173 protein-coding genes and 4 pseudogenes (1 of these 177 running past the window's edge) are annotated in these 197,725 nt (G+C 64.6%); 89 read left to right on the top strand and 88 right to left on the bottom strand.

The features are described 5' to 3' along the window. From VIM12_RS15280 to VIM12_RS15240, 9 genes and pseudogenes are all read left to right on the top strand, one after another. Window positions 1–535: pseudogene (locus VIM12_RS15280) on the top strand (branched-chain amino acid ABC transporter permease); the annotation flags it as partial. Then, a complete protein-coding gene (locus tag VIM12_RS15275) occupies window positions 532–1,296 on the top strand; it encodes an ABC transporter ATP-binding protein (protein ID WP_331942511.1) in 765 nt (254 codons plus the stop codon). The pseudogene VIM12_RS15280 and the gene VIM12_RS15275, both read left to right, overlap by 4 nt. Before the next feature lies 1 nt (window position 1,297). Next, window positions 1,298–1,999 (top strand): ABC transporter ATP-binding protein, encoded by a 702-nt coding sequence (locus VIM12_RS15270; RefSeq protein ID WP_331942510.1) that lies wholly within the window; start codon window positions 1,298–1,300, stop codon window positions 1,997–1,999. A gap of 79 nt (window positions 2,000–2,078) precedes the next feature. After that, window positions 2,079–3,268: pseudogene (locus VIM12_RS15265) on the top strand (acetyl-CoA C-acyltransferase family protein). Between the two features lie 194 nt (window positions 3,269–3,462). Further along, window positions 3,463–3,885, top strand: coding sequence for a VOC family protein (locus VIM12_RS15260; protein ID WP_331942509.1), 423 nt, complete (start codon window positions 3,463–3,465; stop codon window positions 3,883–3,885). 320 nt (window positions 3,886–4,205) lie between these two features. Further along, the gene (locus VIM12_RS15255) at window positions 4,206–6,371 is read left to right on the top strand and encodes a TonB-dependent siderophore receptor (protein WP_331942508.1); all 2,166 of its coding nucleotides are present in this window, start codon (window positions 4,206–4,208) and stop codon (window positions 6,369–6,371) included. A 22-nt stretch (window positions 6,372–6,393) separates the two neighbouring features. Then, on the top strand, window positions 6,394–7,131 hold the full coding sequence (locus VIM12_RS15250; protein WP_331942507.1) for an ABC transporter ATP-binding protein: 738 nt from the start codon (window positions 6,394–6,396) through the stop codon (window positions 7,129–7,131). Beyond that, a complete protein-coding gene (locus tag VIM12_RS15245; RefSeq protein WP_331942506.1) occupies window positions 7,128–8,564 on the top strand; it encodes an ABC transporter permease in 1,437 nt (478 codons plus the stop codon). The genes VIM12_RS15250 and VIM12_RS15245 overlap by 4 nt, the downstream gene beginning before the upstream one ends. Further along, window positions 8,561–10,006 (top strand): ABC transporter permease, encoded by a 1,446-nt coding sequence (locus VIM12_RS15240; protein ID WP_331942505.1) that lies wholly within the window; start codon window positions 8,561–8,563, stop codon window positions 10,004–10,006. The genes VIM12_RS15245 and VIM12_RS15240 overlap by 4 nt, the downstream gene beginning before the upstream one ends. Here the strand turns inward: VIM12_RS15240 and VIM12_RS15235 are convergent. Both VIM12_RS15235 and VIM12_RS15230 read right to left on the bottom strand, forming a co-directional pair. Then, window positions 9,969–10,442, bottom strand: a complete 474-nt coding sequence (locus VIM12_RS15235; RefSeq protein ID WP_331942504.1) for a DUF2214 domain-containing protein — start codon at window positions 10,440–10,442, stop codon at window positions 9,969–9,971. The genes VIM12_RS15240 and VIM12_RS15235 overlap by 38 nt on opposite strands. A gap of 10 nt (window positions 10,443–10,452) precedes the next feature. Beyond that, complete coding sequence (locus VIM12_RS15230; protein ID WP_331942503.1) at window positions 10,453–10,890, bottom strand: DUF6152 family protein; 438 nt, start codon at window positions 10,888–10,890, stop codon at window positions 10,453–10,455. Window positions 10,891–11,369: 479 nt separating this feature from the next. On the opposite strand from VIM12_RS15230, the gene sigJ reads away from it, so the two are divergent. From sigJ to VIM12_RS15215, 3 genes are all read left to right on the top strand, one after another. Then, entirely contained in the window at window positions 11,370–12,263 is an 894-nt protein-coding gene (sigJ, locus tag VIM12_RS15225; protein ID WP_331942532.1) for an RNA polymerase sigma factor SigJ, read from the top strand. Window positions 12,264–12,474: 211 nt separating this feature from the next. After that, window positions 12,475–12,924: a carboxymuconolactone decarboxylase family protein gene (locus tag VIM12_RS15220; protein WP_331942502.1), complete on the top strand. Its 450-nt coding sequence runs from the start codon at window positions 12,475–12,477 to the stop codon at window positions 12,922–12,924. 625 nt (window positions 12,925–13,549) lie between these two features. Next, window positions 13,550–16,033 carry a hybrid sensor histidine kinase/response regulator gene (locus tag VIM12_RS15215; RefSeq protein ID WP_331942501.1) on the top strand — a complete coding sequence of 828 codons (2,484 nt, stop codon included), beginning with the start codon at window positions 13,550–13,552 and terminating at the stop codon, window positions 16,031–16,033. Window positions 16,034–16,120: 87 nt separating this feature from the next. Here the strand turns inward: VIM12_RS15215 and VIM12_RS15210 are convergent, their stop codons facing one another. Together VIM12_RS15210 and VIM12_RS15205 are read right to left on the bottom strand one after the other, a co-directional pair. Next, on the bottom strand, window positions 16,121–16,336 hold the full coding sequence (locus VIM12_RS15210) for a DUF4287 domain-containing protein (protein ID WP_331942500.1): 216 nt from the start codon (window positions 16,334–16,336) through the stop codon (window positions 16,121–16,123). Between the two features lie 131 nt (window positions 16,337–16,467). Beyond that, complete coding sequence (locus tag VIM12_RS15205; protein WP_331942499.1) at window positions 16,468–17,217, bottom strand: AraC family transcriptional regulator; 750 nt, start codon at window positions 17,215–17,217, stop codon at window positions 16,468–16,470. Window positions 17,218–17,407: 190 nt separating this feature from the next. On the opposite strand from VIM12_RS15205, the gene VIM12_RS15200 reads away from it, so the two are divergent. Next, window positions 17,408–18,202, top strand: a complete 795-nt coding sequence (locus tag VIM12_RS15200; protein ID WP_331942498.1) for an alpha/beta fold hydrolase — start codon at window positions 17,408–17,410, stop codon at window positions 18,200–18,202. 124 nt (window positions 18,203–18,326) lie between these two features. Here the strand turns inward: VIM12_RS15200 and VIM12_RS15195 are convergent, their stop codons facing one another. From VIM12_RS15195 to VIM12_RS15180, 4 genes are all read right to left on the bottom strand, one after another. Continuing rightward, entirely contained in the window at window positions 18,327–19,631 is a 1,305-nt protein-coding gene (locus VIM12_RS15195; RefSeq protein ID WP_331942497.1) for a hypothetical protein, read from the bottom strand. A 391-nt stretch (window positions 19,632–20,022) separates the two neighbouring features. Beyond that, window positions 20,023–20,409, bottom strand: coding sequence for a hypothetical protein (locus VIM12_RS15190; protein WP_331942496.1), 387 nt, complete (start codon window positions 20,407–20,409; stop codon window positions 20,023–20,025). 219 nt (window positions 20,410–20,628) lie between these two features. Then, a complete protein-coding gene (locus VIM12_RS15185) occupies window positions 20,629–21,813 on the bottom strand; it encodes a hypothetical protein (RefSeq protein WP_331942495.1) in 1,185 nt (394 codons plus the stop codon). A gap of 126 nt (window positions 21,814–21,939) precedes the next feature. Continuing rightward, a complete protein-coding gene (locus VIM12_RS15180; RefSeq protein ID WP_331942494.1) occupies window positions 21,940–23,295 on the bottom strand; it encodes an alpha/beta hydrolase family protein in 1,356 nt (451 codons plus the stop codon). Between the two features lie 1,152 nt (window positions 23,296–24,447). Here VIM12_RS15180 and VIM12_RS15175 point away from each other — a divergent pair. Beyond that, window positions 24,448–24,993, top strand: coding sequence for a DUF4256 domain-containing protein (locus VIM12_RS15175; protein WP_331942493.1), 546 nt, complete (start codon window positions 24,448–24,450; stop codon window positions 24,991–24,993). A 108-nt stretch (window positions 24,994–25,101) separates the two neighbouring features. On the opposite strand, the gene VIM12_RS15170 is transcribed toward VIM12_RS15175, so the two are convergent. The 4 genes from VIM12_RS15170 to VIM12_RS15155 all read right to left on the bottom strand — a co-directional run bounded on the left by VIM12_RS15170 (window position 25,102) and on the right by VIM12_RS15155 (window position 27,295). Continuing rightward, window positions 25,102–25,470, bottom strand: coding sequence for a DUF4148 domain-containing protein (locus VIM12_RS15170; RefSeq protein ID WP_331942492.1), 369 nt, complete (start codon window positions 25,468–25,470; stop codon window positions 25,102–25,104). Between the two features lie 275 nt (window positions 25,471–25,745). Further along, window positions 25,746–26,264 (bottom strand): GNAT family N-acetyltransferase, encoded by a 519-nt coding sequence (locus VIM12_RS15165; protein WP_331942491.1) that lies wholly within the window; start codon window positions 26,262–26,264, stop codon window positions 25,746–25,748. A gap of 53 nt (window positions 26,265–26,317) precedes the next feature. Further along, on the bottom strand, window positions 26,318–26,650 hold the full coding sequence (locus tag VIM12_RS15160) for a hypothetical protein (protein ID WP_331942490.1): 333 nt from the start codon (window positions 26,648–26,650) through the stop codon (window positions 26,318–26,320). A 207-nt stretch (window positions 26,651–26,857) separates the two neighbouring features. Beyond that, window positions 26,858–27,295: an AAA family ATPase gene (locus VIM12_RS15155; RefSeq protein ID WP_331942531.1), complete on the bottom strand. Its 438-nt coding sequence runs from the start codon at window positions 27,293–27,295 to the stop codon at window positions 26,858–26,860. A gap of 191 nt (window positions 27,296–27,486) precedes the next feature. Here VIM12_RS15155 and VIM12_RS15150 point away from each other — a divergent pair, with 191 nt between their 5' ends. The 4 genes from VIM12_RS15150 to VIM12_RS15135 all read left to right on the top strand — a co-directional run bounded on the left by VIM12_RS15150 (window position 27,487) and on the right by VIM12_RS15135 (window position 33,738). Then, window positions 27,487–28,299 (top strand): alpha/beta hydrolase, encoded by an 813-nt coding sequence (locus VIM12_RS15150; protein ID WP_331942489.1) that lies wholly within the window; start codon window positions 27,487–27,489, stop codon window positions 28,297–28,299. An 8-nt stretch (window positions 28,300–28,307) separates the two neighbouring features. Continuing rightward, entirely contained in the window at window positions 28,308–30,740 is a 2,433-nt protein-coding gene (locus VIM12_RS15145; RefSeq protein WP_331942488.1) for a response regulator, read from the top strand. A gap of 76 nt (window positions 30,741–30,816) precedes the next feature. Continuing rightward, window positions 30,817–33,186, top strand: coding sequence for a DNA polymerase II (locus tag VIM12_RS15140; protein ID WP_331942487.1), 2,370 nt, complete (start codon window positions 30,817–30,819; stop codon window positions 33,184–33,186). A gap of 45 nt (window positions 33,187–33,231) precedes the next feature. After that, window positions 33,232–33,738 (top strand): N-acetyltransferase, encoded by a 507-nt coding sequence (locus VIM12_RS15135; protein WP_331942486.1) that lies wholly within the window; start codon window positions 33,232–33,234, stop codon window positions 33,736–33,738. A gap of 9 nt (window positions 33,739–33,747) precedes the next feature. Here VIM12_RS15135 and VIM12_RS15130 read toward each other — a convergent pair whose 3' ends face one another. Continuing rightward, complete coding sequence (locus VIM12_RS15130; protein WP_331942485.1) at window positions 33,748–34,365, bottom strand: NAD(P)H-dependent oxidoreductase; 618 nt, start codon at window positions 34,363–34,365, stop codon at window positions 33,748–33,750. 147 nt (window positions 34,366–34,512) lie between these two features. Between VIM12_RS15130 and VIM12_RS15125 the strand changes: the two genes are divergently transcribed. Continuing rightward, window positions 34,513–35,187 carry a helix-turn-helix domain-containing protein gene (locus VIM12_RS15125; protein ID WP_331942484.1) on the top strand — a complete coding sequence of 225 codons (675 nt, stop codon included), beginning with the start codon at window positions 34,513–34,515 and terminating at the stop codon, window positions 35,185–35,187. A gap of 12 nt (window positions 35,188–35,199) precedes the next feature. Here VIM12_RS15125 and VIM12_RS15120 read toward each other — a convergent pair whose 3' ends face one another. Beyond that, window positions 35,200–36,117, bottom strand: coding sequence for a LysR substrate-binding domain-containing protein (locus VIM12_RS15120; protein ID WP_331942483.1), 918 nt, complete (start codon window positions 36,115–36,117; stop codon window positions 35,200–35,202). Window positions 36,118–36,235: 118 nt separating this feature from the next. Between VIM12_RS15120 and VIM12_RS15115 the strand changes: the two genes are divergently transcribed. The 5 genes from VIM12_RS15115 (at window position 36,236) to VIM12_RS15095 (ending at window position 40,120) form a co-directional block, all read left to right on the top strand. After that, on the top strand, window positions 36,236–36,391 hold the full coding sequence (locus VIM12_RS15115; RefSeq protein WP_331942482.1) for a hypothetical protein: 156 nt from the start codon (window positions 36,236–36,238) through the stop codon (window positions 36,389–36,391). A 45-nt stretch (window positions 36,392–36,436) separates the two neighbouring features. Next, entirely contained in the window at window positions 36,437–36,814 is a 378-nt protein-coding gene (locus VIM12_RS15110) for a tautomerase family protein (RefSeq protein ID WP_331942481.1), read from the top strand. 95 nt (window positions 36,815–36,909) lie between these two features. Beyond that, window positions 36,910–37,614 (top strand): glutathione S-transferase N-terminal domain-containing protein, encoded by a 705-nt coding sequence (locus tag VIM12_RS15105; protein WP_331942530.1) that lies wholly within the window; start codon window positions 36,910–36,912, stop codon window positions 37,612–37,614. Between the two features lie 130 nt (window positions 37,615–37,744). Further along, window positions 37,745–39,283 carry a class I adenylate-forming enzyme family protein gene (locus tag VIM12_RS15100; protein WP_331942529.1) on the top strand — a complete coding sequence of 513 codons (1,539 nt, stop codon included), beginning with the start codon at window positions 37,745–37,747 and terminating at the stop codon, window positions 39,281–39,283. Between the two features lie 240 nt (window positions 39,284–39,523). Further along, window positions 39,524–40,120 carry a hypothetical protein gene (locus VIM12_RS15095; RefSeq protein WP_331942480.1) on the top strand — a complete coding sequence of 199 codons (597 nt, stop codon included), beginning with the start codon at window positions 39,524–39,526 and terminating at the stop codon, window positions 40,118–40,120. 588 nt (window positions 40,121–40,708) lie between these two features. On the opposite strand, the gene VIM12_RS15090 is transcribed toward VIM12_RS15095, so the two are convergent. The 9 genes from VIM12_RS15090 to VIM12_RS15050 all read right to left on the bottom strand — a co-directional run bounded on the left by VIM12_RS15090 (window position 40,709) and on the right by VIM12_RS15050 (window position 53,775). Beyond that, the gene (locus VIM12_RS15090) at window positions 40,709–41,788 is read right to left on the bottom strand and encodes a DUF1513 domain-containing protein (RefSeq protein ID WP_331942479.1); all 1,080 of its coding nucleotides are present in this window, start codon (window positions 41,786–41,788) and stop codon (window positions 40,709–40,711) included. Next, window positions 41,781–42,857 carry an imelysin family protein gene (locus tag VIM12_RS15085; RefSeq protein ID WP_331942478.1) on the bottom strand — a complete coding sequence of 359 codons (1,077 nt, stop codon included), beginning with the start codon at window positions 42,855–42,857 and terminating at the stop codon, window positions 41,781–41,783. The genes VIM12_RS15090 and VIM12_RS15085 overlap by 8 nt, the downstream gene beginning before the upstream one ends. Next, window positions 42,854–44,293, bottom strand: coding sequence for a di-heme oxidoredictase family protein (locus tag VIM12_RS15080; RefSeq protein ID WP_414691795.1), 1,440 nt, complete (start codon window positions 44,291–44,293; stop codon window positions 42,854–42,856). Before VIM12_RS15080 ends, VIM12_RS15085 begins: the two co-directional genes overlap by 4 nt. Further along, entirely contained in the window at window positions 44,290–45,453 is a 1,164-nt protein-coding gene (locus tag VIM12_RS15075) for an imelysin family protein (protein ID WP_414691794.1), read from the bottom strand. Before VIM12_RS15075 ends, VIM12_RS15080 begins: the two co-directional genes overlap by 4 nt. A gap of 245 nt (window positions 45,454–45,698) precedes the next feature. After that, window positions 45,699–46,016: a DUF2149 domain-containing protein gene (locus VIM12_RS15070; protein WP_331942526.1), complete on the bottom strand. Its 318-nt coding sequence runs from the start codon at window positions 46,014–46,016 to the stop codon at window positions 45,699–45,701. Between the two features lie 2 nt (window positions 46,017–46,018). After that, window positions 46,019–46,513 (bottom strand): MotA/TolQ/ExbB proton channel family protein, encoded by a 495-nt coding sequence (locus VIM12_RS15065; RefSeq protein WP_331942477.1) that lies wholly within the window; start codon window positions 46,511–46,513, stop codon window positions 46,019–46,021. After that, window positions 46,510–47,415, bottom strand: coding sequence for a ChaN family lipoprotein (locus tag VIM12_RS15060; RefSeq protein WP_331942476.1), 906 nt, complete (start codon window positions 47,413–47,415; stop codon window positions 46,510–46,512). Before VIM12_RS15060 ends, VIM12_RS15065 begins: the two co-directional genes overlap by 4 nt. Then, window positions 47,412–51,488, bottom strand: a complete 4,077-nt coding sequence (gene cobN / locus VIM12_RS15055) for a cobaltochelatase subunit CobN (protein ID WP_331942475.1) — start codon at window positions 51,486–51,488, stop codon at window positions 47,412–47,414. The genes VIM12_RS15060 and cobN overlap by 4 nt, the downstream gene beginning before the upstream one ends. Before the next feature lie 31 nt (window positions 51,489–51,519). Continuing rightward, on the bottom strand, window positions 51,520–53,775 hold the full coding sequence (locus VIM12_RS15050) for a TonB-dependent hemoglobin/transferrin/lactoferrin family receptor (RefSeq protein WP_331942474.1): 2,256 nt from the start codon (window positions 53,773–53,775) through the stop codon (window positions 51,520–51,522). Between the two features lie 422 nt (window positions 53,776–54,197). Here VIM12_RS15050 and VIM12_RS15045 point away from each other — a divergent pair, with 422 nt between their 5' ends. From VIM12_RS15045 to VIM12_RS15035, 3 genes are all read left to right on the top strand, one after another. Beyond that, window positions 54,198–54,656 carry a carboxymuconolactone decarboxylase family protein gene (locus VIM12_RS15045; protein WP_331942473.1) on the top strand — a complete coding sequence of 153 codons (459 nt, stop codon included), beginning with the start codon at window positions 54,198–54,200 and terminating at the stop codon, window positions 54,654–54,656. A gap of 60 nt (window positions 54,657–54,716) precedes the next feature. Beyond that, entirely contained in the window at window positions 54,717–55,598 is an 882-nt protein-coding gene (locus VIM12_RS15040) for an RNA polymerase sigma-70 factor (RefSeq protein ID WP_331942472.1), read from the top strand. 98 nt (window positions 55,599–55,696) lie between these two features. Next, window positions 55,697–55,903 (top strand): hypothetical protein, encoded by a 207-nt coding sequence (locus VIM12_RS15035; protein WP_331942471.1) that lies wholly within the window; start codon window positions 55,697–55,699, stop codon window positions 55,901–55,903. A gap of 98 nt (window positions 55,904–56,001) precedes the next feature. On the opposite strand, the gene VIM12_RS15030 is transcribed toward VIM12_RS15035, so the two are convergent. Beyond that, window positions 56,002–56,925: a LysR family transcriptional regulator gene (locus VIM12_RS15030; protein WP_331942470.1), complete on the bottom strand. Its 924-nt coding sequence runs from the start codon at window positions 56,923–56,925 to the stop codon at window positions 56,002–56,004. Between the two features lie 131 nt (window positions 56,926–57,056). On the opposite strand from VIM12_RS15030, the gene VIM12_RS15025 reads away from it, so the two are divergent. Continuing rightward, window positions 57,057–58,241 (top strand): acyl-CoA dehydrogenase, encoded by a 1,185-nt coding sequence (locus VIM12_RS15025; RefSeq protein WP_331942469.1) that lies wholly within the window; start codon window positions 57,057–57,059, stop codon window positions 58,239–58,241. A gap of 45 nt (window positions 58,242–58,286) precedes the next feature. Here the strand turns inward: VIM12_RS15025 and VIM12_RS15020 are convergent, their stop codons facing one another. The 4 genes from VIM12_RS15020 to fdxA are packed head-to-tail and all read right to left on the bottom strand — an operon-like array spanning window position 58,287 to window position 61,339. Then, window positions 58,287–59,480, bottom strand: coding sequence for an amidohydrolase family protein (locus VIM12_RS15020; RefSeq protein WP_331942468.1), 1,194 nt, complete (start codon window positions 59,478–59,480; stop codon window positions 58,287–58,289). A gap of 17 nt (window positions 59,481–59,497) precedes the next feature. Beyond that, entirely contained in the window at window positions 59,498–60,172 is a 675-nt protein-coding gene (locus tag VIM12_RS15015; RefSeq protein ID WP_331942467.1) for a TetR/AcrR family transcriptional regulator, read from the bottom strand. Between the two features lie 31 nt (window positions 60,173–60,203). Beyond that, entirely contained in the window at window positions 60,204–60,977 is a 774-nt protein-coding gene (locus tag VIM12_RS15010; RefSeq protein ID WP_331942466.1) for a ferredoxin--NADP reductase, read from the bottom strand. 38 nt (window positions 60,978–61,015) lie between these two features. Continuing rightward, a complete protein-coding gene (fdxA, locus tag VIM12_RS15005) occupies window positions 61,016–61,339 on the bottom strand; it encodes a ferredoxin FdxA (RefSeq protein ID WP_331942525.1) in 324 nt (107 codons plus the stop codon). Window positions 61,340–61,476: 137 nt separating this feature from the next. On the opposite strand from fdxA, the gene VIM12_RS15000 reads away from it, so the two are divergent. The 11 genes from VIM12_RS15000 (at window position 61,477) to VIM12_RS14950 (ending at window position 74,948) form a co-directional block, all read left to right on the top strand. Beyond that, window positions 61,477–63,072, top strand: coding sequence for a 6-hydroxynicotinate reductase (locus tag VIM12_RS15000; protein WP_331942465.1), 1,596 nt, complete (start codon window positions 61,477–61,479; stop codon window positions 63,070–63,072). A 10-nt stretch (window positions 63,073–63,082) separates the two neighbouring features. Continuing rightward, window positions 63,083–63,997: a UPF0280 family protein gene (locus VIM12_RS14995; RefSeq protein WP_331942464.1), complete on the top strand. Its 915-nt coding sequence runs from the start codon at window positions 63,083–63,085 to the stop codon at window positions 63,995–63,997. Window positions 63,998–64,057: 60 nt separating this feature from the next. Beyond that, complete coding sequence (locus VIM12_RS14990; protein ID WP_331942463.1) at window positions 64,058–64,669, top strand: amino acid synthesis family protein; 612 nt, start codon at window positions 64,058–64,060, stop codon at window positions 64,667–64,669. Between the two features lie 29 nt (window positions 64,670–64,698). Next, the gene (locus VIM12_RS14985) at window positions 64,699–65,283 is read left to right on the top strand and encodes an amino acid synthesis family protein (protein ID WP_331942524.1); all 585 of its coding nucleotides are present in this window, start codon (window positions 64,699–64,701) and stop codon (window positions 65,281–65,283) included. 53 nt (window positions 65,284–65,336) lie between these two features. Beyond that, a complete protein-coding gene (locus tag VIM12_RS14980; RefSeq protein WP_331942462.1) occupies window positions 65,337–66,536 on the top strand; it encodes an ABC transporter substrate-binding protein in 1,200 nt (399 codons plus the stop codon). Window positions 66,537–66,597: 61 nt separating this feature from the next. Next, on the top strand, window positions 66,598–68,496 hold the full coding sequence (locus VIM12_RS14975; protein ID WP_331942461.1) for an ABC transporter permease: 1,899 nt from the start codon (window positions 66,598–66,600) through the stop codon (window positions 68,494–68,496). Next, the gene (locus VIM12_RS14970) at window positions 68,493–69,272 is read left to right on the top strand and encodes an ABC transporter ATP-binding protein (RefSeq protein WP_331942460.1); all 780 of its coding nucleotides are present in this window, start codon (window positions 68,493–68,495) and stop codon (window positions 69,270–69,272) included. The genes VIM12_RS14975 and VIM12_RS14970 overlap by 4 nt, the downstream gene beginning before the upstream one ends. After that, window positions 69,272–70,054: an ABC transporter ATP-binding protein gene (locus VIM12_RS14965; protein ID WP_331942523.1), complete on the top strand. Its 783-nt coding sequence runs from the start codon at window positions 69,272–69,274 to the stop codon at window positions 70,052–70,054. Before VIM12_RS14970 ends, VIM12_RS14965 begins: the two co-directional genes overlap by 1 nt. Before the next feature lie 2 nt (window positions 70,055–70,056). Further along, window positions 70,057–70,563, top strand: a complete 507-nt coding sequence (locus VIM12_RS14960; protein WP_331942459.1) for a (2Fe-2S)-binding protein — start codon at window positions 70,057–70,059, stop codon at window positions 70,561–70,563. Further along, entirely contained in the window at window positions 70,547–74,131 is a 3,585-nt protein-coding gene (locus tag VIM12_RS14955) for a molybdopterin cofactor-binding domain-containing protein (protein WP_331942458.1), read from the top strand. The genes VIM12_RS14960 and VIM12_RS14955 overlap by 17 nt, the downstream gene beginning before the upstream one ends. Before the next feature lie 184 nt (window positions 74,132–74,315). After that, window positions 74,316–74,948, top strand: a complete 633-nt coding sequence (locus VIM12_RS14950; RefSeq protein WP_331942457.1) for a DUF2062 domain-containing protein — start codon at window positions 74,316–74,318, stop codon at window positions 74,946–74,948. Between the two features lie 84 nt (window positions 74,949–75,032). On the opposite strand, the gene VIM12_RS14945 is transcribed toward VIM12_RS14950, so the two are convergent. The 4 genes from VIM12_RS14945 to VIM12_RS14930 form a co-directional block, all read right to left on the bottom strand. Next, the gene (locus VIM12_RS14945) at window positions 75,033–75,455 is read right to left on the bottom strand and encodes a universal stress protein (protein ID WP_331942456.1); all 423 of its coding nucleotides are present in this window, start codon (window positions 75,453–75,455) and stop codon (window positions 75,033–75,035) included. Between the two features lie 37 nt (window positions 75,456–75,492). Next, a complete protein-coding gene (gene nhaA / locus VIM12_RS14940) occupies window positions 75,493–76,743 on the bottom strand; it encodes a Na+/H+ antiporter NhaA (protein WP_331942455.1) in 1,251 nt (416 codons plus the stop codon). A gap of 417 nt (window positions 76,744–77,160) precedes the next feature. Then, window positions 77,161–80,706, bottom strand: a complete 3,546-nt coding sequence (locus tag VIM12_RS14935) for a hypothetical protein (protein WP_331942454.1) — start codon at window positions 80,704–80,706, stop codon at window positions 77,161–77,163. A 162-nt stretch (window positions 80,707–80,868) separates the two neighbouring features. After that, complete coding sequence (locus tag VIM12_RS14930) at window positions 80,869–81,600, bottom strand: IclR family transcriptional regulator (RefSeq protein WP_331942453.1); 732 nt, start codon at window positions 81,598–81,600, stop codon at window positions 80,869–80,871. 173 nt (window positions 81,601–81,773) lie between these two features. On the opposite strand from VIM12_RS14930, the gene VIM12_RS14925 reads away from it, so the two are divergent. Further along, window positions 81,774–82,718 carry a hydroxymethylglutaryl-CoA lyase gene (locus VIM12_RS14925; RefSeq protein ID WP_331942452.1) on the top strand — a complete coding sequence of 315 codons (945 nt, stop codon included), beginning with the start codon at window positions 81,774–81,776 and terminating at the stop codon, window positions 82,716–82,718. After that, window positions 82,711–83,898, top strand: a complete 1,188-nt coding sequence (locus tag VIM12_RS14920; protein ID WP_331942451.1) for a CaiB/BaiF CoA-transferase family protein — start codon at window positions 82,711–82,713, stop codon at window positions 83,896–83,898. The genes VIM12_RS14925 and VIM12_RS14920 overlap by 8 nt, the downstream gene beginning before the upstream one ends. A gap of 27 nt (window positions 83,899–83,925) precedes the next feature. On the opposite strand, the gene VIM12_RS14915 is transcribed toward VIM12_RS14920, so the two are convergent. After that, a complete protein-coding gene (locus VIM12_RS14915) occupies window positions 83,926–84,831 on the bottom strand; it encodes an IclR family transcriptional regulator (RefSeq protein ID WP_331942450.1) in 906 nt (301 codons plus the stop codon). Between the two features lie 141 nt (window positions 84,832–84,972). Here VIM12_RS14915 and VIM12_RS14910 point away from each other — a divergent pair, with 141 nt between their 5' ends. The 4 genes from VIM12_RS14910 to VIM12_RS14895 are packed head-to-tail and all read left to right on the top strand — an operon-like array spanning window position 84,973 to window position 89,470. Continuing rightward, the gene (locus VIM12_RS14910; RefSeq protein ID WP_331942449.1) at window positions 84,973–85,944 is read left to right on the top strand and encodes a tripartite tricarboxylate transporter substrate binding protein; all 972 of its coding nucleotides are present in this window, start codon (window positions 84,973–84,975) and stop codon (window positions 85,942–85,944) included. 49 nt (window positions 85,945–85,993) lie between these two features. Further along, the gene (locus VIM12_RS14905; RefSeq protein ID WP_331942448.1) at window positions 85,994–87,637 is read left to right on the top strand and encodes an FAD-dependent oxidoreductase; all 1,644 of its coding nucleotides are present in this window, start codon (window positions 85,994–85,996) and stop codon (window positions 87,635–87,637) included. Next, window positions 87,637–88,473, top strand: a complete 837-nt coding sequence (locus VIM12_RS14900) for a fumarylacetoacetate hydrolase family protein (protein WP_331942447.1) — start codon at window positions 87,637–87,639, stop codon at window positions 88,471–88,473. Before VIM12_RS14905 ends, VIM12_RS14900 begins: the two co-directional genes overlap by 1 nt. Window positions 88,474–88,486: 13 nt before the next feature. Next, window positions 88,487–89,470 carry a cupin domain-containing protein gene (locus VIM12_RS14895; RefSeq protein WP_331942446.1) on the top strand — a complete coding sequence of 328 codons (984 nt, stop codon included), beginning with the start codon at window positions 88,487–88,489 and terminating at the stop codon, window positions 89,468–89,470. Window positions 89,471–89,504: 34 nt separating this feature from the next. Here the strand turns inward: VIM12_RS14895 and VIM12_RS14890 are convergent, their stop codons facing one another. Next, complete coding sequence (locus VIM12_RS14890; protein WP_331942445.1) at window positions 89,505–90,416, bottom strand: LysR substrate-binding domain-containing protein; 912 nt, start codon at window positions 90,414–90,416, stop codon at window positions 89,505–89,507. A gap of 96 nt (window positions 90,417–90,512) precedes the next feature. Between VIM12_RS14890 and VIM12_RS14885 the strand changes: the two genes are divergently transcribed. Together VIM12_RS14885 and VIM12_RS14880 are read left to right on the top strand one after the other, a co-directional pair. Beyond that, window positions 90,513–91,634, top strand: a complete 1,122-nt coding sequence (locus VIM12_RS14885) for a tartrate dehydrogenase (RefSeq protein ID WP_331942444.1) — start codon at window positions 90,513–90,515, stop codon at window positions 91,632–91,634. Window positions 91,635–91,675: 41 nt separating this feature from the next. Continuing rightward, entirely contained in the window at window positions 91,676–92,473 is a 798-nt protein-coding gene (locus VIM12_RS14880; protein ID WP_331942443.1) for an SDR family oxidoreductase, read from the top strand. Here VIM12_RS14880 and VIM12_RS14875 read toward each other — a convergent pair. Beyond that, on the bottom strand, window positions 92,470–93,393 hold the full coding sequence (locus tag VIM12_RS14875) for a LysR family transcriptional regulator (RefSeq protein WP_331942442.1): 924 nt from the start codon (window positions 93,391–93,393) through the stop codon (window positions 92,470–92,472). The two genes, VIM12_RS14880 and VIM12_RS14875, sit on opposite strands and share 4 nt — an antisense overlap. A gap of 143 nt (window positions 93,394–93,536) precedes the next feature. Here VIM12_RS14875 and VIM12_RS14870 point away from each other — a divergent pair, with 143 nt between their 5' ends. The 6 genes from VIM12_RS14870 (at window position 93,537) to VIM12_RS14845 (ending at window position 99,072) form a co-directional block, all read left to right on the top strand. Beyond that, window positions 93,537–94,325: a hydroxypyruvate isomerase family protein gene (locus tag VIM12_RS14870; RefSeq protein WP_331942441.1), complete on the top strand. Its 789-nt coding sequence runs from the start codon at window positions 93,537–93,539 to the stop codon at window positions 94,323–94,325. Between the two features lie 35 nt (window positions 94,326–94,360). Beyond that, entirely contained in the window at window positions 94,361–95,686 is a 1,326-nt protein-coding gene (locus VIM12_RS14865) for a Rieske 2Fe-2S domain-containing protein (protein ID WP_331942440.1), read from the top strand. 48 nt (window positions 95,687–95,734) lie between these two features. Continuing rightward, window positions 95,735–96,703 (top strand): tripartite tricarboxylate transporter substrate binding protein, encoded by a 969-nt coding sequence (locus tag VIM12_RS14860; RefSeq protein ID WP_331942439.1) that lies wholly within the window; start codon window positions 95,735–95,737, stop codon window positions 96,701–96,703. A 112-nt stretch (window positions 96,704–96,815) separates the two neighbouring features. Beyond that, complete coding sequence (locus VIM12_RS14855; protein ID WP_331942438.1) at window positions 96,816–97,670, top strand: fumarylacetoacetate hydrolase family protein; 855 nt, start codon at window positions 96,816–96,818, stop codon at window positions 97,668–97,670. Between the two features lie 22 nt (window positions 97,671–97,692). After that, a complete protein-coding gene (locus VIM12_RS14850; protein ID WP_349257576.1) occupies window positions 97,693–97,872 on the top strand; it encodes a rubredoxin in 180 nt (59 codons plus the stop codon). Next, window positions 97,873–99,072: an NAD(P)/FAD-dependent oxidoreductase gene (locus tag VIM12_RS14845; RefSeq protein WP_331942436.1), complete on the top strand. Its 1,200-nt coding sequence runs from the start codon at window positions 97,873–97,875 to the stop codon at window positions 99,070–99,072. It begins immediately after the preceding gene. 111 nt (window positions 99,073–99,183) lie between these two features. Here VIM12_RS14845 and VIM12_RS14840 read toward each other — a convergent pair whose 3' ends face one another. From VIM12_RS14840 to VIM12_RS14830, 3 genes are read right to left on the bottom strand one after another with little or no spacing between them, the layout of a single operon-like run. Further along, window positions 99,184–100,173, bottom strand: coding sequence for a GNAT family N-acetyltransferase (locus VIM12_RS14840; RefSeq protein ID WP_331942435.1), 990 nt, complete (start codon window positions 100,171–100,173; stop codon window positions 99,184–99,186). Continuing rightward, the gene (locus VIM12_RS14835; protein WP_331942434.1) at window positions 100,166–101,257 is read right to left on the bottom strand and encodes a zinc-binding alcohol dehydrogenase family protein; all 1,092 of its coding nucleotides are present in this window, start codon (window positions 101,255–101,257) and stop codon (window positions 100,166–100,168) included. Before VIM12_RS14835 ends, VIM12_RS14840 begins: the two co-directional genes overlap by 8 nt. Continuing rightward, complete coding sequence (locus VIM12_RS14830; protein WP_331942433.1) at window positions 101,254–102,315, bottom strand: zinc-dependent alcohol dehydrogenase; 1,062 nt, start codon at window positions 102,313–102,315, stop codon at window positions 101,254–101,256. Before VIM12_RS14830 ends, VIM12_RS14835 begins: the two co-directional genes overlap by 4 nt. A gap of 173 nt (window positions 102,316–102,488) precedes the next feature. On the opposite strand from VIM12_RS14830, the gene VIM12_RS14825 reads away from it, so the two are divergent. Beyond that, window positions 102,489–103,409 carry a LysR family transcriptional regulator gene (locus VIM12_RS14825; RefSeq protein WP_331942432.1) on the top strand — a complete coding sequence of 307 codons (921 nt, stop codon included), beginning with the start codon at window positions 102,489–102,491 and terminating at the stop codon, window positions 103,407–103,409. Window positions 103,410–103,646: 237 nt separating this feature from the next. Further along, window positions 103,647–104,021, top strand: coding sequence for a hypothetical protein (locus VIM12_RS14820; RefSeq protein WP_331942431.1), 375 nt, complete (start codon window positions 103,647–103,649; stop codon window positions 104,019–104,021). A gap of 105 nt (window positions 104,022–104,126) precedes the next feature. Here VIM12_RS14820 and VIM12_RS14815 read toward each other — a convergent pair whose 3' ends face one another. Continuing rightward, entirely contained in the window at window positions 104,127–105,272 is a 1,146-nt protein-coding gene (locus VIM12_RS14815) for an FAD-dependent oxidoreductase (RefSeq protein WP_331942430.1), read from the bottom strand. Window positions 105,273–105,356: 84 nt separating this feature from the next. Here VIM12_RS14815 and VIM12_RS14810 point away from each other — a divergent pair, with 84 nt between their 5' ends. Both VIM12_RS14810 and VIM12_RS14805 read left to right on the top strand, forming a co-directional pair. Continuing rightward, window positions 105,357–105,941 (top strand): TetR family transcriptional regulator, encoded by a 585-nt coding sequence (locus VIM12_RS14810; protein WP_331942429.1) that lies wholly within the window; start codon window positions 105,357–105,359, stop codon window positions 105,939–105,941. Between the two features lie 243 nt (window positions 105,942–106,184). After that, on the top strand, window positions 106,185–106,985 hold the full coding sequence (locus VIM12_RS14805) for an IclR family transcriptional regulator (protein ID WP_331942428.1): 801 nt from the start codon (window positions 106,185–106,187) through the stop codon (window positions 106,983–106,985). 63 nt (window positions 106,986–107,048) lie between these two features. Here the strand turns inward: VIM12_RS14805 and VIM12_RS14800 are convergent, their stop codons facing one another. The 5 genes from VIM12_RS14800 to VIM12_RS14780 form a co-directional block, all read right to left on the bottom strand. Then, the gene (locus tag VIM12_RS14800) at window positions 107,049–108,041 is read right to left on the bottom strand and encodes a nitronate monooxygenase family protein (protein WP_331942427.1); all 993 of its coding nucleotides are present in this window, start codon (window positions 108,039–108,041) and stop codon (window positions 107,049–107,051) included. Window positions 108,042–108,123: 82 nt separating this feature from the next. Next, on the bottom strand, window positions 108,124–109,332 hold the full coding sequence (locus tag VIM12_RS14795) for a CoA transferase (RefSeq protein ID WP_331942426.1): 1,209 nt from the start codon (window positions 109,330–109,332) through the stop codon (window positions 108,124–108,126). After that, window positions 109,329–110,159: a hypothetical protein gene (locus tag VIM12_RS14790; RefSeq protein WP_331942425.1), complete on the bottom strand. Its 831-nt coding sequence runs from the start codon at window positions 110,157–110,159 to the stop codon at window positions 109,329–109,331. The genes VIM12_RS14795 and VIM12_RS14790 overlap by 4 nt, the downstream gene beginning before the upstream one ends. Before the next feature lie 177 nt (window positions 110,160–110,336). Continuing rightward, window positions 110,337–111,308 (bottom strand): tripartite tricarboxylate transporter substrate binding protein, encoded by a 972-nt coding sequence (locus tag VIM12_RS14785; protein ID WP_331942424.1) that lies wholly within the window; start codon window positions 111,306–111,308, stop codon window positions 110,337–110,339. A gap of 579 nt (window positions 111,309–111,887) precedes the next feature. Beyond that, window positions 111,888–112,943 carry a GlxA family transcriptional regulator gene (locus tag VIM12_RS14780; RefSeq protein WP_331942423.1) on the bottom strand — a complete coding sequence of 352 codons (1,056 nt, stop codon included), beginning with the start codon at window positions 112,941–112,943 and terminating at the stop codon, window positions 111,888–111,890. A gap of 232 nt (window positions 112,944–113,175) precedes the next feature. Between VIM12_RS14780 and VIM12_RS14775 the strand changes: the two genes are divergently transcribed. The 5 genes and pseudogenes from VIM12_RS14775 to VIM12_RS14750 all read left to right on the top strand — a co-directional run bounded on the left by VIM12_RS14775 (window position 113,176) and on the right by VIM12_RS14750 (window position 118,293). Next, entirely contained in the window at window positions 113,176–114,132 is a 957-nt protein-coding gene (locus VIM12_RS14775) for a homocysteine S-methyltransferase family protein (RefSeq protein ID WP_331942422.1), read from the top strand. A 254-nt stretch (window positions 114,133–114,386) separates the two neighbouring features. Beyond that, window positions 114,387–114,599 carry a DUF2945 domain-containing protein gene (locus VIM12_RS14770; protein WP_331942421.1) on the top strand — a complete coding sequence of 71 codons (213 nt, stop codon included), beginning with the start codon at window positions 114,387–114,389 and terminating at the stop codon, window positions 114,597–114,599. Between the two features lie 267 nt (window positions 114,600–114,866). Further along, entirely contained in the window at window positions 114,867–115,235 is a 369-nt protein-coding gene (locus tag VIM12_RS14765) for a hypothetical protein (protein WP_331942420.1), read from the top strand. Window positions 115,236–115,501: 266 nt separating this feature from the next. Then, window positions 115,502–116,040, top strand: a pseudogene (locus VIM12_RS21305) (aminoglycoside adenylyltransferase domain-containing protein). Between the two features lie 144 nt (window positions 116,041–116,184). Next, window positions 116,185–118,293, top strand: a complete 2,109-nt coding sequence (locus VIM12_RS14750) for a hybrid sensor histidine kinase/response regulator (RefSeq protein WP_331942417.1) — start codon at window positions 116,185–116,187, stop codon at window positions 118,291–118,293. Between the two features lie 886 nt (window positions 118,294–119,179). Here the strand turns inward: VIM12_RS14750 and VIM12_RS14745 are convergent. The 4 genes from VIM12_RS14745 to VIM12_RS14730 all read right to left on the bottom strand — a co-directional run bounded on the left by VIM12_RS14745 (window position 119,180) and on the right by VIM12_RS14730 (window position 124,161). Then, on the bottom strand, window positions 119,180–119,767 hold the full coding sequence (locus VIM12_RS14745; RefSeq protein ID WP_414691793.1) for an MlaA family lipoprotein: 588 nt from the start codon (window positions 119,765–119,767) through the stop codon (window positions 119,180–119,182). Between the two features lie 184 nt (window positions 119,768–119,951). Next, on the bottom strand, window positions 119,952–121,493 hold the full coding sequence (locus VIM12_RS14740; RefSeq protein WP_331942415.1) for a DHA2 family efflux MFS transporter permease subunit: 1,542 nt from the start codon (window positions 121,491–121,493) through the stop codon (window positions 119,952–119,954). Between the two features lie 14 nt (window positions 121,494–121,507). Then, window positions 121,508–122,716, bottom strand: coding sequence for an HlyD family secretion protein (locus VIM12_RS14735; protein ID WP_331942414.1), 1,209 nt, complete (start codon window positions 122,714–122,716; stop codon window positions 121,508–121,510). 17 nt (window positions 122,717–122,733) lie between these two features. Further along, window positions 122,734–124,161, bottom strand: a complete 1,428-nt coding sequence (locus tag VIM12_RS14730) for an efflux transporter outer membrane subunit (protein ID WP_331942522.1) — start codon at window positions 124,159–124,161, stop codon at window positions 122,734–122,736. 133 nt (window positions 124,162–124,294) lie between these two features. On the opposite strand from VIM12_RS14730, the gene VIM12_RS14725 reads away from it, so the two are divergent. Next, window positions 124,295–124,936, top strand: a complete 642-nt coding sequence (locus VIM12_RS14725) for a TetR/AcrR family transcriptional regulator (RefSeq protein ID WP_331942413.1) — start codon at window positions 124,295–124,297, stop codon at window positions 124,934–124,936. A gap of 43 nt (window positions 124,937–124,979) precedes the next feature. On the opposite strand, the gene VIM12_RS14720 is transcribed toward VIM12_RS14725, so the two are convergent. The 4 genes from VIM12_RS14720 to VIM12_RS14705 form a co-directional block, all read right to left on the bottom strand. Continuing rightward, window positions 124,980–126,842, bottom strand: coding sequence for an esterase/lipase family protein (locus VIM12_RS14720; RefSeq protein WP_331942521.1), 1,863 nt, complete (start codon window positions 126,840–126,842; stop codon window positions 124,980–124,982). Window positions 126,843–126,915: 73 nt separating this feature from the next. Beyond that, complete coding sequence (locus tag VIM12_RS14715) at window positions 126,916–127,473, bottom strand: NAD(P)H-dependent oxidoreductase (RefSeq protein ID WP_331942412.1); 558 nt, start codon at window positions 127,471–127,473, stop codon at window positions 126,916–126,918. 64 nt (window positions 127,474–127,537) lie between these two features. Beyond that, a complete protein-coding gene (locus tag VIM12_RS14710) occupies window positions 127,538–128,353 on the bottom strand; it encodes a class III extradiol ring-cleavage dioxygenase (RefSeq protein ID WP_331942411.1) in 816 nt (271 codons plus the stop codon). Between the two features lie 25 nt (window positions 128,354–128,378). Continuing rightward, window positions 128,379–128,801 (bottom strand): DoxX family protein, encoded by a 423-nt coding sequence (locus VIM12_RS14705; protein ID WP_331942410.1) that lies wholly within the window; start codon window positions 128,799–128,801, stop codon window positions 128,379–128,381. A 112-nt stretch (window positions 128,802–128,913) separates the two neighbouring features. Between VIM12_RS14705 and VIM12_RS14700 the strand changes: the two genes are divergently transcribed. Then, entirely contained in the window at window positions 128,914–129,801 is an 888-nt protein-coding gene (locus VIM12_RS14700) for a LysR family transcriptional regulator (protein WP_331942409.1), read from the top strand. A gap of 257 nt (window positions 129,802–130,058) precedes the next feature. Here VIM12_RS14700 and gstA read toward each other — a convergent pair whose 3' ends face one another. Both gstA and VIM12_RS14690 read right to left on the bottom strand, forming a co-directional pair. Beyond that, window positions 130,059–130,667 carry a glutathione transferase GstA gene (gstA, locus tag VIM12_RS14695; protein WP_331942408.1) on the bottom strand — a complete coding sequence of 203 codons (609 nt, stop codon included), beginning with the start codon at window positions 130,665–130,667 and terminating at the stop codon, window positions 130,059–130,061. 117 nt (window positions 130,668–130,784) lie between these two features. Beyond that, window positions 130,785–131,252 (bottom strand): MarR family transcriptional regulator, encoded by a 468-nt coding sequence (locus VIM12_RS14690; protein WP_331942407.1) that lies wholly within the window; start codon window positions 131,250–131,252, stop codon window positions 130,785–130,787. Window positions 131,253–131,338: 86 nt separating this feature from the next. On the opposite strand from VIM12_RS14690, the gene VIM12_RS14685 reads away from it, so the two are divergent. From VIM12_RS14685 to VIM12_RS14670, 4 genes are all read left to right on the top strand, one after another. Beyond that, complete coding sequence (locus tag VIM12_RS14685) at window positions 131,339–133,237, top strand: feruloyl-CoA synthase (protein WP_331942406.1); 1,899 nt, start codon at window positions 131,339–131,341, stop codon at window positions 133,235–133,237. Window positions 133,238–133,555: 318 nt separating this feature from the next. After that, window positions 133,556–133,978 (top strand): hotdog fold thioesterase, encoded by a 423-nt coding sequence (locus tag VIM12_RS14680; protein ID WP_331942405.1) that lies wholly within the window; start codon window positions 133,556–133,558, stop codon window positions 133,976–133,978. Between the two features lie 549 nt (window positions 133,979–134,527). Then, entirely contained in the window at window positions 134,528–134,956 is a 429-nt protein-coding gene (locus tag VIM12_RS14675) for a helix-turn-helix domain-containing protein (RefSeq protein ID WP_331942404.1), read from the top strand. Beyond that, on the top strand, window positions 134,911–135,270 hold the full coding sequence (locus tag VIM12_RS14670) for a hypothetical protein (RefSeq protein WP_331942403.1): 360 nt from the start codon (window positions 134,911–134,913) through the stop codon (window positions 135,268–135,270). Before VIM12_RS14675 ends, VIM12_RS14670 begins: the two co-directional genes overlap by 46 nt. 116 nt (window positions 135,271–135,386) lie before the next feature. On the opposite strand, the gene VIM12_RS14665 is transcribed toward VIM12_RS14670, so the two are convergent. Further along, window positions 135,387–136,019 carry a YkgJ family cysteine cluster protein gene (locus tag VIM12_RS14665; protein WP_331942402.1) on the bottom strand — a complete coding sequence of 211 codons (633 nt, stop codon included), beginning with the start codon at window positions 136,017–136,019 and terminating at the stop codon, window positions 135,387–135,389. Here VIM12_RS14665 and VIM12_RS14660 point away from each other — a divergent pair. Then, window positions 136,018–136,932 carry a class I SAM-dependent methyltransferase gene (locus VIM12_RS14660; protein ID WP_331942401.1) on the top strand — a complete coding sequence of 305 codons (915 nt, stop codon included), beginning with the start codon at window positions 136,018–136,020 and terminating at the stop codon, window positions 136,930–136,932. The two genes, VIM12_RS14665 and VIM12_RS14660, sit on opposite strands and share 2 nt — an antisense overlap. A gap of 101 nt (window positions 136,933–137,033) precedes the next feature. On the opposite strand, the gene VIM12_RS14655 is transcribed toward VIM12_RS14660, so the two are convergent. The 4 genes from VIM12_RS14655 to VIM12_RS14640 all read right to left on the bottom strand — a co-directional run bounded on the left by VIM12_RS14655 (window position 137,034) and on the right by VIM12_RS14640 (window position 139,635). Continuing rightward, window positions 137,034–137,666 carry a dienelactone hydrolase family protein gene (locus VIM12_RS14655; protein WP_331942400.1) on the bottom strand — a complete coding sequence of 211 codons (633 nt, stop codon included), beginning with the start codon at window positions 137,664–137,666 and terminating at the stop codon, window positions 137,034–137,036. Window positions 137,667–137,700: 34 nt separating this feature from the next. Continuing rightward, a complete protein-coding gene (locus VIM12_RS14650; RefSeq protein ID WP_331942399.1) occupies window positions 137,701–138,159 on the bottom strand; it encodes an acetyltransferase in 459 nt (152 codons plus the stop codon). A gap of 343 nt (window positions 138,160–138,502) precedes the next feature. Further along, window positions 138,503–138,991, bottom strand: coding sequence for a copper chaperone PCu(A)C (locus VIM12_RS14645; RefSeq protein ID WP_331942398.1), 489 nt, complete (start codon window positions 138,989–138,991; stop codon window positions 138,503–138,505). 143 nt (window positions 138,992–139,134) lie between these two features. Beyond that, a complete protein-coding gene (locus VIM12_RS14640; RefSeq protein ID WP_331942520.1) occupies window positions 139,135–139,635 on the bottom strand; it encodes a response regulator transcription factor in 501 nt (166 codons plus the stop codon). Between the two features lie 158 nt (window positions 139,636–139,793). Here VIM12_RS14640 and VIM12_RS14635 point away from each other — a divergent pair, with 158 nt between their 5' ends. From VIM12_RS14635 to VIM12_RS14615, 5 genes are all read left to right on the top strand, one after another. After that, on the top strand, window positions 139,794–140,219 hold the full coding sequence (locus tag VIM12_RS14635) for a CopG family transcriptional regulator (protein ID WP_331942397.1): 426 nt from the start codon (window positions 139,794–139,796) through the stop codon (window positions 140,217–140,219). Between the two features lie 18 nt (window positions 140,220–140,237). Next, on the top strand, window positions 140,238–141,482 hold the full coding sequence (locus VIM12_RS14630) for a PHB depolymerase family esterase (protein ID WP_331942396.1): 1,245 nt from the start codon (window positions 140,238–140,240) through the stop codon (window positions 141,480–141,482). A 627-nt stretch (window positions 141,483–142,109) separates the two neighbouring features. Further along, window positions 142,110–143,093 carry a hypothetical protein gene (locus VIM12_RS14625; protein ID WP_331942395.1) on the top strand — a complete coding sequence of 328 codons (984 nt, stop codon included), beginning with the start codon at window positions 142,110–142,112 and terminating at the stop codon, window positions 143,091–143,093. Window positions 143,094–143,163: 70 nt separating this feature from the next. Next, on the top strand, window positions 143,164–143,637 hold the full coding sequence (locus VIM12_RS14620) for a hypothetical protein (RefSeq protein ID WP_331942394.1): 474 nt from the start codon (window positions 143,164–143,166) through the stop codon (window positions 143,635–143,637). A gap of 37 nt (window positions 143,638–143,674) precedes the next feature. Next, the gene (locus tag VIM12_RS14615; protein ID WP_331942393.1) at window positions 143,675–144,910 is read left to right on the top strand and encodes a hypothetical protein; all 1,236 of its coding nucleotides are present in this window, start codon (window positions 143,675–143,677) and stop codon (window positions 144,908–144,910) included. 246 nt (window positions 144,911–145,156) lie between these two features. On the opposite strand, the gene VIM12_RS14610 is transcribed toward VIM12_RS14615, so the two are convergent. Further along, complete coding sequence (locus tag VIM12_RS14610) at window positions 145,157–145,705, bottom strand: hypothetical protein (RefSeq protein ID WP_331942392.1); 549 nt, start codon at window positions 145,703–145,705, stop codon at window positions 145,157–145,159. 99 nt (window positions 145,706–145,804) lie between these two features. Here VIM12_RS14610 and VIM12_RS14605 point away from each other — a divergent pair, with 99 nt between their 5' ends. Beyond that, the gene (locus VIM12_RS14605) at window positions 145,805–146,155 is read left to right on the top strand and encodes a winged helix-turn-helix domain-containing protein (RefSeq protein ID WP_331942391.1); all 351 of its coding nucleotides are present in this window, start codon (window positions 145,805–145,807) and stop codon (window positions 146,153–146,155) included. A gap of 73 nt (window positions 146,156–146,228) precedes the next feature. Here the strand turns inward: VIM12_RS14605 and VIM12_RS14600 are convergent, their stop codons facing one another. Both VIM12_RS14600 and VIM12_RS14595 read right to left on the bottom strand, forming a co-directional pair. Next, a complete protein-coding gene (locus VIM12_RS14600; RefSeq protein WP_331942390.1) occupies window positions 146,229–147,119 on the bottom strand; it encodes a serine hydrolase domain-containing protein in 891 nt (296 codons plus the stop codon). Between the two features lie 215 nt (window positions 147,120–147,334). Then, a complete protein-coding gene (locus VIM12_RS14595; RefSeq protein WP_331942389.1) occupies window positions 147,335–147,946 on the bottom strand; it encodes a LysE family translocator in 612 nt (203 codons plus the stop codon). Window positions 147,947–148,348: 402 nt separating this feature from the next. On the opposite strand from VIM12_RS14595, the gene VIM12_RS14590 reads away from it, so the two are divergent. Then, a complete protein-coding gene (locus VIM12_RS14590) occupies window positions 148,349–148,885 on the top strand; it encodes an RBBP9/YdeN family alpha/beta hydrolase (RefSeq protein WP_331942388.1) in 537 nt (178 codons plus the stop codon). Between the two features lie 115 nt (window positions 148,886–149,000). Beyond that, window positions 149,001–149,519, top strand: a complete 519-nt coding sequence (locus VIM12_RS14585) for a cupin domain-containing protein (RefSeq protein WP_331942387.1) — start codon at window positions 149,001–149,003, stop codon at window positions 149,517–149,519. Here VIM12_RS14585 and VIM12_RS14580 read toward each other — a convergent pair. The 5 genes from VIM12_RS14580 to VIM12_RS14560 form a co-directional block, all read right to left on the bottom strand. Continuing rightward, window positions 149,516–150,541, bottom strand: coding sequence for an alpha/beta hydrolase family protein (locus VIM12_RS14580; RefSeq protein ID WP_331942386.1), 1,026 nt, complete (start codon window positions 150,539–150,541; stop codon window positions 149,516–149,518). The two genes, VIM12_RS14585 and VIM12_RS14580, sit on opposite strands and share 4 nt — an antisense overlap. Further along, entirely contained in the window at window positions 150,541–151,749 is a 1,209-nt protein-coding gene (locus VIM12_RS14575; protein WP_331942385.1) for an MFS transporter, read from the bottom strand. Before VIM12_RS14575 ends, VIM12_RS14580 begins: the two co-directional genes overlap by 1 nt. A gap of 177 nt (window positions 151,750–151,926) precedes the next feature. Beyond that, the gene (locus VIM12_RS14570) at window positions 151,927–152,703 is read right to left on the bottom strand and encodes an enoyl-CoA hydratase-related protein (protein WP_331942384.1); all 777 of its coding nucleotides are present in this window, start codon (window positions 152,701–152,703) and stop codon (window positions 151,927–151,929) included. Next, on the bottom strand, window positions 152,696–153,370 hold the full coding sequence (locus VIM12_RS14565) for a 2-hydroxychromene-2-carboxylate isomerase (RefSeq protein ID WP_331942383.1): 675 nt from the start codon (window positions 153,368–153,370) through the stop codon (window positions 152,696–152,698). Before VIM12_RS14565 ends, VIM12_RS14570 begins: the two co-directional genes overlap by 8 nt. Before the next feature lie 45 nt (window positions 153,371–153,415). Further along, window positions 153,416–154,252, bottom strand: coding sequence for a CmcJ/NvfI family oxidoreductase (locus VIM12_RS14560; RefSeq protein WP_331942382.1), 837 nt, complete (start codon window positions 154,250–154,252; stop codon window positions 153,416–153,418). A gap of 212 nt (window positions 154,253–154,464) precedes the next feature. On the opposite strand from VIM12_RS14560, the gene VIM12_RS14555 reads away from it, so the two are divergent. The 5 genes from VIM12_RS14555 (at window position 154,465) to VIM12_RS14535 (ending at window position 158,752) form a co-directional block, all read left to right on the top strand. Next, window positions 154,465–154,977: an Lrp/AsnC family transcriptional regulator gene (locus tag VIM12_RS14555; protein ID WP_331942381.1), complete on the top strand. Its 513-nt coding sequence runs from the start codon at window positions 154,465–154,467 to the stop codon at window positions 154,975–154,977. Window positions 154,978–155,422: 445 nt separating this feature from the next. Beyond that, a complete protein-coding gene (locus VIM12_RS14550) occupies window positions 155,423–156,391 on the top strand; it encodes a LysR substrate-binding domain-containing protein (RefSeq protein ID WP_331942380.1) in 969 nt (322 codons plus the stop codon). Further along, window positions 156,388–157,128, top strand: coding sequence for an SDR family oxidoreductase (locus VIM12_RS14545; protein WP_331942379.1), 741 nt, complete (start codon window positions 156,388–156,390; stop codon window positions 157,126–157,128). Before VIM12_RS14550 ends, VIM12_RS14545 begins: the two co-directional genes overlap by 4 nt. A 16-nt stretch (window positions 157,129–157,144) precedes the next feature. Next, window positions 157,145–157,702, top strand: coding sequence for an N-acetyltransferase family protein (locus tag VIM12_RS14540; protein ID WP_331942378.1), 558 nt, complete (start codon window positions 157,145–157,147; stop codon window positions 157,700–157,702). Between the two features lie 141 nt (window positions 157,703–157,843). Continuing rightward, complete coding sequence (locus VIM12_RS14535; RefSeq protein ID WP_331942377.1) at window positions 157,844–158,752, top strand: NAD(P)-dependent oxidoreductase; 909 nt, start codon at window positions 157,844–157,846, stop codon at window positions 158,750–158,752. A 297-nt stretch (window positions 158,753–159,049) separates the two neighbouring features. Here VIM12_RS14535 and VIM12_RS14530 read toward each other — a convergent pair whose 3' ends face one another. Both VIM12_RS14530 and VIM12_RS14525 read right to left on the bottom strand, forming a co-directional pair. Beyond that, window positions 159,050–160,264 (bottom strand): MFS transporter, encoded by a 1,215-nt coding sequence (locus VIM12_RS14530; protein WP_331942376.1) that lies wholly within the window; start codon window positions 160,262–160,264, stop codon window positions 159,050–159,052. An 84-nt stretch (window positions 160,265–160,348) separates the two neighbouring features. Then, entirely contained in the window at window positions 160,349–161,287 is a 939-nt protein-coding gene (locus tag VIM12_RS14525) for a LysR substrate-binding domain-containing protein (RefSeq protein ID WP_331942375.1), read from the bottom strand. A gap of 280 nt (window positions 161,288–161,567) precedes the next feature. Between VIM12_RS14525 and VIM12_RS14520 the strand changes: the two genes are divergently transcribed. Further along, window positions 161,568–162,431: an isocitrate lyase/phosphoenolpyruvate mutase family protein gene (locus tag VIM12_RS14520; RefSeq protein ID WP_331942373.1), complete on the top strand. Its 864-nt coding sequence runs from the start codon at window positions 161,568–161,570 to the stop codon at window positions 162,429–162,431. Window positions 162,432–162,662: 231 nt separating this feature from the next. Here the strand turns inward: VIM12_RS14520 and VIM12_RS14515 are convergent, their stop codons facing one another. From VIM12_RS14515 to VIM12_RS14505, 3 genes are all read right to left on the bottom strand, one after another. Then, window positions 162,663–163,628: a tripartite tricarboxylate transporter substrate binding protein gene (locus VIM12_RS14515; RefSeq protein WP_331942372.1), complete on the bottom strand. Its 966-nt coding sequence runs from the start codon at window positions 163,626–163,628 to the stop codon at window positions 162,663–162,665. A 63-nt stretch (window positions 163,629–163,691) separates the two neighbouring features. Next, window positions 163,692–164,348, bottom strand: coding sequence for an aspartate/glutamate racemase family protein (locus VIM12_RS14510; protein WP_331942371.1), 657 nt, complete (start codon window positions 164,346–164,348; stop codon window positions 163,692–163,694). A gap of 21 nt (window positions 164,349–164,369) precedes the next feature. After that, the gene (locus VIM12_RS14505) at window positions 164,370–165,359 is read right to left on the bottom strand and encodes a 3-hydroxyacyl-CoA dehydrogenase family protein (RefSeq protein WP_331942370.1); all 990 of its coding nucleotides are present in this window, start codon (window positions 165,357–165,359) and stop codon (window positions 164,370–164,372) included. A gap of 115 nt (window positions 165,360–165,474) precedes the next feature. Here VIM12_RS14505 and VIM12_RS14500 point away from each other — a divergent pair, with 115 nt between their 5' ends. Continuing rightward, entirely contained in the window at window positions 165,475–166,383 is a 909-nt protein-coding gene (locus tag VIM12_RS14500) for a LysR family transcriptional regulator (protein ID WP_331942369.1), read from the top strand. Window positions 166,384–167,136: 753 nt separating this feature from the next. Here VIM12_RS14500 and VIM12_RS14495 read toward each other — a convergent pair. Beyond that, complete coding sequence (locus tag VIM12_RS14495) at window positions 167,137–168,546, bottom strand: sodium:alanine symporter family protein (protein ID WP_331942368.1); 1,410 nt, start codon at window positions 168,544–168,546, stop codon at window positions 167,137–167,139. Window positions 168,547–168,851: 305 nt separating this feature from the next. Between VIM12_RS14495 and pbpG the strand changes: the two are divergent. After that, window positions 168,852–169,976: pseudogene (gene pbpG / locus VIM12_RS14490) on the top strand (D-alanyl-D-alanine endopeptidase). A gap of 459 nt (window positions 169,977–170,435) precedes the next feature. Here pbpG and VIM12_RS14485 read toward each other — a convergent pair. Further along, on the bottom strand, window positions 170,436–172,163 hold the full coding sequence (locus VIM12_RS14485) for a methyl-accepting chemotaxis protein (protein ID WP_331942367.1): 1,728 nt from the start codon (window positions 172,161–172,163) through the stop codon (window positions 170,436–170,438). Between VIM12_RS14485 and VIM12_RS14480 the strand changes: the two genes are divergently transcribed. Beyond that, window positions 172,164–173,099 (top strand): MerR family transcriptional regulator, encoded by a 936-nt coding sequence (locus VIM12_RS14480; RefSeq protein WP_331942366.1) that lies wholly within the window; start codon window positions 172,164–172,166, stop codon window positions 173,097–173,099. A gap of 163 nt (window positions 173,100–173,262) precedes the next feature. Here VIM12_RS14480 and VIM12_RS14475 read toward each other — a convergent pair whose 3' ends face one another. Beyond that, entirely contained in the window at window positions 173,263–174,207 is a 945-nt protein-coding gene (locus VIM12_RS14475) for a LysR family transcriptional regulator (protein ID WP_331942365.1), read from the bottom strand. A 128-nt stretch (window positions 174,208–174,335) separates the two neighbouring features. On the opposite strand from VIM12_RS14475, the gene VIM12_RS14470 reads away from it, so the two are divergent. The 3 genes from VIM12_RS14470 to VIM12_RS14460 are packed head-to-tail and all read left to right on the top strand — an operon-like array spanning window position 174,336 to window position 176,119. Next, window positions 174,336–174,917, top strand: a complete 582-nt coding sequence (locus VIM12_RS14470) for a cytochrome b (RefSeq protein ID WP_331942364.1) — start codon at window positions 174,336–174,338, stop codon at window positions 174,915–174,917. 28 nt (window positions 174,918–174,945) lie between these two features. Beyond that, window positions 174,946–175,506, top strand: coding sequence for a YceI family protein (locus VIM12_RS14465; protein ID WP_331942363.1), 561 nt, complete (start codon window positions 174,946–174,948; stop codon window positions 175,504–175,506). 43 nt (window positions 175,507–175,549) lie between these two features. Then, a complete protein-coding gene (locus VIM12_RS14460) occupies window positions 175,550–176,119 on the top strand; it encodes a YceI family protein (protein WP_331942519.1) in 570 nt (189 codons plus the stop codon). Between the two features lie 196 nt (window positions 176,120–176,315). Here the strand turns inward: VIM12_RS14460 and VIM12_RS14455 are convergent, their stop codons facing one another. The 13 genes from VIM12_RS14455 to VIM12_RS14395 form a co-directional block, all read right to left on the bottom strand. Continuing rightward, entirely contained in the window at window positions 176,316–176,687 is a 372-nt protein-coding gene (locus VIM12_RS14455) for a hypothetical protein (RefSeq protein WP_331942362.1), read from the bottom strand. A 17-nt stretch (window positions 176,688–176,704) separates the two neighbouring features. Further along, the gene (locus VIM12_RS14450) at window positions 176,705–177,280 is read right to left on the bottom strand and encodes a hypothetical protein (protein ID WP_331942361.1); all 576 of its coding nucleotides are present in this window, start codon (window positions 177,278–177,280) and stop codon (window positions 176,705–176,707) included. Then, window positions 177,277–178,929, bottom strand: coding sequence for a hypothetical protein (locus VIM12_RS14445; RefSeq protein ID WP_331942360.1), 1,653 nt, complete (start codon window positions 178,927–178,929; stop codon window positions 177,277–177,279). Before VIM12_RS14445 ends, VIM12_RS14450 begins: the two co-directional genes overlap by 4 nt. Window positions 178,930–179,632: 703 nt before the next feature. Next, window positions 179,633–180,097 carry a carboxymuconolactone decarboxylase family protein gene (locus VIM12_RS14440; RefSeq protein ID WP_331942518.1) on the bottom strand — a complete coding sequence of 155 codons (465 nt, stop codon included), beginning with the start codon at window positions 180,095–180,097 and terminating at the stop codon, window positions 179,633–179,635. Window positions 180,098–180,192: 95 nt separating this feature from the next. Further along, window positions 180,193–180,630: a hypothetical protein gene (locus VIM12_RS14435; RefSeq protein WP_331942359.1), complete on the bottom strand. Its 438-nt coding sequence runs from the start codon at window positions 180,628–180,630 to the stop codon at window positions 180,193–180,195. Window positions 180,631–180,865: 235 nt separating this feature from the next. Further along, the gene (locus VIM12_RS14430) at window positions 180,866–181,777 is read right to left on the bottom strand and encodes a LysR substrate-binding domain-containing protein (RefSeq protein WP_331942358.1); all 912 of its coding nucleotides are present in this window, start codon (window positions 181,775–181,777) and stop codon (window positions 180,866–180,868) included. A gap of 430 nt (window positions 181,778–182,207) precedes the next feature. After that, window positions 182,208–182,912, bottom strand: a complete 705-nt coding sequence (locus VIM12_RS14425) for an FMN-dependent NADH-azoreductase (protein WP_331942357.1) — start codon at window positions 182,910–182,912, stop codon at window positions 182,208–182,210. Between the two features lie 395 nt (window positions 182,913–183,307). Next, on the bottom strand, window positions 183,308–186,001 hold the full coding sequence (locus VIM12_RS14420; protein ID WP_331942356.1) for a bifunctional diguanylate cyclase/phosphodiesterase: 2,694 nt from the start codon (window positions 185,999–186,001) through the stop codon (window positions 183,308–183,310). A gap of 271 nt (window positions 186,002–186,272) precedes the next feature. Continuing rightward, window positions 186,273–188,288, bottom strand: coding sequence for a hybrid sensor histidine kinase/response regulator (locus tag VIM12_RS14415; protein WP_331942355.1), 2,016 nt, complete (start codon window positions 188,286–188,288; stop codon window positions 186,273–186,275). A gap of 462 nt (window positions 188,289–188,750) precedes the next feature. Then, window positions 188,751–189,035, bottom strand: coding sequence for a hypothetical protein (locus tag VIM12_RS14410; protein WP_331942354.1), 285 nt, complete (start codon window positions 189,033–189,035; stop codon window positions 188,751–188,753). A 199-nt stretch (window positions 189,036–189,234) separates the two neighbouring features. Next, on the bottom strand, window positions 189,235–190,395 hold the full coding sequence (locus VIM12_RS14405; protein ID WP_331942353.1) for an acyl-CoA dehydrogenase family protein: 1,161 nt from the start codon (window positions 190,393–190,395) through the stop codon (window positions 189,235–189,237). 139 nt (window positions 190,396–190,534) lie between these two features. Continuing rightward, a complete protein-coding gene (locus VIM12_RS14400) occupies window positions 190,535–191,179 on the bottom strand; it encodes a DUF4230 domain-containing protein (RefSeq protein WP_331942352.1) in 645 nt (214 codons plus the stop codon). A gap of 218 nt (window positions 191,180–191,397) precedes the next feature. Continuing rightward, on the bottom strand, window positions 191,398–197,725 hold the 3' portion of the coding sequence (locus VIM12_RS14395) for a hemagglutinin repeat-containing protein (protein ID WP_331942351.1). 3,113 nt of this gene lie beyond the right edge of the window; the window shows 6,328 of its 9,441 coding nt (coding positions 3,114–9,441); its start codon lies off the right edge, out of view; its stop codon occupies window positions 191,398–191,400.

Below are 197,725 nucleotides of genomic sequence, written 5' to 3'. Positions count from 1 at the left end.
CGTCTCGGCGATCCGCTCGGGCGCGGTGCTGCTGTTCACCTTCATCGGCGGCGTCGGCTTCTTCTTCGGGCCGATGATCGGCTCCATCATCGGCGTGTTCCTGACGGTGATGCTGTCGGATTTCACCAAGGCCTGGCAGCTTTACCTGGGCATCTTCTTCATCATCATCGTGATGTATGCGCCCGGCGGCATTGCGAGCATCATCATGATGAACGCACGCGTTGCACAATTCGGAAAGTTCCGCCGGCTGCTGCCGCACCTGGCCGGCGTGTCCGCCGCCGCGCTCGCCGGCTTTGCCGGGGCGGTCATGGCCATCGAGATGCTCTACCACCTGACGCTGGAATCGGCCAACGGCACCGTCATGCGGCTGTTCGGCGTCACGGTCGATACGGTTGCTGCAACCCCGTGGACAGTGGCGCTGGTCATGCTGACCGTGGCGGGAATCGTGTTTAGCAGGACGCGGCACGGGTTTGCGCAGGTGTGGGGCGAAGTGAATGCAGAGATTGAAGAGCAGATTCGAAAGGGGGCGGCATGAACGCGTTTGCACTCGAACTCCGGGATGTACGCAAGAACTTCGGCAAGTCCGAGATCATCCGCGGGGCGAATCTCGCGGTGTCGCGCGGCGAGCGGCTGGCGATCATTGGCCCGAACGGCGCCGGCAAGTCGACGATGTTCAACCTGATCTCGGGCCGCTTTCCGTTCAGTTCCGGGGACATCCTGCTGAACGGAAGAAGCATCACCGGGCTGCGACCCTTCGAGATCAACCGGAGCGGCCTCTCGCGCAGCTTCCAGATCACCAACATCTTCCACAGGCTGTCGGTGTACGAGAACCTGCGTTGCGCGGTGCTCTGGTCGCTCGGCTACAAGTACTCGTTCTGGCACCGGCTCAATGGATTGAAGGACGCGCACGAGCAGGCTGAATTGGTGCTGGAACTGATCGGGCTGCAACGGCGCCGCGACACCCAGGCCAGCCTGCTGACGTACGCCGAGCAGCGCGCCCTGGAAATCGGCATCACCATCGCCGGCGGCTGCGACGTGATCCTGCTGGACGAGCCCACCGCCGGCATGAGCCGCTCCGAGTCGGATGCGGCGGTGGAGCTGATCCGCAAGGTCACGGTGGGCAAGACCCTGCTGATGGTCGAACACGACATGAGCGTGGTGTTCGGCCTTGCGGACAGGATTGCCGTCGTGGTCTACGGCGAGGTGATCGCCTGCGACACCCCGACTAACATTCGCAGCAACAAGAAGGTGCAGGACGCCTACCTCGGCGGACACGCACCGGTGGAGGCGGCCTAGCATGACACCCATACTCGAGATCAAGGGCCTGAACGCGTTCTACGGCAAGAGCCACGTGCTGCACGGCGTGGACATGTACGTGGGCGAGGGGGAGATCGTCAGCCTGCTGGGGCGCAACGGCGTCGGCCGCTCCACCACGGTCAAGGCCACCATGGGCCAGGTCGACGTGCAGGGGTCGATCCGCTTCAAGGGGCAGGAGATCACGGGCCTGAAGGCCTTCGAGATCGCGCACCGCGGCCTCGGCTACGTGCCGGAGAACCGCGACGTGTTCCCGACCCTCACCGTCGAGCAGAACCTCGTGCTGGGCGAGAAAAAGGGCAAGAAGTCACGCTGGCGCATCGATGACATGTACCGGATGTTTCCGCGCCTGAAGGAACGCCAGCATACGGCGGCCGGCGTGCTGTCCGGCGGCGAGCAGCAGATGCTGACCTTGTGCCGTACCCTGATGGGCGACCCCGACCTGGTCATGATCGACGAGCCGACCGAAGGCTTGGCGCCGAAGATCGTGGAACTGGTCGGTGAATACCTGTTGGAACTGAAGAACCGCGGCATCTCGGTGTTGCTGGTCGAGCAGAAACTCGCGATCGCCATGGAAATTTCGCAGCGCGTGTACGTGATGGGGCACGGCGCGGTGGTATTTGAAGGCACGCCCGACGATTTGCGGAATAATGCTGCTGTGCGCAAGGAGTGGTTGGAAGTGTAGGACCGCATCCCGGCAAGCACCCGGTCCGCCGGACCGGGAGAACGCAGGTTTTTCGTGATACGGAACAAGGAATTGTGGAATGGACAACAAGAGGGAAGTGATGGTCGTCGGCGCAGCGCGCACGGCGATCGGTACGTTTGGCGGCACGCTCAAGGATTTGCCGGCCTCTGAGCTGGCGACGCTCGCCGTCAGGGAGGCGTTCCGCCGTGCGAACGTCGATCCGGCAGCCGCGCAGCAGATCGTCCTGGGCAACGTGATCCAGTGCGAGCCGCGCGACATGTACGTGTCGCGGGTTGCCGGGATCAACGCGGGCATGCCGAAGGAATCGGCGGCGCTGACGCTCAACCGGCTGTGCGGCTCCGGCCTGCAGGCGATCGTGTCGGCGGCGAACGCCATCCAGCTGGGAGACGGCGAGATCGCGGTCGGCGGCGGGGTGGAAACGATGAGCCGCGCGCCTTACGTGATGCAGAGCGCGCGCTGGGGCACGCGCATGGGCGACGCCAGCATGCTCGACATGCTGCTGGGCGCGCTGCAGGACCCGTTCGGCGCCGGCCACATGGGGATCACCGCGGAGAATGTCGCCGCGCTGTACAAGATCTCGCGCGAAGAACAGGATGCCTTTGCCGCGGAAAGCCAGCGCAAGGCCCTGGCGGCGATCGAGGCCGGCTATTTCAAGGAGCAGATCGTTCCGGTGGAGATCAAGGGACGCAAGGGCACGACCCTGTTCGACACGGATGAGCACCCGAAGGCCGGCACCACCGCCGAAGCGCTGGCGAAGCTGAAACCCGCCTTCCGGAAGGAAGACGGCACGGTCACCGCAGGCAATGCCTCCGGCCTGAACGATGGCGCCGCTGCCGTGGTCCTGATGGAAGCGGGCGCCGCCTCGCGCGCCGGTCTTGCGCCGCTCGCACGGCTGGTGTCGTATGCGGTGGCAGGCGTCGATCCCTCGCTGATGGGCACGGGTCCGATCCCCGCCGTGAAGCTGGCGCTGCAGCGTGCCGGGCTGCGCCTCGCGGACATGGACGTGATCGAATCCAACGAGGCCTTCGCCGCCCAGTCGCTGGGCGTCTGCCGCGGGCTGGACCTGGACCCGCCAGGACCAATCCCAACGGCGGCGCGATCGCGCTCGGCCATCCACTCGGCGCCAGCGGCGCCATCATCACGGTGAAATGCCTGTATGAGCTGCAGCGTACGCAGAAGCGATTCGGACTCGTGACGATGTGTATCGGCGGCGGGCAGGGCATCGCCGCCGTCTTCGAGCGCGTGTAGCCGGCAGGGACCGTCCGCCGGCCGGCTTGCTTGCAGCGTGCAGGCAGCCGGCTGGCCACCCCGGTACGGTTCCGCATCGGTGTCGGATCGCGCTGGCGGTGTCATCCGGCGCAAGGTCTCGAGGGGTGACTTGACGCAGCCTCTTCGCCGATGCGAACCGGGCAGCGTCATCAGGCTATACAGCGGAGAACGTCATGCAGCCCAGAATTTCGGTCCTTACCCTTGGCGTGGACAATCTTGACCGCGCGGTGGCGTTTTACCGCGATGGCCTTGGTCTGGCGACAGCGGGCATCGTCGGCGCCGAATACGAGAATGGCGCTGTCGCCTTTTTCGATCTTCATGGCGGCATCAAGCTCGCCTTGTGGCCCCGGAAGAGCATGGCCGCGGACACAGGACTTCCTCTGCAGGACGGCTGCCGATCCGGCCTGACCATTGGTCATAACGTGCGGTCCAGGGATGAGGTCCGCGCCGTCATGGAACAGGCGAGAAAGGCAGGCGCGCATATCGTCAAGCCTGCGGCGGATACCTTCTATGGCGGCTACGCCGGGTATTTCATGGACCCCGATGGACATCTCTGGGAGGTGGTGTTCAATCCGGAGATGCTTCCCGCCGAGTAGCGTAAGGGGCTGTTTCGGTGAGGGCAGCCCAGCTTCTGCCGTGCGCCTCCTGGCCTTCCGTTCGGCAGCGGTCGGCTGGAAGCCGACGCAGCCGTGCCGGCAGGGCTACGCACAATCTTCTCCTCCAGTCACCTGATCCCCGCTGCCGCGTTGTTGCAGAAGACGCGGTACGCTCCCGCCACCCTGAATCCACGCCCTAAGATTGCAACTATGTTGCAAATATTCCGAACTTGCATTAGCATAAATATGCAACTTAGTTGCAGATAGCGCCCTCGCCGCCGCCATGGGCTTGCCACGTCTACCCACTTCGCCCTGAAGCCATGCAAATACAAGAAAAATGGCGTGCGCTGCACGTCCTCGCGGCCCTCCTTGCGTCCTCAAGTCCTTTGGCTCACGCCCAGTCGCAGGGAGGCCCGTCGTCGCGGCACGCCGAACAGGAAACGGTCCTGCCCACCGTCGAGGTTGTCGGCGCAGGCGCCGGAAGCAGCTACTATCGCAACGAAGCGTCCGGCGCCAAGTCCGAGCTGCCGCTGCGCGAACTGCCGCAATCGGTACGGATCCTTGGCCAGCAGAGCATGCAGGATCTCGGCGCGTCCCGCCTTGATGAAACCTTCGCCTATGTCGGCGGGATCTCCGCGCAAAACAATTTTGGCGGCCTGTGGGACAACGTCGCCATCCGTGGCTTGAGCGGCGACCCCAACTTCGGCATGCCGATGCTGCTCAACGGCTTCACTGCCAACCGCGGCTACAACGCCCCGCGGGACACCGCGAACGTGGAACGCATTGAATTCCTGAAGGGGCCGTCCGCGGCCCTCTATGGCGCGAGCGAGCCCGGCGGCACAGTCAACATCGTCACCAAGAAGCCCCTTTGGAAAGCGGCGCACTCGGTCGAGGCCCATGCCGGCAGCCACGACTTCTATCGCACCGCGCTGGATAGCGGCGGACCGCTTGGTGAAAGCGTCGCCTATCGCCTCAACCTGGCCGTGGAAGATCGTGGCAGCTTCCGCGATCACATCGATGCGCGGCGTACCGTTTTCGCGCCGGCGCTCACCTGGAAACTGGCGCCGGCCACCAGGCTCGACTACACCGCCGAACTGCTAAGGCACCGCACGCCGCTGGATCGCGGTGTCGCCGCGGTCGGGGGTCGCCTCGGCGCCGTGCCGCGCGTGCGCTTTCTCGGGGAACCGGCCGACGGCGATGTGCGCGTCGAGAACCAGACGCATCAGTTGGTTCTCGAGCATGCGTTGTCCGCTGCCTGGCTGGGACGCGTCGGCATCTCATACAAGCGCGGAACCTTCGCCGGTTTTTCGACCGAGCCGCAGCCCGCCCTGCAACCGGACCAGAGGACATTGCGGCGTCAGCGGCGCTACCGTGACTACGCATCGGATGACGTCAGCCTGCAGGCGGAACTGATGGGCCGCGTCAACGCGGCCGGGCTCGACCACGAACTGCTCGCGGGGCTTGAAACCTGGCGTCTCGATCTCAGGCAAAGGATGTTGCGGGCAAGTCCGACGGCCGCCGCGCCCTACGCGATCGACATCTTCAATCCGGTCTACGGGCAGGCACAGCCGGCGCTGCTTCCCAATACGCACACCGCCGAGGACCAGGACAACCTCGCGTTCTACCTGCAGGACACCGTTCATCTCGGCGAGAAATGGCGCCTGCTTGGCGGACTTCGTCTTGACCGGAACACGCAGTCCGTACACAACCTGAGGACGGGCGCGCGCACCCGCCAAAGCCCGAACGCCGCGTCGCCGCGGATCGGCGTCAGCTACCTCGCCGATGCGCACTGGACCCTATTTGCGAATGCCGGCAGATCCTTCCGCCCCAACAGCGGGACCGGGGTGGCCGGCGCCGCGTTCGACCCCGAGTCGGGTACCGCCCTGGAGGTGGGTGCAAAGTGGGAGAACGCGGCACGCGATCTTGGCGCCACCCTGGCGGTGTTCAGCATCGCCAAGCGCAACGTGCTCACGTCCGACCCCTTGAATGCCGGCTTCTCCATTGCGACGGGCGAAGTCCGCAGCCGGGGACTCGACCTCGACCTGTCCGGGCAACTCTCGTCGCACTGGCGTATCAATGCCAGCCTGGCCTATATCGATGCCGAAGTGCGACGCGACAATCTGCTTGAGGTCGGCGGCCGCCTGCTCAATGTGCCCAGGCTGAGCGGCAGCCTGCTGCTGATGTACGAGGACGCCCTGATGAACGGTATGCGTTACGGCCTCGGCGGCGGCCTCGCATACAGCGGGCGCCGTCTTGGCGAGGCGCGTACCCAGGCTCAAGCCGACGGCGGCGAGGCAGCATTTGCACTGCCGTCATACACCACCGTCCGGGCCAGCGCCTATTGGCGTATCAGCCCGGCGCTGCGCCTTTCCCTCGATATCGACAATCTGTTCGACAAGACATGGTATGCCAGCTCCTACCAGCGCACCTGGGTCACGCCGGGCGCGCCGCGCACCGTCGTGCTTGGCGTGCAAGCGAAGTTCTAATCGGCCACGAGGGGAGAGAAATATGATCAAGCATGATGGCGCGGCCCTGGAAGCCCGCGATCTTCGCGCCGGGTACGGCGAGCGCCCCGTGTTGCGCGACCTGCACTTGCGGGTGCAAGCAGGCGAGATTTATGCGCTCCTCGGCGGCAACGGCGCCGGGAAGTCGACGACGATGAATGCCTTCCTCGGCATGCTGCCGCCCCGCTCGGGAAGCGTCCGGGTATGCGGTATCGACGTTGCCGCCGATCCGCGTGCTGCGCGGTTGAAGCTGGCCTATGTGCCGGAAAACGTCGTGCTCTACGAGCACCTGAGCGCACAGGAGAATCTGCGTTACTTCCTTGGGCTCATCGATCCTCGGAGCGCCGACCGGGCAACTATCGAACGGGCCTTGACAGCAGCGGGCCTGGATCCCGCCTCCTGGGGCAGGCGTCTGGCCGGATATTCGAAAGGCATGCGCCAGAAGGTCGCGATCGCCCTGGCGCTGGCGCGCTCGGTTCCGGTGCTGTTGCTCGACGAGCCGAACACCGGACTCGATCCGCGCGCCACCGGTGACCTGAACCGCCTGCTGCTCAACCTGAGAGGCGAGGGCAAGGCGGTCTTCATGGTGACGCACGATCTCTTGAGCGCCGCGCAGGTCGCCGACCGCATCGGCTTTCTGTCCGAAGGCAGGATCGTGGAAGAACTGGCCGCAGCCGGACCCGGCAGGTTCGACATCGACGGCCTCTACCGCCGGTATGCGGGATGGAGCACACAGCAATGAACGTTTCCTTCCTGTCCAGCGTGGCACGCATTGCCGGCGAAGAGCTTCGCGCCATGTGGCGCAACCGGGTCACGCTGGTTGCACTCATGCTGGGACTGCTGCTGGCCCTGACGGCATCCGTGGTCGGCTACGAGCACCGCCGCACCGTGGAAGCCGACCGGGAACGCTACCAGGCGGCGGCCGACCAGCAATGGCAGGCGCAGCCTGACCGGCATCCGCACCGGGTCGTTCACTACGGGCATTATGTATTCCGGCCGCTGACGCCGCTCGCATTCTTCGACACGGGTGTCGACGCCTACACCGGGCACATGCTCTATCTGGAAGGACACCGGCAGAATACGGCGAACTTCAGTGACGCCCGTCAGTCGTCGGTACTACTCAGGCTCGGCCTTCCGACGCCCGCATTCGTGCTACAGACCTTGCTGCCGCTGTTGATCGCCTTCCTCGCATTCGGCTGCATCACCCGCGAACGCGAGCGGGGCAGCTTGCGCCTGCTGCTTGTCCAGGGCGTTTCTCCTGCGCGCATCCTTTGCGGCAAACTTGCCGGACACGGGGCGCTCGCCATTATTCTTGCATCGCCGGCGCTGCTGGCACTGGCCGCCATAGCCGTGCTCGATCCCGCAAGCCGCATCGAGGCGCTCCTGATGATCGTCGGCTACGCCCTCTACCTGTTGCTGTGGGCGGCGCTGGCAGTAGGTGTCTCGGGCGTGGTGCCCAGGGCGAGAGATGCGCTGCTGGCGCTGCTCGGTCTCTGGGCAGCGCTCGTCATCGTGCTGCCGCGCATATTGCCCGACTTCGCCGCGGCCCGCATCGAACTGCCCACCCGCATTGAAACCGATGTCGCCGTCCACAAGGCGCTCGCGCAGATCGGCGACAGCCACAATCCCGACGATCCCTACTTCCGGGAGTTCCGCCAGAAGGTACTGGCGCAGTACGGCGTGCAGGCGGTGGAGGATCTGCCGGTGAACTATGGTGGCCTGCTGCTCAAGGAGGGGGAGCGGCTGACGAGCGAACTGTTTGACCAGCACATGCAGGACATTTTCCGGCGGCAGCAAGCGCAAAGCGGTTTTGTCGATGCCTTCGGCCTCGTCAGCCCGGTGATTGCGCTGCGTCGCCTGTCGATGTCCCTTGCCGGGACGGACCGGCAGACACACGAGCGGTTTCTCGGCGATGCCGAGAAGTACCGGTACAACCTGATCCAGGCGCTGAACGACCTCCATGCCCGCCATGTACGGCTCCACAACGACCGCGACCAGCGCATCAGCCACACGTACTGGCAATCGCTGCCCCGGTTTTCCTTCACTCCGCCGGACCGGGACGAGGTGATGCGCCGCCATGCCCTGCCGGCGTTGTCGGCGATCCTGCTGTGGCTGATCCTGCTGGTGCCGGTTCTGCCCATCGTCGCCTGGCGGCTGGGGAGACTGCACAAATGAGAAGACTGATGCTTGAGTGGCGCCTGGTCGCGCACTCCCGGCTTACGACACTCGCGATCGTGGCGCTGTTCGTCCTGTCGACCCTGTCGGTCTGGAGCGGCATGCGGGCGATGGAAGCGCAGCATGCAGCCCTCGCCCGGGTCATGGCTGTCCACCAGGAGGACCTGGGAGCAGTCAAGGCACGCTATGCAAATGACGGCGACGCCGGATACTTCGCGTACTATGCCTTCCACCTCACCTCGGATCCCCCCCCTCCGCTGTCCTTCCTGGCCTGGGGCCAGCGTGACCTGCTGCCGGCGGCTGTCCGCGTGCGGCTGCTTGGCCTGCATTCCCAGCTCTACGAGTCCGAAACCGTGAACCCGGAACTTGCCCTTCCGGGGAAGTTCGACTTCGCCTTTGTTCTGGTGTACCTGGCGCCACTGTTCATCATCGTCCTCATGCATGACTGGGTCACCGCAGAAAGGGAGAGCGGGCGCCTGCGTCTCATGACGTCGCTGCCCGTGCAGCCCGGCCGCCCATGGATAATGCGGGCGTGGCTGCGATACTGCCTGGTGCTGATCCCGCTGATGTTGCCGCCGCTGGTCGGCATCGCGCTGGCGAGGAGCGGCTGGCAGGCGGCTGGCGGAGTGGTTCTGATCGCTGCGCTGTATGTCGGTTTCTGGGCGGCCTTGTCGATGCTGATCGGTGCCCGCGCCAGGTCCTCGGTGGCCTCCGCCACGACAGCACTGGCGTGTTTCGTGTGTCTCACGCTCCTGCTGCCTGCGCTGGCCAATGCTGCCATCACCCGGCTCGTCCCAGCGGGCAAGGGGGTGGAACTTGCAATGGCGCAACGGCAGGAAGTACATCAGGGCTGGGATGCGCCGAAGGCGGCGACATTTGCGAAGTTCTTCCGCTCGCATCCGGAATGGCGCGATACGACACCCGTGACCGGCCGCTTCCATTGGAAGTGGTACTACGCGATGCACCAGGCTGGTGACGAGGCGGTTGAACCGCTCGTGCATGCGTATGCGGAGAGTCTGCGCATGCGCGAGCGGTGGACGGGCCTGGCAGGATGGCTGCTTCCCGCCGCGGCCGCGCAGGTGGGATTGCACCGCATGGCGGACACGGACCTGCATGCGCAGCTTGCGTACCAGGAGAGTATCCGTCAATTTCACGGCCGCCTCCGCCACTACTTCTATCCCTACTTCTTCAATGAACGACGGTTCGGGGAGGCGGACTTCAGGCAACTGCCCGCTTACGAACGTCGTCCGTCCGGCGGCACGCCGCATGCGCAGGCATTGTTTGCCTTGGCGCTGGCGCTTGTGCTTTCCCTGGCGGCGGCGGCCGGGGCAATACGTGCACTGGGTGGAAACCCGGAGCGGCCGGCTGGCCGAGGATGCAAGCGCAGCGCCCGGTCACCTCGTTTCAGACAAAACCTATCCAGCGGCCGGCGAAGAGGATAGAGAGCCAAAGGACGGCGGATGCGGCGACCAGGATACGCACTCGCGCCGATGGCCGGCCGCTGCGCAGGGCGGCGTCGAAGCCCTCGCCGCGATGCTGGAGTGCGATGTTGCAGGCTGCCAGCAGAAGCAGCGCGGCCTTGAAGAGGAAAGCCCGGTTCCCTGCGTACTCCATCGGCTTTACCGAAAACAGCCAAAGCCCTGTCGTCACCGCGAGCGCGGCGCCCGTTGCCGCAGCACGTACAAGAAAGGGTCCAAGGACCGGCAGATCCCGTGCGTGCCTTGCACGCAATAGAAGCAAATCGAGCGGCAGGATCGCGCCAAGGAGTAGCCCGATGCCAAGGATGTGGGCTGCATTGACAACGAGATAGGCAATCCAGTATTCCTGCAAGAAGACCGCGCCGGACCAGCCGGCAATTGCTTGCAAAAATCCTGTCATCAGCGCGCCGTCATTCCTTGATCCGCTCCGGATACATGTCGTACTGCTTGCCGCCGACCGTGATGCGCACGGCTTTGATATGCGCCTTGTTCGGCTCCTTGGTGCGGTTGCCCAGTACCGTAATGTCATCGCCCGCTTTGGCAGTGTCGCCAGTGAAGCCGGAACGCTGCGTCTGGTTCGGATTTCCCAGATCGACTTGCCACAAACGACCATCCTGCGCCTTCACGCGCAGTACCGGATGCGGCGGCGCCATCGAAATCTCGGTGATGGTGCCCTTCAACTCGGACTGCTCTTCTTCCGCCCATGCCCACCCATGATGCGCGGCGGCCTGCACGGAAAATAGCGCCAAAGCCGCGGCAAAAAGCATGAAGGCCATGCGATGCACGACATTGCGGGTTGTGGAGGAGACTGCCCGGGTGACGACGCGACTTTCGCTTGGTACCGACATGATAGTGCTCCTTTGAGAGAGTAAAAAAGCATGGACGTCCGCCGCATTGGACCGGGTTCCATATTGCAACAGTACAAGAACCGCCAGTGCTTACGGTCGCAAAACCGCAGTGTAGCAGCCTTCTCCGAACGTCCGGTTCGGGGTGTCCCTCTGCGCCTGGTATGACATGCGTATCCCGGCTATCACTTTACGGCCCGGCGCGAGAATTGCAGGAACCAGTTGCACGAAATGCGGCTCACGGTCGTCGTTTTGCTCGCTGCCTGTGATCTTTCTTTATCTGCGTGTCACAAAACTACGCGGCCAAACGTCTATTGATCGCGGACGGCGCATTGCGCGCCAAAGTACATTACTGGAAGGTCTTCATGGCACGTGCTGCTAGCATTTCTCTTGCCAAGCAGGTGCGTCGATTTGCACTGGCGCGACCCGATCCGCCAGGTTTTAAAGAGCTGATTGAGACAAGCACCACAAGGCAAATCAAGATGAAAGCACAAAGCAGCACCAGCCCCGATCGCGTGTTTTCCGAACTGCGCAAGCGCTTGTTCACAACGGCCTACGCGATGCTTGGATCGCGCGCCGATGCCGAGGACGTTGTGCAGGACGCGTGGCTGCGCTGGCAAGTCGCCGATCATGCGAATCTGCGGTCGGCAGAAGCATGGCTGGTCACCGTCACCACCCGGCTGGCGCTTGACCGGCTGCGCGAACGCAAGGCAGAAAGGGAAAGTTATCCAGGATGGTGGCTGCCGGAACCGTTGGTGGAAGTGGACGAGAATACGCCCGAGACGGCAGCGGAGCTGGCCAGCGACGTATCACTTGCCCTGCTGTGGATGCTCGAGCGGCTGAGCGGTGAAGAACGCGCCGCCTTCCTTCTGCGGCAGGCCTTCGACCAGGATTATGCTGACATCGCCGTATTGCTGAGCAAGAGCGAAGCGAATTGCCGACAGCTTGTACATCGCGCAAAGGAAAAGATGCGTGATGACCGGCCGCGTTTCCAGCCGACGCCTGAAGCACACCGGAAGCTACTCGGCGCCTTCATGCAGGCCGCAGGCCGCGGTGACCGGCAGGCAATGAAAGCGCTGCTTTCGCCGGATGTTGCTTTCATTAGCGACGGCGGTGGTAAGGCGGAGTCCTTTCATCGGATCCTGCGCGGTGCAGGGCGTATTGCCGGCATATTCTGGCGGATTGAGAACTTGTATTCCGGATGTGTGCAATACCGAATGGCCCGGATCAATGGCGAACCCGGCCTGCTACGCTATGTCAATGGCACGATTGAGTCGGCACAGTCCTTCCTCATCGAGGACGGTCGGATCGCAACCGTTTTCATCGTCCGAAATCCAGACAAGCTCACCGGCGCGCCTCGGCACTTTTCACCATGACCTCGTCGTTATGCACCAGGGCATATACACATCGGAGGTTCTGACTGTTGGCTAGTCACCGTGGCTGCCACGCGTGCCACTTGGCCCAAAACAAGCGGTTCAAAGACGTCTCGATCGGCTTCTGTCACGACGCGCGGGGGTCATCCGTCTTAGATGGGATAGGCCAATTTCCTGGCCGTCAAGGACCCCCATCTTGAAAGGATTGAATGTCATGAATCGCGCGAATTGGTTCGCTGTCTCCCCTGAGGGCGCAAAGGCAATCGGCGCCCTGCATCACTACGTCGCTAACGAAACGAACCTGCCCAGCACTCTCGTCCATCTTGTCTTCCTGCGTGTATCACAGATCAACGGGTGCGCTCACTGCATCGACATCCACACCCGCGACCTGATCAAAGAGGGCGTTTCGGTCGACAAGGCTGTGCTGGTCACGGTCTGGCACGAAGCCGAGTATCTTTTCACCGAGCACGAGCGTGCCGCACTGGCATGGTCGGAGGAAGTCACGCGCGTGAGCGAAACGCATGCATCGGACGACGCTTACGCAGCCGCGCTGGCTGTGTTCGGCGAGAAGGACTTGGTAGACTTGACCTTGACCATCGCGGCCATGAACGCGATCAACCGGCTCGGTGTCAGCTTCCGCCTGAAGCCTCGTGCAAGGAGCTGAATACCCGTGTGAAGCTTGTACCAATGCTGGCCATGGGTCGGGTTCCGCCGATCAGCGACTGGGCACTGGCCGCAATGGAACCGCAAGTCGCTGGGGGATGACTTGAAGAACCTGGTAGCCACGCGAGTTTGCACGCGGAACGGCGCCGCAACTTCTGCTCGACGTGTGATGCAATTTACGTTGCGGGGAGCCGTCTCGAATAAGCCCGTGGCGGCGGTTCCAAGCAAGAAGCGCGTCGGCAATCGCATCGCCCTGGATTGGATAGAGCATGTGGATGGACGAGAGATCATTCACCGCTCCGGGCCTGGGGTAGGTTTCTGGTGCAATCTGGCGACCCGGCTACTCCTATTCCTGCCTATTGAATGGCTTCTGTAGGAGGCGTCGTGAAACAAATGAGTGAACAGACCGCGCGCCTGAGAGCACTTTAAGGGTCTGGAGCGTCGGAGTGAACCGCGACCGGAATAGCTACGACGGACCCGCGATTCTGACGACCGCGGAGCCGCCGCGGCTATTGCAGTTTCAGGTGTGGCCGCATTTGGTTTGCTGACCGGTCCGGTGCCTGGCGGCCTAGCCATTGATATACTCGCCGGATTCATCCAATTGCGCGTGCCCCGGCATCGAGTCCATGCTACCTCCGCCCCCTCAATCCTCGGATCGTCTCGACACGAGGCCCTCCGGCACGGAATTTCGTTTCCAGGCCCTTTTTGAACAGGCACCGGTCAGCATGCAGCTGCTTGCGGCAGACGGCAGGACGCTGCAGGTCAACAAGGCGTGGCAGGCGCTATGGGAAATATCGGATGAATCGCCGTTGAAAGCCTATGTTTTGGGCAGTGACTATAACGTTCTCACTGATCCCCAACTGCGGGCAAAAGGCATCACGCCCTATCTCGACCGCGCCTTTGCAGGCGAGTCGGTGAAGATACCTGCGATTCATTACGATCCCGCAGAGCTGGGAAGGCCCGGTCGTCCCCGATGGGTCACCGCAAAGGCGCATCCAATGAAGGACACCCACGGATGCGTGCTGGAAGTCATGCTGATGCATGAGGACATCACCGACCGCATGGAAGCTGACCAGCTGCTGCGCCATAGCGAGGAGCGATTCCGGTCATTGGTGAGCGCTACGAGCCAGATGGTGTGGACGACGGACGCACAGGGCTTAGTCGTAGAGGATTCGGCGTCATGGCGAGCGTTCACGGGGCAAAGTTATGACGAATGGAAGGGGACGGGATGGACCGAGGCCATCCATCCCGATGACCGCGAACATGCCGCGCGCAGCTGGATGAAGAGCGTGGAGCAACGAACGATGCTGGAGACCGAATTTCGGGTCCGGCATGTCGGTGGCGGCTACAGATGGACGTCGGTGCGAGCGGTCCCGGTGTTGGACGACGATGGTCTTGTGCGGGAATGGATCGGGTCTAATACCGATATTCATGAAGTCAAACTTGCTGAAGGCGAACTGGAAAAGCGCCTGGCTGAAGAGACGCGCAATGCTTTATTGCTGCAGAAGGTGGCAAAGGCGTCGCAGACCCTGCATTCGGCACTCGCCGCCGGCGATATCGCCAGAATTCAGGTTGATGAGGTGCGAGACATACTCGAGGTACACCAGGCCGTGGTGTCCTTGACCGAGGGGGAGAACTGGGCGCAGGCCATCAACGCGGTTTCTCTGTCGGAAAAGTACGCCGAGTTCCGCGCTTACGATGTGAAGACCGACGGCTCGGGCATTTACGCCACGGTATGCGGGACCAACAAGCCAATGCGCCTCACCCAGGCCGAACTTGAGCGACATCCCGGGTGGAAAGGTTTCGGGAAGCATGGCGGCGCGCACCCGCCCATGCGCGGCTGGCTTGCCGTTCCCTTGATAGGACATGATGGAAAAAATCTGGGACTCATCCAGGTGTCCGACAGATATGAGGCGGATTTCACTGAACAGGACGAGGCCATCCTGACCCAGCTCGCGTCGATAGCCGCCACCGGCTTCGAGAACGCCAGGCTATATGTCTCGCTCAAGGAGCAGGACCGTCGCAAGGATGAGTTCCTGGCCATGCTCGCGCATGAGTTGAGAAACCCGCTCGCGCCGATTGGCGCGGCAGCGGAACTACTGAAGTTTGCCAACCTCGATCGCGAGCGGATGCGGCAGACCAGCGAGGTGATCGGTCGTCAGGTAGAGCACATGACGGGGCTGGTCAATGACCTGCTCGATGTTTCCCGTGTGACCAGAGGCCTGATCACCCTGGAGAAGGAGCTGGTCAACTTCAGCCACATCGTGACCGACGCGCTGGAACAGGTCGGGCCGCTGGTCCGGTCCCGCCGCCATCAGCTTACCCTACAGCTTTCGTCCGAAGCGGTGACAGTGTATGGCGACAGCAAGCGCCTGGTACAGGTGATCACCAATATCCTTGCCAACGCAGCCAAGTACACGCCGGAAGGCGGCACGATCCTTTTGCAGACGCAGGCGCGACTGGATCAGGTCATCCTGCGCGTCGTCGACAATGGCATCGGCATGACGCCCGAGCTGACGCGCCACGCCTTCGATCTGTTCACCCAGGGGGCTCGGTCTTCCGACCGCTCCTCGGGCGGTCTGGGACTGGGCCTGGCCCTGGTCAAGAGTCTTGTGGAGCTGCACGACGGTACCGTGACCTGTTTCAGCGACGGCATGGGGAAGGGCAGCACATTTACAGTGATCCTCCCGAGACAGGTCGAGCGCAACAGGATCTCGGGACCCGGGGAAAACGACAGGCATTTCCGAAAAGCCGACAAAACCCTCAAGGTGATGGTAGTGGATGACAATGCGGACGCGGCCAATATGCTCGCCATGTTCCTCGAAGCCTTGGGGCATGAAGTGCTGGTCGAGCATAAAGCCGTGCAGGCGCTCCAGAGGGCGCGAGCGGAGCTGCCGCAGGTGTGCATCCTTGACATCGGGCTGCCCGACATCGACGGCACCGAGCTTGCGCGTCAGCTTCGGTCCGATCCTGCCACCGGCAATATGGTCCTGATCGCCGTCACGGGATATGGCCAGGAACAGGATCGCGAAAAATCCAGGGCAGCGGGATTCGACCATCATCTGGTGAAACCGGTGGACATGAGCAAACTCATGAATCTGCTGGATTGAGTCCAGTCACCGAAAGCAGGAGCAGGTAACAGCCGAGCAGTCCCGCGATGGCGATGGCGGAAGCGTTCAAAACGCCGAATGCGTAAGCTAGCCTTTCAAGCTAGCCAGGTGATAGGCAACCAGGGCATTTGCATGTCCATGCCCGAGTCCGTATTCCGCCTTCAGCCAGTTCACCATCTCCATATGCTTCATCCCATTGTTGGATGCAAGCAGCCGCAGCCAATGCTCGACCGGCTGCCCATACTTTTTCTCGATGGATGGGAAGTAGGAAGCGGGGCCTTTCACCTTTTCATGTGCAGTCATGGATCATCCTCCTTTTGTTTTCGATCTGTGCGCCCGCCGGCAGTGTATTCCAACTTCCGCGCGCATAATGAGCCGTGGCGGCGTCGGAAGCGCCGGGTCGCCCACCAACTTCCGAACCTGCCGGCCGATGGTCAAATAACCGTCAGCGCCTTCAAGGGCTTCAGGACGGTGGAGGGCGTCATGCCGAATGTCTTGCGGAACGTCCTGCTGAAGTGCGACGAGTCTGAAAAGTCGCCGTGCAGAGCCGCCTCTGTCAGGTTGATGCGCGGGGCAAGACCGAGCATGGCCCTGCGAACCTGCGACCAGATGCGGTAGCTGCGAAAGCTCACGCCTGTCTCTGTCCGGAAAAGGTGATTGAATCGGGACGCGGACAGCTGCACGGCGGCAGCCGTATCCTGCCTGTCCGCCGGACCGCCGTGGGACAGGCGCAGATAGCGCAGGCTGTTCTCCACGCGCGGGTCGAGGAAGGCAGGCTCTGGACATGGATGGCGCAGCAGCGACGGCAGATCGAAGCTGCCGAGGTAGCTGCCGAAACTGCTCCGCGATACCGGGCGGACAGCCGGGTCCCATATCACCGGGCCGATTTCCCGGAAACGGCGTCGCAGGCTGCGAGCTTCCGGAGAGTCCGGCTCCAGGTACATGAGTGCAACGCGCTCACCGCATGGATCGAACACGTGGTCGATGCCCGCATCGATCAGGACGCTGTGGCAGCTGTTGACCACGCCGCCCGCGAGGTGCACCGCGAAGCGGCCGGACAGGCCGATCAGGAGTACCGCGGATGCGTGCCGGTGCCAGCCTGTCGCCGGGAGCTCGCCGATATAGAGCGCCCGGTTCGTCCCGATTGCAAGTGAGTTCGTTCCGCCCATAGCCCAAACGTTCAAGATTTTTTACGGGCGTTTCGCTAGGCTCAGCCGGCAACCTGAATTGGAGACGCATTTGAAACGCACCGCATTGACTTTGGCCGTTCTCGCCCTGGCCGTTTTTCCTGCAACATATTACCGCTTTCCTCACTGGTTCAAGCAGCCGCTGCTGGAGTTGAACCGAAAGGTTGCGGGGCTCGAGGAAAAACAGATGACGGTCGACGCGCACACCATTCACTATCTTGAAGGGGGCAACGGGGAACCCCTGGTCCTGCTGCACGGGATCTTTGCGGAGAAGGACCACTGGGTCGACTTTGCGAGACCGTTGACCGGGCGGTACCGCGTCATCGCTCCGGACTTGCCCGGCTATGGTGAAAGCAGCCGGCACCCGTCGCAGCAATACGACTACAAGAGCCAGACCGAGCGGCTGAAGCAGATGCTTGACGCAATGGGCATTCCGCGGGCGCACCTGGCAGGCAATTCCATGGGCGGGACGATCGCCGCACTGTTTGCGATGGCGTACCCGGAGCGCGTCGCAAGCGTCGCACTCATCGGTTCGCCGCACGGCATCCGTTCTCCGCGCCCCAGCGAGATGGACCGGCACATTGCGGCAGGGAAGGCACCCCTGGTGGCGCGCAACGCAGACGAGTTCGAAGACATGCTGTCGCTGGTATTCGCCAGGCGTCCTTTCCTGCCCTATCCAATCCTGAACGCCGCCGAAGCGGACGCCGTGGCAAATGCCGAGTCAAACGCGGACCTCTGGCGCGAACAGCTGAAGGACCGCTATCTGCTGGATGCACGGATCAGCGGCATGCGGGTGCGCACGCTGGTCCTGTGGGGCGACGCGGACAAGGTGTTCGATGTCTCCGGCGCGGAGGTCCTGAAAGCGAAACTGCGCAACGCGGATGTCCATATCCTGGACGGAATCGGCCATCTTCCGATGATGGAAGTGCCGAAGGAGTCCTCGCGTCTCTATGTCGACTTCCTGGGCAAGCTTGCCGGTTAGGCGTGGGCAGCGGCAGATGGCGGTGGTGCCGCACATCCTCTTGGAAGATCGCGGACGCGATACATGCACGGCGCCGGTTGTCGTACCTGCGCCGCGCACTCGGCGGTTTCTGCCGGCCTGCCGGTTACGGGGCTTCGTACGCGCCGATGTCGATCTGGCCGGATGCAACGCGGCTCGCAACGCCGGCGACGTGCCGATATTCGGAGGTTGGCGCCAGCGATACTGCCGCACCGGCGCCGGGGGCGCTACCCGCGTTGCGCAACGGGGAGGTCGAATGCGGGACCAGGTTGTAGCTCGCGCGGTCGACGAATCCGGGTGAGGTCCCTTGGTAATTGGTGCGCTGGGTTGCGCTCGACTGGTTGGTCACTGCGCCGGGACCGGCGAACACATTGTTCTGCACCAGTATCGCGGTACTGACACTGCCTCCCACATTGATGAAACTGCCGCTCGAGGCATCGTTGATGAACGTATTGTTCACGACGTACAGCTCCTGCCTGGTGTTGGTCGCCCCCTCGGCGCCGAACGAGAGCATGTTGGGGTTCTGATTGCCGGCCGGCTGCTGGATCACGTTGCCGATCACATATGCCAGGCCGGCGTTGGGCAGGTCGATTTCATAGCTTGGCGCGCCGGTGCCGTTGCTGGAAAAGCGGTTGTAGGTGATCGTGTTGCTTTGCGCACGGGATTTGAGGTTGTGTCCAACCCTGGCGTCGTGCGAATAGTTGTACCGGAAGACCAGGCTCGCCACGTGGCCGATGTACAGGTTGTGCGAGTACCCGTCGCCATGGCCGTTGTTGGCGAATTCGGTATGCTCGATGAGGATGTCGGACACGCCGTCGTTGCTGGTCAGGATGCCGTTCTCGTTGTCGTGGAGGTAGCTGCCGCGCAGCGTCAGGTGCCTGCCGTCGAGGCGGATGGCGGCCCCGTTGCGGTCGGCAACTTTGGCACCGGAGATTTCCACATTCTCAATCGTTGTATTGGCGCCCTGTACGACCCACACGCCTTTGCCCATCGCGTTGCGGCCGGCGGCGTCGATCCTGGGGCGACCGTTGACACCGCGGATGGTCAGGTTGTTGCGCGCAATGGCGCAGACGTCCCCGGCGTAGGACCCGGCGGCATCGATCTCGATGATGGCGCCGTGATTCGCGGCGGCGAACGCGGCGCAGGGAGTGGCATAGGTTTGTCCAGGGCCGACGCGTAGCGCGCCCGGCGTAGGGGAAGGGCTTGGTGCGTGAAACGGCGCAGGGGCAGGTGTCGTGGGAGGCGTAGCCGACGCCGGAGGTGTGGTCGGGACTGGCGCTGCCGCGAACGACGCTGGGCCGGCATGCGCGCCACTGTCGCCCCCGCCGCCCCCGCATGCGCCAAGCAGCATGCCGGCAGCGGTGATGGAAAAAGTGCGCGCGGCACGGCGCAGGCGGACGTACTGACTCATGGATATCCTCGCGTTGGATGGGGCAACTAAGCTCGGATTATCGGCAATACCCCCGCAGCCGTTCTGTTAAGCAACATACTGTTTCAAATGGCACAGCTTGTAACTTCGCGGTGGTCCAGAGACAGGCGGGACGGCACGGGCAGCCCTGGGTTGCGTTACGAAATGGTCAACGCGGCGACCGCAACTGCTTGCGGCACGTGGCGGGCAGACCCTGCCGCAGGAGCAGCGATGAGAGCGGTGCGACAGGCTGGAGGAATCCGTCTGGCCTTCCTCGCCCGCCGGCCCCTCGCATGCGGAAACGGGACTGCGGGAAAGGGCGGCCGAGGGTGTTTCCGCCGACGTCCGGCAACTGTCGGGCAATGGCGGTCATGCCGATATGGCACGTTGGGAGTTAGTTCGGCCGGCGGGAAGAATCGGCTCTGACCGGCCGTAGATGGAAGTAAACCAGGTAGAAGGCAAGCGGCACAGTGGAGATATATCCTGGCCAGAGTTCATGAAACACCAGGGAAGCCGGAAGGCCCGCACACGTGCCTGCGAGGGGCCAGATCCAGTGCAGGCGGCGATCTCGTATCCACGCCAAGGTCATCACCGCAAGGACAAGCCACGCCACGAGGACGGTGGCGTAGAGCGCCACATGATGCGCCTCGTTGTCGTCTGCAAAGAGCGACACCACGGCCACCGTCGTAGAAAACAGAACGCTGACGCCCGAGAAGTACCAGCAAGCCTGCGCCACGGTGCGCCGGTCATCGTTGATCCCCGTTCGATTGAAGTTAGTCACCCAGGCCTCCTGATGCCACGATGCCGACATGCTCCGTGACGCGTGGTCCCCGCTGTCTCGACCGGCGCGGCTATTCCGCGCAGTAGTCGGCATATGGCAGAAGAATGATATACCGATCAGGCGGAACCGAAGCGCAAGGCTTGCACCTTCGGTTCCCTTCGGACCAGGCCTGGATGCACGCCGGGGCGAGGCAGGCGCCGTTCCTGGCCAACGATTTCATCAACGCGCCGCCAGTGCCGACGCCCGTAGCTGTCCCGGCGGCAACGACGCCACCCATCCCTGGTAAGACGACGGGTCCTTCTGCTGCCAGAACTGCGTGAGATACGCAGCGGCGTTGGACTGCAGCGTTGGATTGCCGATCGCCGGCAGGATCTGCGCGACTTCCTGCGGCTTGGTGTAGGACCAGCGGTACAGCAGGTTCTGCGCCGCCTCCTGGTAGCCCGGGTCGCTGCTGTACTGGTTCAGCCAGTTCCAGGCGGCGGTCAGGTCGTCCTGCCCCTTGCGGATGGCGATTTCGCTCATCAGGCTCTTGCGCACGCCGGCATCGGCGGTACGGCTCATGAATTGGGTGGCGGCGTCCTGGTCGCTGGCGACGAGGCTGCTGCTGACTTCATCGAGCAGCCGCGACGGCACGGCATCGGGCTGGGTACTGACCATCTGGCTGGCCCAGGCGTAAGCCTGCGCAGGATCGTGCCGGGCGTATGCGGCGGCGACCTGCTGCACCAGCGCCAGCGGTGCGCGCTCCTGCATGTCGGCGACCGTGCGCGCGGCCAGCGCGACGTCGGCGCGGATCAGGCCGGGCAGGGCGGCGGCGGTGAGCGCGCCGTCGGTGTCGAGTTCGGCGTGCTGGCGTAACCATTCCAGTGCCTGCGCCGGATGCTGGTCGGCGATGGCGTTGATGACGGCCGCCAGGCCGTTGCCGTCCTGGCCTAAGCTGGCGGAGTACTGCGCGAAGCTGTGGGGCAGGCGTTGCGCGAGATCGGCGAGGGCAGCGGCGGTGACGGCGCGCCTGTCCTCGTCGGGAATGCGGCTGATGTAGGCCATGGCCTGGGTCGGCGCCTCCAGCAACCAGCGGCTGAATGCCCGTTGCAGGGCCTGGCTGCGGGCGTCGCCTTCCGGCAGTTGCAGCGCCGCCTCGAATGCGGCCTGCAGCTCCGGGCTGGCCGGACCGCTGCCGCTGCTGCGCATCACCGACATGACATCGGCGAAGGACGATTCGAATGGCGATTGCCAGGCGCTGCCCGTGCCTGTCGTGCGGTCGGCCGGCTGCCCTTCAGGTGCGGCGGATGACGGCGGCCGGGCAAGGTCCTGCCGCTGCGGCTCGGATTGGCGAAACAGCTGTATGCCCAGAATGACGCCGATGACCGGCGCCAGCAGGAATGGCATCAATAGCCTGGCCTTCATGTCGTTGCTCCCGTCGGGACAAGCACATCCCGTCAACAAAAAGTGCAATGCGGCGCGGCGGCGGCGTGCTTCACCGCGGCCGCGCCCGATCGGATGGAGGGCACTTGCATGCCCTCCCGTCACGCATCAGTACGGGCAGTTCTCCCGGTACTCGGACAGCTGCGAGTTCGACAGGTCAGCCTGGTGCTGGGCGCCGCACAGGAAGGGGCTGTAGCGGGTGTCGTTGTCGAGGAAGCGCTTCATCCAGGCGACGCCGTACTTGCCCATGATACGGGTGAAGTCGTTGCCGTTCATGACGCAGAAGTGGTCGCCGTTGTTCATTTCCATGAACGCCTTCCTGGTCGAGGACGGCAGGCTGTTGTAGAACGGCGAGGCATGCGAGTTGACAGGCGCGATGCTGTCGCTTTCACATGCGACCACCAGCGTCGGGACCGACACGCTGGAGAAGTTGGTGCTGGTGTTCCACGGCGCCAGCGGGATGGCCGCCTTCAGTGTCGGATTGTCCCGGGCGGCGATCAGGGTGCCGCCGCCGCCCATCGAGTGACCCATTACACCAAGCCGGTTCGGATCGACCTTGCGGTAGATCGGATGCGAGCTGGTGTTGCTGAAGGTGACCAGCTGGCGCAGCGCGGCCATGAGCTGCGGTGCGCGCTGGTACGGCTGGTCGTAGATCGAGTTGGTGTCGATCACCGCGACGACGAAGCCGTGCGACGCCAGGCGTTCGCCCCACCATGTCATCGTGGACTTGGTGCCGGTATAGCCGGGAGAAATGGCAATGGCCGCGAACGGGCCGGCGACGTTAGTCGGATGGAAGATGGTGGCGCCACCGTAGCCGTCGGCCGACAGGCTGGATACGTTGGTGCTGGCGTAGGTGAACGGCCCGGTACTGGCTTCCAGCAGGGAGGCGGTCGGGGCCGGGCCCTTGGCGTGCGGGTTGGTGCCGCCGCCGTCGCCCGAGATGCCGGTCAGCTGGATATTGTCGACAGTGTAGGTTTCGCTGCTCAGGTTGGCGTCGATCCGGAAACGCAGCCGCAGGCCGGTCTGTCCGGCGGCGGCGGCCGGCAGGTTGAAGGTGACGCGGCCGTTGCTGGTCGCGCGCGTGGTTTCGAGCGCGGTCCAGGTCGAGCCGTTGGTCGAGTACTCGGCGATACCGCCTTCACCGATGTCGAGGCCCGAGGTCACGCGGTCGAAGCTCAGGCTGAGACTGGAAAACCCGACCGTGCTGATGGGACCGGAAGTGATGGCGCCGTCGGTGCAGCCATAGCAGCCGGCGAGCCGGGCCGCACCGCTGCTGTTGGTGGCGGAACCGGCGGCGGTGAAGCTGCCCAGCCCACTGGTGAAGTTCTCCTGGAAGACCGCGACCTGGGCTTGCGCGGTAAAGGAACACAGAAGGCCGGCGGCAGCCAGGCTGGCCATGGCCAGCCTACGGCGTGCCGGGGAAGGGGCCGCAGTCGTGCAGGCGGTGCGGTTCTTGATTTTCATTGCTTGTCTCCATTGTGGTCATAAAAAGTCCTGGCGCTTTCCGCAGCCGTTGCCGGCCAGGGAAATCGGGACGGGTTGTGCACCGGCGGGATCGAAGAGGCGAGTGCTTCCGCCGCGCCGGCCGCCGCCGGCTCAGTGCTGCAAAATCGGGTGACGCAAGGCCACGCGGGAAGGCGCCGGCGCGGTTCGGACGCGGTGCGTTCCACCCGACTACGGCCGGAGCGGAGGAAACGCGAGGAACTGCGGGCGTTGTCGCGCCTATTCCGGCGCCGGCCGTGCGGGATGGGGGAGGGTGGGTGGCAAGGTGAACCCGGTACGCAGGATCTGCAGCATGTTCTGTCTCCGTTTGGTCATTGCGTGGACGTGCTGTAGTACGGGTGTCGGCGCGCTGGCGCGCGAGCCTCTGCCGGGTGGCGGCGGAAGATCGGCCATGCCTGGGCGACGCCGGACTGTTAGTCCGGAGACCGCACCGACACTTGGTCGGGGTGGCTTGATTATCGGTATCGGGCGCAAAAAGAAAATCCCCCTGAAGGGGGATGCGGCGGGGACGGGCAAGGTGCAGCGGCAGGCGGGGCTTCGCCGCCGTCGACGTTCTTTCAGTTTTGTCAGCATCGGCGCGCGCTGCTGTTACGGAATATCACAACCGTCCCCGCGAACCGGCGATAGAATTGCCTCCATGCATCATTCGGAGTGAGACAAAGCGTATCAAAAGAACAGATGCATCCACCGGAGCTGGCGGTCGGAAGTAATACCAGCACCACATTCCTGGCCCTCCCATTGCGGAGGGCCTTTTCATTTCCTGCCGCGTCTCCGGCCGGCTGTTCAGTGCAAGCGGCGCTGATGCCCAACGCGTTCCGCGGGAGGCCGGCTCGCCGCCGCGCCGCGCCACTGGCCGTCGGCTGTGCGTCATCCCGGACGACTTCGACCAAACACCCCGCGGCCGCGATGGCCGCGTCCTGCCCGGCCGGGATCCGACCGGCGCAGAGCAGGGCAAGATCGCCGAGTCGGGCGCGAAAGTGGCTGTGGGATACTACGCTTCCGGGAAGCGGCAGCAGCGGGCGCCATCTGGCGCCGATGTCTTTCCGGCACCGCGCTGCGCGGCCGGCGTCGTGCGCCCTCCATGGAATCCACTTACCTCGGAACCGGAAGAAATTGAAAGCACAAGAACGCAAGGAACTGCTTCAGACATTGAAAGCCCGCTTCGAGAAGAATATGGACCGGCATGAGGATGTGCAATGGAAGGACGTCGAAGCCAGGCTGGAAAACAATCCCGCCGCATTGAAGGCGCTCGGCGCAATGGAGGCAACAGGCGGGGAGCCCGATGTGATCGGGCATGACAAGGCAAGCGGGCGCGTCAGGTTCTGCGACTGCGCCGCGGAGAGCCCGGCAGGACGGAGAAGTCTCTGCTATGACCGTGCCGCCCTGGACGCGCGCAAGGAACACAAGCCGCAAGGCAGCGTCGTCGACGTGGCGCAGGAGATGGGGGTCGAATTGCTGACGGAAGACCAGTACCGCGCGCTGCAGATGCTCGGCGAGTTCGACATGAAAACGTCCAGTTGGGTCCGGACGCCGCCCGAGGTGCGATCGCTGGGCGGGGCGCTGTTCTGCGACCGGCGCTATGGCAGGGTCTTCGTGTACCACAACGGAGCGCAGTCGTACTATGGCGCGAGAGGCTTTCGCTGCCTGCTCGATGTGTGAACGCCAGGCGCACCATCGGAAGCCGGCCCGCCCTTGCGTGAAGCGCTGGCACACAAAAAAAAACGCCGCCGGGTCACCCCCGGCGGCGTTTTTCTTCGTGGGACTTGCTTAGTTCGCGTTGCCTGCGTTGGCGCTGCCGGCGAGGCGGGTGCCTGCGTTGGCGCCGGTGGTCAGGCCCGGGAACTGGCCCTGGTATTCCTGGTGCATCAGCGCATAGGAACCATCGGCCTTGGACTGCTCGAGCTCCGCGACGACTTGGGCGCGGGTCTTGCCGGAGGCGAAGTTCGCTGCGGGCACCGGGGCTTCCTGGCGGGCGGCGGCGTAGGTGCCGTCGGCTTGTGCCTGCTTCATTTCGGCGATCACTTCTGCACGGGTCCTGGTCGACTTGAAGTCGCTGAATTCAACCCACTCGGCAGCGAAGGCAGAGTTGGCGGCAGCAAACACGGCGACGGCGGCAAAAATTTTCTTGGCGTTCATTTGATTCTCCAATACGGTTAAGGACTCTATCTCGGCGGTTCAGGCAATGTGTCTGCCGTCGAAGCTTGCCTCGGTGAGTCGCACGCTTTTTCTTGTGTGCTCATCGATGGAGAGGATCTTAGTCCTTACGGAAGTTGGAATAAACAGCCGTCGGAGCAATGGAGTATTGCAGATTCCGGAATAATTATCTCTTGGGCGAATACATTCGCGAGTGATGGATCTGCTGCCCCGGCGCCAGGCGCACGAAGCCGTGCGGCGCGAGCATCTCCCGCTGGCTACCTGCTCGTCCACTCGCCGCGCGCAGCTGTCACCAAATCCTTCGTCATGACTGCATTGCGCAGGCTCACCCCGCGTACCACCGGCAGCCGTTCCTCTACGACGCCAAATCCCCGACGGGCGAAGAACGGCTGGGCCGTGAGGCTGACATGGGAAAACAGGCGTGCTGTACCACGGGCGGATGCAACGCCGTGCAGACGGGCCATCAGGGCCGAAGCGATGCCCTTGCCGGAGACGGGTGCGGCGACGAAGAACTGGTTGATGCAGCCGGACGGCTGGACCTCCGCGAATCCCGCCGCCTCGCGGTCGACCACGGCCACGCACGGCTGGTTCGACCGGATGCGCTCGCACCATTGCGCCCGCATTTCCTGCGTCACCACCGCGGGCGACCATGCTTCGATCTGCTCCGGACGATAGTCGCGGGACGCCAGGCCGCGCACCGATGACCGGAACAGGTCGAGCAGGATCAACTCCTCACCGGGGATACACGGACGGATCAGCATGGGGTGGAAGGACAATTGTTCATTGCAGGAACGCGGGCGTACTGATGGGTGGGCGAGCGATGCCTGCCTTACAGGCGTGCGTACTCAAGTATCTCCTGTCCCATGAGGACGCATTCATCCTGCAGTGGATAGTAGAGAAAGCGCATGCGGTACTGCCCCTTGTAGATCGCGCCCCATACCTCGAGGACGATGAAGCGCTGCGCCGGGTTTGCGGGATTGCGCATCGACGGCAATTCCTTGGCCGGCTTGTCGACCGAGATCCTGTCGTCGTCGCCAACGTGGAATGCCAGAAGCTTGCGCGCCTGCGCGACTGCATTGTCCGCGCATTGGGGTCCGGCCGCTGCTGCGATGGGCGGGGCGAGCACCAGCACGGCGGCGAGGGCGAGATGGCGAATGGTCATGTGTATAGGGGGTTTGACGAACGGGAGACGGCGGCGGGCACGTCAGGTCGGCCGGCGCAAAGGCCGAGCCATGCGTTCGCCGCGTGCCGCCTGCATCGCAGGCGCGGCAAGGCTGGCGTCGCAAGCAGCGAGAGGATGAACGCCCGGGCCGCCGGGAAAGCCGGCGCAGTGTAGTAGGGAATTGCCATCCGATCAAGGGCGCCGCCGTCAGGGCGCGTAGTCTGAAACAATGAAGCCGCCGTCCGGCGTCAGGCTGACACGATGCAGTGCGCTGTAGCCTTCATCCTGCTGCGGCCGCTCGAGCCGCTTCAGCGTGCCGAACAGGCCGGCCGGCGGAACCTGCCTTTTCCGGCGCTGATTGCGCTCCCAGGAACCTTGCGGGTCCGGCTCGAAAAAGTAGCCGACCACGCGAAAGCCGGCTTCCATGGAGGGGAGGATGAAACGCATCCGCTCGGCGCGGGTGGCGTTCGTCTTGTCGACCACGAAGGGCTGACGGGTTTCGATGCAGAATTCCAGCAGGCGGCGCTGGCGATGGCGGGTGCCGAGAAGGTCCTGGCCGATGCGAAGGTGGGTATCGAAAAACCGCTCGATGTAGAAGGTGCTTTTGCCCGCTCCCTGAATGCCAATCAGTAGTATCGCTTCCATCGGCAACCGGCCTCCTCGGGCAAACGGGAAAGGTAGCGAAGACGCCCCCCGCCGAAATACTGGGCGGCCCGGCGACAGCCGAAGCCTGCCCTATAATAGCCTCATCTCAACTTTGAGAATCTTGCCCCGTCCGGCCGGCCGTCACCCTGGTCCTGCCGGAATGTACGGCGCCACGGCTTTCTCACCCGACCATGAAAACGCTCACCTCCGAGGATGTCGTCCGGCGCAATAACGTACAAGTGCGCGGCAACGGGCGGCAGACGATGATCTTTGCGCACGGGTTCGGATGCGACCACAACATGTGGCGATATGTCGCGCCGGCATTCGAGGAAACCTACAGGATCGTCCTGTTCGACAACGTCGGTGCCGGTGGATCGGACCTGTCCCAGTTCATCCCGGAAAAGTACGCGACCCTGCATGGATACGCGTCCGACCTGCTCGAGATACTGCACGCCGTCGGCGCCCGGGATACGGTCTTCGTCGGCCATTCGGTCAGCGCAATGGTCGGCATCCTCGCCGCCATCAGGGAACCGGCCTTGTTCGCCGACCTGATTCTCGTCGGGCCTTCGCCCAGCTACATCGATGACGGCGAGTACGTCGGCGGGTTCAAGCGGGAGGATATCGACCAGCTGCTGGATTTCCTCGATACGAACTACCTTGGCTGGTCCAGCGCCATGGCGCCGGCGATCATGGGCAATCCCGATCGGCCCGAGCTGGCCGGCGAACTCGAGAACAGCTTCTGCCGTACCGATCCCGCGATCGCCGGACATTTTGCAAGGACCACGTTTCTCTCCGACCACCGGGCCGACCTGCCCGCACTCAAGACCCCATCCCTGATTCTGCAATGCTCCGACGACGTGATCGCGCCGGATGCGGTTGGCCGCTACATGCATGCGATGTTGCCGGGCAGCGCCTTCGTCCAGATGAAGGCGACCGGGCACTGCCCCAACCTCAGCGCGCCGGAAGAGACCATTGCTGCGATGAGAAGGTATCTCGCCCGATGACCAGCGCCATGACCAGCACGCGTGATCCGTCCGCCGCCGGCAGCCTGCCCGAGGAAGACGTGCGGGAGTTGTACGAGAATGCGCCGATCGCCTACCTGTCGATGCTGCCCGACGGCGTGATCGTCAAGGTCAACGCGACCTTCGTCGAATGGACCGGACATGCGCGGGAAGCGGTCGTCGGCAAGACGCGCCTACAGGCGCTTTTGCCTGTCGCCGGCAAGGTGTTCTACGACACCCACTTCGGCCCGCTCCTGCTGATGCAGGGCTTCATCAAGGAATTCGCGTTCGACCTCGTCTGCGCGGACGGAAAGCGCCTTCCTGTTCTGCTCAATGCGGTCCTGAAACGGGACGCCACCGGAAAGCCGGTTGTCATCCGGACCACGTTGCTTGATGCCAGTGCCCGGCGCGCGTACGAGGAGGAGCTCCGTCACGCCAGGCGAAAGGCGGAGGATGCGGAACGTGCAGTGCGGCGGCTCGCGGGCGAACTGGAAGCGCGTGTCGAGCAGCGCACCCAGGAACGCGACCGCATCTGGCGGATGTCGCAGGACATCCTCGCCGTCGCCGCGCTCGACGGTTCGTTCCGGAGCTTCAACCCCGCGCTCACGCGCATCCTCGGCTGGACCGAGGATGACCTGCCGGCCGTATCCGCGGTCGAGCTCGTTCATCCCGACCATCTTGCCGGCGTCCGCGAGATGCTCGACCGGCTCTCCGCGGGCATCCCGGTCGGCCGCTACGACCTGCCCCTGCGCCACAAGGTCTCGGGATATCGCTGGCTGTCGATGGCAGTGATGCCGCAAGGCGAAGCGCTCTACATCGTCGCGCGGGACATTACCGAGGAGCGCAGGCAGTCCGAGGCCATGCACCAGATGGAAAACGCGCTGCACCAGGCGCTGAAGATGGAGGCGATCGGCAAGCTCACCGGCGGCGTCGCGCATGACTTCAACAATATTCTGCAGATCATTGCCGGCAACCTCGAGCTGCTCAAGCTGGAATTCGTCGGCAATGCCCACGCGGCGGTGCGACTCCAGCAGGCGCGGTTTGCGGTTGACCGGGGCACCGTGCTCGCCTCCCAGCTGCTGTCCTTCGCACGGCGCCAGCCGCTGCAGCCGCTGCCGATCAACCTGGGGCGGGTGCTGCGCGAGATGGACGACCTGCTGCGGCGCGCAGTCCGGGAGTCGGTCGAGATCGAGACGGTGGTGAGCGGCGGACTTTGGACCGTTTCCCTGGACCGTCACCAGTTCGAGAACGTCCTCCTCAATCTTGCCATCAATGCGCGCGACGCGATGGGGGGCGAGGGGAAGCTGACGATCGAGCTGGGAAACGCGCTGCTCGACGACGACTATGCGCGCCTTCACCCGGAGGTCGCGCCCGGCCAGTATGTGATGCTCTCCGTCTCGGACACCGGCTCGGGCATGCCGCCCGAGGTCATCCGTCAGATCTTCGAGCCGTTCTTCACGACCAAGCCGGAAGGCGAGGGCACGGGGATGGGCCTGAGCATGGTGTTCGGGTTCGTCAGGCAGAGTGGCGGTCACATCAAGGTTCACAGCGAGGTCGAACGCGGCACCACGTTCACGATTTACCTGCCTCGGGTGCTCCACGATGAGGGGCTGCCGGCGGATCTGCGCGGCAGGCCCGTCACGGGCGGCGAGGAAACGATCCTGGTCGTGGAAAACGACGTCGCCGTGCAGATGACGGCGGTGGACATGCTGACGGGCCTTGGCTACAAGGTCCTGCGGGCGGTCGACGGGCGCAGTGCGCTCAGCATCCTGCAGAGCGGGATCGCGATCGACTTGCTGTTTACCGACGTGGTGATGCCAGGGCGGGTACGCAGCACCGACCTGGCACGGCAGGCGAAGGCAATCCAGCCCGATATCTCCGTCCTGTTTACTTCCGGCTACGCCAATAATGCGATCGTGCATGACGGAAAACTGGACGCGGGCGTCCAGTTGATCAGCAAGCCCTACGGGCGCGACGACCTCGCGCGCAAGGTCCGCGAGGTGCTCGAATCCAGGAAACCGGCGACCCCGGACGCCGCCGCGCCGGCGGCGTCGATTGCCGATCCGGCATCGCAGGTCGTTCCTTCCCTGCGCATTCTTGTCGTGGAAGACAATGCGGACACGCGGCAGATGTTATGCGAGTTGCTGCAGGTCCTCGGACACGTCCCGCGCAGCGCGTCCAGTGCCGAGGACGCGCTCGCGATGCTGGCGGAGGCAAGCTTCGACGCACTCCTGACGGATGTCGGTCTGCCGGGGAAATCCGGTATCGTGCTGGCGCGGGAAACCACCGCCGCCTATCCGGCGATGCGCGTGATCTTCACTTCCGGAAGCGGCACGATCGCCGACGACACGCTGGATGCCCTGTCGCTGCCGAAGCCGTACAACCTGGAGAAAATCATGGACGTGCTGTCGAAGGTGGCGCGGCGGGCGGCGGACGGCCGGTAGCGCGTGGCGCCGCACGGTCCGCGCGCCGGCGCGGCATGGACGATTGCACGGGACGTGATGCACTGAGGGTGGCAAGGTGGAGCAGACGAGAACAGGGTTTCTACTGACCCGGCACTGGCGCGACACGGCATCCGGCACGGAAGTCGACTTCTGGCTGGCGACCGACGACGGACCCTGCCATGTCCGGCTTGCAGCGCAGCCTTCCGTCGCATTCATTCCGGCAAGTCAGCGCGAACGCGCGGAGTCAGTGCTGCGCGGCGAGCGCGGCATCGAACTCCGCACGCTCGGACTGCGCGATTTTCAGCGTCGGCCCGTGCTCGGCCTGTACTGCCGGCAGTATCGCCAGCTGCTCAAACTGGAGAAGCGGCTGCGGGACAGCGGCGTCGACGTCTACGAAGCCGACGTGCGGCCGCCGGAGCGCTACCTGATGGAACGGTTCATCACCGCGCCCGTGCGGTTTTGGGGACAGCCGGACGGCGGCGCGGGCGGGCCTCTGCGCGACAGCCAGATGAAGCCCGCGGCAGGATACCGGCCGAGGCTGCGCATGGTTTCGCTCGATATCGAGACCAGCGCCCACGGCGACCTGTACTCCATCGCCCTGGAGGGCTGCGGCCAGCGGCAGGTGTACATGCTGGGGCCGCCGACAGGGGGCGAGGCCGTCGACTTTGACCTGGAATACTGCGACAGCCGCGCAGTGATGATCGCGCGGCTCAACCAATGGACGGCACGCCACGACCCGGATGCCATCATCGGCTGGAACCTGGTGCAGTTCGACCTCCGCGTGCTGCAACGCCAGGCCGAGCGCCATGGCGTGCCGCTGCGGCTGGGACGTGACGGCAGCGACATGGAATGGCGCGAACACGGCAGCCGGAAGCAGCGTTTCTTCGCCGTGATCGCCGGACGCCTGATCATCGACGGCATCGAGGCGTTGAAGTCGGCGACCTGGAATTTCCCGTCGATGAGCCTGGAGTATGTTGCGCAAGCTTTGCTCGGGGAAGGCAAGGCCATCGACAATCCGTATCAGCGCATGGCGGAGATCGACCGCCGCTTCGCAGAGGACAAGCCCGCGCTCGCCCGCTACAACCTGAAGGACTGCGAACTGGTCACGCGCATTTTTGCCAGGACCGAGTTGCTCGCCTTCCTGCTGGAGCGCGCCAGCGTCACCGGCCTGCCCGCCGACCGCAGCGGCGGTTCGGTGGCGGCATTCGAGCACCTGTACATGCCACTGATGCACCGCAAGGGCTATGTCGCGCCCAATCTCGGCGACGTCGCCGGCGAGGGCAGCCCCGGCGGTTTCGTGATGGAGTCGAGATCGGGCCTGTACGACTCGGTCCTCGTCCTCGACTACAAGAGCCTGTATCCGTCGATCATCCGTACCTTCCTGATCGATCCGGTCGGGCTGGTGGAAGGCACCCACGCGGAAACGGGCGCGAGCGCGGTGCCCGGTTTCCGCGGCGCGCGCTTCTCGCGCGACCGTCACTGCCTGCCCGCGATCGTCAGCCAGATCTGGCAGGGCCGCGATAGCGCGAAGCGCGAGGGCAACGGACCCCTGTCGCAGGCGCTGAAGATCATCATGAACGCGTTCTACGGCGTGCTCGGGTCAAGCGGTTGCCGCTTCTTCGATCCGCGCCTGGCGTCGTCGATCACGATGCGCGGGCACGAGATCATGCACCGCACCCGGGAGCTGATCGAGGAGCAGGGCTACCAGGTGATCTATGGCGACACCGATTCCACCTTCGTCTCCCTGAAACATCCTCATACCGAAGCCGAGGCCCACGCTATCGGCCAGGCGCTGGTCGACCACGTCAACCAGTGGTGGGTGCGCCACCTGCGTGACGCCTACGGACTGGAAAGCGCGCTGGAACTGGAGGTTGACACGCACTACCGGCGCTTCCTGATGCCGACCATTCGCGGTTCCGAGGAGGGCAGCAAGAAGCGCTATGCCGGCCTGGTCGCGAGAGCGGATGGCAGCGAGGAAGCGGTCTACAAGGGGCTGGAGACGGTGCGTACCGACTGGTCGCCCTTGGCGCAGCAGTTCCAGCAGGCGCTCTACCTCCGCATTTTCAAGGGCGAACCGTATCGCGACTACGTGCGCGAATACGTCGACCGCACGCTGGATGGCGAACACGATGCACTGCTGGTGTACCGCAAGCGCCTGCGCCGGCCGCTGGACGAGTATCAGCGCAACGTGCCGCCGCATGTCCGCGCTGCCCGCATCGCCGACGAATACAACGCGCGGCATGGCCGCCCGATGCAATACCAGGACGGCGGCTGGATCCGCTACGTGATCACGGTGGCCGGCCCGGAGCCGCTGGAAGTGCGGCGCGCGCCGATCGACTACGAACATTATGTGTCGAGGCAGTTGCAGCCGATCGCGGACGCAATACTGCCGTTTCTCGGCGACGATTTCATGGCGCTCACCAGCAGGCAGCAGATCCTGTTCTGAACCCGGTGCAGGAGGCAAGCCGGCCGGCGCGTCGAGGGGATATCGATGGACATCATGATCCGGCCGGAGGTGGACGGGGATGCCGGCGCGATTGCCGCCGTTACGGAAGCTGCGTTTTTGCGGGCGCCGCACGCCAGCGGCGCCGAGCAGCATATCGTCGCGGCCCTGCGGGAGGCGGGCGCGCTGACCCTGTCACTGGTGGCGGAGGCGGGCGGCAGGATCGTCGCCCATCTCGCAGTCTCGCCGGTGGCGATTGCAGACGGCAGCGCGAACTGGCACGGACTCGGCCCGGTGTCGGTGCTGCCGGAGCACCAGGGGCAGCGCGTCGGATCGCGCCTTGTCGAAGCGGCGCTGGCGGAACTGCAGGCGCTTGGAGCGGCCGGCTGCGTCGTGCTCGGCGAGCCGGCGTTTTACCGCCGGTTCAGGTTCCGGCCGGTGCCCGGACTGTTCCTGCCCGGCGTGCCTGCGGAATACTTCATGGCGCTGGCTTTCGAGGCTGCCAGACCGGCCGGAAAGGTCAGCTACCACGCCGCATTCGAGGTGGCGGAATAGTCCTGCCGGTCAGCCTGCTTCGGTTGTTTCCTGCCGCGCCAGCCCCCGGTTGACTTCCTCGCCGATGGCGCGCGCCGCATCGAGCTGCATCGCCGGATCCCGGATTTCCGATTCGGGCAGGAGGGTGGAGGTGATAACCCGCGCCCCGCAGTAGTTGAAGATGCCGTGGTCGATCTGCGTCTTCATGGCATCCCCGTAACCGTGCTTCTCGTAGGTCCGCGCATCCGCGCCGCCGACGCCGACCAGGTGCACCTGCAGGCGGCGCAGCTTCTTCACCAGCATGGCCTCCGGGCTGAAGTCGAAGGCCCAGCCATTGGCGAACACCCGGTCGATCCATCCCTTCATCAGGCCGGGCATCGACCACCAATAGACGGGGAACACCAGCACCAGCACGTCGGCGCGGTCTATCCTCGCCTGCTCGGCACGCACGTCGGCGGACGGCGGCGCCTCGCGCCTGTGCACGGCAAGGTCGGCCACGGCGAAGCGCGGGTCGAAGCCCTCCTGCGCCAGGTCGGCGATCTCGACCGATGCCTGTCCGGTCGAGGCAATGCCTTCGGCGACACTTGCGGCAATCCGGTGGGTAAGCGAAGCGGGATCGGGATGCGCGACAACGATCAGGGCATGCATGTGTAACTCTCCTGCTGATTGCGGTTGAGGGGCGCGGCATATATATTCGCGTATGCGCTTATGTACGTCTTGTATGTACAGTAAGTACGTACAGTAAGTATATACGATTGGTATATACAAAACGTAGGTTACGATTGGTATATACATATGTCAAGCCCGAAAGAGAAAGAATCGCCTTCCACCCCGCAGCCCCGGCGACGTCTGGGACGGGACGAACGCTATCGCCAGCTCCTGGATGTGGCGTGGCTGCTGGTGCGCGACGAGGGGACGGAGGGGCTGACGCTGGGACGGCTCGCGGAGCAGGCGGACGTGGCCAAACCGGTGGTGTATGGCCACTTCGGAACGCGGGCGGGATTGCTCGCGGCACTGTATCGTGAATTCGACGCCCGCCAGACCGCACTGATGGAGGCTGCACTCGCATCGAGCGCGCCGGACCTGGCCGCCAGGGCCGCCGTCATTGCCTCGTCGTACGTCGATTGCGTGCTGCTTCAGGGGCGTGAGATCCCGGGCGTGATCGCGGCACTGACTAGCTCGCCGGAACTCGAGGAAGTGAGGCGCGAGTGCGAGGCGGCCGTGATGGCGCGCTGCGAGGCGGCCCTCGCGCCGTTCGCCGCATCGGGCGCCATCGCGCCTGCCGGCCTGCGGGCGATGCTCGGCGCCGCGGAAGCGCTGTCCTATGCGGCCGCGACCGGGGAAATCACCGCAACGGACGCAAAGGAAGAACTGGTCGAGACGATCGTCGCGATCGTCGCCAGGAACAAGGGCAGCGGCAAGGGAAGCGGCACCGGCAGGGCCCGGCGCACAAGTACGGTACGCAGGTAGGCATGCACTTGCTCAGCTAAGCCTGAAGGCGGCGGGCACCCCGCCGCCCACGTCCAGCCCCCTGCCGCCGAGGTTCTCCTTCAGCACCTCGACGATGGCCTGCTCGAGGCGGTCGATCGCCGTGCCGCGGTCCCTGGCCGCGCGCAGCAGGCGCAGTTCGACATGCGGCAGCGCTGGCAGGCGCATCGGCTTGCCGAGGTCTGCCAGTTCCGGCGGCATCGATATCTCGGTGCGCACGGTGATCCCCATGCCGGCGCGGGCCGCCGCCCAGAGTCCGCCCTGGGTCGGGCTGGTCACCGCCACCCGCCACTTGATCCCGGCTTCGTCCAGCGCGGCGATTGCAGCTTCCCGGAAGACGCACGGGCGCTCCAGCAAGAGCAAGGGCAGCGGTTCGTCCGGGCGCGGCGCATAGCCGCGCGGGCCGATCCAGATCATGTCCGTGCGGGCCAGCCGCTGCGACTGCCTGGCGGCCGTCCCGCCGAACAGCAGCGCGATATCGATGGCGCCACGATCGACCTGGGCGGAGAGGGTCGAGTTGCGTTCCATGACGATTTCGACCGACACCCCCGGATGCGAGCGCGAGAAACGCGCCAGCATTTCCGGCAGCCAGGTGTTCTCGAAATCGACCGACAGTCCGAACTTCACCTGCCCGGTCAAGCCCGCTCCCCGTACCGCATCCACTGCTTCTTCCTGCAGCTGGAGCAAACGCTGCGCATAGTCGTACAGCCGTTCCCCTGCCGGCGTCAGCGCCAGCAGCCTGCCGCGCTTTTCGAACAGGCCGACCCCGAGCGCTTCCTCCAGCTTCTTCATCTGCAGGCTGACCGCCGACTGGGTGCGGCCGATGCGCGCCGAGGCGCCGGCAAAACTGCCGCTCTGCACGCCGATGACCAGCGTGCGCAGCAGGTCGAGTTCGAGGACGGGACGGGACATGATCGTGATCCGTAAACTTGAGTTTTACTTGAGTATCGCGTTAAAACTTACAAATTTTCAAATACATCTTGCGCGACTACAGTGTGGCTGTCAACCACTCCATAGGAAAGGAACCGCCATGAAAACCGCCCTTGCGATCGCGCTCTCGTTTGCCAGCCTCGTCCTGTTGCTCGACGTCGATGCCTCCTCCGTGCGCGGCGCCGCCACCGCCGCGCCCGTCGCCGATTCCGCCGCCGCCGGACATGTCGGCGAAGGCGCGAACCAGCCGCTTTGAGCGCGCCGCGCGCCGCCGACAACCATCTGAGCCAAGGAGTCCACCATGCCATTCGTACGCATCTCCGTACCCGCCGGTACCGCCGCCGCCGCCCGTGCCGCCCTGGCGGACGCCGTGCACCAGGCACTGACCGAAACCTTCGACGTGCCGCAGGATGACCGCTTCCAGGTCATCGAGGCGCTCGGCGGCGACAGCCTGGTATGCACCCCGTCCTACCTCGGTCTGTCCCATGCGCGCCCGGCATTCGTGCAGATCGTCTGCAGCGTCGGACGCAGCGTCGAGAAGAAGAAGGCGCTGCTGCGGCGCATGGCCGAGCTGGCGCAGGAGGGCGCCGGCTGGCGGCGGGAAGACCTGATCGTCCACCTGGTCGAGGTGCAGAAGGAGAACTGGTCCTTCGGCAACGGGCTTGCCCAGTACGCGTGACGGTGGAGGGCCTGCACGGAACGGAACGTGTTGCTATCATGGCCAGCTGCACCGGCCGCGCTGCCGGCCCCCGATTGCTGACCGCAGGAGCAATGATGTCCGATCTCAACGCCTTCCCGATCACCCGCAAATGGCCCGCCAGCCACCCCGACCGCATCCAGCTTTATTCACTGCCCACGCCGAACGGCGTGAAGGCGTCGATCATGCTGGAGGAAGCCGGCCTGCCGTATGAACCGCATCTCGTCAGCTTCGAGAGCAACGACCAGATGTCGCCGGAGTTCCTGTCGCTCAATCCGAATAACAAGATCCCCGCGATCCTTGACCCGGCTGGCCCGGGCGGCAAGCCGCTCGCGCTGTTCGAATCGGGCGCGATCCTGATCTACCTCGCCGAGAAAAGCGGCCGCTTTCTTCCGGCCGACGCCGCGGCGCGATACGAGACGATCCAGTGGGTGATGTTCCAGATGGGCGGCATCGGACCGATGTTCGGCCAGCTCGGGTTCTTCCATAAATTCGCCGGCAAGGACTATGAGGACAAGCGCCCGCGCGACCGCTACGTCGCGGAATGCCGCCGCCTGCTCGGCGTCCTGGACAAGCGCCTGGCCGGCCGCAGCTGGATCATGGGCGAGGAATACACGATCGCCGATATCGCCACCTTCCCCTGGGTGCGCAACCTGATCGGCTTCTATGGCGCGGGCGACCTGGTCGGCTTCGGCGATTTCGCGCATGTACGGCGCGTGCTCGACGCTTTCGTCGCCCGGCCGGCCGTCGCACGCGGTCTGGAAATTCCGAAGCGCGGCTAGCACGCGCGGCGGGTCGACAAAGCCTGTCGTTCCTGCCGCGGCTTGCATGACGCAGGAACCACGTTTCGAGGCAGCGCCCGACGCCAGCGGCGACAGCCGCGAACCAGACAAGGGACGCAAGGGAGACGAGATGAACCTGGCACATCTGCTGCTGCGCCATGCCCGGCAAGCGCCGGACCGTGCGGCCATCCTTCATGGTACGGCGCCGCACGCGACCTACGGCGACTGGGCGGCGCGCAGTGCGGGGCTGGCCCTGCGCTTCCGGGAGGCAGGGCTGGTCCCCGGCGACCGGGTCGTCCTGTTCATGCGCAACCATCCGCGCTATCTCGAAGTGATGTGGGCCGCATGGTGGGCCGGCCTGGCCATCGTTCCTGTCAATGCCAAGCTGCACACGACGGAAGTCGAATGGATCATCGACAATGCGCAGGCGCGCTGGGGGTTCGTCACGCGGGACGTGACGCCCGTTGCGCTGTCCGGCCTGGAACGACAGGTCGATGTGGAGTCCGCGGAGATGGATCGGCTGCTCGCGCCAATCGAACCGGACTGCGCCGTGCCGGTCGCCGAATGCGCTCCTGATGATCTCGCCTGGCTGTTCTACACCAGCGGCACCACGGGCCGCCCGAAGGGCGTCATGATCACGCATCGCAACCTGATGACGATGGGGATGACCTACTTCATCGATGTCGATGCCCTGTCGACATCCGACGCGATTGTCTATGCCGCGCCGATGTCGCACGGCGTCGGCCTCTATGCGGTTCCCCACGTCATGGCGGGCGCCCGGCACGTCGTGCCGCCGTCGGGAACGGTCGATCCCGAAGAGCTGTTCGATCTCGGGCGACGGCTCGGCCCGCTTTCCACTTTTGCCGCGCCCACCATCGTCAGGCGCCTGGTCGACCATGCCGAAGCCGCCGGCCTCGACCATGCGACGGTGGGGCGCGCGTTCAAGACCATCGTCTACGGCGGGGCGCCCATGTACCTGGCGGACATCCGGCGCGCGCTGCAGGTGATGGGACCGCGCTTCGTGCAGATTTACGGACAGGGAGAATCGCCGATGGTCGGCACGGCGCTGCCGCGCGCGATCCTCTCCGACACGGGCCATCCGCGCTACCTGGAGCGGATCGCCTCCGTCGGCATCGCGCAGACGCCGGTGCAGCTGCGCATAGCGGACGAGCAGGGCCGTGCGCTGCCGGCGGGAACGGCAGGCGAAGTGCTGGTCAAGGGTGACAGTGTCATGGCGGGATACTGGCGCAATGCGCAGGCGACAGCGGCGGCGATCCGCGACGGCTGGCTGTTTACCGGTGACGTCGGCTGCCTCGACGCCGACGGCTTCCTCACCCTCAAGGATCGCAGCAAGGACCTGATCATCAGCGGCGGATCCAATATCTATCCACGCGAGGTCGAGGAAGTGCTGCTGAACGCCCCCGGCGTGGCAGAGACGGCGGTGGTCGGCGCACCCGACCCGGAGTGGGGCGAGATCGTCGTGGCCTTCGTGGTGCCGCTGCCGGGAGCCGAACTCACGGAGGAAACACTCGACCGGCACTGTCTTGCGCATATCGCGCGCTTCAAGCGGCCGAAGCGCTACGTGATGGTGGACCAGCTGCCGAAGAACAATTACGGCAAGGTCCTGAAGACCGAACTGCGGATGTGGGTGCGGAATCAGGCTGCGTGACCGCTGTCGATGCGACGAAGCGCGACGGTCGTGGCGGAGGGAAATCGCTTCAGCCGGTGGCCGGACCGGCCATTCGCGGGGGCGAATGGGGCCGAGAACGACACCGCTGCGATTGCAGCAGGCATGCTCGGCGAGGCCTTGCAGGATCGGGCGCCTGTTTCGACGGTTTCCATGCGTTTCCGGCTTGCGCACGCCGCCATGCCGCGGCAAGGTACGGAATCGAACAAAAAGGACAGTGAAATGCATCGCAGACTGACGCTCGTGCTCGCCGCCGCCGTGTTGTGCGGCTGCGCCGCCGGACCGCAACCCGGCGCGCAGGCGCCGCAGCCTGACAAGACAGGTGCTACACCCAATCCTGCTGCTGCGCAGACCCTGCCGGTACCGGGACCGGCGCAGGCGCCGCCCGATCAGCAGCGGGCGCAGCCGCCGACGCAACCCGCGCCGAACGCCCAGGGGCGGGCGGATCTCGACATGGCGTCCACCATGATCGGCACGCGGGAAGCACTCGCCTTTCGCGTTCCCTTCTCGCCGGGCACCGCCACGTTCAAGCTCAGCCCCGATGCCGCGAGAGCGCTTGCCGTGATCGCACTGCGCGCCGAGAAGATACAGCTGCGGGAGTTGTTGGGCGGCGATCCGGCGAAGTACGCGCTCGAGCTATGGGACGAGCGCATGCGCGTCGTCCGTACGTTCCTCGTGGACAATGGCGTCGCCGCCGACCGGATAGAAATCGTGAAACCGGCCGGCAATTCCATGCGCTCTAACGGAAACGGAGGAGGGGCCGGCAATCCCATGGTGGAAGTCGCGGTATTGCTTGCCATGCCCGGTTCCGCGCGTTGAGCGTTGCGGCGGTCCGGGTTCGCCTCTCGGTCTCTGCATCCGAGGCTCCGGCGTTCAGCCTGCCGGCGTTGCGATCCGAATGACGCGATCCTAGGTCCGAACGCCGGCGTCCGGCGTCCAGCCGACTACACCAGGCCATAAGCGACGACCGTCCAGCAGCGCCGGCGATGGGCCATGCGCAGACAAGGCTGCCGGTTCAAGAGAAGCATGGGCAGTCCAACGCGTCTTTACTGCCTTGCAGGCATATTCATCCCGAGCATCTTGCGCCCCTGGGTCTTGTCCGCGTCGCATTCAAGCAGAGGCGAGCGCGCTGTGGCGCACGCACCCGTGCGAACGCGGTCTGCGCCAGCAGCGACCCGAGGAATGGCACGGCACAAAAGCACGCAATTAACCGTCACGGACGTTTGCGATCAGTGCATTTGGTTAGCAGGGTTTACGCATTGAGTGGCAAAGGGTGTGTGGCGCGACCACTGTGAGCGCGTTTTTGGTTTATGGGTTTAATTTAGATGGTTAATTGCAGCTGGCTTTTGCCTCCTATGGTATCGAGCGCGCCACCCCACGCACTTCTCGCGCACCGGCCAGCCTTCGCTAAAGCGGTACCCAGTGATTATCCATCCGCAGTCCTGTCGGCAGTGCCAGGCTGTTCTTTCCTGAAGGGCCGACTCCGAGTGCTTCTCCGCTTCCGCCTGCCCAAAGGCCGCCGTGGGCGAACGTCACCGCGCAGGCGTCGGCCAGGGGCAGGAGAGGATGCCATCCGGAACCCGCACTCCAGCACGCGACGCCCTGCGCGCGCGGCGCGCCGACTGCAAAACCGTCCTGCCAGGTGGCGATGTCGCCGCCGTAGCCGGCCAGTCCGGTCGGGATGCCGGCATCGGGAATGACCAGGGCGCGGCCGTCGAATATCACGAGGACGGGCGCCTGGTCTCTCTCGGCTTGCGTGTCGTGCTCCGCCTGCATGGCGATGCCGATACGCGAGCCATTGCGCGCCATGTGCCGCAGGCTCAGGCGCCGGTCGGGGACCCGCCATTGACCCTGAAGGGAACCGTCGGCCGTGTCGAGGCGCACCAGGGACGAGTCCATCCCGTGCAGATTGCGCTTCGCCCTGCCGGTCTCTGGTTGCGTCGGGACGCCGCCGTTGGCAACGAATACCCCGGCGCCGTCGACCAGCATCATGTGCGGGTCGATGCCGCCCGTCGGCCATTCTTCCTGCTTTTCCAGCGTGCGCGCATCCCATACGCCAAGCAGCCCCTGTCCCGAATCGAGGTCTGTCTCGGTGGTGAACAATCGCGTGGCATCCTTGCTGAGGGTGACATGGCCATTGAAGGCACGCCCTGGCTCCGCCCAGACCCACCGCAACGTGCGGCGCGCGGGATGCCAGCGCAGCATCCAGTCGCCGGGCCTGCGCGAGACGACCAGCAGGCTGCCATCCGCTTCCGCGAGCAAGCCATGGGCACGGGTCGGCACTTCGATGCTCGCGTGGGGCAGCATGGCTTCTTCGCGACGCTCCAGCACGCCCACACGATGACCGCTTTCATCATTCCAGGCTGCCGCCAGCCGCAGCCTGTCGCTGCGTGCCGCTGCTCCCCGGGCCGGCGTGACGCTAGCGAGGACCGACGCAATGAGCAGGCGCCGGCGACCAGGGGAGGCAAGGCGCTTTTTCTCAATCACCGTCGGCGTCCGAAAAACCGATGCTGACATCGAGGGCCGGTGCGACTTCTTCCTCGGCAAGCCGTTTTGTCGAGGCGAGGCGTTTTGCCGCCGCCAGGAGCCGGTCCTGCGCGCCGGGCGACAGTCCGCGCATGGCCGCATCGGCCTGCGCAATGTTGTCTTTCCAGCGTTGCGCAAGCGCCATCTGCCCGCGTCCGTGCAGGTAGAGTTCAATCGGAATGACAGCCTGGCCCGGCTGCGGGACTTCCTGCCGGGAGGCGATGGCAAGGTCGCGCAAGGCTTCCCAGTGCGTAACCCAGCTGCTTGCCGTCGCTCCGCTGGCGTGGCGCGGAAAACGCGCGGCGGTCCTGGAAGTCGAGCGCGCCTCGCGCACCGGCCTTTCGATCTCCTGCCAGCGCAGACGCTCCGCCGAACCGACCCATTGGTTGACGAACTCCGTGAAGGCGCCGGCCGCAGTGTCGTTGTCCCACTCGCGGGCGCCATGCGCCTCGAAGGCCGCGCGCAGCGCGCCTGCTTCACGCACGATATCGGCGGCGACTTCCGCTGCGTAGGCGCAGGCCTGGCTGCCGGATGCGACCGGCTTCGTCCACAGCAGCCACTCGAGCGCGGGGAAGCCTTTTGCCGGCGTACCGATCCGTTCCATCGCCTGAGGCCCCCGTGGCGCCTCTCTGACGGCGCGCTCGATCAGCTGGGGACGCGTGGGCGTGAAATCGATGGCGCGCACCGAGCGCCGCTCGATCAGCGGGCCGATCGGTACGGCGGCCAGCCGCTCCCACGCCGCAGCCGCTTCGCGCCATGCATCGCGCACGCTGCCCACGCGGACATCGGCGCCCGGCGAAGCGGCGCAGAATGTCCCCAGCGCGGCATGCAGCTTCTCTGCGGAGACGACGAATGCGGCGGCACGCGGCGGCGCCCAGTGCCGGTAGAGGCCGTCAACCACGTCCGACGGCGTGTAGAGCGGAACGGCGACATCGCGCCCGAAGGACTGCGCCGATGCGGCGGCGGCAGCCGGGAGCAGCAGGGCGACGGCGGCCAGCTGCAGGACGGCGCGCCGGAGGAGTACGGTCATAGGGACTCCACGAACTTGACGAGTGCGGCACGTTCGGAGCCGGTCATCTTCAGCACCTGCTGCTTGCTGGCCTCGGCCTCGCCCCCGTGCCAGAGTATGGCTTCGAGCACGCCGTCGGCGCGCCCGTCATGCATCAGCCGGGTATGGCCGTTGACGTCCTTGAGCAAGCCGATGCCCCACAGTGGCGGCGTGCGCCACTGTTTGCCGCTGGCCGCGAAATCGGCACGCCCGTCCGCCAGTTGATCTCCCATGTCGTGCAGCAGCAGGTCGGTGTACGGCCAGATCTTCTGGCCCTGCAACGCCATGCTCGACAAGCTGGGGAAGGGACTTGCGCCGGTCGTATAGCTCGGGCGGTGGCAAGCGGCGCACTGCGCCTGCGTGAAGAGCTGCTGCCCCTTTGCGATAAGCGTACCGTCCTTGAGACGGCGGGTGGGCGGCGCCAGCACGGCCTGGTAGAAGATGACGTTTTCCAGCGTCTCGTCGTCGATCTCGACCCCGGTTTCCGGGTCGCCGCCGTTCTTCGCCGACAGGCAGTCCTTTTGCGCGGGCGTGCATGACTCGCCGGGAAAAACCGACGACGTGATGCCAATGTCGCCGGCGAAGGCGGAGGCGGTCTGGTGCGCGAGGGTGGCCACATTGGCCTTCCATCCGAACCGCCCGATCATCTCGCGCCTGGCATAGGCATCCCACACCCGGTTGGGCTGGCCCTTGATCGGGCCGGGCGCGCTTGCCTGCGCGGCGGCATTGTTGAGGATCTCCTGCTCGGGAATGGCTTCGAGCAGGCCCGCCCCGATCAGTTGCGGGGCAATGCGCGGACTCACCATCACATCGTCCGACATCGGGCCATAGGCGAGCTTGCGAAAATCGTAGATTGGTTTCTTCAGCGTATAGCCTGTGCCGTCGGCAAAGCGGCCGGAAATTTCCTTCCACCGCATCACCACCTGGCCTTCGGGCTTGACGCCGCGAATGGCAAGGTTGGCGAACTGGTCGCCGTAGACCGGCTCCGGCCTGGGCGCGCCATGAAGATCCTTGCCCGGCACCGACAGCCGCAACAACAGGCCTACCGGCTGTTCGTCGCTCAGCCCCTTGCGGAACACGGGCGGCGCGGCGCGGCCGTCCTGGGCATGGCACCCGCCGCAGGAGCGGGCGATGAAATGGGGGCCGAGCCCGTCGCGGGCCGTGGTGGAGGCGGGCGCCTGCACCCAGTTGCGGCGGAAGAACGAGTTGCCGATGACAAAGCGGGTGCGCTCTTCATCGCTCAGGTTCGCTGCGGGGAAGGAGAAGGCATTGCGGCCGTCCGCATGGACGGTGGTGGCGCCGCCGGTCAGTTCACCTTGCGCGTCGTCGTCGGCGGCGGCGCGGACTGCGGCATGCAGCACGGCTGCCGCTGCTCCCGCAAGGAGCACGGCGATGAACGAGACGGCTCTTCCGCTCACGGCTGGACCAGCGTGAGACGCGTGATCCCGACGGCGTTTGCGGCCTCCACCAGGTCGCGCGACTGCGCCACCAGGCTGTCGATGGTCCGCTGCACCCGCTGCCGGCCGGGTGCATCTCTGGCGCCGGCGATTTCGCGGTCGAACGGCGCCTGAATCGCTTCAGCCGCCTCCACCGATGCGCGGATCCGGCGCGTGGTCCTGTCGGCCAGCCCGGCGTCGCTGGCTGCCACAAGCGCCCGCAGCCCCGGGCCCGCCAGGACCTCGCCGCCCGGCCGCTTGTATTCGCCGAGCCAGACGTTTTCGATTCCCTTGGCGTTGGTGACGGCATCGCGATGGGTGTTGTCCGAGAAGCAGCTGTGTTCGTCTTCCTGATCCTGGCTTGCCAGCGCGACTTCCAGCCGTTCGCCGGCAAGCTCGCCGCGCGACAGGGAGCCGAGTCCGACGAAGATCTTCCGCAGCGACTCCTTGCCGCCCTTTTCGAAGCGGGCCCGGTAGTTCGACGCCTGTCCCGGCGCCCAGGCGCGCACCAGTGCCTGCAGGTCGTCAAGCAGCAGCTCGGTGGTCACCTTCAGGTACTGGCGTCGGCGGTCGGCGTTCGGCGCGCCGCCGTCGATGAAATCCTTGTAGGAGCGATCGCCGGGCCCGGATTCCGACAGGTCCTGTCCCCATAGCATGAACTCGATGGCATGCCAGCCGGTCGCGATGTTCTCTTCGCCGTCCCGCTCGTTCAGCGCGGCGAGGGCCTTCTTCGTAATGGGTTGCTTGCGGTTGTTGACGAGCCCGGCGCGCGGGTCGCCTTCGACCGAGTCGACGTAGGCCTCGTCCATCGGCCACGCATTGAGACGCGCCTCGGGTCCGTTTTCGTCATCGATCGGCCCGCCGTAGAATCGGAATGCCTCGGTCTGGCCATACACCTCGCGCGCCGCCAGCCACGCCTTGCGCGCCGCCGCGAGCGCGCCCGACGACGGCGCGCGGAGGAAAGCATCGATCGCCTGCTTCATGGCCTGTGCCGACGACACGGTGTCGGCGTAGCCGGCATGGACCAGCTTCGCATAATGCGCGACGACGATGCCGGGAGTCGGCGCAGCCTCGGCGAGGCAGAATGGGCTCGCCAGCGAAAGGGTCATTCCCAGGAGGGCTGCGGTAAGCGCTTTTTTCATCGGAAGGTCTCCGTGTCGACAGTGTGTCAATGATAATGAGAATCACTCTTATTTTCAATGCTGGCGCGGCTTTGCATGCATGTTTTCCGCGTGTGCCGCGCGCTAGCCAGGCGGTCTGATGACGTGAAGCACGGAAGACGATGCAGGGCGCAACCGCGCCTTGCCGTGAGGTTGAATACTGTCAACGGCGGCCGCGCCGTGCGACCGCGAACAACCGTCAGCCAGTCGCGCCGACGCGGCGTCCGCTATTGCCCGCCCTCGGGCACGTAGATCATGGAGCCGTCCTTCATCCGGTATGCTGTCCCTGCCTTGTCGCCTTCGCCCTGGCCGATCGCCCCGCTTGCCTTGTAACGCTCGATCTTCTCGCCCTTCTTCACCACCATCTCCATGTTCGGCTTGCCGGGGTCGGTAATGATGGTCACGTCCTGCTTGCTGAAGGGATCGAGCATTGGATTCTGCGCCACGGTGATGAGCAACGCGGCGATGATCACCAGGAAAATGTCGATGATGTTCACGACGGACAGGATCGGATCGTCATTCTCGGGTTCGTGCAGCAGCTTCAGGCTCATGCCGTCCTCGCTTTCTGGACTTCGAGGATCTCCTCGGCCAGCCAGCGGCGGCGGACATTGGCGATCCAGTAGGTGATGCTGGCGGCAATCAGCGCGATGATCACGACCGAGAACGCGACTGTCAGGTTGCTCGACACCTGCGATAGCTTGCCTTCGGTCAGGGACTTCAGCGCCGGACCCATCGGAATCATGGTCCCGATCAGGCCAAGCATCGGTGCGACCCGGCTGGCGATGCGCGACGGCTCGAGCAGCTTGTGCGCCAGCAGGTCGAGTTCGTCCAGCGAGGCCGCGGCATTGGCCTGCACATGCTGCAGCAGGGGGAAGCCCACCAGTTGCGGCCCGCGCCGGCGGCGCTGCAGCGTCTGCAGCAGGAACCCGCCGAGCGCATAGAGCGAGTAGGCGAACATTGCCGCCACGAGCAGCAGCACGGGCAGCAGGAACAGCTGGCCGATCTGGTACATCAGCAGCTCGATGGTGGAAGACTGGATCATGGTTTTTCCTTTGCGATGGGGGGATGCGAGGCAACCGTGCCGGTGAGCGGGCGGCTGCAGGGATCGTCCCGCCGGGTCGCCGGCGTGAACCAGAGCAGGTCGAAACCGGCGCCGTCATAGGCGCCGGGCGCGTTTTTGCCTTCGACCGTCTCGACGTAGGCGATCGCGAGCACGCCCCTGCCATCCTTCAGGTAGCGCGGCACCGCCCGGTCGCGCCGCACATGTCCGGCGCCCGCGATCAGCACCGTGGGGGCGGCGCTGGCCTCGAGCGCATCGGCCATGACGGCGTCGCGCGCGCGCTGTGCCAGCACGATCGACGCCAGCCGGTCCGGCGGAGGCCGGTGCCCGCAGTGTCCGCTGACGATGTCCTCTTCCAGTGCCGCGACAGCCGCGGCGCCGATCTCCGGAAGCGCCGGCTGGCGGCGGCCCGTCGCGATTTCCCTGGCATCGGCGCGTGACAGATTGCCCGCGGCGAGCGGCCATCCGCGCGCCGCCGCGAACCCGATGAGGTCCTTGTACATCGGCCAGCGCCAGGCCTTCCGATCCAGCTTGCCGGCATCGGCCAGGCCCTCGGCGTCGGCGATGCCGGCGGCCTGCGCCGCGGCCAGCGCCGGCTGGTGCTCGCGGTCGAACTGCTCCATGACTACCGTCGGCCGGCGCCCCTTCTGCGCCAGTGCCTGCAGGACGTCGCGTTGCAGCCGGTGATGGATCTCGCTGTCATGCCTTTCGCCAAGCAGAAGATGCCGGCTCGCGGCGGCCTGTTCATGGGCTCTCTCGACGCTGATGAAACTGCTGCTGCGCGTATCCCATATGCGTCCGTCGAGCGGATGCGGGGACTGGGCTGCGGCGCCTGCGGCCGCGACCAGCATGCAGATGAACAACAGGCTGCGCTTGATTTTCATGCTGAAGGCACCTTTCTCCACTGGCGCCAGGCGCCGATGAGCGGAATCAATATGATCAGGGCAATGGCGGAGGCGAGCATCGTGCCCAGGGTTTCCACCACGTCCTGCTGCGGGGTTCTTTCAAGCTTCATGCCGGAGACGGTCTGCGGCGCTGCAGGCGCTTTCGGTTCGTCCGGCTGCTTCTCCGGCGCCGGGGCCGGCGCAGACGCGGCGGCGGCCGGCGTGGCGGGCGCCGGCGGCTGCGTCGTCCGGGGCGGGGTACCGGCTGCCGTCCCGAATCCGGGAAGTCCGGCGTAGGCGGCCAGCTTCGCGTTGTCCGTGCGGACGTCATAGCGCCTTGCCAGATCGCGATAACGGGCCTTGAGTTCCGCCACGGTCGCCTCGTCGGCCTTCCAGTCGCCGTGGCGGGCGGCTTCCAGCATTCGCTCGATGGTCTGGGCCAGCGCATGCGGGTTCTCGCGTTCGAACCATTCCTTCAGGCCGAGCCTGTGCTTGTCGCGCACGTAGACATCGGCGAATTCCTGCCACTGGTCGTCGCGCACGATCTCCCTCGCCACCGACGTCCACCCGGCGAAATTGTTCATGCTGTCGAGGATCTGCAGCGTCCCGGCGTAGCCTTCCGCCATCAGGCCCTCGATGTAGCCGGGGTGAAAGTTGCGGGTCGCCAGCTCCCTGGCCAGGAACTGCGCCGCCCCCTCCACCTTGCCGGCGCCGGCCTCCCGCAGGTTGGCGATGTAAAGCGCCGGCGCCTTGCCGTCCAGCGCGCGCACCGCCAGCGCGATGCCGCCGAGGTACTGGAACGGGTCGTCGGTGGTCAGCATGCCGTACAGGTTGGAGGTGCGCGACAGGACTGCGCCTTCCGTGCCCTTCAGGTGGTCCGCGTACAGGTTGCCCGGCTTGCCATTGCCGAGCTCCTGCGCGCTCTTGCCCCAGTCGGCCTCGTCGGGGCCGTACGCAAACTGCATGCGCGAGAGGTACAGCTGCGCGAGCTTGCGGTCGCCTTCGGCGCGGGTGTCCCAGGTGTCGGTCGCCAGCGCGGCGTCGTCCAGGCCGGTGCCGTACTTGCCCGATTCGGAGGCGAAGATCCGCGTCTTGCCGGCATTGATCGCGGCCTGGCGGGGCCAGCCCTGTTGCAGCAGCCTGTTGCCGATGTCACGGGCATTGGCGGCGACGGGATTGTCCTGCTCGTCCGCTTCGGCGGCCAGCTGCGCTGCCTTGGCCAGGTGCTTCATGAGGTTGGGGAAGTGGTCCCGGTAGAGGCCGGTGGCGGACAGCACGATGTCCACGCGGGGGCGCTTCAGCGCGCCGCGCGGCACCAGCTTCACATCCACCACGCGCCCGCCCTGGTCCCATACCGGTTCCACGCCCAGTCCCCACAGCGCCTGCGCCTCCAGCATGCCCTGGTGGCGCATGGTCTCGACCGACCAGAGCGAAAACGTGAGCTTGCGCGGCGCACGTCCGGTCTGCTTCACATGCGCGGCGATCAGCTGCTCCATCGCCGTCTTGCCGGCTTCCCAGGCGGCGCGGGTCGGCATGCGGGACGGATCGAACGGATAGAGATTGCGTCCGGTCGGCAGCGCATCGGGATTCCTGATCGGATCGCCGCCGTAGGACGTGGGGATGTAGCGACCATCGAGCGCCGCCAGCAAGCCGCGCAGTTCACCCTCGGCGCCGAGGGCGGCATACCATTCCCGGCCCTTGTCGATGAAGCCCCGCAGCGACGGAGGCAAATCACCGTCCGGCGCGCCCTCGACGACGTGGCGCCTGAGCAGCCTGAACGGCGAGGTCTCCGCCAGCCGGCGGTAGTCGGTCGCCAGGACTTCATCCGCTTCTTCGCCGGGCGCGGCCGCCGCTTCCCAGTAGTCCTTCCCGAGCATCATCATCACCGTGGCGAGGCGCCATTTTTCTTCCGTGCCCTTGCCGAAGGTGTGCAGGCCAACCGGCTGCGCGCTGCTGGCCAGCTCGTGCAGGTGATCGTGCAGCGCCGTGACGAAACCGGGGAAATCGGCGCGGAGGCGGTCTTCATTCCAGCCCATGTCCTTGTCGATGCGTTCCTGGCGCACCAGCCGCAACAGCGCGTCCTGCTGCTTCTGCCTGACCAGGCCGTCGTCCTGCGCCAGCCATTCATGCAGGAGGTCGTGCATGCGGGTGAGCGCCGCATGCAGGCCCGCCGGCGCGAAGGGCGGTGTCTGGTGCGACAGCGTCACCGCGCGCCCGCGACGCTTGGTCTGGGTCGCTTCCCCCACGTTGTCGACGATGTAGGGATAGATCACCGGCACGTCGCCGACGGCCAGCAGCGGATAGTCATGCACCGACAGTCCGCGCTCCTTGCCCGGCAACCACTCCTGCGTGCCATGCGTCCCGTAGTGGATGAGCGCATCGGCGCCGAAGGTCTTCCTCAGCCAGAGGTAGCTGGCAAGGTAGAACGGCGGCGGCGAGACGGTGGCGGAGTGATACAGCGCCTTTTCCTTGTCCGCGCCGCGTTCGCCGCGCGGCGCCTGCGGCATCAGCACGACATTGCCCAACTTGAGGCGCGGAATGGCGAAGTAGGCTTGACCGCCACGCCGGACCACCATGGTCGACCTTGCGGGATCGCCCCAGTCCCTGCGCATCGAATCCTGCACCGCCGCCGGCAGCGTGGCGACCCATGCGCGGTATTCGGCCACCGGCAGGAGTTCGGCCAGCCCGTCCGCGATCAGGGCCTCCAGGGCGGCATTGTCCTCCGGCGGCCGGTAGGCCGGCGCCAGCAGTCGCTGCAGCTGGCGCGTGAGCTGCTCGGCGCCCGGCGTGCTGGTGGCGTAGCCGGCCTCCCTCAGCGCCGCAAGCGTGGCGTCGAGACTCTTCGGCAGGTTCATGTAGGACGCGGAGAGGTTCTTTTCACCGGCCGGGTAATTCCAGAACAGGACGGCGACATGCTTGTCGGCGTTGCGCTTCTGCTGCAGGCGCACCAGGTTCATCGCCTTGCCGACCACCGCCGCCGCCTGGGGCGCGATCGGCACGACCTGGTCGTCGCGCTGGCTGGTGGCGGCGGCAATCATGATGTCAGTGACGCCGGCATACTCCGCCTGCGCGAGGTAGAAGGGAACATCCATCAGCGCCACGCCGTGGGGATCGGCCTGCCATGCGGCGGCATCCCCCTTGCGGTAGGGCATGGCCTGTACCACCGGTATGCCCATGCTTTCGAATTCCTTCCTGCGGCCCTCGGGATTGAGCATGATCTGCGTGTTGATCAGGACGTCCGCGACGACCTTGCCCTCCGGCGCCAGGATGGTCCGCATCGCGTCGGCCTCCATCACCGGACTGTAGAACGCGAGCGGCAATGCACCTGCACGCTCGATGCGCGCGATCAGGTCGTCGATGAAGGCGGTCTGTTCCGCGCTCACGTATTGCTGGTGCATGGCAATCGCGATCACCGGCCGGGGACGCGCCGGATCGACTGCTTTCCAGGCCAGGTAGTCCGCAGCGCCGGAAAAAACGACTTCCGGCGCCGCCGGATGGTAGACGGCGGATTTCGGGAACACGATCGGCGGCGCGACGGATGTCCAGGGCCGCCCGGCGAAATGCGCACCGAGCACCTGGAACATCCGCTGGAAATTGGCCTTGCTGCCATTGACGTAGTACGCGTGCAAGCGCGCGGCCAGGGCATCCGGAAGCCCGCTCGATTCGGCGCGCGCGGTGCCCATCCAGATGGCGGGCGCGCGCATGCCGGGCAGCGCTTTCGCAAGCCTGGACCGGATGGCGTCGCGGATATGATCGCGCGGCGCGTCGAACAGCACCAGGTCGGCACCGCGGAACAGGCCGGCATCGACTTCCGCCGGCAGTTTTTCCACATAGTGCGCCTCGATGCGGATGCCGTGCGGGGAAGCGAACTCCGCCAGCATCCGGAACTTGCCCGGCGCCACCGGACTGCTCGTCACGACCAGGACCGATGCCGCCTGGGCGGCGCCGCAGACGAGCGATGCCAGGACGGCAAGGAGACCACAACACCAGCCGAACCACTGCCCGCGCCGGAGTAACAGCGGCAGCGGGAGGGCCGGGGGCCTGTGGAGGTAACGATGCGCAGTGCGTGTCATGATCTTTTGCCGTTCCTGTGCATGGTTATGGTCAGAACTGGTACCGGAAGCTGACGCTGGCGTTGCGGCCGGCCTGGCTGTAGGCATCGAGCCCCGGCGTCAGCGCATCGAGCCCGCGCACGTCCGACCAGAGGAAGTACTTCTTGTCCAGCAGGTTGAAGATGCCGATGTTGATGGTGGCGTTCCTGCTGATGTTGTACCAGGCGGTCAGGTCGAGCAGCGAGTAGCCGCCGGGCGTGAAGGTGGTGGCGGGATGCGGATTGCGGCTCTTGCGTTCCACCGCGGTGACGGTCGCCTGGCCGCCGAAGCGCTCGCTGTCGAAGCGCAGCGCGAGCAGCAACTTGTCCGGGTCGATGGTCTCCAGCGGCGTGCGCGTCCCCTCCGTGGTCTGATCGCCGCGCGCATGGGCGTAGCTGCCCAGCAGCGTCCAGTTGCGCATGAAATTCCATTCGCCGCGCAGCTCGAAGCCACGGATCTTCACATCCGACAGGTTGACCGACTGGTAGACGATCGGGTCGGCCGTCGTTCCGCTGCCGCCGACACGGACATTGCTGGCGATGAAGTCCTTGTACTTGCCCTGGAAGACGCTCGCGCTGTAGCGCACGGTGTCGGTTCTGCCGCGCCAGCCGAGCTCGAAGGAATCGCTGGTCTCGGGCTTGAGCGCCGGATTGCCGATCGAGGTGTAGGGCTGGCTGGCGGTCAGGTTGGTGACGCCGCCGTTGACCTGCGACGGCGCCGGCGCGCGGAAGCCGTGGGCGTACTGTGCAAAGAGGTTGACCATCGGTGACAGCTTCCAGATCGCCCCCAGTTTCGGCGACACCGCGTTGTCCGACAGCGTCGACGGCGCCGCGGCGTTGGTGACCGCATACAGGGCATCGGGATGCGGCGTCAGCTTGAACTCGTCATAGCGCAGGCCGGGCACGAGCACGAGGTTGCCGATGCCGATCTCGTCCTGGATGAAGGCGCCCGACAGGCGGTAGTCGGTATCGGGGAAGCTCTTGTTGGGGGCGAAGCCGGCGGCGCCGGTAAGCGGCACGCCGTTGCGCAGGTTCGCGCCTTCCTTCATCGAGTCCACGTTGGTCATCGAGGTATCGAATCCGTAGATCAGGCGATGGCTGATGTCCCTGCCAAAGTTGCTCTCGAACTGCACGCTGCCGCCTGTCACGTCCTCGCTGTATTCGGTATCCCGGGTGCGGGTGTTCCATCCGCTGGCCGCGGTCCTGCCTTCGAAGCCCAGCTGGCGGTTCTTCGATTGCTGGTTGTAGAGACTGAAGTCGGCGCGCTGGAACAGGCGGTTGGCGGTATCGAGGTAGCTGTAGTCCAGCTTGACCATCTGCCGGCTGATGTCCTCGCGCACCTTGACGTCGTTCAGTCCTGCCGCCGCGAACGGATCGCCGAAGAAGGTGAGCACCCGGGTGCGATTGTCGCGTTCCAGGTTCTCCGCGGTCAGCTTGAGCTTGTGGTTGCGGTTGAACTTGAACAGCAGCTTGCCCAGCAGGTAGTCCGACTTCACATCCGCCGGATTGGCCGTGGTGCGGTTGATGTTCTCCACGTCGTTGTCGCCGCCGGTTTTCGATTCGTGCCCCCGGCGCGAAGTGGCGAGCACCATCGCCTCCACCATCTCGCCGCGGGTGGCGAAGCTGGGCACCAGCGACCAGCTGTTGTCGATCGCGTGGTAGCCGGTCTTCAGCGCGAACTGAGTGTCCTTCCCCAGGGTGAGCAGGTCGGCCGGATCCTTGGTCAGGAAGCTGACCGCGCCGGCCAGGCCGTCGCTGCCGTATTGGGTGGACGAGGCGCCGCGCAGGATCTCTACCCGCTTGAATGCCTCGACGTCGATGTAGTCGGCCCTGCCCGCCGCATAGGGACCGGAGGCATAGGTCGAGGGCAGGCGCACGCCGTCGACCTGCAAGCGCACCTGGTCGCCTTCCAGGCCGCGGATGTTGATGCCTTCGTTGCCGGCGCGGCCGGTCGCGCGGAACACGCCCGAGGAACGGTTCGGCTGGGCGCGCACGGAGACGCCTGCTTCATGCCGCAGCAGGTCCTGCACATCGACCGGCATCTCACGCGCGATCTGCTCGTCGGTGATTGCCGTGACGGTGGCCGCGACCTCGTCGGCTTCCTGCTCCACCCGGTTGGCGGTGACGATGACGGTGCCGAGGGCATGCGGTGCGGCGGCCGTGACGGGCGCCGTCGCGGGCTCCGCGGCAGCGTTGGCAGAAAGCAGAATAGGGAAAGGCAGGGCGGCGATGGCAGCCGCCAATGGCCGTACACGCAAGCCGAGTGGCATACAGTAGCTCCAATAGGACAGTCAAAAGATGAAATACACCCAGTGGCGGTCGATTGGATGGCTAGGGATGTAGGCCGTGAGACGGAAGGAATCTTCTCTTAAACGCGAATGATTCTTATTTGATTATAGCGCACGATTTACAATTTGCAACAGTTTTGCCTTGCGAAGTGCGTCGGCCGCCGGGCTGTCCAACCCGCGAAAGCGCGTCTTCCTGCATCTTCCCGCGCAGCAGCGCGGCAGCGCGACCGGCGGCTGGCCGATGCCGCCGGCAAGAAAAGACGGGCGGGCGACCGCTCGCGTGGGAAGCAGCGAGGGGGACGGGAGCCCGATGCGGCGCCACGCGATGTCACAGCGGCGATGGCTAAAACGTCTAGCAGGTGCCGATGACGTTTTGCTTCGGCATACCCTGAAAGGAACCCAACGTGTCGTCTCTTCGCATTCCCTATCATTCCCTGTCCCCCGTCGCCTACCGCGCCTTTGCCAGCGCGGAAACGGCGCTGGAGCAATCCACGCTGGGCAGGCAGATGATCCTGCTGGTCTTCCTGAGGATCTCCCAGATCAATGGCTGCGCCTTCTGCATCGACAAGCACGCGCGCGACCTGCTGAAGATGGGCGAAGACTGGCAGCGGGTCAACAGCCTGTCCACGTGGCGCGAGACGGCTTTCTACTCCGCCCCCGAGCGTGCCGCGCTGGCCTGGGCGGAGGCCGTCACCCGGCTGGAGAACGGCGCCGTTCCCGACGCGGTTTTCGAGGCGCTGACCACGCACTTTTCCGACCAGGAGATTGCCGATCTCGGCTTTGCATCCGCGCTGATGAATGCCTGGAACCGGATGGCGATCAGCTTCCGGCAGCCGGTCCCGAAATCGACCGTCATCCTGTAGGCGCGGCCGCCTTGCGTCCACGCGTTGCCGACTGACCGAACCATCCGGAGTGCATCTTCCATGACCGACGCATCGCACGACCCTGGCCGTTTTGCGCAGCTGCGCCCCCGCCTGTTCGCGGTTGCCTACCGCATGCTGGGCATCCGGGCCGACGCCGAAGACGTGGTGCAGGACGCCTGGCTGCGCTGGAGCGGCGTCAATCGGGATGCCGTGCAGTCGGACGAAGCCTGGCTGGTCGCCGTCGTGACCCGAATGGCGATCGACCGGTTGCGGACGGCGAGGGCTCAGCGGGAAGCCTATGTCGGTTACTGGCTACCCGAGCCGCTCGTGGAGATCGAAGAACGCACTCCGGAAGCGGCGGCGGAACTCGCCAGCGACCTGTCGGTTGCGCTGATGTGGGTACTTGAGCGCCTGACCCCGAAGGAGCGCGCCGCATTCCTGCTGCGGCAGGCGTTCGACCTGGACTACAAGGACATGGCGCCCATCCTCGACCAGAGCGAAGCCGCCTGCCGCCAGATGGTGCACCGGGCGACGCAGCGCGTGAAGCAGGAGGCGCCGCGGTTCAAGGTGCCCGCCGACCTTCACCGCGGCGTACTCGAACGCTTCCTGCAGGCGGCGCGCAGCGGCGACCACGTCGCACTGCAGGCGCTCCTGGCCGACGACGCGACGATCGTGAGCGACGGCGGCGGCAAGGTCGCGTCCTTCATGAAAATCATCTCCGGCGGCCGCCGTATCTCTCACTTGTACCTTGCCGTCCATCTGCGGCACGGAAGGTCGCTGGAGTACCGGATTGCGCGCATCAACGGCGAGCCGGGCCTGCTGCGCTATGTCGACGGCCGCATCGAGTCGGCGCAGGCGTTCGTCACCGACGGCCTGCGCGTCGTCGCGATCTACACCATGCGCAATCCGGAAAAACTCAACGCGATCCCCGCCTTGCCCTGAAGCTTCCTGGCAGGCCGCCGCCGCGAGGCATGCTCATCCCAGCAGGGGAGCGTCGCGCGGCGAGCCGTATGAATGAAAGTCTGAAAATGGAGAATGTCATGCAGTCCCTGGCAAACCACCTGTTCCCGCACGAACTGCAAGCCTTGCGCGATGCCCTGCACAGGGACACGCGGATGGAGATCACGCGTGCCGGCACCGACGCCGAATGGGCCGACTACCACCGCGCGAACGCGCGCCTCAACATCCGCCTGCTCGAACTGCTCACGCCGGCGCGAAGCGGGCCGGCGCCTGGCCGCGAGGCATGATTGCTGCCGGCTGTGTGCAGGTCGCGCACACGCCCGTGCCCGTGCCGACGCAGACACCGGCGAAAAGTCTCGCCTCGCCTCGCGCTCCCCGCAGCCTGTTACTCGAGTCCGGCCGCCGCGCGGTAGGACTGCGCCTGCAGGCACAACCAGTCGATAAACAGCCGCAGCGCCGCGGATTCCGCCTTCCGTTCGGGGAAGACGATGTGATAGGCATGGGCGCTGCGGTGGCTGTGCGCGCAGGCGACGACGAGTCGCCCGCCCGCCAGGTCCTCCTCGATCAGCATGGCGGGGATGAGCGCGACGCCCATGTCATGTCGGGCGGCCTGGGCCAGCATTGAAAACAGCTCGAAGCGCGGGCCGGCGAGCGGGTTGCCGCCGTCCACCCCGGCCGATTCGCACCAGTTGCGCCAGGCGTAGGGGCGGGTTTCCTGCTGCAGCAGCGGCAGGCGCACCACTTCCTGCGGCGTCACCGGCTTCCCGCTGCGGCTGATCCGGCGCAGCAGGGCAGGACTGCAGACCGGCACGGCATGCTCGCGCATCAGGTGCCGGGCGTCGGTGCCAGGCCAGCTGCCTTCGCCGAACTGGATGGCCGCGTCGAACGTCGTCTCCTCGAACAGGAAGGGGCGGGTGCGGGTGGTGAGGTTGACGGTGATGTCGGGATGGGCCCGCATGAAATGCGGCAGCCGCGGCAGCAGCCACTGGGTGGCGAAGGTCGGCACCACGGCGAGTTGCAGTGTCGCGCCGCGTCCATGGCTGGCCATGATGCCGAGCGTGTCCTGCTCGATCGCGTCCAGCCGGGACGCGACCTGCCGGCTGAAACCCTCGCCGGCCTCGGTCAGCTTCACCCCGTGCCGGGTGCGGCGGAACAACGCCACGCCGAGGTAAGCCTCGAGTCCCGCGATTTGCCGGCACACCGCGCTCTGGGTCAACGCCAGGTCCGCCGCCGCCTTGGTGAAACTTTCATGCCGGGCGGCGGCCTCGAATGCCACCAGCGCCCCTGTGCTCGGTATCCTGCGCCGCATGCGTCCTCCGTCTTGAAGTGCGATTTTCGCACAAACCTATACGGAATTCTCGGTTGTCGTCCGCCGTCCCAGTCTCTTAGTATGGTGGCCACGCAGTAAACCACGATCTTGAAGTGCACAGGATGAAAATCATGACCGAAAAAGCCGTATTCAACTGGGAAAGCCCGCTGCTGCTGGACACGCAGCTCACGAGCGAGGAACGCATGGTCGCCGACAGCGCCCGTGCTTACTCGCAGGACAAGCTGATGCCGCGCGTGCTGGAAGCCTTCCGCCATGAGCGCACCGACCGCGAGATCTTCAGCGAGATGGGCGAGCTCGGCCTGCTGGGCGCGACCATTCCGGAGCAGTATGGCGGCGCCGGCCTCAACTATGTTTCCTACGGCCTGATCGCGCGCGAGGTGGAGCGGGTGGACTCCGGCTATCGCTCGATGATGAGCGTGCAGTCGTCGCTGGTGATGGTGCCCATCAACGAATTCAGCAGCGAGGCGCAGAAGCAGAAATACCTGCCCAAGCTGGCGCGCGGCGAATGGGTAGGCTGCTTCGGCCTGACCGAACCCAACCATGGCTCCGATCCCGGCTCCATGGTCACGCGGGCGCGCAAGGTCGCCGGCGGCTACGCGCTCAGCGGCGCCAAGATGTGGATCACCAACAGCCCGATCGCCGACGTGTTCGTGGTCTGGGCCAAGACCGACGACGGCCTCATTCGCGGCTTCATCCTGGAGAAGGGCTGGAAGGGCCTGAGCGCGCCCGCCATTCACGGCAAGATGGGTCTGCGCGCCTCGGTCACCGGCGAGATCGTGATGGACGAGGTGTTCTGCCCCGAGGAAAACATGCTGCCCGGCGTGAGCGGCCTGAAGGGCCCGTTCACCTGCCTCAATTCGGCCCGTTTCGGGATCGCCTGGGGCGCGCTCGGCGCGGCGGAGTTCTGTTACCAGGCGGCGCGCCAGTACGTGCTCGACCGCAAGCAGTTCGGCCGGCCGCTGGCGGCCAACCAGCTGATCCAGAAGAAGCTGGCCGACATGCTCACCGACATCACCCTCGGCCTGCAGGGCTGCCTGCAGCTCGGACGGATGAAGGACGCTGGCACCGCCGCCGTGGAGATCACCTCGATGATGAAGCGCAATTCCTGCGGCAAGGCGCTCGACATTGCCCGCACCGCGCGCGACATGCTAGGCGGCAACGGCATCTCGGACGAGTTCGGCGTCATCCGCCACGTGGTCAACCTGGAGGTGGTGAATACCTACGAAGGCACCCACGACGTCCATGCGCTGATCCTTGGGCGCGCCATCACCGGCATCCCGGCTTTCTCCAACTGACCGCGACGGGCCGGCTTCCCGGCCCGTTCGCCTCGCGACCGCCCGTCAGTGCCCGAGCACCACCGGGATCTCGGTCGCCGGCGGCGTGTTGCGGCTGCGGCCGCAGCGCACGATCCCGTCGATCATCACCATCCCGATGCCCGGAATGTCCCCGAGCCCGACGCTGTCGAGCAGGTCGCGGCCAGCGGAATGCTGGGCCTTGTCCATGAAGACGAAGTCCGCCGCGCGTCCCGGTTCGATCAGGCCGCAATTGAGCTGCCGGATGCGGGCGGTGTTGCCGGTGGCGAAGCAGAACACCAGCTCGGCAGGAATGTTCGCCAGGCTGGACAGCATGGCGACCATGCGCAGGATGCCGAGCGGCTGCACGCCCGATCCGGCCGGCCCATCGGTGCCGAGGATCACCCGGTGCGGGCACTTGAGTTCGAGCGCCGCGCGCGCCGCCGCCAGCGCGATCTTCTCGTTGCCGTTGTGGACGATCTCGATCGCCCGCTTCGACTGCTCGCACAGCGCGCAGACATGCGCCTCGGGCAGGGCGGTATGGCCGCCGTTGATGTGACCGATGACGTCGGCATCGGCTTCCAGCACCACGTCCTTGTCGATCAGCCCCGACCCGGGAATGGACGGGCCGCCGGTATGGATGGTGCTCTGTATGCCGTACTTGCGCGCCCATGCCACCATCTGCTGCGCCTCCTCGCCGGCCTTGACCGAACCCAGGCCAACTTCCCCGAGCAGCTTGACGCCGGCCTCCGCCAGCTCCTTGAAGTCGTGCTCGGTCATGCCTTTTTCGATGACCGGCGCACCCGCCAGCACCTTGACCCCGCCAGGCCGGAAATTGTCGAAGGCGCGCTGGGCGGTAATGGCCAGGGCCTTGAGCCCGACGATGTCCTTCGGCCGGCCCGGCAGGTGCACCTCGCCGGCCGAAATCATGGTGGTGACGCCGCCGTTCATGGTCGAATCGATCCAGCCGAGCTGGTTCTGCCGCGGCGTCCAGTCGCCGAACACCGGATGCACGTGGCTGTCGATCAGGCCGGGCGCGACGCAGGTGCGGCGGGCGTCGATGACGGTGTCCGCCTGGCCGGTATCGGAGTCGGCCTCCTTGCCTACCGAGACGATCAGGCCGTCGCGGATCACGATGGTGTCGGCATCGAGGATGGGACGGTCGATGTCGCCGGAAAGCATCAGGCCGATGTTCCTGATGACGACCTTGCCGGACTGCTGGGTGCCGCTTGCGTCTGCCATGACTTCCTCCTTGTTGGTCAAACCTGCGCCATCACCTGCCGCACCATGGCGGCGGTGATGAATTCCTCCCAATAGGCGAGCGATTCCGGCGCGTCCAGGTCTTCGCCAAGGAACGCCGACAGGGTGAAACGGTTGGAAAGATAGAAGTAGGCCAGGGCCGCGCTCATCAGGTAGATGTCGCGGGCGCGGAGATCCTTGCGGAAGACGCCGCGTTCGGCGCCGCGGGCCAGCACGCCGGCCATGGCCGAGATCGCCGGCGACGAGTATTCCCGCGCGCGCATCGACTTCGATATGTGCCGTCCGCGGTGCAGGTTCTCGCTGTTGAGCAGGGTGATGAACTCCGGATTCTGCTGGTAGTAGGTCCACATGAACCGCACCAGCGTCTTCAGGTCCTCGACCGGATCGTCAAGCTTCAGGACCACCTTGGACTCGGCGTCGTTGAAGCGGCGGTAGGTGTCCTCGATGACCGCGATGAACAGCGCTTCCTTGCTGCCGAAGTAGTAATAGATCATGCGGTCGTGCGACTTCGCCGCCTTCGAGATCTGCTCGATGCGGCCGCCGGCAAACCCGTGCTTGGCGAACACCCGCGTGGCGGCGCGCAGGATGCTGTCCTGCGTGGCCTGCGCCGCCAGTTCCCGGGTGCGGGGCCGGACGGCGCCGTTGCTTGCCTTGCGTGCGGGCCGGATCGCCATCGTTCAGCGGAGGAGAGCGGTCATCGGCGCTCTACTGCTCGGCGAAGGCGCGCTCGATCACGAAATCGCCCGGTGTCGAGGTATTGCCTTCCTTGAAGCCGCGCTCTTCCAGCATGCGCTTGAGGTCGCGCAGCATGCCGGGGCTGCCGCAGATCATCACCCGGTCGGCCGCCGGGTCCAGCGGCGGGGTGCCGAGGTCGGTGAACAGTTTTCCGGTGCTGATGAGGTCGGTGATGCGGCCCATGTTGCGGTACTGCTCGCGGGTCACCGTCGGGTAGTAGCGCAGCTTGCTGGTCACCAGCTCGCCGAGGAATTCATGGTTGGGGAGATGCTCCATCAGCACGTCGTGGTAGGCCAGCTCGTCGACCTGGCGCACCCCGTGCACCAGGACCACCTGCTCGAACTTCTCGTAGGTCTCCGGGTCGCGGATGATGCTCATGAACGGCGCCAGGCCGGTGCCGGTCGACAGCAGGTACAGGCGGCGTCCGGGCAGGAGGTAGTCGATCAGCAGCGTGCCGGTCGGCTTGCGGCCGACGATGATGGTGTCGCCGACCTGGATATGCTGCAGGCGGGAGGTCAGCGGACCGTCCGGCACCTTGATGCTCAGGAACTCCAGGTGTTCCTCGTAGTTGGCGCTGACGATGCTGTACGCCCGCAGCAGCGGCTTGTTGTTGACGCGCAGCCCGATCATCGTGAAATGGCCGTTGCTGAACCGCAGCGCGGGATCGCGGGTGGTGGTGAAGGTGAACAGGCGATCCGTCCAGTGATGCACACTCAGGACGCGTTCTTCGTGCATTGCACTCATAATTTTCCGTTTATAAAAGACTAATAAAAAGGCGGCTTTCAGCGCTCCAGGGCCGATAGCTTACCTGTTTTGTCCTTCCAGTCGTCAGCATCGGGCAGGCCGCCCCGGGAATTGTCGATGACCGGCCATATTTGTGCCAGTTCGACATTGAGCGCAATGAACGCCGCCTGGTCCGGCGGTACGTCCTCTTCGGCATAAATGGCGTTGACCGGGCACTCCGCGACGCAGACCGCGCAGTCGATGCATTCGTCGGGGTCGATGGCGAGAAAGTTCGGACCTTCATGGAAACAGTCGACCGGGCAGACGTCGACGCAGTCCGTGTATTTGCAGCGGATGCAGGCTTCGGTTACCACGTGGGTCATCATTCCTCCCGGTGCCAGGGCAAATCGTCAATGTAGTATACACTAAACGAAAATGTAGTGTACACTAAACTCAAATGTAGCCTACACTACATTCGCGTGATTGCAGTCGATGTGCATCTCTACAGGGGGTTGGCGTCATGACGGAACACACGAAGACCGACGGGCTGGCGGAATACGAGCCGCAGGTGCTGGAGCGGGCCAGGCAGCGCAGCGAGCGCATGGCAAGCGACAAGATTGAATGCAACGCCTGTCCGGTCCTGTGCCAGATCACCGCCGGCCGTTCCGGCGCCTGCGACCGCTACGCCAATGTCGACGGCACCCTGGTCCGCGTCGATCCCGTGCTGTTCATGCGCAAGACGCTGGAAGACCCCGCCGCCGCGGTCATCCCCTTCGCCGGACGTACGCAGCCGGCGCCGCTGCCGGCGGTGCGGGAATCCTGGAACGGCGACCTGTTGCACGCCGGCGAGATCTTCGTCACCGGCGTCGGCTCCTCCACCACCTATCCCGATTACAAACCCGCGCCCTTCATCGTCTCGGCGCCGGTGCGCGGCGTCGACATGGTCACCGTCGTCACCGAGGGCATCTTCAGCTACTGCAGCCTCAAGGTGAAGATCGACACCGACCGCTACCTCGGTCCGGAACAGGCCAACGTGCGTTACCGCGGCGAGGTGGTTGGCCATGTGACCACCGCCGAGTACGGTTCGCAGATGCTGTCGCTCGGCGGCGTGCACCACCTGACCGGCGGCAGCAAGAAAGAGGGCCGGATGACGCTGGAGATGATGGCGCTGCTCGGCAACAAGAAGGCCGCCGAGCTGACCATCGACGGCGGCTCCCAGCTGCTCATCCAGGCGGGCCGCGCGCCCATCGTCAACGGCATCGAGGAGCAGCGCATGCGGGTCGGCTGCGGCTCCGCCACCATCGGCATCTTTGCCAAGCAGCTCTACGGCAAGGTGGACGAGGTGGTGGTGGTCGACGACCACATCACCGGCGTCTTCACCGAGCATCAGGCCGGCCGCTGCCTCGATATCCGCCCGTCCGGCATCAAGATGCGCGGGCGCAAGTCGACGCCGGGCCGCTACTTCCAGGTTGCCAATCCCGGCACCGGCTGGGGCGGGACCGACCTCGTCGACCCCCTGACCATCATCGAAGGCTGGGACGCCGCCGTAGCCTGGCCCGGCCTGCGGCTGCTGCTGACCTCGACCACCGGCGAGCACGCCGCCTGGTTCGTGCTGGACCAGGACCTGCGCCCGGTGCGCCAGGACATGCCGCCGGAGGTGGCAAGGGTGGTGGTCCGCATTGGCGAGAACTGCGAACCTTCGGTCACCACCGTGCTCTTCCTCGGCGGCGCCGGCGGCAGCCTGCGCGCCGGTGTCACCGAGAACCCGGTCCTGCTGACCCAGGCGATCAAGCGCGCGCTGGTCAACGTCACCTGCGGCGGCGCGCCCGCCTACGTCTGGCCGGGCGGCGGCATCACCGTCATGGCGGACGTCATGCGCATGCCGGACAACAGCTTCGGCACCGTCCCGACCCCGGCCATCGTCGCCCCCATCGAATTCACGATGCGCCTGACCGACTATGCGGCCCTGGGCGGCCACATGGACCATGTGCGGCAGCTGCCGTCGGTGCTGGAGACGGGGGCGTGGCATAACGACGGCGCGCCTCCCGCCCGGCGCTGGGAAAGGCAACCGGCACAGAACGGCTGGCCCGCCGACAACGGTCCGGTACTCGGCTGAGCGGACCATCATGGCACCCCACTGCGCATCGCTCCCCGACGGACGCCTGCATTTCTCGCACGGTCCGATCGACCTTGTGATCCAGGCCGACGGTCCGCTCGACGCGGTCAACCGGGCGCATGCCGACGCCTGGCGGCGTTTCGTCTCCGTCCTGCCGGAGCTGGTCGCCGAGCTGCCGCTGCTGCGCGCGCCGGTGACCGAAGCCTGCCCGCCGCGAGGCACGGTTGCCAGGCGCATGTGGGAAGCGTGTTTCCCGTACCGGGCCGGTTTCATCACGCCGATGGCGGCCGTCGCCGGCGCGGTGGCGGAAGAAATCCTGGCCTGCTACCGCGGCCCGGGCATTGCGCGCGCGTCGGTCAACAACGGCGGCGACATCGCGTTCCACTTGAGTGCAGACGCTTCTTATCGGGTCGGGATTTGCACCGATATCGACGCCGGCACCGCGGAGGCCGCACACGGCGCGCTGGAGACCGACGGCTGGATCGACATCGACACCGCCTCGCCGGCACGCGGCGTCGCCACCAGCGGCTGGAAGGGGCGCAGCTTCTCGCTCGGGATCGCCGACAGCGTCACCGTGCTGGCGACTACCGCGGCGCAGGCGGACGCCGCCGCAACCGTGATCGCCAACGCGGTGAACGTCGACGATCCCCGTATCCTGCGGCGGCCGGCCAATGAACTCAAGGACGACACCGACCTCGGCGCGCTGCCGGTCACCGTCAACGTGCCACCGCTTGGCCCGGCGCTCGCACTGCGCGCGCTGATTGCGGGGCATGCACGGGCACGCGAATTGCAGGAAGAGGGGCTGATCCATGCTGCCGTGCTTGCCTGCCAGGGGCACATGCTGCAGCTGGGCGTCGGTCCGGCGCCGGCCGTGCCGGTGTCTCTGCGGCAGCGCACGAATGCCGTCCGCGCGCTTTCGTATTAGGATTGCCGTGCTGGCCGGCTTGATGCATCTGAAAACAGAAACAAGAACAAGGACAAGCGCATGATCGAGATACGCCGCATCTTCAACCATGTCGAAGACATCTTCCACGAGTTCGGTCCTGCTCCGGCGCAGCCCCTGCGCCGCGGCTACATCGCGGCGGTGCTGACCAATCCCTACGCCGGCCGCTACGAGCCCGACATCCTGCCGATGATGGAAGCGCTCAATGAGGTGGGCGTGATGCTCGGGCGCCGCCTGCTCGAACGGATCGGGGTGCCGCGCGAAGGCATCTCCTCCTACGGCAAGGGCGCCATCGTCGGCGCCGACGGCGAGATCGAGCACGGCGCGCTGTGGCACGTCCCCGGCGGTTATGCGATGCGTGAGCTGCTGGGATGGAGCGAGGACGCCGCTGCCGGCCGCAAGGGCAACGCCCTGGCCATCGTGCCGTCGACAAAGAAGGTCGCCGGTCCCGGCGCCACCCTGGACGTGCCGATTACCCATATCAACGCCTCCTATGTACGCAGCCACTTCGACGCCATCGAGGCCCGCGTGCCCGGCGCCCCGCGCTGCGGCGAAATGGTGGTGATCCTGGCGATGAGCACCGGCGCGCGGGTGCATGCGCGGGTGGGAGGATTGCAGGCGTCGGAAATAAGCAAATGGGACGGGCTGCGCTGAGCGGCACGCCGGACATCGAGGAGACAGCAATGGCGGCAAACATCAGGAAGCTGGTTGTGCAGGTCGACGAGACCATGACCGAGATGGGCAGGGCGGTGCAGCCGCCGACGCGACGGGCGCTGGCGATGGCGGTGATCGAGAACCCGTGCGCCGGCCGCTACGTGGAAGCGCTGGACGAGCTGATCGCCATCGGCGAGGAACTCGGCGGACTGCTCGGCAAGCGCTGCGTGGAGGCGCTCGGCATTGCGCCCGAACAGGCGCAGAGCTACGGCAAGGCGGCCATCGTCGGCGAGGCCGGCGAGCTCGAGCACGCGGCGGCGATCCTGCATCCGAAGCTGGGCGCGCCGCTGCGGCAGGCGGTGAGCCGCGGCGCCGCGCTGGTCCCCTCGAGCAAGAAGCAGGGTGGCGTCGGCAGCGCCATCGATGTGCCGCTGGGGCACAAGGATGCCGCCTTCGTGCGCAGCCACTTCGATGCCATGGAAGCGCGCGTGGCCGATGCGCCGCGCGCCAACGAGATCGTCGTCGCCGTTGTCGTTACCGACAGCGGCCGGCCGTTGCCCCGGGTGGGAGGGCTGCAATCCCACGAGATCAAAGGCGAGGACGGATTGCGCTAATCCCCTGCCAAGCCCCAAGCCAGGTCATCAGTCCCATAACCAAGGAGTGCAACATGATCAAGACTTCCAGGAGATTGGCCGCCGCCGCGGTCCTGTTCGCCGTCGGCAGCGGCGCCTACGCGCAGAACGTGATCAAGATCGGCGAGATTAACAGCTACAAGGCGCAGCCCGCGTTTCTGGAGCCATACCGCAAGGGCCTCGAACTGGCGGTGGAGGAGGTCAATGCCGCGGGCGGCGTCAACGGCAAGAAGCTCGAACTGGTGATCCGCGACGACAACGGCAATCCCGGCGATGCGGTACGCGCCGCCGATGAGCTGGTGTCGCGCGAGCGGGTCGATGTGCTGACCGGCTCCTTCCTCTCGCACGTGGGGCTGGCGCTGACCGATTACGCCAAGCAGCGCAAGTTCTTCTTCCTGGCCGCCGAACCGCTGACCGACAAGATCGTGTGGGAGAACGGCAATCCGTACACCTACCGCCTGCGGGCCTCGACCTACATGCAGGTGGCGATGCTCGTGCCGGAAGCCGCCAAGATGAAGAAGAAGCGCTGGGCGCTGGTCTATCCGAACTACGAGTACGGCCAGTCCTCGGTCGCCACCTTCAAGAAGCTCCTCAAGGAAGCGCAGCCGGATGTCGAGTTCGTCGCCGAACAGGCGCCGCCGCTGGGCAAGGTGGATGCCGGCAGCGTCGTGCAGGCGCTGGCCGATGCCCGCCCGGACGCCATCTTCAACGTCCTGTTCGGCGCCGATCTCTCGAAGTTCGTCCGCGAGGGCAACACCCGCGGCCTGTTCGAGAAGCGCGAGGTGGTCAGCCTGCTGACCGGCGAGCCGGAATACATGGACCCGCTGAAGAACGAAAGCCCGAACGGCTGGGTGGTCACCGGCTATCCGTGGTACGGCATCAAGACGCCGGAGCATGACGCGTTCCGCAAGGCCTACGAGGCGAAGTTCAAGGATTATCCGCGCCTCGGCTCGGTGGTCGGCTACAGCGCGATCAAGTCGCTCGCCGCCGGCATCAAGAAGGCACAGTCGACCGAGACCGACAAGCTGGTCAAGGCATTCGAGGGACTGCAGGTGAGCACGCCTTTCGGCAATGTCGTCTACCGTCCCGAAGACCACCAGTCCACCATGGGCGCCTACGTCGGCCGCACCAAGAATGAAGGCGGCAAGGGCGTGATGGTCGACTACCGCTATGTCGACGGCGCCACGGTCCTGCCCGACGCCGCGACGGTGGCCAAGCTTCGGCCGGCGCCCTGACCGACCAGTGAGGCGGCCGCCGGCGCCGCCTTCCATTCCTCCGCTGACATAAAGAGGTTTCATGGGTTTCTCTAGCTTTGCGGTGCAGCTGCTCAACGGGTTGGCGGGCGCCTCGTCGCTGTTCATGGTGGCCGCCGGCCTGTCGCTGATCTTCGGCGTCACGCGCATCGTCAATTTCGCGCACGGCTCGTTCTACATGCTCGGCATCTACCTTGCCTACACCTTCGTCGAACGGCTGGCCGGCGGCATCGGCTTCTGGCCGGCACTGGCGCTGGCGGCGCTGGGCGTCGGCCTGGTCGGCGCGCTGGTCGAGATGGTGCTGCTGCGCCGCATCTACCGCGCACCCGAACTGTTCCAGCTGCTGGCGACCTTCGCCCTGGTGCTGGTCATCAAGGACGCGGTGCTGTGGCTCTGGGGACCCGACGAGCTGCTCGGCCCGCGCGCGCCCGGCCTGTCCGGCTCGGTGCAGATCCTGGGCCGCCAGTTTCCCACCTACGACCTGTTCCTGATCGTGGTCGGCGTGGTGGTGCTGGGATTGCTCTGGCTGCTGCTGACCCGCACCCGCTGGGGGACCCTGGTACGGGCAGCGACACAGGACCGGGAGATGGTGGGCGCGCTCGGCGTCAACGAGACCTGGCTGTTCACCAGCGTATTCGCCCTGGGGGCGCTGCTGGCGGGCCTCGGCGGCGCACTGCAGATCCCGCGCGAACCGGCCAACCTGGAGATGGACCTGGTGACCATCGGCGCCGCCTTCGTGGTGGTGGTGGTGGGCGGCATGGGATCCATCGTCGGCGCCTATGTCGCCGCGCTGCTGATCGCGGAACTGAAGGCCGTCTGCATCTGGCTCGGCCTGGTCAACCTGTTCGGCGTCGATATTTCGTTTTCCAAGCTGACGCTGGTGGTGGAATTCCTGGTGATGGCGGTGGTGCTGGTGATCCGCCCGCACGGCCTGCTCGGGCGGCCGCAGGCGCCCACCCGCAACCTGGGCACGGCCGAAGCGCCGCTGCGGCCGGCGGGCAAGCTCTATCGCGGGTCCGCGCTTGCGCTGGTGGTGGTGCTGGCGCTGCTGCCGCTGCTGATGAGCGACTCGCCGTACATGACCGTGCTCGGCATCGACCTGCTGGTCGCCGCCCTGTTCGCCGCCAGCCTCCACTTCATCATGGGGCCGGCCGGCATGCATTCCTTCGGCCACGCCGCCTATTTCGGCCTGGGCGCGTACGCCGCGGCACTGCTGGTGCGCAGCGCCGGCATGCCGATGGAGATCGCGCTGTTCGCGGCGCCGCTGCTGGCGGCCGCCGGCGCGCTGCTCTACGGCTGGTTCTGCGTGCGCCTGTCCGGCGTCTACCTGGCGATGCTGACGCTTGCCTTCGCCCAGATCACCTGGGCCATCTGCTACCAGTGGGACGGCGTCACCGGCGGCAGCAACGGCCTGACCGGGGTCTGGCCGGCGAGCTGGCTGTCGGAGAAGAACGCTTACTACTACCTGACGCTGGCGGTGGTGGTCGCCGGCGTGCTGCTGCTGCGGCGCCTGCTGTTCTCGCCGTTCGGCTATGCGATGCGGGCGGTGCGCGACTCGCCGCTGCGCGCCGACGCCATCGGCATGGACGTGAAGCGGGTGCAATGGGCCGCCTTCGTCATCGCCGGCCTGGCCGCCGGCATGGCGGGTTCGCTGTTCGCCTTCTCCAAGGGCAGCATCTCGCCGGAGAGCCTGTACGTCGGCAAGTCGGTGGACGGCATCGTGATGGTGATGCTGGGCGGGATACAGACCCTGATCGGACCGATCGTCGGCGCGGTCACGTTCAGCTGGCTGCATGACACGATTGCCCGCAGCACCGACTACTGGCGTGCCGCCCTCGGCGGCATCATCCTGCTGCTGGTCCTGCTGTTCCCGCAGGGGATCGCCGGCTTCGTCCGGCAGCTGTTCGACCGCAAGAACGAAGCGAAGGAGGCGCGACCATGAGCCTGATGACGGTTTCCAACCTGGGCAAGTCCTTCGGCGGCGTGAAGGCGGTCGACGGCATCAGCTTCAACCTGCACGCCGGCGAACTGCTGGCACTGATCGGGCCGAACGGCGCCGGCAAATCGACCACCTTCAACATGGTCAACGGGCAGCTCGCGGCCGATGCCGGCTCCATCCTGTTCGACGGCACCGAACTGGTCGGCCTCAAGCCGCGCGAGATCTGGCGGCTCGGCGTCGGCCGGACCTTCCAGATCGCGGAGACCTTCGCCTCGCTGACGGTGGTCGAGAACGTGCAGATGGCCCTGCTGTCCGCTGACCGCAAGCTGTTCGCGATGTGGCGGCGCGCGGCCGGCCACAAGCGCGAGGAGGCGCTGGAACTGCTGGAGCAGGTCGGCATGGCGGGGCAGGCCGACCGCCCTTGCAGCGTACTTGCCTATGGCGACGTCAAGCGCGTCGAGCTGGCCATCGCCATGGCCAACCGGCCGAAGCTGCTGCTGATGGACGAGCCGACCGCCGGCATGGCGCCGAAGGAACGCAATGCGCTGATGGCGCTGACCAAGAAGCTGGTGGTGGAGCGCAATATCGCCGTGCTGTTCACCGAGCACAGCATGGACGTGGTGTTCGCCTATGCCGACCGGATGGTCGTGCTGGCGCGCGGCCGATTGATCGCGGAAGGCGCACCGCACCACATCCGCGACGATCCGAAGGTGCAGGAGGTGTATTTCGGCACCGGGAAGACGTTCGAGAAATCCAGCCTCAAAAGGGAGGTCGCTTGATGCAGGCAGTGGCGGAACAGGCAGGACAGGCGGTACAGGCGGTACAGGACAGTGCGGCGCCGGCGCTGCTCGACGTGCGCGGGCTCGATGCGTGGTACGGTGCGGCGCAGATCCTCTTCGGCGTCGACGTGACGGTGCGCCGCGGCGAAGTGGTGGCGCTGATGGGCCGCAACGGCGCAGGCAAGTCGACCACGCTCAAGGCCATCATGGGGCTGCTGCAGAAGCGGCGCGGCGCGGTGTCCTTCATGGGTCGCGACATTGCCGGGCTGAAGCCGCACGAAATCGCCGCCGGCGGTCTCGGTTTCGTCCCCGAGGACAGGCGCATCTTCACCGACCTCACCGTCATGGAGAACCTCGATGTCGGCCGCCAGCCCGCCCGCCGCTGGCCGGACGGCAGCGATGCGCCGCTGTGGACGCCGGAGCGGCTGTTCCGGCTGTTTCCCAATCTCGGCGAAATGCCGGACCGGCCGGGCGGGCGCATGAGCGGCGGCGAGCAGCAGATGCTCACGGTGGCGCGCACGCTGATGGGCAACCCCTACCTGGTGCTGCTGGATGAGCCGTCGGAGGGCGTGGCGCCGCTGATCGTCGAACAGATGGCGCAGATGATCGTCGAGCTCAAGGCGCAGGGCGTGAGCATCCTGTTGTCGGAACAGAACGTGCATTTCGCGGAGCTGGTGTCCGACCGCGCCTATGTGCTCGAGAAGGGCCAGATCCGGTTCCAGGGCTCGATGGAAGAACTCGCGGCCGACGAGCATGTGCGCCAGGCCTACCTGACGGTCTGAGCATGCGCATGCCAAGCGGACGCTACAGCCTTGAAGTCAACGGCGAGCTGCATGCGCTGGAGGCGCCGGCCGAGGCGCCGCTCCTGCACGTGCTGCGCAACGACCTCCGCCTGAACGGGCCGAAGTACGGCTGCGGCCTCGGCCAGTGCGGCGCCTGCAGCGTGCTGCTGGACGGCAGGCTGGTGCGTTCCTGCGTCATCCCGCTGCGCGCGGCGGCCGGCAAGCGCATTACCACGCTGGAGGGACTCGGCGACCGGCATTGTCCGCATCCGGTGCAGCAGGCCTTCATCGACGAACAGGCGGCGCAATGCGGCTACTGCCTCAACGGCATGATCATGGCGACCGTCGCGCTGGTGCGCGACAATCCGCGCCCGACCGACGCCGAGGCCAGGGAGGCGCTCGCGCACAACCTGTGCCGGTGCGGCACCCATATCGAGATACTGCGGGCGGTGCAGCGCGCGGCGGTACTGATGGCGGACAAGGAGGACGGGCATGAAGCGCCGCGCTGACCTGCCAGCGACCCGGCACGATTTCCATGCAGCCGACGGCGTGCTGCTGGTCACCCGCGACCCGCCGCCGCCGCCGCCGCCGGTGAAGGGGCAGCCCGCGGCGGTGCCCGGCAACCCGGCCGAGGGCGTGGAAATCCTCGTCGCGGTATGGGACGACGGCAGCGTCACCGCGCTCAACGGCCATGTCGACCTCGGCACCGGCATCCGCACGGCGCTGGCCCAGATCGTGGCGGAAGAGCTCGACGTGCGGATGGAGCAGGTCAACATGGTGCTGGGCGACACCTGTCGCGCACCCAACCAGGGCGCGACCATCGCCAGCGCCTCGATCCAGATTCACGCCGCGCCGCTGCGCGGCGCCGCGGCGCAGGCGCGTGCCTGGCTGGTGGAACAGGCCGCCGCCCGGCTCGGCGCCGACCCCGAGCAGCTGGACGTGGAGGGCGGGGCGGTCACGGTTCGCGGGGAGCCGGGTCGCAGCACCACCTATGCCGAGCTGCTGCAAGGCCGGCACGTGCAACTGACGCTCGACCCCGCCGTGACGCCGAAGCGACCGGAACAGTACCGCCTGGTCGGCCGCGACGTGCCGCGGGTGGACATTCCCGCCAAGGCCACCGGCGAGACGGTGTTCGTGCATGACGTGCGGGTTCCGGGCATGCTGCACGGACGGGTGGTGCGCCCGCCCTATGCGGGAGCCGACCATGGCGATTTCATCGGCAACTCGCTGGAAGCCGTCGACAAGGAATCCATCGCCCATATACCCGGCATCGTCGCCATCGTCGTGATCCGTGACTTCGTCGGCATCGTGGCGCTGCGCGAAGAGCATGCGGAGCAGGCCATGCGCGAACTCCGCCTGCAATGGAAACCATGGCCGCCGCTACCCGACCTCGGCGACCTGGAGGTCGCGATCCGCAACAACCCGTCGAGCAGGCGCGTGGTGGCGGAGCAGGGCGATGTCGACGGCGCACTGGCGTCCGCCGCGCAGCGCCTCGACCGCACTTATGTATGGCCATACCAGATGCATGCGTCGATCGGCCCGTCCTGCGCGGTCGCCGACTGGCAGGGCGAGCGTATCCTGGTGTGGACCGGCAGCCAGAATCCGCACGTGCTGCGGGCCGACCTCGCCCGCTTGCTGGATATGCCGGAACTGGCGGTCGACGTGATACGGATGGAAGCATCCGGCTGCTACGGCCGCAATTGCGCCGACGACGTCGCGGCCGATGCCGCGCTGCTGTCGCGCGCAGTCGGCGCGCCGGTCCGGGTACAGCTGACACGCGAGCAGGAACACCAATGGGAGCCGAAAGGCGCGGCGCAGCTGATGGACGTTCGGGGCGGCCTCGACGCCGCCGGCCATCCCGCCGCCTACGACTTTGCCACCTCCTACCCGTCGAACGGCGCGGTGACGCTGGCGCTGCTCCTGACCGGCAAGGTCAGCCCGCAGCCGGTGGCCTACGAGATGGGCGACCGCACTTCGGTACCGCCCTACGACTACACCAACCTGCGCGTCACCATCAACGACATGGCGCCGATGCTGCGCGCGTCCTGGCTGCGCGGCGTGTCCGCATTGCCGAATTCCTTTGCGCACGAATGTTACATCGACGAGCTGGCACACGCGGCGGGCGTCGATCCGGTCGAATACCGGCTGCGCTACCTGAAGGATGACCGGGCCGCGGAACTGGTGCGGGCGACCGCCGAACGGGCTGGCTGGCTGCCGCACACGCAGCCGCAGCAGCAACAGGCCGACGGCGAGTTCCTCAGGGGCCAGGGCTTTGCCTATGCGCGCTATGTGCACAGCCGCTTTCCCGGATTCGGCGCCGCGTGGGCGGCCTGGGTGGCCGACGTCGAAGTCAACCGCAATACCGGCGAAGTGCATGTCCGCAAGGTGGTGGTCGGCCATGACGCCGGGCTGATGATCAATCCCGCCGGGGTCAGGCACCAGATCCACGGCAACGTGGTCCAGACCACCAGCCGCGCGCTCAAGGAAAAGGTGCAGGTCGACAGCGCCACCAACACGGTCGTCAACCGTGAATGGGGCAGCTACCCGATCCTCAATTTCCGCGAGGTGCCCGTCATCGATGTGATGATGATGCCGCGCAACGACCAGCCGCCGCAGGGCGCGGGCGAATCCTCGTCGGTGCCCGGCACCGCCGCCATCGCCAATGCCATCTTCGATGCCACCGGCGTACGCTTCCGGCAGCCGCCTTTCACCGCCGAAGTGGTGAAGGCGGCGATCAGTCCGCCGCCGGCGGAACCGTCGACGCCGCCGCGCAGGCGGCGCGGATGGTGGGCCATTCCCGGGGCGCTGCTGGCGGCGGCCGCCGGCATCACCGCCGCCGCGGTCGGCTACCGCCCCGCGATCCCGGAGGCACAACTCGGCGGCGCGTCCGTCTACAGCCGCGACGCGATCGAGCGGGGGAGGCTGCTGGTCGCGGCCGGTGACTGCATGGTCTGCCATACCGCAGACGGCGGGGAAAGGAATGCCGGCGGGCGGGCGCTGGAGACGCCGTTCGGCACGATCCACAGCACCAACCTCACGCCGGACCCGGAGACCGGCATCGGCAAGTGGTCGTTCACCGCCTTCCAGCGCGCGATGCGCGAAGGCATCTCGCGCGACGGCAGCCATCTGTACCCGGCGTTCCCGTACACCTCCTTCACCAGGATCACCGACGAGGACCTGATGGCGATGTACGCCTACCTGATGTCGCAGCCGCCGGTACAGTCGCCCGTGCCGCAGAATACGTTGCGCTTCCCGTTTAACCTGCGCCCGCTGATGGGCCTGTGGAATGCACTTTACCTGGATGCCGGGCCGGAACAGGCGGACCCCTCCCGCAGTGCCCTGTGGAACCGCGGCGCCTATCTCGTGAACGGCCTCGGGCATTGCACCGCCTGCCACAGCCCGCGCAACGCCCTCGGGGCGGAGAAGGGTGGCAGGCAATACCTGGGCGGCGCTTTCATTGACGGCTGGGAGGCGCCGCCACTGAGCGCCCTAAGCCATGCGCCCGTGCCATGGACCGAGGAAGAACTGTTCCGCTACCTGCGCCACGGCCACTCGACGCAGCATGGCGCCGCCGCCGGCCCGATGCTGCCGGTTGTGCAGGAATTGGCGGCGCTGCCGGATACCGACCTGCGGGCGATGGCGCATTACCTGGCCAGCTACGCCGCCGCGCCGGCCGCGTCCGACGCTGATGCGGCCGCGGGCAATGCGGTACGGGCCGCCAGGCAGCAGGCGGCGCTGATGGCGGACAGCGGCAGCCGGCTTTTTGATACGGCCTGCGGCAGCTGCCACCACGACGGCACAGGCCCGGGACAGCCCGGCCGCAACATCCATCTCGCGCTCAACAGCAACCTGCACAGCGCGGCGCCGGACAACCTGGTGCAGGTGATCCTGCACGGCGTGCGCGACGGCGCGGGCGATGGGGCCGGAACGATGCCGGCCTTCCGCGACAGCCTGAGTGACGAGCAGATCGCTAGCCTGGCCGCGCACATGCGGCAGCGCTTCGCCCCCGACAAGCCGGCCTGGACCGGCACCAGGGAAACGGCGGCGCGCCTGCGCAAGCACGGCAGTGCCCGGTAAATAAATGCCGGGCGGCGTCGCACGGTTGTGCGACAGCATGCCACCCGCCATTGCTCCTCCGATGGACCCGGCGGGGCGGAAAGACGGAGAAGGCTGCCAGGCGTAGAATATCCGCGCGGTCCGTGCGCAGGCGGCACGGCCCGCACGCATTGACAGTCCCCAACACCGCGCCGTTGACCATCCGATGAAGAAGTCGAAGAAGGGCAGCTTTCTTTCCCGCCTTCCTGCTGCGGAACAGATCAGACAGAGCAGCCTGCTGCGGGTATTCGGTCCCTGGCTGGACCGCCACTGGCTATGGCAGTTCAACCGCCGCACCGTCGCCGGCGGCGCCGCCATCGGGCTTTTCTTTGGGATCCTGATCCCGTTCTTCCAGATTTTTTTCGCCGTCGTCGGCGCCATCGCACTCCGGGCCAACGTACCGGTGGCCGTGGCGTGCACGTTCGTCACCAACCCGTTCACTTTTCCCCCGATCTACTATCTGGCCTGGCGCCTCGGAGAGATGCTGATAGGCCGCGGCGGGAACGCGGCCGCGGTGGGCACGCAGCCGGAAGTGACTGCCGCGGCGGAAGCAGCGGCGGCGGCGTCGGACGTCGCCGTGGCGGCAGCGGAAGAGGCCGGCAGGCTGGCGGCGGCGGTGTCGGAGGCGATGCAGGCGTTGCAGTCGATGGGACTGCCGCTGGCAATCGGCCTGATGGTGCTGTCGGTCACGGTTTCAGCCACCGCCTACATCCTGATCCGGGCCGCCTGGTCATCGTTTTCCCGCTACCGGTGGATGACGCGGCGCGCCGGCCGGGCGTCCGGCACGGGGCCTGGCTAGCGCACCGCACGCACTTGCGGCACCGCCGACTCCCGCCGCGTCACGGTCGGCCTCGGCTCCCAGCGTGCTGGGCGGGCGCCCGGCTTACTTCACCACGGTGACGGGCACCTCGGCGCTGCTGATCACCCTGGTCGCGACCGAGCCGACCATGAGGCCCGCGACCGGCCCCATCCCGCGCGAGCCCATTACGATGCCGGCGCAGGCGCATTCCTGCGCATGCCTGACGATCTCCGTGGCCGCCGTGCCGATACGCAAGCGGCACTGGTAGGAGATCCCTGCCTGGTCGAGCACATCCCTGGCCGGTTTCAGCACCCGTCCTGCCTCGTCGGCCTCCCGTTGCTGGATCTGGTCATGCGTCATCATCCCATGCACCCCGAGCGGCACCGGATCGCCGACGTGCAACAACTCCAGGTCTCCCGCAAATCCCTCTTTCACCATGGTGATGGCGTATTGCAGCGCGCGCAGCGCACACGCCGAACCGTCAAACGGAACCAACAGCTTTCGCATCGTGATACCTCCTCATGTCTTGGGTGCAGCACCCGGTTCAAGGTCCCGCCGCGCGTCGGCCGCGCCCGGCGGCGGACAGGGCCTGGTCCGATTCGAAGTCCATGGTCTCCATGTCCCTGTCGAAGGCGACCGGCTTGCCGAATGCCTTCAGCCAGGCGAATCCCGCCAGCCCTGCGGCGCACGAGGCCAGCAGGATCGCCATCTTCGAGGCGTTGATGGTGTCCGCTTCGCCGGCGAAGGCAAGGTTGGTGATGAAGATGGACATGGTGAAGCCGATGCCGCCCAGCAGTCCGGCACCGACCACGTGTCGCCAGCGCAGGTCCAGGGGCAGCCTGCACAGTCCTGCCGCCACCGCGAGAAAGCTCAGCAGCACGATGCCGAGGGGCTTGCCGAGCACCAGGCCCGCGAGTATCCCGATGCTGTTCGGCGAGGCCAGGTCCCCGGCCCAGTCCGGCCCGATCACGATGCCGGTATTGGCCAGTGCGAAGATGGGCAGGATCACGAATGCGACGGGCTTGTGAAGGAAATGCTCGAGCCGGTGCGACGGAGATGCCTCGTCGTCCTGCTTCGCCGAGTACGGAATCGCGAACGCCAGCAGGACGCCTGCAATCGTTGCATGGACACCCGACTTCAGCATCAGCACCCACATGATCGCGCCGCCGGCAAGATACAGTGCAAGCGACTGCACCCGCAGCATGCGGTTCATGCAGACGAGCACGCCGAAGACGGCAAGCGCGCCGAGCAGGTAGGCAAACGCCAGTTCGGCCGTGTAGAAGACAGCAATCACGATGATGGCGCCGAGGTCGTCCATGACCGCCAGTGCAGTGAGGAAGATCTTCAGTGAAGCAGGAACGCGGCTGCCGAGGAGCGCGAGCACGCCGAGGGCGAAGGCAATGTCGGTCGCCATCGGGATGCCGACGCCGGCCTGCGTCGGCAGACCACCGTTGAAAGCGAAATGGATGAGCGCCGGCACCGCAATTCCGCCGGCAGCGGCGCAGATCGGGAGAAGGGCGTTCCTGACATTCGACAGTTCGCCGTTGTACAACTCGCGCTCCAGTTCGAGCCCGATCAGCAGGAAGAAGATCGCCATCAGCGCGTCATTGATCCAGTGCTCGATGCGCAGGCCGGCAACAGGCACCTGCCAGAGGCGCAGGTAGTCCTCGCCGACCAGCGAGTTGGCAAGGATCAGGGAGATGACGGTGCCGACGATCAGCAGGATGCCGCCTGCCTTCTCCGACGCGACGAAGCGCTTGAAGGTGCGGGACAGTCTTTTTTCAATGACAGCCATGTGTTCCCTCCTGGGCGAATCGCGTTACCCCCCGGGCGGGCCCGCAGCCCGCCAGGGCAATGCAGGCGCGCCAGGCGAGGTACCGGCGATGCCGGCGCGGCCATGCGGCTCGACTCACCGGCATGGGCGGCGGCCCAGCCATGAAGACGCATGGAACGGCAAGGAGTCGGGTCCGGTTGACCGGAAGGAAAAGCCAGGTCGCGGAAGAACAGGTGCGGAAGTCGCACTGGATGGTTTCGGGTGCAGTCATGGGTCGTCACGAGGCCAGCGTGGCGGCCCGACCGACGCAAATCCTGCACACACGAAGGCATGCGTGCACCCGGGTCGATTATAGCCATTTTCTGCGCGCGGGGTCGTGCCGGCGCCTGGTTGCCGCGGGGTCGGACCTGCGGCCCCATGTCCTTCATACCCCTGACCTCACATGCTGGCGGCGGCTTTCATCGGATAGGCGCCGGTAATGTGGTAACCGCCGAAATGCTTCATGCCCTGCACCGCGTCCACGTATTCATTGGGGCGCGGCGAGCGGTACGCCAGCAGCGTGCCGATCTTGCCGGCTGCCTTGTCAGCCAGGTCTTCGTCGAGGGTGGCGATGCGCGCGCCCATCTGCGCCGCCTTTTGCCTGATGAGCGCCAGGCACGCATCCCGCGCTTTTTTCGGGACGCCCGGATTGCTGTATTCACGTTCGACAAAGATGACCGGCATATCGTTTTCATCCAGGACCAGGCGCAACATGCGCCTCCACTGGGTGCCATGCTTGTTCGCCACCTGGGCGCTCAAGTATTTTCCATCCAGGACGTAGCCCGGTAACGCCTTGTTCCATTCAGGCTCCCCATAAATGCTCTGGCAGCTACCGATGACTTCAGTACCGATCAGGAAAAGGTCTTCCGGCTTGGCGGATATCGACACGATCATCTCCCTGCATTTTGCAAGCGAAAGGGGAGGCGCTTCCAGTTTCTTCTTCAGGCCCGCGATGTCGCTCGCCAGCTGTTCGAAACACCCGTCGAATGACAGGTCCTTCAGGCAGTCCGCGCGCTCACGATGCGATTTCCCGGGCATGACTGCAAGAAGCAGCGTTCTTTCAACATCCTTGTACTCGGACGCCACATGATCCTCAAGCCGGCCCAGCGCATCGTCGGCCTGCATTTCTCCTTCGAGAACGCGTGCCAGTAACGGGAAGGTGCCGGGCGGGACATGTTTGTCATCGACGATCCGCTCCTTCAGATACCGCTTCGCGTCAACCTCGACTTCCAGATCCTCCTCGTTATACACAATGGCATCGGTGTACTGGACCTCCTCTTTCCAGCATGCCCACGCTGCGGGCGCCTTCTCCTGCAGCCGCGCATTGTGGGCGTTGTCCTTCGTGTCGTAGCGTATGCTGGCAAGCGTGGCGCCGCCGTCATTCGCGACGAGGCCGCGCGCCAGAAGGCCGATCTCCTGCATCACCTGGTCTCGCTTGCCCTGGTTCCGCATGCCCAGAAAAATCGAGGTTGCGTAGGAAAGCAGGGCGGCTGGACTGCGGGAAGCATGAAGATACGCGTTGAATTTTTCAGCGAACGCGTCGACCTCGCCCTCCGGCACGGAGAACAGGACCTGCAACAGCAATTTGCCCGCCTTCTCTACGTCCGCCACCTCGCGGATATTCCTGAGGGCCGTGAGAGCGTCGTCCCTGTCCGCCCGGGCTTCCGCCAGCTCCGCCAGTCCAAGCAAATACATCATTGCCGGCGTCACGGCCTTGGCTTCGACGGCTTCTGCGGAGACCACGTCCATGATTCGCCACTTTTCGTCCGGCGCAAGAACGCTGATCAACGCCATTTCGGAGAAGTACTTCAGCAGGGGAACGGCCTTCTTCGTATCCCGGAAACGATGATTCTGTACCAGCGCCAGCAGCCCCGTCAGCTCGCTTGCACGCCCGCCGTTATCGGCAAGCACAAACAGCGGCGCCGCGAAGACCTTCGGATGACCCGGCTTCAACGGCGCGGAAAACGCTTCCAGTGCCTTGGCTGTCGCGATTTCGCGCACGCAGAGGTAGAGACAAACGGTCGGGGCGAGGCGGCCTTGACCGTCATGGAATCGGGCGATTGCGCCGAGCATATCCGCCAAGAATGCGGACGAACACACCGCCGGCGGGCAGTCAAGCATCAGGAGGGCGGCCAGCTTCGCCCAGGAGTACAAGGCGGCGTCGTCTTCGGCGCAGGCATGTTCGATTGGAGCGCACAGTACCGGGCAATGGTCGAACAGGACACCCAGGGCGGAATCGTCGTCATCGTCGTCGGGATAGTCATCCTCATCGTCATGGCAATGCACAAGACATTGCTTGACATACTCGACCCGGCCCAGCAGTCCGTTCATGTCGTGCGTCTCCACCCATGACCCGATCGCATTCCTTACCATGGACAGTATTTCATGGGGCAGAAATTCGGTGACGCCGGCCGGTATCGTCCAGTCGCCGTACAGCATCTCCGGCCTTTGCAGCTTGTCCAGGAAGTCGATTGCGCCGGGATCCCCGGCGACAATCTGCATCTCGAGCAATCGGCTGATGAAATCCCTGTCGGGTTCGACGGCTTGCGCAAGCTGTTCGAGGTTTTCGCATCGAGGCAGCCACCAGCGGTATGCGGCGCCGAGCCGAGCGGCGGATCCCATATTGATCGTCCTGCCGATCGCGCCCAATTTCCGAAGTCCGTCGCGGCAGGCAGCCATCGGATCGGGGGCGGAAGACATCGCATCGGCGACTTCACGCAGGAAGCGGATCTTGTCCTCGCGCGCGATCCGGTCGCTTCCTCCAAATTCCGCGACGTCGGCGACGATGGCAGGCTCGGGTTCCGTCATTGGGTTCAACACCGCCGCGAAGCGCACTGCCAGATCTACGTCCCTGCCGGTCGCGGCGTGGAAAGCGATACCGAGCGATTTGTCCTGGAAGTTTTCCAGCGTGGAGAGAAGTTGCTCGCCTGCCTCGGGATGCTGCATCGCCTTGCCTATCATCTGGCTCGCGCCATGCCGGAACGCCGTGGAATGCGGCAGGAGGGACAGGAAGGTGGACGCGAGCAGCGTGCTCTCTCGTTCGGAGAACGGCAGCCCTCCCAGATGCGCCGCGGAGAACCTGAGCCATGCCGCGTCAGCCGCAGGCGAAATGCAGTGGGGATGCAGTTCCCCAAGGAAGTCCGGGATCGTACTCGTCCCCTCCATGAAGAGGTCGGCCAGACCGAGCTGTTCTTCGACATGCTGATAGGCGAACGCACCGTGCTCATGGCGGCTGTCGGTCTGAACCATGCTGATGTGTGGCGCGTGCGCCAGCCACGTCCGCACAAGCATGCGCTTGTCGTCCCTGGCCAGGGCCAATGGCTTGTACCGCGGATTGACCAGGTGCGCATACATGTGCTGCTGAGTACCCGTCAGCAAGGAAACGTAGAGCGGCAGCTGTCCGTTCCGATGTGCCGCGATCTCCTGGCCGATGCGCAGCAGCAAAGGAACATCCTGCGGGGATGGATTGAAGTCGGTGATCCGTGTCGCGAGTTCGATGAATTCGCGCTTGTCCAGGAGATGTTCCAATGCGCGTTTCCTCAGGGCCGATGCCCCTTCGTCGTGGCCGAGGGCCATATGTCGCACGACGGCGAGAATATCGACATGCGCGGGTTCGGTTTCGAGGAAGTGCCCAAGAACCGCCTCCTTCACGGCCGGGCTTTTCTGCGCCAGCTCCCGCAGCACCGGGAGATTCCTGCGGTCATGGAAAGACCGTGATTCTGCTTCGATCCGCGCAATCACTTCCTGCGCTTTATGAAGTCGCCGCGCATTCAGCAAGGCCGGCGGTGCATGACGACGCGCGAGAGGAATGGCTGGAGGTCGGGCTCGATCGCGCGGAGCGGGCGCGGTTGCCATCGGTCCTTGCGGATGTCCCAGATGGCGTGTGGTGACGTCCGGCGTATCCACGAAAAGGTGACGGCTGCAGCATGAGCTGGAGAGGGGCATGTTTCTCGTCCGGAAAAAAGAACCCCCTTGCGTGGCTGCCGACGCATGCATGGTTCCGGCCGCGGATGCATTCAACGGTATTTCTGCCGAAGTCCGCTCCATGCCCGTCAGTGGACAGGCGTGCCTTAGGGCGCAAACCGGACTGCGCCCCGGCTGCCTGGCCTACGGCAGCATGCCCGCGAGCGCTGCCGCGGCATCCACCACGAGCGGGGCATAGTCCGCCCGGTAGCGATGGGCCGGCATGGTGAGCGTGAGCGCGCCGACGAGCCGGCCGTCCTGGCCGAATACCGGGGCGGAGATCCCGGCCACTTCGGCCATGCGGTCGCCGACGACCGCACAGTATCCCTGCTTGCGGATGCGGTTGTAGTAAGCCTTCGCGCTGCGTCCTTCCTGCTCCGGCAAATCCTCGTCGAAGGCGACGAGCACCCGCCCTCCGGCGCCCCGGTGCAGCGGAAGCACGTCGCCGGCCCGCGCATGGTCGCGCACCGGATGCGGGGAGTCGACGCGATGCAGGCAGATCCTGGCCTCACCCTGGCGCACGTGGTAGGACGCGCTCTCCCCGGTACGCCTGACGAGTTCCTCGAGGACGGGGACGACCGCCCGTTCCAGCGAGAAAGAGGAAGAGTAGATGCCGTACAGGCGGGCGATCTCGCTGCCCAGCACATATCTGCCGTCGCCGATCCGCTGCACCCAGCGCCGGTGCTCCAGCGATGCCAGCGCCCGCAGGACGGCGCTCTTGTAGAGCCGGGTGCGTTCCGCCAGCTCGGCCAGCGTCAGCGGGCCGTCCCCGGACTGGAACGCCGCCACGACGGAGAGGGCCTTGTCGACGGCGGCGATGCCTCCGGAGGCGGCGTCGGCGGCAGCGACGGATGCGATTTTTCCTTTGCGCGGCATGGTGTCGAGGTATGAAGGCAGGGACGCGGCTTGACAGCCCCGCCTCCGCCACGGACAATATTCCAGTCATAAGAATTCAATTCTAACCTACGGAATTTGGCGTGGCAACGGCTTTGTTCGCTGTCGAATGCAAGGGCAGCACCGGCCAGCAATGCGAAGGAAGGACGAAAGCAATGGATAACCGCCCCGCGGCAAGCGAGGTACTGATCAGCGAGGTCGGGCCGCGCGACGGACTGCAATCGGTCAAGACGATCATGCCGACACCGCACAAGCTGCGCTGGATCGACGCGTTGCACGCGGCGGGGGTCCGGGAGATCGAAGTCGGCTCCTTTGTATCGCCGAAACTTCTTCCGCAGCTGGCGGACACGGCCGAGGCCGTGCGGCATGCGCTTGGCCTGCCCGGCCTGACGGTCATGGCCCTGGCGCCCAACCTGCGCGGCGCGCAGGCCGCAATGCAGGCAGGAGCGCACAAGATCACGATACCGGTTTCCGCCAGCCAGGCGCATTCCCTCGCCAATGTCAGGAAGACCCGCGAGGAGATGCTCGCCGATGTGCGGGAGATCGTTTCCCTGCGCAACCGGAGCGCTCCCGGCATGAAGATCGAGGTCGGCATCTCCACCGCATTCGGCTGCACCCTCCAGGGGATCGTGCCGGAAGACGAGGTCGTGGCGCTTGCCGCCGCCTGTGTCGCCGCAGGCGTGGACGAAGTCGGCCTTTCGGACACCACCGGCTATGCGAATCCGGCGCAGGTGCGCCGCCTGTTCCGCCGCGTGCGGGCCGAGATCGGCGACGCGACCGGCGCCGCGCACCTGCACAATACCCGGGGCCTGGGCCTGGCGAACTGCCTGGCCGCCTATGAGGAGGGCGTGCGCACCTTCGACGCGTCGCTCGGCGGACTCGGCGGCTGTCCCTATGCGCCCGGCGCCTCCGGCAACGTGGTCACGGAGGACCTGGTATTCATGTTCGAGGCAATGGGGGTGCGCACCGGCATCGACATCGCGCGGCTGATCGACGCCCGCGCGCCGCTCAGGGACGGGCTCGGCAATGAACCGCTGTACGGGATGACGCCCGACGCCGGCCTGCCCAAGGGCTTCGTGCAGGGAGCCGTCCATGGCTGAGAAAGCGCTTCCCTACGAGGGCATACGCGTGGTCGAGTTCTCGCACATGGTGATGGGGCCGACCTGCGGCATGGTGCTCGGCGACCTGGGCGCCGACGTGATCAAGATCGAACCGATCGAAGGAGACCGGACGCGCAAGCTGCTTGGATCGGGCGCCGGCTTTTTCCCGATGTTCAACCGGAACAAGAAAAGCATCGCGATCGACTTCCGCCATCCCGAGGGAATGGCGGTCCTGATGAAACTGATCGACACCGCCGATGTCGTCAGCGAGAACTTCAGGCCGGGGGCGATGCAGCAGATGGGTCTCGACTATCGGAGCCTGTCGGCGCGCAACCCGCGGCTGATCTATGTCAGCCACAAGGGTTTTCTCCCCGGGCCGTACGACCATCGCACCGCGCTCGACGAAGTGGTGCAGATGATGGGCGGGCTGGCGTACATGACCGGCCGGCCGGGCGATCCCCTGCGCGCGGGCGCGAGCGTCAACGACATCATGGGCGGCGTGTTCGGCGCGCTGGGTGTCATGGCGGCGCTGGCGCAGCGGGAACAGTCCGGCCGCGGCCAGGAGATCCAGAGCGCGCTGTTCGAGAACAACGTGTTCCTGGTCGCCCAGCACATGATGCAGTATGCCGTCACCGGCAAGCCTGCCGCGCCGATGCCGGGGCGGATTTCGGCATGGGGCATCTATGACGTGTTCAGCGTCAGGGACGAGGAGCAGATTTTCCTGGCCGTCGTGAGCGACTCGCAGTGGAAGGTGTTTTGCGACGCGTTCGGGCTTGCTGCCTTCAGGGACGATCCGCGCCTGGCGACGAACAACGACCGCGTGCGTGCGCGTGAATGGATGATGCCGCTGCTGCGCACGGAACTGGCGCGCTACGGCGCCGCCGAGCTCGCGGCCAGGTTCGAGGAGAACGGCCTTCCTTTTGCGCCGATCACCAGGCCCCATGAACTTCTCGACGACGTGCACCTGAAGCAGACCGGCGGCCTGGCGCCGATCACCCTGCCCGACGGGCAGGAGACGCTGACGGCCTTGCTGCCGCTGACGATGGACGGGGAACGCCACGGCGTCAGGCTGAACCCGCCCAGGATCGGCGAGCACACCGGCGACCTGCTGCGCGAACTGGGTTACGACGACGCCGCGCTGCAGGCGCTGCAGGACCAACGCGTCATCCTCTGCGCCTAGGAGCGCGCCGGGGCGCCGGCACGGTCGTCAGAGGGTGGCCGCGCCGAGCGCTGGCACGAGGTCGGCGCTGAGCTTGCGCAGTTCCGCGCCGACTTCCTGCAGCCTGCCGTCGTCAAACATCTGGCTGATGCCGCCGGAGCTGAGCGAGAGCAGCACGCGTCCGTCGTCGGACTTGAGCGGCACCGCCACCGCATTGACCTGCGGATGCAGCGAGCCCTTGTTGATCACGTAGCCGGTTCGATCATAGTCGGCGAGCGCCTGCTCGACCTTCGGGCGCAGTTTGTCCCACTCCCGCTCGGACGCCAGCTCGTCGAACAGCGCCTCGCGTTCGGCCGCGCCGAGTCCGGCAATGTAGGCCCATCCGGTCACCGAGGTCGCCAGCGGCACGCGCGAGCCGACCCGCAGTTCGCTGAGGATGATGGACGAGCCCTGGCATCGCTGCAGGTACACCATGTCCCTGCCGTCCCTGACGCCGAGCGAGACCGCGCCCTGGTACTTCAGCGCGATGCGCTGCATCTCGGGCTTTGCCAGGTCCGCGATCGGCGCGCTGCCGAGCACTGCATAGCCCAGGCTCAGCACCGGTATGCCCAGCCTCAGCTTGTCCCGCTCCGCCGGCACCAGGTAGCCCTCCTGCAGCAGCGTGTAGCAAAGCCGCCATGCGGTCGGCTGGGGCAAGCCCGTCATGCGGGCGATGTCGGCGGTGCCCAGGACTGGCCGCGCAGGGCTGAAACAGCGCAAGACCTCCAGGCCCCTGGCCAGTGCCGTCACGTACTGTCGATCCTTCTCCCTGCCGCCTTGCTGCGCGCCGTCCTCGACCGCGATGCCGCCTTCGCTGTCGTCCCTGGTCCTTCCGCCGGCAACCACGTCCCGCAAAGCGGTTTTTTTCGCGGGCGTTTTTTTCGCGGACGCTTTCCTGGTGTTTGTTGTCGTCATGGCAATGATTCTCCTGCAATGGAAAAACAGCTCACCTCCGCCGGCTTGGCTGCTATACTTTTAATTCGCAAAGCGAGTATCTTATTCGCAGTGCGAATTATACCGGACAATTTCGCGCTTCGGTGCACAGGAGGAGACATTTTGAATCGCAGAACACTTCTTACGGCAGGCCTGCTTTCCCTCGGTCTCGCGACATCCGCTTTCGCCCAGCAATTCCCTTCGCAGCGGGTGACAATCATCGTGCCTTATGCGCCGGGCGGGGGCGTGGACATCATGATCCGCGCGGTCGCAGTCGAGCTGACCGCCAAGTGGGGGCAGCCGGTCGTCGTCGAGAACAAGCCGGGCGCCGGCACCCTGATCGGCGCCGATGCGGTCGCCCGCGCGACCCCTGACGGGCACACGCTGCTGGCAACGGTCGACCAGACCTTCGTCGCCAACCGCTTCCTGTACAAGAAGCTGCCCTATGACCCGGACAAGAGCTTCGCTCCCGTCACCCTGATGGCGGAAAGCGACCACTTCGTGCTTGCCAAGAACAGCCTGCCGGCCAACAACCTGCGCGAACTTGTGGACCTTGCCAAGCGCGAGAAGGGCAAGCTCAACTACGGCTCCTACGGCGGCGGCAGCCAGCCGCAACTGGTGTTCTCGATGCTGAACGAGCGCGCCGGGACGGACATCCTGCACATCCCCTACAAGGGCGTGGCGCCGATGCTGACCGCCATCGTGGCGGGAGAGGTGGACCTCGGCACGGGCAGCGCGGGCGTTGCCGGCGAGATGCTGCGCACGAAACAGATGAAGGCGCTGGCGATTGCGGGACAGAAGCGTTCGCCGCAATTCCCCGACGTGCCGACGACAGCGGAGATGGGCTATCCCTACCTGCAGGCCGGCGTCTGGTACGGGGTCTTCGCGCCGGCCAATACCCCGGCAAACATCGTCAACAAGATCAACGCGGACATCACCGCGATCCTCAAGCAGCCCAGCTTCGTCGAGAAGCAGGGCACGTCGCGCGGCCTGAGCATCGTCGCCAATGCGCCGAAGGAGTTCGCGGAGCGCATCCGCAAGGACACGGCGCAGACCGCCGAAATGGTCCGCGCCGCGAAGATCGAGGCGGAATGAACCCGCGCCGGCCGCGCGCGGCCGGCCATTTCATCAAGAGAGAGACAGATTGAAGCAGCTTGAGACCGAAGTACTGGTCGTGGGAGCCGGTCCGGTAGGGCTGGTGCTGGCCGGCGACCTCGGCTGGCGCGGGCGCCGCTGCCTGGTGGTGGAGATGGGCGACGGCGAGATCTTCCAGCCGAAGATGGACCAGGTGGGGATCAGGACGATGGAGTTCTGCCGCCGCTGGGGCATCGTCCAGGATGTCGAGGCGAGCCCGTACGACCGCGACTACCCGCAGGACAACGTGTACCTGACCGCGATGACCGGCTACGAACTGGGCCGGGAATCTTTCCCCAGCATGCGCGAGGACCGACCGCCGCCGGACAGCCCGCAGAAACGGGAGCGCTGCCCGCAGAACATGTTCGACCCGATCCTGCGCCGGTTCGCCGAATCGCAGCCGGGCGTGCAGATGCGGTACCGCCATGAGCTGCTGTCCTTTACCCAGGACGCCCGGGGCGTCACTGCGAGGGTGCGGGACCTGGAGACCCGGGAGGAGGTCGCCGTCCGCGCGCAGTACATCGTCGGCTGCGACGGCGGCAAGAGCCAGGTCCGGCAGCAGCTCAACATCCCGATGCAGGGGCGGGGCCTGCTCACCTATACCACCAACGTCATCTTCCGCTGCCCGGAATTCAACAGCCTGCACGACAAGCGCCCCGGCTATCGCTACATGTTCGTCGGCCCGGATGGCATCTGGGCCACCATCGTCGCCATCAACGGCAAGGACAACTGGCGCATGTCGCTGGTCGGTAACGCGCAGGAGAAGGTCATCTACAGCGAGGAACAGCTGCGCGAGATCGCCCATCGCCTGATGGGAAAGCCGTTCCCGCTGGAGATCCTGAGCGTGCTGCGCTGGGCGCGCCGCGAACTGGTGGCCGACCGCTACCGCGACGGCAGGGCATTCCTGTGCGGCGACGCCTGCCATCTCACCTCGCCTACCGGCGGACTGGGCATGAACACCGGCATCGGCGACGCCGTCGACCTGTCATGGAAACTCGATGCGGTCCTGGCCGGCTGGGGCGGGGATGTGCTGCTCGAATCGTACGGGATCGAGCGGCGGCCGATTGCCGTCCGCATTACCCGCTTCTCGACCGGCAACCTGGAGATCATGAAGGGGGCGCGCAGCAGCGAGAAGCTCTATGAGGACAGCGAGGAAGGAAGGCTGGTGCGCGAACGCGTGGGACGCGCGCTGACCGAGGGCCTGAAGCGCGAGTGGTTCTCCATGAACATGCATCTCGGCTATCGCTATGTCGACTCGCCCATCAACCTTTATACCGAGCAGGAATCCCGCGAACAGATCGAACAGGAATACGCGGACGGGATGAACTACCGCCCCGGCACGCGCCCGGGATCCCGCGCGCCCCATGCGTGGCTGGCGGACGGCCGCTCGATGCTCGACCTGTACGGGCGCGGCTTCGTGCTGCTGCTGTTCGCAGACGCCCATGGCGATCCCGAGGCACTGGCGGCGGCCGCCGCGGCGCGCGGGGTGCCGCTGCAGGTGGTGCGTATCCACGACGCCGGCGCGCAGGCGCTGTACGAACGGTCCTGCGTGCTGGTACGGCCGGATGGCCATGTGGCATGGCGCGGCGACGCGCTGCCGGAGGACGGCGTCGCGGTAGTGCAGATAGTGAGTGGAAATTACAAGGAGATTTGATGAAATTGTTCAGATTCAACGGCGGCCGGATCGGGGCCAGCACGGTGGACGAGGCCGGCCGGGAGACTTCCTACGACCTGACCGAGGCGCTTGGCGTGGACCCGGGGGCCTGGCCGCCGGTGCAGATGGTGCAGCTGATCGCCAGGTTCGACGAGCGCATGAAGGGAATATTCGCGCATCCGGCGGTCAAGCCCATCGACCGCGACGCGGTGCGGCTGGAGGTGCCGGTCGAATGGCCCAACAAGCTGCTCGCCTATCCGGTCAACTACGTCAAGCACGGCGAGGAGATGCAATCGAAGAATCGCGCGGACCTGAACGGCTTCTTCCTGAAGGCCAACTCCTCGCTGTCTGGCCCGAACGATCCGATCGTGCTGCCGGACCTGCCGGGGCGCGAGATCCATCATGAGTGCGAACTGGGCATCGTCATCGGCAAGGGCGGCAGGAACATCAGCCGGGAGGCGGCCTGGGACCACATCTTCGGCTACGCGTGCCTGGTCGACATGGTGGTACGCGGCAACGAGGAGCGCGTGATGCGCAAGTCCTACGACACCTTCTGCCCGTTCGGACCGTGGATCACCACCGCCGACGAGGTTCCCGATCCCGCGCAGCTGCAGGCGAAGCTGTGGATCAATGACGAGCTGCGCCAGAATGCGAACACGCGCGACCTCATCGTGGACATCCCGGGCATGATCGAACTCGCCTCCCGCGTGGCGACCCTTCATCCGGGCGACATCATCGCCACCGGCACGCCGGAGGGCGTCGGCCCGGTCAGGAAGGGCGACAGGCTGCGCATCGAGATCGAGCATGTGGGCGCCATGACGCTCGACATCCAGTGAAGGAGGGCAGGCAATGAGCAACACTGAAACACGGGCGGCCGGCGGCCCCTCGGTGGATTTCGCGGCGGCGGGCGACCTGGAGAGCCTGTACGCGCTGCTCGACGAGGTGCGGATGAAGAACGGCTGGGCCAAGCCGACCCCGTCCATCTATCCGGAGCCGAAGCAGTTCTTCGTGCCGGCCCACTGGCGCTACGCCGACGCGCGCGCCGCGTTGCACGCGGCCGGGCGACTGGTCGGCACCGAATGGGCGGAACGGCGCAACCTGATCATGGCCAATCCGATTCCGGGCAACGACTATGCGACGACGCGCACCATGGTCGGCGCCTACCAGATGGTGAAGGGCGGAGAGTCCGCGCGCAGCCACCGGCACACGCCGAATGCCATGCGCATCGTGCTGGAGGCCGCCCCCGACACTTACACCATCGTCGAGGGCAAGAAGATCCCGATGCTGCCGGGCGACGTGCTGCTCACGCCCAACTGGCAGTATCACGGCCATGCGAACGAGAGCGCGCAGGACAGCTACTGGATCGATGTGCTCGACGCGCCGCTGGTGCAGTACCTGGGCCCGATGTTCTTCAATGTGCATCCCGACCGCCTCGAGCCGGCAAGCGGAACCGACCCTGCCTCGCCGATGCGTTTCGCCTTTGCCGACTATCGGCCGGCCCTCGTCGCCGCACCTGAAGTTGCGCCGGGCGTGCGTACGCTGGAACTCGGCGCGGACTCCCTGCCGACCATGGGACGGACCGCGGTGCACCTCGCCGCGCAAAGCACCTGGGACCATCCGCGCACCACCGCAAACCAGATCTTTGCGGTGGTGGCGGGGCAGGGCACCGCCCAACTCGGCGACCGCAGCGTCGCGTGGAGCAAGGGCGACATGCTGGTGGTGCCGAGCTGGAACCCGCATTCCTTCCACGCGGACGAGGAAGCCGTGCTGCTGTGCATTTCGGACGCGCCGGTGATGCGGGCGATGGGCTGGCTCAAGGTCGAGCCGCGGTAGCGGCGCGACCGTGCCTGGCGCCGGGAAAAATGCGTCACCTGCGCCCCGCCGCCTCCCGGCGAAAGTACTCCTCGAAGAACTCCACGCACACCCGGACCTTTGCCGAACTGGTCAGCCGCGACGGGTATACCGCCCAGATGTTGGCGTCCTGGCGGCAGGCCGGCAGCACCTGGACCAGCTCGCCGCGCGCGATGTGCGGACGGGCATCCCAGACCGAGCGCAAGGCGATGCCCTTTCCGTCCAGCGCCCAGCGCATGACGATCTCGCCGTTGTTCGACGACAGCGGGCCGGTGACCTTGACGGTTTCCTTCTGGCGCCCGTTGTGCAGCGTCCATACGCCGAACTGGTGGTCGCGTTCCTTGATCACCAGGCAGTCGTGCCCGGCCAGCTCCGCCACGCTGCGGGGCGCGCCGCGCCGGGCAAGATAGGCCGGCGCGGCGCACAGCACCCTGTGGTTCATGGCGAGGCGCCGGGCCATCATGTCGCCGGCGATCTCGTCGCCGACCCGGACGTCGATGTCGAAACCCTCGCGGGCAATGTCGATGAGGTGATCGAAGACTTCGAAGCGCACCTCGATCTCCGGATACCGGGTGACCAGCTCCGCAATCGCCGGCGCCACCACCCGGCGTCCGAAACCGAAGCTGCTGCAGATGCGCAGCCGGCCGCGCGGCGTGGCGCGCGTCATGGCGACCTCGTCGTAGAGATGGTCGATGTTGTCGAGGATCTTTTGCGCCCAGGCATACACCCGCTCGCCGTCCTCGCTGATGACCACCCGCCGGGTCGTGCGGTGGAACAGCCTCACCTCGAGCTGGGCTTCCAGCAGGCGGATGCGCTTGGTCACGTACGCCGGCGAGACGCCGAGCTCCGACGCGGCGGCGGCGAAGCTGGAGCGGCGGGTCACCGCGGCGAACACCCGCAGATCCTCGGGCAGGACTTGATTATTCACGAAATGTGCATTTTAGATTCACGGTGCAGGGGATTATAAAGCGGTCCGTATGGAGATAGGATCGAGGCTGGCTACCATTTTTTGGAGGAAGTGCGCATGAATCCGGCTGCAGGCAAACCGTTCAATATCGCCGTCATTCCCGGTGACGGCATCGGCAACGAAGTGATGCCCGAGGGCCTGCGGGTGCTCGACGCGGCGGCCGAACGCTTCGGCCTTGATCTCAACTTCCGCCCGATCGACTGGGCCAGCTGCGACTACTACGAGCAGCACGGGACCATGATGCCGCCCGACTGGCGCGCGCAGCTCGAGGGCGTGGACGCGCTGTACTTCGGCGCGGTGGGCTGGCCGGCGCGCGTGCCGGACCACATTTCGCTGTGGGGTTCGTTGCTGAAGTTCCGCCGCGACTTCGACCAGTACATCAACCTGCGCCCGGTGCGCCTGTTCGAGGGCGTGCCGTGTCCGCTGGCGAACCGCAAGCCGGGGGACATCGATTTCTTCGTGGTGCGCGAGAACACGGAAGGCGAATATACGTCCGTGGGCGGGCGCATGTTCGAGGGCACCGAGCGGGAACTGGTGATCCAGGAATCGGTGTTTACGCGTACCGGCTGCGACCGGGTGCTGCGTTTCGCCTTCGAGCTGGCGCAGTCACGGCCGCGCAAGCGCGTGACGGTCGCCACCAAGTCCAACGGCATCGCCGTCAGCATGCCTTACTGGGACGAGCGGGCCGACCTCATGGGCGCGCAGTATCCGGACATCACGACCGACCGCCAGCACATCGACATCCTAACCGCCCGCTTCGTGCTGGATCCGACGCGCTTCGACGTGGTGGTGGCCTCCAACCTGTTCGGCGACATCCTGTCCGACCTCGGACCCGCATGCGCGGGCACCATCGGACTGGCGCCGTCCGCCAACCTCAACCCGGATCGCCGGTTTCCATCGCTGTTCGAGCCGGTTCACGGCTCGGCGCCGGACATCTACGGCAAGAAGATCGCCAATCCGGTGGCGATGATCTGGTCCGGCGCGCTGATGCTGGACTTCCTCGGCGGCGACCCGGCGCTGGCAGGAGACGACCGTTACAGGCGCGCGCACGACGCCATACTCAAGGCGATCGAGGCGACCCTGGCGAACGGCCCGCGCACGCCCGATCTCAAGGGCACGGCCGGCACCGAAGCCATGGGACGGGCGATCGCCGACCTGGTGAAGACGATCGACGCATGACGGGTTGACCGGCGCGCGCTGGAAGCGATGGAGGAACAGGCATGGATCTCGGACTGCAGGATGGGCATGTCATCGTCACCGGCGGCAGCCGCGGGATAGGCCTGGCCTGCGCGGCCCTGTTCCTCGGGGAGGCCGCGCGCGTCACGATCGTGGCACGCGACGCCGACCGGCTGCGGGCGGCGCGGGAAGAACTGGCGCGCGGCCGCGGCGGATGCGAGGGCCGGCTTGCCGCCATACAGGCCGACCTCAGGGATGCCGCCGCCGCCGCGGCAGCGCTCGACCAGGCCGAGGCCGGCCTTGGCCCGGTCGACGTGCTGGTGAATGCGGCAGGGGCCGCGCGGCGCACCGCGCCCGAACATCTCGCCATCGCCGACTGGCACGATGCGATGGACAGCAAGTACTTCAGCTACCTCCACATGCTCGATCCGGCGATCAAGCGGATGGCGGCGCGCGGCAAGGGCGCGATCGTCAATATCGTCGGCACCGGCGGCAAGGTCGCCAGCCCCGTCCACCTGCCCGGCGGCGCGGCCAATGCCGCCCTCATGCTGGTCAGCGCGGGCCTGGCGGCGGCGTACGGGCAGCACGGCGTGCGGGTAAATGCGGTCAATCCGGGGGTGACGGACACCGGTCGATTCGGCGCCTACGTCGCCGCGGAGGCCGCGCGCGCCGGCACAAGCGAAGCGGAGGTCCTGCAGGATCTGCGCCGGCGTCTTCCCCAGGGAAGGCCGGCGCGACCGGAGGAAGTCGCCGGCGCCGTCGCCTTCCTGGCCTCGTCCCGCGCCAGCTACATCAATGGCGCCATCCTCACGGTCGACGGCGGCCTGACGCCGATGATCTAGTCCGTCGCCGTCGTCTTCCTGGCGCCGACCCACTCGCCAAGAAATTCCCTGAAGCTTTCCGCCGCCGGCGACAGCTGGTATCCGCGCTTGACGTACAGCGATACGTGACGGAAGACCACCGGCGCATGGACCGGCCGCGACACCAGGCCGAACGGCGGCAGCAAGGGCAGTGCCGCCTCGGGTTGCACGGTGACGCCATGCCCCCACTGCACCATGCCGAGCGCGGTGGTGATGAAGGACACGCTGTGGGCCGGATTGAGCACCAGTTCGCTTGAATGCTTGAACAGGTCCGCCTGCAGCCGGCTGGTGAAATCCTGCGTCAGCGACACCAGCGGCTCCCGCAGGATCTGCGACCAATTCACGCGCTTGAGCGTCGCCAGCCGGTGATCCGGCTTGCAGATGAAGGCCATCCGGTCCTGGAACAGCAGTTCCTGCTCCAGCTCCGGCGGCGCCGCCCGTTGCGGTGCGATGCCCAGGTCGGCCTCACCGCTGGCGACGCGCGCCATTGCCGCCTGGTTGAGCGAATCGAGCACATACACCGTGATGGCCGGGTACTTCCTGCGGTAGCTGAGGACCAGCTCCGGCAGCAGCGTCGAGGAATAGAGCGGCGTGCAGGCAATGCGCACCGTGCCGCGTTTCTTCTGCTCCAGGTCCTGGGTGCTCTCCACCGCCCGCGCCAGGTCGTCCAGCAGCTTCCTCGCCAGCGGATAGAACTCCGCGCCCGCCCGGGACAGGGCCGTGGTGCGGGTGGTGCGGTCGAACATGCGCACGTTCAGCGTGGTTTCGATTTCCTTGATCAGCAGGCTGAGCGCCGATGGCGTCAGGTGCAGCATGCGCGCCGCGGGGGCGAAGCCGCCGGTTTCGGCGACGGCGACGAAGGCGCGCAGCTGGCGCAGGGTGACGTTCTGTGCAGCATTCATATTGATAAGAAAACCTCAATAATGGCTAAGAATTCTTAGTTTGTCTAAGCATAGCGGCCAATCTACACTGGTTTGCATCGGGACGCGCCGCCGGTGCCTGTCCGACCCGGCGCGTATCAGTCACCCCAGAACACGGAGACCAGATGCTGAAGTTTGACCCCAACCTGCGTTGGCTTTTTACCGAACTGCCCATGCTGGACCGCTACGCGGCCGCCGCGCGCGCCGGCTTCAAGGGCGTCGAAGTCGCCTTTCCCTATGAATACCCGGCGGCACAGATTGCCCGCCTCCTCGAAGACAATGGCCTGACTCTGGTGCAGATTCTTTCCCCGTTCGACTGGGACGGCGGGGAGCGCGGGATGGGCGCGCTGCCGGGGCGTGAAAGCGCGTTCAGGGACAGCATCCATGCGGCGGTGGAGTACAGCGCCCAGGTCGGCAGGCCGATGATCCACGTCATGCCGGGCAACATTGACGCCAGCCTCGACCGGGCGGCATGCATGGACCTGTTCAAGGAAAACATCGCCTGGGCCGCCGGCATCGCCGCGCAGGAAGGCATCACGCTCATCCTCGAGCCCTGCTGTGCCGCCCGCTTCCCTGACTTCCTGTATCACCGGCTCGACGAGGGCATCAGCGTGATCAAGGCGGTCGGGCGCGACAATGTGAAGCTCTGCTTCGACACCTACCACGTGCAGACCGAGGAAGGCGCCATCACCGCCCGGCTGCGCGAGGCTTTCCCGTACCTCGGCCATATCCAGATCGGCAACGTCCCGGTCAGGAACGAGCCCGGCAACGGCGAGATCCATTTCCCCTACCTGTTCGACCAGCTGGAGCAGCTCGGCTGGGACCGCTGGGTCGGCTGCGAATTCACGCCGTCGGGCGCCACGCTCGACTGCCTCGAATGGGGCAGGCCGTTCGGCATCCGTGCGTCCGCCTGACTGCACGAACCATCACGATACACAGAGGAGCATCGATGTTAAGCGCCGCAGACAATGAACTGCTTACCCGTACCGGCCCGGACACGCCGATGGGCCAGTACTTCCGCCGCTTCTGGCAGCCGGTCGCCCTGTCGCGCCAGTTGCCGGAGAACGATGGCGCGCCAATCCGGGTCAACATCATGGGCGAGGAGCTGGTCGCCTTCCGCAATACGCGCGGCGAAGTCGGGCTGGTCGATTCGAAGTGCCCGCATCGCGGCGCGAATCTCTACTTCGGCCGCAACGAGGACTGCGCGATACGCTGCGTCTTCCACGGCTGGAAGTTCGACATGGAGGGCAAGCCGGTCGAGCTGCCGAACGTGCCGCCCGGCTCCGCCTATCACCGCAACATGCGCCTCAAGGCCTATCCGACCCGCGAGTACGGCGGCATCGTGTGGGCCTATCTCGGCCCGCGCGAGGAAGGCAGCGCGATCCCCGAGGTGCCGCAGCTGGAGTTCGGCAGGCTGCCGGAGTCGCACCGCTTCGTGACGAAGAAGCTGCAGGAGTGCAACTGGGCGCAGTCGGTGGAAGGCGCGCTAGACACCTCGCATTTCTCTTTCCTGCACATGCCCGCGCCCGGCGTCCCCTCCAACGACAATCCCGACGCGCCGGCGGACGAGAAGCGCCTGCGCTGGATACGGGACGACCCGATGCCGCAGTTTTCGATACGCGAGCACGAGGTCGGCTTCGTGGTCGGCGGGGCGAGGAGGGCCGATGGCGAGCTGCGCTACTGGCGGACCGCGCAGTTCGCCTTGCCGTCGCACAGCACGACGCCGTCGACGCTGCCGGGCGAGACCCATTTCGGCTATACCTGGGTCCCGATCGACGACCACAACTGCTGGATCTACACCTACGCCTGGAACCCCGACCGTCCGCTGGCCGAAGACGAGGTCGCGAAGTTCAAGAGCGGGCACGGGGTCATTGCCGAAGTGGACGAGGACTTCATCCCGATCCGCAACCGGAGCAATGAATACCTGATCGACCGCCACATGCAGAAGCACATCAACTTCACCGGCGTGCGCGGCGTGGCCGAGCAGGATGCGATGATCCAGGACAGCCAGGGCCGGATCGCCGACCGCACGGTCGAGCACTTGTCGGCATCGGATGCGGCAGTGGTCCGCTTCCGCCGCAAGGTACTGGAGGGCGCCAAGGCGCTGATGAACGGCATCGCGCCGGAGGCGCCGTTCAGGCATGAATGCTATACCTTGCGGTCCGGCAGCTGGATCGCGTCGGAAGGCGTGCCGTTCGAGCAGGTGATGCTCGAGCGTTTCGGCCATCCGGACGGGCGCGTGACCGTGCCCGCCCGGGAGATGGCGCAGGAATGACAACGACATGGAGAGAGACAAATGAAATCAGTAAGCGCAGCACAAGCGATGAAACGGTGTCTGTTTCTTTCTCTCGCGTTCGCCGCCGCGAGCATGTGCGGCACCGCATCCGCCGCCGGCTATCCGGACAAGCCGATCCGGCTGGTCGTGCCGTACGCGGCAGGCGGCTCGACCGACCTGACCGCGCGGCTGCTCGCCAAGTCGATGACCGCGCGCTTCGGCCAGCCGGTTATCGTGGACAACCGCGCCGGGGCCGGCGGCTCGATCGGACATGAAACCGTGGCCAAGTCGACGCCGGACGGCTACACCCTGCTGTTCAGCGCCGCCGGGCCGCTCACCGTCACGCCGCATACCTATCCCAAGCTGAGCTACGAGCCGGTGAAGAGCTTCGCGCCGATCATGCTGGTCGCCACGCAGCCGCTGCTGCTCGTGGTGAATCCGGCGATGAAGGTCAACAGCGTGGCCGACCTGATCAAGGAAGCCAAGGCGCGCCAGGGCAAGCTGAACTACGGCTCCTTCGGCAACGGCAGCGCGGCCCACCTGGCGGCGGAGTCTTTCAAGATGCTGACCAAGGCCGAAATGATGCACGTGCCGTACAAGGGCAGCAGCCCCGCGCTTGCAGGACTGGTGGGCGGCGAGATCGACCTCATGTTCGATGTCTTCAGCACCGCGGCGCCGCTTGCGGAAAGCGGCAAGCTGCGCCCGATCGCCATTACGTCCAGGGAGCGCTCGCCGTTGTTCCCCAGCGTGCCCACCATGGATGAAGCAGGGGTGGCCGGCATGGATGCGGGCACCTGGTTCGGCATCCTGGCGCCTGCCGGCACACCGCAGGAGATCATCGACCAGGTGAACAGGGCGGCGAACGCGGCCCTCGGCGAGCAGGAGCTGCGCAGCACCCTGGCATCGCAGGGCGCGGCCGTGCGGGGCGGTACTCCCGCGCAGTTCGCCGACTTCTTCAACAGCGAATTCCAGAAGATGGGAACCCTGGTGAAGGCGGTCGGCGTCAAGGTCGACTGACCCGCACCACCCGATCGGCCTGACCGGCCGCATCCGCCGCATTGATCCCAGCGCAGGCCGTGCCGCCAGGCACGCGCGCCTGCGCGCTCACAAGAACCTTGGAAACGAAACAATGAAACTACTCAGCTTCAGCCTGGACGGCCGGGCATCCTGGGGCATGGTCGCCGGTCGCGACGTGCGAGACCTGGGACTGGCCTCTGAGGGCCGTGCGCCGACGCTCGCCGCTGCGCTGCGCCTGTACACGCCGGACCAGATCGCCTCGCTGGCCGACGCCGCACGGGTGGTGGGCGATATCGAACAGGTGACCTATCTGCCGGTGATCGACGCACCGACAAAGATCTTCTGCGTCGGCCTCAACTATGAAGAGCACCGGGTCGAGGCGAACCGGCCGAAGACCGGCCATCCGACGATCTTTGCGCGCTTCTCGGCTTCGCAGGTGGGGCACAAGCAGCCGCTCGTGGTACCCGCCGAGTCGGCCAGTTTCGACTACGAAGGAGAGATCGCCGTCATCATCGGCCGCGCCGGCCGCCGCATCCCCGAGGAACGCGCCTGGGAGCACATCGGCGGCTACGCACCCTACAACGACGGTTCCGTGCGCGATTGGCAAAACCATGCGTCGCAATGGACCCCGGGCAAGAACTTCACGGCGACCGGCGGCTTCGGGCCGTGGATGGCGACGCGCGGCGAGATCGCGGACGGACAGGTGCTGGAACTGACGACACGCCTGAACGGCACGGTCATGCAACAGGCGAAGACCGACCAGCTGATCTTTCCGATACCGCGGCTGATCAGCTATATCTCCACCTTCACCATGCTGGAACCCGGCGACGTGATCGTCACCGGAACGCCGGGCGGGGTGGGTTTCAAGCGCACGCCCCCGGTGTACATGCGGCCCGGGGACGTGGTGGAGATCGAGGTCGGCGGCATCGGCACGCTGGTGAATGGCGTGGTGGCCGAGCAGGCATGAATGAAACAGGATGGGATGCATGATGGAAGCGACGACAACCAAGACCTGGGTGTGCATCATCTGCGGCCTGGTCTATGACGAGGCGCAAGGATGGCCGGACGAGGGCATTGCCCCCGGCACCCGATGGGAAGATGTCCGTGACGACTGGTGCTGTCCCGACTGCGGCGTGACCAAGGCCGATTTCGAGATGATGCAGGTCTGAATGACCTCCACGCTCATCCTCGGGGCGGGCCTCGCCGGCTGGACCGTCGCGCGCGAACTGCGCCGGCGCAGTCCCGATGCCGCCATCAGCATGGTCACCGCGGACGACGGGGACTTCTATGCGAAACCCTCGCTGTCGAACGCGTTCGCCCGGCGCGCCAGCCCGCAGCAGCTGGTCGGCACCCCGGGGGCCGCGATGGCGGAGCAGCTCAACGTGCGCCTGGTGCGGCAAGTGCGGGCGCGCGGGATCGACACCGGCGCCCGCCTGCTGCGCCTGGAGGGCGGCGGATCGCTTCCCTTCGATGACCTGGTGCTGGCCAGCGGTGCGCGGGCAATCCCGAGCGGCGTGGCCGGCAGCGCCGCGGACCAGGTCCTCTCCGTCAACTCGCTGGGCGACTTCGGCAAGCTGTACGACCGGCTGCAGGTGCTGGGTCCGGACCGTGCGGACGGCATCCTCATCATGGGCGCGGGCCTGATCGGCTGCGAGTTCGCCAATGACCTGGCGCAGGCAGGCTACGCAGTCACCGTGGTGGAACCCGGGGAGCGCCCGCTCGCCTCCCTGCTGCCGCCGGCGGCAAGCGAAGCGTTGCGTGACGCGCTCGGCGCGGCCGGGGTGCGCTGGCGTTTCGGCACCAAGGTGGCGGCGGTCGACCGGCATGGACATGCCGCGCCGGACGCGCCGCTGCAAGTCACCCTGTCCGACGGCAGCCGGCTCGACGCCGGCCTGGTGCTCAGCGCCATCGGATTGCGGCCCGATCTCGGCCTGGCATCGTCCGCCGGACTGGCATGCCGGCGCGGCATCCTGGTCGACCGGCTGCTGCGCACCAGCCATCCGCGGGTGCACGCGCTCGGCGATTGCGCCGAGTACGTCGACGACCGCTGGGAGGCCGGCGGGATCCTGGGGGAAGGGCGGCTGCTGCCGTACGTCATGCCGCTGATGTCGGCAGCCCGGGCACTCGCCGCCACGCTCGCCGGGGACCCGTCCCCGCTGGCGCTTGCAGCAATGCCGGTGATCGTGAAGACGCCCGCGCTGCCGCTGGTCGTGGTGCCGCCGGAACCGGGGCAGTCGGGCGCATGGTCGTGCATCGAGGACGGCGTCTGGACCTACCTCTGCGCGGAAGGCGGTTGCCGTGGCTTCGTGCTGGCCGGGGCGACGACGTCCCGGCGCGCGGCGATGATGGCGGGCCTGGCGCCGAGGTGAGCGTCCGGTACCGGCCTCGCAGGGGCTGTCGCATCCCGCACCGCCGTTGCGATACCCGGCGTTCGCGCTACGCCCGCAACCGCATGACAGCAGCGGTATGGGCGCCCGCCGTCAGCGCCAGTCGTCGATCAGGTAGACATCGGGACGGTTGTAGCCGACCTGGTTGTTCCTCTGCATGACCACGCCCTGGATGCCCGCCCGCATGCCGCGTCCCAGCATGCGCCGGTAGGCGGCATGGCGGGCGGTGTTGACCCCTGCGGACAGACGCGTCAGGCCCCTCGCCGCAGCCAGCTCTTCGCAGGCATCCAGCAGGCGGTCGAAATGCCTTGCCGCCGTCAATCCCGGCCTGGCGGCGCCGAACTTGACATAGCAGGTGCCGCCGCCGGCTTCGGTGCCGGGGCCGCAATGACAGACCGCGGCGGCGGCCAGGCCCGCCTCATCGAAAACGAACACCGTGTCCCCCATGGTCCGGCGCGCCACCAGCTCGACTTCGACGGTGACGTCCAGGCCCGGATAGATCCGGTCCGTCAGCGCCTGCAGCGCCTGCAGCGCAGTGCCGCGCTGGTCCTCCGGCAGTTCGGACCAGCTTGTCCACCCGGGACTGCGCACCGCGGCGCCGACCGGCTTCGCCATGACCATCGTGAGGAACTGCGGCCAGAATCCGAATTTCTGGTACAGGCCGTGATGCTTCGCGCTGTTGGGAAAGGTGAAAAGCCCGGCGTGGGTCGTGCCCCACTTCTCGAAGCAGGCCATCGCCGGCTCGACCAGACGGGTGCCGACCCGGCGGTCCCAGACCGAAGGATGGGTGGTGAGCGGCCCGAAAAACCCGACACTGCCCCAGTTGGTCGCGAAGTTCGAGCCGACCAGCCTGCCGTCCGCTTCGGCGGCGAACGCACCGCCCGGGTTGGCGTGCCAGCGCGAATGCACGAGATCGGCGTCGCCCAGGAATTGGGTCGGCTCGGGCAGGCCGAGAAAGGTGCCGAACGCCAGCCGCATCACATGATCGGCATGCGGCAGGTCCGCTTCCTCGAGGGGACGCACCGCGATGCCGTCCTCGGATGTCGTCTGTATCCCGACCTGCGGATGTCGGTGGTCATTCATGCTTTTCCCCTCCTGCGCCGGTGGAAACGGACGCTTCCGCTTCCCGTCCTCGCTGCTCCTGGTTGTCGAACTGTTCCAGCACGATTTTGCCGCAAACCGATCCCTTGCGGAGGCGGTTGAGCGCCGCCAGGACTTGTGCCGGGCAAATCGGCCTGAGAACCTCGGTCTCCGTCGTCTCAAGCACGCCGGCGTCGATCAGGCCGGCCACTTCCGACAGTATCTGGCCTTGCCTGTGCATGTCCTCGGTCCGGAACAATGCGCGGGTGAACACCATCTCCCACGTCAGGGTGACGCTCTTGTCCCAGAGCAAACCGAAATCGATCGGCCGCTTCGCCTCCACCAGCGTGCAGATCGCGCCTTGCGGCGCCACCAGCTCCGCCGCGTCGCCGAAGTACAGGTCCGCACTCGCGGCGAGCAGGATGTAGTCGACCTCGTCCCGGCCGAGCGCCACGCGCACTTGCGGGACCAGCGGCTTGCCATGGTCGACGACGGCGCTCGCGCCCATCTCCAGGCACCATTGCCGGCTGCGTTCGTTCGATGCGGTGCCGATGACGGTCAGTCCCGCAACGCGTGCGGCAATCTGTGTCGCGATCGATCCGACGCCGCCGCCCGCGCCCACGATCAACATCGATTTCTTCCGCTCGCCCGCGCCGGCGCGCGGCACGCGCAGGCGGTCGAAGATCGCTTCCCAGGCGGTGAGCACGGTGAGCGGCATGGCGGCGGCGGCGGCGAACGACACCATCGGCATGCTTCCCACCAGGTCTTCATGGACGAGCTGGTATTCGGCATAGGACCCGGCGCGCGTGTATTCGCCCGCGTAGTACACCCTGTCGCCAGGCCTGAACCGGGTCACGCCGGCGCCTGCCGCAACAACGATGCCGGCGGCGTCCCAGCCCAGCACCCGTGGCGCCGCTTCCACCGCCTCCTTTGGCGCGCGGGCGCGGTTGTCCACCGGGTTGACGGACACCGCCTGCACCGCCACCAGGACGTCGCGTTCGCGCGGGACCGGCATCGGCAGGTCGGTTTCGAACAGGCCCGCGGGATCTTCCCAGTCAGGGTAATGGGTCAGTGCAATCGCTTTCATGCTGTTTCGCTCCCGGAGTCGCAGAGGAAGGTATCCGACAACGAGGTACGCCGCACCAGCACCGGCTTCATCGAAGGCGCGGCAAGCACTTCGTCCGCCATGTCGAACGGCTGGATTTCCGAGATGACGAGTTCCGGCCGCACGCGACGCGCGGTGACGAAATCGAGCGCCGCCTCGAAATTCGGACGCCCCTTGCCGCGTCCCGTGTAGAAGTGGATCCCCTTTGCATACATCTCCTGCATGGGGAAGGGGATGTCGCCGAATTGGACCCCGACGCTCGAACACATGCCTTCCGGTTCGGTCGAGCGTATCGCGCTGGCCAGGCTCTCGGCACTGCCGCTCGCGTCGACCGTGATCGGGTAGCTGCCGAACCTGCGTCTCGGCGCGCTCTCCACCGGATTGGCGCCCAGCCGTTCCGCAATCTCGAGGCGCCTCCGGTCGGTGTCGACGTAGTCCACCTTGCCTGCCCCGGCGGCAACGGCGTAGGCGGCCGCAAACAAGGCGACGGAGCCGACGCCGCCCATCACCAGCACGTCCGCGCCGGGATTCCTCTGAAGGTGCGGCACCGTGAGTTCATGCCCGAACGGTATGTTGTCGCTCATGCTGGCGGCATGAGCCGGATCCAGCCCCGGCGGCAGCGCCAGCAGGGCTGTGCGCGCATACGGCACCCGCACCAGGTCCGAGAAGAAGCCTCCCCATTCGCCGCCGACCGACATGCCATGCATCGCGCCGTGCGGATGCGACGCGCAGGTGTTGTTCAGCCCGTTCCTGCAGCGATGGCAATGGCCGCACGAGATGTGCCAGCTGACGATGACCAGTTGCCCCGGGTAGAAGCCGGTCGCGCCTTCGCCCAATGCGATCACTTCCGCGACGCATTCATGGCCAATGTCGAACGGGCCGTTGTAGGGCGTCTTGCCCTCGATGATCAGCCGGTCGAGGTCGCAGGTCGTCGAGGCGACAGGACGCACGATCGCGTCTTCCGGATGAAGGATCCGGGGTGCGGGCACCTCCCGCCATGCGAGGCGGTGCGGCGACAGGAAACTGAGGGCTCGGGACATGGTTTCTCTCCGGTTTGTCAAGGCAGGAGCGCGGTGCTTGCTGCCGGGCGGGGTCGAGGGCGGGCGCGGTGCCACGGCGCGGCGCGGCGGCGAGTGGCATCGACATCCCTGGCGCATGCTATTCGCTTGCAGGGCGGAGAAAAAGCGCAATTTCGGATAATATCGTTCCATCCATGGAACAATCAGACAAACTCGATGCATTCGACCTGTGGCTGTTCGGCTGGGTCGCGGAAGAAGGCAGCCTCACCGCGGCCGCCGAGCGGCTCGGCCTGCCCAAGTCCACGGTCTCGCGGCGGCTGGCGGAGTTCGAGGCGCGGCTCGGGGAGCGGCTGCTGGTGCGCACCACGCGCAAGCTCACGCTGACGGACCTCGGCCGCCAGATGCTTGCGCACGGCCGCCAGGTCGTCGCCGAGGTCGCGGACGCCCGGCTGCTGGTGCAGAACCGGCAGGCGACGCCGAGCGGCCGGCTGCGCGTCTCGATGCCCGCCGATTTCGCGAACCTCGTGCTGCCGGAGATGCTGGCCAGGTTCGCAGCGGACCATCCGCTGGTGACGCTGAGCCTCGACGTCTCGCCGCGCATCGTCGACATCATCGGCGAGGACTTCGACATGGCGATACGCATGGGTGCGCTTCCCGACGATGCGACACTCTCGGCACGCCAGCTGGCGCTGCTGCGCGGCGGCCTGTATGCCGCTCCCGCCTATCTGCGCAAGCACGGGGAACCGCGGACGCCGGAGGCGCTGCAACAGCACCATGCGCTGCACCTCGCCACGCGCGATGGAAGCCGAGGGATATGGCGTCTCACGCGTGACAAGGAGACATGGAGCGGGACCCCGCCGGGCAATGTCCAGGTGAACTCGCCCGAGCTGCTCCTGCGCATGGCGCTCGGCGGCGCCGGCATCGCCGCGGTCGACGACTACATGGCTGCGCCGCACGTCGCCAGGGGAGAATTGCGGCGCGTGCTGCCGAAGTGGGCGATGCCGCCCGTCCCGGCATGGATGGTGTTCCCGGGAAGGAAGCTGATGCCGTCCCGCACCCGGGCATTCGTGGATGCGCTGTGCGAGGCTGTCGCCGAACGACGGCAACAGCTATAGGCCCGCGAGGCGGTTCACGCGTTCAGGCACAGCGCCAATGGCAGCGATACCCACGCAAGAAGTGCCGGCGGACACGGGTTCCCATGCTTCGCATCCGGTTTTGGACGGCGACGCCGGTGAACCGGTGCAATCCTTGGCGGTCAAGCCTATTACGATTCCCCGCGTCGGCTGAACGCATCCCCGGCATGCCGGACACCGTCGACCTGTCCCCGGGGCACACTGCGAAAGGATACGACCATGCAAAAATTCCTCGTCACCGCGCTGCTGATGTCGCTGGCAGGCATGCCGGCCTTGCCTGCAATGGCCCAGATCAGCGGCTCTTCCGACATTGACCAGAAGGGCAGTTCCCGTCCCGTCTATGGCCAGAGTCCGCAGAACAGCAAGATGACGCCGGGCGGCTCGAAGGGGCCGGCCGCGGACACGGGAAACCAGGGCGGAGAGGCGGGCGCCGCATCGGGTGGAAGCGGCGCGGGATCTGCCGGCAATAACGCCGCCTCCGGGGTCGGACGTGCGGACAGCGGGGCGGCATCCGGCAGCGAGCGCGCAGCCGCCGTACGCAAGCGCAGCGGCAGCAGCGACGCTGGCCGGGGACGCGACGCAGCACAAAAGTAGCCTGCGCGGCGTGCCCCGCAGGGCGGGGCGGCCGGATGCACCCCGCCACGCGAGCCGACACATCGGTTTGTCGGGGTCGGCTGACGCAAGCGGCAGCAGGCCCGTCTACCTGCGGCTGTCGAGTCCGGCCAGCTGCAGGGCCAGCCTGCGGCGGAATGCGGGCAGCGATGCGAGCACGGACAGGCCCGCATTGCGCCACGGCCGCCACGCCGCCTGCATGACGGCAAAACGGGTGAGCCGTCCTGCCAGCTGCAGCACGTGGCGCGCCGCCGCGCGGCGCTGGCACTCGTAATTGTCCAGTAGGGAAGCGTCGGCGCCGTCCAGCACCCGCCCGAGCAGTTCGCCGAGCAGCACGGCATCCTGGATGCCGGTGTTCATGCCCTGGCCGCCGGCCGGACTGTGCACATGCGCGGCGTCTCCGGCCAGCAGGATCCTGCCGGCGCGGTACCGCCTGGCCAGCCGATGATGCACGCGGAAGCGCGAGCCCCAGGTCACATTCCGGATCACCGCGCGATCCCTTGCCGGCCCCCGCGCATCGAGCAAGCGCTGCAGGTCATCGACGCCCGGCGTCTCCGGCGCGTTTTCCATCGTCGCCACGATGCGGTGCAGCCCGCCCGGCAGAGGCGCGACGACGACCAGGCCAGCCGGCGAAAAGTAGAGCACCACTTCGTCGGGGGGAAGGCTGCACGTCATCTGCACGTCCGCCAGCAGAAAGGATTCCGCGTATTGTCCGCCGTCGAACGCAATGCCCGCCGCCTCCCGCACGGTGCTGTGCATGCCGTCCGCCCCGACCAGGTAATGCCCGCGGAGCGTGGCGCCGTCGTCCAGGCTCGCCGCCACGCCGTGCGCGTCCTGGCAAAGCGCCGCCAGGCGCCGGGGCCGGAGCACCTTCCCGCCCAGCGCCAGTAAGCGCTCCAGCAGGATCTGCTCGGTCCGCGCCTGCGACACCATCAGCGCGTACCGGTATGGCGACGGCAACGCGTCGAAGTCGATCGCGAGCAGCACCCGGTCGCGGTCGCGGACAGTAAAGCGCGACGACTGCACGCCTTCTTCGACCAATCGGTCGGCAACGCCGTAGGGCTGCAGCACTTCCAGGGTGCGCGCGTGCACGACCGCGGCGCGCGAGGTGTTCCGTCCCTCGCCCTGCGCATCGACAAGCACGACGCCGTGTCCGCGGCTAGCGAGCGCAACCCCGAGGGACAGCCCGGTCGGCCCGGCGCCAACCACGACCACTTCATGCAGCGAAGACATGTCCACTCCTAAGTCAACGATTGTTGACGTAGACTGTAGCACGCCGAACGAGAAAGTCAACGCTTGTTGACGTACAATGCCGGCATGACCAGGAAAACAGAACCGCCGCGGCGCGACGCCGATGCGACACGGCATACCATCCTGCGCGCGGCACGCCAGCGTTTTGCCGCGGACGGCTACGCCAGGGCGACCATCCGCGCGATCGCCGGAGATGCCGGCGTCGACCCGGCGCTCGTGATCCGCTACTTCGGCAGCAAGGAATTGTTGTTCGCCGCCGCCGCCCGCTTCGACCTGCGCTTGCCGGACCTGGCCGGGCTCCCGCTGCGGGAAGCATCGCGGGCGCTGGTGCGGCATTTCCTGGTCCGGTGGGAAGAGGACGACACCCTGATGGCGCTGCTGCGTGTAGCGAGTACCAACGACAGCGCCGTGGCGGAGCTGCTGGCGGTTTTCTCCGGGCAGGTGAAGCCGCTGGTCCAGGCCCTCTCCGGGCAAGAGGGACGTGAGGCCGCGGAGCGGGCCGGACTGGTTGCCTCGCAGATGCTGGGGCTGGCGCTGACGCGCTACATCCTCCGCCTGCCGCCCCTGGCGGCCATGGACCACGAGACGCTTGTGGCGCGTGTCTCGCCGGTGATCGAGCATTACCTGCGCGGCGGCGACCGGATCGCCTGAAGCCCGGGCCGCCCCGGTGCCTGCGCTCTTCGCCCCCGCCCCACCTGCCACGCACCTGGCTGCGGAAAAAATCACGACCCTGACCCGGTGGCGGAAGGCGGACCGGAACAAGGTCGGTTCGGTTAAGATGCTTCCCTCGCGCCCGGCCGAGACCGCGCCGGGCAGCGCCTGTCGCCCGCGGTCGCAGGCGCCCGTCCGCTTCAGTGCACTTCACTGTACAAGAAACAAACCGGAAGCAAGAAAATGGGTAAAGGGGATAAGGACAGGGCAGCGGAGCGGGGCGCGATCGCCCCGCTGGGATCGATCGAAAAGGCCTGCCGCATACTGAAGGCGATGACCGATCCCAGGCATTCCCGCCTCACCGACATTGCCGAATACTGCGGGATGGAGAAGTCGACCGCGATGCGCGTGCTCGATGCGCTCGCCCGCGAGGACATGGTCAAGCGCGATCCCGTCAGCAAACGCTATTTCCTCGGGCCGGAAATGGCCCGCATCGGGAGCATGGCGCAGGAGCGCTTCGACTGGCGCGGCGTCGCTCACGCGAGCCTCGTCCGGCTTGCGGAGAAGTTCGAGGACACGGCGCTGCTGTCCGTGCTGAGCGGTATCGAGACGGTGTGCGTGGACGTGCAGGTGGGCAGCTATCCGATACAGGCCAATTACCAGCGCCAGGGAAGCAGGCGCACGCTGGGCGTGGGCGCCGGCGGCGTCGCGCTGCTGGCGGCGATGAGCGACGCGGAACGCGAGGCGGCGCTTGCGCAGATCCCGCCCCGGCTGGCCAACTTTCCCGCGCTCAGCCGGCAGGCCCTCGGTGAGCGCATCGAGGCGGCGCAGCGCGACGGCTATGCGACCCTGATCAACGCCGTGGTGCATAACATCGGCGGTGCCGCCGTCGTGATCCGGGACGGCGGCCGCCCGGTCGCGGCACTGTCCGTCACCGCGCTCTCGGAACGGATCACGACAAGGGAGAAGGAACTGGCGGCGGCGCTCAAGCGCGAAGTGAGCATCATCGAAGCCAGCCTCGCGGAGAACCGGCCGGGCGGCTGAATTCGCCCAGCCGCTTGCCCCCGGCACGCGGCAACAGGGAAAGCGCGCTGCCGCTACCTGCCGCTACCTGTCACCGCCGGCGGGCGCCGAATCCGGCCCCGCGCACCCCATGCGCTCCCGCGCTGCCTTGTACTCGCGTGCAAGTCGGGCGACGACTTCGGCGGCTGGCGTCACCTTCTTGACCGCGCCCACGCCCTGTCCGGCACCCCAGATATCCTTCCATGCCTTCGGCCGCGAACTGCCGGCGCTGAAATCCATCTTGGAGGGATCGGCCGATGGCAGGTTGTCCGGGTCGAGGCCGCCGTTCACGAGGCTGCCGCGCAGGTAGTTGCCGTGCACGCCGGTGATGAAGTTGGTCAGCACGATCTGCGAGGCGTCCGCTTCCACCACCATCTGCTTGTACGCCGGATCGGCATTGGCTTCCTCCGTCGCGATGAAGGCCGAGCCGATGTAGGCCAGGTCCGCTCCCGCCGCCAGCGCGGCGAGGATGCCGTTGCCATGCGCGATGGCGCCGGAGAGCAGGAGCGGCCCGTCGAACCATTCGCGGATCTCCTGGATCAGCGCAAACGGCGATTGCGCCCCGGTGTGCCCGCCGGCGCCGGCAGCGACTGCGATGAGCCCGTCCGCACCTTTCTCGATGGCCTTGCGCGCGAACCTGTTGTTGATCACGTCATGCAGCACGACGCCGCCATAGGCATGCACGGCTTCGACGACGTCTTCCCGCGCGCCGAGCGAGGTGATGACGATCGGCACCTTGTGCCTGACGCAGGCGGCAAGGTCATGTTCCAGGCGCAGGTTGGAACGGTGCACGATCAGGTTGACGGCAAAGGGCGCGGAAGGCTGGTGCGGATGCTCCCTGTCGTGTAACGCAAGTTCTTCCCTGAGACGCCCAAGCCAGTCGTCCAGCGCTTGTTCCGGCCGCGCATTCAGCGCGGGGAACGATCCGACCACGCCAGCCTTGCATTGGGCAATGACCAGTTCCAGGCTGGAGACGATGAACATCGGGGAACACACGACCGGCAGCCTGAGCCGGCCTTCAAGAACGGGTAGTGGCATATTGCTCCTGTAGCGGATCGCGCCGGCCCGGGCAGCATGCGCGGCCGGCACGTCGGTTCACGGATGGGACGAAGAATCGCGCTTACTGCCGCGCCGCCTGCAGCGCCGCACCTTCCGCCAGCAGCGCGTCGATCTCCGCGCCCGAGCAGCCGATCTCTTCAAGCACGTCGCAGGTCTCCCATCCCTTCGGCTGCGACGGCGCGCGCAGCGACGGATAGGCGTCGTCGAAACGAATGGTGGACCGGATGGCGGCGGTCCTGCCCTCGGTGGGATGCTGCTCGAAGCGCACCAGGTCGACTGCTTCCAGGTGCGGATCGCGCCGCAACGACGCGAGGGTATGGCAGGGCTTGGCGGCGATGTCGGCTTCGCGGAAGATCGCGAGCCATTCGCTGGTGGTCCGGTCGGTCAGCGGCGCGCCGCGGACTTCGAACCATTCCTTCACGTACTTGGCACGCGAAGCGACGGTCGCAAAACGCGGGTCGTCGAGCAGGCCGTGGCGGCCGGTCGCCTGCAGGAAGGACCGGACCTGCACGTCGGTGTTGATCGTGAACGAGATCCAGCCGTCCGCGGTCCGCACCGGCCGGTTGTGCGGACTGAGCAGCCGCTGGTCGCCCGGCGGGCCGACCGGCGGGTCGAAACTGTGCTGCGCCAGATGCTCCTGCATCACGAACGCCGCCATCGTCTCGAACATCGGGATCTCGATATTGCTTCCCTTGCCGGTCGTCTTCGCCTGCAGGACGGCAGCCAGTATCGACCCGGCCGCGATTTCGCCGACCACATGGTCGCAGATCAGCATCGGCACGTAGGCCGGGGCGCCGTCGCGTTCGAGCGCGAGGCCGGCCATGCCGGTTGCCCCCTGCACCACGCTGTCGTAGGTAGGATCGCCGGCATAAGGGCCATCGGTGCCGAAACCGGTGATCAGGCAGTAGACCTTTTCGGGGTGCTGCGCACGCACCGTTGCCGGATCGAGTCCCAGCCGCTCGAGCGCGCGCGGCCGCATGTTGGCCACGATCACGTCGGCGGACGCGACGAGCTTCGCCATCAGCGCGCGGGCGCTCGGCTTCTTGAGGTCGATGCAGATGTTGCGCTTGCCCCGATTGAAATGCAGGTAGGCGCCCGAATGCTCGCCGGTCGGCGAAAGCCCGCCCAGCCCGCGCATCAGGTCGCCTTCCGGGCTCTCCAGCTTGATGATTTCAGCGCCGTACTGCCCAAGGCGCCAGGTGCATACCGGGCCGACCACGACGCTGGTCAGGTCCAGTACACGCAGTCCCTTCAATGGTTCAAAACTCATTCTGTAGTCAACTCCATTTCAACGGCAATGATGCCCATGTCGTTATAGGCCCTGAGCCGCCAGCCGTCGCCCTGGCGGTCGGCGGCAAGCGTGATCGGCCTCCCGCAGAACAGCGGGGCAAGATGCCTGGTCCTGAAGCCGGCCGGCGACAGCCCGAGATCCGTGCGCAGGAACTCGGTCAGCAACAATGTCACCAGACCGCCGTTGACGACCAGGTCGGGGAATCCTTCCACCTCGCGGGCATAGGCGCGGTCGATGTGGATCTTGTGCGAGTTGAAGCCGAGCGCCGAGTACTGGAACAGCAGCGTGTCGTCGGGAACGACGACCTTCGACTTCTCCGCCGCGATCGCAGGCGCGGTGCTTTCGGTACTGGCCGCCGCCTTCGACGATGCCAGCAGGAGGTAGGTCTGCGTCTCGATCAGCGCGACGGCCGGGATGTTCGGTACGTGCAATTCGTGCACCACCGTGGCCACGGCCATTTCCCCCGAAGGCGTATCCTTGCGCGCGAGGTTTCTCAGCGTGCTGACCCGCCTGACCGCGCTGCCAACCGGGATGTCGTGGCGATAGTCGACGGTACGACCACCGAGCAGCAGGCGTGGCAGCCCGAGATCCGGCATCCGCACCCCCAGGCCCGGGAAACCGTCGCCGCGCAATAGGGACCTGCGGGTATCGGCGCCCAGCAGGATGAACTGCCAGCCGCGCGGCAGCGGATCGCCCTCGACCACCGCCTCGGGATCGAGGTCGAGCATGGCGGCGATGCGCCGCACTGCCGGCAGGCTGCAGATCTCTGATCGGGTGACGGTCTCGATCGCGTGGTCTTGGGTCATTGAATGGCTCCGGGCGTGCGGCGCGGGCGGCACGGCATGTTGCGGGAAGGTGTGGTGCCGGCAGCGGCGGTGCCGTGCCCGCGCGGCAGCTTGGTGCTGCCGGGAGCGGGCGGACAGGGGTGCCGGCGCCGGGCGGTACGATGCGGAAAGCAGGGCGGCTGCGCGCCGCCCTTGGCCTCAGTCGAGTTTCGCGCCGGACTGCTTGACGATCTTGTCGAACTTGACCTGCTCGCTGCGGTTGTACGCCTCGAACTCGGCGGGGGAGCTGCCAACCGGTATCGAACCGAGTTCGGCAATGCGCTTCGCGGTCTCCGGCTCCCTGACGAGTTTCGCAATTTCGCCCGACAGCTTGGCGACGATATCCTTCGGCGTGTTTGCCGGCGCCCATACGCCATACCAGGTACTGATTTCATAGCCCGGCACGCCGGCTTCCGCCATGGTCGGCACATCGGGCAGGGTCGGCACCCGCTTTGCCGTGGTCACCGCGATCGGACGCAGCATGCCGCTCTGGATGAACGGCGTGCTCGACGCGAGGGGGTCGAACATCATCGCCACATGGCCGCCCATCACATCGCTCAGCGCGGGGGCGCTGCCCTTGTAGGGCACGTGCATCAGTTTCAGGCCCGCGGCCACGTTGAACGCCTCGCCGGCGAGATGCGGCGCGGTGCCGTTGCCGGAAGAGGCAAACGACAAGGAGTTGGCCTTTGCCTGGGCGATCACGTCCTTGAGGTTCCTGGCCGGATTGGCCTTGTTGACGACGAGGACCATCGGCACGTCGGCGATCTGGGAAACCGGGGCGAAGTCCTTGATCGGGTCGTGCTGCATCTTCGGATACAGGCTGGGATTGATCACATGCAGCGACGCATTGACCAGCAGGGTGTAGCCGTCCGCCGGCGACTTCGCGACCTGCGTGGCGCCAATCATGCCGCTGGCGCCCGGCTTGTTCTCCACCACGAAGGGCTGCCCCAGTTTGGCGGCAAGCCCCTGGGCGACGATACGCCCGAGCACGTCGGTCGGACCGCCTGGAGGAAACGGAATGATGACCTTGACCGGCTTGGACGGGTAGGCGTCCGCCAGGGCAAGTACGGGCAGGCTGAGCAGCGCGATGGCGGCGGCCCGCTTGAAGCGCTTGGTGGGGTTGAAAGTCATGACTCCGATCTCCTTGATGATTCTCTCTCGACGACAAGATTCGCTTGTCGGGCTGGACTTCTGGCCGGGCCAGGCGAGGCGCTTGTGTCGCAAGCCGATACCGGCGACGCTCTGCCTTTTTTCTTGCGGACGGTGCGTCGATGGAAGCGCGCGCTCCACTGCGACACATGTCGTCCGGCCTCACGCGCCACGGACTGTTCGCCGCCAGCGGTTGCGTTGTACGCAACTTCTGGCGGGGAACAGGGCACAGGGAAATAATAGCCAGTAGTGGCGCCAAGCGCAATAGATACGCGGTTTAGTACGCCTGCAGTATTCGCGAGGCCCATTGATCGCCGAAACTACGGTTGCGCTGTACGCAACTGCTTCGAACACCTCACTGGCCCGAAAGCCGCGACTTCGTTGGTGCAGGAAGCGCTTTGACAGCAGGCAGCGCAAGCGCCGGCCGCCGACTTTTTCGAACCTGTTGGCACGTCCTCTCGAGCGACAATGCAGCGGGGAGTTGGACTCAGGGGCGTCCGGCGCCAGTCGTCCTAGTGTAGTGACGCCGGCCTGCCGAAGACGGCGAGCACGTGGAAGCCATCACGACGCCGCGGCCGTCGCGGCTGCTCCGGCCAGGGATATCGCCTTGCGCATCGTGCCAAACCGCTTCCGGTACTGCGCGGGCGTGAGGCCGACGTTGCGCCGGAAAAGCCTGCTGAAGAACCCCGCGTCCTCATAGCCGACTTCGTTGGCGATCGCCTCGATCGGGGCCTGACCGGATTCCAGCATCTGCTTGGACTCTTCGAGCCGCAGGGTGTGGACATACTCCAGCGGCGACATGCCCGTCGCGAGCTGGAAGCGGCGCTTGAACGAGCGCTCTGCCAGACCGCTCCTCGCCGACATGGCAGTCACCGGTGACGGCGAGGCGTAGTGGCTGGCAATCCAGGTCTGGGCATCCGCCACCACCGGGTCCTCGACCTGGCGGGTACGGGCGAGCCGGGCAAAAGGCTGCTGTCCGATCTCGTGCCAGTCCACCAGGTTGAGTCGTGCAGTGCGCATGGCGGTGTCGATGTCGGCCAGGCGGGCGATCAGGTACAAGGCCAGGTCGAGCCATGATGTGCCTCCCCCGGCCATGACCAGGCGTTGTCCCTCGCCCGAGGCAACCAGTGCGCGCTGCGTGCAGACCTTGACCAGCGGATAACGGCTGCGCATGGCGTCGCAGTACGCCCAGTGGGTCGTCGCCTCGCACCCGTCAAGCAGTCCCGCCTCGGCCAGCAGCAATGCGCCCGAGCACGCCGTCGCTACCAGCTTTCCGGACGCATAGCCCTCCCTGAGCGCGGCGATTTCAGCGGTGAATCGGCCTGCAAGCGGCTCGCCCGGCGGCACCAGCAGTTCGGGCACGCAGATCACATCGGCGTCCCTGCAAGCATCGAGCGTTTCGTCGGGGACGATGCGCACGCCGTTTCCGGCCGTGAGGTCCTTGCCATGCGCAGACACCACCTGCGGAACGAACATCGACGGGCCGGGCCTGCCCTCGACGATCAGGTTCCAGTCACGGCCGGCCGACATGAACATGTCATACATCCCGTAGACCACGGAGGCGGTGCTCTCGGGCATGGCGATGATGGCGATACGCGGGGGCTGCAAGTCTTCCATGGCCGTTTTGTCGGGTTCGTAGCCGAAAAGGCTTTAGTAGCGGGACCGCATCGCGGTTAATGTCACGTCTCGCACCCGCAGGACAACCCGGCAGCGTGTGCAGCAGCGTTGCCGGGGCATGCGGGGCGCGCGTCTGCATTGTACTGCCGCGCAGTCGGCCTGCGGCCGCGCGCCGGCGCCCGTGACCCACCCCGCGACCGCGCGCTGCGCGGCCGCCAACAGGAGAATGACGATGAGCAAATACCGACACCACTTGCCACAACTCGACGACCGCTATTTCATGACGGACGGCGGACTGGAAACAACACTGATCTTCCATGAAGGAATCGATCTTCCGCATTTCGCCTCATTCGACCTGCTCAAGAATGCGGCCGGCACGCGCGCGCTGGAAAGCTATTTCCGGCGCTACGCGGAGATCGCCCGCCAGCACGAGTGCGGTGTGGTACTGGAGGCGGCGACCTGGCGCGCCAATCCGGACTGGGGCGCGCGCCTGGGCTATGACGCCGCCGCGCTTGCCGAGGCCAACCGCCGTGCGATCGCGCTGCTCGAACGGGTACGGGCGGAATGCGAAACCGCGTCCACGCCGATCGTCATCAGCGGCAACCTCGGCCCGCGCGGCGACGGCTATCGCACCGAGGGCAGGATGACGGCACGGCAGTCACGCGACTACCATGCACGCCAGATTGAAGTGTTTGCCGGCACCAGTGCCGATATGGTTGCGGCCTTCACCATGACCTATCCGGAGGAAGCCACAGGCATCGTCGGCGCGGCGTCAGCAGCCGGCATGCCGGTGGCCATTTCCTTCACGCTGGAGACGGACGGCCGGCTGCCGTGCGGCGATACCCTGCAGGATGCGATTGCACGCACGGATGACGAGACCGGCGCCTACGCGTCGTACTACATGATCAATTGTACGCATCCCAGTCACTTCGAGGAGGTGGTGCGTGGCGACGGGAAATGGCTGCAGCGCGTGCGCGGTCTGCGCGCCAACGCGTCCCGCCGGAGCCACGCGGAGCTCGACGAGGCGCCCGACCTCGACGATGGCAATCCGGAAGAACTCGGCCAGCAGTACAAGCAGATGTGCGCACGGCTGCCTTCGCTGCGGGTCGTTGGCGGCGGTTGCGGGACCGACCACCGGCACTTGACGGAAATTTGCAACGCACTCCTCCCTGCGCATGCGACCGCTTGACGGATTGCTGCTACGCACGCGCCCACCTTCCTCCGTGGATCCAGTAAGAGAGGGCAGTGCGACGACGGGACAGATGAAGCCGGCTTCGTTGAAGATCGGCATCGGCGTTGCGCGCCCCTTGGCTCCTTCTGCAGCGTCTCGTCGGGACTTCCGGGGTTCGCCGGCAGGAGGACCGGACCAGACCTTGCAAGGCCAAGGCGGCACAATCCTTGCCTCTAAGCGCGCTTTCAATCCCTATTGGCACAGGAGCGGAAATGGCAAATTCATTCAAGAAAGGCGACAAGGTCGAATGGCATGCCTCGCAGGGAGCGGTTCGGGGAACCGTGAAGGAGAAATTGACTTCACCTGCCGACATCAAGGGCCATCATGTCAGCGCGTCTCCGGATGATCCGCAATATCTGGTGGAAAGCGACAAGACCGGAGCACAGGCAGCCCACAAGCCGGAGGCATTGAAGAAGCTGCGCTGAGTGCGGCATCCACCGGCAGCAGGGTGGATGGCGTCCGTCAAGTTCTCGTCGCGGCGCATGCACGATCGTTGCCATTGCTGCTCAAATACCGTATTGCCGATTTCGTACTAAGCTTAGTTGACGGCGCGTGGAGAACACGCGCCGCCGCAGGCGACGCCTGCGGAATCAAGGATCGGAGGAGTCAGCGATGCGCAAACCGCGATGGAACCGTTGCCGGCGATGCAGCGTCAGCGGGGGGCCGACCGCCGGCCGTGCGAGGAGCAACCGGTGAGCAGGCCAGTCGAACGTTTCGAGGCGAACTTTCCTCCGGACCGCGCTTGGATTCCATTCCTCGCGGCCTTGCTGACCGCGCTGCTGGTCTTGCTTTCCGTGGGCTACGTCGTGTTGTTCCTGCAGACGGACATGACCCAGGAGTCGGTGTACCAGGGCGCCGTCAGGGGCCTGTCGATGGTCTACCTGCTCATCGCCTTGCTGCTGTGCTTGCTGACCTCTTTCCTGGTGATCGCATGCCGATTTCTTACCGGCCCTGAAGCCCCTGCCCGCCGGCGCACGCAACGCTACTGGTGGTTGTCGCTCGTACTGGTGCTCGGTGTAATGCTGCTGACGGAAATTCTCACGCGCCTCCGCCTTCCGTAGTTGCCCGGAAGCTGCGCCAGGACCGCCGCCATTGCTTCGAGCCAAAGCTTGAATGTGTCCGCATGCGGCCCATGCTCCTGCACGCCGCCGGCGGCCGAATGCCTTGCGGCCAACCTCCACGTCGAGCTGGCAAGGAAGTAACGTTGGCGTCAAACCTTGACGACCGGGGCCGAGTCGGCGGCCTGCCGTAGACAGCGCCATGTGCGATGGCCTTGGCATCGGCCTCGAACGGATTTCTCAGTTGGAAGGAGACGATGCAATCAGCCATGACGAACGGCCTTCCCGAATCGATTGCACGCCAGGTATCCAGAACACGTCTCTCTCTGAAACACCATTTTGGCGACGCGATCCAGTCGATTTATCTGTTTGGTTCCACGGTGGATGGGGGCTTGAAGCCATCGAGCGATATCGACCTGCTGGTAACGGTGAATGCGCCGCTGGCTGACGCAACCAGGGCCCTGCCGCCCACGAGTTCTTCGATGCGATTCCGGCTGCCGATGTCCAGCGATCGCTTCTCGATACCTTGACCCTCTGGCAGACGGCGTCAGACTGGGAAGGCGATGAGAGAAACATCGTTCTTGCCCTCGTACGCATCTGGTACACGGCGGTGACAGGAGACATTGCGTCCAAGGACGCCGCTGCAAACTGGGCACTTGACCGCTTGCCTGCCGACTGCCGACACATTGGCGCTGCTGCCAAAGACGCGTACCTGGGACTGCAGGCAGACGACCCTGCGCGCTATCCGGAAGAGCGGGCGGCACTCCTGCACTGCATCCGGGCTGCGGTGACAGTGAGCCTGCGTTAGATTGCATCCGCGATCGGCCAGGAGCGGCCGGTCGTGCTTCGCGGCGTAGAGCAGAAATCGGTGTCGTAAAGCCGAATCGCAAACTGACGTCGTTTGAATGGCGAGTAGCGCATTCATCTCGATACTTCGGGCCTCCAATCACCCATGGAGTTCCAGGCATCGCTATCCAGCTCGGAATACTTTGTCCGATATACTGCTCTTTTCGCCAACCAATACCGCTTGTCGACAGGCGGCAAATGCATGGGTGTTCCAGAAGAGAAAGAGTTTGCGTTCTTAGTAGGCGGCGGGCAGACCGGCGCACTAATGCGCGTTCACGACTGGTCCCATTCCCCTCTCGGCGCGCCGAACTCCTGGCCGCAATCGTTGCGCTCGATCGTCAGCGTGATGCTCAGTTCAGAATTCCCGATGTTTGTCGCTTGGGGCCCACAGCTAGGGTTTCTCTACAACGACAGGTACGCAGACATCCTTGGAGCTAAACATCCGGCAGCACTAGGGGGACGGTTTGAAGAGATCTGGGCCGAGATCTGGAACGACATTCGCCCCATCATCGATCAAGCCATTCAAGGACATGCGACATATCATCGAAATTTGCCTCTTCTGGTGAACCGACGAGAACACGAGGAGCAAGCCTGGTTCACCTTCTCTTATTCACCGATACGTGATGAAAATGGGCTGGTGGCGGGCATGTTCTGTGCAGTCATGGAAACCACGGATCAGGTGCTGGCCGAGCGGCACCGTGTCGAAGAAGTCGAGCGGTTGCGGCTGCTCTTTCAGCAGGCGCCAGGAATCATCGCTGTACTGCGCGAACCGGATCACGTTTTCGAAATTGCCAACAATGCATATCTTCAGCTAGTTGGCCACCGTGAAATACTTGGGAAACCAATACGCGAGGCACTTCCTGAAGTGGCCGGCCAAGGTTTCTTCGAGTTGTTGGATCAGGTGTACCGCACAGGCGAACCCTACGTTGGGCGCGAGATTGCGGTACGACTACAGCGTAAGCCAGACGATCCGCTTGAAGAACGCTATGTCAACTTCGTCTACCAGCCCACGCGCGATTACCGGGGCAAGATCACCGGCATCTTTGTCGAAGGCAGCGATGTCACGGAAGCAGTCAAAGCCCATAAGGCATTGCAGGCGAGCGAGAATGAGCTGAAGGCGGCGAATCGCCGCAAGGATGACTTCCTTGCGATGCTGGCCCATGAACTGCGTAATCCTCTGGCGCCTATCGCCACTGCGTCCGAACTCCTCAAGCTGACTGCAGCCGATAGCGATCGGGTAAAGAAAACCAGTGACGTCATCGCGCGCCAGGTGGCCCACATGACGGAGCTGGTGGACGACTTGCTGGACGTTTCGCGTGTGACGCGTGGCCTTGTGACGCTACAACACGAAACGCTCAGCATCGGCCGGCTGTTGGCGGAAGCAGTGGAGCAGGTGCGGCCACTCCTGGAAGCAAAGCGGCAGCACTTCACGGTGCATGCGCCAGATGAGCAATGTTTTGTCCGAGGCGACCGCACTCGGTTGATCCAGGTGTTTTCCAATATCCTCAACAATGCGGCAAAGTACACCCAATCTGACGGCCAGATCATGCTGACTGTCAGCTGTGATTCAGCCAACGTGGAGGTCGCCATTGAGGACAACGGAATTGGCATTGAGCCTGCACTGCTGCCACATATTTTCGACCTGTTCACGCAAGCGGAACGTTCACCGGACCGATCGCAAGGTGGACTTGGGCTGGGACTGGCGCTAGTGAAGAGCTTGCTGGAACTGCAGGGCGGCCGCGTTTCCGCACGTAGCGCGGGGGTGGGGCAAGGGAGCCGATTTACGGTGCGGCTGCCGCGCGTCATCGCGGACCCCGAGCCTCAACAGGAAGCGAAGCTCCGTATACGGCCCGACTCCGGGAAGCTGCGGATTCTGGTCGTGGATGACAATAAAGATGCCGCCGTAATGCTGCAACTGCTGCTTGATGCGCAAGGGCATGAGACTCTTGCCGCATTTAGTGCCAACGATGCCTTGGCGATAGCGCAGCGGACTTCCCCTGCCGTTCTGTTTCTGGATATCGGCCTGCCGGACATGGACGGCTACGAGCTCGCACAACGGCTTCGCGCCCTTCCAGAGACAGGGAGCTCACTGCTCATCGCACTTACTGGGTATGGGCAGCCGCAAGACAAAGAGCGAGCGAAAGAGGCTGGATTTGATCACCACCTAGTGAAGCCGGCAAAGCCCGACGACTTGTTTAGTCTGCTAGTGAAATAAAGGTATTCCGTCGACCTTCGCCGAGTGCTGATCCTCGACGTCCTTGAATGTCTGCTTCGGGTCGAAAGCGACAGGTCACCGGCAGGCGCCAGGCGGCCAGAAGCGGTCGTTCCCATTCATCGATTGTCAGGCGCCTGTTGCCACAAATATACCCGGCGCCTACACTGATAGTGTTCCTGCCATTAACCCGACCAGTGCCCAAGCTGAACCTTTTACAAGAGGGTGCGTATATGAATTCCACGTCCCACTGTCCGCTGCGATGTATGCGCGTATGCGGCGAGCATCGAGGTAATCCGTGAGCTTTGATCTTCCACTCCGCCCGCGTTCGCTCGACTCGCATGTCGACTTTCCTCATAAGTGGGAATTACTAGATGCTTTAAACGCCGGGGCTTCGGTGCGTAGGGACGAAAGGACGATCGCAGCTGAATCCCACCATGATGTCTACCGTATTCGGCTGAATATTGCGCGTGATTCTCGAATTACAAAGGGCCAAGAGGAGTCATCAGCTCGTGCTGTAGAAGATTTCGAATGGTTCCTACAGAGTTTGGAGAGAGACCTCCAAGCTGACACCCGTGCGTGGTTTGTGCGAGCTGAAGGTGGGGTACGTTTCATTCTTATAGAAAATGAGGCGAGCGGCGCTCCTCTAGGTTGCCTGCATTATTGGGTGCACGAGGAAGGCGCTAGGTGAACTTGACGCTCAACTATTGTCATGGTCATCGCCACTTCAAATAAGTGGCCGCTTAGGGTCGTCTCCCGTCCGCCACGCTGGGCGCCTCCCAGCCAGGAGCCGCCATTCACTCACGGGGTTTTACCTACCTTTTCCGAACGTGGGAGCATGGCAAGATCTATTACTAGGTGGCTATATGAGCGTACTTGATACCGTTATTCACTCAATAGGCGAGGCGGTGGCGTTTGTCGCTACTCGCTTGACGAGGCGCGCGTTTAGCTGTGACGAGCGCATCGCTCGGCGGATTGGCGAGAATGTTGTGTTCGCTCTCATTGCAGCGATCAGTAGCGACGCCCGTCCATCGACTGACCGTGTTGCAAATGCGATGGGTTGATCCGCTGAAGGCACAACACGGGCAAGCGGATCCAGCGACAAATCAACCGGCATCGCGGCGCCGTCTCGGAAAGTTGATGGTCCAAAGAAGGGCAGGACGACATAAGGGCCGGCGGGAACGCCCCATTTGCCGAGCGTCTGACCGAAGTCTTCTTTATGCTTGGGGATGCGCGCTTCGGATGCAATGTCCAGCACTCCTCCCAGCCCAAACGTGCTGTTGACCGCGACCCGCATCATGTCCGACAGGCCATCGCCAACCTTGCCCTGCAACAGATTGTTCACTGCTGTCCACGCGTCAACGAGATTGCCGAACACATTGGCAATCCCGGTTTTTAATGGACGGGGCAGTTTGTCATACATGGTGGCTGCGGGCTTCAACGCAACCTGATCGAGAGCATCGTTGAACTGCAGCATAGGCCGGTTATTGGCCTCCAATGGATCGTTACTACCCGTCGTAGCGCAACCGCTGAGCACTACAGCGGCTGCTGTCGGGATGACGATGAACAAGTGACGGATGACGGACCGAAGACAGTTTGCTTGGACCCTGTTCAAGCCTTTTTTCTGTGCGAGGGATGGTTGGTTTCGCATGGGGTCCATTTCAATGCGCGGCACTGGTATCGGCAACGCGGGTCGGCTTCGGCGCAAACCAGATCGCGGTGGCTGCGAGGATGAAGGCCAGTCCTGCCCACAGGAAAACCTGGTTGGTGGCCAGCATGACGCTTTGCGCCTGCACCAGCTGGTCGAGCATGGCGCGCGCCTGGTCCATCGCCATGCCAGATTCCGTCATCATTCGCATCGTGTCGCCACTGGCGTCGGTCAGGCCAGCCAGTTCAGCATGGTTGCGGGTAATCTGGTTACCCCAGACGGTCGTCACCAGCGATGTGGCAAAGGCACCCGAAACGGTTCGCACGAAATTCATCAGACCGGCCGCCGATGCAGTTTCCGGCTCGTCGACGCTCGATAGCGCAAGTCCGGTCAACGGCACGAAGAAGAACGGCAGACCTACACCCTGCAACAGGAGCAGCGAACCGATTTGCCAGAACGTCATTTCCGTTGTCGCATCCGTCCTCAGCAGCGTGAAGGCGCCCAGCCAGACCACACCGAAAAAGACCAGGGCGCGCGGATCCCACTTGGCGGACAGTTTGGCGGCGAATGGTGCCGCAATGACAGCCAGGACACCGCTCAGTGCGGTCACATAGCCCGCTTGAGTGGCGGTATAGCCCATGTAGGTCTGCAGCCACTGCGGCGTCAGCACGGTCGAGCCGAAGAAGGCTCCGAAGGCGAGGCTGATGGTCAGCACGCTCATGGTATAGCCACGATGCCGGAATACACGCAGGTCGACGATAGGTTGCTTCTCCGTCAGTTCCCAGATCATGAAGGCAGCAAAACCGATGGCGGCAACGATGGCCAGTACGGTGATTTCGGTGGAGGCAAACCAGTCGAGGTCCCGTCCTTCGTCGAGCATGATCTGCAAGGCAGAAATCCAGATAATCAGCAAGCCAAGGCCCACGGCATCGATCTTCGTCTTCAGGATCTCGGTCTCGTAGCGCTTGAGCATCTGCCAGCCAAAATAGGCACAGGCGGCGGCAATCGGCGCGTTGATCAGGAATATGTAGTGCCAGCTCAGCTGATCACAGATCTTTCCGCCCAAAACGGGACCAAGGATTGGCGCCACCAGCGTGGTCATGCTCCATAAGCCGATCGCCATCGGCGCCTTCTCTTTGGGAAAGATCCGTAACAGGATCGTTTGCGACAGCGGCATCAGCGGCCCGCCGGCAAGTCCCTGCATGATGCGGAAGACGACCAGCGCGCCCAGCGAAGGGGCGAGTCCGCACAGCACCGAGAACAGGCCGAACAGCACCATCGAGGTGATGAAAACCCGAACGGTACCGAAGCGGTTTGCCAGCCATCCGGTGAGCGGAACCGTAATGGCTTCAGCAACCGCATAGGATGTAATGACTAGGGTGCCCTGGCTGGCAGAGGCGCCGAGTCCACCAGCAATGTTCGGTACCGATACGTTGGCAATCGTGGTATCGAGCACGACGATAAAGTTGGCGGCGGCCAGCAGTAGGGCGGCCAGGACCAGTTGGCCACCTTCCAGCGGCTGGATGCTTGATGTTTGTTGATGGGCGGCTGACATCGTCATTCCTTGATTTAGTTGGACGCCACTTGCTGGCGCGGCGCGGCTGCCGTGTCAATGGTGGCGGTCATGGACAGGCCGACACGCAGAGGATGCGCCTTCAACTCTTCAGGGTTCAGGGCAATGCGTACCGGCACCCGCTGCACCACCTTGAGCCAGTTACCGGTCGCGTTCTGCGACGGAATGACGGCAAAGGCAGAGCCCGTGCCACCGGCAAAACCGGCCACGACGCCGTGGTATTTCACCTTGTTGCCATACAGGTCAGCTTCCAGCTCAACCGGCTGGCCAACGGCGACATCCTTCAATTGAACTTCCTTGAAGTTGGCATCGACATGCGCTTCCTGGATCGGCACGACTGCCAGCAACTGAGCTCCAGGCTGAACGCGTTGCCCGACCTGCGCCTGACGTTTGGCAATGACGCCGTCAACCGGCGCCCGCAGCACCGTGCGTGACAGATCCACTTGGGCTTGCTCGACCCGGGCACGGGCAGCGGCAACTTCAGGATTGGTTTGCACCGTGGTGTTGGCGGTCAGCGTCGCATTGGCCTTCAAAGAGCCGATAGCCGCGGCCCGATTTGCATCTGCTTGCGCGACAGCCGCGGTGGCTGTGCGCAGGTTGGCCTCGGCCGTGGACATCGCCGTGCGGGCGTTTGACAGTTCTTCACCGGATACCGAGCCGGATTTGGCGAGTGCTTCGCGCCGGCTGAGATCGAGCTTGGCGCGCGCCAGGTCCGCCTGGGCCGATGCCAGCTGGGCGGCCGCGCGCTTCTGGTCAGCCTCGCGTGCGGCAATCTGCGCCTGCAAGCCCTGATCGGTTGCAAGGTAACCTTGCACGCGTCGCTCGGCGCGTGCCAGTTCCGCTTGCGCCTGGGCTAGCGAGAGCTTCGCGTCAGTGTCATCGATGACTACCAGCACATCGCCTTTTTTGACTTGCTGGGTATCCGTTACACGCACTTCATTGACTGTGCCGGAGATGGCCGGCGTGATCTGGACCGTTTCCGCAGCCACATAGGCATTCTCGGTCGACACATAATGGGACGCGACAAGATGCCAATAGGTGCCGTAGCCAGCCCCGGCAAGGACGACTGCTGCGGCCAACGCCGCAAACATTTTCTTGCGCTTGCCAGCCGCGCCACCAGGGTCGTTTACCGAGGTGGACTGGGATGACAGCTGCTCTTCCGTAGTGGCATCCGCTTCAACAGCGCGCAAATTGTTCTGGTTCATATGTTGTCCTTCTCTCTTTAAGCTTGGTTGTTTCGATAGCCACCACCCAACGCGCGTACAAGTTGCACGTCAAGCGTGAACAGGCGTGAACGCTGGTTGGTGAGTGCCCTGACATTGGAAAGCAGCGCATCTTCGGCGCTCAGTACTTCCAGATAGGTCGCAAGCCCGCCCTGATACCGGTTTTGCGCGACGCGGTATGCTTCGGTCGCTGCATCCACGGCTTCCTGGGCTTTGCCGAGCTGACCTGAAATAGCGCGCTGGCTCACCGCCACATCTGCAACTTCCTTGATGGCCTGATTGACCGCACCGTTGTAGCTGGCAACGGCTTCCTCATACTCCGCACGCGTGCCCTTGTACTGGCCTTGCAGGCGACCCGTATCGAAGATGGGAAGAGAAATAGCTGGGCCCACGGAGCCGGCGAGCGAGCCGGACTTTGTCAGCAGGTCCAGTCCCAGGGACTGGAAACCAATAAAGGCAGACAAGTTGACATTCGGATAGAACGCGGCACGTGCCTGGTCGATGCGTTTGGCGGCGGCTTGTGCGCGCAATCGTGCTGCCACGACATCCGGGCGGCGGCCAAGCAAGTCTGCCTGCAGGTTGGCCGGCAGGCCGGCAGCACGAGCCAAATCGAGCGACGGCCGAGCGATCGCAAGCGCACGATCCGGCCCCATGCCAGTCAATGCTGCCAGCTGGTTCTTCTGCAGTGCGATAGCCTCATCCATGGCAAGCAGTTCGGCTTCAGCTGCTGCTTTGCGTGCCTCGACCTGCTTCAGGCTGCCTGTGGTTTCCAGGCCATTGCGCTGGCGATCGCCAAATAGCTCGGTTGTACGAGTGCGCACCTGAACCGCTTTTTCCAGTGCGTCGCGTTCGGCATACAAGCGGGCCAGTTCGGCATAAGCGGAGGCAATAGTGGTCGATAGTGTGAGCCGTGCCTGCGCCTGATCCGCGCGCGTGGCTTCGGCGGCTGAGGTGGCAGCAGCCAATGCGGCGCGGTTCTTGCCCCAGAAGTCGATCTCGTAACGCAAGTTGAAGCCCGCACTGGCAGTCGTATTCCAGCCATGGGGCACAGCCGCCTCGGGCACGCCATTGTTATAGCTTTGCTTGGTTTTCCCGAGACTCGCGTCGGCGGTCAGTCCAGGACGAAGGGAGGCGCCGGCCTGTTCGGCGGCAGCCAAGGCTTGAGACAGCCTGGCCTGGGCCACTGCCAAGGAGGGTGCGTTCTGCAATGCCTCGTTGATGAGACCGGAAAGCTGGTCATCCCGGAAATCGTTCCACCACTGGTCAGCTGGCCAAGCAGCGTCCGAGGCGGAGATCGTTTTGGAGGATTGGTAAGCTTCGACGGTTTTGGGTTCGGGAAGCGCTCCCAACTGTGGCACTTGCGCGCATCCTGCTAGTACCAGCGCGCCGAGGAGGACCAGCCGGCTGGTCGGCCAATGGCCGTGCACTCTACGTAAGATTGCCGAACTGTTCACATCAACACCTTTTGTCACGTTTAACTGTACGGTACGGTTCAGTATAGGTTGACAGTCAGGCCGCGTCAAGCGAAACTGTACGGAGTGGTTCAATTAAGAGGGCGTGATGAGAGTTAAATCAGATACAAAGCGGCAAGCCATCCTTGATGCCGCAGCCGAGGGGTTCCGCGAGCTGGGGGTGGAGCGGACGTCGATGTCAGAAATTGCGGCCCGGGTAGGCGGCTCCAAGGCGACGCTGTATTCGTACTTCGCGTCAAAGGAGGAGTTGGTGCTGGAGATTTTGCTTGCCATTGGCGAGCAGCATGGAAAACAAGCCTATGCCGCGTTAAAAGCAGCGCCCGACATCAGGACGGGCCTGACTGACTTCGGCGTGGGCCACCTGAAGTTCGTTACCAATCCGGACACGATGGCGATCATTCGTTTGGCCATCGCGGAAGGGGGACGTAGTGGACTGGGCCGCCAGTTTTACGAGCGCGGACCTAGACAATTGCTCCTTGAACTGAGCATCTACCTGCAAGAGTTAATTGACAGGGGGGAGCTATCCAATGGCAATGCAGCGCAGATGGCCTGCCATTTAAAAGCCTTGTACGAAGCGGAGATTTTCGATCAGCATTTGTTTGGAGCGATCGATAGCAAGGAAGACACTGACCTTGAAGTGATCGCTCGTCGCGCCGTTGAAGCGTTCCTCAGCCTCTACGGGCGGCAAGCGGCGAGCGATGGAACAATTCGAAGCCCCATTTCTTCTTGAACGATCCGATGAGACCGGCTTCTCAACGCACTGATTTCCATTTTCATTCGCCCAGCCCATCCAGATGCAACCGGAGGATACGGCGGATCTCGAGGATGGCAGCTGGGGTTTCTTGCACGCTATGCGAATAGGAAATAACCTTCTCCGATAGTGCACCGGATAAATGAGCACTGCGGTAAGGAACCAAGCCATCGCTAGAATCGACCAGCGGCACATCGGGTGTGTCATTGGCGATGATGGAGTGCACTCGCACATTCTGACCCATCGGCAGGTCAGCGGCTACTTGAATGAAGGGATCCTGGTCGCTGAGGTTACGGATGCCGTTGGCCGTATCCAGCGGAGAATTAGGATCAATAGCGCCTTGGGTGGTCAGCAATTCCGCTACTTCCTTTACCTGGTTCAATACTGACGCGGGAAGGGCCACCATGCTGGCAGCTAGACGGGCCAGGCGCGTCTCCGCAAACGGCGTGCCTCGGTGCGGTGCGGCCACAAACACGCTGCGGCTGACCTGCGGCAGCGGTTCGAAGTCCATGTAGGAGCTGAGCGCGGTACGGGCTCGCTCCAGCCGGTTGCCTTCAAGTGGGTGACGACGCAGCAGGTCCTGCCACAACTGGGAACCTGACGAAGAAACTGCCAGCCGGCCAAGCAGGCCACCCATGCTATGCCCGATCAACACGATGTCCTGTGAGGCTGGCGCAGTGCCGCTCGGGTCGAAATGTCGAATCGACCGTTCGATCACGTTGCGGATGTCGATGTTGTTGATCGGGACTGGAACATTGGTCGGATAGTAAACCTGCCAGATCTGATAATGCTGGCGCAAGCGTTCATCGCCCAGCAATTCGTTGGCGACATTGATCCATGCTTCAGGACTGCTCGCCAGTCCATGCAGCATGATGATCGTGCGACGTTTCGGATCGTACGGCTGCATCAGATACAGGCGTGGCTTTTCCAGTGCCTCACCTTTGCCAATCAGGGTCAACAAGGACTGTACGCCGAAGTCAGACCGTGCAAGCCACAGACCATAAGCGGCCGTGAAGTCGCCGGCCAGAGGAACCGTCGCGCCGCCAAGCGTCACACCTGTACGCCGGTAGGGGTCGTATACCGTCATGGCTGCTTGGTGGGTGGCCAGTATCGCGGCAAGAGAATCCCCAGTGAAGTCGAGAACCACAGTAGTCGACGCAAAGGGTGTCTCCCGGAACGGTTCGTGCACTTGGCTATCTGTGCTCAGAGTGGTGGAAGACGTTGCCGCAACAAGGGATGCTCCAATGCCATCCCGCCGGTACTGATTGCGCAAGCCTGCGAAGCTCAGCGAAGGTGCGGGGACCAGTTCCCTTGGGATCGCTCCGCTACGCGCCAGACCATCGTCGATGCGGCCACTGATGTGCCATGGTCCGGACACGAGCTGAAAGCTGCCGTCCGGGTTGAGCGGTTCTGACTTGCGAGCGCCTTGCTGCGCGGCCTGAAATAGATGCGTGACGGCTTGCTGTACCGAGAAATTGTAGTAATCGCGTACCTGTCCCTGGCGTTCCTCAAGCGCACGCTGCTCCGGTCGGCGTGCGGTTTGGAACAGGTAAGCATAAGCATGGCGAGCAGCTTCGAGGTAGGCATTGACGACCGTGTCGTGGTCAGCCCCTTGTTGGCGTTCAAGCACGAGGCCTTCCTGAAGCCATAGTTCAGACAGTACGGACAGGCGTAGTTCGTCATCAAGTCCTGACGACGCCGCCACGTCGTGTCGACAACGTGCGGGTGCGCTGGTGCACACGCTCCGATCGGCGCCGACGACTTGCAGCGCATTGGCCGCGGCGAAGCTCAGTTGACCGGTTGTCAGAACGTCGCCTCGCCGCAATGCCATGTAATCGCTCGGCGCTATCGACGAAACCTTGACGCCGGCACAACCCGACAGCATTGCAGCCAATAGGAGTGCCGATGCGATCCAGGCGCCGTGAACGCAACGAGGCTTCATAGCAAATGTTTCAGATCTATGCGCGCAACGTCTTGAGCGCCGTGCTCCACGCTACCAACTGGTCCAGCATGTCGTTTATTCCTTGAGCATGATGGGCTGCAGGCTTGAATACGCTGAATTGCTCGAAATCCGTGAAAAGAGACAGCGCAACCTGGTTGCGAACGGTTGCGACTTGCACTTCCGCCATAATCTGGCGAAGGTGCTCCACCGCACGTACGCCGCCAGCGCTGCCATAACTGACAAATCCTGCAGCCTTGTTATTCCACTCCTTGTTGAGGTAATCGATAGCATTCTTCAGCGCGCCGGACGTACTGTGGTTGTATTCCGGGGTGATGAAGACAAATCCATCGAAGGAGGCGATTTTATCGGCCCAAGCTTTGGTATGCGGCTTGCTGTATTGTCCCATCGCCGCGGGAAGCGGCTCATCCAGAACAGGTAGACTGAAATCGACCAGGTCGACGAGTTCATACTCGGCATCGTTTCGCTGGTTGGCTGCCGCCAAGGCCCAGTCGGCGACTGCTTTGCCATTCCTGCCCGGGCGGGTGCTGCCTACGACCACTGCAATTCGAATCATGTTTCTCTCCTAAAAGGGACGTTGAAGCTTAAGTCTCGATTACCACTTCTGCATTGGCATCACGTTATTGATTGTGTTCTGCCGATTCAAACCTGAAACTGGATACCGCAATGATGCCCATGAAGTCTTCGTGGTAGACGCGTTCGCCTGCGTCGGTTCCGGCTGCACCTACGACGACCATGAGAGGCAGGAAGTGGTCTTCGTGTGGATGGGCGATGCGCGCTGCAGGTGCACTATCCCACTGAAGCAAATACTGCTCACGTTCCTGCGGCGACACTTGCGTCAACGCCGTCTGCAACCAACGATCGAATGCCTGGGACGGTGCAGTGGCGGCAGGAGTGAACATGCGCAGGTTGTGGTAGCTCAAGCCGCTGCCGATAATCAGAACGCCTTCGTCCCGCAACGGTGCAAGCAGCTTGCCGACTTCAATGTGCGCTTTGGGGTCCAGATCTCGTCTCAACGACAACTGCACCACCGGAATATCAGCGTCCGGAAATGCCGGTGCCATGACGGTAAAGGTGCCGTGGTCGTATCCCCGTTGAGGATCAAGCTTTGCTTCCACGCCCCCCTGTTTCAGCATTGCCTGGATGCGCTGGGCAAGCTCAGGCGAACCGGGGGCAGGATACTTGACATGATAGGTATGCTCCGGAAAGCCCGTATAGTCATAAATCATGCCTGGCGCGGCGCCAGCGGAAATCGTGAAAGCATTCTCTTCCCAGTGCCCGCTCACCACCAGAATCGCCTTGGGCTTTTCAGGAAGGGTGCGTGCCATCTCCTGTAGCGACGCTTCGAGCTTGTCGAACATGCCGCCACTCTGTTCTTTCATCCACGGCCATGGTCCGCCGCCATGGGACACGAAATAGGTAGGTAAACGTTTCATTTTCAGGTGCTCCGAATATGTTTGTTTAATTGCGCGGCAGAATCGGCGCCTTGCGTGAACGTCCCCAGAAGACGAACACAGACAAACCGAGTAAGACAACATTCACTGGTACCACCATCGCTTCGCCACGGGAGAGATGGAAGACGATTGCGAACACTTGCAGTACGGCGCAACCGAGTGCAGCGAACACCGTCAGGTTTGGCTTGATACGGGTAAGTGCAGGAAGCAGGATGCCGATGCCGCCAGCAAGATCAACGAGGGCGATACCGCGTACAAACCAGGTCGGGTATTGACCGGCCCACGGCATCATTTGAGCCAGTTCGGGAATCGGCGTGAAAAGCTTCATGAAGCCCGACATGATGAACATGGCTGCGACGATGAACTGGGCAACCCAAAGAGTGATTCGAATCCCCTTGCCGGGGGCTGCATTTGAAACGACTGTGGCCATGATGGTCTCCTGACGAATTGTGAAGGAGCGATGGACGTACTATAAACATCTAAGAATGGTTTATCATCCAGCTAAATGTTGATGCATCGTTTCTTCTTGGTTGATGATTGCCATGGATACCTTAACAAGCATGCAAGTTTTTCGATTGGTTGCAGAACTGAAAAGTTTCGCCGCTGCCGGACGTCGGATGGAAATGTCCGCGGCGATGGTCAGCAAACATGTAATGCATCTGGAAACTCGGCTCAATACGCGTTTGCTGAACCGGACCAGTCGGCATGTGAGCCTGACGGAGAGCGGCGCGCTGTACTTTGAACAGTCCCGGCAAATGCTAGATGGACTAGAGGAAGTAGAGGCGGCCATCACCAAAGCAACGGTGGTAGCGCGTGGAACTTTGCGTATCAGTGCACCGGTTTGGCTGGCCAATCCTGCATTTGTTGGCGTGCTAGTCGACTACCGCGCAAAGTATCCCGATGTCAATGTTGAAATGGATTTATCAGGTCGGATCGTAAATTTGGTGGAGGAAGGCTTCGACTTAGCCTTGCGCGCGTCTAGTTCGCCCGGTGATAACCTTATTGCCCGTCCGGTTGCCACCGTGCCTTTTTATCTTGTCGGCTCGCCAGCTTATCTCGCTAAGGCAGGCACGCCGAAAAGTCTTGCAGACCTTTCATCGCATGCCATGTTGTGGTATTCGCTGGCGCCAACTTCCATGGAATGGCCTGCGCCCGAGAGTACCGAGCCGGAGATGTTAAACATCACGCCTGTACTGCAAAGCACTAACGAATCACTGCTACACCTTGCTGCCTTGCAGGGAATGGGGGTGGCGCTGTTGCCGAAATGGTTGATAGAAGCGGATCTCCAGGCAGGAAGTCTGGTTCATGTACTGTCAAAGCAGCCCATTCATAAAGCAACGCTCTACGGCGTCTATCCAAGCCGCAAATACCTGTCGTCGAAAGTCCGTACGTTTCTGGACTTCCTCCTAGAAGACCCGCGACTGCAATAGAGTCGCTTTCCTAGCGCAAACATTCAGTGCTCATCATCATGAGACGTTGGTCTCTTATTAGTTTGTCATATCAGCTTGACGCTGCGCTGAGTCTCGCATCGCGAGGGCAAGCCGGACCGGATGCGATTATCGTAGGTATATATGTAGGGCCTTCACACTACTGACGGAGCATGGGATTCACCCGTTTCAGCATGAATCCGTCCGGCCTAAGCTAGCAAGTGTATCGAACACAATCGTTCGTGAGCATTCCCGTACATTTACGCCAACAATCCCTCTGCCTTCAGTGCCTCTTGTACCTTAGGGCGCAGTGCGACACGGTTCATGAAAGCTTGAATGTTGGGCCATTTGTCCACTTCAATGTTATGTATTTTTGTCCAGTTCAGCACGGTGAATAAATAGGCATCGGCGGCGGAAAAGCGATCGCCCATAATGTACTCTTTGCCTTGGAGCATACCCTCTAAGGCATTCAATCGCCTCTCGATCACGCTTTTTTGGATTTGTTTCATTTCTGGTGTGAGCATCGGATTAAAAAGCGCACCGATCTGCTTGTGGACCTCGGTAGCGGCAAAGTTGATCGCTTCCATGTGTTGATAACGATCGAGCCCTCCAAACGGCGGCAACAGTCCGCTTTCCGGGCGTTGGTCAGCCAAGTACTGGCAGATTACACCCACCTCAGTGATGACTTGCCCGTTATCTAGCAGCAAAGCTGGTACATAGCCTTTGGGATTGACCTGCCAGTAATCGCTACCGTCATTCGTCTTCTTATTGGGGATATCGACCTTGACTAAGTCAATTTCATGGCCGGCCTCGCGGGCCACGATATGTGGAGCGAGTGAGCAGGCGCCAGGTGAATAGAACAATTTCATGAAAATTCCTTTCGTTTAAAAAGTCCAACAAATAGCCGCAATTTTTGCACGCAGTCTAGGTGACTCATGAATAGTCTGCGGAGGGTAACCGGAAGCATGTTTGTGTCAATGGCTAAGCTAAATCCCATGTACGCTTAGAGCTCGCACAGCGGAACGTAGTATCGACTGTAGTTTTGTCCGTTCCTCTTCATTGAGATCACGAAACATCGCACTTTCTATTTCCACGACTTCAACATCACCACGCTGAAGGACGGCATTACCTTCTTCCGTCAGGCTAATTTGGATGATCTTTCCGTGCGTCGGATCCGGTTTGCGTTCGATCCAGCCGCGCGCTTCCATCGACTTAACCATTTCATTAGCAGACTGCGGCGAAACCATTGTGCGCTCCGACAACTGCGCGTTCGACATGCTCCCAGACGCACGGAACACTGACAAGGCAGTGTACTGTGGCACTGTCAAGCCAAAGCGCATCAAGCTGTCGCGCAGGCGCTTGCCTAGAACATGATCGAGGCGACCAACCAAATAGGCAAGGCCTAATGGTTTTTGCTGGTCAGAAACTGCCTTGGCAGAAGTTTGTTTAGCCATAAAGATCTTGTTGTGTCACGAAACTAGCCCGGCTATTATAAGCCTTGTATCAGGCTTCCTGATATCATCCATCTACAGGATATTGTATGTCCATTCACTCAGGCCGCGACGTCCGCCTTGATGTAAACGATGAATCAACGAACGTGGTAACGGGTGCTGCAAAACAGCGCCCGGTCGCGCTCGGTAATCCGGAAATCCGGGCCTACCAACAAGAGGGGACGTGGCATGTGGTGCCAGTCACGCCACTTGAACCGGCGCCGCTTCGCATTACTGACCGACTCGTAGGCGGTGCACAGAATTATCCGATGCGCACCTTGGTTGCACGCCGAGACCGGAATGGTGAATGGATTCGACTCTCCTATGCTGAGATGCTCGAACGAGCACGCCGCATCGGCCAGTCGCTGCTCGATCGCGGGTTATCGGCCGAACGCCCCCTTGTCATCCTGTCCGGTAACGACTTGGAACATCTCCAGCTAGGACTTGGCGCAATGTATGCTGGAATACCCTATGCGCCGTTGTCAGTGGCCTATTCGCAGGCCACCAATGATTACAGCAAATTGCAGGATCTGATCGACCAGTTGACGCCTGGTCTGGTGTATGCATCTGATGGCAATAAATTCGGCCGGGCTATTGCAGCAACTCTTCCAGACGACGCCGAACTCGTTCTTGATCAGGGAAGCGTCAGCTGTAGGAACGCGACCCGGTTTGCCGATCTGCTGAAAGCAGAACCTGCAAGCGTCGATGACGCTAATGCACGGATGGGTCCGGATACCATCGCAAAGTTTTTGTTCACATCAGGGTCGACCAAAAAGCCAAAAGCCGTCATTACCACGCATGGAATGCTGTGCATCAACCAGCAGATGGTACTGCAGACCTTTCCCTTTTATGCTGAAACACCCCCGGTACTCGTCGACTGGCTGCCGTGGAGTCATTGCTTCGGTGGCAGTCACATTGTCGGTATTGCCATATACAACGGTGGGACCCTGTATATTGACGAAGGCAGGGCGACGCCTGCAGAATTTGAAATCACTCTAAAGAACCTGCGCGAGATCGCGCCGACCGCCTACCTCAGCATCCCGAAAGGGTTCGAGATGCTGACGGAGGCCCTGGAAACGGATGCGGCACTGCGCGACACTTTCTTCTCCAAAGTAAAACTGTTCTTTTGCGCGGGCGCTGGTCTGTCGCAGGCCGCGTGGGACAGGCTGGATGCGGTCGCGCTGGCGCACTGCGGCGAGTCAATTCGCATCATGACCGGGCTGGGGATGACTGAAACTGCGCCTTCATGCACCTTTGGTACCGGTGATATCGTAAAGGCTGGATACGTCGGCGTTCCAGCCCCGGGCTGTCGCGTCAAGCTGGTGCCGATTGGCGAGAAAATGGAGGCGAGGTTTCACGGCCCCCATGTGACCCCCGGGTATTGGCGCGCGCCGCATCTGACGCAAGAGGCATTTGATGAAGATGGCTTCTACCGCACGGGTGATGCATTGCGCTTCGTCGATGAAAGGCGTCCAGAGCTCGGCTTCATGTTCGACGGCCGCATTGCCGAGGATTTCAAGCTTTCCTCAGGCACGTTTGTGAGCGTCGGCCCCCTGCGTGCAAGGGTCATTGGACAAGGAACACCCTATGTGTTTGACGCTGTTGTTACTGGGATCGACCGCGATGCAATTGGACTGATGGTGTTTCCACGCATGGAAAATTGCCATGAGCTGTCCGGGCTTCCGCCGACTGCCACTCCGTTCGAAATTCTTTCAAGCGATCGAGTACGCCACTTTTTCAGGAAGCTGTTGGACGACTTGAACGCTGCGGGCGGCGGTTCATCAAACCGGGTTGCCATGCTTCTTCTGCAGGAAGAACCGCCTTCAATAGACCACGGTGAGTTGACTGACAAGGGTTCGATCAATCAGGCTGCAGTCCTCAGACGTCGTGCCAGCCAGGTCGATGCCATGTACCAAGGTACGGACGACAGGGTTATCCAAGCAGGTTAAGTGACAGAAAATATGCTGTTCCTTAACTTTTCGCGGATATCAGTGCTTGGGAAGCTTTACAGCTAAAAGACTTGGGATCAAGCATGAATAAATCGACCGATGCGTATGGCCTGTATAACTTTTCCGGGAGCGTTCGAAACCCGAAATTCATGCCGATACTGAATTGACAAAGGCCGTACTAATGAGACCGCGAGGTTTGCCACCATCCGCGACGATCAACAGGGCAGGGCAAGGAACTGTTTACCAAAGTCCTTATCCTGGCCGCGCGGCGTTGAGCTTCATGCAGTACGGTACATTAGATAGAAAACAGGAAAATATATGATCTGGCACACCGCAGTTAATCTAGACGCGCTCCATGAGATACAACGCGATACGGCTGCTGACCATCTCGGAATTCAATTTACTGAATTCGGCGACAACTGGCTGATGGCACGTATGGCAGTCGACAGCAGGACGGTTCAGCCGTTTCGGATTCTTCATGGTGGTGCTTCGGTGCTGCTAGCCGAGACCGTGGGTAGCGCTGCAAGCAATCTATGCCTGAATAATGAAACGCATTACGCCGTCGGGCTTGATATCAATGCAAATCATATTGCTGGAGCACGTTCGGGAAATGTATATGGCCGGGCAGAGCCAATCCATCTTGGGCGCTCAACCCATGTGTGGCAAATCCGGATTTCCGATGACTCCGAACGCTTAATCTGTGTATCACGGCTAACCATGTCCATTCTTGAGCGCAAATAGCTTGGTCACATTCTTGGGACGCCAGTATCGCTCTTTTCTGAAGCGAGCAACAAGGGAGCGATATTGACTTCGCCAAATGGGATTGGTCCTTAAAAGCGTTTCGATACTGTTGTGCTCTTAAGGCTTGGGCATACAGACTGCTGCCCAGTAAGGCAGCTTCTTTCTGGTCATATACGACGCTATACCGGCCCTGACAAAGAGCGTTGAACAGGCCAGCCCAACGGCTAGTCTTTGTCAAACGTTCTACCCGGTTTGCGAATGCCGCCACATACTTTTGCCGCAGTTCGGCCGGTGCTTTATCAGTGAAGCTACCGGCTGATAGAAGCCCGCCCGCTCAATGAGCGTCCGCTTTTCGGCGTTCGCAAAGACCGCTTTGGGTCGTTACCGGCCCTACATCGCCTGGCGCCTTCCCGCCAGGCGCGGGCCTTCAACACGCATTTCTGCACCTGTGACGCCGGCGCTCGCTCATCCCGTTATTGACTGATCGTTCAAAAACCTGCATAGTTGAGTTATTGAACGATCGTTCCATAAGCGACGAATGGGAGTCCCATGGCCAGGCCAAGGACCTACGATGAAGACCTTGTTATCGCCCGTGCGGCGGAGGTGTTCGGTCATAATGGCTACAACGCCTGCTCGGTCGACGACCTGGTAGAGGCCACGGCGCTGCAGCGAGGCAGCCTGTACAAGGCGTTCGGTTCCAAGCGCGGTCTATTTGAAAGGGTGCTGGATCGAGCCCTGGTCGGCGAATGGTACCGGGATGCGGCCGTGCTCGACCTGGTCATCACCGCCCTGCGCGAACTGGCGCCAACAGACCGGCCGATCGCGGCCCTTTGCCGCGACGCCTTGCAGGCCTATGGAGAGGACGCTGCCGCACTGCTCGGCGCGCGCCTGCTCGATCACTTGCCCACGCACGATCCCAACAAGGAGCAGCGATGCCTCGACTCGAACTCACCGACCGCGAACTCGTTGTCCACCTGACGGCGTGGGAATCGATCTTGTCGCTGCGCCGCAGCTTTCGCGTGCCGCTTGCGCATGTTCGTGGCGCTACCGAAGACAATGGCTTCGGCGGCGGCGCGCTGGGCCTGCGCATCCCAGGCACCTACTTGCCGGGCCTGATCGCCGCAGGCACCTTCATCAAAGGCAGCGACCGGCAGTTCGTCTACACATCGCGCAAGCTGCAGACCATCGTGATCGAACTGGCCGGAAATGACTGGGCACGCCTGGTCATCGGGGTGCCGGACGTGCGCGCCGCGGCGACGCGCATCAACGCTGCCGTCGCCAGGCGCCACTAGCATCCGGAATGGCGCCTGAACCAAGGCGACATCCGGACTTTCCACAAGACGCTTCGACGTTGGCAGCAGCGGAGCGGCGTGAAGCGCCCAGTGGAAGGGGACGCCGCCCGCTTGCGTCAGGCGCTCTTCGGCTCTGGAGGAAAGAATGCCCGTATATCCCCGATGCGGTCCTGTCCCGCCACTTTCCGATAGGCGGTCATCAAGGGTCCGGGGTCGAGGTGCGGTACCGGTGTGAAGCGCTTGTCGCCGGCCTTGTCGAGATCCCAGTTCTCGAAACCGCATAGCAGCGGGTCGACATCCAGGCTGACATAGTTGCGGCACACGAAAGGCCTGTGTTCATAGATGGAACAGGCATCATCCACCAGGAAGGTGCATGGCGTATCGCGGCCAAAGTCGTGAATGTGGGGCGGCACATAGTCAAGTCGCAGCTGCACCGCGGGACGGCCGATGGCGTGCCCTATCGCATCCGCCTCCGTCTGCGACATCATTACCCGCTGCTTGCAGCACGCGGCGCATCCCTGCTTGCAGGCGACATGTTCACCGGCGTACGAGCGCACCTCGGAAACCAGTGCCTGGATGCGGATGATCTTGTTCCTGCGCGAACCGCCTTCCGCAAGCACGCGCTGCAGCTTCGCCACCAGTGCCGGTTCGGCAGGCGCGAACGCCTGGTCTATCTGGCGGGTCACCGCCGGGACCCTTTCTTCCAGCGCCGCCTTGCGCGCATCGATACGCGCGAATACGTCTTCCATGATCGCCTTCCCGTTTTTCCGGATCATGCCACGAGCGAAGCCGCCAGACAACGTGCCGCACGTCACGCTGCATCAGGGCCTGCATGGCCGGCCGCAGTGGTGCGACGGGTCGCGCCTGCGGGGGACAGCATGGGCATCTGGCGTACACTGTGTTTTTCATCCGCCCGCCCCTGAAACTTCTCGTCTCTTCCGCATGCCTGATACTTACTCACAGTACGCGCACATCTGCGAGCGATTTTATGATCTCTCCACGGACCAGAAATCCGCGGCAGGGTTCGTTCTGACTCTTCTGGAAGCACGTGCAGGACAGCGGGCACTCTTTGTCGGCAGCATGCTTGGCGTCGCGGAGCACCTGGTGGCGCACGGACTGGCGCTGACAGTCGTCGACCACAGCGAAGAGATGGTCGAACTTGCACGCCGTCGTCTTCCCGGGGCCGTCGTCAGGCAGGCGGATCTGCGATCTCTGCCATTCGATGCCTGCTTTGATTTTGTCGTTGTCATCGGCAGGGTATTTACTCACCTGATTTCGGAAGATGACCTTACGGCCGGTCTCCATGCCTGTCGACGCGCCGTGGCCCATGCAGGTGTCGTGCTTGTGGACAATTACGAGTCAGGGAAGATACTGCGTACCGCGTATTTCAATGGCGCGATACAGGTGAGGGATGAACGCAGTCGAATCGTCAGGAGGTCGACCACGGAATTGCTTACGGAGACGCCGTTAGTGGTACGTTGGAAGGCCAGCTACACCGGGATTCACGAAGGCGCGCCTTTCTCCTTTGACGATACGATCGAACAGCGTGCATGGTCGCGCGACGAGATTCACGCACGCATGTCGTCTTCCGGCTTTTCCGTCCTGCGTCAGGGCGACAACTTCGACGACACCAGTTTCTACACGCTGGCACGAGCGGTTTGAGCAATCGGTCCCTGTAACGCTTCTCGCGCGCCCGAATGCGGCATGGGCGTCGCCGACGGCTGCGCCAGGCATGAGCCGCCCAGCGTTGCAAGGTAGGCCCTTCAGATCGACTCGCGTCGTGCATGCCCCGCGTGAGGTGAACAGGCCCTGGCAAGGAAGAGGGTGACTGCTCTCAGGCCGGCCTCCATCGCTTGCGCGTCAAACCCGCTGGACCGCATATTCATGAAACCATGTTTCGTGCCGGGCCATACCGAAACCGGGCAACCGGCGTCAGCGAGGCAGGCGGCAAGTGGAGCGACACTGAAGTGGGCTTCCTCTTCCGCAAAAATCAGTTCCACCGGGGAGTGCGGCCGCAGGCAAGCGTAGTCGCGAATGCGGGAGCCGTAAAAAAGAATCGCTGGAGGGAGGTTGCTGTTCTCGTCGCATGCGGCACGCCACGCCGCAGTCGCCCCGGCGCTGAATCCCACGCATGCATCGACCTTCTCGCGCTGCAGCACAGGATTGATACGCTCCAGGTAAGCCTCGAGCCCCCCATTGTGCTGGAATGACCGGTACGCATCCTGCTCGTCGGAGAAGCAATCGTGCTGCTCCCGGTACGGGGAAAGCAGAATAGGGCTGGCTGTGAAACGACCGGCGAGCGTTACCAGTTCGGGCGTCACACCGAAGATGTCGGTCAGAACTAACACCCGCATGGCGACTGCGGCCTGCGACGGCGCGCTTGTGTTGCCCGGCAATCACCTACTGCGCGGGTAGCGGAGCCACGGCAGTTCATCGCACACCCTCGCCCAGCTGCATGTGCAATAGGGGGAAGGGACGCCCTTGACCGTCAAGTGGCGACCGGCCGCATGTCCTGAAGCCCATGCGTTCATAGAAGCGGATGGCGTCCGGATTCTGTTCGTTCACGTCCACGAGGATCGCATCCATTTCGGAGACGGCGAATTCCAGGAGGGCGCGCCCGATACCCAGACCTCGGAGCTCGGGCGCAATGAACAGCATTTCAATCTTCCGGTCCGCGACGCCGATGAACCCCTGTATTGCGCCCAGCTTATCCGTGTGGAGCATCAGGTGAACGAGCGGCAGATATTCGTCACGAATCTTCTCCCGCAAGGCGGCAATGTCAGCACGGCTCAGGAAGTCATGGGTGGCGGTGACGGAGGCTTCCCAGACCTTCGTGATCTCTTCAAAGTCTTCGTTGCGGGCGGGACGTATGGGCATGGTGAAACGCATAAGCAATCGACATGGGCGGGCAATATTACTGCAAATTCATGTTCCCGGCCGCGTGTGGCCTGCCCTGTCGCGGGTCATCCCGGTCCGCGCCGCCGCTGGCCTCTGTCGGCCAGGCGCGTGACGACAAAGGATCGACCGAAGCTGCAAAGATGCAGCCATCCGATTGATCGGTTGTAATTCCCCCGCGTCTATTGCCAGGTCCATTCATCTGGCTGCAAGGAGCTGCCTCCGGCCTCACTGGCCGACGCGACGCAACCCGCCGGTACTGCAGGCATTCCCGGCATGCGCAATCGGCGCGACGGCCACGGTGGCAGGCGCTGCCGTCCGCGGCCGCCGGTTCCTCTCATTTGTGCGCATGCCTGGCCGGCAGCGCCAAGGCCTGCGGCGTTTGCCCGGCTTCGACAAGCACCGAAACGTCCGCTTTTCCCGCCTTCTCGAAAGTCAGCGTCAGGGGAACGGCGTCGCCTGCGGCAAGGGGTTTGCGCAGTCCAAGCAGGAGGATCCGGTACCCGCTGCCGGGCCCGATGTCGATCCTCGCCGCGGGCGGCAGCGCGAGACCATCGACCGGTCGCAGTGCGATCGCAAAGCCCTTTTTCTCCATCGTGTGGATCCGGACCGCCTTTGCGAGCGGGGACGAGAGGTGGACCAGGCGGTCGGCGAGCGTACCCTTGTTCTCCAGCGACAGGTACACGGCATGGGATGCCGGCGAGGCGGAGGGGCCGCGCGCGTATGGATGCCCGACGACGACCTGTCCCGCCCTGTAGTCGTGCGCGTGCGCGAGCGATGCTGCGAGCGCAGCGATCAGGAACATGCCGTGTTTTCTTGAGATCATAGGTAGGTTTGCCATGCACACTGGATGTTGTGCGCAGAGACTAGCAAAATGCGCCGGCCTTTATCATCAGAAATATCAAATCCTCGACCGGGCGACGTCCGGTCGCGATCATGGGCCGGGCTTCGTTCGCGCAGGGCGGCGGGTCAGGCAAACAGGTCGAGCCGGTAGCCGATGGTGTAGATGGTGGTCAGGCGCACGTTGTTGTCGCGCTTGAGTTGCAGCTTGGTGCGCACCTGGGACATGTGAGTGTCCAGCGTGCGCGACGTCATGACCAACTCCCGGCCCCAGACGTTCTCCATGATCTTTTCGCGGCTGACGATCTGTCCGGCGTTCTGGAACAGCATGGCGGCGATGGCGAATTCCTTGGGCTTGAGCTCCACCGGCTCGCCGCGGACGGCGGCGGTCTGCCTTGCCAGGTCGAGCTCGAAGACGCCGCAGACGAGGCGGGAATGCGCGTTTCCGTTTTCGGTGCCGGCGTCCGGCGTTGCCTCGGGCGCCCGCAGGCGCTTCGACAATGCGTGGATACGCGCGCTCAACTCGGCCTTGCGTATCGGCTTGGCCATGTAGTCGTCGGCGCCGGCCATCAGGCCCTCGACCACATTCTCTTCCAGCGCGCGGCTGGTCAGGAACATGACGACCGGCACGTTCTTCAACTCTTTCCTGGCGCATGACTCCCTCACGGTCACTGCTCGGCCGTTACCTCCGCATACCTTTTCGTCGCCAAAAGGCCTCATAGATTCCATCCACTTGGATGGGAACCGGATGGAGGAACGCCGGGTCCTACAGCCAGGAGGAGGAAGACATGGGCCAAGAAGTGACAACCAGGGAGCGGCGTCCACGGGCCGGCGAGACGGAGAAGATCACGGTCAACCTGGGGCCGATCGACCTCGGCCAGGTCGACCTCCTGGTGGAGGAAGGCTTTTATTCCAACCGGGCCGACTTCATCCGCACGGCCATCCGCAACCAGCTGCAACAACACGGCGAGGCGGTACGACAGACCGTCGCCCGCCGCAGTCTCGTGCTCGGCTTGCAGCATTACTCGCGCGCCGACCTGGAAGCACTGCGCACATCCGGACAACGCTTGCAGATCCAGGTGCTCGGACTGGCCAGCATCGCCGATGACGTGACGCCCGAACTGGCACTGGCGACGATCGATTCGGTCGTCGTGCTCGGCGCCCTACATGCCAGCCAGGCCGTCAAGACGGCACTGGCTGGAAGAATTCACTGACGAATACGAAAGCATCCCATGAAATTCAATGATGGCTTCCTCGCGCAAATGCGTGACGCGGCAAAACTTCTGCAATCCGAGGGGCCGATGGCGGCAACCGCCGCAATTCAGCGCGCGCTGCATGGCGAAACGGACAAGGCCGAGGGCGCCCAGCCCTTCGACCTGGCGGCGTTCCTGCCGGACGTGCCCGGATGGGACGACGTGCCCCAACCACCCGGCGCCGCCCGTGCGCGAACCGACGCAAGCGCCCCGTCGCACACGGGGATGAGGAACAAGTGGAGAAGCCCCGGCGCCCGCCACGATATAGAGGACGTAGAGGACGTAGAGGACGTCCGCGTCGCCGACGGCAGCCCGGCCGAAAAGGCGCGCACGAAAGCTGGCCGCTTCATCTCGGCGTCCTGCACCTGCGATGCCGGCACACGCGCCTACAAGCTCTATATTCCGGGCGGGTACGAGAACACGCCCCTGCCTCTTGTCGTCATGCTGCACGGCTGCACGCAGAATGCCGATGATTTTGCGGCAGGAACCGACATGAATGCGCTGGCCGAGGAAAACGGCTTCTTCGTTGCCTACCCGGAGCAGGATAAAACCGCAAACGCGACGAAGTGCTGGAACTGGTTCCAGGCCGGACACCAGCAACGGGCGCACGGCGAGCCCGCGATCCTGGCGGCGATAACGCGTGAAATCGCGAACACTTACCAGGTCGACCCGGACTGCGTGTACATCGCGGGTCTCTCCGCAGGCGGCGCCATGGCTGCGGTGATGGCGGCGACCTATCCGGAGCTCTACGCCGCCGTCGGCGTCCATTCCGGACTCCCATACGGTGTGGCGACCGACATGCCTTCGGCGTTCGCGGCAATGAAGCGATCGAGGGCCAGGGCGGCGTCCCTCAAGGCGCGGGCGCAGCCGCCTGCTCCTCTCGCGCAGAACGTGCCGGCCATCGTATTTCACGGGGATCGCGACGCGACGGTGCATCCGGAGAACGCCAGCCAGGTCCTGGCCCAATGCCTGTCGGCCGGCGCCATCGAGGGCCCGGGCGCCACGGTGCAGAAGCAGACGGACCCGCAGGGACGGTCGTGCACGCGCACGGTCGTTCACGATGCCGCCGGTCGTGCGATCGGTGAGAAGTGGATCATCCACGGCGCCGGCCACGCATGGTCCGGCGGCAGTCCAAAGGGGTCGTATACCGATCCGCAGGGGCCATCGGCTTCGCGCGAGATGGTGCGCTTCTTCACCGGGATACGCCGCCACGGGAAGAAGTGACACGCGTCTCGCCGCGCCACTATCGTGGCGCGGACCGGAAGCGCCGGGGAGGCCATTTCAAACAGGATCCCGGCCGCCTCTTCGTTTGACGCGTGTCTTCGCGCTGATCGGACAGCACGCGGGAGGGCTTCCTGCCGCGCGCGAGTGCCCGATCCCGCAAGGGCAAGCGTGGGGATCAACCGCACGATGCGAGCGAGATTTCGGCACCGCTTGCCACGCCCGAAACGATGTCGGGGAAGACGTGCAGAAAGGCGCGTCGCCAGCCCCTGGCTTTTCTCCCTCGGTCATCGGGTCGCCATGTCCGCAATGCAGTCGCCGGTCTCAGGAAATACGCCCCGTGTCCGGCGAACGCCTTTCGATTCAGACTCTTTCGATTGCTGCACTGATCCCCGGCCTGGCTGAGTGCCGCCTCCAACTCGCAGTGCCCGACCTGGCGCTGCATGCCGTTTCTGGCGGCGTCTCTCGTCCGGCAAGTACGCGCATCCCCGACGTCCTTTCCTGTTGCCGCAATCCCAAAATTAATTGATCTAAATTTTATATGCATGTATATTGCTCGCGAGAAATTATGGCGCAGCCGGAATTTGCACGGCACGGCGGTTAGCGAACCCGGCATACAGAGGTGCGAAGGTGCAGTACGTAGAAAGCGAAGAACACGATCAAGCGGCGGACGTGGCGAAGGCGCGCGGAGGCGACGCGCAACGCGCGACCCTGTTCGGGGCGGGAATCGTGCTGTTCATTTTTCATGCTGTCCTGGTCCTCAACGCACACGCCTACCTTGCACTCCAGGTTGCCGCACTTTGCGCCGTCCTCATCGTCCTCTGGCTGCCGTCGCCGCTCGCAGACCTCTTGCGATTGGAAGGGCGGTGGATGTGGGTAGCGCGGGCCATCGCTCTGCCATCCTTCTTCATCAGCCTCGCAGGCCTCTACACCGCCGCGACCTACGATCCGGAAGCGCATGCCCAGGAGCGCGGGTTCGCGTCGATGGTGCAGATGAAAAAGATGAACGCACGCGGCTACGCCACCATGCAGGACTTCAATGACGCGGCCGCACGCAGCCCGACTTTCTTCATCAGGCATTGCTGGCGCAAGTCGACGGCTGTCTATGAAGAGGCGTGCCTCGGGAAACGTGTCGTCTGGGGTGGGATGATTGCCAGCTACGGCAGTGACGGCGCCCGCATCGAGGTACTGAATTTCGACGGAAGCAAGCCCGCCGAAAACGTCACCATCGACGCCGAAGACCTGGGCGATCTCGAGAAGCAGTACGGCACCGGGCGCGTCATTCAGTTCGAGGGGATCATTGGCGACGCCAATATGGTGTACCCCGATATCGAGAAGGCCAGGCTCCTCTACATCGAGGCGAACGAGGAGAAGGCGGCGCGAGTGTCGCGGGCGAAGGCACGCGAGCAGGCGATCCTGAGTGCTTGCGAACGACAGATACGCAGCGAGGCTATCGCGGTCACTCTGCACAAGTACAACCGCGAAGCGGGCGGGGGCCTGTTCGGGTCGACGCTGTCGGAAGACCATTCGCGCCAGTTGTACAAGACGATGGAACAGCGAACCGAGGCCTGCGAACGACAGGCGGCGGCCCGTTACGACGCCGAGCACGAGTAGTGCCGCTGGTCACGGCGTCGCTCCGGCGCGGCGGCCGACAGAAGATCAATCAACCAACGAGAAGAACCGCATGAAAATGAAGAAAGACGCGAATCGCGCGGCACTGGTCCTGGGCGCCGCATTGCTCCTGCCGATGTCCGTCGCCCTGGCCCAGCTTGACTCGGTCAAGACAGCCGGCGGCAACGTTCGCGTGGGCGAAGTCGACTACACGAAAACGCTCATGCTGGGCAACAAGCCGATTGCCGGCGTCGAACCGAATGATCATGTCAGCATCCTCCGCAAGTTCTCCGTGAGCGGAAACGATGTGCTGCTTGTCTCGACCCAGTGCGGCGGTTCCGCCTGTGCGTTGGTCGGCTACCAGTTCGTCACGGTGGGCCAGGGCGGCAAGATCAGCGTGTCGGCGGAAATGCACGGTGCGGATGGCCAGGACCCTCAGATCAGCGTGACCGGCGACACGATCACATTGAAGCTGGTTGCGTTTGTCGGTCGCAAGCAGAAGACCACCACCTGGGTCTACCAGAACGGCGTGGTCAAGAAGGCGTGATGCGACCGGCTTTGCGAGTGGCAAGAAGAGGAAACTGATGGATCGCATGTTGACGGGCGCGCTGGCGCTGATTGCAGGCGCGACGCTGGCCGCGGGATGCGGCAAGAAGGACGTCCAGGAGCGCGTATCCACGGCGAGTGTATCCGCAGCGCCGATCGACAGGACATCGTCGCCAGCGGTGGACTCTGCGCTGCGACCAGCGAGCCCGTTGCCGGCGGAACAGGTGGAAGCGCATGGACAGCAAGCCGCCGGCCCGGCCGCGTTCGCCAGTCTGAATCGCTTCGACGGCAAGCGTCCGGAAGACCTGCAGTCCGAAGGCGAGATCGGCACGACCTTGCGCGCCGTTGTGCCTCAAGCATTCTACAAGTGCTTCACCGAGGCGCTTGACGAGCTGCCGGATCTTGAACTGTCCCGGGACGGCGCCGTCCTTGCCTCTGCAAACGGATCGCACGTCGAGAATTTCCTGGAGGCGTACCTGTCGGTCTCGCCTGCCGCAGAGGTGGACGTCATGCTCATGTGCGGCGACCGCACCGGCTCCGGCAAAACCTACCACTATTTCACCAACCGGACCGGTGCGGCCGCAAGCGCGCCGCTGCTCGACTGGTTCTATCCGCTGCCGGACGAGGACAGCAACGTCGTGGTCACGAAAGGCAGTGCGTCCAGCACCGTCACCGCCCGGGCCTTCCTTGCCTCAAGACTCCCGGGAGCTTCGTCGGCCGCGGTGCGACCGGAAGGGGCGACCGGGCAGCCGTCAACGGCGGCAACCGCCCCTGTCGATACCCGTCCGCTCGTCCAGTCCAGCCAGAGCGCACACGCAGCCGAGCCTGTTTCTACGCCGAGCGCAGCCGGATCGAGGAGCTATCCGGTCAAGAACTGGTCGCTCGCCTACAACAATCTGGCAAGCAAGGTGCTGCCGACGACTGCCTGCGTACTGAAGCGCAGCGCGTTCGCCCAGCCCGCCGGGGACCTGAATTTGCACGTCGTCCTGTCGTCGCCAACCCCGGTCTCGAAGTACGTGCGAGCAGGGGTGACCGGCGAGAATCTCAACCAGATCGCGCTGCACCTGATGGCCAACAACTGCAGCGCCTTCCTGGGCGAGAAGGCGCAAGTGGAACAGTTCGTTGCCATTGCGGGCCGGGTGGGAGCGGAGCTGACGGTCGTGCACGACGTGTTGCCTGCCGATGCCGTGAAGAGGGTGATCGATTCGGGCGTGCGAGCGAAGGCGTCGCCGGTACCTGCCGCCAGCCTGAAGTTCGCAGGCGCGGGTTCCTGAGTGCGGCCGCCCTTCGCCGGCCGCAGCGCCGACGGTCGTTCATGCATTGCCGCTTCCGGCGCTTAAGTCCTTGCTTCGGATCGGATGAAATCCAGATACGCAGTCCTTTCCCAGGGAGGAGGCCGTTCTTCCGCTCCGGCCCGGCGATTCCGTTGAACACGGGGCCGGAACAAGTCTGCGATGCCGGATTGAGGGGCGAACGCTTGCGTTTCGTCCGGCGTCATCGGCCCTTCTGAGCGGACTCGGCTATGGCCTGACGGAGGCAGCGCGCAAAGGCAAGAGCCAGAGCAGCACTTTCGCGGTGTAGATGATCACGAGGGTACCCAGGAGATCGCCAAGTATCATCACGAAATACCCTGGCCCGACCGGCTCGCCCCGGAGCAGCAGCCATGCATGGTGCAACGAGGGACTCGCGATCGAGTAGCAGGCGGCGAGGAACAGCAGGCGCCCGGCGGTCAGATTTGCCAGGGAGGACCTCAGGCCGTAGATGTACTGTGCCAGCTTGTAGACGAGGTAGGGCGCGGCAGCGGAGGCGATGCCTCCGGCGAATGACCGGACGGGATCATCGGGAAAGAAATAAAAAACGCAGGTCAGCCACGACGCGCATAAAATACCGATCGCTCCGGGGCCGCCGAACAGCAGTGTGCAGAGCAAGCGCATACCGGCGGGGAGGTAGATCCAGTTCACGCCGCGCACGAACTCGAAACGGGCGCTGTTGAATAGCCATTCGTTTGCCAGGAAAACGGCGCCAAACAGGAAGAATGACGTTGTGACAAGGGCGACCTTCAGCCGCAATTCGGAAAGCATGTGACTTTGGAGCACTCGGTCGCGCTTCCGACCGAGATATTGCACTAGGGAACTAACCGACAATAGCATGACCGCCGACCGCCTGCCATGAAAAAAAATCGTCCCGCTGATATTTATCTTCGATTCCTCAACCTGGCCGAGGCGCTTCGTGGCCTCCCGACCTTGCCGGCGCTGGATCCGCTGGAGGAAAGGATTCTGAGCCTGGTTGCGCAGTCCAACCAGAAAATGGAGCGGCTTTCCGTCCGCGACATGATGGGCAACGAGCAGCTCGGTTCGCCGGCGACCATTCACAGCCGGCTGAAGTCCATGCGAACCAAGGGATGGATCGTCCTGGCCGACACCGAGGATGCGCGTCGCAAGCAAATCGAGCTGACGAGGGAAGCGCTGCAGTATTTTGACAAACTGTCCAGGTGCATGATCAAGGCTGCCAAAGGCTGAGCCGGAGGTACCGGTACGCATCCGCCGCGCGCCGGTCCCATCCGGATACAGCGCCCCGTGATCCTCGCTGCGGTTATTCCGTAAGAAGCCATCGCAAGGCTTCGTTCTCTGCCACTCCTTCATCCACGCCGGAACAGAAGACGGCGACAGTCCGGCGCCGGCCGGGCGCGTGATACACGGCGCCGACACTTCCCGGTCCGGCCGCAGAATGTCCGATCACGCGAAACGGATCCGTACCGTCGGCAGTCTTCATCGTGCCCAGCGCAATTCCCACACCATAGCCGGTCGTCAGCCACGGACGTCCCGGGATTTCACCGCCGAGCGGATGCGCATCGAGCAGGGCCATGCGGGAAGCGGGTGACAGCAGGTCTCCGGTCAACAGGCGATGGAGCGCAAGCGCCGCCTCATCAGCCGGACCGATCACGAACCCGTGGAAAGCCCACCCCGGATGATAGCCGTGGCCTCCCTTGAACGCGGTAAAGCGCATGTCCTCGGGCGTCACGGCCAGGCGAGACGACTGTAGACCGAGCGGTGCGAGGACTTGATCGTGCAGGACGTCCTTCAGGTCCGCCTCGACCTCCCGCTCGATCAAGCTGCGCACCACCAGGTAGCCCACATTCGAGTACGCCCATCCTGTTCCGGGTGCGAACACAAATCGAGTCAGCGGGACATGGGCATGGAGCTCTTGCTCCGACCACGGGGCTTTCCCCCCCGCCACGTCCGCTTGGTATTGCGGCAGACGACCGTAGTCCCCGAGGCCTGCCCGGTGTTGCAGAAGCTGGCGAAGCGTGAAGGGATGGCCAGGCAGCGGTGCGTCGAGGAAAAGCCGGCCTTGTTCCACCAGGCGTAGCGCCGCCGCGGCGATCAAAACCTTCGTGAAGCTCCACCAGGGGACAACGGCGGTGCAGGCGGGATTTTCGGGAATGCCCTTCCTGTCGACGGCAGCGATGCAGCATTCGGTCATTTCATGGCCCACCCGGCGAAAATGTTCGACTGCGTACTACGCGAACGCAACTCCCACCCCGGGCCGATGTCCTGCTCGACGCGAAGGCGACCCATCGCCGACGACAAGCCACGGCAGACAGAAAGGCTTCTTCGGCATCCATTCCATTTTTCCATGCCATTCTCCTGTTGCGCGTACGGCGCTTCGGCGCTGCTCTGTCAACCTCATCCATTCGACTACTCCAGCCAGATCTGGATGACGGAGCCGGCGAGGAGCAAGCCAAGGGTTCCATTCGCAAGTCTCCAGTGCAGATCCGTTTTCAGCAAGCGAGCGAAGACCAGGCCGGCGTAGCACCACAACGCCATCGACAGCAATGCCGCCAAGCCGAAAGCGACTGCGATCAGCGTCGCCAGCTGCCACGGCCCCGCCGCCACCGAGGAAAAGGAGGCCGCCGCACCTAGTGCCACCACCCACCCTTTCGGATTGAGCCATAACAGCCCGAGGCTGCCAAGGAAGCCAATCGGCCTTGCCATGCCGGTATCCAATGCCGGCGCCCCGGCGCTGCCTATTCTCCAAGCCAGCCAAACCAGGTAGAGAGAGCCGAGCAATTTCAACGCCAGCTGCATCGATGGCAGCGCGAGCAGTACGCTTGCAAGCCCGAGGGCCGCGGTGCCGGTGAGCGACGCCATCCCTGCCGCAACGCCGATCACGAACGGCAGCGACCGCCGGAAGCCGAACCGGGCACCCGACGCAGTAGCGAGGGTGGTCGCGCCACCGGGAGAGAGCGCCGCCGACAGCGCGAAGACGGCAAGCTGCAAAACGGCTTCCTGGGCGGCGTATACGGGCATGCGTCTGGGTTCCTGTCAGTGCTCTCCACGGCGATGCAAAAGGCCCGGTAGAGAAGGCCGCATCGCGAAGGGAGAAAAAAGGACCTGCGCAGGAAGGTGCAGGTCAAACCTCTGGTACGGCTTCGGGCCACGCGTATATCATCTCGTAACGCCCGCATGCGATTCTGGCGCGCCGGCGCGACCGGGGCAACCGACGGGTGTGCATGCGTTGCATGCCGCCGCTGCATGGAAGGTGCGCAGAGGAAGGCAGCATTCCCCTGGAAGGATGTACGATCGCATGCCGCGGGGGCAGCAAACCTTGCATTCCCCGGAAAAGCCGGCTTCCAGGCTTGAGATTCCCATCCCAAAAATCCGCCGCCCGTCGCATGATGGTTGCTCCGCCAACTCTGAATGAGCACACCTATGCGCATCATCACTATTCCCGGCATCTACGGTTCCGGCGACGCACACTGGCAGTCGCTGTGGGAGAAAACCGACCCGTCAATGGTACGGTTCCAACCCGCCGACTGGGACCGCCCTCTGCTGGCCGACTGGATCAGCGCGTTGGAGCAGAAAGTACGCGAGGCGCCGGATCCGCCTGTCCTGGTCGCACATAGCCTGGGTTGCCTGCTCGTCGCGCATTGGGCAACCAGGACCTCCATGCCTATCCGCGGCGCCTTGCTCGTATCCGTGCCCGACCCGGAAGGGCCGAATTTTCCCTTGGAAGCACGGTCCTTCGCCGAGGTGCCGCGCAGTCGGCTTCCTTTCCCGGCGCTGGTCGTCTCCAGCCAGGACGATCCGTACGGCAGCCAGCCCTACGCGCGCGCGACCGCGGAACAGTGGGGCGCCGCATTTGTCGCCGTCGGCAACCACGGGCACATCAACGCCTCCAGCGGCCTGGGCGAGTGGCACTACGGCCGCGGCGTGCTTGACGCCTTCGTGGCCGGTCTCGTACGGTAGTCAAGGACTTGCCCCGGGCGCCGGGAACGGTTGCGGCAGCCTCCGCATGAGAACGGATGCCGCGGCCATCCCGCCCAGCATGGCAGGCAACCTGAACATTCCGGAAAGGCGCAGCATGACCGACACGACAGAGACACCCGACGACAAGCATACCCGTCCAACCAACAGGCCAAGGGCCATTGTTGCCCGCGACGCGGCGCCGCGCCTCAAGCCTTCCAACTATCCCGAACCGTTTGCATCGCGCATGGCGGGCCGTGAAAAGCGCCCGCTGGGGGATCTTTTCGGCCTGTCCAATTTCGGTGTGAACCTCACCCGTCTGCCCCCGCACGCCGTCTCGGCCCTGCGCCATGCGCACAGCCGGCAAGACGAGTTCGTCTACATTCTTTCGGGCGAACCGGTCCTGGTCACCGACGAGGGCGAGCTGCAACTGCAGGCAGGCATGTGCGCCGGCTTCGCCGCGGGCGCGGACGACGCGCACCACCTGATCAACCGGTCCGGCGAAGACGTCTGGTACATCGAAGTGGGCGACAGGCGTCCGGGGGACCAGGTGCGCTATCCAGACGACGATCTTGACGCCGTGCTCGACGCCGACGGACGTTGGCGTTTCCTGCACAAGGATGGGCAGGCGTACTAGCGCCCGGATCCGGCCCGGCCGGTGGCCAGCGCCTCCCCGAAGAACGCAGCCGCGCCGGTGTTGAGTGTCTCGTGTACCTTGATGCGGTCGACACCGGGCGGATCGTTGCAGATCGCCGCCGCGGCCACCACCAATTCAGCGGAGCAGGGCGCCAGAAACACGAAATGCCCCGCGCGGTCGACTTCGACGTACCGGCGGACGGTCTGCAACAGGGTGCGCACCCTGGCCGCGTTGTCCGCATGGGGCAACACCTCGTCCGCCCCGGCGGCAAAGATCGCGACTGGCTGCCCGACTTGCGCCAGGCCCTCGGGGCCGAAATACGCGCCGATCGGGCCCATGACGAAGGCCGCCCTGACCCGCGGGTCGGGTCGAGCCACCAGCGGCGGTTGGGAAAAGCGGATTCGCCCGCCGCCTTCGCACAGGACGCTTGCAGACGCGCAGGCGCAATACCGCGGCAGCAAGGCGAAGTCCGGCCTGGCGCCCACCATCTGGAGCGCCGACGAGGCGCCTGCCGAGAAGCCCGCCACGCCGACCCGCGTCGGGTCCAGTCGCGATGAAAACGCCGCGTCCGCAAGCAACTGGTCGAGCAGTGCGGAGAGCTGCATTACACGTCCGGCCACGACCAGATCGCTTCCTTGTCCCCTCTGGTCCCGGTAGTTGTCACCGGGATGTTCGAGGGCGGCGACGACGTACCCGTTGCGGGCAAGGTGCGTGGCAGTATCGTGATGACTGAACATACCGCCGCCGCTGCCGTGGGACAAAAGCACGACCGGAAACGGCCCTGCAGCCGGCCTTGCGCCCGCGCCGGCCTGCACCAGGTAGGGGCCAAACCGTTGTGGCTGGACCGGGCCGTCGGCCGGGTAGAAGAGGGCCGCCTGCATCGTGCCGCCGCCGACCGGATCTGCAAGGCGTGTGATGCTGATGCCGGCGTTGAATGCGAAGGTTTCGGCAAGTGCGCCTCCCTGCGATGCAGCATAGAAGGCGACCAATCCATGCAGCAGGCGCGTGGCGAACGAGCGCATCACTTCCGTACCACAAGAAAGCAGACGACTGGCACGAGGGCGGACACAACGGCGAGCGAGCTCCAGGCGACGATCCAGGCGGTCGCCGCCTCCTGTCCCCCCTGCCGATGCTGGTCCAGCAGCAAGCCGAAGATCAGCGGACTGACGGCACCGGCCGCAAATCCCATGACGGAGCGCACCGAGAACGCGACGCCCAGGCGATCGGCAGGAATGGTCTCGGCCAGCGCGGTCGAGTAGATCGGCGAATCCGCGATGGCAAAGAGGCTGTACAGGCCGAAGTAGGCGCACATGGCCCAGATCGGCCAGTAGGCTGTCCAGCCGGCGCCGGCTGAAGCCAGCGCGCTGATCGTCCCGATGACCGCGATGGACCGCAGGCGTCCAAAGCGATCGGAGGCCGCACCGCCGGCGACGCTGCCAAGGACACTGACGAAATGAGCGCACCCCGCAACAAGGACACCAAAACTGGCGGCCATTCCCATGCGCTCCTGGAACACGTACGCAAGGAAGGCGGGGGTCCAGGCCCAAAGCGCAAACAGCTCCCAGCAATGAAACATGTAGGCCCAGTTGATGGACATGGCCTGCCTGTCCTTGAGCACCGAGCGGAGTGAAGCGAACAGCGAGCTTGCGTGCACGTCCCGGGTGTCGGATCGTGGCAAGCCACGCAGGCACCACACCGACAGCACGGCGCCGCACCAGGAAGCGCCTGCAATCAGATGCAGACCGTGGCGCCAGGCGGCAAATTGTGCGGCGAGCGCGATCAGCAGCAAGCCGCCGGCATAGCCGAGGGATGCCGCGCCGAGAAACATTCCCATGTTCCGACCCCGCGTACGCTCGTCGCCGACGCGGTACACCAGTGCCAGGCCCGAGGTGTAGGTGCCGCCGGATACAAGTCCGGCAAGCGCATACAGGAGGAGGGCCGAAGCGTAGTCGACGGCAAACAGCGCGAACAAGAGCGCGGCAATGGAAGACAACACGGCGGAGCAGACGAAGACCCGCTCGGCGCCGAAGCGATCCGACAGGAATCCCGCAACGAACAGGGAAAACAGGTAGCAGACGTGCCATCCCGACTGTATCGACGACGCGGCGGTCGCCGTCAATTGCCATTCCAGTGCAGCAAAGGTCAGGATGCCGGAATAGGCGGTGAAGATCATCGACAGCAGCGCACGGGCAAGGCAGAACAGCCAGAGCTGCTGATTCGAGAAGGTCATCGTGTCTTTCGCTGATTGAGCATGACAGGCCGCGCCGGCATGAAGGGCCGCCGTCAGTTCCTGGCCCGATTCTTCCGGACACCCGCTGGCGCGACAAGCGAGCATTTCACATGGATGGCATGCAGCACGCGCATGGAAGGCGCGGCACAACGACGAATTGCAGTGACCGCGCCTGGCCTATCGATGCCGGAACGAGGGTGGGCGTTTTTCCAGGAAAGCCTGCATGCCTTCGCGGCGATCCTCCAGCGCGAAGCCGAGATGGAACAGCTTGCGCTCCAGCGCATACCCCGGGCCGTCATGTTCGTTCAGGCCGTGGCAGACGGCCTGCTTGATCATCTGCGTGACCGGCCCGGACAAGGAGGCGACGTCGGCTGCGACGCGCAGCGCCGTCGCCCTCAGCTCACCGGCCGGCACCACCCGGGACACCAGGCCGAAACGCAGCGCCTCGTCTGCTGTCAGCTGCCGTCCGGTAAGCAGCATATCCATGGCCAGGTGCTTGCCTACCGACCGCGGCAGTCGTTGGGTGCCTCCCGCACCGGGCATCGTGCCCAGGCGCACCTCGGGGTGGGCAAAGACGGCGTCGACGGAGGCAATCACGATGTCGCAGGCCTCGACCAGCTCGCAGCCGCCGCCGAGCGCAAACCCGTCCACGGCGGCGACAACAGGCTTTTTAACGGCAGCGAGACGCGTGCAACAGCCTGCGAAATCCCCGGCAATCACATCCTGGACGGTCAGCGGCAGCATCTCCTTGATGTCTGCGCCGGCAGCGAAGCATCCGCCTTCCCCCGCCAGCAGTATCGCGCGCACCTCCCGGTCGGACTCGAAAGTCTCCAGCACGCAGGTGAGCGCCGCGACCAGCTTCACGGACAAGGCATTTTTCGCGGCAGGGCGCCGGAGCGTTGCAATACCCACGCCATCCTGCACCGCAGCCGTCACCAGCAAGTCGTCACGCATGCGCGCCGTCCTCCCTTCTGACTGCCTGACAGCCGTCGGCACACGCAGCGTCGCTGCGTGACACGGCGGCCTCCAGCGCGTCCTCGAGCCGATCATCGCCCCAGTACATCTCGCTCCCGACGAAGAAGGTCGGCGCGCCGAAAATCCCGAGACGGCGTGCCTCCTCGGTCTGCCGCCGCAACCCCAGTTTGTTGGCGTCCGTGTGGGCCATTGCCACGAGCGCAGGCGGGTTGTCGACCAGGCCTTCGAGCGCGGCGAGCACGCTTTCGCGCGTATCGATCTCCCTGTCCTCAACCCAGTTCTGCACCATCACCCTGCGACAAAAGCTTCCGATCCACGGCGCTTCCGTGCCCAGCAAAGCCACCCGCAGGGGTAACAGGGCCGTGCGTGGAAAAGCCGATGGCCGCCTGAACGCCAGTCCCTGCTTTTCGGCGCGCCTGGCCATGTCCCGCCACATGTACCGTCCCTTCTCCTCTTGCAGGACAAAAGGCGACGTCGACCATCCAAGCTCCTTGAATATCGGCCCCAGCAGGAATGGCTTCCAAAGGACGCGCACTCCCGAGGCTTGCGCCAGCGCTTCGATGCGCATTGCCGACAGATAGCTGTAAGTGCTGCCAAACTCGAACCAGAACGCAATGCATTTCGGCTCGGGTGTTGATACGGTCATGGATACCTCCTGGCTGGCGAGTTGAAGATTGAATGGGCGCGGCCGCTAGGCCAGCGTCACGAGGCAGCGCACCTCTATGCTTCGCCTCAGGGGAGCATCGGGCGGAGTGGAAGGATCATCGAACGCGCAATGCGGCACCATGCGCGCCGGTTCGTCCGCGCGGGAGTCGTAGGTCTTGAAAACAAGCACTTCGTCCGTCCCCATCTCCGGGTAGTAGTACCACCGGTGATGCGGGGAATAGCGTGACAGATAGATCTCGCCGCGCCGAGTCGGATAGATCACCTCGGCTGCCATCCAGTCCGCGGGACCAACGGTGTCCCCCGCGCACACCGCCAGCGGCGTGTCGATCGCCGGGTAAAGCACCGGCCGCCAGAAGTTCAGGATCAGGAAGGGCGTTGCGGCGTCCGCCAGTGGCTTGACCATGCGCAGCCGGCGCATGCCGGCAGCATCGGAGTAATCGTTATGGACCCTTCCGACGGCGGCGGGCCGGGATCCGTCTCCGTGGCGACCGAAGCCGAGTGCCGGGCGTCCCTTCTCACGCTCGCGAAGGAGATGATCGAATACGACGGCATCCCGCCCGCCGGTCAGCTGCAGCGCGAGGTCTTCGACCTCGCGGTAATAGCGCTGCGTCACCTGGTCTGCATCGTAAAAATCATCCACTGCCGAGCCTGCCTCGCACAAAGTGAATCCCGTCGCGCTGAAGCGACCCTGCCGTGGCACGCTGCGCGCGTCCAGAACCGCGCAGGCGACGGATTCATACCGACAATTGGTTGCGGGATGTCCGGGTCCCGGATCGTACATGTACACGTACGGTCTCTCGACGTCAGGCAGCACATAATTCAGGTGCCCGGTGACCCACTCCTTGCGCGACCTTATTTCCATACCGTGCCTCCCTTTCCTGTGACGGCGCGCGGTGGATCGCAGGCGCCACCGCGTGCATGCAGGGAAGTATAGGAAGACGCGGGTCCACCATCGCTGCTATTTCAGCATGGACGGGATGCACCCGGCGCATGGCCCCCCGTCGGCGACATGGAGACCGGGCCGGCGGAAAATATCGTAAGCTAGCGGTGGTGATCAGCAGGGAAAACGACCAAATGGAGCTTCAGACACGACTGGCATTCGACAGCGTAGACATGACGATAGTCGAAGCCTTGCAAGCCAATGCACGGATTTCGTTTGCGGAACTCGGCCGCATGGCCGGCCTGTCCCAACCTGCCATATCGGAGCGCGTCAAGCGCCTGGAAGAGAAGGGCGTCATCACGGGCTACACCGCCAGGATCAATCCGGCCGCCCTCGGGCTGGGCATGACGGCCTTCATCCGACTGCAGACCACGCACCAGCACATCCAGACCTGTCTCAAGCGCTTTCGAGAGATGCCGCACGTGCTGGCGGTCGATCGGGTGACCGGGGAGGACTGCTTCATACTCAAGGTGGTGGTGCCGTCGCCGACCGCGCTCGAACCGATCGTCGACTCCATTGCCCGCTTCGGGGCAGTCAAGACCGCCATCGTCCTCAGGCATGAACCCGACAAGCCGGTCACTTTGGCCACACTCCGCGCGGCGATGTCCGTCGCCCTCGGCCAGGAAGACTTGCCGGTCCGCTCCTGACCCTTCTCGATCCGGTCACGGCGCTCCGCTGTATGCATGCGGTCCGCGCATGGATTCCATGCGCGTTTTACGTTTGCCGTACAACTCGGACCAGCCGAATAATGGCACTGCAAGGCTGGAAGACGTCCATGCCCACGGACACCGGCATCGCCGGCGCCGACCGTGTTGGAGCGGGAGGCTTGCCGTCGTCCATTTTTGCGCTCTCCTTCGGCCTGCAAGGCCGGATTCGGACCCGTGACAAGCCGCTTGCACGGGTCCCTTTTTCGCCGCGCGCCTGCGCCTTGGAATGCAACGTGCGTCAAAGATCCTGCCTTGCTTTTCACGGCGGAGAGGCCTGAGAAGCGGGATCTTGCCATTCAAGAATGCTCCGGGGTGCAGCATGATACTTCACGCGGCAGGGATAGCTCTTCCGCAATCAAGGCGAACCAACCAGAATGAAGAACGCATGCAAGCAAAACTGTCTTCCCTGCCTTCGCTCGATGCCCTGCGCGGCTTCGTCGCGGCCGCCCGGCGCAAAAGCATCACCTTGGCGGCGCAGGACCTTTGCCTTACGCAGTCCGCCGTCAGCCGCCAGATCCGCTCGCTTGAAGAGCGGCTGTCCCAGCAACTCTTTGTGCGCAGGCACCGCGCCATCGTCCTGACCGAAGTGGGAGAACAGCTATTCCAGTTCGCGTCTCCCTGGATGGATCAGTTTGCCGAGTTCGCCGAGAACGCCCGCAGGGGGCGCGCCAATCCGGTCACGATCTCCGCCAGTCACGGCGTCTGCTCCCTCTGGCTCCTGCCGCGCCTGGGGGCATTCAAGGCGCGCTACCCGGCCATCGATGTCCGCCTGACCGCCGACAACCGCGTAGTGGACCTGGAGCGCGAGGGCGTGGACTTTGCGCTCCGCTACTGCGCGGATTCCGTGGCGCCGCGCAGCGCCATTCCTCTGTTCAAGGAGGTGATCGTGCCGGTTGCTGCCCCCGCCCTGGCAACCGGCGGCTACCGGGGCATCGCGCACTGGGATGACCATGTGCTGCTCGAACTCGATGACAGGGGCAGGCCATGGTTACGCTGGAACGAATGGCTGCGCATTCGCGGTCACGCGCTCCGCAGGACGCGCGGCTGCCTGCACTTCAACCAATACGACCAGGTCGTCCAGGCCGCCCTCGCCGGGCACGGTGTCGCGCTCGGACGCCTCGGCCTGCTGCATCCCATGCTGGAAGATGGCCGGCTGGTAGCCGACGCAAGCGAGAGACTGGACATCGACGACTACGGCTACTGGCTGGTGGAGGCGCCGGGCGGCCAACGGCAGGAAGTCCGGCAGTTCAGAGACTGGCTGCTGGAGCAGGCAGACGAGACGAACACCGCCACGCGTCGTGGCCCTATCCGGGACGGCATCTGCTCGTCCCGCATCACCCTGGAGGAAACATGAGCAAGGTCTTGATCATCACCGGCGCGGGTCGCGGCATTGGCGCGGCAATCGCACGGCAAGCCGTATCCCAGGGCTACGTGGTCGCTGTCAACTATCAGCGGGATGCTGCGGCCGCGTCCGCCCTGACGCAAGCGATCCGCAAGACCGGCGGAACCGCACTGGCCGTCCAGGCCGACGTCGGCAACCCCGCGGAAGTCGAGCGCATGTTTGCCCTGGTGGAAACGGAGCTGGGCACGCTCACCGGGCTTGTGAACAACGCCGGCATCACTGGACGACTCGGCAGCTACCTGGATGCCGACCCGGCCGCCGTGGAGCAGGTGATGCGCACCAACGTGCTGGGCGTCATGCACTGCTGCCGGGCTGCAGTGCGTTCCTTCAGGCGGACAGCGACCAGGGGCGTCATCGTCAATATCTCGTCGATTGCCGCGGCAACCGGCAGCCCGCACGAGTACGTGCACTATGCGGCCAGCAAGGCCGCCGTGGAAACCTTCACCCTCGGCCTCGGCCGGGAGCTTGCAGCGGAAGGGATCAGGGTATGCGGCGTCGCGCCGGGGTCGACGCTCACCGACATCCACGCAACAGCGGGAGAACCGGATCGCCCGGCGCGCGTCGCACCGAAAATCCCCATGCAACGCCTCGCCACTCCCGATGAAATCGCGGCACCGGTCCTGTGGCTGCTGTCGCCGGCCGCGTCCTACGTCACCGGCACCACCATCCGCTGCGCCGGCGGGCTCTGAACCGAGGCCGCATCCCATGACGGAACCGATACGGATCAGGCAAGTAGTCGCGGCCGATCTCCCCGAGATCCAGTCGATCTACGCGCACTACGTCCGCCGCAGCACGGCGACGTTCGAGCTGACCCCGCCGGACGTGGAGGCGCTGCGGGAACGCATGCGCGATGTCCTGTCCTTCAGCGGGGCGTATCTGGTGGCAGAACAGGAGGGGGACGTGCTCGGCTATGCATACGGCGGCCGCTACCGCGGACGGGAGGCCTATCTGCACACCGTGGAAAACTCGGTCTACCTTCGACCCGAGGCGACCGGCAGGGGAGTGGGCAAGATGCTCCTGCTGGATCTCGTCGACAGGTGCCGGGAAAGCGGCTTCGCCGAGATGGTCGCGGTGATCGGCGGCGGCGATGAGAACCGGGCATCGATACGGCTGCACGAATCCCTCGGATTTCGTCATGCGGGGAAGCTTGAACGCGTAGGTTTCAAGTTCGGTCGGTGGCTGGATACCTGCCTGATGCAAATCAGTCTGCAGGAGCTCGGCGGCAGGAGCCGCCCTGGTTCGGTGCTGGCCTTGCACCGATAGCCTGGCAAGCCTACCCGGCTTGGCCGGTGGACGGCGGCAGCCTGGTGCCCCGCCTTTCGTCCACTGCGGGCCGCGCCGCGACCCGCGTCGATTGCGCGCAGTGGCGCTCCCACGTTTTCATCCATATCGAAGGAGGCAAGTATGCAGAAGCGAACAGGTTTTATCGGACTTGGCGTCATGGGGCAACCGATGGCGCTCAACCTGGCGCGCGCCGGCGTTTCACTGGTCGTCTGGAACCGCTCTGTGGAACGGTGCGCGCCGCTGCAGGCCGCCGGCGCCACAGTGGCCGACACCGCGGAGGACGTGTTCCGACAGGCCGACATAGTTTTCCTGATGCTGGCGGATGCCGCCGCGATCGATCTTGTGCTCGGGCGCACGACCGCGGCCTTCGCCGCCACGGTGCGCAACCACACCATTGTCCACATGGGCACCACTTCCGCCGAATACTCGCGTTCCCTCGAGGCGGACATCCTGGCTGCGGGCGGGCGTTACGTGGAGTGCCCGGTGTCGGGATCCCGCAAGCCGGCTGAAGACGCCCAGCTGGTGGCCATGCTTGCCGGCGGCGACGCCAGCGTCGCGGCGGTGCGTCCCTACTTGCAGCCCATGTGTCGCGAAGCCGTGGCATGCGGCGCGGTGCCCTCGGCGCTGCTGATGAAGCTCGCCGTCAACCTTTTCCTGATCACGATGGTAACGGGATTGACGGAGGCCGCGCACTTCGCGCAGGTGCACGGCCTCGACATGCGGCAGTTCGTCGCGATACTCGAGGCCGGTCCCATGGCGAGCAACGTTTCCCGGATCAAGGCCGCCAAACTGCTTGCCGCGGACTTCGAGGTGCAGGCATCGATCCTCGACGTCCTCAAGAACAACCAGTTGGTCGCGCAGGCCGCACGGGCAGCAAACATGGCATCCCCGCTCCTCGACGTTTGCCATGTCCTGTACAGCGAGACGGCGCAGCAGGGCAACGGAAAAGCGGACATGATCGCCGTCATCAAGGCAATCGAGGCGCGGACACAGCAGCTCGCCGGACAGGCGACGGTACCGGACGCATAGATCGGCCATGCGTTTGCTCCGGGACTGGCAGGCATCGCGCCGACAACAATGCGGTCTGCCGTCCCGGCATCCCGGCTTCCTCCGCGATCTGATTCAGCGCGACGCGGCGATCGCGACGATCCGCGTCGGCACAGCCGGCGTGAGGGGGCCGTGCAAGCACGGCGGCGCAGGCTGTCAGCAAAGATGATACGCGGCCAGCAAAAGCATCGACATGGATGGGCGCATCATCTGCAGGAACGCCCACCCCATCGACAGGATGAAGAACACATAGGCTAACAGTGCGGCCATCTCGCCCCCTCAGGCCGGCTGTTCCGCAGGGGCGGGAACGGCCGTCTCCTGTATCGGCCAGTGCAACAGCGCCGCCGCCAGGCCGACCGCGACCGCGCCGTACCAGACCGCATCATAGGATCCGGTGGCATCGAAGACGAGGCCGCCGAGCCAGACGCCGAGAAAGCTGCCGACCTGATGGCCGAAGAAGACGAAACCGAACAGCGTGGCGAGATAACGCACGCCGAAAATCTGCGCCACCACCCCGCTGGTAAGCGGTACGGTGCCCAGCCACAGCAGCCCCATGATGAACGAAAAGACATACAGCGTCGCTTCACTCAGGGGCAGCATGACGAAGCATGCTATCGCCAGCGAGCGCGCCAGGTATACCCAGGCGAGCAGTTGCGCCTTGCGTACCAGGTTGCCCAGCAGGCCGCAGGCATAGGTGCCGGCAACGTTTGCCATGGCGATCAACGCCAGCGCAATCATCGCGCTTTGTCCGCCTAGTCCGCGGTCCAGCAAATAGGCCGGCAGGTGTGTCGCGATGAAAGCAAGCTGGAAGCCACAGGCAAGAAAGCCGATGCCCAGCATCCAGAATCCCTTGTGCGCGCGGGCCGCACGCAGGACGGATCGCATCGTTTGCGGCGGGCTGCTGCTTTCGCCGATGCCGTTCCTGTCGTTGAGCGGAAACGCAAAGACCGACAGCACAGTCATGGCGATCGCCAGCATGACGAGCGTATCCACGGGCCCCATGCTGCCCAGGGCGCTCTGCGCCACTGGCACCGACATGAATTGTCCCAGTCCCCCGGCAGCGCCGGCCAGGCCGAGACCCCAGCCCCGACGTTCCGCGGGCAGGATGCGGCTGAGTGCGCCGTAGACCGCGCCAAAGGAGGTGCACGACAGGGCGACGCCAACCAGCAGGCCGGCGCTGACGACGAACTGCCCGCTTGTCGTTGCCTGCGACATGCAATACAGCCCGAATCCATACAGCAGGCATCCGCCGAAGATCACCCGGACCGAACCGAATCGATCCGCGATCATCCCGGTGAAAGGCTGGGCCAGCCCCCAGACAAGATTTTGCAGCGCAAGGGCAAACGCAAAGTCGCTGCGGCTCCAGCCATGCGTCGTCGTCAGGGGAATCAGGAACAGCCCCTGTACATGGCGTGCGCCGAGCGCAAGGCCCATGATGGCGCCGCCCAGCAGCACGAGCAGCAGCGGATCTGGCCGCGATAGTTGCATACGCATTCGGTGTGTCCTTTCAGGTTGGCGCGTCGCATGCAACCCAGTATCTGGCGAGCGCTCCCGTGTCACAACCGCATTTTCTGCGTCCTATCCATGCGCGGCATTCATGGCCGGTCTGGCGGGCAGGTCATCGTCCAGGTTCAGCTCCGCAATCAGCCATTGCCTGAACAACTTGACGTCGGGCCGCTCGCGCTCGACCGTATCCACCAGCCAGTAGCCGTACTCGGGTACTGCCTGCTCTTCGCCTGCAAACGCCACGAGCCGGCCGCTGCGCACCAGTGGCTCCACCAGGGCGGTTCGTCCCAGCGCCACCCCGTGGCCCTCGAGTGCGGCCTGAATCAGCTGGTCATACTGGTTGAAATGCAGATAGCCCTTGGGCTTGAACTTCCTGAAATTCCGTTCGCGCATCCAGGCCTGCCACTTCAGCCACGGCCGGCCGCTCTCGTCGAGTTCCAGCAGGGTCTGTTCCAGCAGCTTGTTGCGGTCCTGGAAAGCCCGCGCGGCGATCGCGGGACAGGCAACCGGCACGACGACTTCATCGAACAGCCGGATGGCGCCGTGCGGCGCCTGGACCGCCGGGCAGTATCGGATTGCAAGATCGATGCCTTCCCGCTCGAGATCCTGGAGGCGGTTGTTCGCCGCCAGCCGCACGTCCACTTCGGGGTGCAAGGCCTGAAACGCCCCTAGTCTGGGCAACAGCCACAAGGCGGCGACGCCGATGCTCGCCGAGATCGTGACCGGCCGCGACGCCGGCTCGGCCCTGATCCTCTGCGTGAACTCGGCCAGCTTCTCCAGCCACGGAAGCGTGATCTTGTACAGCTCTTCTCCCGCGTCAGTCAGCACGATGGACCGGTGCTTGCGCACGAACAGCGGCGTCCCGAAACGCTCTTCGAGGCTTTGTATCTGCCGGCTGACCGCCGACTGCGTGAGGCAGAGATCCTCGGCTGCCTGCGTGATGCTCTTGCGCCTCGCCGCGGCGATGAAACCGCGGAGGGCATCGAGGGGTGGCAGTGAAGTGAGTTGCATGCGCTTTCCTGATGTGTGACATGCGTTGAGGGAATGCGATGGCCGCATTTTGTACTACCTGCAACCAGTTATAGCCATGCATCCAACGCATGTCAATGCTTGGATACGTCGTCGCTTGCATTGCGCGCGGCCGGCACTGACGAATGCGTAGAACGCATGCATCGGATGCCGATTTCTCAATCGGCGCGGGTCCGCCGCTTCGGTAGACTAGGGCATTGGCGCCGCCATGGCGGGAGAGGGCGATGTGCTCAACTGTCCGAACGACATGAAAGGATCTGCCATGCACACGCAGCGAGACAAGGCGGTACGTTTCCAGGCGCTCCATGCGCTTCCGCAGGCCTTCCTCATCCCCAACGCCTGGTCGGCCGGAACCGCGCGCCTGCTTGAACTCAAGGGCTTCGCAGCCATCGCGTCGACCAGCGCCGGCTACGCCTACTTCCAGGGAAAACCGGACAACGGTATCGGACGCGAGCGAACGATCGAACATCTGCGCGAGCTTGTTTCCGCCACCACGCTGCCCGTCAGCGCAGACCTCGAGAACGGCTTCGGCACAAGTCCCGACGACACGGCCCGGACGATACGCCTGGCCGCAGCTGCGGGCGTCGTTGGCGGATCGATCGAAGACTCCCGCAACGACGGCACGGATGGGCTATTCGCCTACGAACTGGCGGTGGAACGGGTGAGAGCGGCAGCGGAAGCGGCCCATGCGCTGCCGTTTCCCTTCATGCTGACCGCCCGGTGCGAGAACTTTGTCGCCGGCCGCCCGGATCTGCAGGATACGATTCGCCGACTGCAGGGCTACCAGGAGGCGGGTGCAGATGTGCTGTTTGCGCCCGGCTTGCGCACGCTCGACGACATTGCCACCGTGGTGAAATCGGTCGATCGGCCGGTCAATGTCATCATGGGTTTCCCCGGCGTGAAAATCAGTGTCAGTGCCCTGTCCGCGGTCGGCGTCAGGCGGATCAGTGTCGGTGCGGCGCTGGCGCGGGCTGCGTTCGCCGCATTTCTGGCCTCGGTGGACGAACTCAGGGAGCAGGGGACTTTCCGGTTTGCAGAGCGGGCCGTCAGCGGCAAGATGCTGAACGAATTGTTCGCCGAATATTGTGCCAGGCCCGCCGCGAACAGCGGCGACGCTGGCTTGTAGATCGCATCCGCCCATCCTCACGCACGCTTCACGCCGCTTTTCCATCCCGCGTCGCAGTGCCGTGAACGGAATTCGACGGCAGGACGACAGCCATCATGCGCGGTATCAGGCGACCGCGGCAGGAACCGCAGACAAGACAAATTGGCTCGCGCGGCAGGAGGCCGGGACTGTCCGCACCTCCTGCCTGTGCCGGCACAGGCCGAAGCCCTCCACGCCGGCCCTGCAAGCGCGTCAGTCGACCGTAACGCCAACGTCCTTGACCAGCTTGCCCAGCTTCGCCGTTTCCGACTTCATCAGCGCGCCGAACGCTTCAGGCGTGCCGCCGACGGCGCGCGTGCCCAGCTCTTCCCACCGTTTCTTGAACTCTGGATCGGCGAAGATTTCGTTGAGGGCCTGGTTCAGTTTGCTGACGACGGGTCTCGGCGTCGCAGCGGGGGCAACAATGCCGTGCCATGCCGAGAACTCGTACCCTGCAAGGTCTGCTTCGGCAAGCGTCGGCACATCCGGCAGGGCCGGGCTGCGTTCGGCCGTCGTCACCGCGATCGGGCGCAGCTTGCCGGTCTTGATGAACTGCACCGAGCTGCCAAGGATGTCGAACATGACTTTCACATGGCCGCCAACGACGTCGTTGAGCGCAGGACCGGCCCCCTTGTAGGGGATGTGCTGCAGCTTCGTGCCCGTGCCCGCGTTGAACAGTTCGCCCGCCAGATGCTGGGGCGTTCCGTTACCCGCTGAAGCGAAGCTCAGTTCCGCCGGTCTTTCCTTCGCAAGCGCAAGGAACTGTTTCAGGTTGGCGACCGGAACCGAGGGATGTACTTCCAGCACGAGCGGGAAGGCGGAGATCTGGATGACAGGGGCGAAATCCTTCAGCGCGTCGAAGGGGACCGACTTGTAGAGCGTCTTGTTGACGGCCATCGGGCCGCTGGCCGCGAGGAGAATCGTATGTCCGTCCGGCGCCGATTTCGCGACAAAATCGCTGCCGATATTGCCGCCTGCTCCGCCGCGGTTGTCGATGACGACCGGCTGCTTCAGCTTGGCCTGCAAGGGCGCCTGGATGAGCCGCGCCATCGCATCGGTGGGGCCGCCCGGCGGATACGGCACCACGAACTTGATCGGCTTCGATGGGTATGCATCGTCCGCCGCGGCGCCGAGCGCCTGGATAAAAAGCACCGATGCAAGCATTGCCTTCCTGAGCATGTCTATCTCCTCGTTTTTTTTCTACGCCTGATTGATGAAACACCACCTCACAAAAACCGATGCTTAATTCTTCCGTTGCGCCAGGCGCCGCTTCAGCTCGAACACCGCGCTGTGCACGGTCGTCAGCACGCGCATGCGGCTATCGATGCGCTCGCAGGCACGCCGTGCCCGGGCCATGCTGAACTGCGCGAGGCAAATCGTCCTGCATCCGGATGCGTGCAGGCGCGCCGCCTGTTCGGCGATCAGCGCGTCATGCCGATGCACGTCGCCGGCATCGAGCGCCTCCAGCGCACCCTCGGCAAGCGCACACCGGATGTCCACGCCAGCGGGAAATTCGGCCGGCATCGACGCCAGGGTAGGCGCGAATGTCGCGATGAGGCCAAGCGGGCCGTCGGCATGGAGCGCATCGGCAATCATCGCCTCGTTGGGTTTCAGGACAGGCAGCTGCGGATAGTGCCTGGCGACGTCCTCGATGCAGGACCCGAAGGCGGAGCAGGTGAACAGAATGGCCTCTGCGCCGGTGCCCGCCGCATACCCGGCCAGGTCCAGGAAGCGCCGGTGCATGGCCGCGTCGAGGCCGTGTCCGGAGGACGCCAGGTCGGCCGACAGCGAATCGTCCAGCAGGTTCATGCGCGTGGCTTCCGGCCACTCGCAATCCATGACGGTGTTGATCGGCTCCACCGAGTGGCTCAGGGCATGTATCAAGGCGATGCGTGGCATGGTTGCTTGTCCTGAGTCGGCCTATCGATCGTCGATCGGCGGCAGTTCGGCCGCCAGCAGGCGCAATCCGGCGCGCAGGAGATCGTCATACCGCTTGCGCTCGGCCGCGATGCTCTCTGGCGTCCATTTGAAGAATCCCTCGCCGCTCTTCATGCCAAGACGCCCGCTCTCCAGCCGCTCGGTCAGCGCCCTGGCAGGGACGGTATTGGCGGCAAGTGATGGATACATGGTGGCGGCGGCAGGGCAGTGCACGTCGATTCCCGCATGGTCGCGCTGCAGCACGGGGCCGGCGGCGAGAAACCGGAAGCCGAAACCGAAGCGCACCGCGGCGTCGACATCCTCCGGCGTGGCCACGCCGGCGTCGATCATCGCGAAGGCTTCGCGGGCCATCGCATGCTGCAGGCGATTGGCAAGGAAGCCAGGCAGGTCCTTGCGCACCAGCACGGGGACCATGCCGCAGCCGCGCATGAACGCCACCAGGGAATGCGCGAGGCTGTCCGAAGTGCGCTGTCCCAGCACCACTTCCACCAGCGGCACCAGGTGCGCCGGCATGAAGAAGTGCAGACCGAGCATGCGTTGCGCCGTTTCCAGGCCCTCGGAAATGGCGGAGATCGGGAAACTGGAGCTGTTGCTGCACAGGAGCGTGTCCGGCCGGGCACGGCGTGCCAGTTCGGCAAACAGCGCCTGCTTGGGCGCCAGTTTCTCCGGTATGCACTCAATCACCAGGTCGACCGCCGGCCAGTCGACGTCGTCGAGCGAGGCGCAGGCGGATACCCGGTCGCGCCTGTGGCCGGCGTCGAGTAAACGCAGGCCCTCCGTGAAATAGGCATCCAGCATTTCGCGACGAGACACGTTCGGTTCGAGCACCAGTGTGCGACAGCCGGCCCGCGCGAGCACCAGCGCCACATCCGCACCCATCGTCCCGCCCCCGACGACCAGCGCGCAGGCGCGCCCCGGTTTCGACAGTCCTGTCGTCATGGTCGGTGCGCTTGGTGCATCGGGCGTGCTCATGGTTTCTCCATCCGGTTATCTGTCCAGTGGAGTGTGTCGTGCCGTTTTTTATCTGTGAATCACATATTTTCTATAAACTTATCGATTCTGAAGATAAGTCGATGGAGATGAATCGATGGAGATAAACATATCTGCCCGCGACATCCGCGCCTTCCTCGCCGTCGTCAACGACCTGAGCTTCAGCCAGGCGGCACAGAAGATGCATCTGTCCCAGTCGGCGCTGTCGACCCTCATCGGCAGGCTCGAAGAGGCGGTCGGCGCCCGCCTGTTTCACCGCACTACGCGGACGGTGACGCTGACGGCGGCCGGAGAGGCGCTTGCCGCCTATGCCGACCAGCTGCTGTCCGATATCGAGCGCGCCGTCACGGCGGTCCGCGACATTGCCGAGGTCCGTCGCGGCCGGGTGGCCATCGCGGCCTTGCCCTCGCTGGCGGCGCGCATCATCCCGCGCCTGTTTCGCGCTTATGGCGAGAAGTATCCCGATGTCCGGCTGTCGCTGATCGACACCTTGTCCATGCCCGCCTTCGAGCTGGTCCGCGAAGGGCGGGTGGACTTTGCGCTCACGGCCGCCAATCCCGCCTATACCGACCTCGACTACCTGCCCCTGACGACCGACAGCTTCGTGCTGCTGATGGCGCGCTCGCATCCGCTGGCGCGCGGACGCGGTGCGGTCCGATTCACCGATACGCTGTCGTCGCCGCATATCTCGATGTCGCGCCATACCAGCGTCCGCCAGTACCTCGACGCCGCCGCGCTGCAGCGCGGCGTCGGTTTCTATCCGGCGTTCGAGGTGGACCACCTCGCCACGATCGGCGCCATGGTGCGCGAGGGACTGGGCGTGTCCGCGCTGCCGGCAATGGCCGCCGACGTCATCGGAGCCACAGGCATCGTGCGGCGCCCGCTGGTCGACCCGGCGATACGGCGATCGATCGGGCTGGTGATGCGCCGCGCTGTGCCGCTGTCGGCTGCCTCCGAGTCGATGCTGGCGCTGCTCCGGCAACAAGTCCCCGACTGGGTGTCCTGACCGCTCCGGCATCCTTCACCGCCCGTCCTCCGCCATGCGCGGCGCCTTGTTGAGGTAGGCGGCCATGGAGGAGGGCGGCCACCACCTGCATGCCCGACTCCAGCAAGCCCTTGCCCATCGCCACCTTGTCGGCGTACCGAGCAATGAACAGCACCCGCAATGGAGGATTGATCTCGGGGTTCCCAACCACGATGGTGGTAGACCATTTCGGGTGAAGCGCGCGGTCGGCGAAGATCCGAGAGTTTACATAATATGAATTATGTTCGTCATTCACACGATGGCAAAGGCAGAACGTCAGCCTTCCAGCGAGATCCGCACCGCCGGGAATCTCGGTGTCGAGGAATCACCGACCCGCCATAGACGCGGGCGCGCTCGAAAGCATGCCGGCGCTGTTGGCCGACCTGCTGTCCCGCGTCGGCTACGACGACATCGAAACCCGGAGGGAATCGCGCTCGAGTCGTTTGAGAATGCCGGAATCAAGACCAACATCCCGATTTCGGCAATGGAAGGATAGATACAGGCTTGACGGCCAGGGTGCAGGCCAGAGCCACGGCCCGGTCCTGTTCCTGATCCGCTTGATGCGAAAATGAAAAGGCCCGGCATCCTGCTCGGATACGGGCCATTCCAATTGCTGGAAACGTGCCTGTTCAGTTCGCATCGCGGACGGTGTGCAGCTTCTTGACGTCCTCGGCGCCGGGTTTCCGGCAACGCCGGTCTTGCCCGTGCACGCCTTCCCGCCCGCCGCGATGTACTTCAGTGACGGCGGGACCAAATCTCCACGTCGACGCCGGCTTTCAGTTCCGGGAAGTCCGCGAGATGGAACTCGGGTCGCTTCCCGGCCTTTCGCTGCGCCGTATAGTCGGCAGTCAGCTTCACTACCGTGCCGGACAGGAGGCCGATGGCAATGATGTTGACGGTTGCCATCAAGCCCATCGACGCGTCTGCTGCGTTGAACACGGTCGTCACGCTTTCGTACGCACCCCAGATCACCATTGCCACTGTTCCGAGCCGTAGCGCAGCGATGCCGACGCGATTGCCGAGACGGAGAAATACCATGGCGTTCTCGGCGTACGAGTAGTTGCCGATGATGGACGTGAAAGCGAAGAACAGGATCGCCACCGCCACGAACCAGTCACCCGCACTGCCTATGTGTTCGCGCATCGCTGCCTGGGTCAGCGGCGTGCCGGTGAGCTCCGAACCGGGGGTCATGGCACCGGAGAGGAGAATGATCAGCGCCGTGGCGGTGCAGACGAGCAGCGTGTCGATGAACACGCCGAGCGCCTGCACCAGGCCCTGCGAGGACGGGTGGTGCGGGTCCGGCGTCGCGACAGCAGCGATGTTGGGCGCGGAGCCCATGCCGGCCTCGTTCGAGAAAAGTCCGCGCTTGACGCCGTTCAGCATCGCCCCCGCCACCCCGCCTGCGGCCGCTTCCAGGCCGAAGGCGCTTGCGACGATGTGCATGAGGGTCGCCGGCACTTCCGACAGGTTGATCGCCACCACATACAGGGCTACCAGGAGGTAGGCAAGCGCCATAAAAGGTACGACGACCTGCGCCACGCGTGCCACCTGCCGAATGCCGCCGAAGATGACGACGGCGGTCGCGACGGCCAGCGCAAAACCTACCCAGAGTTTCGGAACGCCGAATGCACCTTCCATCGCCTCGGCGATCGAATTGGCCTGCACCGCGTTGAAGACAAGACCGAAAACAAGGATGAGGCAAACCGAAAAAATAACGCCGGCCCACGGTGCGTTCAGGCCCTTGGCCATGTAGAACGCCGGACCGCCGCGGTACTCCCCGTTCTCGTTACGCGTCTTGTACAGCTGGGCCAGGGTCGATTCCGCGTAGGCGGTCGCCATCCCGACGAGCGCAACCATCCACATCCAGAACACTGCACCGGGGCCGCCCAGGTGGATCGCGACGGCCACACCCGCGATATTGCCCGTGCCCACGCGTGACGCGAGGCTGGTGCACAGCGCCTGGAATGGCGTGATGCCGGCGCGGTCCGCCTCACCTCGGCCCAGCACCGTGCGGAACATTTCAGGAAACATCCGGAACTGAACGAAGCCCAGCCTGAACGTGAAGAACAGTCCGATCGCCAGGAGGCCGTAGATGAGGATGTAGCTCCAGAAGATGTCATTGATGAAGCCGATCACGTCGTCCATCCCAGATCCTCCGCCGTCGGTGGTAAATGTGCAAATCGGACAATGCCGGGCGCCTCTCGGTTCAGCGGATCGGGTCGGCTGCCATGCCCAGGCGCCACAAGACATCGATCGCTCGTCCCCGGTTGCCCCACTTTCCGCAACTGCTGGCCGGCGCGTCCGTTGGCCCGGACCGCAACGGTTAGCAGGATGCACAGAGGGCAGCCTGCGTCGGTACGCGCATAACCTTGCGTCAAATCAATTCCGCGGGTTCCAGTTTCATACGGGAATTTTGCTAGACTGCAAGCTCGGAAACAGGTTGCAGTGGCATGAAAAGATTTGGCAAGTCGTGGATCGTTGTTCTGTTGTCCTTCCTCTATCTCATTCATTGTCTGCCGACAGCGCTCGCTCAGGAATCCACGCGCTCCGGCCACGACACGCGCAGGCAGGCGGACAAGCGAACGAGTGTGGTGAAGAAGAATTCGGCGGGTCGCAAGCGCCTGAAAGGCCGGCGCGCCTCATCCGGGAGGCAACAACGCTCGCGCGTAACGTCCGGTGCGCGAACACGTATCAAGTTGTCCCGGAAGCGGGCGATTTCGCCGCAGGCGCGCCACAGGGCCGGCTCCCGCGCCCACCGCACGAAAACCGCCAGGCCTGTGCGCCGCAGCTCGCGCGTCATCGGCGCGCATGCGTCTCCCGGAAGACTGCGCAGCCTGTCGGCCGAAGCGGCATTCGTCATCGACCCGTCAACCGGCGATGAGCTTTATGCAAGAAACGCCGGCGAGGTGCTGCCGATTGCATCGATCACCAAGCTCATGACGGCGCTGGTGGTGCGCGACGCCCGTTAGCCAATGGATGAACTGCTGACCGTGACACGGGACGATGTCGACAGGATCAAGCACACGTCCTCCCGCCTGCCGATCGGATCGAAGCTCGCCCGAAGGGAGATGCTGCAGATTGCGCTGATGAGCTCCGAGAATCGCGCTGCATCTGCGCTGGGCCGCCATTACCCGGGAGGGCTCAAGACCTTCGTCGCCGCGATGAATGCCAAAGCGCTGTCGCTGGGCATGCACGACACGCGCTACGTGGAACCGACCGGCCTCTCCAGCGCCAATGTGTCCAACGCGCGCGATCTCGCAAGGCTGGTACGGGAAGCGTACAAGTATCCGCTGGTCCGGACGTATTCAACCCAGCGCGCTTACGAGATCGATCCCGGCGGGCCTTCCCTTCAATACAGGAATTCCAATCGCCTCATCGCCAACCCGGAATGGGACATCAACCTCCAGAAGACGGGCTACATTGCCGAGGCAGGACGTTGCGTTGTCATGCACGTCGACATCGACAAACGCCCGCTGATCATCGTTCTCCTGAATTCCCAGGGCAAGTACGCGCGCGCGGCTGATGCCAATCGCATCCGCCGCTGGCTTCTGGTCGGCGGCATGTCATTGATGTAACGCAGCGCCTCGCCGGGACTTCTCTTGTCGGCAAGCGCCGTTCGGGCGCCGTGCAGTACCGCCCCTGCAACCCGTCGCGGCGGACCCCAGATCGGACTCACGCAGACCGGTTTCTCGACTTGCTTTGCTCCGCCTGTCGATGCGCGGCAAGCCGGAGAGCTCGTGCATAGCAATGACCCGAGTCGGGAAAGCTGGTGAATTGCAATGGCCCGCTTGGAAGCGCCAGCGCGAATGCTCGCGAGGGGGCCGGCCCATCCGGAACGCGCGCCTGTTCGTCACGCATGTCGCCGCACTGTTCGGTGCACGCACAGCTGCGACAGGCCGACAAGCGCAGCGCGTTCAAGACATGACGGCAGCCAGTTGAAGCGTCACGGGCGCGGGCCTCGCTCCCGGCACCATTGGCCGCGCCGGTCCAGCGCACGGGGGAATTCACGCCTGGCACTGGGATCGGCGCGAGGCCTATGTATGCTGCAGGGCGAGAGGCAGGCCCGTCCTGCCGCGCCGGAACGACGTCGTCTCGACCGAAGGATCCGCGTCGTCGTCGCCCAACTTGAAGATGGCGACGAGACTGCCCAGCTTTCCTGCCTGCTCTTGCAGCGAGCTTGCGCCGGCGGCCGCCTCTTCCACGAGCGCTGCGTTCTGCTGGGTCACCTGATCCATCTGGCCGATGGCGCGGTTGACCTGCTCGATACCTGCGCTCTGCTCCTGGCTCGCCGCGGTGATCTCGCCCATGATGTCGGTCACCCGATTCACACTTCTGACGATCTCGTCCATGGTCGAGCCCGCTTCGGCAACAAGCTGGCTGCCCGTATCCACCTTGCCGACCGAGTCCTGGATCAATACCTTGATCTCCTTCGCCGCTGCCGCAGAACGCTGCGCCAGGTTGCGCACTTCGGTTGCCACTACCGCAAACCCGCGCCCTTGTTCGCCTGCCCGTGCAGCTTCCACCGCGGCATTGAGCGCAAGGATATTCGTCTGGAAGGCGATGCCGTCGATGACGCTGATGATATCGACGATCTTCTTGGAGGAGGTGTTGATCGACTCCATTGTCTCCACCACCTGTGAAACGACTTCACCGCCCTTCAGCGCGACGGCGGCGGCAGAGACGGCCAGATGATTGGCCTGGAGCGCATTTTCCGCATTCTGCTTCACCGTCGACGTCAGCTGGTCCATTGCAGCGGCGGTTTCCTGCAGCGAGGACGCCTGCAGTTCGGTACGCGAGGACAGATTGCGGTTGCCAGACGCGATTTCATGGGTTGCCGCGGATATGGCATGCGTGCTGCTGCGTACTTCGGCGACGATCTTAAGGAGGCTGTCCCGCATCTCCCTCATCGCATAAAAAACACTTGTTCGATTGCTTTCCTCGGCTTCGATCACGACTGCAAGGTCGCCTGTGGCAATGCGCTTCGCAACTGCACTCGCCTGGGCCGGCTCGCCACCCAGCGCGCGCGAGATCGCCCGAACAATGACGGTTGCGACGAGCGTACCGGTGGCCACCGCCGCGGCGCACATGATGAGCATCAGCGCCTGAAATCCGCTCGCGACGTCCCTGGCCGCGGCAGACTCGGACTGGTTCATTCCTTCCTGAAGGTCGATGAACTTGTTGATGCGGGCCAGCCATTCCACGAATGCGGGTGCGGCATCCTTGAGCATCACCCCCTTTGCTTGCTCAAGCTCGCCTGCCTTGCGCAGCTCGATGACTTTCGCAATCAGTGGTAGCGTCCTGGCCTCGATTTCCTTGATACCCGCCAGGATTTGGCGTTCTTCGGGACGCGTGTCCGCGCGCTCCCCGAACATCTTGTCAAGCAGCACCGCCGATTTTTCGTAGTCGGCGGTCAGGCGGGTGATGTCCGCCACGGCGCTGTTGAGCTCATCGTCATTGTCGACGAGCGTGACGTCGCGAAGGCTGATCGCCCGATCATGTACGCTGCCGCGGAAGTTGATCGCGTAGCGTTGCTTCACGCTGTTGACGTCGCCGATGGTGATCAGACCCGCAGAAATCGTATTGACGCGGGTGACGCCAATCACGGTAAGAACAATCATGAGCAAGAGTATGACGGCGAATCCGATACATACCCGCGCCTTGATGGTAAGACTCGATAATCCTGTGCTGTGCATAGTTAGCCTTGACGGTGACAGTTGCGTCGTAAAAACGCTTTTATTTCCTTGGGGAAAGTAATATAACATATGTTTGTCTTAGACAAACGCGCATTCGGAGCGGCGATGGTGCCCATATCAGTTGTCTCGAGCGAGACAGGTATTGCAAAAGAGGTATTGAGAAAATGGGAAGACCGTTATGGCTTTCCCATGCCGCAACGCGACGCCCTCGGGAACCGGATGTACCCCCTGGAGCAGGTGAGCAGGCTGAAGCTGATCAAGACGCTGCTGGACCGCGGCCTTCGGCCGGGAACGGTGGTGCCGCTCGACGAGGCACAGCTAAGTGAACTGCTTCCGGCACAACCGGCACCGGTTGCCGGCGCCGCGCAGGAAAACGGCGATCAGCTGATTGACCTGCTGCTGAGGAGAGACCCGAACCGGCTGCATGAAAGCCTGAGAGCCGAGCTGACGCGGGTTGGATTGGAAAGCTTTGTCCTGACCTCCCTGCCGCGCCTGACTGCATCGGTGGGAAATGCCTGGGCGACCGGCAGGATCGAAGTACACGACGAACATCTGTACACGGAGATCGTGCAAGGCTTGATCAGGGAAGCGCTCCAGCATGCCTTCGACCCGCTCGGTTCGCCGCGTGTGCTGCTTACGACCGTCCCCGGCGAATTGCACATGCTTGGCAATTTGATGGTTGAGGTGGCGCTCACGTTGCAGGGCGCCCGCTGCATTTCCCTTGGCGCACAGTCTCCTTTGCCGGACATTGCATCTGCAGTGCGTGCCTACCACACGCAAATTGTCGGGCTGTCCTTCAGCACCTCTTTTCCGAAGAAGAGCATTGTTCCGATCCTCCGGCAGCTGCGATCGCAACTGGACGGCGAGACGCAATTGTGGGCGGGAGGGGCCGGCGTAGTTGGACTGGACAAGGTGCCGCGGGGAGTACGCCTATTCCAGACCCTGGACGCTGCTTGTGACGCCATTCAGGAATGGCGCAAGCGGCATGCGCTTTCACCGCGTTGAGGTGCACCGCCAGCATTGGCGAGGGCAGATGTCGATTGATTCCGCCGCATACAGCTGAATACGCCGGATCCCGGCCAGAAATGGCGGAATGATTGACTCCCGAATACACCACGAGAAGACGCGAACGGACGGGGCGACATCGCCATGTTCACACCGTTTCAGCCTAGCTACGCAACAAGGCCTCCCGCGTCGCCGGGTTTTCGCACTGCTGCAGCCACCATTGCAGTGCCCGCCCGGGGGGCGAGCTGCCGCTCTTTCGCCATGCATAGCTCAGCTGCAGCTCGCGTTCTGCGCGCTCGACCCGCTTGACGACCAGGCGTCCCGTCCTGACATGGGGCGCCGCTAGGCCCGCCGGCAGGAAGCCGGCGCCCAATCCGCGCAGCTGCGCCTCAAGCTTGGCGTCCATCGACGCGACCGTCAGCACATCCTGCTCCCGCAGCAGGCCCAGCGTCATGCCGCTGCCTCGCGAGATGGAATCAGCGACGGCAACCATCCGATGCTTGACGATCGCCAGGTCGCTCAGCGGCTCCGCTTCCTGCGCCAGCGGGTGATGCGGCGCGACCGCAAACACGAACCGTGGCGCACCGAGCGGGCGCGCCTGCAGGCCGGCCGTCGTCGCCGCTTCCGCCATCACGCCGAGGGCCAGGTCGGCCTGGCCGGAGGTCAGCGCATCGAGCGTGCCGGACAAGGTTTCATGGCGTAGACGCAGCTGCGTGGGCGGCTGCATCGCGAAGAAGGCCTCGCACAGTTCCAGGATGGTGGTCCTGTCGATAATGGTATCCACCGCGATGGTCAAGCGCGGTTCCCAGCCGGTGGCGACGCGCTTGACCCTGTTTGCCATCGCGTCGATCTCCACCAGCAGTCGGCCGCCCTCGCGCAGCAGCTCGATCCCGGCCTCGGTCATTTTTGCCTGGCGCGAGCGCCGGTCGAACAGCAGGACGTCGAGCGCATCCTCGACCTGGCGCACTCTGTAGGTCAGCGCGCTCGGCACCATGCCGAGCGCGCGCGCCGCCGCCGCAAAGCTGCCCCGCTCGGAGATTGCCTGGAGCATGGCCAGGGTATGGGGCGTCAATACGTCCCTTGGGGAGGGAATTTTTTGCTTTTTCATTGCGCGACTGTTCAAGTTTTTTGAATGTTACCGTCAATCCAGCTGCAACGCGGGCCTTGCCCTCGCCACTACACTAGCGCTTTGCCAATTTGCATCAGCGTCTTCATGCCCGGACCCAGGAGAGTGCAATGAGAACCACCGCAGGAATGCGCAGGGGCGGCGTCCCCAGGCCAGGGATATCGGCAGAACGTTACTCGACGCCTGCGATCGTCCTGCACTGGGTGATGGCTCTCCTGGTGCTGGGCCTGCTTGCAATCGGCCTCTACATGACGGGACTGCGCCTGTCGCCGGAGAAGCTGCAGCTGTATTCCTGGCACAAATGGGCAGGGGTGACCGTGTTCCTGCTCGCCATCGTGCGGGTCGCATGGCGTCTGGTCCGCAGGCCGCCGGCCCTGCCCTCCCACATGTCCGGCCCCGCGCGCCTGGCCGCGCATGCCGGTCATGGGCTGCTCTACCTGCTGCTGTTCGCGATTCCGCTGAGCGGCTGGCTGATGAGTTCGGCCAAGGGCTTCCAGACGGTCTGGTTCGGCGTGCTGCCGCTGCCCGACCTGATCGGCAAGGACAGGGATCTGGGTGACCTGCTGCAGACCGTGCACTGGTATCTGAACCTGCTGCTGATGGCCGCCGTGGCCGCCCATGTGGCCGCCGCGCTCAAGCACCATTTCCTCGACCGGGACGACGTCCTGAAACGCATGCTGCCCGGACGCTAGCCGGCAGCTCTTCAAGAAGACCAAGCATATGAAACACACCATCGTGTCCCTGCTCGCCGCCCCTGTGCTGCTTGCGTCCGCTGCGCATGCCACGGAATACACCCAGGTCCAGCCGGACAAGAGCGCCATCGCCTTCGCGTATCAGCAGATGGGCGTGAAGATGGACGGGAAATTCAGGAAATTCAACGCCCAGCTGCGCTTCGATCCGGCGAAGGCGGCCGCGGCCAAAGCCAGCTTTGAAGTCGATCTTCTCAGTGTCGACCTGGACTCCGGCGAGGCCGAACAGGAAGTCGCGGACAAGGCATGGTTCAACAGCAAGGCCTTCCCGACGGCCCGCTTCGTATCCACCGCCGTCAAGCCGCTCGGCGGCAACCGCTATGAAGTCGCCGGCCAGCTCAGCATCAAGGGCAAGGCCAGGGACATCGTGGTGCCCGCCACCTTCGCCGAACAAGGCAAGACCGCCGTGTTCAGCGGCAGCTTCGCCCTGCGCCGCGCCGACTATGCCATCGGTGAAGGCACCTGGTCGAAATTCGACGTCGTCGCCAATGACGTGGTCGTCAACTTCCGCATCACCGCCGCCGCAAACTGATCCAGTCGCATTCGTTCAACTCACCCGGAGCCCATCCATGACCATGATTCGCCGAATCCTTGCCACCACTGTCCTTGCTGCCGCTGCCGCCCCTGCGCTGGCCGCGCCGCAGACCTACGTGGTCGAGCCGACCCACACCTACCCGCGCTTCTCCTACAGCCACTTCGGCTACTCGACCCAGCTGTCGCGCTTCAACAAGACATCCGGCAAAGTGGTGTTCGACAGCGCCGCCAAGACGGGCTCGGTCGACATCAGCATCGACACCACTTCGGTCGACACCGGCTTCGCCACGTTCGACGAACACATCCAGGGCGCGGACTTCCTCGACACCGCAAAATACCCGACCGCGACCTTCAAGAGCACGCGTGTGGTGTTCGAGGGTGAAAAGCCGGCGAAGATCGAAGGCAACCTGACGCTCAAGGGTGTCACCAAGCCGGTCACGCTCACCGTCACCAGCTTCCAGGCGATGCCGCATCCGATGCTGAAGAAGGACGCCATCGGCGCCAACGCGTACACGCTGGTGAAGCGCTCCGATTTCAACGCCGGCAAGTATGCGCCCAACGTCGGCGACGAGGTGCGGATCGATATCGCCATCGAAGCGATCAAGGAATAATCCCGCAGTGCCGTGCCCTCACACGCCTCGCTGCCCGACGGTTGAGTGGAAAGAAGCGCGTGGAGGGATCAGGGAAGGCGGCCGGCATCGGAGGTCTGGAAGCCCCTTCCCGTGAAATGCACGTCATTGCAGGAAAAGTCGGTGCCGGCCAGGCCAGGATGCCGGTGAATTCGATCCGGCGTCCTGACCGCCCGGCTTAACCCAGCGCAGCCCAGGCCGCGACAAACTGCGTGACAGCGCCGAGGATGACGGTTGCGCGTACCTGTTGTCGGATGGTGTGCGCCAGCTGCTCCGTCAGCTCCCGCGATTTCTCCACCATCTCCTTGCTGGGCGGTTTGATCCCACCCTGGAACGCGAGAACGGTCGTATTGTGTATCGACTCCAGCTCCAGGAGCTTCGCCCCGATCACGGCAGCCGCACCGGCTGCCTCCGCGCGTTCCGCCTGCGTCCCCAGGAGACTGCCGGATATCCCCTCAAGGTAGTTCTGCTCCTTGGTCAGTACATCTACCGCAGCCAGGTAGTTGAGCATGTACTGCCCCATTGTCTGCAGGTCTTGTTTCGTCGACATAGCGGATCTCCAGTACGTTACGGTGTGGCGGTGTCGGGCGAAGCGGCGCTCGCGGCCTCGTCGATTCTCTTCTTGTTTTCCCGGACAGATTCGCGGACCTTCTCCGCCAGCGGTTTCAGGTCATCCTGGCGCTTGGACCAGGACAGCTCCTTCCCCATGTCCGCAAACTTGCGCTGGGTTTCAGTGATGGCCGCCGCGGTGCTCGGCAGCGGCAGAAGGAGCTTGCCGAGTGCGGCATTGATTGCCTTCTGGTCGGCGATCGCCTCGGCTTCGCTTTCTGCCAGTCCCTGCACCAGCGCGGTCATGTTGCTGATGATGTAGGCTGCGCGGGCGTCGCCCGCAGCCTGCCTGGCCAGGTCGTCGACACGGAGATTCCTGTCGAGCCGAACAGCTTGCGTTCGCTGTCGCTCAATGCTTTCAACCAGCAGCTTCTCCGAATGGGCTTCCGCTTTTCGGAACGCCTTGAGCTCAAGCTCCATCTGCGATACGAGCGCGACACCGTGATTGGCCTGATCAAGTGCCGCCTGCGGCGTACTGCATGCCGCAAGCGCGCAGGTCAGGATGGCGGCGGGTATTGACCGAGTGTTGTTCATTTGTTGACTCCTGCACCGATCCACAACAGCGACAGGCTGTTGATGAAGGCGCCGATCTGCTCCGGCCTGATTCCCGCGGCGCCGAAGGCGGCGAGCTGGTCTACGTTGGCGCCGACCAGCGTGTTCCATTGGGCCACGTTCGCCTCCGAATATCCCAGCAGGATCTCGTCGTCCAGGGCATTGAGCCTGAGCGCGATCTTCTTGAATTCCCCGCCCTTTCGAACGCCGGTATCGACGTAGAGCGCGACCGCTTTCCACACGTCCGCGCGCTGCTCGCTCGTCGTCGCCTTGGCCCTGGCCGGCCGCGACGGTGCGCCGGGCAGTTCGGGCGGGGTGAGCACCTCCACCATGGGCTGGCCGAGCAGCGACGGGGAGAGCTTTTCCGCGACGAGCATATCGAGATCGATAAAGCTGGCAACCTGTTCGCGCAACAACGCTTCCTGCTGCTGCAGGAGCGCGACCCGCAATTCCCGCGTTGCGATCTCGCGGGAGGCCGCATCGTACTTGATCTTCGACAGGTCCTTCTGCAGGATCAAGGGCATCAAGCTCGCCTTGTTCGCCTCGGCCAGCTGCGCCTTCGTTTCGTCGAACAGGTCCGGCAACAGGACCAGCGCCATGGCGGCCCTGCTCGACTCGGCCGGGGGCTGTTCACCGGCAGGCGTGTTCCTTATCGTCGCCAGGAAGGCGTTCAGCGCGTCCTGCTCCTTGTCTGCAAGAAACTGGACGGAGAAGACATCCTCCGCTTTCATCAGCTTTGGAAGCAGGTCCGCCAGCTTCTCCGCCGCCTTCCGAACGCGCTCGCCCTGGCCCTGCTTCTCCGCCTTGTCCCGTTCGATAATGACAGCCTCTACCTCGGCCCTGAGGGCAGCGGTCCTGGCTCTCAATCCCTCAAGCGCGTTGCGCTCCTTGTCGAGGCGCTTCACTACCGCACCAAGCTCGCCGCCGAGACCCATTTTTTCCAGTGACTGGAGATGGCCTTCAAGCTGCTTGCATTGCGTGTCCATCACCCGCAGCACGGCGCGTACCGGACCCGCCGGCGGCGAATCCGCAGAAGCAGCCGCCGGCAGAGGTTCATGTTCGTCGACCCACCGATCGAGCAGCTTCTTCACCTCGGTATTCTTCGCAAGATCGTCGCAGGTCGGGGCATTCAGCGAAAAGAGCGCGAACTGCGGTACAACCGTGTTCGAGATATACCGGCGCCGTTCGTCGACGGATTTCATCGTCGTCAACCAGGGGGTGTAGGACTTGATGCGTGCCGTGCGCGGCGCAAGCGCGCTGCTCGCCGGGTCGGCGGCGGGGGAGCCGAGGACCGTGTCGGCGCCGGAAAGCCGGGAGACCATGTTCAGTCTTGCCAGCACCGTATCGCCTGGCGCGGTCCCGGTTGCGACGGCGCGTATGATGGCATCGCGCTGCACCCGCCCGAGTGCATCGATCGCAAGCAGTTGCTGCTCGAGTATCGCAGCGCGGTTCTTGCGCGGAATTTCGATCTGGTTCTTCAGATCGACCTTCGCGTAGGCATCCTTAAGCTCCTTCCCTTGCTTGTCCCGGGTTTCACTGTAAAGGACCGCGCAACCGCTGACCGACGCCAGGACGGAGAACATGACGACGGCGCGATGCCCCAGACGCAAATACCCTCGAAGCCGCTTCATTCCCGTCACCTTCCTTTCTTGTCAAAAGTTGTAAATTGCGCGGTAAAGCGGACATGATTTTGGTTGATGCATCATAGTTTGAAGTAACAACAAGTCAATAGTCCGATTGGCTTGTCGGGCAATGCCGTTCAGCGACGATCGGCCAATGGTGCTACACCCTGCTCTTCCGCGATCGCCGGCGACGGCCGGCAAGAACCGTGGCGAATCGAATGCCGTGCCGGGCGCATCAGGCGCAGGACGATGTGAAGTGTCGGCCGCGTCGCCGGCCTGGACTACCTGCACCACTGCCGTGGATAGCGCGCGTCATCTCGCCTGTATGCAGTACCTGGCCTTCCGACGGCAAGTACATGCACGCGACGGCGGTATCGCGTGATAGCGAAAGAAAACCGGCCCCCTCGCATGCGCGAGCACTTTACGGACGGGGGGCGGTGGTACGAGAAGCAGAGGGTGCTGCGTGGACTGACGCGAGAGGTACTGGAGGCACAGGCCGCAACGCCTGCACTGCCATTCATCGCGGCGTTACGCGCACGATCCCGATCCCGTCCGGCGGCATGCAGGCCTTCTCGATGAAATGCGAGAATCGATGTGCAGTCTCGCGAGAAATCGGGCAGCGCCAGGAACGGAGCGGCCGTCGTCGAGGACCAGGCCGGCAGCCATGCGCTTGCCGCTCTTCCGGGCCATGCTCCGGCCTCGTCCGTCGTCTTTACATGCCGGGCGCCGGCACTTCCGGGATTGGGACGCGCAGGGCACGGTTGAGCATGTTCCAGCCCTTGATCGCCGCGACCGCGTAGCCGATTTCGACGATCTCGGTATCGCTGAAGTACTTCTTCACCAATCCGAACTCCTCGTCGCTGGGGTCGCTGTGGGGCTGGTCATTGACGATCTCGGCCCAGCGCAGTGCTGCCCGTTCCCGTTCACTGAAGAACGGCGCCTCGCGCCAGACGGCGAGCGCATTCAGGTGCCGCGGCTCCATGCCCTGGCGGACAAGGTCTCGCCAGTGCATGTCGACGCAGAAGCCGCAGCCGTTGATCTGCGACAGGCGAAGCTTGATGAGCTCGACCAGCCGTTCGCCGAGCGAGCTTTGCTTTACCGCGGTAGAGAGCGCAACCAGGGCCCTGAGATTGGCAGGCGAATGCTTCATTAACGGAATACGGGCGATATCAGACATGGCAAACCTTTCATTGGAAGCGAGCGCGCCCCTTGCGCACTCTCTCCCAAGACGAACCACGGGCCGGTTTTGTGACAGGGCGCCGGCGCGGCCGATCATGCCATTCCTCGCGCCTTTTCCAGGCCTGGCTGAAACGACTCGATCACTTTCGCCAGTTCGTCCATCCGGGCTCTCGATCGGTCCGGATGACCGGTCTCCCAGAGCCGGTCGAACTCCTCGACGGCAGCCCGGTACCGCGCCTCCTCGGCGCTCATCCCGGCAGCATCGCAGCTTTCCGTGCCTGGCGCTTCCCGCCGGGACGATTGGTTTCGGGCAGTCATCCTCGCCTGGCAGCGTGCCTGTCGCTGCCGCTGCACGCCTTTTGGACTGAGTATCTCAAGGACCCTTACGATCCGCCGAAGATTCGCCAGGTGGTATTGCGCGTCCTCGGGCATGGTTTCCGCCTTCCGCAGGTGCACACGCGCGTCCCTGCGGAGGGCGGCGAGGAGTGCCTCCATTTCATGCGGGAAGAGTACGGACAATCTGTCGCTCATCTGAATCTCCAGTTTCCGGTCTGCCCTCGCCATTGTCCTGCCGGGTTCGTTCACCTGGATTTGAGGACGGCATCCATGCCGGCAAGGGTTGGGCCAACCTGCCGGTCTTGCCGGCACCAGCATCAAGACGATCCAGGGGACGGTTCCGTGACAGCGTTCCTGTTATTTTTGTTGCCACATGGCTTTCGCTCGCGGCTGGTGGCGCGGCAGGCACAAGGGGGACTGTCCCTCGCGATCAAGCCTGCAGGCTGTCGTCCGCCAGCGTCGCAAGCCATGCGACGATTCGCCGCAGCAGATCGATCCGCGGATGATCGTGCAGATACATCGCACGGTAGGAGAAGCCCGGCAGGCTGAGCGGGTGCAGCTGCAACAGCTGGCCACTGCGGAGATGCCGGGCGACGAGCAGCGAGCTGACCAGCGCGACGCCGGCGCCGTCGACCGCTGCCTGGATGGCGTGACTTTCTTCGCTGAACACGATGGTCCTGGCGACCTCGTGCCGTGACACGCCGGCGAGGTCCGCCCAGGCGCCCCAGTCCGGTCCATGCAGGGCCGCGTTCTTCCAGTCGTAACCCAGCAGTTGACTTGCCGCGATGGTGCCCGCGGCGACGGGCAATTCACAATCCCCCAGCCATTCCGGCGAGGCGACGACAATGTAGCGGTCGGAAAAGAGAATCTCCTCCGACAAAGGCGTCGGCCGGCCCGGGCCGTAGCGTACCGCGATATCCGCCTCCGACTTGCGCAAGTCTGCCAGCCGCTCGCTTGCGTCGACCGTCAAGGCGATGCCGGGATAGCGCTCCCTGAACGCCGACAACCGGGGTATCAGCACCATGGCCGCGAATGCGGGGGTGACCGAAATTGTTGCCGTGTCGCCTTCACGCTGCAGGTCTGCAACGGACTGGGCGATCCGGTCGAACCCGTCGCGCAACACCGGGAAGAATCGTTCGCCGGCCGCCGTGAGCGCAATCGCGCGAGGCGACCGGTCAAAGAGTTTCATGCCCACCAGTTCTTCCAGATGCCGGATCTGATGACTGACGGCAGTCGGCGTGACATGCAGTTCCCGGGCCGCCTCCTTGAAGCTGAGGTGGCGTGCAGCGGCTTCGAACGCACGCAGCGCATTCAGCGGTGGCATCTGTCGACGTGGCGCCATCTGCAAATCCCTACAGGTCATGGACGATACGCATGGTGAGCAGTACGGGCGCGCCGTCACCGCGCTAACGCATCAGGAAAGGCACCACGCTCGCGCTGCGTCCATATGGAACGGATTGCAGTGGCGTGCGTGCCAGGGAAACACCACGGCATTTTAAGTCGGAATGGAGAAGCGCTGGCGGGCAGAACGCCCGTCAGCGCAGCCGGCTTCCTGGGCGGCCCCGATGGAACCGGGCGCCGACGGCGATGCCGATCTCCTCACGCCATCTCAGGTGTGAGTCCGCCGCTCATCGCGCAGCAAGTGCGCCGGCGCCTTCCTGGCCATGGAAACGCGGTCATGATGAGAGTCACGGCGCAATCGCGCGCATGGCGGCGGCAAGGCTTCCGGCAGCGGCGTGGACCCTTGCCGGTTGCAGGCGCCCGAGGCAAATTCATGCCACGCGCGCGACCCGCGAAGGCGCTGGCCCGAGCGCAGCCAGCTGCATGACGAGCGTGTCCACCGCGGCCTCGGCCGTCTCGATGGACGCCTGCAGCCGGGTATCGGCGAATTCGTCGTACTCGACCGCGACGGAATGCACTTCCGTGATGCCGATGTAGGCGAACGCGGTCTTGATCGACCGCTCCACGTGATTCATGTGATGGATGCGTTCACCCGGATCGTATCCGTAGTCGCCCCGGGACGTGAGGATGACGAGGCGCTTGTTCTGCCCGGACAGCATCGGCCAATACGGTTCGCCTTCCCGATTTCTGTCAAACCCGAACGTCTGGCCGACGCGCACGATGTTGTCGATGTATGCCTTGAACTGGGCGGGGACATTGAAGTTGTACATCGGCACGCCGGCAACGATCAGGTCGGCGGCCAGAAGCTCCTTCACCAGTGCGTCACTTTCGGAAAGCACTGCCTGCATCCACGGTTCCCGCTGTTCCGGTTTGGTGAAGGCCGCGTGTATCCATTCCCCGGACACGGGCCTGGGTGGATTCGCCCCGACGTCCCGGTACACCACGTCGTCGTCGGGGCGGGCAAGCCGCCATTGCTGAATGAATCGCGATGAGAGTCGGCGTGAGTGCGATCCGGAGCGGCTCTCTCGCGACGTTCCCTGGCGGGCGCTCGAATCGATGTGCAGGATGGTTGTCATGGCGCTTTCGTGCTGGGTTCGTACAGGTTCGCCTGAGCGCGTTTCGGAGGGGCCCGGTCCGAAACGTCGGACGCGATAGCCGGGCTCAGGCGCGAGTTCTCATCGTAGATGCCCACGTCGGCCCGGACAAACGTTTTATCCTCGGCATCGGGATGAGTTTTTCTTGCGTACCACGGGCCTCGAAGGCGGCGCGTACATGGCCGCAGCGACGCCACCGCCGGAAACGAGCGGGATTGTCCCGAGGTCGCTACTGACCCCGGTCTGCGGTAGCGTCGACGGACCAAGGGACAGTCGATGCCCATGGAACAGAGGCATGAAGCAGCACTTCAATGCATGGAAGCCAGGCGGCTTTGCGGGCATGGACCTGCACTGCGTCGGTGGCCGAGTCGCCCGCGCTAGGCAGGCACGACCCTCCCCGGTCCGCTCGGCCGCGGCAGCAGGACGCGCTTCTCCAGGAGCGGTTTCACCAGTTCGGGGGCAACCGCCTCCGACACCAGATGTCCCTGGATCTCGTCGCAGGAGAGACGCCGCAGCGCTCCCAGCTGCTCCCCGGTTTCCACGCCTTCGGCGACGACGCACATGTTGAGGGCGCTGGCCATCGACATGATGGCGGTGAACAGCAGCCTGCCCTCCTCTCCCTCGGACAGTGCGGTGGTGAAGGCCTTGTCGACCTTGAGCACATCGACGTCCAGGCGATGCAGCTGCGCCATCGATGAATAGCCGGTGCCAAAGTCGTCGATCATCAGCTTGACGCCCATCGTCCGCAATGCCGCCAGCTCCCTGTTGACCACGGCACTGCGGTCGATCACCGCTGATTCCGTCAGCTCCACTTCCAGCCATTCCGGTGCGATGCCATGCCGCGCGAGGCATCGCTCGATGTAGGCGCTCACCGTGCCGGACTTGAGCTGCTGCGGCGATACATTGACGGAGATCGGCACGAGCGGCAGTCCCTCCGCCTTCCAGGCGGCGATCTGCGCGCCTACCTTGTCGATCACCAGTTCGCCGAGCCGCACGATCAGCCCCATGTCCTCCGCCACGTCGATGAACGCACCCGGGTACACGAGGTCCTGCCCCGGCCGGACCCAGCGCACCAGCGCTTCCATACTGGTGAGCACGCCCGTGGCGAGGCCGACGCGCGGCTGATAGTGCACCACGAATTCCTCCTGCTCGACCGCCTCGCGCAGCGCGCGCTCCTTGCTGAGCCGCAGGATGAGCGTATCGGAAAGATGCGGATGGTAGAAGGCGAAGCGCCCCTTGCCGGCCGCCTTGGCGGCATACATCGCGATATCGGCGTGCTTGAGCAGGTTTTCCGCGTCCCGGCCGTGCTCGGGGAACAGGCTGATGCCGATGGAGGCATTGATATCGCTGCCCGTTCCAGCGGACAGCGCGAATGGCCGGCAGATGCTCGCGATGATGGCACCTGCAACCCTGGCGACGTTCTCCACCGCGTCGATGTACTCGAGGATCACCACGAACTCGTCGCCGCCCAGACGGGCCACCTTGTCGCTGGCGCGCACCGTGTCGCTCAGTCGTTGCGCCGCCTGCACCAGCAGTTCATCCCCGGCTTCGTGCCCCAGCGTATCGTTGACGTACTTGAAGTTGTCCAGGTCGATGAACAGGATGGCGAGGCGCCGGTCCTGCCGGGCGACACGCTTGATCTCGCTGGGGAGGAAGTTGTTGAGCCAGTGGCGGTTCGGCAGCTTGGTGAGGGCGTCGTTGTTGGCCAGGTGTGCCAGCGCCTGCGCCTGCTCCTTCTCCTCCGTAATGTCGCGTACCGTGAGCGCCAGCCCGGCGGGCGAGCGGATCAACCGCCTGAAAATCCAGCGCGCATGGATCGGCGTGTTGGGGGCAACGCGTACCTCCTCCTCCAGGTAGCCTCGCTGCATCGCCGTCCTGCACAATCGCACGAGGTCCTGCGCGTACCAGGCAGGCTCTATCGCCGAGACGCGCAGTCCGATCATGGCCTGCCTGGTCTTCCCCATCAGTGCCGCCGCGCGATTGTTGCAGTCTTCCAGCCGGAAATCCTCGACCGCGCCGTTCTTGCCCAGGAGAGGCCGAAGCATGCAGAAGCCCTCGTTGGCGGCGTCGGTCGCGAGCCGATAGGTTTCCTGCGTCTCTTCGGCTTGCCTGCGTCGTCGCGTTCCCCTTGCTGTGATCGTCGAGGCCGCCGCTGCCAGGGCGAATACGAGCAGGGTCGCGAATGTCGCAGTCCTGCGCCTGGCCGTGACCTGCCCCTGGTAGGAACGCAGCGCGTCGCCTGTCGACAAGCCGATCAGGGCGACCAGCGGATAGGCTTCAAGACGCCGCCAGGCCACATAGCGGGACAAGCCGTCGAGAAAGACATCGGCGCCTTCCTGCCTGAAGCCCTCATCCTCCGCATAGTTTGGATGCGTCCGGAAGAATGTCGCATTGAAGTCGCCGCCGGCCCCGGGAGCCTTGGTTGCGATCAGTGGCCCGGCGAGAAGCCGTACGGACACAAAGTCATGGCGGCCCCGGACCGCGTTCTGCTGGAAGATCACGAGATGTCTCGGCTCCACCGACACCAGCGCGATGCCGTCGAAACCGCCGTTGCTTCGCTCGAGCCTGCGCGCAAACCGGATGACCGGCCTGTCCAATGTGATTCCTTCGCTCGTGGGAAGAATAGTCAGCCCGAGGCAGCAGCGATCGCGGAGGATGGAAAAAAGATCGAGCGAACTGATGTTGCGGCCGAGCGGCGACGGGACTGTACTGGACACCAGCTCTCCGTCTCGGTCGAAAATGCTGGCATAGAGCGGGCGGTTGTCCGGAAAAAGTCCCAGCGCGCGGTCCCTCTCCAGGTTGACTGTCGTACCCGGTTCTTCCCAACTCGACTTCAGGCGCAATGTGATCTGGTCGATATGCTCGATCATGTGGCCGAGCTGTTGCGCGTACGCATGCGCGGCGTCCGTGGCCGTTTCCTGGATCTGCGCTTCCGCACGCGCTCTGCCCTCGCGCACCTCGCCTTCCGTGTACAGCCAGATGAAGATCGACAGGGCGAGGGCAAGCACGGGCCAGATCAGGATCAGCAAGACATCCCGGCGAAGCATCCCTCTTGCGGTCACGTTACGCATGGTCACCACCACCTGTCGTTCATTCTAGATGGTCCTGACTGCCCTGAAGTTCTTGTCCCGTTGATTTAATGCTGGAATGGTCGAGGAACCCAGGCATGGCGGGGGCATGCAATACCTGTGCATACCCTGCGCCCGGTAACCTCCGGTGTATGCCACGGGCCGAAGGCAGCCGCCTGGAACGAGAAGCGGCAGGACATGGCCGCATGGGGTCGCGGTACGGGTCGGCAACGCGCTGTGCAGGATCGCCCTCGGCGAGAACCGGCTGTCCGTTTCAGCGCGATGCCGTGGCTATTTCCGCAAGAATCCTTGCCAGCGTCTCCAGGCTGACGGGCTTTACCAGGTGGTAGTCGAAGCCCGCCGCCCTCGAGTCGTCCCGGTCCTGGGTCTGGCCGTAGCCGGTAAGGGCAATCAATACGGCCCGCTCCATCTTCGGCAGCGCCCGCACGCGTCGCGCAAGCTGGAAACCGTCCATGTCCGGGAGTCCGATATCCAGCAGCAATACATCGGGCCGCTCGCGATGCAACCGGTGCAGCGCGCTCTCGCCGTCATGTTCGACTGCCACCTTGTGCCCTCCCACTGCAAGCAGCAGGGACAATGTCTGCGCGGCGTCCGCATTGTCGTCGACAACCAGGATACGCAGTGCGTCGGATGCGCGCACGTCGTCCTTTTCATCCGCCACGCCGGCTCCCGCGTCCCTTGCCCGAGGCAACCGCACGACGAACTCGCTCCCCCGGTTTGGCCCGTCGCTGCGGGCCTCCACACTGCCCCCGTGGAGAATGACCAGGTTCTTCACCAGGGCGAGGCCGATGCCAAGTCCGCCCTGCGAACGTGCCAGTGTCCTGTCGGCCTGGGTGAACAAGTCGAAAACGTAAGGCAGGATCTCGGGGGAGATACCCGTTCCGTCATCCCGGATGCGGACCTCGACCCTGTCATCGTCGACCTCCACCTGGAGCGTGATATGCCCTCTTGGCGGGGTATATTTCGCCGCGTTGTTCAGGATGTTGGAAAACACCTGGATCAGGCGGGTGCGGTCGCCGATCACATGCGCGGGTTCTCCGGAAAGCTGCAGCGTCAGGCAATGCCGGCGCGAGTCGATCAGGCCGCGCACCTGCTCGACCGCGTTCGTGACGATGCCATTGACATCCAGCTCTTCCCGGTCGAGCGTGATCAGGCCGCGCGTGACGCGCGACATGTCGAGCAGGTCGTCGACCAGTGCCGTCATGTGCTCTGCCTGCCGGGCGATGACGGCACTCGCGCTCTGGATGCCCTGGGCGTCCAGGTGGCCGAGCTTGAGCAGCTCCGCCGCTGACGTGATCGGTGCAAGCGGGTTCCGCAGTTCATGCGCAAGCATTGCCAGGAACTGGTCCTTCTGGCGATTCGCGGCGCGCAGCTCGTCCTCGGCCTGCTTGCGCTCCGTGACATCGCTGCCCTCCGCGAAAATGCCGGTGACAACGCCACTGGCGTCGCGGATGGGCTGGTAGACGAAATCGACATAACGCTCCTCCAGTGACCCGTGCGGCTCGCGCTGCAGCTTGATGGGCATGGATCGGCCGACATAGGTCTCTCCGGTCGCATAGACATGGCCGAGCAGGTCCAGGAAACCCTGTCCGACCACCTCCGGCAGCGCCTCCCGCACCGGCTTGCCGACGATCGGGCGATGCCCTACCAGCTGCAAGTACGCGGTGTTGGTCAGGTCAAACACATGTTGGGGGCCGCGCAGGATGGCCATGAAGCCCGGCGCCTGGTCGAACAGCGTGCGGAAGCGGTTGTTCTCTTCGTTGCGATATTTTTCCGCCAGCACCTGCGCCGTGGTTTCCACGCAGGTGCAGTAGATGCCCTTCACCTCGCCGTGCTCGTCATGGAGGGGTGAATAGGCGAAGGTGAACCAGGTCTGCTCGTTGTAGCCATGACGATCCATCAGCAACGGCAGGTTCTCCCGGTAGGTGGACTCGCCCGCAAGTGCGCGTTCGATCAATGGATGGACGTCATGCCAGATCTCCGACCAGATGGCATGGAAGGGCCTTCCCATTGCGGCAGGATGTTTCCCGCCGAGCACCTGGATATAGGCGTCGTTGTACAGGAAACCGAGTGCCGCCCCCCAGGCAATGAACATCGGAAAATCGCTGTGAATCATCATGCCGACCGCGGTGCGCAGCGCGGGAGGCCATGTCCGGGGATGATCGAGCGGGGATTGCGACCAGTCGTGGGCGCGCATCATCGCGCCGGTGGTTCCGCCGCCTTCGAGAAACTTGAGCGAAGCGAGGCTCCTTGTTGCGTTGTCGTTCATGTTGCACCTGTGATACCCCGGGAAGTGCCGCGATTGCAGCGCCTGCGGCGTACAGGATTGGCGCAGGATCGACGGTTAGAGGATTGCACCCGCGAACAGGTTCGCCGACGGCGGCAACCTCCGGTAACGGCGAAATTGCTGGCCGGCTCCTCACGCCGCGCGCGGTCCGAGGCATTTCCGTGCAGACCGGCAAGGATGCGGACCACTATGACGGCAGGCAGGCCGCATGCGTTGCGGCCTGCCTGCCGTCGCTGGCGAACTCACGGGCAGTCAAGGTGCGGCAAGGCAAATCGACGGAGAATCCCGCGTTACACTGGCCTTGCCATCGATCCGGCTGTCCCTGATTGCAGGGTGGCCGGCACGTCATCGAGCGCGTTCTTCCAGGGCCAGACCCGAACATCGGCAGCGCCGGCCTATCCCGAAACCGGCATGTACCCGGCATCGTGGCCGACACAGCGGCATTCACTCCTTCGTCTGCGCATCTTTTGCGGTGTTCTCCAGCTTCTCGCCGCCTTCCTTCACTGCCTCACCCGTCTTCTCACCGGCGGACTGCAATGCCTGCCCGGTCTTTTCGCCCGCCTTGTTGAGTGCCTCTCCCGCCTTGGCGGCCGCAGCGTCGACCTGGGCGCCAGCTTTTTCCGCAGGTCCTTTACCCGCGGTCGCGTCGTCCTTGTTCTGGCATGCGCCCAGTCCCGCAAGGAGGCCCAGCGCAACCAATACACCACTTAACTTGTCCCTCAACATCATAACCTCCAGTCATGTAACGTGGCTTGCATCCCGCTCGCGGTCATGCAACTCCCTTGCTTGGGTTCCCGCCCGCCGCTTGCGTTCCCCGGCGGGGCTAAACGGACCTGCACGATCGAAAGCCGTCACCGTGCGCGGCGGCCGCGTCAGCGGACTGGAAGCACTATCCGGCGCTGATGACAGGAAAAGCAGGAGGCGGCGGTCAGGTCTTCGGCGCGTCGCAAATCGACCTGGCGATGATCTCCTTCATGATTTCCGAGGTTCCGCCGTAGATGCGCTCGATACGCGCGTCGGCATAGGCCCGCGCGACCGGATACTCATGCATGTAACCGTAGCCGCCGTGCAGCTGCAGGCACTCATCCGCCACCCTGCCGAGGAGTTCCGAATGCCAGAGCTTGCCGGCCGATGCGCCGACGGCATCCAGCTTTCCCGCAAGGTGCATCTCGATCAGGCGATCGCAGTAGGCCCGCCCCGCCTGTAGTTCCGCGAACAGACCGGCAAGCTTGAAGCGGGTATTCTGGAAATCCGCGATGCGCTGCCGGAACGCCTTGCGGTCCTTCACATACGCCAGCGTCCAGTCGAGGACCGCTTCCGCGCGCGCCTGGCACTGGACCGAAATCAGCAGGCGCTCCTGTGCCAGCTCCTGCATCAGGTACCGGAACCCCTTGTTTTCCTGCCCCAGCAGATGGTCCCGCGGCACTTCGACATTGTCGAAGTACAGCTCCGCGGTGTCCTGCGCATGCTGGCCGATCTTGTGCAGGTTCCTCCCGCGCGAGAAGCCGGGCATGTCGGCCGTCACGACAAACAGCGAGATCCCCTGTGCGCCGCGCTCCGCGTCTGTCTTGCAGGCGACCACGATGACGTCGCTGTTGTTGCCATTGGTGATGAATGTCTTCTGCCCGTTGATGATCCACCCGTCCCCGTTGCGCTCGGCCCTGGTCGCGATGCTGGCGAGATCGCTCCCGGTCCCCGGCTCCGTCATGGCGACCGCGCCGATCAGCTCCCCGCACGCCATGCGGGGCAGGACGCGCTGCTTCAGGCTGTCCGCGGCATGATGCGCGATATAGGGGGTGACGATGACGGAATGGAGCGAAAAGCCCGGGCCCGTCGCCCCTATCCTGCCGAGCTCCTCGGACACGATGAAGTCGTGCAGCAGGTCGCCGCCGGGTCCGCCCGCGGATTCCGGCAGCCAGCAGCACAGCAGTCCGTACTGGCCGGCGCGCATCCACACCTCGCGCGGCACGCCCTGTGCGCTTTCCCATGCCGCGTGGTGCGGCGCTATCTCATTTTCACAGAAGCGGCGCACCTGATCCCGAAAGGCATCGTGCTCCGCGGTGAAAATCGAACGTGTCAGCGTTTCCATATCGTCTCCTGTTACTCGCAGCGTGTCTGTATCGTTATCCATCCGGGCTGCTACGGCTCGCGCGCGGGATCGGAATCGCCGCAGACGCTGTACGCGGCGAGCCGCGGACCGGCAAGCCGATGCGCTTCATCGTGACTGGCTATTTCCACACGAAGGCCGGCGTCCATCCGGTTGCGCTGAACGCAGCGCGCAACACGTCCTCGGTGCTCTGCTTCGCGGTTGCAATGACGTGCGTCTCGCCGCAGGCGCGCTCGATGTTCTTCTGCACAAGGGCCAGGGCGTTGTTGATCGCCTGCGTCCGGTTCCGGGAGTCGGGAACGAAGGGCTCGATGCCTTCGCTCGTCACCGCGTAGAAGAAAGACCCTCCCTTTTCCCTCGGCGCGTGGTTTATCCTCGCCTGCAGGGGACGCGGCGACGGAAGAACGACGGTGAGCCTGCGTTCCTCACCATTCACCTGCTCATACCTGGCGCTTCCCAGGTTGGTCGCCACCGTGCAATCCCCGCGCGCCACCAGCAGGACTTTCGTGCCCCCGAGCCGCAACTCCCACTGGGACCACGGGATATCGAGCGTTCGTTTCTGCGTGAATTCGAAGACGTCCGAGTAGTTCAGCTTCACCGCCACCAGGTCTCCCATCTTTTCAAGCGAAACGATGGGCGGAGGCGCTGCCGGTGACAGCCTCGGCGCGAGCAGCCAGGTACCGGCGACCCCGACGGCTGCGGCGGCGGCCAGGGACAGCATCCATGTCAATCTGGGGGAAATCGCCATCGGCTTTTCTTTCTGCATCAACAGGTCCACGCGTCCGACTATGACATGACGGCAGTGGTGTTGCAATGCTGCTACCGACGGCGAAAGGCGGCCGGTACGCCGCGGCGGGCAGGCCTGTGCATCAGGCGGACGCCGCTCGGGTGGACGCCGACGGCGCGGAACAAAAACAGGCAGCAAAAAGAAACGCCCGGCGCGAGCCGGGCGCTTCAGGGCATCGCCCGTCGCAGGGTAGGGAATTACTCCTTGCCGCCTTCCGGCAGGGCAACTTCCTTCATCTCCTTCACCATGTTTTCCCCGAGGCCTACGCCGCCTGAACGCTGCGGCTTTGCCGGGGCGGCCGGCGTCGGGGTTGCCGCCGGCGCCGGGGCTGCGGCAGGCGTTTTGGCGCCGGTTTCGGCCTGGGTACCGGCAGGCTGGGCCGGAACATTTGCCTTGCCGTTCGCCGGCTTGCTGCCCTCAGGCGTGGCGTCGGCGGCAGGCTTTTTTGCCGCCGTCCCGGCCTTGCCGTCGGCTGCGCCCGGTTTTGCCTTCGTCGCCACCGGCGCTGCGACGGCTGCCGGCTTCTTTGCCGCCTTCTCCGGCAGCCTTCCTGTCGGCGCCTTGCCGAAGGAGGCGCCGGGCGCGGCAGAAGCCGGCTTCGGTGGAGTATTGCCGGTCGCCCTGGCATTGTCCGCCTGCGTCCCGCTTCCTGCGGGCTTGTTCGCGCCACCCGCGGGGAGGCGTCCGGTGGGCGCCTTCGGGAAGGTGGTGCCCGGGCCCTTGTTGGGCACCGCCTTCTGCGCCCCGTTGCTGGACGCGGCAGCGGGCGCGAACTTCTGCGTACCGCCTTCGGCGCCCTTTTCCCCGGCCGGCTTCTGCGCAACGACTTGCGTGCGCGCCGGCGTCTCCGGTTTGGCTTGCTGCTGCGCCTGCGGCTTGCCTTCGGCTTGCGCCGGCCTGGTGCTGTCGCTCGGTTTCGCGCTGTCGCCGGCTTTGGCGCTGGCCGCCGGCCTGGAGGCATCTCCCGCCTGGGCAGCATCGGCGGCGGGCGACTTGCCGTCGGCAGGCTTCTGCGGCGTACCGGCGGCGGCCTTGTTGTCGGCCTTGTTGTCGGCCTTGTTGTCAGGCTTGTTGTCGCCGGTCCTGGAGGCGGACGGCGTCGCATCGTTTGCCGACGTCGTCTTGCCCGCCGTGCTGCTCGCCGAATCGCCAGCGCCCTTGACACCATCACCACCATTGCCGCCGTTCTGGCCACCGCCGGGCTTCTTCGCGGTCTTGCTTTCGCCCGCGATATCGAAGTCGGCACCGACAGACGTGTCCTTCCGTTCCGCCTTGGTCTGGACCAGGTTGCCGCTGATTTCCTTGCCTGCGTCACCCTTGAGTTCGGCCTCCTGGCTGACGACATTCCTGCCGCTGACGGTCAGCTTGCCGCCTGCGTTGACGCTGCTGGTGGCGGAGTCGACCTTGTCGTTAAGCTCGAAGCCGGCGCCCAGCTTGCCGCCCTTGCTCGATTCCTCGCCGCCGCTTTCCATCTCGGCCCGCAGTTCGGCGCGCACGCTGCTGCTTGACTGGGTGTTCTTCGCGGCGTTGAAGGCGACATCGCCACCGGCCTTCACGGAGGCATCGCCTTCGGTCGCCAGCTGCGTTCCCTCGAAGCTGGCATTGCGTCCGGCCGAAATATCGATGCCGCCCTTGGCATTCAGGCCGGAGGTGACGGCGGTGCTGGACGAGGCCTTGGACTGGTTGTAGCCCACCCCTGCGCCCAGGCTCCGGTCGCCGCTCTCGCCGCCGGAGCCCTTGCTTGCGGACAGCGACAGATCCGCATTGAACGCATTGCTGCTGGCCTGCGCCTCGTTGCGGGCCGCGTCGAACTTCACGTCACCCTTGGCATCGATGCCGATCTTGCCATCCGCATCGAGATTGGTACCTTCGAAGCGGGCGTCGCCCTCGGTGGTCTTGACCTTGATGTTGCCGCCCTTGATGCTGCCGACCACCGCATCCGAACTGGACGACTTGCTGCCCTCCTGGCCGTACTCGGCATTCAGGCTGCCGTTCTGCACGTTGAGGTCGACCTTGACTTCGCCCATGGCCTCGCGCGAACTTTCCGAACTGGTGCTGGTGTTCTTCGCCGCCTTGAAATCGAGCGAGCCCGCCTCCAGCGACACGTCGCCCTTGCCTTCGATATTGGCGCCCTCGATCGTGGTCTTGCCGCTGCTTCTCGAGTTGATGTTGCCGCCGCTCTTGATCGACACCGTCACCGCTTCCGAGCTGCTCTCGCTGGACGATGCACTGTTGTGCTCATACCGTGCCTTCACCCCGACGCCGGCGCCGGCGTCGGTGGTCGTTCCGCTGCCCGCGCCGATCACCCCGGCATTCGCCTTGGCGCCGGCCTCGGCGTGCGCTTCCGCATAGAGGCCGATCTTGGCATCGTGCATGGTGCTCGATTCGCTGGAGTAGGAGCTGTTCTCCGCCGCCTTCATGGTGATGGTCTTGGCTTCCTGGTTGAAGTCGCCGCCGACCTCGTAGGAGGTGCCCTGGTCGGTGATGTTTTCCGCCTTGCGGTTCATGTTGCCGCCGACCTTGAAGGTGGAGACCACGGCGGTGCTGCTGCCTTCCTCGCTCTTCTCGCCCTTGTACTGGTAATGCACGCCGGTGCTGGCTTCCGCCTTGGCCTCCGCCGACACTTCGGCACCCGCGCCCGGCGCCAGGCCCATGTTGCTCTGGGCGCTGGCCTTGGCGCTGGCCTCGGCACTGGCGCCGCCGTCGATGTACAGGCCCGCGGTATGCTGGCTGCTGCTGCTGGTCGAGCGCGTGGTGTCCTGCGCCGCGAGCATCTGGATGTCCCTGGCCTGCATGTCGACGTCGCCGCCGACCTCGACATTGGCGCCCACGAACGTTGCCTTGTCGCCGTTGGTCTTCAGGTTGCCGCCGATCTTGATGTTGGCGGCGGTGTTGGTCAGGCTTTCCTCCAGCGAGTCGCTCTGCTTGCCGCGCCAGCCGAGGGTCGCGGTCGAGCTTGCCTCCGCGCTGGCCTCGGCCGCCGCCTTCGCCGACAGGCTGTTGGCGCTGGCGCGCGCGCCGGCCGAGGCTTCCGCCTTGGCTTCGCTGTCGATATACAGGCCGACGGAATTGACCGTGGTGCTGGTCGTGGTGCTCTCGGTATTCTTCGCGGTCAGCACCTGCAGGTCCTTGACGTTGAGGTCGGCGTCGCCGCCGACTTCGAGGTTGGCGCCTTCCAGCACCATCTTGTCGGCGTTCTTCACCTTGAGGTCCTTGCCGACCGTCAGGCTGGATACCACCGCGGTGCTCTTCTCATGCCGCGTGGTCGAGGTAGTCATCTCGGCCAGCTTGAGTTCCTGGCTCGATTCCGCGCTCGCTTCGGCGCTGGCGTTGGCGCTGGCCGATCCCTTGCCGGCCTTGGCGCCGGCTTCCGCACTGGCTTCGGCGCCGGATTCGGAATCGATCTTCAGGAAGGTGGTGGTCTTGGTGGTGGTGGTCGTGCGCTCCTCGTCCTTGCCCGCCAACAGCTTGACTTCCTTGACATCGAGGTCGGCTGTGCCGCCCACATCCATCTTCGATCCTTCCAGCGTCATGGTCTTGCCGCTCACGGTGGCGTCGCCGCCGACCTTGATGCCGGAGCCGACATTGGTGCCCTTGAACGCATCGGTCTTGGTTTCGCTGGTGCCGTACAGGCCGCCGCCGACACCGAGTCCGCTGACGGTGGAGATGGTATGGCTTTCGACCGTGTCCTGGCGCGCAAGGACGTTGAAATTGCCGCCCGCATCCACCTTCATGTCGCCGCCAACTTCCACGCTCGAGCCGGCGATCGTGGTGTCGTTGCCGCTCCTGATCTTCAGGTTGCCGCCGGCACCGAGGGTGGAGCCGATGTTGGTGGTGGTGATGACGTTGTTCGTCTCCGACCCGCTGGAGAACAAGCCGCCGGTCCGCTTGTAAGTGGTCTCGGCGCGCTTGTCGACGATGGTGTCGAAGGTCACGTCGTTGCCGGCGGCGAGCGAAACATCGCCCTCGCCTTTCACCACCGCGCCCTTGACCGTGATGTCCTTGGCGGCATCGAGGTCGAGCTTGCCGGTCGCCGTGATGCCGGCGGTCTTGCCGATGACGGTGGCGTAGGAGCTGTCGTCGCCCGCGCCTTCGGCCACCGTTTCGTTCCTGATGCTGCCCTCGGTCGACTTCAGGCTGACGTCGCCGCCCTTGATGTTGCCGCCGGTGTTGGTGATGTCGCCCTTCGACGCGATCGCGAGCGTGTTGTCGCCCTTGATCGTGCCGCCGGTATTGTTCAGCGATGCGACGTCGAGCTTCATGTCGGTGGCGGCGATGACCGCGCCGCCTTCCACCATCGCCCTGGTGCTGGCGGCGAGGTACACCACCGGCGCCAGCACCTTCTGGCCGCCGACCGTGGTCTCCACCATCCACACGATGTCCTGCGCGAGACCGGCAAGCTGCCCCGGCGTCGGCGCCTGGCCGAACTTGAGGCCGAGCGTCTTGCCCTGGTCCGCCGCCTGGTCCATCAGGCGCTGCATCTGCGCGGCTTCGTCGCCGTAGCCCTTGAGGATGTTGCTGCCGGTCTGGTTGATCAGCTGCTGGCGGATCAGGTAGGCCTCGTAGTTGGCATCGCCGAGACGCTTCTGCACCGTATCCGGGTTGTAGCCGTAGCGCACCGCCAGATAGTCGGAGCCGACGAAGTTGGAGCCGACGTTGAAAAGCGGATTGGTCTCCACCAGGTAGCGGGCATCCGGATCCTCGGCCGGCACGAAGTAACCGTTCGGATTCGTGGGTACGGTGAGATTGAGTCCGCCAAAGGAGATGGCACTGCCGGGCACCACGCCGGCCCGGCTGCCGCTGCTGGCCCTGCCTGCCCCGGTGATGGCGCCGGCGGTCGCGGCCGTCTTGCCGCTGGCGCCGATGACGGCGCCGGCACTGCCCGCGGTCGCCCCGGTGGCCGACTTGGCCGTCACGTTCCCGCCCACGGCGCCGCCTGCCTTGACCCGGCTTGGATCGTCCGGGTACGGCGAGCTGGCGTTGTTCAGGGTGCCACCGGTGAAGCTGAGCGCGGTGGCGAAGATGCCGGCGCCGAATCGCTTCTCCACTTGTGCGCCGCTGCGGATGGCGCCATCCATCGCGCGATCCCGCGCCCAGTCCTGCAGCCAGCCGGGGAAGCCGTCGCCGGCGACATGATCGCTGCGTGTCCAGCCCGCACCCGGGTTCCAGTCATGCCAGTTGCAGGCGCCGTCGCAGTCGTCCGGATTGCCGTCCCAGGTCTTGCGGCTGGTGCTGATGCTTGCCCAGGTCACGAAATCGTCGTCGTCCGAGCTTTCATCCTCGACGCGTATCCAGCGCCGGGTGTATTCGAACTGGTGCAGCGTCAGGTCCTCGTTGGTGAAGGTGCCGCTGCCGCTGATCGTCATCGTCGGCGCCGACATCACGGCGATTTTGTTGAGTCCGCTGCCGCCGTAGTTCAGGACAAGCGTGCTGTTGCTGCCGTTGGCGACGATCTGCGCCTTCGGCAAGGCAGCCAGTTCCTCCTCGGAGATCCCCACCAGTTGTTCGCGCCGCGAATAATCCTCGTCCACCACCCACACGTTCGAGCCATAGTCGAAGGAGGCCTCGCCGGCGATCTTGTTCTCCCGCCAGTTGCGGGTATTGAACGCCGCGCCCAGTGTCTTGGTGATGGTCCTGCCCCCGACCACCGTCTCGTTCCTGAAGCTGCTGGTCGCGGTGATGCGGATGTCGCCGCTGGCGACGACGGCATTGTTGTTGGTGAAGTCCGCGCTGCTGGTCGTGATGGTGCCGCTGCTGTCCATCGTGCCGGTGCCGGCGCGGTTGATGATGGCATCCCCGGTGGCGGTCAGGTTGAGCGCGCTGCCCGCGTACAGGGCACCGTGGTTGTCGATGTCGCCCGCGCCGCTCGCCTCGAGGTTCAATGCAGCCAGCGAGGACAGGCCGCCGGTATTGCGGTTGCTGATACCGGCTGCGGTGATCGTCAGGTTGTCATTGGCATGGATGGCGCCAAAGTTATCCAGCGCACCGCTGGCGCTGATCATGCTGGCGCCGCTCTCGACCGCGCCCAGGATCACCGCCCGGTGATTGCTGCTGCTGCCGTTGACGAGCGACGCCACGTTCATCGTCGTGCCGCCCATGGCCGTGACGCGCCCCTGGTTGTCGACATTCCCGCTGGAGAGATGCAGCGTCGTGCCGGCAAAGAGAGTGCCGTCGGACTGGTTGCGCAGGCTGACGGGATTGCCCAGGTTCAGCGTCATCGCTGCGCCGGACTGGATGCGTCCGGCGTTGGCGAACTCCAGCGCCGACGGGCCTGTGCTCATCGTCAGCGCGCCGTCGGCGATCAGCTTTCCGGCCGCGTGATTGACGATACTGCCGCCACTGGCCACCGCCATTACACCGCGCGCATGCACCTGGCCGCTATTGAGGAGCGTGGTGCCGGAGGCGCCGGTGGCGGTCAGGCTGAGCGCATTGCCCGCTTCGATGCTGCCGGCGTTGTCGAGCGCCGCGCCGCGGAGTGCCAGCGTGTCGCTGCCGCCGGCGGCGACGATCTTGCCGCCGTTGACC

The sequence above is a fragment of the Noviherbaspirillum sp. genome (assembly GCF_036563305.1).
Classification (GTDB): Bacteria; Pseudomonadota; Gammaproteobacteria; order Burkholderiales; family Burkholderiaceae_D; genus Noviherbaspirillum.
This window is presented reverse-complemented; position numbering and strand designations above follow the sequence as displayed.

Excerpts from the sequence above, each read along its gene's own strand:
- VIM12_RS14860 (WP_331942439.1), top strand. The coding sequence starts at position 95,735 with ATGAAACGGTGTCTGTTTCTTTCTCTCGCGTTCGCCGCCGCGAGCATG.
- cobN (WP_331942475.1), bottom strand. The coding sequence starts at position 51,488 with ATGACACGCACTGCGCATCGTTACCTCCACAGGCCCCCGGCCCTCCCG.
- VIM12_RS15145 (WP_331942488.1), top strand. The coding sequence starts at position 28,308 with ATGACCAGCACGCGTGATCCGTCCGCCGCCGGCAGCCTGCCCGAGGAA.
- VIM12_RS14665 (WP_331942402.1), bottom strand. The coding sequence starts at position 136,019 with ATGGAAGACGTATTCGCGCGTATCGATGCGCGCAAGGCGGCGCTGGAA.
- VIM12_RS14925 (WP_331942452.1), top strand. The coding sequence starts at position 81,774 with ATGGATAACCGCCCCGCGGCAAGCGAGGTACTGATCAGCGAGGTCGGG.
- VIM12_RS14635 (WP_331942397.1), top strand. The coding sequence starts at position 139,794 with ATGGGCCAAGAAGTGACAACCAGGGAGCGGCGTCCACGGGCCGGCGAG.
- VIM12_RS15170 (WP_331942492.1), bottom strand. The coding sequence starts at position 25,470 with ATGAACGCCAAGAAAATTTTTGCCGCCGTCGCCGTGTTTGCTGCCGCC.
- VIM12_RS14885 (WP_331942444.1), top strand. The coding sequence starts at position 90,513 with ATGAATCCGGCTGCAGGCAAACCGTTCAATATCGCCGTCATTCCCGGT.
- VIM12_RS15130 (WP_331942485.1), bottom strand. The coding sequence starts at position 34,365 with ATGCATGCCCTGATCGTTGTCGCGCATCCCGATCCCGCTTCGCTTACC.
- VIM12_RS14935 (WP_331942454.1), bottom strand. The coding sequence starts at position 80,706 with ATGCCCCTCTCCAGCTCATGCTGCAGCCGTCACCTTTTCGTGGATACG.
- VIM12_RS14825 (WP_331942432.1), top strand. The coding sequence starts at position 102,489 with ATGGAACAATCAGACAAACTCGATGCATTCGACCTGTGGCTGTTCGGC.
- VIM12_RS14605 (WP_331942391.1), top strand. The coding sequence starts at position 145,805 with ATGAAAAAAAATCGTCCCGCTGATATTTATCTTCGATTCCTCAACCTG.
- VIM12_RS14970 (WP_331942460.1), top strand. The coding sequence starts at position 68,493 with ATGAGCCTGATGACGGTTTCCAACCTGGGCAAGTCCTTCGGCGGCGTG.
- VIM12_RS14870 (WP_331942441.1), top strand. The coding sequence starts at position 93,537 with ATGCTGAAGTTTGACCCCAACCTGCGTTGGCTTTTTACCGAACTGCCC.
- VIM12_RS14830 (WP_331942433.1), bottom strand. The coding sequence starts at position 102,315 with ATGTCCCGAGCCCTCAGTTTCCTGTCGCCGCACCGCCTCGCATGGCGG.
- VIM12_RS14475 (WP_331942365.1), bottom strand. The coding sequence starts at position 174,207 with ATGAAAAAGCAAAAAATTCCCTCCCCAAGGGACGTATTGACGCCCCAT.
- VIM12_RS14495 (WP_331942368.1), bottom strand. The coding sequence starts at position 168,546 with ATGGACGACGTGATCGGCTTCATCAATGACATCTTCTGGAGCTACATC.
- VIM12_RS14700 (WP_331942409.1), top strand. The coding sequence starts at position 128,914 with ATGGATACCTTAACAAGCATGCAAGTTTTTCGATTGGTTGCAGAACTG.
- VIM12_RS14485 (WP_331942367.1), bottom strand. The coding sequence starts at position 172,163 with ATGTTATATTACTTTCCCCAAGGAAATAAAAGCGTTTTTACGACGCAA.
- VIM12_RS15240 (WP_331942505.1), top strand. The coding sequence starts at position 8,561 with ATGAGAAGACTGATGCTTGAGTGGCGCCTGGTCGCGCACTCCCGGCTT.
- VIM12_RS14445 (WP_331942360.1), bottom strand. The coding sequence starts at position 178,929 with ATGAAGCGGCTTCGAGGGTATTTGCGTCTGGGGCATCGCGCCGTCGTC.
- VIM12_RS14415 (WP_331942355.1), bottom strand. The coding sequence starts at position 188,288 with ATGAACGACAACGCAACAAGGAGCCTCGCTTCGCTCAAGTTTCTCGAA.
- VIM12_RS14435 (WP_331942359.1), bottom strand. The coding sequence starts at position 180,630 with ATGAGCGACAGATTGTCCGTACTCTTCCCGCATGAAATGGAGGCACTC.
- VIM12_RS14875 (WP_331942442.1), bottom strand. The coding sequence starts at position 93,393 with ATGAATGCTGCACAGAACGTCACCCTGCGCCAGCTGCGCGCCTTCGTC.
- VIM12_RS15040 (WP_331942472.1), top strand. The coding sequence starts at position 54,717 with ATGACCGACGCATCGCACGACCCTGGCCGTTTTGCGCAGCTGCGCCCC.
- sigJ (WP_331942532.1), top strand. The coding sequence starts at position 11,370 with ATGAAAGCACAAAGCAGCACCAGCCCCGATCGCGTGTTTTCCGAACTG.
- VIM12_RS14720 (WP_331942521.1), bottom strand. The coding sequence starts at position 126,842 with ATGCTGTCGGGTTGTGCCGGCGTCAAGGTTTCGTCGATAGCGCCGAGC.
- VIM12_RS15270 (WP_331942510.1), top strand. The coding sequence starts at position 1,298 with ATGACACCCATACTCGAGATCAAGGGCCTGAACGCGTTCTACGGCAAG.
- VIM12_RS15160 (WP_331942490.1), bottom strand. The coding sequence starts at position 26,650 with ATGACCATTCGCCATCTCGCCCTCGCCGCCGTGCTGGTGCTCGCCCCG.
- VIM12_RS14930 (WP_331942453.1), bottom strand. The coding sequence starts at position 81,600 with ATGCCGCGCAAAGGAAAAATCGCATCCGTCGCTGCCGCCGACGCCGCC.
- VIM12_RS14835 (WP_331942434.1), bottom strand. The coding sequence starts at position 101,257 with ATGAAAGCGATTGCACTGACCCATTACCCTGACTGGGAAGATCCCGCG.
- VIM12_RS15260 (WP_331942509.1), top strand. The coding sequence starts at position 3,463 with ATGCAGCCCAGAATTTCGGTCCTTACCCTTGGCGTGGACAATCTTGAC.
- VIM12_RS15095 (WP_331942480.1), top strand. The coding sequence starts at position 39,524 with ATGCATCGCAGACTGACGCTCGTGCTCGCCGCCGCCGTGTTGTGCGGC.
- VIM12_RS15200 (WP_331942498.1), top strand. The coding sequence starts at position 17,408 with ATGACGGTCGACGCGCACACCATTCACTATCTTGAAGGGGGCAACGGG.
- VIM12_RS14555 (WP_331942381.1), top strand. The coding sequence starts at position 154,465 with ATGGAGCTTCAGACACGACTGGCATTCGACAGCGTAGACATGACGATA.
- VIM12_RS14530 (WP_331942376.1), bottom strand. The coding sequence starts at position 160,264 with ATGCGTATGCAACTATCGCGGCCAGATCCGCTGCTGCTCGTGCTGCTG.
- VIM12_RS15050 (WP_331942474.1), bottom strand. The coding sequence starts at position 53,775 with ATGCCACTCGGCTTGCGTGTACGGCCATTGGCGGCTGCCATCGCCGCC.
- VIM12_RS14985 (WP_331942524.1), top strand. The coding sequence starts at position 64,699 with ATGGCGGCAAACATCAGGAAGCTGGTTGTGCAGGTCGACGAGACCATG.
- VIM12_RS15025 (WP_331942469.1), top strand. The coding sequence starts at position 57,057 with ATGACCGAAAAAGCCGTATTCAACTGGGAAAGCCCGCTGCTGCTGGAC.
- VIM12_RS14750 (WP_331942417.1), top strand. The coding sequence starts at position 116,185 with ATGGAGTTCCAGGCATCGCTATCCAGCTCGGAATACTTTGTCCGATAT.
- VIM12_RS14980 (WP_331942462.1), top strand. The coding sequence starts at position 65,337 with ATGATCAAGACTTCCAGGAGATTGGCCGCCGCCGCGGTCCTGTTCGCC.
- VIM12_RS14570 (WP_331942384.1), bottom strand. The coding sequence starts at position 152,703 with ATGCGTGACGACTTGCTGGTGACGGCTGCGGTGCAGGATGGCGTGGGT.
- VIM12_RS14955 (WP_331942458.1), top strand. The coding sequence starts at position 70,547 with ATGAAGCGCCGCGCTGACCTGCCAGCGACCCGGCACGATTTCCATGCA.
- VIM12_RS14965 (WP_331942523.1), top strand. The coding sequence starts at position 69,272 with ATGCAGGCAGTGGCGGAACAGGCAGGACAGGCGGTACAGGCGGTACAG.
- VIM12_RS14840 (WP_331942435.1), bottom strand. The coding sequence starts at position 100,173 with ATGAATGACCACCGACATCCGCAGGTCGGGATACAGACGACATCCGAG.
- VIM12_RS14550 (WP_331942380.1), top strand. The coding sequence starts at position 155,423 with ATGCAAGCAAAACTGTCTTCCCTGCCTTCGCTCGATGCCCTGCGCGGC.
- VIM12_RS14950 (WP_331942457.1), top strand. The coding sequence starts at position 74,316 with ATGAAGAAGTCGAAGAAGGGCAGCTTTCTTTCCCGCCTTCCTGCTGCG.
- VIM12_RS15220 (WP_331942502.1), top strand. The coding sequence starts at position 12,475 with ATGAATCGCGCGAATTGGTTCGCTGTCTCCCCTGAGGGCGCAAAGGCA.
- VIM12_RS14690 (WP_331942407.1), bottom strand. The coding sequence starts at position 131,252 with ATGGCTAAACAAACTTCTGCCAAGGCAGTTTCTGACCAGCAAAAACCA.
- VIM12_RS14645 (WP_331942398.1), bottom strand. The coding sequence starts at position 138,991 with ATGATCTCAAGAAAACACGGCATGTTCCTGATCGCTGCGCTCGCAGCA.
- VIM12_RS15120 (WP_331942483.1), bottom strand. The coding sequence starts at position 36,117 with ATGTCCCGTCCCGTCCTCGAACTCGACCTGCTGCGCACGCTGGTCATC.
- VIM12_RS14590 (WP_331942388.1), top strand. The coding sequence starts at position 148,349 with ATGCGCATCATCACTATTCCCGGCATCTACGGTTCCGGCGACGCACAC.
- VIM12_RS14595 (WP_331942389.1), bottom strand. The coding sequence starts at position 147,946 with ATGCCCGTATACGCCGCCCAGGAAGCCGTTTTGCAGCTTGCCGTCTTC.
- VIM12_RS14795 (WP_331942426.1), bottom strand. The coding sequence starts at position 109,332 with ATGAGTTTTGAACCATTGAAGGGACTGCGTGTACTGGACCTGACCAGC.
- VIM12_RS14425 (WP_331942357.1), bottom strand. The coding sequence starts at position 182,912 with ATGACAACCATCCTGCACATCGATTCGAGCGCCCGCCAGGGAACGTCG.
- VIM12_RS15215 (WP_331942501.1), top strand. The coding sequence starts at position 13,550 with ATGCTACCTCCGCCCCCTCAATCCTCGGATCGTCTCGACACGAGGCCC.
- VIM12_RS15100 (WP_331942529.1), top strand. The coding sequence starts at position 37,745 with ATGAACCTGGCACATCTGCTGCTGCGCCATGCCCGGCAAGCGCCGGAC.
- VIM12_RS14515 (WP_331942372.1), bottom strand. The coding sequence starts at position 163,628 with ATGCTCAGGAAGGCAATGCTTGCATCGGTGCTTTTTATCCAGGCGCTC.
- VIM12_RS15210 (WP_331942500.1), bottom strand. The coding sequence starts at position 16,336 with ATGACTGCACATGAAAAGGTGAAAGGCCCCGCTTCCTACTTCCCATCC.
- VIM12_RS15035 (WP_331942471.1), top strand. The coding sequence starts at position 55,697 with ATGCAGTCCCTGGCAAACCACCTGTTCCCGCACGAACTGCAAGCCTTG.
- VIM12_RS14915 (WP_331942450.1), bottom strand. The coding sequence starts at position 84,831 with ATGACGACAACAAACACCAGGAAAGCGTCCGCGAAAAAAACGCCCGCG.
- VIM12_RS14670 (WP_331942403.1), top strand. The coding sequence starts at position 134,911 with ATGCCTCGACTCGAACTCACCGACCGCGAACTCGTTGTCCACCTGACG.
- VIM12_RS14975 (WP_331942461.1), top strand. The coding sequence starts at position 66,598 with ATGGGTTTCTCTAGCTTTGCGGTGCAGCTGCTCAACGGGTTGGCGGGC.
- VIM12_RS14845 (WP_331942436.1), top strand. The coding sequence starts at position 97,873 with ATGACCTCCACGCTCATCCTCGGGGCGGGCCTCGCCGGCTGGACCGTC.
- VIM12_RS15075 (WP_414691794.1), bottom strand. The coding sequence starts at position 45,453 with ATGAAAAAAGCGCTTACCGCAGCCCTCCTGGGAATGACCCTTTCGCTG.
- VIM12_RS14850 (WP_349257576.1), top strand. The coding sequence starts at position 97,693 with ATGGAAGCGACGACAACCAAGACCTGGGTGTGCATCATCTGCGGCCTG.
- VIM12_RS14630 (WP_331942396.1), top strand. The coding sequence starts at position 140,238 with ATGAAATTCAATGATGGCTTCCTCGCGCAAATGCGTGACGCGGCAAAA.
- VIM12_RS14560 (WP_331942382.1), bottom strand. The coding sequence starts at position 154,252 with ATGGAAATAAGGTCGCGCAAGGAGTGGGTCACCGGGCACCTGAATTAT.
- VIM12_RS15245 (WP_331942506.1), top strand. The coding sequence starts at position 7,128 with ATGAACGTTTCCTTCCTGTCCAGCGTGGCACGCATTGCCGGCGAAGAG.
- VIM12_RS15275 (WP_331942511.1), top strand. The coding sequence starts at position 532 with ATGAACGCGTTTGCACTCGAACTCCGGGATGTACGCAAGAACTTCGGC.
- VIM12_RS14520 (WP_331942373.1), top strand. The coding sequence starts at position 161,568 with ATGCACACGCAGCGAGACAAGGCGGTACGTTTCCAGGCGCTCCATGCG.
- nhaA (WP_331942455.1), bottom strand. The coding sequence starts at position 76,743 with ATGGCTGTCATTGAAAAAAGACTGTCCCGCACCTTCAAGCGCTTCGTC.
- VIM12_RS14945 (WP_331942456.1), bottom strand. The coding sequence starts at position 75,455 with ATGCGAAAGCTGTTGGTTCCGTTTGACGGTTCGGCGTGTGCGCTGCGC.
- VIM12_RS14420 (WP_331942356.1), bottom strand. The coding sequence starts at position 186,001 with ATGCGTAACGTGACCGCAAGAGGGATGCTTCGCCGGGATGTCTTGCTG.
- VIM12_RS14895 (WP_331942446.1), top strand. The coding sequence starts at position 88,487 with ATGAGCAACACTGAAACACGGGCGGCCGGCGGCCCCTCGGTGGATTTC.
- VIM12_RS14775 (WP_331942422.1), top strand. The coding sequence starts at position 113,176 with ATGAGCAAATACCGACACCACTTGCCACAACTCGACGACCGCTATTTC.
- VIM12_RS15060 (WP_331942476.1), bottom strand. The coding sequence starts at position 47,415 with ATGAAAATCAAGCGCAGCCTGTTGTTCATCTGCATGCTGGTCGCGGCC.
- VIM12_RS14740 (WP_331942415.1), bottom strand. The coding sequence starts at position 121,493 with ATGTCAGCCGCCCATCAACAAACATCAAGCATCCAGCCGCTGGAAGGT.
- VIM12_RS15115 (WP_331942482.1), top strand. The coding sequence starts at position 36,236 with ATGAAAACCGCCCTTGCGATCGCGCTCTCGTTTGCCAGCCTCGTCCTG.
- VIM12_RS14650 (WP_331942399.1), bottom strand. The coding sequence starts at position 138,159 with ATGCGTTTCACCATGCCCATACGTCCCGCCCGCAACGAAGACTTTGAA.
- VIM12_RS15135 (WP_331942486.1), top strand. The coding sequence starts at position 33,232 with ATGGACATCATGATCCGGCCGGAGGTGGACGGGGATGCCGGCGCGATT.
- VIM12_RS14770 (WP_331942421.1), top strand. The coding sequence starts at position 114,387 with ATGGCAAATTCATTCAAGAAAGGCGACAAGGTCGAATGGCATGCCTCG.
- fdxA (WP_331942525.1), bottom strand. The coding sequence starts at position 61,339 with ATGACCCACGTGGTAACCGAAGCCTGCATCCGCTGCAAATACACGGAC.
- VIM12_RS15110 (WP_331942481.1), top strand. The coding sequence starts at position 36,437 with ATGCCATTCGTACGCATCTCCGTACCCGCCGGTACCGCCGCCGCCGCC.
- VIM12_RS14785 (WP_331942424.1), bottom strand. The coding sequence starts at position 111,308 with ATGACTTTCAACCCCACCAAGCGCTTCAAGCGGGCCGCCGCCATCGCG.
- VIM12_RS14455 (WP_331942362.1), bottom strand. The coding sequence starts at position 176,687 with ATGTCGACGAAACAAGACCTGCAGACAATGGGGCAGTACATGCTCAAC.
- VIM12_RS14535 (WP_331942377.1), top strand. The coding sequence starts at position 157,844 with ATGCAGAAGCGAACAGGTTTTATCGGACTTGGCGTCATGGGGCAACCG.
- VIM12_RS14800 (WP_331942427.1), bottom strand. The coding sequence starts at position 108,041 with ATGCCACTACCCGTTCTTGAAGGCCGGCTCAGGCTGCCGGTCGTGTGT.
- VIM12_RS14620 (WP_331942394.1), top strand. The coding sequence starts at position 143,164 with ATGAAAATGAAGAAAGACGCGAATCGCGCGGCACTGGTCCTGGGCGCC.
- VIM12_RS14960 (WP_331942459.1), top strand. The coding sequence starts at position 70,057 with ATGCGCATGCCAAGCGGACGCTACAGCCTTGAAGTCAACGGCGAGCTG.
- VIM12_RS15030 (WP_331942470.1), bottom strand. The coding sequence starts at position 56,925 with ATGCGGCGCAGGATACCGAGCACAGGGGCGCTGGTGGCATTCGAGGCC.
- VIM12_RS14440 (WP_331942518.1), bottom strand. The coding sequence starts at position 180,097 with ATGTCTGATATCGCCCGTATTCCGTTAATGAAGCATTCGCCTGCCAAT.
- VIM12_RS14745 (WP_414691793.1), bottom strand. The coding sequence starts at position 119,767 with ATGCTGCAGTTCAACGATGCTCTCGATCAGGTTGCGTTGAAGCCCGCA.
- VIM12_RS15015 (WP_331942467.1), bottom strand. The coding sequence starts at position 60,172 with ATGGCGATCCGGCCCGCACGCAAGGCAAGCAACGGCGCCGTCCGGCCC.
- VIM12_RS14525 (WP_331942375.1), bottom strand. The coding sequence starts at position 161,287 with ATGCAACTCACTTCACTGCCACCCCTCGATGCCCTCCGCGGTTTCATC.
- VIM12_RS14725 (WP_331942413.1), top strand. The coding sequence starts at position 124,295 with ATGAGAGTTAAATCAGATACAAAGCGGCAAGCCATCCTTGATGCCGCA.
- VIM12_RS14790 (WP_331942425.1), bottom strand. The coding sequence starts at position 110,159 with ATGACCCAAGACCACGCGATCGAGACCGTCACCCGATCAGAGATCTGC.
- VIM12_RS14500 (WP_331942369.1), top strand. The coding sequence starts at position 165,475 with ATGGAGATAAACATATCTGCCCGCGACATCCGCGCCTTCCTCGCCGTC.
- VIM12_RS14715 (WP_331942412.1), bottom strand. The coding sequence starts at position 127,473 with ATGATTCGAATTGCAGTGGTCGTAGGCAGCACCCGCCCGGGCAGGAAT.
- gstA (WP_331942408.1), bottom strand. The coding sequence starts at position 130,667 with ATGAAATTGTTCTATTCACCTGGCGCCTGCTCACTCGCTCCACATATC.
- VIM12_RS14735 (WP_331942414.1), bottom strand. The coding sequence starts at position 122,716 with ATGAACCAGAACAATTTGCGCGCTGTTGAAGCGGATGCCACTACGGAA.
- VIM12_RS14995 (WP_331942464.1), top strand. The coding sequence starts at position 63,083 with ATGGCACCCCACTGCGCATCGCTCCCCGACGGACGCCTGCATTTCTCG.
- VIM12_RS14470 (WP_331942364.1), top strand. The coding sequence starts at position 174,336 with ATGAGAACCACCGCAGGAATGCGCAGGGGCGGCGTCCCCAGGCCAGGG.
- VIM12_RS14565 (WP_331942383.1), bottom strand. The coding sequence starts at position 153,370 with ATGACCGTATCAACACCCGAGCCGAAATGCATTGCGTTCTGGTTCGAG.
- VIM12_RS15185 (WP_331942495.1), bottom strand. The coding sequence starts at position 21,813 with ATGAAGGCCAGGCTATTGATGCCATTCCTGCTGGCGCCGGTCATCGGC.
- VIM12_RS15230 (WP_331942503.1), bottom strand. The coding sequence starts at position 10,890 with ATGTCGGTACCAAGCGAAAGTCGCGTCGTCACCCGGGCAGTCTCCTCC.
- VIM12_RS14710 (WP_331942411.1), bottom strand. The coding sequence starts at position 128,353 with ATGAAACGTTTACCTACCTATTTCGTGTCCCATGGCGGCGGACCATGG.
- VIM12_RS14540 (WP_331942378.1), top strand. The coding sequence starts at position 157,145 with ATGACGGAACCGATACGGATCAGGCAAGTAGTCGCGGCCGATCTCCCC.
- VIM12_RS14820 (WP_331942431.1), top strand. The coding sequence starts at position 103,647 with ATGCAAAAATTCCTCGTCACCGCGCTGCTGATGTCGCTGGCAGGCATG.
- VIM12_RS14575 (WP_331942385.1), bottom strand. The coding sequence starts at position 151,749 with ATGACCTTCTCGAATCAGCAGCTCTGGCTGTTCTGCCTTGCCCGTGCG.
- VIM12_RS15250 (WP_331942507.1), top strand. The coding sequence starts at position 6,394 with ATGATCAAGCATGATGGCGCGGCCCTGGAAGCCCGCGATCTTCGCGCC.
- VIM12_RS14880 (WP_331942443.1), top strand. The coding sequence starts at position 91,676 with ATGGATCTCGGACTGCAGGATGGGCATGTCATCGTCACCGGCGGCAGC.
- VIM12_RS14465 (WP_331942363.1), top strand. The coding sequence starts at position 174,946 with ATGAAACACACCATCGTGTCCCTGCTCGCCGCCCCTGTGCTGCTTGCG.
- VIM12_RS14430 (WP_331942358.1), bottom strand. The coding sequence starts at position 181,777 with ATGGCGCCACGTCGACAGATGCCACCGCTGAATGCGCTGCGTGCGTTC.
- VIM12_RS14815 (WP_331942430.1), bottom strand. The coding sequence starts at position 105,272 with ATGTCTTCGCTGCATGAAGTGGTCGTGGTTGGCGCCGGGCCGACCGGG.
- VIM12_RS14855 (WP_331942438.1), top strand. The coding sequence starts at position 96,816 with ATGAAACTACTCAGCTTCAGCCTGGACGGCCGGGCATCCTGGGGCATG.
- VIM12_RS15000 (WP_331942465.1), top strand. The coding sequence starts at position 61,477 with ATGACGGAACACACGAAGACCGACGGGCTGGCGGAATACGAGCCGCAG.
- VIM12_RS15155 (WP_331942531.1), bottom strand. The coding sequence starts at position 27,295 with ATGGAAGCGATACTACTGATTGGCATTCAGGGAGCGGGCAAAAGCACC.
- VIM12_RS15085 (WP_331942478.1), bottom strand. The coding sequence starts at position 42,857 with ATGACCGTACTCCTCCGGCGCGCCGTCCTGCAGCTGGCCGCCGTCGCC.
- VIM12_RS15255 (WP_331942508.1), top strand. The coding sequence starts at position 4,206 with ATGCAAATACAAGAAAAATGGCGTGCGCTGCACGTCCTCGCGGCCCTC.
- VIM12_RS14900 (WP_331942447.1), top strand. The coding sequence starts at position 87,637 with ATGAAATTGTTCAGATTCAACGGCGGCCGGATCGGGGCCAGCACGGTG.
- VIM12_RS14920 (WP_331942451.1), top strand. The coding sequence starts at position 82,711 with ATGGCTGAGAAAGCGCTTCCCTACGAGGGCATACGCGTGGTCGAGTTC.
- VIM12_RS14405 (WP_331942353.1), bottom strand. The coding sequence starts at position 190,395 with ATGGAAACGCTGACACGTTCGATTTTCACCGCGGAGCACGATGCCTTT.
- VIM12_RS14865 (WP_331942440.1), top strand. The coding sequence starts at position 94,361 with ATGTTAAGCGCCGCAGACAATGAACTGCTTACCCGTACCGGCCCGGAC.
- VIM12_RS14680 (WP_331942405.1), top strand. The coding sequence starts at position 133,556 with ATGATCTGGCACACCGCAGTTAATCTAGACGCGCTCCATGAGATACAA.
- VIM12_RS14450 (WP_331942361.1), bottom strand. The coding sequence starts at position 177,280 with ATGAACAACACTCGGTCAATACCCGCCGCCATCCTGACCTGCGCGCTT.
- VIM12_RS15235 (WP_331942504.1), bottom strand. The coding sequence starts at position 10,442 with ATGACAGGATTTTTGCAAGCAATTGCCGGCTGGTCCGGCGCGGTCTTC.
- VIM12_RS14400 (WP_331942352.1), bottom strand. The coding sequence starts at position 191,179 with ATGCAGAAAGAAAAGCCGATGGCGATTTCCCCCAGATTGACATGGATG.
- VIM12_RS14675 (WP_331942404.1), top strand. The coding sequence starts at position 134,528 with ATGGCCAGGCCAAGGACCTACGATGAAGACCTTGTTATCGCCCGTGCG.
- VIM12_RS14545 (WP_331942379.1), top strand. The coding sequence starts at position 156,388 with ATGAGCAAGGTCTTGATCATCACCGGCGCGGGTCGCGGCATTGGCGCG.
- VIM12_RS15150 (WP_331942489.1), top strand. The coding sequence starts at position 27,487 with ATGAAAACGCTCACCTCCGAGGATGTCGTCCGGCGCAATAACGTACAA.
- VIM12_RS14580 (WP_331942386.1), bottom strand. The coding sequence starts at position 150,541 with ATGCGCTCGTTCGCCACGCGCCTGCTGCATGGATTGGTCGCCTTCTAT.
- VIM12_RS15065 (WP_331942477.1), bottom strand. The coding sequence starts at position 46,513 with ATGATCCAGTCTTCCACCATCGAGCTGCTGATGTACCAGATCGGCCAG.
- VIM12_RS15195 (WP_331942497.1), bottom strand. The coding sequence starts at position 19,631 with ATGAGTCAGTACGTCCGCCTGCGCCGTGCCGCGCGCACTTTTTCCATC.
- VIM12_RS14780 (WP_331942423.1), bottom strand. The coding sequence starts at position 112,943 with ATGGAAGACTTGCAGCCCCCGCGTATCGCCATCATCGCCATGCCCGAG.
- VIM12_RS15180 (WP_331942494.1), bottom strand. The coding sequence starts at position 23,295 with ATGAAAATCAAGAACCGCACCGCCTGCACGACTGCGGCCCCTTCCCCG.
- VIM12_RS14810 (WP_331942429.1), top strand. The coding sequence starts at position 105,357 with ATGACCAGGAAAACAGAACCGCCGCGGCGCGACGCCGATGCGACACGG.
- VIM12_RS15105 (WP_331942530.1), top strand. The coding sequence starts at position 36,910 with ATGTCCGATCTCAACGCCTTCCCGATCACCCGCAAATGGCCCGCCAGC.
- VIM12_RS14660 (WP_331942401.1), top strand. The coding sequence starts at position 136,018 with ATGATCGCCTTCCCGTTTTTCCGGATCATGCCACGAGCGAAGCCGCCA.
- VIM12_RS14585 (WP_331942387.1), top strand. The coding sequence starts at position 149,001 with ATGACCGACACGACAGAGACACCCGACGACAAGCATACCCGTCCAACC.
- VIM12_RS14510 (WP_331942371.1), bottom strand. The coding sequence starts at position 164,348 with ATGCCACGCATCGCCTTGATACATGCCCTGAGCCACTCGGTGGAGCCG.
- VIM12_RS14685 (WP_331942406.1), top strand. The coding sequence starts at position 131,339 with ATGTCCATTCACTCAGGCCGCGACGTCCGCCTTGATGTAAACGATGAA.
- VIM12_RS15125 (WP_331942484.1), top strand. The coding sequence starts at position 34,513 with ATGTCAAGCCCGAAAGAGAAAGAATCGCCTTCCACCCCGCAGCCCCGG.
- VIM12_RS14505 (WP_331942370.1), bottom strand. The coding sequence starts at position 165,359 with ATGAGCACGCCCGATGCACCAAGCGCACCGACCATGACGACAGGACTG.
- VIM12_RS14705 (WP_331942410.1), bottom strand. The coding sequence starts at position 128,801 with ATGGCCACAGTCGTTTCAAATGCAGCCCCCGGCAAGGGGATTCGAATC.
- VIM12_RS14990 (WP_331942463.1), top strand. The coding sequence starts at position 64,058 with ATGATCGAGATACGCCGCATCTTCAACCATGTCGAAGACATCTTCCAC.
- VIM12_RS14460 (WP_331942519.1), top strand. The coding sequence starts at position 175,550 with ATGATTCGCCGAATCCTTGCCACCACTGTCCTTGCTGCCGCTGCCGCC.
- VIM12_RS14805 (WP_331942428.1), top strand. The coding sequence starts at position 106,185 with ATGGGTAAAGGGGATAAGGACAGGGCAGCGGAGCGGGGCGCGATCGCC.
- VIM12_RS15020 (WP_331942468.1), bottom strand. The coding sequence starts at position 59,480 with ATGGCAGACGCAAGCGGCACCCAGCAGTCCGGCAAGGTCGTCATCAGG.
- VIM12_RS14480 (WP_331942366.1), top strand. The coding sequence starts at position 172,164 with ATGTTTGTCTTAGACAAACGCGCATTCGGAGCGGCGATGGTGCCCATA.
- VIM12_RS14615 (WP_331942393.1), top strand. The coding sequence starts at position 143,675 with ATGGATCGCATGTTGACGGGCGCGCTGGCGCTGATTGCAGGCGCGACG.
- VIM12_RS14600 (WP_331942390.1), bottom strand. The coding sequence starts at position 147,119 with ATGACCGAATGCTGCATCGCTGCCGTCGACAGGAAGGGCATTCCCGAA.
- VIM12_RS14410 (WP_331942354.1), bottom strand. The coding sequence starts at position 189,035 with ATGATGTTGAGGGACAAGTTAAGTGGTGTATTGGTTGCGCTGGGCCTC.
- VIM12_RS15010 (WP_331942466.1), bottom strand. The coding sequence starts at position 60,977 with ATGAGTGCAATGCACGAAGAACGCGTCCTGAGTGTGCATCACTGGACG.